Here is a 230,686-nt window from a genome sequence, read left to right as displayed (position 1 = left end):
TCATCCATATTTAAGCTGTTGAGGAACTCAAATGCAGTTCCTAAGCCTATTCCTCCTGCAATATTTGGCGTACCTGCCTCAAATTTGTGAGGTAAATCATTGTAAGTTGTTTTTGTTAAAGTCACTTCTTTTATCATATCTCCGCCACCTTGATAAGGAGGCATGTTGTTTAAAAGAGCTTCTTTACCATATAAAACACCAATTCCTGTTGGGCCAAATAATTTATGACCAGAGAACACATAAAAGTCACAATCTAAAGCCTGTACATCTACTTTTATATGTTGAATACTTTGTGCTCCATCAATTAGAACTTTAGCACCAACTGCATGGGATTTCTTTATAATTTGCTCAACGTCGTTTACAGTTCCCAAGGAATTAGAAATATGTGTAACGGCAACTAATTTAGTTCTCTCAGAAAGTAAACGCTCGAAAACCTCCAATTCTAGTTCACCTTTGGCGTTCATTGGTATAATGCGTAATTTACATCCCTTGCGTTCACAAAGCATCTGCCAAGGAACGATATTAGAATGATGCTCCATTGCAGAAATAATTATCTCATCCCCAGGTTTTAAAAGTTCACCAAATGAATTGGCAACTAAATTTATACCATCTGTGGTTCCTTTCGTAAAAATAATCTCATGATTATGTTGCGCACCTATGTATGTTTGAATTGTATTTCTTGCGTTTTCATAAGCTGTCGTTGCTTCCTGACTCAAAGTGTGCACGCCTCGATGTATATTTGCGTTTTCTTTGGTGTAGTAATTTTCTATGCGATTGATTACAGACAGCGGTTTTTGTGTTGTTGCTCCATTATCAAAGTAAACAAGTGGCTTCCCATGAATTTTCTCCTCTAGTATTGGGAATTGCGAACGTATTTTCTGAATATCCATAATTATCAATTTAATTACATACAAAGGTACAAAGCGATATTTACAATCAACACCTTTTACCCCTATATTCTCTCTAAAGCAATTATTCTAAGGAAAATTTGGGCATGTCCCCAAGCTCACTTTCGTAAACTACAGTTAGCTTGGTGTCGGGTCATTCGCTATATCTCTTTCGTAAACTTCAGAGGATGCCGCTACTACCCCTCATGCATGAACATTTTCTTGAAAACGAAAAAAAAGAAAAAAGCGAATTTTCTTTTTTTCACGTGTACACTTCAATTGTGTCATTTTGATGGAATCTCATCAAAATGTGGTTACGAGAAATCCTTATCTGCCAGCTTATCGTTATGCTTTTCAAATTTTAAAAATCCTCAGCTAGTGATTTTCGCTTCAACTAGTGATTTTCGCTTCAAAGTATATTTGCAGCTGTTTTAACATATATATTAGCGGGAAACTAATAAAACAATATGATTTTTGTCAAAAAATATAATTAAACGTCTTTTATTCGCGTTAAATATTTCTATATTTACCAAATCTAATAATTGTAAACTAAAATTAAATATTTATGAAAAAGCTATTAATGTTCGCAACTGCTTTTGCAATGACTTTCGCAGTAGCATCTTGTGGAGAGCAAACTGTTGAAGATGAGGTAAAAGACGTTGGAGAAGAAATGAACGAAGCAGGCGAAGCAGCTGGAGAGAAAATCGAAGAAAAAACTGAAGAAGTTAAAGAAAACGTTGAAGAGTCTGTAGAAGAAACAAAAGAAGAAATGAATGAGGAGCAACCTTCATCTGATGAAGAAGGTGGAGAAGAGCACCCTTCAAACTAGTATTCTTTACTATAAAATTGAAAACAGCTTGCTAATTTAGTAAGCTGTTTTTTTTGGTGCGTTATTTATAAATGCCTGTCCAATACTTTACCAATATAATTATCTAAGCCGTCAATCATGAGAATAAACGGTTAAAGAGAATACTTTTTGTTGTAGTCTATTAAACGACTGGTAAAGCTCCCGATAAGCTTTATTTTATATTAACAATGATGAAAAAGGGATCGAGAGTATTTGTCGGAGATAAGTAAATGTAGTCCGACCAAGATTTATTTTGATTTGTATTTTTCCTTGTACTTTTCGTAAAGTTTGGTTTGTAAATTTGTCAATTGAATGAATTTACCATGAATCATCCCCAGCGTTAATTCATTTGTTCGCATATCTAAGGCACTTCCTTTACTCGCAAATAACGTAGCTTTTTTTCCCACCTCAATACTTCCGGCAATTTGATCAACTCCCATAATTTTCGCTGTATTTAAAGAAACAGCTGAAATGGCTTGTTCTTCACTTAAACCGTACGCCATTGCAGTACCAGCTAAAAAAGGAATATTTCTCGTATTCATTGTTTCCATTCTTCCCGAATTTTGAATACAAAAAAGTATACCAGCTTCTTGCAATAGGGCAGGAAGACGATAGGGTAAATCAACAGGGTCGTCTTCATTGGTAGGTAATGTGTGTCCACCTTTAATAATGATTGGAATTTCTGCATCTATCAGTTGGTCTGCAATTTTATAAGCTTCATAGCCTCCAATAATTACAGGATACTGAATTGAAAACTCTCTCTTGAAATCTATGATGTCTGTTAATGCACGAAGTTCGTTGGCGTGAAAGTAAACTCTTTTTGTTCCGGTAAAAACTGCGCGCATCGCTTCAAAGCGCGCATCGTAAAGGTCATCTGATTCACTATAGGCTAAAGCTGCTTCAAAAAAGTTTCTTATTTTTATTACATCTTCGGTGTACTTATCATTAATTTTTTTCGGTGCAGGCTCAGCCCACCAACCTCCACCTTTTGTGGTAGATGGCCAGTTTAAGTGAATACCATCGTCTTTTTTTAAGGTGGCATCTTCCCAATTCCAAGCTTCTAGTTTCATTAACGAGGAAGTACCTGAGATGATACCGCCCTGTGGTGTTGTTTGTGTGTACAAAACACCATTGGTTTTTACGGTCGTATTTATTTCAGATTCAGCATTAAATGCAATTTGAGAGCGCACATGTGGATTAAAAACGCCAACCTCATTAAAGTCCCTAGTTGCTCTAACCGCATCTACCTCTGTTAGTCCTAAAGTAGAATTTGGCGCGATAAACCCAGGGTAGAGCTCTTGTCCTTTTAGGTCTATTATTGTATCCCAAGCTGTTTTGTCATAGGTAAATGTCAGCGCGTTTTCAACCAAAACGATTTCTTCTCCGTCAATTCCAACTAAACCTTGATTGATGACTTTTCCATTACCAACGTGAATCTTAGCTTTACTCAATAAGATTTTTTGTTGTGCTATTCCGTTTGAAACTAATAAAAAACTAACCGTTAAAAAGGTAAATATCTTTAATCTATGCATAATTTAATCAATTGAATCGCCAATAGTGTCACAGTGCCAATGCTTTTCTTCTTTCTTGTGAAAAGTTCTTTTTTCTTCTCCAGCTTTATTCTTTGAAAGCATTTTACTTATTATTCTTGCTTTTTCCTTTTGTATTCTTAAGTAATGATCCACACTTTTACGACTGTCGTATAATAATTCACCGTCAATAAATGTTTGTAAAACTTGTGCTTTTATGCTCAATGGATGATCTGACCAAATAACAATATCTGCATCTTTACCTTCTTTTAAACTTCCCAAACGCTCATCTAAATGAAGCAATTTTGCAGGATTGAGCGTAATCATTTTCCAGGCGTCTTCTTCCGACATCCCGCCATATTTAACGGATTTTGCAGCTTCTTGATTGAGTCTTCTACCCATTTCTGCATCATCGGAATTAATAGCAACCAAAACGCCTTGTTCTTGCATTAAATTAGCATTGTAAGGAATTGCATCTTTCACTTCAAATTTATAAGCCCACCAATCAGCAAAAGTACTTCCGCCAGCACCGTGTTGAGCCATTTTGTCTGCTAATTTGTAACCTTCAAGTATGTGTGTAAATGTGTTTACGGTAAAGCCCATCGAGTCTGCAACTTTCATTAACATATTGATTTCACTTTGCACATAACTATGACAACTTATGAAGCGTTCACTGTTTTTGACTTCCCACACAGCCTCTAATTCCAAATCTACTGCAGGAGCTTTTATATTTTTTCGCAATGCTTGTTTTGGAGAAAGGGCCTTGTAGGCTTTCCATTTCTTTTTATACGCTTCTGCGCGAATAAATGCATCATAGAAAACTTGTTCAACACCCATTCGGGTTTGTGGAAAACGAACGGTTTGGTAGGCACCCCAATTTGATTGTTTAACATTTTCACCTAATGCAAATTTAATGAATTTTGGAGCATCAGGAATTAACATTTCATCAGGTGTGTAACCCCATTTTAACTTAATGATAGCCGATTGACCACCTATAGGATTTGCTGAACCATGTAAAAGTTGAGAGGTTGTTACACCTCCAGCCAATTGTCTGTAAATATTGATGTCGTCATTTCTTACCACATCTGCAATACTTACTTCAGCGGTAACAGCTTGTCCACTTTCATTAACACCTTTTGAAATTGCAATGTGCGAATGTTCATCTATAATCCCCGATGTAATGTGCTTGCCTTCACAATCTATTTCAATAGCATCCAACGGAATACTAAAATTACCAGTGCCCACAAAATCTATCTTCCCATTTTTAAGTATAACAGTACCCTCCTTTATAATACCTTCCTTTTCATTTGTCCATAAGGTGGCATTACGCAAAACATAAGTTTGTGATTCAGGCAGAGAGTCAAAACCATACGCCATGTTTGGAAACCATACTTTTCCTCTAGCATTCGTATCCACTTCTACTCGGTGCTTTTCTTCATCTTCTTGTTTCTTAAAACGTGAAAGCTGAATTCCAGACCATTTAACCCAACGACCGTCAGGCATTTGCCCCTGACCTAGAAAAGCATCAATTTTTGGACTAAAATTGCCGTGAAGAGTTAATACTCCATCATATTGATCGTCATCAACTTCAAAATGTATAACTGCATCTCGAAAATCAACATTTATTTTTGCGGACACCTCCACCGTGTCTATTGTTCGCTCAGGCGGTGTTTGTGTTGAATCGATTAATGATTTGTAGGTAGTCACTTTTCCTTTAGGTTTCGTCGCTGATCCTTTTATATCAATTACATAAGATGTTTCGGGTAAACTAATTCTATATTTCCCACGAATATCAATTTCTGCCTGAGGTGTAATGATATGCTTTTTACCTAAGGACCAAGATTCTTCTAAGACAGCGTTTTTAAATTCAAAAGGATCTTTATCAAAAACAGAAAAACTTGCAATTTTTCCTTCTTCTAATGTTCCTGCTTGTTCTTCAATAGCTAAAATTGAAGCTGGTTTTGTCGTTAATGCTGCCAAAAGATCTGCTCTTGAAAGACCATTTTCTAATACTTGATGGAAATGCTTCCAAAAGTCCTTGGCTTTCTTGTGACCATTACTACTAATTGCAAAATCAATTTTATGCTGATGCAAAAGATATGGATTTGAAGGAGCAAGTTCCCATTCTTTTAAGTCTGACAAAGGGATTTGTTGTGCAACATAAGGGTCACTAACGTCATAAGGTTTTGGGAAGTTAATAGGTATAATTAAAGGTTTCTTCCATGTTTTAAAGCTTTCGATAGCTTCGAATTCATTACCACTTCCATAAATGATAAAGTCTAAATCGAACTCGCTACCTATTTTATCTGCTCTTAACGCTTCTAACTTGTCTTCCACCTTAAAAATTAAGGTGTGCTCAAGTTGTTCGTTTAGTGCATTTAAAGAAATATTTTCAGGTAGTTCCGTTTTGTTGTTTTGATAATAGCGTGCGTCATAAATTGCTTGTCTTAACAATGCAATACTCCCCATTTGAGAAGATGGGTAAGTTTGTTTGGCTGTTCCTTTTTGGAATGATAGATAGGCAGGACCTTTTGCTTTTAAAATAGATTCTTTATTTTTCAGGTCTCCAAGCGCAACAATAGCTCCTTCACCACGCGCAATTCCATCCTCAATATGTGTAGCCGCTACTAAAAAACCCATTTCTTGTAAATGTTTGGCATCTTTTTTATTTACTTTAAAATGTTCAGATGCCTTAACTTCTGGATGAATAGCTTCATTCCAATAATAAGCACCAGACTTGCTGCTTTCTATTTGTGGTCTTGGCGTCCATTTTTTTGACTTTGGTGTCGGTACTCCAATGTTGGAGTAACTTTCGATAAAAGAAGGAACGATTGTTTTTCCTTTCATGTCGATGACTACAGCACCTTTAGGAAAACGAACCATTTTCCCAACAGCTTTTATTTTCCCATTGGCTACGACTACCGAACCTTTTTTAATGATTTGTTCGGGTCCCACAATGATTTTAGCATTGCGTAAAACATAGGCAGAAGCTTTCGACTCTTCAACACCGTTGTTGGGAGTAGGCAATTGTCCAAATAAAAAAGTAGTAAGTAGTGTAAATAGGATTGAGAGAGAAAAAGTTGTCTTCATTGGTCTCAAGAGATTTTAAAGTCCGAATTTAATGATAATATGATAAACCAATGATATTATTGTTTGTTTTTAGGTATATTTGAACAAAAAATATTGAAATGAAAGGAATAATAGCAGCTCACTCAGGATTAAGGTATATTGTTTTAGCATTATTGGTAATTGCCATTTTTAATGCCATTGCAAACTTGAAGTCAGATAAGTATGAAAAGAAAGATAAAATGATTAATCTTTTCGCCATGATTTTTTTGCATATTCAGTTGCTTTTAGGATTGGTGTTGTACTTTATGAGTCCAAAAGTTCAGTTTGTAAAAGAAATGATGGGAGACTCAACACTGAGGTTTTTCACCATGGAACATATTTTATTAATGCTGGTTGCCATAATTTTAGTTACACTCGGGCGTAAAAAAGCTGAGAAAAACCCACTTCCTTCGGCACGTCATAAACTGATTTTAAGATACTATGGTTTAGGATTAATAATCATTTTTATTTCTATACCATGGCCATTTATTTATAATGTTGGTGCAGATTATTTCTAGCCAGCTCACAGTACATGAGATAAACATTTATTAGTTTAAATTATTTGAATACAATAGAAAAAAGGAGACAAATACTGAATGGAAGTAGGTAAATTAAAAGAAGATTTAGAAGGTGAAAAAGCAGTTCTGGTTGGTGTTATAGAACAAAATCAATCTGAAGAAGAAGCCATAGAACATATTGAAGAGCTGGCGTTTTTAGCACGAACAGCTGGAGCAATTGCTCAGAAAAAGTTTTTGCAAAAATTACAAATGCCCAACCCGAAGACTTATTTGGGTTCTGGGAAAATAAGTGAAGTCAAAGAATACGTACTCAAGAACAACATTGATATGGTTATTTTTGATGATGATCTTTCACCTTCACAGCTAAGAAATATTGAACGACTTTTTGAAATTAAGATTCTGGATAGGAGTAACTTAATCCTTGATATCTTTGCTTCCAGAGCACAAACAGCACACGCTAGAACACAAGTTGAATTGGCGCAATATCAGTATTTATTACCCAGATTAACCCGAATGTGGACGCACTTAGATAAACAAAAAGGGGGAATTGGTATGCGTGGACCTGGTGAGCGCCAAATTGAAACCGACCGTAGAATCATTAAACAACGAATTTCTTTCTTGAAGGGTAAACTCAAGGAGATTGATAAGCAAAAGAAAGTTCAACGTGGGAATCGGGGTCAATTGGTGCGTGTTGCTCTAGTTGGTTATACTAATGTTGGGAAAAGTACCATCATGAACGCTTTGAGCAAGTCTGAAGTCTTTGCTGAAAATAAATTATTCGCTACTTTAGATACCACAGTAAGAAAAGTAGTGATTGATAATTTGCCTTTTCTCTTAACAGACACTGTTGGATTTATTAGAAAGCTTCCGCATCAATTGGTAGAATCTTTTAAGTCAACTTTAGATGAGGTGAGAGAATCTGATTTGATTGTTCATGTGGTAGATATTTCGCATCCAAGTTTTGAAGAACATTATCAAGTGGTAAATGAAACTTTGGCTGAAATAGATAAGTCTGACAAGCCAACGATTGTGGTTTTTAATAAGATTGATGCCTACCAACACGTTCCGCAAGAAGAAGGTGATTTATCCCCTAAAACCAAAGAAAACTATACTTTGGAAGAGATGAAAAATCAGTGGATGACGAAAATGGACAACAATAAATGTGTATTTATTTCCGCAGAAAATAAAACCAATTTCGAAGAGTTAAAGCACTTACTTTATGAGGAAGTAAAAACGATTTTTCAGGTTCGATATCCTTATAATAATTTTTTGTATTGATTTTTAAGCAATTCAAAAAATGATGAATGATGAACGATGAATAATGAATCTGTCAGAGGTCGGACAAGTTGATGAGTTTTTGTAAAGGTTTAGATAATTATGAATTGACAATTGACAATTCATAATTCATAATTATCTAAACCATAACAAACTGATGATCCTTCAACAAAGCCTTCAATGTAGGGTCGGGTCCTAAAAACTGTTGTCCAAAACGATCCATTTCCTCTTTGGTTTCAAAAGACAAATTTTCTTGAATAGCTTCAATGTAACTTTGTCCAATTACAAATGGAGTCATGTTTGGGAGAAGCTTTCCTCCTTGGAACTGACCTACAATATGATATTCATCATTAACTTTAACGGCTTCGTTCGAGAATAAACAAGCTGATTTCCAATTTTCCCGCCAATTGCTATCCCACAATTCTTTTCTTTTTTCAAAAAATTCTGGTCCACCCATCATTTGCATTAAATATGCACGCGAGGACTTGCTCATTTTTTGACTTTGTTGTTCTGCGCAAGGCATACAAATGGCCACTTCAAATAAAGTCACATCCTCTCCTTCATCTATACGTTTGTATGCTTTTTCAATCGAATATGGGATTTCTCCTTTGGTTAAATCACGTTCACAAACTTTACAAGCTGTAAAAGGTTTGTTATCTGCATCAGAATTAAAATCTTTCGGTATATCTAAGTCCATTTATTTGTCTGTTTTCTAATTAGAAAAATTAGTTTTCTTGAATTGATTTAAGATATTTTTTTAAGTTTTGTTCAGCTTTCTTATCCAGGATCAGTAAACGATTCTCGGACTCTACAACTATGTGGTTGTTTAAGCCTTGAACAATTGCTTCACGATTGTCGGGTAAATTTATTAGACAGTTATTGGAATTAAAAACATGGGTTTTTGCTCCTTTTATGCTGTTTCCATTAACGTCTTTATCTAAATTGTCAAAAAGACTCCCCCAAGTACCTAAATCGCTCCAATCAAAATCAGCTAAAACCACATCAACATTTTTTGCGTTTTCCATGATGGCAAAATCAATTGAAATACTTTCGCATTTGCGAAATGCATCGTTTACATAGTCATATTCAGCAGGGGTATTATACACTTCAAATTGATCACAGAAAAGCTCATGCAAATCAGGTTTGAATTTTTGTAATGCTTTTAAAATGGTATGCGCTTTCCAAATAAATATTCCGGAGTTCCAATAATAATCTCCACTTTTAAGAAATATTTCAGCCATTTCTCGATTCGGCTTTTCTGTAAATTGTTTTACTTTCGAAATTTGTCCAGGTAATAAATCACCGTCTTGATGAAATTGAATATAGCCATATCCTGTATCCGGACGAGTTGGCTTTATTCCTAATGTTAAAATCCGATCCTCCTTTGAAGCTCGGTTTAAGGCGGTGTTTATGATACGGATGAATTTATTCTCTTTTAAAATTAAATGGTCTGAAGGAGCAACAACTAAGTTTGCATCTTGATTTATGGCATAGATTTTTGCAGCTGCATAAGTAATGCATGGTGCGGTATTCTTTCGTTCTGGTTCGGTAAGAATTTGTGTGTTTTTTATATTTGGAATTTGTGTTTTTACCAACTCTACGTATTGCTCATTAGTAACAATAAAAATGTGATCTTCAGGAACAACGTTGCAAAGTCGTTCATAGGTTAATTGTATTAGTGTTTTTCCTATGCCAAGTACGTCTAAAAACTGTTTAGGATTTTCCTCTACTGACATGGGCCAAAACCTACTTCCGACTCCTCCAGCCATTATAACAGCATAATTATTCTCTTTCATTTAATTTTCATTTATGGGCTCGACTTCGGCCAAGCGATTGACAAGATAGTGTTTTCCTGTGTGAACTTCCCTACAAAGATACCTTCTTCTTTTTAGAATTCCGCGTTGAAAAGTATTTTTACCCAATCGGAAAAGCTGGTTATTGGCTAAATTCTCTAATAATTCAAGCTTATCGTTTTTCTTGTCATAAGTCTTTAAAGCACGTGCAAGATGTATATCTGTGCAACTCGAAGCTTTTAGGTTCTCTAAACTTCTTGCTAAAGCTTGTGTTATAGGTTCGGGTAAACTTTTCTGATTTAAAACGGGTAAAAGCAATGATTTAAACTCATTTTTCCATTCTTTACCATGTGCTTTAACATAAGGACCATGTTTAATAAAGGTATGCATGTGAGCAAACTCATGAATGGTAGTGATTAAGAAAGCATAAGGATTCAAATCCCCATTAATGGAAATGCGATGCGGTTTTTCTCCAAATGGTGGGCGATAATCACCTGCTTTAGTTTTGCGTGGTTTACTGATTCGAAAAGATAACTGTTCAGCAAACATCAATGAAATAATGTAGTCAATATACTCCTCTGGGATATACTGTTTTAAGGCTTTTGCTATCTTTTTCTTTTTTGTTTCCACACCACAAATGTAAGGATATGATTAAATTTTATCGAATATTCCCTTGAGATTAAGAATAAGCTATTAATTTAGCATAACGAATGAGTTATATAGTAAGCATAGGAAAATACGTAGGAATGATAAAAGGTGTGTTCTCTAAACCGGAACGCTTCAAAGTTTATTATACACGTACTTTGACCGAAATTGAAACAATAGGAATTAATTCAGCTGGAATTGTAGCTATACTATCTGTATTTATGGGCGCTGTAATTTCTTTGCAAACTGCCTCGAACATGGATAGTCCATTGCTGCCCAAATACACCATTGGATATATTACCCGATCAAGTACAATTCTTGAATTTTCACCAACAATTATTTCATTGATTCTGGCAGGTAAGGTAGGTTCAAATATTGCTTCTGAAGTTGGTACTATGCGTGTTACTGAGCAAATTGATGCACTTGAAATTATGGGTGTTAATTCACTTTCATTCTTAGTATTGCCAAAAGTAATTGCAGCGGTATTTTTCTTTCCCTTCTTAATTATTTGCTCAATGGGTTTGAGTATTATAGGAGGGTATTATGCAGTAACATTGTCTGGATTAGCTTCTCATGAAGAATTTACTTTTGGGATTCGGGCCTTTTTTAAAACAAGCGACATAACTTATGCATTAATTAAAACTTGTGTATTTGCCTTTATTATTGTAACTGTATCTTCTTATTACGGCTATTTTACAAAAGGTGGCGCCTTAGATGTGGGGAAATCATCTACACAAGCAGTAGTTTGGAGTAGTATTGTTATTTTATTGACCAACTTTATTCTAACACAATTAATTTTAATGTAATATGATTGAAGTAAAAGACATCAACAAATCTTTTGGTGATAATCATGTATTGCATGACTTTTCTGCCGAGTTTGAAGCGGGTCAAGTTAATTTGATTATTGGGCAGTCAGGGCAAGGTAAATCGGTACTTACCAAATGTATTGTAGGTTTAATGGAGGTCGATTCTGGAAGTGTTTTATATAATGGAAGGGATTTTTCCAAGATGAAACGTAAGGAGCGTAAAGAAATTAGAACTGAAATTGGTATGTTGTTTCAAGGTTCAGCTCTTTTTGATTCAATGACAGTAGAGGAAAATATTATGTTTCCATTGAAGATGTTTACAAAAATGTCGAAAAAGGAAATGCAAGAACGAGCTGATTTCTGCTTAGATCGAGTAAATTTAAAGGGGCGTAATAAATTATTGCCTGCGGAATTGAGTGGGGGAATGATGAAGCGTGTTGCGATTGCAAGAGCAATTTCCATGAAACCTAAATACCTTTTCTGTGATGAACCGAATTCTGGATTAGATCCTAGTACCTCAATATTAATTGATAATCTAATTCAAGAAATTACCTATGAATATGGGATGACTACCGTTGTAATTACTCACGATATGAATAGTGTGATTGAAATCGGAGATCACATTGTGTTTATTCACAATGGAAGAAATTGGTGGCAGGGAACAAAGGAGGAGATTATTAAAACAGATAATCAGGAAATCATTGATTTTGTTTACGCTTCTAAATTTATGAAGTCTTTAAAAGGTAAGTTGGCATAATATCTATTTTAAAATTTTTATATCATGAAAATATATCATAATCCACGATGCTCCAAGAGTAGGACTGCATTAAACCTGTTAACGGAAAAGAACCTCGACATTGAAGTAATCAAATATCTAGATGAGGTGCCTAGTAAGGAAGATTTAAGGGTTTTGCTAACAAAATTAGGTAAGGATGCTGTAGAGATTGTTCGCAAAGGCGAAAAGGATTATAAAGAAAAATTTAAAGGAAAAGAACTGTCAAATGAAGAGTGGATTGATGCTTTTGTGAAATATCCAAAATTGATAGAACGCCCTATTTTTATAAATGGAGATAAAGCAGTTGTAGGTAGACCACCCGAAAATGTTCTAGAGATTCTATAGTTTGATAAATAGCCTATTACACTTATGAAAAAATTATCTATTTTAATACCTGTTTATAATGAAGAAAGTACGGTTGTTAAACTTCTTAAAAATGTACTTTCAGTAGATTTAGTGCATAATATTCAAAAAGAGATAATTATTGTAAACGATGCATCCACAGATAAAACAAGGCATAATATTCAAAGCTTTATTGATGCGAATCCAAATCATGGTATTCAATTCTATTCCCAAGAAGAAAATCAAGGAAAAGGCTCTGCATTGGCCTTGGCAATTCAAAAATGTACAGGAGATTATTTAGTTTTTCAAGACGCAGATTTAGAACTGGACCCCAATGATATTAATTTACTTATAAAACCCGTAATCATGGCAGAAGCAGATGTTGTTTTTGGTTCTCGTTTTATTGGGTCTCAACCACGAAGAATTCTATTTTATTGGCATTCTTTTGGAAATAGAACGCTCACTTTCTTTTCTAATGTTTTAAATAATTTGACGCTAACAGATATGGCTACTTGTTATAAGCTGATAAGAACATCAATCGCAAAGGATATTAAGATAAAGGAAAAACGATTTGGTATTGATCCTGAAATGACTGCAAAACTAGCAAAAGTACCAAACGTTAAGATATATGAAGTGGGGATTTCCTATTATGCTAGAAATTTTGGAGAAGGTAAGAAAATAGGATGGAAGGATGGATTTAGGGCTGTTTGGTGTATTTTGAAATACCGTTTTGTTAATTAAGGAGCCAAATATATGTCTACAAGCGTCATAAGAAAATATGGTCTGACGATAATACTTGCTTTATTTTCGGTGTTTATGATTTGGCAAAATGTTAGCCAATCGAAATGGAGGGAGAAAAAAATATTTTGGTCGGATGTAGATGTTTACCATACTTATCTAACTGCTGCCGTGGTTAATAAGGACCCTTTTTTTGAGCTCAAAGGGATGCCTGAACCAAGAAGATACCGAACACATACCTCTCCGATTGGAAGGAGTGCTGTCAAAACAACTATGGGTGTAGCAATTATGGCGCTTCCATTTTATTATGTGGGACATTTATACGCCTTATATGATACAAATTATCTTGTAGATGGTTATTCAGAGCCTTATCAATTATCGGTTTCTCTATCCTCTGTTTTTTACACTGTTTTCGGACTCATTTTTCTATTTTTATTTCTTCGAAAAACTTTTAATGATTCAATTAGTTTGGTAACAACCCTTTCCATTTGTGTTGGTACAAATCTTTATTTTTACGCCGTCTATGAAACAGGAATGTCTCATACAAGCACATTCTTTTTACTTTCGGTTCTCTTATATTTAATTCAAAATTGGCTTAGTAGAAAATCTTATTGGAAAAGCTTTTTTATAGGTGTGGTTTTAGGCTTAATAGTCCTTGTACGGCCAATTAATATATTGTTTATTCTGCCTGTAATACTTATGTTTAAAAGTCAGAATGTTAATTGGACAGCTTATTTTAAATCTTTGTTTTTACCTGTATCCCACTTGCTGATGATTATTGCAGGAGGGTTTATAATATTATTACCACAACTTATTTTCTGGAAAGTTCAAACAGGAAGTTTTCTTTATTACTCTTATAGTGATGAAGGTTTTTTCTGGTTAAAACCACATGTTTGGAAGGGGCTGTTTTCATTTAGAAAAGGTTGGTTTATTTATACTCCATTGATGCTGTTTGCACTATTTGGTATGGTGAGATTATATAAAATTCAAAAAATGTATTTTTGGGCACTTGTGCTATTTTTACCCCTCTTTTTATATGTAACTTTTAGTTGGTGGTGCTGGTGGTATGGTGGTGGATTTAGCGCTCGAACATTAGTTGATATTCTACCATTTATGGCACTTCCTTTAGCAGCATTATTGACTTGGATCATGAAAAAGAGTTTAAGAGCTTTGATATTGATCATTCCACTTGTCTTAATTTATGTCAATCAATATCAATCTTGGCAATATTCTAAAGGAATTATTCATTATGAAGGGATGACTTGGGAAGGCTACAAAACGATATTTTTAAAACATTATACTCCTGATGAATATTGGCAGCAGTTACGTCGACCTGATTATAAGAATTCAAGACGATATGGTGAAGAAAAAGAGATTCGTAAATATGAATAATACTTTGAGGCTGTTAGAAAATATATGAGATTTAAAACTCCTTCACTTCAAATGGATTAAAACTGCCCAAAGCTTCCACTTCTTTTATGGTGTTTTTTTCAACACGGAGCACCCTTCCTGGAAATTTGTCGACCAACCCCATATCGTGTGTTGCCATCAACATTGCAGTTCCTTCATTGGCAATTGAATGAAGTAAACTCATGATTGCACTGGAGGTCTCGGGATCTAAATTTCCTGTAGGCTCATCAGCCAAGATTAATTCCGGATTATTTAATAAAGCCCGTGCAATTGAAACTCGTTGTTGCTCTCCTCCGGAAAGTTCATGTGGCATTTTGTAGGCTTTTTCTTCGATACCAACCATGCGTAAAACTTCCAAGCCACGTTGTTCCATAACCTTCTTTTTTTTCCAGCCTGTAGCTTTCATTACAAAAAATAAGTTTTTCATAACAGAACGATCAGTCAGCAACTGGAAATCCTGAAAAACAATACCTATTTTTCTTCTAAGCAAAGGAATCTCTCTTTTTTTGAGTTTATTTAGGTCGTATCCAACTACTTTTCCTTCGCCATCTACAAGTCTTAAATCGGCATAAAGTGTTTTTAAAAAACTGCTTTTTCCAGACCCCGTTTTCCCGATAAGGTATACAAATTCCTTGGCAGCAATAGTTACATTGATGTCTTGTAAAACGGTAACTTTTTTCTGTTCTACTCTACCTTGAATTATATCGATGACCTTTTCCACAATTGAATATTTTATACAAATATGAGTAAAATTTCATAAGAATATGCATTACGTAAATAACAATCTTAACAGATTTGCGTTTAAAACTTTTAAGTAGGAGCATTTTTTACATACCTATCCTTCTTATTTTTATCCGTTAAAGCATTTTTATATAAAAAGCATCAAATGATTACACCACGTGGTTACATTTTAATTCTTGTACTTGCACTATGCACAGTTGGCCGGGGACAGTCCTCAGAAAAGTACAGTGGAACTTATGCCGACTTTTACAGGGCTGAAGATCTTTTTGAAAAAGAGCAATATAGTGCTGCAAAAGAAACTTTCGCAACTTTTTTGTCAGAATTTAAAAAGCGACAAGATCCAATTTACGTTAAAGCAAAATATTACCACGGATTATCAGCTTTGAAATTGTACAATAGAGATGCTGTAAATCTTTTACTTGACTTTAATAATGAATACCCTGAAAGTATTTATAGGAATGATATTTTCTTTAAATTAGGAGAGCACTTTTATCAAAGAAAAAAATATGAAGATGCACGGATGTGGTTAGAGAAAACTGATCCATCGCAAATTGATACAGCTGATATTGCGGTTTATCGCTTTAAACTTGGTTACGCTAACTTCCAACTGGAAGAGTATCAGGCTGCAAGAAATGAGTTTTACGATATTAAAGACGGTGATTCTAAATATAGTGCGCCTGCTTTGTATTATTATTCACATATCGCATACAAAAACAAGGCTTACCAAGAAGCATTGGAAGGTTTTTTGATACTAGAGCAGAACCCTGTTTTTAAAGATGAGGTACCTTATTACATTACTCAAATCTATTATTTGCTAGGTGATTATGAAAAGGTAACTGATTTTGCACCAGAATATAACGCCGAAGAGAATGGACTAAAAGACAACTCTCCTGAAATGAATTTACTCATAGGTGACGCTTATTATAAAGTAAAGAAATACGACGAAGCAGCAAGTTACCTAGAAGATCATCACAGAAGAAAAGAAACGACAAGGCAACAAGAGTACGCACTTGCTTATGCTTACTTTAAAAGTGAGCAGCTAGAAAAAGCAGTTAAAATGTTTGATCGTGTTGCTCGTAAAAATGATGAATTAGGACAAGTTGCCTACTATCACATTGCACAGGTTTATATGTCGCAGGAAGAATTGAATTATGCAAGAGCTGCTTTTAAATCAGCTGCAGATTTAGACTTTAATTCAACCATTCAAGAAGATGCATTATATAATTATGCCGTACTTTCATATCGCTTAGATTACAACCCATATAATGAAGCGATTACAGCTTTTGAATTATTTTTAAACACATATCCCAACTCAGATCGTAAAGAGGATGTTTACAGCTATTTGGTTAACGTTTATTCAAGTACCAAAAAATATAATGAAGCAATAAAGTCCTTGGAGCGCATTCCAAACCTCAATATCAAACTGAAAACTGCCTACCAAGTTGTTTCTTATAATATGGGAATTGAAAAATATGAACGTGGAGATTATAAGGGGAGTATTAAAGCCTTACAAGGTGTTTCCAAATATGATATCGATCCTATGATTACTGGTAAAGCCAAATTTTGGGAAGCAGATGCTCATTTTATGCTTCAAGAATGGAGTTTAGCGATTCAGGAATATAGAGATTTCTTAACTGTGCCTGGAATGAATGACTTACATTTGAAAGAATCCGCTTATTATAATATTGCTTATGCTTATTTTTTGCAAGAAGATTGGACGCAAGCAATTCAAGCTTTTCGAACATTTACCCAACTCAATAATATTCAATCAGAAGAAAAGTTGGCAGATGCCTATGCTAGAACTGGTGACTGTTATTATACCAAAAGTCAGCCTGATTTTCAAAAAGCGGTACACAATTATGAAAAAGCTTTAAGTTACGATGCGGGTCAAAAAGATAAACTACTCTATTCGAGTGCTAAAGTATATAAATTGCTACCAGGGAAAAGAAGCCAACAGATTAATGCGTTAGAGAATATTATAAACAATCATCCCAATTCATCTTTTGTAATTCCATCTATTTTTGATATTGCAGTTGGTTATAAAAACCAAGGAGAATATGTGAAGTCATTACGTAATTTTGAGAAAATCTTACAAGATTATCCAAATAATATTTTGGTAAAAGACGCATTGATTGAAATTGCGGATATTAAGTTTAAGCAAAAGAAGTATCAGGAAGCAGAAAGCTTTTTCAAGCGTTCACTTAATGAATATTCTTTAGATGACGCAACTTGTAAAAGAGCCACACAAGGAATTGTTGATGTTTATCGCGTTACAAGAAGGCAAGATGAAATCGTTGCACTGGGAAAACAATATCCATGCGCTGAAATAAGTGAAGATGATGAAGAAGCTTTTTTCTATGAAACAGCCAGTGAATTATATATGAACGAAAATTATGAAGAGGCTATTCCAGAAATAAATAAATACCTAAAACGCTATCCAAATGGAAGGTTCTCTGTTCAATTATTAAGTTATTTGGCTGATATTTATTATCAAGCTGATGATGAAAATATGGCGATAACTTACTATGAAAATATCATCAATAGACCTAATTCAGCATATACCGAAGAAGCACTTATTCGTGCCTCAAAGTTGTTGTACAATTCTGGACAATATAGCCGAGCTTTACCACATTATGAGCAATTGGAAAAGTTGTCTTCAAAAGCCCAAATTATTTTTAATACCCGAGTAGGATTAATGAGGACTAATTATTTGTTGGAGAATTATCAACAAGCTTCGGTTGCGGCTAAAAAAGTATTACAAGATGAATTGTTAGATGATGAGGTTGTTCGAGTTGAAGGCAATTATATAGCAGGAATGTCTTTATTTAAAATCCAAAACTATAATGAATCCTTGACTTATTTAAGGTGGACCGCTGATCACACGGGTAAGGTAAGAGGAACAGAAGCACTTTATACCCTCACAAAGTCTTATTATTTTTTAGAGGATTATTCAAAAGCTGAGAAGCTTCATAATGAATTGCTAAAAAGAAAACCAGCCTATGATTTTTGGATCGCAAAATCCCTCATTTTACAGGCTCAAGTATTTATGGTAACAGATGATTTATTTCAAGCAGAAAAAACAATTGATTTGGTAATCAGTAATTATCCTGTTGCTGATGATGGAGTGATTCAAGAAGCCGAAAAAGTAAAAGCAGAATTGATGCAACTAAAAAACACTCCAAAAGATATCGAGGACAATATGAACCGAATGATTGATATAAATGATGAAGGTGATGAATAGATATATAACCCTAGTAGTAAGTGTTTTAATGTTTCAAGCTGCATTCGGTCAAAATGGGGCGGATGTAGAGGTTGTTACAGACTCAGATCGTTCGATTGCGCCTGCTAAACGGATTTATGTACGTCCGCAACTAATTGACACTTCAATTACCTCACCAGTTGTTGATTATCCCTTGTTGGTGCTACAAAAAGAAACCTCTTTTGAGGTGGAAGGAATTGAACCCGCTAATATTCGTCACCGACCACAATTGTCACAATTGTATAATGGTTATGCAAGAATTGGGGCAGGAAGTCGGTTGATGGGGCTTGGAGAAGTGTATTACAACTCTCTGCGTTCACGAAAATTTAATTGGGGTATTCACGCTTTACATCATTCGGAGTGGGGTCAAATTAGCGATTATGCGCCTTCTCAATATGATAAAACACGTATTAAAGCATTTGGTAAGGTTGAAGAACGCAGGTATTCTTATGGTGGAGGTGTACATTATAAAAATCAAGGATTACATTATTATGGATTTCAAAATCCTGATGCAGATCGTGATAGTATAAAGCAGCGCTATCAATCTGTTGGATTTAATGCCTTTTACGATTCGCATAAGAAAGATTCGGCCACCTTAAATTATAGAATTGGATTGTCCTATGATAACTTTTTAGATCGAAAACCACAAGAAGATAGTTTAAAACTTTGGCGTGCAAGGGAAAATTATGTAGGCTTACGAACAACTTGGCAATACAATACAAGTTCAAATGTTTTATTGTCGAATCTAAGAGCAGATCTAGATATTAGTTACAATGATTATCGTTATGGAGAAAAAGATACTTCAATCGCAGTTTTAGATACGGCTATCATATCTCAAAATACCATTATTCAATTGCGTCCAATGACGAGTTTTTATAGTATGAATGGAAAGCTTCAATTTAAAGTAGGAGGAGAGTTGGCTATAGATATTCATGATAAAACAAGCGCTAGTCTTTATCCAATTGCTGAAGCACGTTACTCTTTATTTAACGATATTTTTATTCCCTATGCCGGTATTGAAGGTGGATTGAAACAGCAACGATTTGCAAAATTAGCAAATAGAAATGAATTTATTCAATCCAACCAACAATTACAAAATGAACGACGATATGAATTTTATTTTGGGTTTAAAGGAACCCTAAGTTCACGTATAAGCTTTAATGCGAGTGCTGCTTTTTCTAATTTAAGAAATCATGCTTTGTTTATAAATGACACCGTATACGCTTCAGGAAATGAGTTCCGTGTTATTTATGATACCGTTTCAATGACAACAATTTCAGCAAGTTTGTCCTACCAACATAATGAAAAGCTGAAAATTGATGTAATTGGTAAGTTTAATACGTATCAAGCCAATAATAATCCATACGCTTGGAATCTTCCGCAGTTGGAATTAACGACCAGAGGAGCATATAATATCGCGGATAAATTAATTGCCAAATTAGATTTCAATTTAGAAACAGGACGCTATGCAAAAATGTATGACCCAACGATTGAAGGTGTTAAAATGGAAGACGGTATTCTATATAAAAAGCTTGGCGTTCTGGCAGATGTAAATTTAGGCGTAGAATTTAGATACACCAAGAGATTATCTATTTTTGCTAACTTTAATAACATAGGAGCGCAGAATTATCAAAGATGGTATGGTTATCCTGTTAATGCTTTTCAGTTTATGGCAGGGTTGACTTTTAGGTTTTAAAAAATGGATTTGAATTTTAAAGCAAAAGTATACTTTTGTGTCGCGTTTAAAAGAAACAAATCTTTTTATACGTGTTAGTTGAGTGTACTAATCTCTTGTGGAAGAGATAAAGTGAGCGGTATGATTTGAGCCTTTTTTACTTTGATGCTCTTCTTCGAATTTTAAAGATCAACATTTTAGAAAGTGATGTTAGATAAAGCCGAATTTAATGTCTGAAAATGCTTAAACATTAATTAATCATTAAATTTACCAACATGTGTCTAATTGCATTTGCTTATAAAATATCGCCAGAATACCCACTAATTCTCATAGCCAATAGAGATGAGTTTTATGAACGTCCAACACAGAAAGCACATTTTTGGAAAACGGATCACGAAACAAAAATACTTGCCGGAAAAGATTTAAAGGGTGGTGGAACCTGGCTTGGCGTTAATGACAATCAAAAATGGGCAGCTGTAACAAATTATAGAGATTTAGAAAATATAAAGAATGATGCGCCTACAAGAGGAGATTTAATTCCTAGCTTTTTAAACTCTTCTAAATCGGGGGAAAATTTTTTATTGGATTTAAAAGGAAATGCCGACCAATATAATGGCTTTAATCTTTTGGTTGGTGATGAAAATGGGATTTATCATTATTCGAATGTTTCGGATGTTGTTTCTGAATTAGAACCTGGAATTCACGGCGTAAGTAACGCTTTACTCAATACGCCGTGGCCAAAATTAAACTTCGCTAGGGAAGCCCTTTCGAAAGAAATAAAAGAAAGTGATTTCTCTGAAGAAGCCCTTTTTCAAATTCTGAAAGATACAGGCAAAGCACAAAAAGATCAGTTGCCAGAAACCGGACTTTCCAAAACACTAGAAAAAGAATTGTCTTCTGTTTTTATTGATACAGATGGTTATGGAACGCGGTGCTCTACTTTGCTGTTGAAAGATAAAGTTGGAGATATGAAGTTTGTAGAGAGGACATACGATCTAGATAATCGTTATGAGTTTAGCGATAGGATGTTTGAGCTAGATAAACATTAAAAAACAATAAATGGCATCCTAACACCTTCAGGATGTTTTAATGACTTAATTAATAAATTATAAGTTCCAGGCATAAGTTTATCAGATGTAAAAGTATATGTTTTCGCTCCTGATTTGAACATGAAATCATCTGCATGTACAATTCTTCCAGTTCCATCAGATATACTTATTGAAGCGTTAATTTCTTGCGTTGCCCAACTCCTGATTTTAATAATATCACCTTGTCGACTCGGGTTAGGATAAAGCACAAAAATATCCTTTGGATTTTCTTTGTTTTCATAGTTTAAGAATACAATATTGGAATAAGCATAAGCTCCGTCATAATCAAATTGTTTATAACGGTAATACGCGCCTTCAAGTGAAAGCTCTTTATCATAAAAAGTATATTCAATTGTTGAGGTTGAATTACCATGTCCATCTACCCATCCGATGATTTCCCAATCTTTTCCATCTATAGATTTTTCTATTTCAAAACCTAAATTATTTTTTTCAGAAAAGGTTTTCCAATATAAGTAGCCCATTCTGTCAACGACTTCTCCAAATAATGGTGAAGATTCAATAGGTAATGCAATCACCTCAAGGCATTCTCCATAGATAAAGTTATGGCCACTCCCTCCACTACTAGAAGCCATGAATTGAGCACATGAATGTGGATTGTCATATCTGTTATCATTCTGTCCTGAGTAATCTCCTCCTGCAAACATTAAACATTCAATTGATGGAGTTGTGTTTGTAAAGTACCCCGAACTTGTATCTCCTTCATACTGATAGCAAAAAGCATTGTGATTACTGTAGCGACTTTCGTTTTGACCGGAGTATTCTCCCCCTACAAAAGAAAAACAATTAATAGCAGGTGATGTGTTTGTAAAGTATCCAGAACTTGTATCTCCTTCGTACTGATAGCAAAAAGCATTGTGATTACTGTAGCGACTCTCATTTTGTCCAGAGTAATCACCTCCTACAAAAGAGAAGCAGTTTATAGCAGGTGAAGTACTTTTTGTATTGCCAGATCCAGAGTTACCTAGATAGATGTTACAAACTTTATTTGTATTTGAGTAAGCTAAGTTATTATACCCTGAGGCAACTCCACCTTCATATTGAGTAAATCCAATTTGAAAAGGTAAAAGTAGAATTATACTTATGATATATTGCAACTTCATATTCTAGATAAAAATTAATATTGCTTACCTAACTCCGCGTCCTCCTACGTAATTATACCGAGAATTATTGTAATAGTTATACCGACTTCTGTCTGATATTGAGAGATATGTGTCATTGTATCTCCAGCTACCACCTCTAAGTGTTCTTCCTAGATAGTTTGGCCATCCTGATACATTTTGTATACCAGGAGTTGGTGTTGTTGTGATTTCTCCATCACCTAAGTTGCCGACAAAACTTGTTCCATTAGCATGAACTGATCCAACAACTGTTTCAGATGCATTTCCACTTAAATCCATAACCCCATAATAGCTAGCTCCAGATTGATGGCGATTGTTTCCAGGTTTACCAGCAAACCCGACTCTCATAGGTCCATGGGGAGTTGTATTATTATATTTAGAAATACCGTGTGCTGGAGGGATTGTATTCGAAGCTGATTCGGTTGCTGTACCATCTGTAACAATAGAGGTAACACCAACAATTAGAGGGGTTCCCCAAGCCTTTTCATGCTTTACAGGTGTAGCAGGACCACGAGCGATTTTTTCAAACTCTAATTCTGTCATTGGTCGCAATGCTGACCAGTCAAGATAGGCTGTTAAATCATCCCATATCATGTTCGTCATCGCTCTGTGAGGGTGAGTAGCAACAATTGTTGGCCAAACACCTGTAATGAGTAATCTGTATGCAGTTAATTGAGGAACTGCACGTGTAGCTGCTTGGTCAGATGCAATAGTGTTTAGAAACTCCGTATATTGCCCCTGAGTTAATTCGTATTTCATACAGTACACTTCATTATAGCCTTTCGGATAGCTAGAGGGAAGATTTCCTGGTCTCGCACTTGTTGTTGTTAAAGAACTAAGATTACTGTTTGATATCGATGACTCACTTGTAACATGATAAGGCTCTCCTGTTGTTGATTTTTGAAATGAGCCATAAGATGCACCGTCACCTAAATAGAAAGCTCCCTGAGGAATCTGTACCATTTCAATTCCAAAAACTTTAAAATCATAAAGTCCTGAAGGTAGGTCTCTAACCCTAAGAGTTACCATTGAGCTCGATATGTTCCCAGCGCCAACACTACTTCTTCTGACAAATAATCCCTTAGCATTCGTTGACGCATCTTTTCCATCAATGTATACTTCTAATGGAGAGGAAGCAGTGTGAGCAGTTGAAACTGGAGATAAATCTGTATGTGACCATTGAGAACCACCACAATCTCTTTTTTTAACAAATAACCATACTGCGTCATGGTTATATGGGGGGGAGTCTGTTCTCCAACTATTCTCCCAGCTTATCTCAAAAGTTAAGGTGGAATCATTTAATAGTGTAACATCACCAATAGATAAATTATTTGCTAATGGAGATTTGTATATTACTAACATTGTAATAATAAGAAAAGGAGTTAAAATTTTAAACTTCATAATGAAATGCTTTATTTATTAAATTATCTTACACCACGTCCACCAACATAGTTATATCTTGAATTGTTATGATAATTAGACAAAGTTCTGTCTGATACTGATAAGTGTTGAATAGGTGATTGCCATGACCCACCTTTAAGTGTTCTTCCTGAATAATTAGGCCATCCTGTTACATCCGGTAGTCCTGGCGCAGGAGTTGTACTTATCTCCCCATTTCCTAACTTTCCTGTAAATGAAGAGGCCGCTGAAGTATAGGTACCTACTGTCATCTCTGTAACATTTCCACTGAGGTCCATAACTCCATAATAACCAGCACCTGATGAAACTCTATTTGTCCCTGGCTTTGCAGCAAATCCTGATCTTAATGGGCCATTAGGTCCTGCAGGTGTTCCTGCATATGTGGCTGTGCCATGTCCAGGTGCAACAGTTGTTGACGATGATTCGGCAGGTGTGCCATCGTTTGATAAACCTGCAACTTTTGTGATTGAAGTATTACCCCAAGCGTATTCATTTGCAACAGGGTATGATGGTCCTCTTGCTATTTTTTCAAACTCCAGTTCAGTCATAGGGCGTAATGCGCTCCAATCTAGGTAAGCGGCCATATCATCCCAAATCATGTTTGTCATAGCTCTGTGTGGGGTAGTGGAAACAAAATTTGGCCAACTCCCAGTGTATATAAATCGATTACTTCCAAGAGCTGGTACGTTACGATCCGCGGCTTGATCATACTGCAAAGCATTTAAAAACGAAATGTATTGTCCTTGCGTTATCTCGTATTTCATGCAATATATTTCTTTATATCCTTTAGGATAAGCAGTTGGAAGAGTGGTAGGAGGGTAGGAGTTAATACTCCTTAGAGTTGTGCTTGAAATTGAACTTTCGTTATTGACCAATCTCGGGTTGTTATTAGAACTACTTCTAAAAGAGTTTTGAGATGCCCCATCACCCAAATAAAAGCTGCCTTCAGGTATTTGAACCATTTCTATTCCGAAAACCTCAAAATCAAACTCTCCAGCTGGCATATTAATGATATTTATCGATATACTGTCATCAACAATATTTCCTACGCCATCTGCTTTTCTTCTAAGGAACAAACCTTTTGCGGCTGCAGCACCATCTCTTCCGTCGATGTATATTTCTAACGGATCATCTGCATAGTGATTTCCAGCACTTGGAGATAAGTCAACATGACTCCACTGATTTGTAGCACAATCAATTCTTTTGATAAATATCCAAACTGCATCATGGTTTTTTGGAGCGGTACTAACTCTCCAACTATTTTCCCACGAAATATTAAATTGAATACTACTTGTTGTTGCGGTAACATTTGTAATTTGTAAATTGTTAGCTGTTGCTAAAGATCCAGTCATTAAAAGTAATGACAACATGAATAATTTAATGCACTTCATAGTATAGTATTAAAAAAAGTAAGCTTTAATTAAAGTGTAATTTTAACAATTATTTGAATAGAAAGTTCTTTTTTTATAGATTTAATTTTGATTACCACCCTTCGTAAGCCAATCATAATGGAGAGCTGAGTGGTTTTGTGTGTTGGTAGTAAGCGTTTTACATTCTAAAATGTACTTTCAAAAAAAAATGCGTCCAAAATAATTTTGTCAATTGTATTTATCAATAAAACATTTTTAACACTTAATCTGTTTTGTTACTATAATAAGTAAATGTACTTTTGCGTTAATACGACTTTAAAAGATGACAAATTTCAAACCTGGTTTACTCTTAAAAGACATCAATACCCCAGCAGATTTAAGAAAGCTGACTGAGGAACAATTGCCGCAAGTTTCAGATGAAGTGCGCCAATATATTATTGATGTCGTATCAGAAATTGGTAACTCTCACTTTGGTGCAAGCCTTGGTGTTGTTGAGCTTACCGTAGCTTTACATTATGTTTTTGATACGCCTAACGATCAATTGGTTTGGGATGTTGGACATCAAGCCTATGGACACAAAATCCTGACTGGAAGAAGAGATAACTTTCCAACTAATCGAACAAAAGGCGGGATAAGTGGATTTCCAAAACGCAGCGAAAGTGAATATGATACTTTTGGTGTTGGACATTCCTCTACTTCAATTTCAGGAGCATTAGGTATGGCGGTTGCCAATCGATACAAAGGTTTGCCAGATCGTCAGCACATTGCCGTTATTGGCGATGGAGCAATGACCGCAGGTTTGGCTTTTGAAGGCATGAATCATGCTGGGTTTGAAAAAGACGCTAACCTACTGGTTATTTTGAATGACAATTGCATGTCTATTGATCCAAATGTTGGGGCGCTAAGAGATTATTTAACCGATATCACCACTTCTCATACTTACAATAAAGTAAAAGATGAGGTATGGACGATGTTGGAAAAGGTTTCAAAATTTGGTCCGGATGCGCGTTCAGTCGTAAGTAAAGTATCTTCCGCTTTAAAAGGAAGTTTACTAAAGCAAAGTAATATGTTTGAATCTTTGAATTTCCGTTATTTCGGGCCAGTGGATGGTCATGACGTAATTGGACTTTCTAAAGTTTTGAACGATTTAAAAGATATTCCAGGGCCAAAGATTTTACATTGCTTAACCAAAAAAGGAAAAGGATTCAAATATTCTGAGGAAGGAAATCCAACGCAATGGCATGCGCCAGGGGTTTTTAATAAAGAAACAGGTGAAATTGTAAAGATTGTACCAAGTTCTCCTCAACCTCCAAAATATCAAGAAGTTTTCGGACACACCATCGTTGAATTAGCGGAAAGAAATGACAAAATCATGGGAATTACCCCAGCGATGCCTTCAGGTTCTTCGTTAAATATCATGATGAAAGCAATGCCAGATCGTTCTTTCGATGTGGGAATTGCAGAACAACATGCCGTAACATTCTCAGCTGGTTTAGCAACTCAAGGTTTGGTGCCTTTCTGTAATATTTATTCTTCATTTATGCAACGTGCGTATGACCAGGTTATACATGACGTAGCTTTACAAAATTTAAATGTTGTCTTCTGTTTGGATCGCGCAGGTTTTGCAGGAGCAGATGGAGCAACACACCACGGAGCTTACGATATCGCTTACATGCGTAGCATTCCAAATATGATTGTTGCTGCCCCAATGAATGAAGCCGAGCTAAGAAACATGATGTTTACTGCTCAACAAGAAGACATGGGACCATTCAGTATCCGTTATCCAAGAGGAAAAGGCGTAATGACAGAATGGAAAACCGTCATGAAACCTATAAAAGTAGGAACAGGAAGAAAAGTTACTACGGGAGAAGACATTGCGATTTTATCAATTGGTCACCCAGGAAATTTCGCACAAGAAGCGATCAAAGAATTGGAAGGGATGGGCGCTTCGGTAGCACATTACGACATGCGTTTTGTAAAACCATTAGACGAAAACTTATTGCACGAAATATTCTCGAAATTTGACAAAGTCATCACGATTGAAGATGGATGTTTGATGGGCGGAATGGGAAGTGCAATTTTAGAATTTATGGTCGATCAAGGCTACACTTCAAAAGTAAAAAGACTCGGCATTCCCGATGAATATATTCACCATGGAACACAACAAGAATTATACGCTGACGTAGGATTCGATGTAAATGGAATCATTAAAACGGTTGTGGAAATGATGCCGGAATTGGAGAATTCTATGAGTAATGAGGAGAAGTTGAAGTATGCTGTGGGGTAGAGCCTACGGCTGCTTAAGGCTTTAAGCAATAAGCTAGTTTGAATAATTTTCATTTGTATTATGAATATCAAGTTAAGAGCCGAATGGAATAAAAATATTGATTCAGATATTGAGCTTGTTTTGAATCATCATATCGGTAAATGGATAGGTGAACCCAATCAAAAATACACTATTGATATAGAATACTTTGACGGAGGAAGAAGTGATACCTTCTTTGATTGTTTTTTATCTGAAAGTGAAATTATTGAAATACTACCTAATCTTAAATACCTAGAAGAGTTTGAGGAGCATTTTGAAACGCATAAACTCTTAGTTGATTCTAAATTCTTATTTCCTATTATTGAAGATGCTTGTGGAGTATTCTTTATTTCTACTTATGGTAAATTTACTGGTCAAATATTTCATGTAGATAATGGAGACTTCGGCTTTGCTTTCGTAGCCAAGTCTCTTGAGGATTTTAAAGTACGCATGAAAGCGTTTGATTTTTAAATTTGTAGATATTGAATTCTATTGTTAATGTTTAACGCAGCGCTGCAATTCACGATTTATTATGTGGTTTTGAATGGTTTTTTATAACGCAACTAGAATTAGATTTCTCAATGCAAGCATTTTCGAAATGACATTCATTTTATGATTTAGTGGCGAAAGAGGCTGTTTCAAGCTTTGCTTGAAACAGCCTCTTTCGATGTCCTACTCATATGACTTTTCATTTCGATCATTGTGTGAAATCTTTGATTTTACTCGATGGAGAAATCTGTTTTAGGAAAATCGTGATTAGAAAAGGAATTCTTTTTAGTTGACCAAGTCGTGGTCTACAATATAAGTGCTTCTGCCTTCTTTCCTTTGCGTAACTCTGCGAATCTTTGCGAAACTCAGCGTAAGTTATATCAAATAAACACCCTATAGGCCTTTGTGACTCCTCCATGATCCCTGTGTAAGAAGAAACCTTCTCCTATTGCGTGACTCAGCGTCCCCACCTCTGCGCAACTCTGCGAATCTTTGCGTAAACCTAACGAAGAGTATCTTTCTTTCCCTTTGGGTTAAAACTAAATCTCAATAGTATTACATGCCTAAAGCATACCGCCAAAAGCTTAGAGCCATTAATATTTCACAAAAACATTCTTCGGCTCTGTAAAAAACTTCATCGCTTCCCAGCCACCTTCACGTCCAACTCCAGAAGATTTCGTTCCACCAAATGGTGTTCTTAAATCTCTAACCAACCAAGCGTTAATCCAAACAATTCCTGCTTCGATGTCATTGGCCATGCGGTGCGCACGTTTTAAGTCATTGGTCCATATCGTAGCCGACAAACCATAATCTGTTGAGTTTGCCATTTGTAGAACTTCTTCTTCTGTCTCAAAAGGTGTGATTGTAACTACTGGGCCAAATATTTCTTCTTGATTTGTTCTGCAATCGAATTTTAATCCTTCGATGATCGTAGGAGCAATGTAGAATCCTTGGTCATAAGGCGCATCTAATTTCACTTGGTGTCCTCCGGCTAAAATTGTTCCACCTTCTTCTTTGGCTAGATCGATGTAACTCAACACTTTCTCCATGTGTGATTTTGAAACCACAGCACCCAATTGGGCTTTTGGATTATTTGGAAAGGAAACCTTTGATCTTTTAATTTTTGCTACAAATTCGGCTTTAAATCGCTCATAAATTCCTTTTTGAACGAAAATCCTCGATCCACACAAGCAAATCTGACCTTGATTGGCAAAACTTGAACGAATGGTTGTGCTTAACATTTCATCAAAATCACAATCGTCGAAAATGATATTTGGATTTTTCCCACCTAATTCCAAAGACAATTTCTTGAACATTGGAGCAGCAATTTTGGCTATCGTTTTTCCTGTAGTTGTGCCACCTGTAAATGAGATTGCTTTGGTGATTTCATGGCGAACAATTGCATCTCCAGCTGTATGTCCGTATCCATGAACGATATTCAAAACGCCTTTTGGAAAATTGATGTCCTCCATTACTTTACACAACAAATAAGCAGTGTAAGGCGTAACTTCAGACGGTTTAGCAACAACGCAATTTCCTGTAGCCAAAGCTGGAGCGATTTTCCAAGAGAACAAGTATAAAGGTAAATTCCAAGGTGAAATACACCCTACAACACCAAGTGGTTTACGCAATGTATAGTTAATTCCTATGCCAACCATTTCATGCGATTCCGAAGCGTAATGCTGAATTCCAGTAGCGAAAAACTTAAAGTTTGAAATCGCACGCGGAATATCTACATGTTCTGCCAACTTAATTGGTTTTCCATTGTCTCGACTTTCTGCTTCTACAAATTCCTCCATTCTCGCAGCAATTCCTTCAGAAAACTTCATCATCCAATCTCCACGTGCTTCAATACTTAGGCCCGACCAGCTTGAAAAGGCTTCGTTAGCGGCTTTAATTGCTTCTTCCACGTCTTCTGATTGGGAATCTGGAATTTGAGAATAAACAGTTCCTTTCGCAGGTTCTATATTGTCAAAATAGTTGCCCCCCTTTGGTGCGACAAATTCTCCGTTGATGTAGTTTTGAATTATTTCCATTTGCTAATTTCCTTTCTTGTAAAAATAAAAACTTAAAACACATTCATAAGAACGCACAGGAATAAATTTAATAAATATGCTTTTTCATACAATTTAGTTTTGTTTGAAAAATAACCAATTGAGTTCAAGTCTCAACTTCATATACTAGTGATCTTTTTATCATTTACCTTTACTTAATGACTGTGCTCTGTTTCTCTCTTCAACATCTCAGCAATCAAATAATAAGCATCATTCTGAACCACCAAAGCACCATCAGGCATTTCCTCCAACAATTCTATAGCAATCCATCCACCTTCTTTCTTTCCAGATTTCACTTCTAGTAATTGAAATTCAAATTCATCGTTTTCTAGCTCGGGATTCTGCATTGTGATAAAAATATACTCTTTCCCATCTTCGGTAATTACCGCACTTTCAGGCAAAGCTTTTAATTGCTTCGACTGCGTAAAAATCTTACCTTTGATGTACATTCCTGCTACCAAATGAAAATCCTTTTCTTCAATTTCTGCATGTACGTGAACTGCTCGAGGAGCTTCTTCAAATCGTTTCCCTACAGATATAATTTCCGCTTTTAAGGGCTCATCTGAAGTTGAAACGGTAAACTCTATCTTCTGACCCGTTTTAACGTGCATTACATCTTTTTCAAAAACCATAAAATCTGCATGAACATGTTCCGAATTCACAATCTTAAACATCGAAGTTTGTGCTTCTACAAATTGTCCAAGCTGAATGTCTATAGCTTCCACAGAACCTTTTATCGGACTACGCACCGGAATTCTGTCGTACAAATTTCCGTTTTGAATGCGCTGTAAACTCAAATCTAGTTGTTTTAACTGTGCTGCATATCCATTCATATCGCTTTTATTCGACAAATACTCCGCCTTTATGCGTTGCAATTCTTTTCCTGAACCAATTTCAGCTTCGGAAAGTTTTTCTTGTCGCTCAAACTGTTTCGCTAAATATTCGTTTTGGTGATACGCCTTAACATAAGCCGTTTGAATATTGATGAAATTCGGGTGACTCAAATAAGCAATGATTTCATTTTTTTGACATCCGTTCCTTCAATCACTTCAACGGAAACCACATTCCCACCCAAAACTGCGGTTACTGTGGCTTCATGTTGTGGTGGGACTTCCAAACTTCCATTGGTGTAAACGATACCTTCAAAAGTGTGTCTTTGCAAAGTGTCTAATTCAATGTTTAAACTGTTGAATTTTGTCGCAGAAAGATGCACTTCATCATGCGCATGTTCGTGTTCTTCTTCCTTTTGTTCGACTGCTTTATTTTCTTGATTTGTCGTGCATGCTGTCATTCCAATTGCGAACAACAAACTTGCTATATATAATTTATGTGTTTTCATTTTATTTCAATTTTTAAAAGGTGATTAATTGGCGTTTAAATAGTATTCTAACAAATAACGCTGGTTGAGATATTCATCCAACGCTTCCCAAGCATCGACTTCAATGCGAATGGCTGTCCTTACGGTTTGTAAGAATTGCGTGTAATCAATTGCGCCTTCTTGAAAAGCCGTAATTGCACTTTCTCTTTGCAATTGTGCCATCGGCAAAGCTTCTTCTTGGTAATACGACCATGTATTTTGCCATTTTTGATATTCCTCGTAAGTCGTTTGCAGTTCCGTATTCAACTCCATTTTTTGTTGATCATAATCGGCTTGAACGATTTTACGCTGAATCTTTGCGGCTTGCGATTTCCCCAATTGTCGGTTAAAAACAAGCGGAATACTGATCCCAATTTCATATTTATAAAACCCAGTTTCTGCTCCAATTTTTTGTTCTCCAAACCCTGCGCTAATCTTTGGTAAATACTGTGAACGTTGCTGTTTTACTTCCGCATCTGCTACTTCAATTTGTTGTGCATAATAGGACAACAAAGGATGATTGGAATTAGAATCTCTTTGCAGTTCCATAACTTTAACCAATTCTGATGCTGCTATATTTGGAACCGTAAAAACGGTATCACTGACCAACCACAAATTAAGTTTTTTCACTGCTTTGAGATAATCGTAATGTTTTTGGTCTTTTCTAATCCGCAATTCATTGGCTTCGTTCGCCGTGGATAAATAAGACAAACGAGAAACATCTTCCAATTCATAACGCCGTTTTTCGGTGTCTTTGATTTTTACAAACACAGAATCCAAGGTTTTATAGACTTTGTAAATCGCTTGTCGGGTATAAACTTCTGCCCACGCTTTTTTGACTTCTTTCCGAATAGATAATTGCGATAACTCCAAGGCTTTTTCTGCCAACACCACTTGCTGATTTTGCGCTTTTACTGCTGGAACAATTCCAAAAATGTCAATGTTTTCTTGTTGAACTCCAATGCGGGTGTAAATTCCATTCGAACCATTCCCAACTTCATCTTTTCCCGTATAAATGGAAGTGTTTCCAAAATTCCAAGCCGTTTTTTTGAGCACTTCTTGTTGTTCGATTTCCAATTGCTTGGATTTTAGCATTGGTAAACGTGCCAAAGCTTGAGTTTGCGCATCTTCAACCGAAATGGTTTGCCAGTTTTTGTCGTTTCCGTTTTGTGCATTTATCACAGGAGTAAACAATAAAAAGACAATCCCTATTCCCATGGCTAACGTCGGGTTTTGCTTCTTTTTTCCTTTTCTATTTTCCAAATATGCGTAAAGAATCGGCAAGACAATTAGCGTGAGTAGCGTTGCGCTGATCATTCCGCCAATCACCACAGTTGCTAATGGACGCTGGACTTCAGCACCTGCCGAAGTAGAAAACGCCATTGGTAAAAATCCAAAAATATCTGTGGTGGCAGTCAACATAATCGGACGAATTCGTTCTTTCGTTCCTGTAAAAATTCTGTCTTTAATGTTTGTCATTCCTTCCATTTTTAATGAATTAAATCGATTAATCAACACCAAACCATTCAATACTGCCACGCCGAAAAGAACAATAAATCCAACGCCGGCAGAAATACTAAACGGTAAATCGCGTAGCCACAAAGCGTAAACTCCGCCAATTGCAGCCAATGGAATCGCAATGTAAATCATGATGGATTGTGTGAATGATTTTAATGCAAAAAACAGCAAGATGAAAATTAAAATCAAGACGATGGGCACCACTATCAATAGACGATTAGTGGCACTTTCTAGGTTCTCAAATTCTCCGCCGTAGGAAATGTTATATCCCGCGGGAAGTACAAATTCCTGATCGATTTTAGCTTGAATATCGGTAACTACAGATTTCACATCTCGACCTCGGGTATTTACACCGATATACGTTTGACGATAAGTGTCTTCTCGTGAAATTTGCATTGGTCCAGGAGCATATTCGATTTTCGCAAATTCTTTTAACATCACTTGCGAACCGTTGGGTAAATCCACATACAACTTGCGAATATCATCAATCGATTGGCGGTGTTCTTCTCCATAGCGTACTACTAAATCGAATCGGCGTTCTCCTTCGTAAATGGTTCCTGCAATTCCTCCAGCCAAGGCGGTGCTTAAATACGTATTGAGTTGTTCAATGGTTACGCCGTATTGTGCCACCTTTGCGCGGTCAAATTGAATATTGATTTGCGGTAAACCTGATGTTCTTTCCGCATTTATATCACCAACACCATCAATTGTTTTGACTAAATTCGATAATTCTGTGGCCTTTTTATTAAGGATTTCTAAATCGTCGCCGTACAATTTTATCGCAACATCTTCTCGAACTCCTGTCAACAATTCATTAAACCGCAATTCAATCGGCTGACTAAACACAATGTTAACACCAACCAATACTTCGGACAATTTATCTTCCATTTTATGAATGAGTTCTTCTTGCGTTTCGGCACTGGTCCATTTGCTGTGATCTTTTTCTAAAATCACAAACATATCGGCAATGTCCATCGGCATTGGGTCGGTGGGAATATCTGCCACACCAATTCGCGAACCTGCAGATTTCACTTCAGGGAAATGTTCCAATAAAGTGTTTTCAATTTTCTTGGAAGTGGCAATCATTTCCTCCAAGCTACTTCCCGGTCGAATCAAAGCCTGAATCGCCAAATCACCTTCTTTCAATTGCGGAATAAATTCTCCTCCCATTCTATTGAAAGTGAATAATGTTATTCCCAGAATAACAACCGCAATCACAATTACGAGCGCTTTAAATCGTAAAGCAAACGCCAAAACAGGTTGATAAACTTTGTTGATTCCTCCTATTATTTTATTGCTGAAGTTTTCTAATCCTGCTTCAAATTTGGCGTAAATACTGTTTTTGTTTTTAAGAGGACGCATAAACAAAGCGGTCATCATGGGCACGTAAGTTAAACACAAGACAATAGCCCCAATCATAGCAAATCCAAAAGTGTAAGCCATTGGTTTAAACATTTTTCCTTCAATTCCTGTGAGAAAAAGTATCGGCATAAACACAATAAGAATGATGGTTTGACCAAAAAAAGCTGATTCCATCATCGTGTTACTGGATTTGATGGCAATTTGATCCATTTCCTTGCGAGAAAAACTGAGTGTTCCTTTCCGCATGCGTTTTTGAATTTCGTATACCGTTCCTTCAATGATAATGACGGCCCCATCCACGATAATTCCAAAATCAATAGCACCCAAGCTCATCAGGTTTGCCCAAACGCCAAATTGTTTCATCAAGATAAACGCAAACAGCAAGGCCAAAGGAATCGTAGTGGCCGTGATCAATCCTCCACGGAAACTTCCGAGCAGAAGTACCAAAGCGAAAATCACAATCAGTGCTCCTTCGATTAAGTTTGTAGAAACTGTATCTGTAGTTCTGGCAATCAACTCACTTCTATCTAAAAAAGGTACTATTTTTAGTCCTTCAGGCATAGAATGTTGGATTTTATCTATCCGTTCTTTTACGCGAGAGATGACTTTATTGGGGTTGGCATCTTTCAACATTAACACCATTCCACCGACGGATTCTTTTCCATCTTTGGTGAATGCTCCATAGCGCACTTGGTGACCATAGTCTACACTTTGGGCAATATCGCCAATCGTTACAGGAACATTGCCTTCTGATTTTACAGGAATTTGACGAATATCCTCCAAGGAACGAATTAAGCCTTCACCTCGAATAAAATTCGCCATTTTATTGCGTTCAATATACGCTCCACCGGTGTTGGTATTATTGTCTTCCAACGCTTTGTAAACATCACCAATCGTAATGTCCATCGATTTTAATTGGTCGGGATCTATACTGACTTCGTATTGTTTTACGTTTCCACCAAAAGCGTTTACGCCAACCACACCATCAATTAACGTCAGTTGTCGGGCAATAATCCAATCTTGAACGGAACGCAATTCTGTGATGTTATACAAAGAATCGTAGCCTTCTTCTACTTCGATGTTGTACTGATAAATCTCTCCCAATCCTGTGGTAATCGGTCCCATGCTGGGCGCGCCAAATTTATCGGGGATGTTTTGACGAACATCAATTAATTTTTCTTGTACCAATTGTCGGGCGTGATACGTGCCCACTTCTTCCTTAAAAACAATCGTCACCACAGACAAACCAAAGCGAGAAATCGAACGAATTTCTTCAACACCAGGTAGGTTTCCCATTTCTAACTCTACTGGATAGGTCACAAATTGCTCGATATCTTCGGTAGATAAATTCGGTGAAACCGTCATCACCTGCACTTGATTATTGGTGATGTCTGGCACAGAACCTAGGTTGATTGTACGCATGGAGAAAATTCCAAAACTGATAATCGCCAAAGTCATCAAGCCAATGATGAGCTTATTTTTTATGGAAAATGATATAATTCTATAAATCATTTTTTCTTGTATTTAATTTTATAAAATCGTGCTTCCGAAATCAATCGTAAATTGAAAATATTTCTAATCTAGCTGCTGTTTTAATTGTTTTAAACAACGTAGTTCTAGTATGAAAACACGTGAAATGCGGACTTCCTTCAATAAAAATCCTGAATAGTATTCCTTAAAAGAATACCTTTAATTTTATACAAGAAAATGTGGTGGACCTCGTTGCTGTTGCGCTTCTTTGTCAGGTGGAGTATAATTGGGTCTTACATATTCAAAATACGCTTTAGGACTTTCTAAAGTAGGCAAGAAAAACTGAGGATGTTTAAAAACAGCAATCACTGCCAATAATTTTACATCAACAGGTGTTTTGTGAATGTTGGCGAAAAAACCGAATTCGCAATTTTCTTTTGGATTGTCTAGGTCATCAAAAATATGCTGCAAAATATTGATGATATTGGTTTCATCATCGTGTTCTTCGTGTCCGATGTGCTGATGTTCTGCAGGAGTATATGAATTAGGATGAAAATGATTTACATGAAGGGATATCACATGGTCGTGATGTTCAAATTCACTTTTACATCTCGGCATTAAATTGTTGGTTAGTCCAATAATGTGACTAAGGATTAATAATATTGATATGAGAGAACCAATAATTTTCATTGGGGTAAAGTTAATTGTTTTGTGGTTTAGTTCAAAATATTCAGCATAAGTATTTTGCAATCGTAAATCTTAAATGATTAGAGAATCAACTAAAAGTAGATGTGTTTTTAACAATTATAAACTATATAGTAAAGAATCATATTGAATATTTGATTAAAAAACTGTAATCTTAGATAACCCAAAATTCTCAAATGCATCAAAAAATAGATTTTAAACAAGCTTTAATTCCATCGATAATAGAAAGTCAAGTTCTTTCGGCGTTACAATACTATCCATCATTGGTTAATGTGAATATTAGATTTAAGTTTAAAAAGAATATAAAAAAATCAACGATGCAGGCTCAACCAACTTGGAAGAGCTTTTTTCGATCACGAAAAAACAGGTCTTACCTTATTTTAATTAGTGAAAAATTTAAGATTTCAGATAAAGAATTTTCAACGATTGATGTTCCTAAAGATGTTTTTATAGGTTGGATTGGTCATGAGTTAGGACATATTATGGATTATCAAAATAGAACTAAATTAAATCTTGTTTGGTTCGGTATCAAATATTTATTTTCTCCAACTCATATTGTTGCGGCAGAGCGTGCTGCCGATACTTTTGCAGTATTACAAGGGATGGAGGGCTATATTTTAAAGACTAAAAATTTCATTTTGAATCATGCTGATATCTCTCCTAAGTATAAAAAGCGGATAAAAAGATTCTATCTTTCTCCAGAGGAAATAATGAATTTAGTCAATAATCGCGACAATATCATACCTTAAAAGTCATTGTTTGCGACCTGACCTATTCAAATACTATACTTTGGTTTTTTCTACAAATTGCCTCCATGCTTCAAATTTTTCAGGAGATAAGACTTTTGCTAATTTAACTTGTCCACCTTTTTTCTTGTTTTTTTCTGACCATTCATAAAATTTTTGCACTGGAACGGTACGCACATTTACACCTTTAAGCGCCTTGTTTCTTGCGACCTTATAATTTTTATTCGCTTCTTTAAGGTAAAAATCTAAAGCACTGCTCAATTCGTTTTTATCCACAGTTTCATCACAGCCAATGTCCCAATAATGATGAAAGTCACCATCTTCATTTCTTTTAGCGCAAACAACATATTCTTTAATTTTTAGATTAAATTGCTTCTCTAAATGTTGCATAGCGTCATCCATTTTGTTTACTGACAATTGCGAACCAACGGTATTTAAAAAGAATTTTGTCCTTCCTGTTATTTTAATTTCAGCTCTTTCAATATTGGTAAAAACGATTGTGTCACCAATTTCATATCGCCATGCACCACTAACAGTACTAATTACTAAAACGTATTCTTGGTCTAGTTCTACCTTGTCAATAGTCAGGGAGGGTGCGTTTGCAACTAAAGATCCATCTGCATTTATATATTCTGCTTTAAAAGGAACAAACTCAAAATAAATTCCATTGTCAACAAGTAACTTCATCGATGTTGTTTCTGGTCGGGTTTGAGATGCGATAAAACCTTCAGAGGCGAAATATGTATCGATAATGGTTATTGGTTTTCCTAAGAGTGCATTAAAACTTTTCTCGTAGGATTGGAATGCCACTCCACCAGAAGTATACACTTGAAAATTTGGCCAAATTTCGTGTATGTGTTTCACTTGATGATAGTCAATAACTTTCTTTATCATCAATTCGATCCATGTTGGAATTCCGCTAATAGCACCAATATCCCATTCTTTAGCGTTTTTAGCAATTGCTTCTATTCTTTCGTCCCAATCTTCGATTTTAGCAATATCTTCACCTGGTTTATAGTAACCTTTAAACCAGAATGGTATGTTCTTAGTACTAATTCCGCTTATTTCACCTTCCAAGAAATTTTTATTTTCTTCGAGATTTGTGGAACTTCCCAACATCATTATGCTTTTTTCAAAAAGATTAGGTTCTACATCAAAATTACTCAAAGCTGTGATTTGGCGAATTCCTGCTTTTTTTATAGCATCAAGCATTTCATCTGAAACTGGAATTCGCTTACTTTCTTTGCCAGTTGTTCCAGAACTTAACGCAAAAAAGTCTGGTTGTCCAGGCCAAGAAATATTAGCTTTATTTTGTCGATAGCCAGACCACCATTCTTTATTCATTTTATCATAATCAAAATAAGGGATTTGTGTTTTGAAAGTTTCGGGTATATTGTTTGATTCAAGAATTTCTTTAAACTTATACTGGCGACCAAAATCTGTATCTTGTGCTGTTTTTAATAGATTATTCAGTACTTTCCGTTGCGCTTCAACGGGATTCACTTCTTCAGTAATGAGATCTTTAAAATCGATTAGACCTTTAATGATATTTCCGAAAATGGGCATATTGTTTTTTTTTGCCTTCAAGCTAAAGAAAAGTAAGGAGTGTAATATTTAAAAAATGTTATATTTCATTGTGTGATCAACATTATTGATTTCTTAAAAAGAAACTATAGTTCAACTATTAATTTAGGTTGATTCTTGTTAAACAGTTGCTTAACATAATTTAACATCGTGAAGTCCAACTATAACCTAACATTAAACATATTTGTAGGTACAAATTAATGTTATGGAAGAAAACACATCCTCTTCGCTTACACCAGCAGAAAAGATCAAACAACTTACGGCTAAAATTCAAGATGAAAAGCCTTTGATTGACATGGTAAGAAAAGAAATGTCATCGGTAATTGTAGGACAAGGTCAAATGCTTGAAAGATTGATGGTTGCACTTATGGCAAATGGACATATTTTGCTAGAAGGTGTGCCAGGTCTTGCCAAAACTTTAGCAATAAAAACAATGGCAGATGTTATAGGCGGTGATTTTAGTCGAATTCAATTTACCCCAGATTTACTTCCTGCTGATGTAACAGGAACTCAAATTTACAATCAAAAAACACAAGAGTTTTCAGTTACTAAAGGACCTATTTTTGCCAATTTTATATTAGCTGATGAAATAAATCGAGCCCCTGCGAAAGTTCAGTCTGCGCTTTTAGAAGCCATGCAGGAACGCCAAATTACAATCGGTGATGAGACTTTTCAATTACCAAAGCCGTTTTTAGTTTTAGCAACTCAAAACCCAATAGAGCAGGAGGGGACGTATCCATTGCCTGAGGCTCAAGTAGATCGCTTTATGTTGAAAGTAACTTTGGAATATCCAAGCCCTGAAGAAGAGATGATTATTCTTAGAAATAATGTGAGAAGAGAAGGGTTGAGTAAAGCAAAACCTGTGATGTCTCCTTCAGATGTTATCCGATTGCGAAACTTGGTAAGAGAGGTTTATTTGGATGAAAAGATAGAAAAATACATTATCGATATTGTTTTTGCAACACGTGATCCGAAGAAATATGACTTAAGCAATCTGGCACCTTTGATTGCCTTTGGAGCATCGCCAAGGGCAAGTATTAATTTGGCTTTGGCAGGTAAAGCGAATGCTTTTCTAGAAGGAAGAGCATATGTGATTCCCGACGATATTCGAGCAATAGCATCCGATGTAATACAGCACCGCTTGGGATTAACTTATGAAGCAGAAGCAGAGGGAGTAACGGCACGAAACATTGTCGAAAAAATTCTTTCAAGGGTCGAAGTACCTTAATATTCGTTTAAGACGTTGTGTGATAAATAAAAATAAATTTTTATCGAATTGATATAAATGGAGACCAAGGAGTTATTAAAAAAAGTAAAAGAGATAGAACTCAAAACACGAGGGTTAACAAAACAAGTGTTTTCGGGTGAATATCATTCTGCTTTTAAAGGTCGTGGAATGACTTTTTCTGAGGTGAAGAATTATCAATTTGGGGATGATGTAAGAAGTATAGATTGGAATGTTACTGCACGTTTTAACGAACCTTTTGTAAAAGTGTTTGAAGAAGAACGCGAATTATCAGTGTTTTTAGTTTTGGATATATCCGGATCAAATAACTTTGGTACGCGATTAAAATCGAAAAAAGAGTTGATGCTTGAAGTGGCCGCTGTTCTTGCTTTTTCTGCTGTTGCGAATAATGATAAAATAGGTGCGATATTTACAACTGATCAAGTAGAAAAGTACATACCCCCTAAAAAAGGAAGGTCGCATGCATTGATGATCTTAAGAGAATTGATTTTATTTAAACCAAAACATACCAGAACGCAACTTGATATAGGTCTGAAGTTTTTTAGGAATATTGTAAAAAAACGGAGTATCTGTTTTGTAATTAGTGACTTTTATGATGAGAATGATTTCTATGATGCTTTAAAAATAGCCAATCGAAAACATGATATGGTGGCATTACGGTTATATGACCCAGCAGAAAAAGAGCTTCCAAATTTAGGTTTGATAAAAATGTTTGATGCGGAACAAGGTGTCGTGAAGTGGGTAAATACTGGTTCAAAAAAGGTTAGAGATAATTATACTGAACAATATGAGGAGTCTCAACAAAAACTTCACGATATATTTAGACGTTCCGGAGTTGATTATGCCTCGCTTTCTACAGAAGGAAAGTATTTAATGGAATTAAATAAATTGTTTTTAACGAGGAGCAGATGATTAGATATTTTTTAAATATTATTTGTGTATTGTTTGTTTCCTTTTCAATGCTAGGTCAAGAATTGAAAATGACAATTGAGACAGAAGAGGTCTTAATTGGTGAACCTTTTTCTATCCATTACTCAGTTATAAGTGAAGAAAAAATAGACAGCTTGATATTCTTTGATCAAGAAGATACTTTTTCGGCCAAAATAAGTGATGACCAAAAAAGTGACCAAGTAAGTTCAACTTATGATTTAGAAATCTTAACTGCATTTACGGATACAAATTACCAGTCAAACGGACGTTATGTTTGGCGGGGAACATACGAAGTAACAGGTTGGGATAGTGCTTATGTTATAATTCCACCAGAGTTAATTTACATTGAAGACAGTATGTATGTTTTTCCTGCAGGATTAGTCCATATAACCTCGCCAACATTAGATCCTAACCATCCGCTTTATGATATTAATGAGTCTTTTACAGAATTACCACAAGATAAATTCTTGTTTTTAAAAAGCTATTGGTTCTTTGCGTTAATTCTTGCGCTTATCATAGCATTGGTTTTTATTTATTTTAAAAGAAAACCCAAGAAAGAACAGAGAATAAGTTTAAGAGCAGAATTTTTAGGTAAAATTGATCGGCTTGAAAAAAGTAAGAGTTTCGAGACCAATTTAAAGGAATATTATTATGATTTATCCATCATTCTTCGGCGATTTTTTGCTGCTCATTTGCAAGAACAAATTTTGGATAAAACAACTGGAGAGATTGAAGTTATTTTAACCAAATATGGTCTTGATCAAGAAAAAGTACTTTTGACACGCAAGTTATTAACCCAATCAGATATGGTTAAATTTGCACGTTCAACGCCCAGTATTGAAGAAGTTAAAAATGTGACCAATTATGCACGAAAAATAGTGAATGAAATTGCAGATTTAGAATTGAAAGATGAATAATTCTCTACTTTATCATATACGTTTTTGGGAGTACAATCTATATGCACCATATTGGTTGTGGTTGTTACTTCTTGTGCCTATTGTACTGGTTTTACGTTATAAACGGGTAGAGAAAAGTGAAGGAGTAATCAAATTTTCTAGACCCCTAAAAAACTTAAAAGCTGTAGCTTTTAAACCGATAAAAACATTGATTATAACTATATACATTGCTTTAGGCATTGGATTATCAGCATTAATATTTGCCATGGCACTTCCATACTTGCCGCATTCCGACACTACAGAAAATGATTTTGGTGAGGGAATTGATATTATCATTTCCATGGATATTTCTGGAAGTATGATGGCCACAGACTTTTTGCCTAATCGATTTGAGGCAGCTAAACAAGTTGCTAAAGAATTTATTGATGGTAGGAAATCGGATAGAATTGGGTTTGTTGTTTTTGAAGGTGAGGCCTACACCGCTTGTCCAGCTACACGTAATTACGATTATTTAAAACAAACTATTGATGAGGTTCAATCGGGTGTGATTGAACCTGGAACCGCTATCGGTACTGGGTTAGGTACTGCGGTAGCGAGGCTGAAAAGTGATAGCTTGTCCTCAAAAGTGATTATACTTCTAACGGATGGAGAGTCAAATAAAGGTGAAATCTCTCCTATAGCCGCTGCAGAATTAGCAAAAAATAAAAATATTACTGTTTATACTATTGGAGTCGGTAAAAAGGGGATTGTAAAAATGCCAATTAATACTCCGTTTGGACAAATAATGCAAAACACGCAGGTTAATATTGACGAAAAACTACTTGAAAAAATGGCGAAGATGACAGGAGGTGAGTATTTTAGAGCCACAGATGAAAACTCATTGAGGAAAATTTATCAGACCATTGATGAAATGGAGACCGTTAAGATGGTAAATAGCACAGTGAAAAGAGAACCTCCCTATCGACCTCACACTTTTATGCTAATAGGTATGATACTCATATTTTTAGGGCTAATGACTGAACAAATACTTTTAAAAAAACATGCCTAAAAGAGAGTTTAAATATCGATTATTGTTTTTCCTTGGTGCTGTTATAGCATTGGAGTTTGTTTTTTGGCTTTTGACATGGCAGGTGCTTAATATTTTTGGGATTTTTGATACAAATTTAGCAGGAGAACAACTTAACTTTTTAAATCCGCACCAAGCTTGGTGGTTCGTATGTATTCCATTACTTATTGTTGTTTTTAGTTATCAAATTTATCAACGCAATCAACTTATTGAAAATCTCGGAAGTGTTAAAACGCTAAGAACATATATTCGACCAGTTTCCACGCGAAATGTCTTTATTCGATATTTCTTTATTCGGAACGCCTTGGCTTTTTTAATTTTTGCTTTAATGCAACCAGCCTTAGGTACAAAAACAGTAAAAGGTTCAAGTAGTGATATAGAGTTAATATTTACAGTTGATGTTTCAAATTCTATGAATACCAGAGATATTGAAGGGGGTGAAACAAGACTTACCGTAGCCAAAAGGGTTATGAATCAGTTGATCAATGAATCCTCTGCTGGTCGAGTGGGTTTATTGGTGTTTGCCGGAAATGCATATCCTCAATTACCACTTACTGCAGATAAAGCCGCAGCAAAGATGTATATTGATGAACTTAATACTTCTATCATTTCAGATCAAGGAACTCATATTTCTGCTGCTTTACAAGAAACGAGTAGATTTTTCTCAAAAGAGAAAAATAAAAAAATAATGGTTTTAATAACTGATGGAGAAGATCATGAAGGTCAAATGAAAGATGCTTATAAAGCAATCAAGGATAAAAATATAGAAGTTTTTTTAATGGGAATTGGAACAGAAACCGGCGGTATTGTGCCTCAAAGTGAAATGCCAAATGCCAGATCACTTAAAGATAATAATGGAAGATCTGTTGTGTCTAAAGTTAATTTAAAGATGTTGGAAGAAATGGCTGCTGCTTTAAATGGAAAGGTGTTTTTGTCAAATGAATCATTTCCGAATCTTTCTAAAATTTTAACTGAATTTAACAGCAATACCGGAGATAAGCCGATAAATTTATCCTTTGAAGTTGAACACAATCGATTTCAATGGCCTTTAATTTTGTCAATATTATTTTTATTAATGCTTTTAGGTCGAGAAATTACTTTAAAAAAAGAAAATATAAGTTGATTAGAATTGCAATCATATTACCTTTTATAATGCTATCCTCTTTGCTGTTTAGTCAAGATTGGAAAGAAGAATTAAGACTTGGAAAAAAGTTTTATGTGCAAGGAGATTATGAAGCGGCATACCAAAAGTTTCTAAATGCCCAGAAGTTAGCTCCAGTTGAAATTGATTTATCTCAAGATATTGGAAATGCTGCCTATCGAAATAAGAATTATGAAATGGCTGAGAAGGCTTTTAGCGCTGCTGCAGAATCAACAGAAGATGTCGAATTACAAACAAAGCAGGTATATAATATTGGAAATAGTCAAATGCAAAATAAAGATTATGCTTCTGCCATAGAAAGTTACAAAGATGTACTGCGTAAAAATCCAAATGATAAGGCAGCGAGATATAACTTAGCTCAAGCTCAAAGGAAATTAAAACAAGAAAAAAAGCAGCAGGAGAAAAATCAAGATAAAAGTTCTAACGATAATCAGGATCAACCTTCCGATCAACAGAATAAAAATCAAGAAGGCAATCAAAACGATAAAGAGCATCAAGACCAAAATCAAAGTAAAAACGATCAAACACAATCTGATAACTCAGGTGGCCAAGATCAAAATAATTCAGGTGGCAATCATGAAGCCAAGTTAACAGAACGTAAAACAGAGCGTATGCTTGAAGATTTACTGCGACAAGAAATTAAGACAAAAAAGAAAATAAGAGGCGTGGAGTCAAATAAAGAAAATCAAAATAGATCTGATAAAAAGTGGTAAGAATATTTTTTATATCATTTTTCGTATTCATTTGTAGCTTATTTGCACGAAGTCAAAATCAGTTTGTTGATTTAGAAGTGAGTCCTAAAAGTGTAGAGGTAGGACAGGCTGTTACAATAACCATAAAAACAAATGTTGATGGAGACTTAGACATGATTTTACCCGATGAGTTTATTCAGTCTGGGGCGGTTCAGTCAGGGATGTCTTCATCGATTGAATATGTTAACGGTCGTCAAAAAGCAATTCGATACAATTTCCAATCTTTCACAGGATATTTTGAAGGTGAAGGAAAATTTACCATAGGTCCTGTAAAGGTGAATACGAAAAATAAAGAATATGCTTCAAAATCATTTATTATCAATGTGTCATCTCGTCAAAATATGATTAGTGATGATCCAAGTAAGAACCTGAATCAACTGGTTTTTGGAATTATTCAACAATCAAAACAAGAAATTTATGAAGGTGAATCAATTGTTTTGGAAGGAAAGGTCTTTGCACAGGCAGAAATACTTAGGGTTGAAAATTATACGCCCTTTAAATTGGATGGACCAGCAGAGAGTCATGCTTTAGGCAGACCCAACCAAGTTACTAGCGCATACGAAGTCATTAATGGAAAGGATATACAAACATTTAGAATAGGCAAACAGTTGATGTTTCCTGAAACCGTAGGTGAATTTACTATACTTCCATTTCAAACGATTATCGCTTATAATGATCCTAGAAAAATCTTCCCTGAACGGGAAAAAGTTGTATCTAATACTACTGTCTTAACTGTCAAACCACTTCCTGAGGGAGTGCCTGAATATTTTATTGATGCGGTTGGGAAGTTTGAACTTAATGCAAAACTTGCTAATACACGACTAGATCAGGGTGGCGTAGTAGAACTAAAGGTAGAAATATCTGGAGAAGGAAATTTGCATAATATCAAAAACCCTGAAATAAAATTGCCTCATGGTCTTTCTTTTTATGGTGATCCTGAAATTACAGATTCTATTTCTTTTACGAGTAATGGAGCTGTTGGAACCAAGTATTTCACTTATTTTATTCAGGTAAACAAAGGTGGAGACGTGCATTTGAATCCTGTGAAAATTGCTTATTTCGATCCAACAAATGAAAGCTACGAGGTTATATCGGCCAAGGTTAAAACACTTCGTGTAAAACCTGATGCTGATGCGCCAGAGCTTGAGGAAAGAGAGGAGGAGCAAGAGGTGGAAGACCCTGTCATGTTACCGTATGTGGTTAAATACCAAAAAGATAAAGTTCAACCCGTATCATTGTTAACGGGTTGGGGTGGCACTTTGTTATTTTGTTCTCCAATTATGCTTGGGTTTTTACTAGGAATGGTCGTTAGATTAAATAAAAAGAACCAAACAAAAAAAGATTTTTTAAAGCAAGAATCACAGTTGAGAAGTGATATTTTTAATGAGCTGAACACACTAAAGACAGTGGAGAATAACAGTGATAAGGTGATCCAAATCACCCAGTTATTGATAATGTTTTTAGCGCATCAGTTCGGAGTCCAAAAAGGAGAAATCACAAGAGCACTTTTGAAAAAGAATGTGCCAGAATTATTATCACAAAAACAATATGTAGCGTTTATTAATGTTTTTGATGAGTTAGATTTGTTGAAATATGGTGGTAGTTTTAATGACACTGACATCAATCCATTAATTGATCGTATAGAGGTTTTAATAAAAGGATTTACGAAATGAAATATTTAGGAAGTATTATTTTCGGCTTATTGTTTGCTTTTAATAGCTTCTCTATTGATTCTTTATTTAATCAAGGCGTCGAGTCCTTGTATAATGAAGATTTTGAATCAGCTCAAGCATATTTCGAAGTAGACGTGTCACAATCACCATCTTTCTCTTCCTTCTACAATTTGGGTGTTGCATCAGGAAAATTAGAACAGTGGGATAAGGCAAAGTGGGCTTTTGAGTCCGCATTAAAGTACAAACCTATGAACGGGGATGCTCAGTATAATGCGTCATTTGCAACTACCCAGATTAATCCCGGAGTCGAATGGACGCATCCTTATCCTTGGATAGAACGAATCATTTTCGGATTTGGATTTAATCTTTGGATCGTTATGGCTGTTTTATCTTCTATTGTGATTGGGGTACTACTCTTTTTGATTTTAGCCCGAAGAAAAAGCATTAATAAAACTAAGAAATGGTGTTTAAGACTTCTTGTACCCGTTTCTATTGTCTTTTTAGTTTCAATGTATGGAATTCAAAAGTTAAATAATCATTTTAATTCAGAGCGATTTGCGATAGTAAAAAGTCAAGAAGTCGTGTTCTATATCTCTCCCAATGGGATGGAAATAGACGAAAAACCTGTTAAAGCTCAGCGATTTTACATTGAGAACTTTTTTAAGGATAGCACTTGGGTACAAGTAAGGTCCCAAAAAAATAACTTGATGTGGATAAAACATGAAAACCTCTATATCTATTAAGTTATGTTTTCGCATCCGTAGAGCTAATTAATGCATAACTAGATCAATAATGTTCAATTTTTATCCTTAAATGACTTTAAATCACAATGTATTTTCTTTGCTTTTAAATAATGAACAGATTTTGTGTAAAACAATGCTTTAAATAACTTGATATGTTAACTTAAATTTAGTTGTTTTGTTATTAAACAATATACGATTGTGAGGAATGAATCCATCTAAAATTTCGATGATATGAGAACAGTCTCGCAATCAAAAAAATACAAACAATGAAAAATATTCTAATATTAGGAGCAGGGTTGTCATCTTCCTCACTAATACGTTATTTATTACAAAATGCAGAAAAAGAGCAATGGTTTCTTACCATCGTTGATCAGAATCAAATTGAGATTGAGAAGAAAATCAATGGTTCAAAATCTGCCGAGGCAAAAGTTTTTAATGCATTAGATCCAGATGAAAGAAAGCCTGAGATTGAAAAAGCCGATATCATAATTAGTATGCTGCCCGCACGTTTTCATGTTGATGTAGCAAAAGATTGTATTGCTCTAAAAAAGAACTTGATTACACCTTCTTATGTTTCTCCAGAAATGAAAGCGTTAAATGAAGAAGCAAAGGCTGCTGGGATAACTATAATGAATGAAATAGGAGTAGATCCTGGAATTGATCATATGAGTGCAATGCGTGTTATCGATGAAATACGTGATGCGGGTGGTGAAATGAAAATTTTTGAATCTTTTACAGGGGGGCTAGTCGCTCCTGAAAGTGACGATAATCCTTGGAATTATAAATTTACTTGGAACCCAAGAAATGTTGTTTTAGCTGGGCAAGGCGGAGCAGCACAATTTATTCAAGAAGGAAAATATAAGTATATTCCTTACAACAAATTATTCAGAAGAACTGAAATTATAGATTTGGAGGATTTTGGAAGATTTGAAGGATATGCTAATCGAAATTCTTTAATGTATAGGTCGTTATATGGTTTAGAAGAAATCCCTACTATTTACAGAGGAACCTTGCGTAGGGTTGGTTTCTCTCGAGCTTGGGATGTGTTTGTTCAATTGGGTATAACAGATGATTCTTACGTTTTAGAAGGTAGTGAGAATATGACAAACCGCGATTTCATTAATGCATTTTTACCTTACAATCATAGCGATTCTGTTGAGCTTAAATTACGACATTACGCAAAAATCGACCTTGATGATTCACTCTGGGATAAGTTAGTCTGGCTGGGAATTTTTGACGGAGAAAAGAAAATTGGTCTCAAAAATGCGACTCCTGCTCAAATGTTGCAAAAAATATTAGAGGAAAAATGGGCTTTACAACCAGATGACAAAGATATGATTGTGATGTATCATAAATTTGTTTATAAACTAAAAGGTGAATTAAAAGAAATTACATCAGAAATGGTGAATATTGGGGAGGACCAAACATTTACTTCAATGAGTAATACAGTTGGTTTACCATTAGGAATATGTGTGAAGAAAATTCTTAACGAAACGATACAAACGAAAGGGGTGCTTATTCCAACAAGTAAAGAGGTATATGCGCCTATTCTAAAGGAATTGGAGGAGTATGGAATTAAATTTACTGAAAAACAAATTCATCCTCCACGCTTGTATAATGAAGAGCAGACATGGAAATAGATTAGATTATTAACTTTAAGAAAAGATCCTTTCAGTTTGTTTACGTTAGATTAGCGTATAATTAAATTGAAAGGATTTTTTATTTTTGAAGATCGCAATATTTTTAACTGTTTAGGTCATGTAGGCGTCAATGTAAAATTTAACAGTGATTATTAAAAAGATATAAATTGAAGCTGGTATAGTCAAAAAGAAAGCAAATGTTATTGCGATCATTCCACCGATCATTCCAATTAAAAGCGCTTTTCTTCTTGAGTAAACAACATTCTTCCAAGAAAGGAATTTGTAAGAGTTGGTTTTAATAAACCCGACTTTATACTGTTGAAAGTTTCCTAAAATCACCAAGGGAAGTAAAATGTAGCCTTGAGGGATAGGAATTCCAACCTCAACATAATTGATGAAATCCACGAACTCTTGATAAAAATTAATGCTAGGTACTATAAAGTAAAGCGCAATGTGTGCAAGCAGGATTAAAACACACATCAAAAGTGTATTGAATATTAATCTACCATATCTAATTTTAAAAGGAAATTTTATCCGTTGAAAAGCTATGATTTTATCTACTTTAAGATAAATAAAGGCTTCAGAAACAATTAAATCAATAAAGTAAAACAGTAAAATGAAGTAAATACCCCACTCAAAAAAGAGTACACCAAGTATGGGGATAATTGCTTCGCTTATTGCATTTATGAGTTTTAAACGGCGCATCAGATCATTGTTCAAATAAATTTAATGCTTCGGCTGCTTCAATCGCAGGAGTAAAGTTTTTATCAATTTTAACGGCTTCCGAATAGGCGTTTGCTGCTTCGGTTTTTCTACCTTGTGCTTCGTATACCTTTCCTATTTGATACCATGCAGGAACATATTCAGGATTATAATCTAGTGCTTTACTGTAAAAGAAGGTGGCACTGTCTAATTGCTTTTGATAGTGATGTTTTATATATCCTTCATTGAAATAGGTAATGTGGAAAGCGGGCTTTAATTTTTCTAATTTTCGATAATGAATAAGGGCTTCATCATATTTTTCTAAATCTTGTAAACTTTTGGCTACACCGTAAATGGCGTTTAAGTTGTTCGGCTTTAAATCTGTTGCATTTTCATAGTATTCTAACGCTAATTTGTGATCTTCCATATCAGTCAGCAACCAACCTGTGTTGAGGTGCCCCATAAAGAAATCGGGGTCTAATTGAACAGCTGTCTGATAGCTAGAAAGTGCCAATTTTTTTTTGTCTAAAGTCTTGTAAATAGAACCTTTTAATACATATCCATCGCGATAACGTTCATCAATTCTTAAAGCGTCATTTATATATTTAATTGCAGTTTTCATATCACCAGTTAATGCAAATGTATTGGCTAAATCTACAAGTGTTTTGGGATTGTTCGGAGACAAAGAAAGAATGTATTTATAATGTTTTTGTGCACGTTCGATGTCAGAGATGGGCGCATCCGGTTTATTGATTAATGTCCAAGCGTATAATTGTCTTGCATCAATGTTACTAGAATCTAAACGGTATGCTTTTGCTCCAGCATCTAATGCGCAATCGTAATCAAGATTGTCTTTGCAAAGCTCTCCCTTTTCTATCCATAATTTAATATTGTTAGGTTCTTTTTCTAAGCGTTTCGAAATACTTTTTAGAGATGCTACATCATTGTTTTCTTCTTCTGTATCAAAAAACTGTTCATTTTGAGGCTCCTCTGTTTCACAAGCTACCAAAAGCACTAAAATCACGATTGAGAAAATATATTTAATCATAAAGCTTCTTTTTTTATTTTTAGACACAAAGATAAGTAATTCCAAAGGTTTTGTGGTGTTGCATTGGTTCTTAACAATAAATAAAACACCTATTTTACACCACGGAGCATTTCTCGCTTGCCCGGAGGTCCTGGTATTTTTTCAACGTTAAACCCTACTTTCATTAGGTTTCGTCTTACTTCACCTTTGGCACAGTAGGTGACGAATATTCCTTCTTTTTTTAAGCTTTTATACATTTTCGTTAAATTTTCTAAGCTCCACATTTCAGGTTGCACACGTGGACCAAAAGCGTCAAAATAGATTAAATTATAAGTTGATTCCCTAGGTGAAAAGTCCTTTAGATCTCGGTGTTTTTTCTCTAAATTAAAAAATGAAGAAATTTCATGAGATTCATCCCAAGACGTTTGATGAAGGGCTTCGTATTGATTTTTGTAGTTTTTTATTTCTTCAATCTTCGAATACGCTAAGCTTTTCAACTCTTTTGTTGAAACCGGAAAGGCTTCCAATCCTGTGTAGTTGATGGATATTCTTTTTTTGTTAGCTGAAATATAGGTGAGTATTGCATTGAGACCAGTTCCAAAACCTATTTCTAAAATAGAACATTGATCTTTTTTGACCTGATCAAGTCCGCTCTTAAGAAAAACGTGTTTAGCTTCTTGAATAGCACCATGTGTAGAATGGTAACTTTCGTTGAGAGAAGGTAAATGTATGGTGTTAGAGCCATCTTTTGTTGCTATTATTTCTCTTTTCATATCACTTATTTGACGTAAAGTTAATCAATGTATAACATTCATGGGCGAAGAAAGCCAAATAGAATGTGTTGTTCTGCTTTGTAACTTTGCTTTTCCCCTTTTTGATTTACTTGAAGGTCTGCATGCCCCAGAATTTAAAAAAAGGGTTCTTTAGTCTTAAAGAAAATCATTTATCTTTTTTTATATCTTCATCAAATTTTCATAAAATCTGTTTGTTTAAAACTATTCTACTATTTTAAATAAAAAACAGCGGAACAAAACAACAATTAAGGTTTTAAGCATATAAAAGTTATCCACTAAAATAGAGTTTTGAACATTATGAGAAGATGCTTCAGATAAAGTCTAAAATCGAAATCGTTTTGAATATATTTGCAACATGGAGAAGCAAGATAAAAAGGAAGGCAAGTTTGCCGTAAGTAGAAGTAATCGCGGTGGGAAAAACCCATCAGATATCGGTCGTGTACCACCTCAAGCTATTGATTTAGAGCAGGCTGTTTTGGGAGCGATGATGATTGATGGTGGAGCGATGAACAACGTAATTGATATTTTACGTACAAAGGACGCTTTTTATGATCCTAAACATCAAGCGATTTTTGAGGCGATGAAGGAGCTTTATGAAACGACAACGCCAATTGATTTATTGACCGTTTCAGAACAATTGCGAAAAATGGGTAGCCTAGAACTTGCAGGTGGAGCCTATTATTTATCAACTTTAACTAATAAAGTAGCTTCTGCAGCCCATGTTGAACACCATGCACGAATTATAATTGAAAAATATATTCAGCGAGAAATTATAGGTATTTCTAGCGAGATTCTAAAAGAAGCATACGATGAAACAAAAGATGTTTTTAGTGTGCTCTCAAAAGCAGAGGAGGATTTATTTGCTATTGCTCAAAATAACATGAAAAAGAGTTATGATACGATGCAAACTGCAATGAAAGGCGCTATTGAAGAGATAGAAAATGCGCGTGGTAATAGTGATGGAGTTTCTGGAATTCCAACAGGATTTAAAGATTTAGATCGAATGACATCTGGTTGGCAACGGTCTGATATGATTGTTATTGCCGCCCGACCTGCAATGGGAAAAACAGCATTTGTACTTTCCATGGCTAGAAATACTGCGGTTGATTATAATATGGGAGTTGCTATTTTCTCTCTTGAGATGTCGAGTGTTCAATTAGTGAAACGTTTAATCTCTTCTGAGGCACAAATTGATGCAGAAAAATTAAGAAAAGGAAATATAGAGGATCACGAATTTCAAATGATTCACAGTAAAATATCTCGTCTTTCAAAAGCTCCTATTTTTATTGATGATACTCCAGGTATTTCTATCTTTGAATTACGTGCTAAATGTAGAAGACTCAAGCAGAAACACAATATCGAAGTCATCATTATTGATTATCTTCAGCTGATGACCGCGGGAACAAATAAAGGAGGTGGAAATAGAGAGCAGGAAATTTCTCAAATCTCTCGATCCATAAAGGAAATTGCAAAAGAATTGAATGTTCCTGTCATTGCCTTGTCTCAATTAAGTCGATCGGTTGAGCAAAGAGGAGGAGACAAACGACCTATCCTTTCCGATTTGAGAGAGTCGGGTGCAATTGAGCAAGATGCAGATATTGTTTCTTTTATTTATCGAGCAGAGTATTATGGTTTGTTGGAAGACGAAAAAGGACCTACTCAAGGAATGGGTGATATTATTATTGCCAAACACAGGAACGGTTCTACCGATACAGTTCGACTTAAATTTATTGGAAAATATGCCAAGTTTGATAATGTAGATTCTTTTGGAGGTGACGAAGATATTCCACAATTGGGTGCTATGCCAACAGGAAGTGACTTTGATACTTCTGAGGCGGAGAGTTTCATGATTAAATCTAGTCGAATGGACGATATAGATGACGATGATGAGTTTGATTTATCAAGTGGAGGAGATAGTGATACACCTTTTTAATTGTTATGATAAAATTTCTTTTTAAATTAGGAGAATGAGATATTTTTTAACCCTATTATCCTGTGTTTTTTTAACTGTGCAACTAAATGCTGCGCAAATCCTTGTTCCAATGGACGATAGTCAGACCAATCATTTGAAAGCTTATGGAATAGCTTATTTCGCGCTGGAAAACGGAGTGGTAATGGAATGGCTTTTAAATCATCGCGGAGGATCCTTTTTAATGCCTCATTTAAGTGCACTCGAAAATGAACTTGTAATTAGAGGAGTGAGCTATGAGATTGTAGCTGATGGTCAAGTGAATACAATTAAACGAAAGATTGGATCGCCTGAAATAAATCAAGAAGTGGTTCAGCTTGAGGTTGCACCAAAAATAGCCGTTTATACACCAGGAGGGAAGCAGCCTTGGGATGATGCAGTAACTTTGGTTATGGAGTACGCTGAAATTCCTTATGATAAAGTTTACGACAGTACTGTTATTGCAGGTGGATTGAAAGAATATGACTGGCTGCATTTGCACCATGAAGATTTTACAGGACAGTATGGCAAGTTCTATGCTGCCTATCGAAATGCCCCGTGGTATAAAGAACAAGTTCAAAAATTAGAGGCTAGTGCGAAAAGTTTAGGATTTGATAAGGTATCTGATATGAAGTTAGCCGTTGCTACTGCAATAAAGAATTATGTTTTTGTTGGTGGCTTCTTGTTTACTATGTGTAGCGGTACGGATAGTTTTGATATCGCACTTGCAGCTCATCAGACAGATATTGTAGAGCACATGTTTGATGGAGACGGCATAGATCCTAACTATAAATCTAAACTTGATTTCGAGAATGCACTCGCTTTTGAGAATTACGAGATTATTGAAAATCCTATGGAGTATGAATACTCAACAATTGATGGAACGAACCGGCATAGGCGTATCAGCGAGAAGGACGACATTTTTACTTTGTTTGAGTTTTCAGCAAAATGGGATGTTGTACCTACTATGTTAACACAAAATCACACGTCAATTATTAAAAATTTCTATGGACAAACAACGGATTTTGTAAAGGATTACATAAAGCCATCTGTTACCATTATGGGAGAATCAAAAGGTATTGAAACTGTTAAGTATTTACATGGTGAATTAGGAAATGGTACATGGACTTTTTATGGTGGTCACGATCCAGAGGATTATCAACATAGAGTGGGCGACCCGCATACGGATTTAAGTTTACACCCAAATTCACCTGGATATAGACTTATCTTAAATAATGTTCTTTTTCCAGCTGCTAAAAAGAAAAAACGTAAAACATAGTAATTTTGAGCTTTCTATTAAAAAAAGAGTATCGACTAGGTCTCGTTCTTACGCTTGTTTTTGGTGTGTTTTTGTTTACGATTGATAAAACTTCAGCACAAATTATATCTGCTATTGTAGACCATCCTTTTGAGTACATACGTCCTGCCTTTTTAAAGCTGATGTATCTAGTTTTATTTGTAGTTACCATCGCCATGTTATCTACCTTAAATAAAAGTGAAAAGTCTACGGCAGAAGAAAAAGGACAGGCTTTTAATTCCTTTATTGTAGCTAGTGTATTTGCGTTTTTCCCTGGATGGGCTATTCATCTATACTATGTTGTCCATACAATTGAACAACAAGCAAGTATCATGTTGTTAGAAGACCAATTTTGGATTTATCATTGCGCCGATTTCACTTTAGTTATCGGTTTTGCAATTGCTGGGTTTTTAAGGTTAAGACCTGCTATTCATAATTAGAAGCACTAATTGCTTTCACCGTAAAACACAATCAAATCATCTGCTAGAAGCTCCCTTCTTAAGGTTATAGCAATTTTTTCTTTGACGGTGTTACCACAAAGTCCTTTAAATATTGTGGTTCAAAGTACGCTACGTCTTCAAATTCATTTGCTTGATATTTTTTAAAAGCTAATTCAATTTGTCCTTTTGCACTTGAAGAAATGGATTCGTCAAGGGTTAATTCTCTATTCTTCCAAATTTCTTTTGTTTTACTCGCTCCATCTCCAACTACGACCATAGGTAAGAATTCTTGATAGGTGTTTTCTTCTAAAACATCAGCAGAGAGAGGTTTGATAACGTTAAAACGCGAATTGAAAATAGTTGAGAAAACCTCCATTCTTCGCGCATCTATCATAGCGCAAATATTGGTGTTGGGGTGTTTAGTACTGGCTAATTGTGCAATGCTTTCCAAGGTGTCAACAGATATTAAGGGTTTATTGAGAGCGTAACATAAGCCTTTTGCAGTTGATACTCCGATGCGCAAACCTGTATAAGAGCCTGGACCCCGTGTGACTACAATGGCGTCGATTTTTGGTAACTTCCAGTTATTGTTTTCAATAATCTTTTCGATAAAAACAGTTAAGCGTTCAGCATGAATATATTTATCAGATGAGGCCTCCATTGAATCAACAAGTTTTCCGTTTTCAGATAATGCAACAGAGCATACCTTGGTTGAAGTTTCTATATGTAAAAATCTTGCCATTTTCCTAAATGTTTCAGTTTGCAAGAATACAATTTTTTAACGAATCTCATTTAATTCTCATAAAATTTGGAGTCTTTTAGTGAAGTATTACTATTTTTGATGGTTCGAAATAAGAAAAACAAAAATCATGTCATATTTATTTACGTCCGAATCAGTATCAGAAGGACATCCAGATAAAGTAGCGGATCAAATTTCCGATAATTTAATAGATCATTTTTTAGCATTTGACAAAAATTCAAAGGTCGCGTGTGAAACAATGGTTACAACAGGACTCGTTGTTTTAGCTGGTGAGGTTAATTCTAATATTTATTTAGATGTTCAGAAAATCGCCCGTGATACCATAGAAAAAATAGGGTATACAAAAAGTGAATATCAATTTGATGCCAAGTCTTGTGGTGTTATTTCTGCAATTCATGAACAGTCTGAAGATATAAATCGTGGAGTGGATAAAGAGAATCCAGAAGATCAAGGTGCAGGTGATCAAGGGATGATGTTTGGATATGCAACCAATGAAACAGAGGATTACATGCCTTTAGCACTTGATTTATCGCATAGACTGTTGATGGAGCTAGCCGAATTAAGGAGAGAAGAAAAGGAAATCACCTATTTACGTCCTGATGCTAAAGCACAAGTGACAATTGAATATAGCGATGACAACAAACCGCAAAGAATTGATGCAATCGTTCTTTCTACTCAGCATGACGAGTTTGATGCAGATGAAAAGGTAATGCTTGAAAAGATTAAAAATGACGTAAGGGAGATTTTAATTCCACGTTTAATCAAGAAGTTAAATAACCCAATGGTTGAAGAGCTGTTTAAAGGTGATATTACCTACCATATCAACCCTACAGGGAAATTTGTTATTGGTGGTCCACACGGAGATTCTGGATTAACAGGAAGGAAAATTATCGTAGATACTTATGGCGGAAAAGGTGCGCATGGTGGAGGTGCTTTCTCAGGGAAAGACCCTTCTAAAGTTGACCGTTCTGGAGCTTACGCAACTCGACATATAGCGAAAAACTTGGTTGCTGCAGGATTATGTGAAGAAGTTTTAGTTCAGGTATCATACGCTATCGGAGTCGCTGAACCTATGGGATTATATGTAAATACGTATGGTACAGCAAAAGTAGATATGACAGATGGAGATATAGCACGCGAAATCTCTAAAATGTTTGATATGCGTCCTGCTGCGATTGAAGAGCGTTTGAAATTAAGAAATCCTATTTATGGACCAGCGGCAGCATACGGGCATATGGGAAGAAAACCTGAAACACGAAAAGTAACCTTTAAAAATGGAGGTAGAGAAGAGTCAATGGAAGTAGAGTTTTTTACATGGGAGAAATTAGACTTTGTCGACCAAATTAAATCGAAGTTTGGATTGTAATCAATAGGTTTATATAATTGAAAAGCCGAATTTCATTTATTTGAAATTCGGCTTTTTTATGGGTTAAAATGTAATAAATTGGCGGGATTATGTTTTTTTTGATTGGATTGTCGTGTTACGACATCACGGTTTTGTAGGGTTGATTGACGATTGGTAATAAACGTTTTTTTTATAGAAAATCATTCAACGCAAAAATAATACGTGTGTTTCAACACAAAACATAATCCATAAAACCATCACGTCTTACAAATAACGTCTAATTTTTCAAGGTTTCATCCAGCCATTTATAAAATTCTTTTTGCCAGATAATTGCATTTTGCGGAGATAGAATCCAGTGATTTTCCTCTGGGAAATAAATCAATTTTGATTGAATTCCTTTTAATTGAGCTACCTGAAAAGCTTCAAAGCTTTGACCTTCAGGAACCCTGAAGTCTTTACCGCCTTGGGTTATTAAAATTGGTGTATCCCAGTTGTTAACTAATTTATGCGGACTAAACTTTTCATACGACTTTTTGTTTTCTTCTTCCCAATAAGGTCCTCCTAAATCCCAATTGGCAAAAAATAACTCCTCCGTTGTTCCATACCACGAGGTCATATTAAATAACCCAGCATGAGCTATTAACGATTTGAAACGTCCTTCATGAACGCCTGCTAAATAAAAAACAGAATATCCGCCATAAGAAGCTCCAACTGCTCCAATACGTTTAGTGTCTACATAATCTTCTTTACTTACATTGTCAATTGCTGATAGGTAATCTCGTATCGATTGACCTCCCCAATCTTTTGAAATTGCGTCGTTCCACTTTTGACCAAAACCGGGTAATCCTCTTCTGTTTGGAGCTACAACAATATATCCTTTTGAAGCCATTAAGCGAAAGTTCCATCGGAAGGAAAAAAATTGACTTACTGGGCTTTGTGGTCCGCCTTGGCAATAAAGAAGTGTAGGGTATTTCTTGGTTTCATCAAAATTAGGAGGTAAAACAACCCACGTCAACATTTTTTTATTATCGGAAGTTGTTATCCATCTTTTTTCAATTGTTGGTGCATCAAAAGTTTTTAACTTTTCTGTATTGGCTGTAGTGATTGGTGTTGCTTTACCACTTTCAATATCTACAGAGAATAATTCATTAGGATGCAGCATAGACTGACGCAGCGCTATTATTTTGTCGTTGGCGAGCCTTAAGCTTCCATAATTGTGATCTCCTGATGTAATCATCTTGTATTCATGAGTTTTTACATCTAGTTCAAAAAGCTGATAAGTTGCTTCTATGGTTGCTAGGAAAAATATCTTATCACCATCTTTATTCCATATAAAGTCGCTTACTGTAAGATCGATACTCTCTGTTAAATTTTGATCTTCTTGTGTTGTTATATCTCGCACAATAATGTCATTTTTATCAGATTCGAAACCATCATTGGACATGCTTAGCCAAGCGAGTTTCTGAGTTGCTTTGTGAACAACAGGATTTCTATCATATCCTTGATACGCTTCTGTCCAATTGCTAGTTTCGTTTGTTTTTATAGTATAGACATAAAGTTCAGTATCTGTACTTGTAGCATATTCTTTTCCTGTTTTTTTCTTGGATGTGTAAATGATTTGCTCTTCATTTAGAAATGTGACACCTTCAAGCCCACCAAAAGGTTTCAATACGCCATCATAAGGTGTTCCCGCCAAGATATTTGTTCCTTCGCCGCTAACTTTTCCATTTTTGATGTTGTAAACAAAAAGTTGATCGCTATATTCATCTGTCCAATGATCCCAGTGTTTGTACATTAAATCATCATAAATTTTGACATTTGCCTCACTATATTTTGGGTATTGATCTGAAATTGAAGTGCCTGTTTTTACACGCTCAAGCGTAATTAAGATATTCATTTCAGGGCTTATTTTGAAGTCAAGCAACCGATCTTTAGTTTTTGTTAGCAATGTACCTAATACTTCATGTTTTTTAGAAATAGTTACAATTTGCTTCTTGTTGTCTGTTATTTTTATACCTGCTAACCCATCTTTTATCCATCTTAAATTTTTGATTTCAGCGGTTTCTCCTTCAATTTTCTGATGTTTGTCCTTTTTTATATCATAGACATAATAGGAGCTTTCACTATTGTTATCATCTACAGAGAAGGTCGAGGATTGATAAAGAATCTTACTTTGATCAGTTGAGACTGTACCTCCGCTAATTCTTTTGAGTTTCCATAGTTGATTAGAAGTGAAGTCTTGTGATTGTCCAAAAACAAATGAAGAAAGCAACAATAAAAAACTACCTGCTAAAAATCTTAATTTCATATCTATTATTTTTAAAAAGTGAATTTATAAAAAATAAGCGATTTACACTTCAAAAGCAATGTCTATTTCAAGATTTCTAAGGAATTAATAAAAATAGAAAGCATTACATATACGAGCAAAGTATACTTACAACAGATATAGAACAAAACCATCTTCGTTTAAGCACAGTAAATGTTGAAAAAACCTTTTATTCGTCTCAAACTTTGTTGTTTGACTTATAAAAATTTTCGGTTGAAAGGTTTTGCGTTTTCTTACAATGTCTTAGCGAAATATTGAGGATTAAAAAAACTAAATTGAACCTTTTTATTGTTTACCGCTTGTGAAAGATATTTAGTACATTTGTTTTCTTAAAAGATAAAAATAGAATTATGTCACATTCAATTAAGCCTGGAGTTGCAACAGGTGATGAGGTTCAAAAGATTTTTAAACACGCTAAAGAAAACGGTTATGCATTACCTGCTGTAAACGTTGTGAATTCCAGTACAATGAATGCATGTATGGAAACTGCAGCTAAAAATAATGCGCCAATCATTATCCAATTTTCAAATGGAGGAGGTGTTTTTAATGCGGGAAAGGGACTTCCCAATGATAATCATCAAGCGGCAATTGCTGGAAGTATTGCAGGTGCAAGGCATGTTCACCTAATGGCGGAGTTGTATGGAGCAACAGTTATTTTGCATACTGATCATTGTGCCAAGAAACTATTACCTTGGATTGATGGGCTGTTGGATGCAAGCGAGAAAGAATTCGCAAAAACAGGAAAGCCTTTGTTTAGCTCTCACATGATTGATTTGTCTGAAGAGCCAATTGAAGAAAATATTGAAATCTGTAAAAAATACCTGAAGCGAATGAGCAAAATGGGGATGACTTTAGAGATTGAATTAGGTATAACTGGTGGTGAAGAGGATGGTGTAGATAACACCGACGTTGATGTTTCAAAGCTTTACACGCAGCCTGAAGAAGTTGCTTATGCGTATGAGGAATTGTTAAAGATTAGTGATAAATTCACTATTGCTGCTGCTTTTGGAAACGTCCATGGTGTATATCGTCCTGGAAATGTTGTGTTAACTCCCAAAATCTTAAAGGATTCTCAAGAATATATAGAAAAGAATTATAAAACAGATAAAAATCCTGTAGATTTTGTTTTTCACGGAGGTTCAGGATCTTCTGTGGCTCAAATTCGTGAAGCAATTGGTTACGGCGTAATTAAAATGAATTTGGATACTGATATGCAATATGCTTTCAATACAGGAGTGAAAACATATATGGATAAATATGATCAATATTTGAATTCACAAATTGGTAATCCAGATGGCGAAGATCTTCCAAATAAAAAGTACTACGATCCAAGAAAATGGCTTAGAGAAGGAGAGATCGCTTTTGTTGAAAGACTCACAAAATCTTTCGATGATTTAAATAATATAGACACACTCTAAGTTTTAGAAATAAAATAATATCACTATTTTAGTAATTAAAAATAGAATTTAATGGTTTGGTTTAAACGAAAAGTAGAAGGAATACAGACATCCACAAAGGATAAGAAAGAAACACCTGAAGGACTTTGGTATAAATGCCCAAAGTGTCAGACAGTTGTTACTACAGAAGACCATATTTTAAACTTTTTCGTTTGTGAAAGATGTAGTTTTCATGAGCGAATTGGTTCCGAGGAGTATTTTCAACTTTTCTTCGATAACGCTGAGTATAAAGAGTTAAACAAAAAAATGAAATCGGGCGATCCGCTAGAATTTGAGGATACAAAAAAATATGTTGATAGAATTAAACAAACCCAAAAGAAAACGGGTTTGACAGATGCTATTAGAACAGCTCATGGGAAAATAGATGGCGAAGATCTGGTAATTGCTGCAATGGACTTTAGTTTTATTGGTGGCTCCTTAGGTTCTGTTATGGGAGAAAAAATAGCGCGGGCAATTGATGTGGCTATTAAAAAGAAAGCTTCATTCATGATCATATCAAAATCTGGAGGTGCAAGAATGATGGAAGCAGGTCTTTCACTTATGCAGATGGCAAAAGTAAGTGCTAAGTTAAATCAACTTTCTCAAGCTAAGTTACCGTATATTTCATTTTTAACAGACCCAACCACTGGAGGTGTAACGGCTTCTTTTGCAATGTTGGGAGATATTAATATTGCTGAGCCAGAAGCTTTAATAGCGTTTGCAGGTCCTCGTGTGGTTAAAGAAACCATTGGAAGAGAACTGCCTTCTGGTTTCCAGCGCTCAGAATTCGTGTTGGAACACGGTTTTTTAGATTACATTGTAGATCGTCATCATTTAAGAGAGGAAGTCTCAAAATCAGTTAGAATGTTTAGAAACTAAACTTGAGATAAACAATATATATTAAGCTCCATAAGTTTTCTTGTGGAGCTTTTTTTATTCATGGACTCGACTTCTAGAATTAACTTAGCCTGGATGCTAAGACAGAGGTTTTTGATATATAGAATGCTAACTTCAAACGATTCACATCGAAAGGTGTATGCTTGAGCGTAAAAACGATAAGTGTTGAATACACGTTTTACAGAAAAAAAGGATTTCGTCCACATTTTAAGAAAGGTTATTTATTTTCAAATTTTGACAGCCATAACTTCAAATTGATAGATGGAAAGCTGTCTAAATAAAAGTCAAGTAGAAAAATTACTCTTTATCGTTGTTTTTGTTCTTTTCCTCCTGCTCATCTGCCCCGTCATTTTTATCATTTTCATCCTCACCATTTTCACCATCTTCATTACTTTCAGTTATTTCAGAAGTGATTTCAGACGATATTTTCATGTCAATTACCTCTTTGGCTTCTTGTAAAGTATCAGCAAGGTCGTCTTTTGCTTCTTTAGCCTTTTCTTGTTTGATGTCTTTTTTGATTTCTTCTTTTGCTATTTTTTCAAAAGAAATTTCCGCATCACTAGGTCCCATAGCCATCTTCTCTTTGATTTTAGCAAAAATAGTTTCATCCTTTTCTTTATTAAACAGAAGGCCAATCATCATGATGGTAACAGTTAATAGTATTACCTGAGTAATTAATGTTTCACTCACAATTGCGATATTATCTCCCGGATCGATATATAAGAATAATAAAATGGTAATTAATCCTCTTGGAGCAATAAACATTAGTGGCATTGCCGGCAAACCAGATATTTTTAATTGAATAAACCTAATAAGGAAAATTAATCCTGAAATACCTAGCGCCCAATAAAATGTTTGAAGATCTAATAGTTCTTGTGTGTCAATTAAAAAACCGAATAATAAGAAAAACATTACCCGAACGAGAAAAGTACCTTCAGCAAGGATTTCATGAAATTTTTGAACCTCATTTTCTAATTTTCTTAATTTAAAACGCTGCATGAATTTTATGCGTTTTATTTCTTCTAAATTGCCCAAAAACATTCCGAATAACATTATAAAAATTAGCCCTGGAAGATGATAAATTTTAGAGATCGTATAGATTAAAATCACTAAAATAATAATCGGAACAAATTTAATTTGATGTTTTATTTGTGCCAATAAGTAGGATAAACCAATTGTTGCTATAAATGAAACTACTGCGATTAAAAGTAATTGAAGCAAAAACACCCAAAATGAATGGAAATCAATGGTAGCGTTTCTAAACATAAAATCGAAAAATAAAACTCCTAAGATGTCAGATAAACTGCTTTCATAAGTTACAAATTCTTTATTTTTCTTTCCAAGATTAACCGCACTAGGTATAGCTATAGCAGAACTAATTACCGTTAGCGGAATGGCTCCAATTAATGCTTTCCTAAAGTCAGGATCTACGTTTCCGTCTCCATAATGTGTTTGATAATAAAAGAAGGCACCAGCAAGTAAAAAGCCAAGTACCATCATAGGAATAAGCGCCACAATCATCGATTTCCGTAGGACGGGCAGTTTTGATTCGTTAAATTCTAACTCTAATGCCCCTTCAAGAACAATGACAATCAAACCTATCGTTCCTAAAATAGGCAGTAAACCACTTAGATTTGGAACGTTAATGTTAAAAATATCTGTGATTTGTTGCAGTCCCCAGCCTAAAATAAGTAAAAGGATAACGGAAGGAATTTTCGTTTTTGATGTAGTTAGATCAAAAATATAAGCCATTATTATGAGTACGCAAAAGGCAATAATAAATGTATTTGTCATGAGGTATTCTTATGTTTATATCCTATGAGTAAAGTGTCCTAAATTTTGAAAGTCAAAAATCAGAATTCCTAAATATAACAAGATTTAAAAAAAAAACGTTTCCCTCAAGCATCAATATTATCATTGTTTTTCATTTGTACTGCCTTTATAAAAAATAGAGATAAAAATTAACATTTGAAAATGAGTGTTTTAGTAGCGTGATGCTTTGTTGATATTTGTTTTTGATGTGAAAGTAATTCAACTTTATGTTTTTTTCTTTAAAAGTATAAGCGATAAAACGAGGGATTTGTTTTTTTGGTAAGATTATTTTTTTCTGATGTTAACTGATTCTCAAACTAACTTAGAAAGGTTTTAAATTATGAGGTTTGTTATTGAAAGATCTATTGAATGAATCAAAAGTTGTTAATTTTACGTAAATTATTTTTCTCAAATATTATGAAGTTAAAAAGAAGTAAAGAAAATTTGATTTATAAAATTGCCTTTGTTGGATTTATTGGTGGTTTTGCTGTTTTATTTAATCAATGTACAAATAAAAGCGTTGGAGAAACCGAAAAACTAGCACAAAAACCTGAGACAAGTGAGGATTTGAAAGAAGACAAAGCACTAAAAGAAAAAGCTGAAATTTATTTTGCTTCTATTTCATCGTTGCCTAAACAAGAATTTCCTGAAGAAAAAATTGAACTAGGTGAAAAATTATTTATGGACACCCGACTCTCAAAGGATGGGAATATTAGTTGTAACTCTTGTCATAACTTAAAAACTTATGGAGTTGATAACTTACCATTATCTCCGGGTGATACAGATGAGTTGGGTGCAAGGAATTCTCCTACTGTCTTTTATGCACATCTTCACGGTATGCAGTTTTGGGATGGAAGAGCGAAGGATGTTGAAGAGCAAGCTGGTGGTCCTATTTTGAATCCGGTGGAACACAACATTCCTTCCGAAGAGTTTTTGGAGGAACGCATTAGAGGAATTGAGGAATATCAAGAAATGTTTGCTAATGTTTATCCAGATTCTGCCCAACCCATTACTTTTGAAACCATAACGAAAGCTATAGGAGCTTTTGAACGTCAATTAACTCCTTTAAGTCGTTTTGATAAATGGTTAGATGGAGAAAATGATGCCTTAAATTCGCAAGAGAAAGATGGGTTAACAGCTTTTATCGATAAACAATGTATTACGTGCCACAATGGGCCAGCCTTTGGAGGGAATATGCTGCAAAAGTTTGGTATAAATGGTGATTACTGGGAACTAACTAAAAGTGAAATTATCGATCATGGATTATTCGACTTAACACAAGAAGAACGAGATCGCTACAAATTTAAGACACCAGGATTAAGAAATGTAGAAATGACTTTCCCGTACTTCCATGATGGTTCTGTAGAGAAGTTAGAGGATGCTGTTAGAATTATGGGACAACTACAAATTAATGAAGAGTTGACAGATCAAGAAGTGAAAGATATTACTGCCTTTTTGAAAAGTTTAACTGCTTTGCCAGAAAATGAGTAGACCTTAAATAAAAGAAGTTTGAATATTGTCTATGAAAAGCTTTCTTGGTTTTAACAGGAAAGCTTTTTTAATTTTATATACTTTCAGAAAGTAATGTGCAGTAGCTTATCGCTTAAAAAAGATAGATGTTTTTTATAAATATTTATAAGTTTTGACTGTAAAAAGACGAAGAATCAAATGAACAATTCACTATCTTTAAAACATGGAGCATTTCTGTATTTATCCAAGATTTAAAGACGCAGCGCATTTTCAAAATTATTGGAAGAAAGGAAATGGTAGGGAACTAAAAGAATGGAGTGGAGCCAAACTTTCATTGGATGGATTTGAAGAACAATCTCAACTTTACTTTCAGGTAGATGAATTGGGAGATCAGATTATTCAAGATTTCTATTTGAATCAATCTTATCAGCAAGCATCACAAAGGCTTGAAAACTGCATTAGAAAAGGAATCGAAAAGCAGAATGATGTTCCGGAAAGTGTGAAGCGACTTTTTGGGTTCACAGAAAAATCACCTGACTGGCTGGATAGAGATTTATTAAATATCGGAGCAGAAACTTCGATGAGAGTTGGCAGAGATGCATTAATTACCTTAAGAGATTATTCCTTAATGGGCGGTTATGATTATGCTTATCTCAACAAACCACTTGTTCATACTGGAGCATTGAGAAAAGGTGCTTTTAAACGGCTATCAGAAACGTTAAATTTTTGGGTAAATGTAACGAGAAAAAACGCAATGAACATTCATGATAAAGGATATGAATCCGCTATAAAAACTCGGATGATCCATTCTTTTGCGCGTTATCAAATTAAAAAACATGTGCCCAATTGGGATGTTAAAGAAATGGGAGAGCCCATTAACTTATGGGACATGACAGCCACTTCCAATGGTTTTAGTTTGATTTTGCTTCACGGAATAAAAAAGTTGGGAAATGAAATCACTCCAAAGGAAGAATTAGGTGTTTTTCACTTATGGAAATATATTTCTTACTTGATGGGAGTTCCCGCTGGTGCTTTACCGAACAACGCAAAAGAGGCCGTAGAGAATTTCTATCGGTGGACATCTGTGCAGCCACCGGCAGATGAAGATTCTGTGTTTTTGGCGCAATCCCTCGTTAATGAATCGCTTGAAAATCCTGTGCTTAGATTTCAGTTTCAGCGTAATTTTCTCAATTATATTCATGTATCGAGTTCTAAGTTTTTGTTAGACGATGAGGTCTTTGAAAGACTAGAGTTACCAAAAGTTTGGAATGCTGGATTTATACCAAATACTTTAAAAACGGGAAATAAAGTTCGACAAAAGGTGATGAGTCGAGAAAAACTCATTGAAAAAGGGGATAAGATACAACAGCATATTTTAAAGCAGTATCTAGAAAAACACTAAAACAAGTTAGTCTATATCATAAATTGTATTGCTGTTAATCGTTCATTTGTTTGATCAGATAATTAAATATAATTGAGGTGCTTTCTTCAATTGTTTGTGTTTCTGTTGAAATAATTAAGTCTGGATTTTCAGGTTCTTCATAAGGAGAGTCGATGCCTGTGAAATTCGGTATGGTTCCAGCTCTGGCTTTCGCATAAAGCCCCTTTGGATCCCTAATTTCGCAAATGTGTAAAGAAGTGCTGATGAATACCTCAATAAATTGATCTTCTCCAATTGTATTTTTACAATTTTCTCGTTCCTTTTTAAACGGAGAAATAAATGAAACAATGGGAATAACCTCAGCAACTGAAAAAAGTTTGGCTACTTCAGCGATTCTTCTCATATTTTCTATTCTATCTTCATTGGAAAAAGTTAAATCTTTGCTGAGTCCAGTCCGAATAACATCACCATCTAATACCGTAACAGGAATTTGTTTTCGCTTTAATTTTTCAGCCAAAGCATTTGCAATTGCCGTTTTTCCAGCACCCGACAGCCCAGTCATCCATACAACGGGACGTTTGTTCAGCTTATCTTTAGAAGTCTTTGAAGGTTTCGAGCTATTCATTATTATTCTAAATTGGGTAATTAATATCTATTTAGGCTCTATTTATGTTGCAAAGCAAATATAAAATTAATTATATTTGATTAAAACTTACCGAAATGATCGATAACAGAAAAAACTTGTTGCTAGCTGCATCAGTAATAATTGCTCTAAACTTTCAGAGCTGCTCTAAATATGAAGAAGGTCCAAAATTTTCTTTACGTACAAAAGCTAATCGTCTTAAAGGGGATTGGGAAGTTGTCCGTATAGGCAATCAAATGTTTCCTTCTGGAGGATATTCTTTGGAAATGTCATTTGAAAAAGGTGGCGATTTTTCTTTTAATTACTCTTATGGATTCTACAGTTACGGATATTTTGGTGAATGGGAATTCTCAAGTGATAAAGAAGATCTGAGGTTGTTTTTTGATAATGAATTACAGACTTTTGAAATTTTACGCTTAACCAACAAAGAGCTTTGGATGGAAAGTAATATTTCAAATGAAGAATGGAGATTAGAAGCTAAATAAAAGTCTTCAATGCTTAAAAAATATCCGATCAACTTTGATAACGAAGTTGCAAAATTTCTATTTGATAAAAAGATTAGCCTTATAATCTCAACTTACCAAGCTGGTAGAGTAATGATTTTAGGTAGTTTGGATGGTTTGAATTTACATCAAGTACCCATAGGATTCAAAAAACCAATGGGTTTAAGTCTGGAAGGGAATAAATTAGCCATCGCAACTTTAGATAATATTTTCTTTTTTTCAAATAAGGAAAAAGTTGTCAATACTTTACATCTCAATGAAAAGCAATTTGATACAGTCTATCTACAAAGAGCAAAGTACTCTACAAGCACACTAGATATCCATGATATAGGATTTGGAAAAGGTTTGCTTTGGGGCGTTAATACCTTGTTTTCTTGTATTTCTGTTTTCGATATCAATCATAGTTTTACCCCGAAATGGAAACCTCCATTTATTACTGAGTTAGTGCCTGAAGATCGTTGTCACATGAATAGTATGATCATGAATGAAGGCATGCCGACCTATGTTTCAATGCTTTCTATGACCAATGAAAAAGAAGGATGGAGAAAGGATATTATGAATTCGGGAGCCATAATGAAAGTGCCTACAGGTGAAGTTTTAATTCAAAACCTTGCACTGCCACATTCGCTAATCGATGATGGTGATTTTATTTACTTTTTGGAATCTGGAAGAGGTACATTAAATAAAGTAAATAAACGCACAGGCATTTCAGAGTTAGTTTACAATTTCCAACGATTTGTAAGAGGTATAAAACGGATTGATGATTGCTTTATTGTTTCCTTTTCGGCTTTGCGGAAGTCATCTAAAACATTTGGCAGTATAACCTTTGATGATAACAATAATCTTGCAGGTTTCTGTATTTTTGATTTAAAAACAAATCAAATTATTGGTACTTTAGAGTATGAAGCAGATATAGAAGAAATATACGATCTCGCTATATGTGATGGTTTTTTGAAACCTGTTATATTAAACGAAAATCAAGAAGAGTTCAATAATGTCATAACTTTTCCAAGAAACGTATTTTGGAAAAAAGAAAAAGAAAAATAAAATCAAATTTGTTAATTAACTGCCCTTATTTTTCTTCCTTATTCTTTTAAGATTTTCATTAATCATCTAATTCATCTTTTATTTCTTCTACGAAATCATCAAATCTATCACGTAGTTTTTTAGATACCTTTTGAGTCGATTTTTTAACTTTATTCAGTTGAATAGAAAGGAAAATATTAAATATTCCTACAATAATTAAAGTAATTCCTGTCCAAACGACGATTGTTGCACCAGCAAAAACTGGATCAACTAACAAAATTGTAGAAAATATTATTCCTAGAATTCCAATCGCCAATAACCATCCCCATTGTTTAACACCATAATTTTTGATGTCAATAGCAAAGCTTATCGCTGCAATCGATCTAAATAATAAGGTAAATCCTACAAAAATCGCAAGAGTGAGCATTGAAAATTTTGGTTGCACGGTCATTATAAAACCAAAGAAAAAGGTAACTAATCCAAAAATTAGCGACCATCCCCAATTGTCCATGCTGTTTCTATTGGCAATTGAAAACACGACTTCAAAAAATCCAGCAATAAGAAAGGAAGTACTAAAAAGAAGCGATAAAGCTAAAAATGATGAAGTAGGTGAGGCGAATGTGAAAATTCCTGCCCCAATAAATAGAATTCCGACAATAAGTGGAATATACCAGTTCTTTACGGTATTCGTTAAAGCTTTTAAATGTTGATTACTCATGTTTTATTATTTAAATAAGAGCGAAATTACCCTTATGTCTTTAAGATAATACATTTTTTGTGTTTTGGCTCAATTTAAAGTGACGCTTTAGTGAAAACTGATTTGAATCATGATGGATTAAAAGTTCACTTATTTTTCTTTTTATAAATTAACCCAAAATTAATGTATCTTTTTTGAGATTTCCTAGTCTACATAGTGAAACAAAAAAATAAAAAGATATGAATAATTGTAAATGTACTGACTGCGCGTGTAAGCAATGCAATTGTGGGAACTGCACAGAAAATAATTGTCCTTGCACAAAATGCGAATGTTCAAAATGTAGCTGTTGTTAAGGCAGTAAAGGTTGGCTTTTTAGCTGACCTTTTTTATATTTAGATATATGGAAACACAAAAGATTTGGAATGAATACAAAAATGAGCTTTATTTCTTTATTCTAAAAAGAGTGAAGAGTAAGACGCTTACCAATGATGTGTTCCAGAATACATTTGTAAAGATTCATGCCAATCTGCCGAAACTAAAAGACGAAAAGAAAGTAAAAGCGTGGATTTTTCAAATTGCTAGAAATGAAATAATAGATCATCATAAACAAGAAAATGTCTTTGTTGAAAGGTTGAAAGAGAGCTCAACAGATGACTTTCAAGACTTTCAAGAAGTTTGTTGTTTTGATAAATTTATCGATGAATTACCTGAAATTTATAAGCAAGTCATAGAGTTGACCTACATAAAAGGACAAAAACAAAAAGAGACCGCAAAGGAATTAGAAATCAGCCTTGAGAATGTTAAAGCAAGAATAAAAAGAGCAAAAGAAATGCTTACTCAACGCTTCAACGAATGTTGTAAATATAAATATAACAAAAATGGAAAATTAGTAGGCGAGGCCAACTGCGCAGCTTGTCAGGATTGATGAAAAGTGATTGTCTTATTCAGTGTTCTTATGCTTGACTTGGAGAAATACTCTTCATTCGATTTATAATGATGGATAAAGCAGCAAATTATCACTTATCAACTTTCAATTATCAATTATTTTCTTTCTCCTTTTCTTCTTTTTCCAAAAGTGCTTCATCTTCCATTTGACGTGCTTTTGTTAGCGCACTTGCCACCAAACCAGCAGGAATCGTAACAATACCAACTCCCACCATTAACATGAAAAAAGTAAAGATTTTCCCGCCAACAGTAATTGGATAAACGTCTCCATAGCCAACTGTAGTTAAGGTTACAATTGCCCACCAACCGCTATGGAAAATTGAAGCGAAAAGTTCAGGTTGGGCTTTGTTTTCAAAGTAATAAATTCCAGCAGAAGCTAAGAAAATAAAAATTCCTGTCACAATAAGGAACAGGATTACCTCCTCTCGAATTAACTTTGCAACGATATTAAATCTGTTTAAAGCTTTGTTGTATCTAATAAGTTTAAAGGCACGAAAGATTCTGAAAATTCTAAATGCACGTAATGCCATTAAATCGTATGTTGCAGTGAGGAAGAAAGGAATAATCGCTAGGAAATCTATAATTCCGTAAAAACTAAAAATGTATTTGAAAGAATTCTTAGCGATGTAAATACGCAGTAAATATTCAATGGTGAACAATAGAATACATACTGTTTCTATCCAATACAAAATCGAAATTGTAATCTTCGAAAGGTTAGGTAAAGTTTCAATGGCGTAAGCGGTGAGCGACAAATAAATCAAAAACTGAATGATATAATCAAAGATTTTACCCTTTTTTGTGGTATTGTCATCAACTATCTTCCTTAATTTGGTCTTCATTCCCATAAGTACATCGCTTCAATGTGTTACTGACTGTAAAAGTAGATTTTTTTAAATTAAAAAGAAATGATTATTCGGATAGTCTTAATGATATTTAGAATTCCCCACTGTTCTAACAGAAACTATTATCAGCTAGTCTGTAATTATTAAAAACACAAAGCACATAATTTTCAACTCTCAATTCTCAATTAATTTTCAATTTTGATTTCATATTTGCTCAACAGTCCCAATGCATTCTGAGATGAAAATTGAGCGTTTTTCATTTTGTTTTTTTCTGGATCTATTGAAATATTAAAGGCATTTTTGAAATTTGCCTTGGTTAAGTTACAATTTGTAAACATTGTTTCCATAAGATCAGAATCGGAAAAATTTGCAGAGGTCAAATTACAATCTGTAAATCCTACACCTTCTAAGTTTGAGGAAATAAAACCTGTTTTTCCTAATTTATTTTTGAAAAATGAAGAATGACTTAATTGACAGTTGTCGAAATGCACTTTAAATAAAAAATCGCTGCATTCATCAAATTGTAAACCTAACATCTTACAATTGTAGAAATGTACATCTTGAAAACCTGTACCTGCAATTTGAGTGGCGCTTAGATTACAATCTTTAAATTCACAATCAATGAAACGAAGATTGGTTAATTCACCATTAGCAAAATTACAGTTTATAAATTTACAATTTTCGTAATCTCCTCTTGATAAAGAATCTGTTGTAAAGTCTTGTTTCTCGAATATTTTGTCTTCCGTATAATTGATCATGAGCTTGTTTTATTGAAAAAGACAAAGATAAGCCCGCAAAATCCTAAAGCAAATTAATGGATGTGATAAAGGTGTTAATCTTCTTATTGTTCTGGCGCTGCAACAAAATAATATTCATCATTTGTGTTGAAATGTTGAACGAATGTTTCAGTATTTAGTGAGGAACTTTCTTTTATAAATGACTTTAAAGTATAAACTGATAAACCAATTGTTTTTGTTAAGAATTCATGTAGCTTCTCAGGATGTGTTCCGTAATAGTCGCTTGCACCCTTACCACATTCAAACAAAATAATAGGTTTGTTTTTCTCTAATAGTTGCTGTGCTCCCTTTAATACACCAAATTCACCACCCTCAACATCTATTTTAATAAAATGAATATTTTCCTTATCTGGAATAACCGAATCAAGGGTTTTCAATTCAACTTGTATTTCCTCAATGATTGGATTTTTAATGTTATACTTTCGTTTTTTTATGCCACTATACGCTGGTGCATTTTTTACCAATTGAAAATTAGTTATACCATTTCTATGAGATAATGCATAGGGAAAAAGACGTACTTTATGGTCAAATTTTTCTTTTAGACCTTTAAATAAATAAGGAATAGGCTCAAAAGCATAATGTCTTCCATTTGGTGCATATTTAAGAATAAGTTCTAAAATTTCACCTTTATGACAACCAATATCAATACAGTTATGATTGGTTTTGATAAATCGTTTTAGAATTTCTCGAGTTAATCGATCGTATTCTAAATTTTTTGTTAGATCTATACCCAGATTAATCAGTGTCTCTCTAAGAATATCTTTTAATATCATTATGCCGCTTTGTGTTTAAACCTTTTTTTCTTTTAATTCACTGATTTATTCGTCCAAATATAGAGATTTTAATAACGGTAGAAGTCCCTTTGAATAAAAAAATATTTATTTTGAAACTACCTGACTCTATTCTAATTTTAGGTTTATTTCAAATTGTTTAAAAAAAATCCTCTTCAATCTTTACGACTGAAGAGGAACAAAAAACCAAACAATTAAAGTATGACAAACATATTGTCTGGATTGATTCACTTTTTAAACATCTTTATCTCATTTTAAAAATTATATATTGAAATAAGTAATCAAGTAAAATGCTGCCCAGCCTACAAATGCAATTAGAATTATCCAAAGCCAACTCGGAATACTTTTCGGCGTTTCAGATCCTTCAATTACAAACTTGTTATAATCTCCTTTATCGTAAGCGTTAATCATTAAAGGGAGCGTACCGTCGACAACCTTGTTCTCGCTGATGCCTTCAATGTCGATGGCAGGACCGTTTCTAACAATAAAATTGATTTTTCTTATACCTTCTCGACCATTGATTGATTTTCCTACAATACGCAAAGTGTGCTCACCATCTATGAGTTTACTGGTGTCCAATTCAAATTGAACAGGCGTATTTAATTCTGCAATGGGCTGTTCATCATCATCGATAAAAAGGCGTACTTTACACGGATCATTTTTCATCTTTTCTAATTTATTGTTCATTCAAAATGGATTGCTTAACATGGTCTTTTCCTTTTTCACCGGGCTTAACCAAGAATTTTATGGAGAAATAGAGCGTCAGTAATGTTAAAATTGTCATGAATACAATAATGACCCAATCCCAATTGCTTCCAGGTCCCGCACCATGCGTTAATCCCATCGTAACTTTTGGTTGTTGTCGCTCACAAACTGGACAGGCCAAACTCACTTGTGCAAATCCTATTAAAATCAGTAAAATCCAATATTGTTTCTTCATCTTATTATTTTTAAATTACGAATTACGAATTACGAATTACGAATTACGAATTCAATCATTTTTCTGAGGTTAATTTCAAAAACTCCATAATTTTTTGCACTTCTTCAAGCGTAACTGGATCAGCATCATTCCCCCAACTTGTTCGCTCATGGTTGATTATAGCTGTAACCTCTTCTGCACTTAAATTGTTATCTGTTCCAACGGCATTCATTACTGCGTACTCTTCACGTGCGTTGTAACCGTTCATGATAATGTCCACAAAAAGTTCAATGTCGTCGTCTAGAACAACTTGACTACCTACTAAACTAGGAAACGCGCCTTTTAAACCTTCTCCGTTTGCTTGGTGACAAGCCTGACAATTTGCTGCGTAGAGTTTTCCTCCATCGGGTAAATTATCTCCACTTGAAGCTGCGTTATTTGCCACTTTCGGCTTTTCACGTTTGTATAAAAATTTCATTGGTTTTTTGCCTGTAGGCAATGGCGTTTGCTTTAAACTTTGTAAATACGCCACCAAGTCAAGTGCTTCTTGTGTTGCTACAATTTCTCCCTGAATTCCTTTTCTGTATTCATCGGGAACATTTATCGTAATATCAGAAGTATCGGCGTTTTTCTTTACTTTAAATAACCACGGATAAGCGGGCATAATCGATGTTTCCACTACCGCTCTGGGTTGATACAAATGCAGTAAATTCCAAGCCATAGAAGGCTGACGTTTTCCTACGTTGGTTAAATCAGGACCTGTTCTTTCTGTTCCCATTAAGGTTGCAGTATTTCTCCAAAAGTCTTCTCTTTCTATTCGGGCATAATCTGCTGGAATTCCAGGTCGATCGCCAAAGACCTTGTCCATGTCTACGTTTCTCACTTGTTGTGTATGACATGCCACACAACCGTTTGCAATAAAACTCTTTTTTCCTGCATGTTCATTCTTTGTCAATGGAGCAGAGCCAGGAAGTGGAGCATTATTTTTCTGATTATTTATGGCGGGTAAAATCGCAACGATGAGCGTTAATCCCAAGAACAGCGCTAAAGCAGTTCTGAATAATTTTTTATGATTGTCGAAAAAGTCCATCTGCTTAATAGTTTATGTTTTTATCTAATTGTTCTTTTGCTTTTAAAATCTCAACGGGTGATTTTGGTACTTTTTTGCGTATTCTTTTCTTTACCATTACATAAAAATTATAAGCAAAGAGCAAGTGAGAAAGCCACATTAATGAACCTCCAATTGCTCTCCATAACCAGTAAGGCGCCATCATCTCAACACTTTCAATAAATGGCTTTAAGTCCATCCACATGATACCGCGTAAGGTTGAACCATACATTAATGGAACGGTGTAGAACATGAGTCCGATGAGTGCTAACCAAAAATGTGCTCCTACTATAATTTGTGGTGGTTCTTTTCCTGTGAGTCGCGGAACTAGGGTATAAATGAAGCCCCATAACATAAAAGTAATGATGCCGTACATGGTTAAGTGTGAATGAGCAACTGTGAAATCTGTAAAGTGCCAAATCAGGTTGGTAAAACGAAAAGCTTCTGCAGTTCCTTGTAATGAACCTGTGAAATAAAATATAATTCCGATGAGGTAGAAGGGAAGCGTATAACTACTTGAAAGTTTATGCCATGAACCTTTAAAAGTCATCAAAAAGTTAGTTGTTCCAGCAATTACAGGAATCACCATTCCCATACTTCCCACAATTGCAACTGTTTGTAACCACCATGGAATTGCACTGAAAATAAAGTGATGTGTTCCAATCAATGTGTAAAATAAAATCTGTGTCCAAAATGCCAAGATTCCTAAACTGTAAGAGTAAATTGGCTTATTGAGTTGCTGCGGCAAAAAGTAGTACATTAATCCTAAGGTGAGCAGCATAAACCACATTCCAACTCCTTGGTGCATGTAATAACCTTGAACAATTGTTTCGCCTAAACCTGTTTGCCATGTTGGCCAGTAAGCCACAAATGCGATAACTAAAACGTACATCATTGCTGCAACAATGTACCAGTTAGAAACATAGATTTCCTTTTTCTTTCTATTGGCAATTGTTTTCCAGAAATTTAACAGAGAAATAAAAACGCCTACACCAAATAAAGCCATCACCGGCCAGATGTATTCTCTGTATTCTCCACCACCATTGTTGATTCCTGCCATTAGACAAATGCTTCCAATAATTACAGAAGCGTTAATGAGAATTAGGGAATAAAAACCGATTTTTAAACTGTGAACACGCACATTACTTACCCGTTGAACAACATAGTAAGCTAAGCCTATCATGGCAAGAGAAGCCCAGCCCCAAAAAACCATGTTGGTATGAACAGGACGTAAACGACCAAAACTTAACCAACTCACTTGATCTACATCAGGAGCTACGAATTTGATTCCCAAATACTCCCCAATTGTTGTTCCTAGCACTAACCAGAAAATAGCTGTTGCCAAGAACCATAAAATTAAACGTGTAAGTTTGGGTTCTATATTCGGTCTTGGAATGGCTTTTTTCTTGGTTTCTATAAACTTCAATTCTTCTGCTGATGCTACATTGTCGATAAGACCTTTACTGTCTTTAGGAGCTGACTTGCCTGACAACTCATCATTTTCCAATTGATATTCTAGTTCCTTCTTGCGTTCTTTCAGTTTTTCAATCTCCTCAGGTGACATTTTACGGAGACGTTTTCTAAACTTTTTCAGTTCTTTCTCATCTTGATGATCTTGAAGCACACCTCTTCCGCGCATTACTGCGATTACAGTAGCAATAAGGACTGGAACGGCAATTAAAAACACGGTGATGATTATTCCCGCTTGACTAAAAATACTTGAATCTTCCATACAATTTTTAATAAAGGATAAATTTGTCTTTTATTTGGCAAATGTAGAAATTAAATTGAATCATTCTAAATAAGTTGGATAAAAAATATGATTTAAAACAGGTTTTATCTTTAATGAGTTGACTATCTTGTTGTTGCGAAGTGTTAAAATATGATGTAGGTCAGGATTGAAGTGGAAAGAGAAGAAGGGAGGATGTTGTAAAACAGGGTAGAGTGTGAATTAAAGGTGAGGAAAAAAGGCAAATGGTAAGGGATCTTGCTCAACTTTTAGGATTTAGATTCTGCAATATTTTTGAAGTTTCCCGAAGTTTTTGGTGCTTAGTTAGAAACTCTAAATACTTTAAGATTTGAAGGATTGACACCGTAAATTGGGTGTTCAATTCAAGTTATTAAATTGAGTTACCAAGATTAGTCGGTAATTAATCACTATTTCTAAAAGATTTCTCCATCCCAAAAATCAAAGATTTTAGGGATGATCGAAATGACATTCACTTTAGGGTTGGTATAGGAAAAAAAGAGGAAAAGCGTAGCTTTTCCTCTTTTTTTCCATCTATCTCTTCAATCCTGTCATTTCGACAGAGTCCCGAGAACTCGGGGCGACGAGAAATCTTTACAAATCAATTTATTACGTGTGTTCACAATGGAAAAATTGTAATTTATCGATTACAATTTGCAACATAAAGAGTTAACGACCTAACTTGGTAGCCCAATTACTAAAAATCTAATCTCGTTCTATTACTAATCTTGATAAAGCCTCTGGGTAACTTCTGCTAAGCGCCAATTGAGCGGCCATTTTATCAATTTCATTTTTAGAAATACTCGCCAATAGCGGATTTAGATTTGTTCTTTCTGAAATGAAAGGCACAATTTCTTCTTCTTGAATCTTATCAATGATTTGATTGGCTACAGTTAATGCTGAAGATGCTTTTACAATTTCGCTTCTCGCATAAGAAGGGTAAGGAAAACTCACTTCTCCAACTCTCAACGTTTCATCTTTTCCTGGGATTTGTTGCGCTCCAAAAAGCGGTGGACCACCAACCTTAGCAGATTTAAACGAGGGAACAAATTTAGCAACAGAGTTAATCGCTTTTTCTGTACGCGTTTTAACATCTTCGCTATCCCAACCTTTTATTAGCTTTTGGTTAATTTCATCATTAAAGTGAGGTTGCGCTTCATTATCTCTAGATTTTATCAATCCATCTTTAAACAAAGTAATGTCTTTTGTCATTCCATGAATTTGGTAATAGTCACCGCTGTATGGTGTCAGTTGCACCATTCCATTGGGAGTTCCGCGTTCGCCATGAAAAATAAGTTCGGGAATTAATCCTGCAATAGGTTCCCATTTTGAAACATAAGCCGCCTTAAATTCTATCAGTCTCTCCGATTTTATATGTAAAGATTCATCAATTTTTCCTGTTTTAAAACCGCTGGCATTTACCAAATAGTTGACCTTAAAAATCTCATTTTTGGTATGAATTTCCCAATTGTGGTCAACCTGCTTGTCTCGAACATCTTTTATTGATTGAACTTTGGTGTTGGTTTTTAGCAGACTGTTTTCAGCTTTTTTTAATGCAAGTTGGGCTTGTGCTCCCAATCTAAATAGGTTCCATCCAAATTCTTGTACTAGGGTAACCGGCGTTTTTACTTGTTCGTAATCGATGAACTTTATGGCATTAGTCATCCATTGGTCTGGCGTTGTTGGATTTTCAGAGTAATCGTTTTTATATAACTCGACAAGGTCTGCTTTAGAATATGTTTTATAATAGTCTTCTGGAGCACCGAGTATTTCATTTTCGGAATCTTCTTCAATCAGACTTTTATAATAGTTGACCAACATTTTTAAACGATCTTGAATCTCTTCGACGCTGTATTTCTGTGATTTTTGAATACTTATAAAGGTAGGACGTTCATCTATAGATTGAGGAAATAAACGTGCCATTTCAATGGATTGCTTCATTAAAATACGGCATTGCTCGTCCGAAATGTCAGGATACAAATTCCCTCCAGCGTGTAGATGGCAAAACGGCGGTCCATTAACAACACTACTTTCCTTTTCGAAAAGTACATTGTCTATCCCGTATTTGTCCAACTCTAAAGCTGTTACTGCTCCAGAAACTCCACCACCAACGATTCCAACTTTGTACACTTTATTCATCTAGAAAGACTTTTGTAAATCTGTAAAATTGTCTAAGACCATTGTAGGCTTGTAATCTGAAATGTTTTCATTGTAATTATATCCATAAGTAGCGCCAATACTGTCCATTTTGGCATTTTGGGCGGCAAGAATATCATTCTTAGAATCTCCAATCATGATACTTTTCTCAATGCTAGAATTCATTTCTTCTACTAAATGAAGCAAAGGCAAAGCACTTGGTTTTTTCTCTGCTAAAGAATTCTCACCAATCCACAATTGAAAGAAATCTTTAATCTTTAGCGTGTCCAAAATAGGCTCAACAAATTCCATAGGTTTATTTGTACAAATGACCATTTTGTATTCTTTTTCCTTGAGATAATTAAGTGTATCTAAAACGCCAGGATACATAAACGTGTCTTTGCAAGTAATCTCTTTATAAGCGGCTAAATAAATGTCAAATGCTTCTTTAAAATCGACTTCAATTGAACCTTCTTTTTTCATTGCTGCATCCAAAGCTCTTTTAACTAAAGGTTTCGCACCATTTCCAATAAAAGGTGTAACCTCTGTTATCGTTAAAGTAGAAAATTTGAAATGCGACAACATTTTATTTATTGCCAAAGTAAGATCGGGTATGCTATTAATGAGCGTTCCGTCAAAATCAAATATTATAAGTTCTTTATCTTTAAAATTCACAATGTCCATTTTTGCAAAGATGGGGAATATTTTAGGAGAAACAGAATTCCTAACATTGAATTAGTAAGCTTCAATTTGAATAAGAATAGCTTTTCTTTACCTTATTTTTATTTTAATTGAATGCCTGCAATGCTTATCCCTAACCATCTTGTATGACAAAGAACAAAAGGAGAACATAAAAGTTTTGTGAATTGTGTTTATTTTGGAAAGTATCTGCACCTCCACAATCCAAAAACTCCCACCCCATTCAAAGTAACAAGTTTTATTAATTTTGTTTGACCAAAAAAACAACAATGGAGGTAAAATCCCTTATTCAGGAAATAAGATCTCTTTTGCGTCTCGAAGAGGAGGAACAAGAGAAGAAATGGTTTGAAAAAGATGTTTCTTTAAAAGAACTAAGAAAAGAAGGTGCTATTTTGCATCCTGTAAAAATTCAAAATAAATCTTTTGGATATACTGATCAGCCAGTGATTACCGTTTCCTTTCATGCTGAAGGTGGCGTGAATCGCGCATTTTTTAGTGAGGGAACTCCAGTGGCTGTTTTTTTACCTAATACCGATGATATTTGCAATGGTCAGTTACTGTCTATTGCTGAACGTAAAGCTGAAGTTTTGCTTTACACAGACGATTTTCCAGATTGGATTGATGAGAAAGGAATTGGCATTAAAAGATTGCCGGATAATCGAACTTTCCAACAAATGCATGGTGTGTTGAAACGCATTTCAAAGGGAGAGAATAAGAGATTAACTGAATTATTTGAGATTGTTCACGGTCTAAAAAAGCAAAAACCTTTGGAGCAGACTGATGTAAAGTCTTTAAAACTTCCTGATTTGAATGCTTATCAAAAATTGGCAGTTGAACATGGCTTGTGTGATTTACCACTTCAATTGATTCATGGACCTCCAGGCACTGGAAAAACGACAACTATTGTTGCTTTAATTCAAGAATTAAGAAAACAAGGGAAGAGCATAGTTGCCTCAGCTCCAAGTAATGCCGCGGTGGATCATTTGGCACAACAATTATTAAATAATGGACTGAAAGTGCTGCGTTTAGGAAATACGGCTAAAGTCAATCAAAAGGTTTGGGAACACACGCCAGCTGGAATTATGAGTCAGGACAAATACAGTAAGAAAATTAAAAGATTAAAAATTCAAGCTGCTGAATTCCGCAAAATGGCACATCAATATAAACGTAGTTTTGGAAAATCAGAACGGGAACAAAGAAAACTACTTTTTAAGGAAGTTTATGCTATTCGCGATGAAATTAAGTCTTTGTCTACTTATTATTTGTCCCAATTCTATAAGGAAGCTGATGTAATTTTAGGAACACCCATTGGATTAATCGATCCATTGTTGAAAGAGCAAACTTTTGATGTGGCCTTTTTAGATGAAGCTGGCCAATGCATAGAACCCATGGCTTGGTTGGTATTAGAAAAAGCCAATCGTGCGATTTTGAGTGGAGATCATTTACAACTTCCACCAACGATTATTAGCGAAGAAGCTGCTCGAAAAGGACTGTCAACTTCTGTTCTTGAACACGCAATGAACTCAGAGGTTTCAAGCAATCTCTTGGGGATTCAATACCGAATGACACCAGAAATTGCTGGGTTTTCCTCTCGTTATTTCTACGATGGAAAACTGTCTTCTGCGGCTGACTCACTGCCGGATTCATTGATTTATTATGATACTGCTGGGGCTGGATTTGACGAGAAAAAACAGGAAAACAGTAGAAGTACCAATAATCCTGAGGAATTAAGAATCGTTGAAGAAAACGCTGAAAATTGGATAGTAAAGGGACAATCTGCTGTATTTATTTCTCCTTATTCAAGTCAAGTGGAATTGGCAAAAGAAGCCTTCAAAGAAATATCAGTTAGCACGATTGATTCATTCCAAGGTCAAGAAGCCGATGTCGTAATATTAAGTCTTGTGAGAAGTAACACCGAGGGGAAAATCGGATTTCTAAAAGATTACCGAAGAATGAATGTGGCACTCACAAGAGCAAAGAAAAAGCTAGTTGTGATTGGAGATTCAGCTACTTTGGCAAATGATCAATTTTACAAGGAATTCGTTGAATACGCTGAGGAAGTTGGCGGATACAGGAGTGTGTTTGAATTGATTTACTAAGTCACAGTAAATTGATTTTTTATAAATACTAGACGTTCTTTCCCATAAAAAAAGTATCTTTCCACCACAATTAAAAAATACACATTGTGATATTAGGAATAGAATGGAATATGACCTCGCAACTGATTGACGGTTGGAGCACACCAAATTTATACGGATTACTTTTTGTTACGGGACTAATCATTGGCTTTTACGTAATTAAACGCATGTTTAAAGATGAAGGTATTCCAGAAGCATGGTTAGATAAATTATTGATTTATGTTGTAATTGCTACCATTGTTGGGGCTCGATTAGGGCACGTTTTCTTTTATGATTGGCACATTTATAAAGAAAACCCGATTGACATTCTTAAAGTCTGGGAGGGTGGATTAGCGAGTCATGGTGGCGCTATTGCTATATTGATTGCGCTTTTCATTTACAGTAAAGTAGTGACTAAAAAATCGATGTGGTGGATTCTGGATCGTATCGTTGCACCGATTGCCATTGCAGGTTGTTTTATTCGACTTGGAAACTTAGTGAATCATGAGATTATTGGTCAACCCACAGATTTACCTTGGGGTTTTATGTTTATGCATGAAAGTATCAATAACTTGGTAGAAGTAGATGGTGAAATGGTGCATGTTTATCGTCACCCTGCACAGCTTTATGAAGCGATTGGATATCTTTTTAGCTTCATTATTCTACTGAGTCTTTACTGGAAAACGAAAATCAAGGAGAAAAGCGGATTCTTGTTTGGATTGTTCTTGATTTTTATTTTCGGATGGCGTTTTATCGTAGAGTTTGTAAAAGTAGGACAAGCCGAAAGAGATGCAGGATTGATTATTAACACAGGTCAGTGGTTGAGCGTTCCTTTTGTGATCGCTGGAATTGTGATTGTCTTGTTGGCAATGGGAAAGAAGTTGAATCCTAAGAAGGAGTGATTTTTATTAGCTTTGCTTTAAGGACGAAAGGACGTTTTTCAAAACGTCCGTACATGCGCTTTTAATTGAATAAACAGGAGAATCATTTTAAGAGTATAGCAGTATCGCTTCAATTAAAACTTTTTATCTTATCCAATTCTGTCTTTAGATTGTTGATTGCATCTTCTAAATCGTAATCTTCTTGTAGTCCGAGCCAGAATCTTGGAGAATTATCGAAGTATTTGCTTAAACGCAATGCAGTATCTGCGGTTATTCTTCTTCGTCCATTAATGATTTCTGAGATTCGTGTTTGCGGTACATTTATATCTTTTGACAGTTTATAAGCCGATAGTTTTAGCGGAATTAAAAACTCTTCTTTTAAAACTTCTCCGGGGTGTATGTTTGATAATTTCTCCATTGTATTCTATTTTAATTTTAATGATAATCAATGATTTGAACTTCGCTTGCTTTTCCGTTCTCCCACTGAAATATAATTCTCCATTGTCTGTTTATCCTTATACTAAAATAATTATTTAGATCTCCAGACAGCTTCTCTAAACGATTCGAGGGCGGAATCCTTAAATCATTCAAATCCTCAGAGTTATTTATCATTCTTAATTTTCTACGTCCAACTTTTTGAATTTCAATGGGCATTTTTTTAACACGAATTCCGTCCCAAATCTTTTCTGTTTCTTTTGTACCAAATGAAATAATCATAATTACGATGAACGTTACTAACGTCAAAGATAAGTATAAAAATTATTTCTGACATAAAAAGATGTCATTAACTTTATAAGGGAATACTTCCTATTAGCAAATGTAGAGTTTAAATCTGCACCCCTACTTCCTACTTAACCAGCTTAAACCTCTAACTCTAATACTTCCAATCTTTCTCTCCCTCTCCCTTTCTTTCTCCCTTTTTCATACCCTTTTTCAAAATATTCCTAATAACTTTACATTCTTCAATAAAATTAGAAAAATATCATTTTATGAAAAATAGAATCACTTCATTATTTAATATAGAATATCCACTCATTCAAGCCGGGATGATTTGGTGTTCGGGTTGGGAATTGGCAGCAGCTGTTTCTAATGCGGGCGGACTCGGAATTATCGGTTCGGGAAGTATGTATCCTGAAATTTTGGATTTACATGTGCGTAAATGCAAGGAGGCGACGGACAAACCTTTTGCTGTTAATTTACCAATGCTATATCCGGATATCGACAAGCATATTGAAACGATTATCAAACACGAAGTGCCTATCGTTTTTACTTCGGCTGGAAATCCAAAAACTTGGACAAAACATTTGCAAGATCACGGTATAAAAGTCGTTCATGTGGTTTCGAGTGTGAAATTTGCACAAAAATCTGAAGCAGCAGGAGTTGATGCTGTTGTGGCGGAAGGTTTTGAAGCAGGCGGACACAACGGAAAAGATGAAACCACTACTTTTTGTTTAATTCCTATGGTGAGGGAAGCAGTAAATATTCCCGTGATTGCCGCAGGAGGAATTGGAAACGGTGCAGGAATGTTGGCTGCTATGAATTTAGGTGCAGACGCCGTTCAAATTGGAAGTCGTTTTGTGGCTTCTGAAGAATCTTCAGCGCACGATAATTTTAAAAACACCGTAGTTGAATCGAAAGAAGGAGATACGATTTTGACCTTAAAAGAAATTACTCCTGTTCGTTTGATTAAGAACGCTTTTTATAGTCAGGTTGTGGAAGCCTACACCGACTGCAAGTCTGTGGATGAATTGATTGATCTTCTTGGTCGCGGTCGAGCTAAAAAGGGAATGTTTGAAGGAGATTTAGACGAAGGAGAACTCGAAATAGGACAAGTTTCAGGTCTTATCAATGAAGTACTTCCTGCCGCACAAATTGTGGAGGAGATTGTTACAGACTTCAAAGCTGCATTATCAGCACAAAATACAAATGCAAAATTTAAGTTTTAATGGTAAAATTTGAACGTTTTGAACTCGACAATGGCTTGCGGGTCATTTTCCATAAAGATGTAACCACACCAATGGCGGTGGTAAACACCTTATACGACGTAGGCGCACGAGATGAATCTCCAGAAAGAACAGGATTTGCTCATTTATTTGAGCATTTAATGTTCGGCGGGTCTATTAATATCCCCAATTTCGATGGTCCTTTGCAAGAGGCAGGAGGAAACAACAATGCTTTTACAAGCAACGACATGACGAATTATTACGATGTTGTTCCGGTGCAGAATATCGAAACAGCTTTGTGGCTGGAAAGCGACCGTATGCTTTCTTTGGCGTTTACCGACAAAAGCCTCGAAGTGCAAAGAAGCGTAGTTATCGAAGAGTTTAAACAACGCTATTTGAATCAGCCTTATGGTGATTTGTGGCTTGAATTCCGTCCTTTGGCCTATAAAGTGCATCCTTATCAATGGGCAACTATTGGGAAAAACATCGAGCACATCGAAGAAGCGACCATGGAAGAAGTGAAAGATTTTTTCCACACGCATTATCATCCGGGAAATGCCATTTTGTGTATTGCTGGAAACTTGGAATTGGAGGAAGTAAAAAGACTGGTCGGAAAATGGTATGGCGATATTCCTGCACGAGAAAAGAAAGTGAGGAATTTACCACAAGAGCCAAAGCAAACAGAATTCAGGACAAAAACCATTGAAAGAGAAGTGCCTTCTGATCTTTACACCTACGGATTTAAAATGGCTGGAAAAGGTCAACAAGGATATTACGAAGCCGATTTAATTTCTGATGTACTGGGAAGAGGAAAATCTTCCCGTTTGTATAAGCGATTAAAAAAAGAACTAGAATTGGTAACAGAGATCAATGCCTATGTTATGGGATCAATGGATCCTGGTCTATTGATGTTATCAGTTCATCCAAGTGATGGTACAACTTTAGAAGAAATTGATACTGAAATTTGGAAGGTGTTAGAGGAATTAAAATCTACTCCAATTGAAGCTTCAGAATTAGAAAAAATCATCAATAAGGTAAAAACCACCAAAGCATTTTCTGAGCAAGGCGTTTTGAACACCAGTATTGCTTTGTGCATGAATGAATTGTTGGGCGATGCAAACCTCATCAATACAGAAACAGAAGAATACGAAAAAGTAAACGTCGAGGGAATTCAAACCCATGCTCAAAACATTTTACAAAAAACGAATTGTACACAACTCATTATTAAAGCGAAAAAGAATGATGAATAGAACACTTGCACCGAAAACATCCACAGTTAGCCATATCGATTTTCAATCTCCAGAAATCATCACCTTACAAAACGGAGCAAAGTTGTACGCCATTCGTAAAACCAACGATGAAACAGTACGCATTGACTTTGTTTTTGACGCAGGAAGTTTAAAAACTTCAAAAATCATTGCGCAATTGACAGGCGATTTATTACTTTCTGGAACTCACGATAAAAGCAGTGACGAAATAGAAGAAGCCATAGACGCTTTAGGAGGATTTAACGGGGTGGAAATAACCAAAGAAAAAGCAAAAATTTCTGTAATTGGTTTAAGAGAACACATTGTAAGTATTGCTGAGACATTGGTTGATGCCATAATGAATGTCAATTTTAATCCTAAAGAAATCAAGCAACTTTTACAATCCAAAAAGAAGAAAATGGCCATTTCTTTGGAAAAGGTTTCTACTCAAGCTAGACGTGCTTTTATCAGTGATTTAATGCAAAATTCGCCTTACGGAGATTTGGTGCAATTGGAAGATTATGATCACATCGAACAAAGTGATTTAATTGAATTTCACAAAGAGAAATACCTAAAAGGATTAAAGTACATCAGCATTGTTGGAGCTATAGATGATCAAGATTTAGCAACTATTCAATCGCTTGGAGAACAATTCAAAAAAGAAGAAATCACCAGTTTCGATTACGACTATAGTTATTCGCCAAACAACATTCACATAGAAAAAGACCAAGCCGTTCAAACCGCAATTCGTGTGGGTAGGGTTTTATTCAACAAACAACACACCGATTTTATCAAGTTCAGTGTAGTGAACACCATTTTGGGCGGTTATTTCGGCAGTCGATTAATGACTTCTATTCGCGAAGACAAAGGGTATACGTATGGAATTGGTTCGGGCGTTGCACAACTATCCGAAACGGGTTATTTCTTTATCAGCACCGAAGTCGGAAAAGAGTTCAAAGACTTGACACTCGAAGCGATTCAAGAGGAAATCACACTTTTACAAACGGAAGAAGTCAGTAAAAAAGAACTCGATTTAGTAAAAAACTACATCATCGGTCAAATTTTAGAACAATCTGACGGAGCGCAAGCCATGATGGATCGATTCATTTCAGTAGAGACTTTCGGGTTAGATTTTTCGTATTACGATGATTTTATCAAGCAAGTGAAAGAGGTTACAGCGGAAGAATTAAAAGAGTTGGCGAATAGATACTTGAATTGGGAGGACTTTGTTGTGGTTTGTGCGGGGTGAGTTCGGCTACGAGATGGAATCTCGCAGCAGCCCCCTTAGTTTGTATTGTTATTTATTAACTGAAAATAGGGATAACTAACTTTATAAAATAAGTGGTTAAAACCACTCAGGGATTGCTCATAGTTTCCATTAGTAAGGGATGAATCCCTCACCAATGGAATCTGTTAAAAATGGTTAGCTTTGTTCAAATCTAATTAATGAAATGGTTTTTCAATAGAACATTTTTCAATCAATAAAGCTTCTCTCTGAACAACCAGCCGTTTAAACGGCTTTTAAATTATTCTTTAACTTCACGGGCGTTGACCTTGTAACTCACCATATTGTGGAAGCGTGAAATAGAAAGTTAAATTCAGGTTTCTCATTCTAAAATACGAAATAATCTCATGAACCGAGCTTGCTAGTTCATCTCGGTAAGCTCAGAGCCTCGAAACGAAGTTAATAACTCGAGTTAAAGCAATTGTAAAAAAACAAATACAAAATATATCTATTGGGCAACGAAATACTTATTTTTACGTTATACTATTAGCACATAAATTACGTTTATACTTCATGTTTAAGAAAATTCTTTTTCTATTGTTATTGATTACCGGTTTTTGTCTTCCAAATAGCTATGCTACACATAGTATGGGAGGTGAGATTACATGGAGTTGTCAGGGGAGCGGAGATTACATTTTTGAATTGGTATTTTACAGAGATTGTAATGGTTTTGAAGTCGATGCCAATTTTGAAACGATTGATGTTTGGGGACATCCAACGCTGAATTCAATTCAAGTTGATTTTGTAAGTAGAACGGATATTTCTCCAAATTGTACAGCTGCTGCTGGAAATACTCCTTTTGATTGCGGCACTGGGGTATCTGGAGGTAATGGTATTGGAGCAATTGAAAAAGTAACCTATCGCAGTGCGCCCATCACTATTATTGGTGTGCCGCCAAATGAAGGGTGGCATTTTACTTTTCAGAATTTCTCTCGAAGTGGTGCGCTTACCAATATACAAAACCCTACTTCTTATGGAATTACGCTTACAGCCTCAATGTTTCCAATACAAGGAGCGACAGGAGGTTGTATTGATAATTCACCTACTTTTTTGCAGTCGCCTTACTTTGTGAGTTGTACTGGAGATGATTACGATTATAATCCCAATGCGGTAGATACTGACCTCGATTCGCTTCATTTTAGGTGGGGGAAACCTTTAGATTATTTTCCTAGTGGAATATATACACCTCCAACAAGTCCAGCACCTGTGCTTTTCGAACCAGGCTTTAGCTTTGACAATCCTACACCAGATGCCAATATAAATGCCAATAATCAAGCAGCCACATTAAATGATGAAAATGGTCGGATTCAATTTAAGTCTTTTACACAAGGAAACTTTATTGTAAAAGTTATGGTTGATGCTTATCGAAATGGACAGAAAATAGCCACGGTTGAGCGTGAAATGCAGTTTATTGTTGCCTCGTGTAGTGGTAATAATAATGCACCAACAGTGACACCTCCTTTTGCAGGTGGAACATCTTTTGAAACTGAAATTTTTGCTGGAGATGCTATTAATTTTCAAATTGATGCTACTGATACTGATTTACTCCAAGACGGAAATCCACAGTCTATTACCATAACACCTTCAGGATTAATTTATGGAAATGGATTTTCAGATCCTAATAATGGTTGTATTATTACGCCATGCGCAACATTAGATAATCCCTCAATAACGGCTATAAATAATGCTACGCTTGAGTTTGATTGGCAAACTAGCTGTAATCATTTAGTTGATGCAACAGGGAGTGCACGTAGTACTGTACCTTATGTATTTGTGTTTAAAATAGAAGATGATTATTGTCCTATTCCTAAGGTACGATATGCTACGGTTGTGATTACTTTGAAGAATAAAGATGTATTGCCCGCGCCTGAAATCACCTGTATAACAACCGATGCTTCTGGCAATGCTACTGTGAATTGGACTTCAATTACTGACCCTTTTGGTACATTTGATGGATATGAAATAAACACGGTTAATGGTGGACTTATTCAAACTGAAAACAATATTAATAGCACTTCGATTACGACGAGTGTTGGATCGCAACAACAATTCTACATAAACACCTTGTCGGGTTGCGATGGTTTGACCAAAAGTTCTTCCGATACAATAAGCAATATATTCTTAGACTTAAATAATCCAGGAACAGGGGAAGCCATTCTTCAATGGAATCAGCCTTACAGTAGCCAGAAAACAGCTTATCATGATGATTTTTATATTTATCGAGAATTTCCTGTTGGAACATGGACGTTAATTGATTCTGTTCCCTATAGCACCACAACTTATAAAGATACAATATCTGTATGTCAAGAAACTCTAGGTTATCAAATCGTACTTAAAACAAGCAACTGCGACTTTTCAAGTAATCAGGTGTCTGATGTTTTTGAAGATAAAATAGTTCCAGATATTCCATTGATTACTTCAGTTGATATTGATACTTTAAATAGTAATATTACGGTCTCTTGGGATGAAAATAGACAGGAAGACACCTATGGATATGTGGTTTATCAGACAGATCCAAATGGTAATTTAGTCGAGATTGATACCGTTTGGGGAAGACCGAATACGAGTTATACACATTTTCAAAATCCAAGTGAAGGACCTTACGAATATTCTATTGCTGCTTTTGATTCATGTTATACTTCAAATATTCCGCCTACCTATCAAACGTCAGCAAAGGCTAATCCGCATACTACTAACTTTTTATCGTCATCTATTGATGTTTGCGCGCGTTTAGCTAAGTTTGAGTGGTCTGGATATATTGGTTTTGATGAAATTGAAGAACATCTGTTATTTATTAAGAAAAACGGATCTGCTTGGACGCAAGGCGGACAAACCAATACGAATGATATTAGCATTGATATCCAGCCTGGTGATCAGATTGTTGCCGTAGTTCAGAGCATTTCTAAAAATGGAGAAACAGCATTCTCTAATATGGATACGCTTGAGTTTGCTGGAGAAACAGGGCCAGAAATGTCTTATTTGAGTGTAGCAACAGTGCGAGAAGATGAAGTGCTCATAAAACACAATATTTCTTATGGCGAGGGTGGTGATTTTGTTCAATTGGAACGATTTAATCAAAGAAGTTCAACGTTTGAAAAAATTGATGAAAAGCCAGTCAATAATACCGAAGTAGTGAAGTTTATAGATGCTGATGTAGAAACAGATAAATACAGTTATACTTACAGAACTAAGGTTATTGATACGTGTAATCAAGCGCTAGGTTATTCAAATCAAGGAAGAACTATTTTGTTAAATGTTATTACAAACGAAGAAAGAGAAGTACATGTACTTCAGTGGTCAGGATATGAGGATTTTATTGGGAATATAAATAATTACACCTTGTATCGTTCTATTGATGGAAGTTTTGATACAGCTCCAATCGCAACATTACCACATAATGTGAGAACTTATACAGATTCAGTGAGTAATATTGGGACGTATGACGATGGGAAAATATGTTACCTGGTAGTCGCTAATGAGGCAAGTAACGCTTATGGTATGGAAGAACGAAGTTATAGCAATATTGTTTGTGGAGTTATACAGCCAAAGGTTTTTATTCCCAATGCTTTTACAGTAGGGGGACATAATCCTATTTTCAAACCAGAAACGAGTCAGCATCAAGTTACGGATTATCTTTTTGAGGTATATGACCGCTATGGAAGAGTGATTTTTGAAACGCAAAACCCTAACGAAGGATGGAACGGACAATTAAAAGGACAAAAACGAATAGCTAGAGAAGGTGTATATGTTTACCGCTTATCCATGAGGAATGGTGAAGGAATAGCTATTATAAAACATGGACATGTCACGCTTTTAGATTATAGATCGGTAGATTAATATTTATAATTGAACGTTACTTTATATGGACTCAATTGTGAATATGTAACATATCATTTTATCCTTAGATTTTTATTGTTTTACTGAATCAGCTTAATCAAGATTTCGAATGTTATTCTTTTTAATTGATTTCATAAGAAAATACAGTATTTTTGCAACATATTATGGAAAGTCAGGAAGAAAATGAAATGTCATTCCTCGAACACCTAGAGGAGTTGCGATGGAGAATCGTAAAAGCGGTCATTGCTATTTTAGTATTTGCTGTTGTAATGTGGTTTTTTAAGGAGTGGCTTATTCAAAACCTTTTTATCGCGATGACTAAACCAGATTTTGTTTCTTTCCGTTTTATGTGCGATTACCTTAACATTTGCATTGGAGAGATTCCCATTAAGTTTCAGTCTAATAAAGTGGGTTCTCAATTTTCCTACGCCCTTTTAATGTCTTTCGTAGGCGGATTTATTGTTGCATTTCCATTTGTTTTTTATCAATTATGGGCTTTTGTAAAACCAGGCTTAAGGGCCAACGAGAAAAGTGTGGTTAATGGAATTACCTTCTTTGTAACCATTTTATTTTTACTAGGTGTTGTTTTCGGATATATCGTTGTTGCACCTCTATGTATTCAGTTCTTTGGTGGCTTTTCACTCGCTAATGAATTTGAAAATATATGGATGATTGGCTCCTTCATGTCATTAATTATTTCAAGTGTAATTTTCACTGGACTACTTTTTCTATTGCCTGTTATTGTATATATTTTAACCAAAATAGGTATTCTTACCCCTGAGTTTTTACGTAAATATAGGAAACATTCAATTGTAGGCGTTCTTATATTATCGGCTTTAATCACTCCTCCTGATTTTATATCACAAGTGATTGTCTCCATTCCAATAATTATACTTTATGAAATTGGGATTTTGATTAGCGCTCGTGTTGAAAAGAATCGATTAAAAAGAGAACGTGTTTAGTCATTGATAAGTGATAGAAAAGAGTCACCTTTAACTAAATTACAACGTTTTAACCTGAAATGCTTTTGATGAACAACCTGGTTTAAATTTGCTATAATTGTCGGGTGAGAAAATCCAAAAATGATTTTATCCTCAGAAAAAACTTAAAAATATTTAATATATTTATTTAGTATCTCATTTATCTTTTGAATTTGTTTATTTTAGCTGTCAATGAGATGGAGCCTACTTATATTACTTTTAGTCCACATAAATATATACGCTCAAAAAACAGGTGTTTCAGGTCTCGTAACTGAAAAAGAAACAGGAGAGCCTGTGCCGTTTGCAAGTGTGTTTTTTAAGGATTCAAAAATTGGAACGGAAACGGACCTCGATGGAAAATTTATGCTTTCATCTTATTATGCAACAGATTCATTAACTGTTAGAGCTTCTGGTTTTGCGTCACAAACTGTGGCAGTAGTAAAAGATAAAACACAGGAAATTAACTTTCAATTAGGGCCAGTTACGCAAATAACAGAAGAGGTTGTTATTCGTGCACCTGATGAAAAACCGTCTACGATTTTACACCGTCGCGTAGTTAGAAATAAAAACATCAATAATAAAGCAAAACTAACATCTTATGAGTATGAATCTTACAACAAAATACAGTTAGACCTCAATAATATAGGAGATAAATTTTCAGACCGTAAGATCGTCCAAAACTTAGATGTCGTGATGGAGTATTTAGACACCATGAATGGAGGGCAGTATTTACCACTTATTCTCACCGAATCTTTGTCAGAATATTATTACAGAACTAATCCTAAAAAGAAAAAAGAGGTCGTAAAAGCTTCACGTATAACTGGGGTGGAGAATCTTGAAGTAAATCAGTTTTTAGGTGAAATGTATCAAGATATCAATGTTTATGATAACTATATCGGTATTTTCGACAAATCTTTTATCAGTCCAATCGCCAATTTTGCAATGGGCTATTATCGATTTAGATTAACAGATAGTATGTTTATTGATAACCAATGGTGTTATCAATTAACATTCAAACCGAAGAGAAAAGGAGACCTTACTTTCGAAGGGGAAATGTGGATTCATGATACAACTTATGCGGTTAAACAATGGACAGCCTCCGTAGCTGATGATGCAAATATCAACTATGTAAACGGTTTTTATTTAGAGCAAATGTTCAACCAAGTAGAAGACGAAGTCTGGATGCTTACCTACGATCGATTGATAGTGGACTTAAAAGTGTACGAAAAATCTAAACTTCTCGGTTTTTATGGACGAAAACTAACAACAAGAAAAGATTTTGTTATCAATAAACCACATCCAGTTGATTTTTATAAAACCAGTGAGAATGTCGTCATTGAAGATGGTGCAGAGGATAGAGATGAGGCGTATTGGAAAAAGCATAGACATGTTCCTTTAAATAAACAAGAGGAGGATATTGATGTTATGATCGACTCTCTAAACGAAGTTCCATTATTTAAAGCCTTTAAAAACTTGACTTTTTTAGCCACTACTGGGTTTTATCCGCTCGGAAAAGTAGAGTTAGGAAATATAAAAAGCTTAATTAGTTACAATACTGTTGAAGGTTTTAGAAATCAGATACAGTTGAGGACTTCTAACGATTTTAGTGAGAGAATAGAATTGTCTGGTAAAGTTGCGTATGGTTATTTAGACCAAAATTTCAAATACGGAGGAGGAATACGCTATAATATTACTCCGAAAAAAAGAGGGATGTTGAATCTTTTTTACGATTATGATGTAAAACAGTTGGGGTTAGGAGATAATGCCGAAGATATCGATGCAGCATTTGGGTCTTTATTGAGAACACGCCCATTAACACAGTTAACATTGGTAGAGAAATTTGGCGTTCGACTAGAAAAAGACATAGGAAAGTCCTTTATTTTTACCGTAGGTGGACAATGGAAAAATTTAACAGCCTTGGGGGCAACTCAATTTCGTGTTCCAACTTCATCAATAAGTTATCACCACATTAATGATATTAGTACGTTCGAAACTTCTTTAAAAATCAGATACGCGAAAAATGAAGAGTTTATTTCGGGAACTTTTGATCGTATTTCTATAGGTTCCAAATATCCAATCTTCAGTCTTGAAGGTGTGTTAGGTATAAAAGGAATACTTGGTTCCGATTATGAATATCAAAAACTTGAATTAAAAATGAAGCACAGCCCCAAATTAGGTGTTTTTGGTAAACTGTTTTATGAAGTTTATGGTGGAATTTATTTTGGTCAAGCAGCATACCCATTGTTGCAAATCCATGAAGGATCACAAACCTATTGGTTTCAATCTGCGGCACATAACCGAATGGATTACTTTGAGTTTATTTCTGATCGTTATGTCGGAGCAACAGCAGAACATCACTTTAATGGATTGTTTTTCGATCGTATTCCTTTAGTTAGAAAGTTGAAATGGCGTTTGGTGGCATCAGCAAAGTCTGTTTGGGGAGAACTTTCTGACAAGCAAAAAACGGTAATGATGATCCCTGATAATACCATTCCTTTTGGTAATACACCTTATGTTGAAAGTGCAATCGGAATAGAGAATATCTTTAAGGTTTTTCGTGTAGATGCTGTATGGAGAATGACTCACCTGCGTGAAGGGGATGCTCCTGTGGGAATTCGTGCGAAATTTACGATTCGTTTTTAAAGAAGTTTTTCCTAATGAAAAGACAAAGATGTTATTTCTTTATATTAATTTAGTAGACCTTTTAAGAAATGAAGCTATTTACTAAAAATATTACCAAGTCATACCGAAACCGAAAGGTGGTTAAAGGTATCTCTATTGAAGTCAACCAAGGTGAAATAGTAGGTTTGTTGGGTCCAAACGGTGCAGGGAAAACCACTTCTTTTTACATGATAGTAGGATTGGTTACACCTGATGATGGGACTGTCCATTTAGATCATGAAAACATTACTAAATTACCGATGTATAGAAGGTCTCAATTGGGAGTAGGATATCTTCCACAGGAGGTGTCAGTTTTTCGGAAATTAAGCGTTGAAGACAATATCATGGCGATATTGGAGATGACAAAGCTGAATAAAACAGAACGAAAAAATAAATTAGAAAAACTTATTAGTGAGTTTGGGTTAAATCACGTTAGAAAAAACAAAGGCTCTGCGCTTTCTGGTGGTGAAAAAAGAAGAACTGAAATTGCTAGGGCTTTGGCAACCGATCCAAAATTTGTTTTGTTAGATGAGCCTTTTGCAGGGGTTGATCCTATTGCTGTTGAAGATATTCAGTCTATTGTAGCGGATTTGAAAAAGAGAAATATTGGGATTTTAATTACAGACCACAATGTGCAAGAAACATTGTCGATTACCGATCGTGCGTATTTACTTTTTGAGGGTAGTATACTAAAAGCTGGAACTGCTGAGGAATTGGCAGCAGATGAGCAAGTTAGGAAGGTTTATTTGGGTCAAAATTTTGAACTTAGAAAAAAAACATAGTTATTTATATAAATATTGAAAAGAGTTATGAAGAAGCTAATTTATTTTTTTGTTATTGTACTCGTTACGTTTACTACTTCTTGTAAAAAATGTGATCCTTCAAATAGCGAATCAGGTTTGATTATAAAGGACGCCATCGTTCGTGTAATTGGAAATGCACCGCAAGGTGGACTGTTTGTAGCTTCTGCCGCTGATTATCCAGACCAACAAATAGAGATGAGTTTGAACGGAGGTCAATCTTATACTCCTGTTGACTATTCAAAATACTCTGTGTTTTCCTTAGTTACTTCATCTTCCTGTAGTTCAGGTTATGACAGGAATGTTTCAATGGATGCAAAAAATGAAGTGGTTACCTATAGTATTCAAATTACGGAATGTTCAACTTGTTCAAACACTACAACGATTAGTAATTGGGTATTAACTTCTAAAGTTCCATCAAATTATACTGCGGTTTTTGATATAGATAAAAAATAACTTTTAATCTTAAAAAAATCGGCAACTAAAGATCGCCGTGTCATCAACGAGTTCTTCTTTTCCTCTAAACTCATCTAACTTAGAGAAGATTATGTTATTCAAGTCTTCCATTTTTAAAGGATAGAAACTATGGATGATCTTAATCAAACGATCTGTTTCAAAATATTCACCCCGCGTGTTTTGTAATTCTACAACTCCATCAGTATATAAAACTAAGGTAGAGTTTGAAGATATTTTAACTTCACCTGGCTCTATAAATGGAATTTGATCAAACATGCCTAAACCTGTGGAACCTCTGTCTAGAAAAGTAGCTTTTTTTCCATTCGTCAAAATCGGATGATTGTGACCTGCATTTATATATTTTAAAGTCCTGCTTTTAGTATGGTAATGTCCAATAAAGAAAGTGATAAATTTTTCTCCTTGCGCAGCATGCATCACTTTGTCGTTGAGTTGATGAATAAGGTACTCCAAATCATAATGCTCATAACTAAGCAAAGTTTTTATCGCTCCTTGAAAATTCGCCATTAACATAGCAGCTCCGATTCCTTTTCCCGAAACATCGGCAATACAAACAATAAATTCATCTTTTTTTATTGGAATAAAATCGTAATAATCACCACCTACTTCGTGTCGAGCGGTATATGTAGCTGCAAGATCCAATCTTTTATCAGAAGGAAGGTCTTTTGGGAATAGCATCTTTTGCATTTCTGATGCAACTTCCAACTCTTTATTAATGCGCTCTTGAACGACGCGCTGTTGATTCATTCGTTTGTTTTCAATCGCCATAACGATGAGGTTGGTTAGCGTTTGAATAAATGATAATTCTGTAATAGAACTAGATGGAACAAAATTATAGGATACTTGATGGTTTTCCTTTAGGAGTAAGTATGCGATGGCATTTCCTTGATGAAAAACGGGAATGCAAACGTCAAACTGACTAAGTTCCTCGCTACTAGATGACTCTATTAAGGTAATCTTTTTAAATTTTGATAAATGCTCTTCAATAGAAATGTTTCTGATGTTTCCCTTTATACCAGATTTAAGGATAATACTCCAGTCTTTTTGTTTATTATACAAAACAAAACGGTCTAAGCGTAAACGCTCTTTAAGTACAAAGGCATACACATCAATTAAGTGATCTGCTGATTGATTGGTGTTAATTTCTTTGGTTAATTCAAGAATGGCGTTAAGCTCAAATTCTTTGAACTTCAATTGTTTTATCAATTCTTGATTTATAGCGTATTGTGCCATTATAAACTTTCTAATACCTCGGGCAATTTTCTTAGTGCTGCCATCTCTCTGTAAACTAGTCTGATGTCTTTAGCTGGACTACCAAAATAAGTTTTATTAGCTGCTAAACTCTTTGAAATTCCAGATTTGGCTAATACAACAACATTTTCTCCAATTACAACATCACTTGCACAACCAACTTGCCCCCACATTGTTACGTTGTCTTTGATATCCACACATCCAGCAATTCCCACATTTGCTGCAAATAAACAATTCTTTCCGATAATTGTGTCGTGTCCAATCTGAACTTGATTATCTATTTTTGTTCCTTCACCAATAATTGTAGTTGCCGTTACACCTGCGTCGATGGTACATAAAGCACCAATTTCAACATTGTTTTTAATGAGAACCTTTCCGCTACTATGTAATCTTTCGTAGCCATAATCTTTCTTCTTATAATAAAATGCATGCTGCCCTATTACTGTATTAGCGCCAATTAAAACATTATTTTCAATAACTGTATCATCCATTATTACCACACCCGGATAAATCACAGCATTTTTACCGATTTTTACATTGTTACCAATCGTTACATTTGGGAAAATACGAGCAGAAGAATCAATTGTTGTGTTTTCTCCAATGGCTTGGGTTAAGAATGTTGTTGGTTTGTATAATTTAGTTAGTTTATTGAAATCATCAAAAGGATTTTCGCTAATGAGTAATCCTTTTCCTGCTGGACATTCCACTTTTTTATCTATTAGAATGGTCGTCGCCTTGCTGTTTAGTGCTTTGTCATAATACTTCGGATGATCCACAAAGACTAAATCGCCTGCTTCAACACGATGGATTTCATTTAAACCTGTGATTTTATGAAGTGCTTCTCCAACATAGTCACATTTTAGAAGGGTTGCCAATTGTTCAAGTGTTTTAGCTTCTTTTAATCTCATCTGCTTGTTGTTTATAATATTATGAAAAGTAAAACTACTAACTTTTATAACAAGTTTTCGGCACGTATGGAATAGTTGTTAGCTTCTGCATGTTAGTAATCGATTGAAAGGTTAAACCATTTGATTTATCAAAAATATAGTTACGGAAACAAGATTAGCTTACATGATCAATTCACTTTACTAAATTAGTTATGTAGAAGATTGCCATTGATCAATTGATTATAAACCCGTATATAGATGTGTTTTCCTTTCAATTCAAAATAAAAATCAATAATAAAATACAGAACCATATAATATTTTATTATGAAACTATCAGGATAGCTAAAAAAAATGTTCGTTATTTGTAGAATAATTGAGTTTCTCATAATAGTTTAGCCATGATAATAGCCAAGAACCTTTACAACGTGATTTTAAGTCTTAAGAATACGAATTTAGGTCGATGTTTTGTTGGTCTTTTATTTTTCTTGTTTTCATTTGATTCGTTAGGTCAAATTATTTTCGAAGAAAATTTTAATCAACCTGACGGAACGACTTCAGGAGTGGCAAATGGTGTAAACTGGTCTTCAACTTGTCCCACCTGTCTTAGTGGTGATCATTGGGAGGTTAAATCAGGTGTTTTTGAAGGAAAAGATACCAATGGAGAAGCCATTTGGATTACTGATGACGAAATTGATATCTCTACGTGTAGCAATATTGAAATTAGTTTTGATATCGAAAGTGTAGGACCTATGGAAGGTTGTGGAGATGGATGTAATGCTGTGGATTGGGTGAGTTTGCACTACAGTATTGATGGAGCTAGTTGGCTAGCACCAAACAATGCTAACTATTGCGCCGGCCCTTGTGCAGAAATTGATGTCGTTGCGTCAGGTGATTCTCCCTTAACAAACTATTCAACAGGATGTATTCCTGCTGGTGGAAATGGATTGAAAATTAAAATCATGGCTCAATGTTGGGCAGGAAATGAACATTGGCAAATTGATAATATAAAGGTTTCTTGTGGAGGTGAAAGCGCTGGTCTTGATGGAGAGGCGTATTTTTGTCCATCCTCAACTACCATGAATTTGTTTGATTATTTAGGAGGAAGTCCTGTTAGTACAGGGAGTTGGACTGGACCATCAGCTTTACTTGGTGGAAGTCTAGGTACTTTTGATTCTTCGAGTATGTTACCTGGAGTCTATACTTACACTGTGGGAAGTGCTCCGTGTGAAGAAACAGCAACGGTTACAGTGAATGATATTAGTTTTTTTGATGCTGGGACTGATGAAACTATGGAAATTTGTGCTGATCAATCACCAATTGATTTGTTTAATGTGTTAGGAGAGAATCCTAGTCCAGTAGGGGTGTGGTCTGGTCCGTCAAACCTAACAAATGGCCATTTAGGAACTTTTGATCCACAATTTATGGTTTCTGGAATTTATGAATACACAATTGGTACACCTCCTTGTACAATCAGTTCATTTGTTGAGGTTGTGAATACACAAACTGGCAACCCTGGCGCGTCAAGCAGTATCGAATTATGTAAAAGTGATGCCTATTTATATTTATTTGAATCGTTGAATGGTGCTCCAGACTCATCAGGTGTATGGACTGGGCCATCATCATTAGGGTCTGGTTTTCAAGGAGGTTTTAATCCTCAAAATATGGAAGGTGGTATATATACTTACACCGTTGGAAATGGATTTTGCGTAGATTCTGCTCAGGTTTCCGTTACTGTTAATGGTCCAATCGCTGATTTCACAGCTACACCAACAAATACAACAATAGAGAACACAACAGTAATTTTTACTAATGAATCTCAAAACGCTTCAAATTATGAATGGGATTTTGGAACTAACTCAAGTGTTTATACACATATTCACCCACATTATAATTTCCCTGACCAAGAACCGGGTACATATACGGTCGTATTAACGGCGACAGACGAAAACGGTTGCTCAGATAATTCAACTCAAGTTATCGTGATAACAGCTCCTGAGATGGATTATACGGTGCCAAATGTGTTTACGCCAAATACAGATTCAGATAATGATGTCTTTCAACTAATAGACCCTGTAAACATTAAAGAAATTGAAGTAATTATATTAAATCGATGGGGGAGTACTGTCTTTAAAAGTGATTCAGTTGACTTTAAATGGAATGGGAGCATTAATAATTCAGGACTGGATTGCACAACGGGCGTTTATTTTTACACCTTAAAAATTAAGGGTAAATCTGGAGAGAAAGAGGTAAAACACGGCTATGTGCATTTGCATAGGTAATGCGCATTAAGTTGCTTTACTGTCCTTTTTTTATGGATTAACACCAGATTAAGAGATGCTAATTACTTTTATGAATACCTTAATGTTTCGTTTAAAATTTTAACTTCGTGAGCTCAATTTTTAAACTTGAATGGGGAAAAAAATAAATAAAAAAGTCATAAATGTAATCAAGATTGTTTTTCCATTGCTAATTGGGGTATATCTTACTTGGCATTTTTACAACGCAATGGACACTTCCACTAGAGCAATTTTCTTTAAGGCCATTAGAGAAGCTAATTACTTCTGGATTTTCCTTTCTATGTTTCTGGGGTTTTTAAGTCATCTCATTCGTGCTTATCGTTGGAAGTTTATGTTGGAGCCCATCGGGTATCGACCTAAATTTTGGCATCGTTATCACGCCATGATGGTTGGATATTTGGTAAACTTATTGGTTCCACGTGCTGGTGAAATTACACGTCCGGCTTTACTGTATCAAACAGATAAGATACCTTTTTCGAAGAGTTTTGGAACAATCATCGCAGAAAGAGTTTTTGATTTGTTTATGCTAGTAATCATATTTTTGGCTACTTTGTTTTTAAGTTTTGAAGAACTAGTTGAGATTAAAAATATTATTGTCTCAGGTGCACCAGAAGGCGGAAGTGAAGGCGCTGATTGGATTTTTCAATTATTGATTTCTTTATTTATTGGAGGTGTTTTGTTATTTGCTGTTTTATGGGTAAAACTCGATAAGTTTAGGAAAAAGGTAACGGATTTTGTTAAAGATATGCTCAATGGCGTATTTTCCATTTTTAAATCTAAAAACCCTTTTCTATTTATATTTTCAACCATAATGGTTTGGGTCTTATATATACTCTTTTTTGGAATATGTTTTAAAGCATTTGAACAAACCGAAAACTTTCCAATCAATGGCATTTTAATAGGGTTTATCGCTGGAACATTTGGATTAATGTTTACCAATGGAGGAATCGGTGCCTATCCTTATCTTGTAGGAATTGTTGTTATCTTCTTTATCGGAAGTGATTTTGACAATCCATTAGCGGCAGAAGGAGTTGGAAAAGCATTAGGAATGATCATTTGGCTTTCTCAAACGGTAATGATGATTGTTTTAGGTTTGTTATCTTTAGTTTTGTTACCACGAAATTATAAAAAAGAAAAAGATGAAAAAATGGCAGAAAATCAAAAGTAAATGTGCAGATAAAACTGAAGCAACATCTATTATTTCTACATGGAAAAGTGGAGGAGAAGAGGTCGTTTTCACAAATGGATGTTTTGATATTTTACACCTTGGACACGTGAGTTATCTTGCTAAAGCTGCGTCTTTAGGAGATCGACTGGTTGTTGCTGTGAATTCAGATGATAGTGTACGTCGATTAGGTAAAGGCTCAAACCGACCTGTTAATACAGAAGAGGCACGTGCCTTAATAATTGCTTCTTTAGAAGTCGTTGATTTAGTAATTGTGTTTTCAGAAGATACACCATTGTCCATCATTGAATCTTTATCACCAACAATCTTGGTGAAAGGAGCAGATTATGATGCAAAGGTGAACGACCCTGAACATCCACAATATATTGTTGGTGCTAATGAGGTGAAATCACGCGGAGGTAAGGTGCAAACAATTGCCTTTGAAGATGGATATTCAACTACAGGAATTATAGAAAAATTGAAGTAACCCTAAAAGTAGATTTCCCTTTGCGCTTAACTTTTGATTTTCGTTTTTACAAAATAAGTAGTTTGAAACACTAACGTTATCATAAATAAAACAACAAACTGCATAAGAGCAGGCTTTGTATTTTCGATATAACTTAGCTTTATATAAGCTGCAAAAGCAAATGAACCCAGCATTTGAAGGGTAGTAAATACTAAAAATAATTGAGCAAAATCAATTTTAAAACTTCCACTATTGCCAAGAAAAAAGATTGTTGCTCCTATACTATTCAAGATAAAAAGTACGGCGTAAGATAGAATGATTTCATCGCCAAAATATAGTTCAGGAAAAAGTTGGTATACTCCAAAATGAATACATGCCAATCCTGTGAAAAACAGCATAAAAACAGCATTATCCTTTAGAATTGTCTTCATCTTTACTCATTTTTATGACGGTTCTTATAATCTGAAAAAGTGAAGCAAATATGGCAATAAGTGTTAAGATCAATGTCCAAAATGGGAAGTCGTTTTTTTGTTTATCATCCAGCCATTGACCTCCGAGTGCACCGGCAGTAATTACAATTCCCATTTGTAAAGCAATATTTGAAAATCGAATGTAATTCTGAACATTGGACTTCTTCTTCTTCTCCTTTTTTTTCTTTTCTTTCATTAATAAACAAGGTCTTCTTGCTTTTTTGATGCTGTTTTATCTGACTTTTCAGTCTTCTTATTTTTTTTTGAAGGTTTAGCGTTCTGAACTAAGGCGTCATTGGGAAAATCTCCAGTTAAAATATTACCTTCTATTTGAGCACCATCTTCAATCACTAAGCGACTCGTTTTTATATCGCCTTTTATTACAGCAGACTTGCGAAGTGTTAATAAAGATTCAGCGTGAATATTTCCTTCGACTGTTCCATATACTTCTATTTCAATTGTATTGATGTTTCCCGTCACTACACCAGCTTCACCTAAAACAATTTTCCCTTTACAATCGATGCTGCCATCAATTAATCCTTCTACTCTAATACTACTTTTGGTAACTAAATCTCCTGTCATGTGAGTTCCTTCTACCAAAATATTTAAGCGGTCTGGATCGTCTTTCAATTGTTTTGTTTTATCTCCTTTAAACATAATCTTACTCGTAATTATTTTTAACAAAAACCCTATATTCTTCAAGTTTTTGTTGTTGCATCATTATTTTAAAATTTTCCTTTGAAATTAAAAACATTTCGTTTTCTTTCATGTTGGCTACATATCTTCTTGCATTTTTGAAGTCTCTCATATAATCTTTGGCAGCTGGTGCGGTGTTGAATGGTTTAATTAAAATAAAAGATAAATCCTTGCCATATAATTGGGATAATGATCTTAAGTCAGATCTACCAAAAAACTCTCTGTTAAAGTTCGAAACGTTACCTCCTGAGGCATTTGAGTTTTGTCTTTCGTTTAAGAAAATCAACACATAAAACTCTTTAGAATCATAGCTAAATAATTCTGATTCACCTTTGTCAAATTCTTCAAAAACGGGTACTCCTTCCTTTATTAATTTTATCAATTCATTGGCACGTTCAGCTACATCTGTTTCTGGATATTCTTGTATTACCTGCTCTAATACTGGAAGTAGAGATGTTTTATCTCTGTTAACCTGCCCCATTGCCATTGCTTTCAATAGGAAATATTCTTTTCGGAAAAGATTTTCTGGTTCGTTGTCAATTACTCGATCTGCTTTTAATATGACAGGATAGTATAAGCCTTGTTCAAAACGTTTAACAGATCTGAGGTATTCCTTTAAAGCTAAAGCGTCTCTCTCCTTCTTTTTAATAAAGAAGTCTGGATCTCTTAGATAATTAGCATAATCAGAATTTGGGTAATTATTTAAAATATAACGTTTGTAAACATCTGAATTACCTTTGTTTTCATTTATTTTGTAGAGCTGAAAAGCAGAAAGAACATTGTGTTCATCTTCAACATCATGGTCGATCACCCTTTGAAACTGAATTGCGCCCATTGCCTCCTCGTCTAATTGTTCTTTATAAATCATTCCTGAATTATAAAGTGAAGCCAGTAACCTTTCATTACTTGCATTTAACATGGAGTCTGATAATGGAATGTTGGGCATTAAATCGTCAACCGTTAAGTCTTCCACCGAAATGTCTTCAGGGTTTTTCGCAACAAGATTTGAATCGATGGAAACAGAATCATTTTCTAACACATCAGAAACAATTCGCAAAGGTTTATTTGATAAACGCCAATAATCTTCGTTTTCTCGTTGCCCCCATATTCGCTTAAAGTCTTCAATTCCTTCTTGCATAGCTTTTGGATTGGAGAAATACCATTTATTGCCAGGTTTTTGATTCTGTTCAGCGTAGGTTTGTTGCAATTTCCTTAGCTGTTCAGCCCTTATTGCTTCTCTTTCCTTTCTTTTCTTTTCTTCTTCTTTGAGTTGTTTAATAACATCCTTTACAAAATCCTTTCGGTCCGTCTCAGATAATTGAGCAATCATTTGCACACTATCTTCGTAAGATACGATGTTGATGTGTTCTACCAAATCAGCTAGCTTATCTGCTTTCATTTTGATCACTTCCGCATTAAAGTATGTTTCTGGAATGACTTGAGCAGAACTGTCGTAGTATTTCTGAGCAGAAACATAGTTTTTTTCTTCAAAAGTTAAATCTCCCAGTTTTTCATAGCTAACCCCTTTTTGTCTAGGATTATTCAAGGAATAAAAAACAGAACGCGATAAGTAATATTTACCCATATCTCTTTGCTGTCTATTTAATTCAACTTTAGACATAGCAAAATAAATTTGATCTCTAAATTCAAGGTATCGCTCTTCTTTAGCTAACTTTTTAAGTTCTTCAATCATTTCGTCATCCGCTAAATTACTCACAACCGAACGATTGATTTTAGCATTAAAACTCATTTCAAAAGGTGCGTTCTTCTTGATACTTTGCGTGTAGTATTCTCTCGCCTTAGGATCTCCCTTTGCTTGGTATAATTGCCCCAGAATAAAACTAAGTCGAGCTTTATCCTCTTTTTGTTTGGCTTTTTCTAGTGCTTCTTCAAGCTGTTTTATAGCCTCTTTATGATCTTCCTTTGCAAGGGCCAACATGGCTTTTACCTTTGCAAATTCAAAGTCAAAGTTTTTTGGTAATTCTGGTGATTTATCCTCTGAACTCTTTTTCGATTTTTTGCGCTTGCTATTGTTTTCTTCCACATTTCTAACAAGCGTTTTTCGTTTTTCAATTTTTTGTATCGTTCGTGTTGCTTCAGCGTAATTTTCTAACTGAATCAATGTTTTTGCTTCCCATAGTTGTCCCGTGTAAGTACTCGGTCGATTTACGTAAAATTTTCTTATGTACTCAAAAGTCGTTAATGCCTTATCATAATCTCTACGAATGTAATTTGCTCTCCCAATGATAATCCAGTTTTGATCAATCCAATTGGCATGTTCCGTCTTCTTACGAGAAGGTTTAGAAGCCGTTGGCATACTATGTTTAGAGATTACTTTCTGACATTTAGAAATTGCGGTATCTACAACAGGATATAAATTAACAACTTCTTCTTCGTTGGGATACAGTTCTATAGGTAAGATTTCGTTATAATCCTCTCGAGCATTTTGTCTAAATTCTTTCAATCCTATTCTAATGAGCTCTTTTGCATTGAAATAACCATTGTATTTTGCGGTAGTGCTGTGATAGGTTCGGTTAATAAATGTGTTTTTCTCCGTAGAACATCCTACAATAATAAGTAAAAACGCAACGCATGAAATTATCATGCTTGTTACCATCATCCGACTGTTCTGTTTCTTCGTCATAAAAAATGTTCTGTCCCTACTAATAAACTCAAATCTTACAAAAATATTATTATATTTTGATATTTATTTCATAACCCGGATTATTCATGCATTTAATTTAAAATCTATTCTAGGCACAAGACCTAAAGTAATATGTGTATATTTCGCGGGGCTTGTAAAGACGAATAGATCAAAATTAAATCAAAATCTTACCAATACACAAGTACCCAAAAATGGGTTTCTCAACTATTACAGGAAATATAGTTAAAATGCTGACTTACAGATGTTAATATTCTTGGGCTTTAAGATTGGTGAATAATTCTATCTTACAAATTGACTAAGTTACTAAAATCAGCTATTTTATATCACAAAAGCCCCGCTACTTTAGAAGACAGGTAATATTTTGATTCACGATTTTTTTTGTCATCATTTTTGTCTTGCTACGCGACAAAAATGCCGCCAAAAAGAATTATACCGATATTGATAGCCCCGCGTTGCGCTTTGCTTACACGGGGCTACAATTACTTGACACCTTCAGCGTCAGGTGTAATTCAAACTAAAAAATTCGACGTAATTGATGAAGTTAGCTATTTTATGTTACAAAAGACCCTGTCTTGGAATGCGGGATAAACAAAAAAAGCCGAGTAAAACCCGACTTTTTCATTGTTTTTATAATGATTAGTAAACTATTCACAAACTTTTTCAAGCTTTGTGGAAAATGAAAGACTTACATCAGGCCATAATTTAGACTCTGTATCTCCATTAGCAAAGTCAGTGTGTAGTTCTTTACATTCCTCATTCAACGCTTCAATTCCTGCTTCTGCTTCCCAATCTAACACATTTATCTCTGTGTCAAATGAAAATTCGGTATCTGCCAACAAATACTCTCCTTCAACCTCTTTAGTAATCTCATTCATGGTAATGGCTAAAGTTGCTTTTCCAGTAGCATCATCAAGGTCTATTACCTCTCCTGAAATTACCTCCGTATTGATTTTACCGAAGAAGAATTCATTGATTTTTCCATCTCTACTTTCATCTTTTGTATGAATACTCGAAATTGGAATTTCAAAACTTAAAGCTTCTATCAATGCATGCGGATCTTCATTTTCTTCACCGCCTTTTACATTGATTTCTGTAAATGTACCACTCACTCCTGTTTTGCCAAGAAACTTATATGCAGTAAATGATAATTCAGAATTTGCTGCATCATAAGCATAAGAACAAGTTTCTGTTTTTTCCACTTCTGCCTTTGCAGTATCTGTAGTTTCTGTTTCTCCAGCACAGCTTGACATCATTAATCCTGCTAAAGCAACAAATAAAAATTTAGTATTTTTTCTCATAACATCTCTTATTTTTTATAAATATATAAAGAATTCAATATTTTAGAGCTTGTAAACCACATTTAATATGTGATAAACAACATGGCACCATAATTACCGCAAACTAAAGTGCTATTTTTCTCTGTTTTTCTTCTCTCTTGTTCTCTTGGGGCTTCCCTTTATATTCTTTTCCGTAAACTACAAAGAATATAAAGGTCGGGCTATACACTCTATCTTTGCCTAAAAAGGCAAAGGATGCCGTTGCTATCCCTAAGCCGAAATAAAAAACATTTGCCTATTATTTGTGCGATTTTCCCCATTAACTACTGTCGGTTAAAACCCGCAGAAATCTAATTGCTGAAAAGAGTTTTTGCTAGTTGCATATACACACGCAATGACTTAAACCTAATACAAAACATTTCACAACTTTTACCTAGCTTTTCACTGCTCTCCTCTCTATTGAAATATGCCCCTATTCTAATGTCATCCTGAAGTGAGTTTCTCCTTTCAACTGATTAGAAAGTGAAATTTGAGAAGGATTTTACCAGTTAAACGTTTATTAACATGACCAACGACTTAGATATATTTATTGGTAAAGTATCCGATAGGTATTCTTTATATAACATCTAAATTCGTAAATTTGTAAAAATTTTTAGAAACATGAATAAAAAACACTTATTGATTGGTCTGTTAACTGCTGGTTTTTTTACAAGTTGTGATACACCAACAAAAACCGAAGAAACTCCTACTAATGAAAAGGATACAACTGAGCTTGTAACAGAAGAGGTTGAAGACAAAGAGGAAGAGGTTGATCCTAATCAAACTTCATTTGGACCTGAAAAAGTAGATACAAGTCTAGCGATTTCAACGGAAGAACTTGTAACACAATTTGCTGGTAAAACAGAGCTCGAAGCAACCTTCAAAGCTCAAATTCATGAAACTTGTTCGAAAGCAGGTTGCTGGGTGAATATTCAAAAAGAAGATGGTGAAACTTTTATGGTTCGCTTTAAAGATCACTTTACAATTCCTGTAGATACTGAACCTGGTACTGTTGCCTACATGACAGGGAAAGCTATTCAGGATACTGTTTCTGTCGAGTTACAGCAGCATTTCTTAGAGGACGCCAACGCACCTCAGGAGGAGATAGATGCAATTACGGAAGAGAAATATACAATGACTTTTATTGCTGATGGAATCGAAATTGTAAAATAGGTTCAATTTAGCGAATATACATTCGAATATAAAAAAGGGACGCAAATTGCGTCCCTTTTTTTAATTGTTTATTTAAAGCAATTTAAAAGTTGTATTCTCCAGCTTCAATCACACGAAGTGCAATTTGCTGACGTGCTTCTTTAGCATTAAATCCTTCAACTTTTGTAAATCTTTTAAGTCCCATTAACATCATTTTTGCTTCATCTCCGCCAGCAAATGAATTAATGGCATCTTTTCCGGCTTTGTTGATTTTATCAGCAATATCGTAGAAATACGTTTTAACTATTGCTATTTCATCTTTACAAGCTTCTTCACCTTTCATTGAGATGAGTTTGTCTACACGCAATAACACTGATTCGGCCATGTACGTATCAATAGAAAGATCAGCAATATTCATAAGTACCTCTTGCTCTTTGGCCATTGTTTGCATCAATTTTTGAACAGCAGATCCAGCCACCATTAAAATGGTTTTTTTGAATCCTTTGAGTGCTTTATATTCGTTAGCAAAAACACCTTCAGGCGTATCACCAAAATCTGGAATACTCATTAACTCGTTAGCTACCTCTTGAGCAGGTCCCATCAAGTCTAGTTCTCCCTTCATTGCTCTTTTTAGTACTAAATCAACAGTTAACATTCGGTTAATTTCATTCGTCCCTTCAAAGATTCTATTGATACGAGCATCTCTATATGCGCGTTCTACCGCAGACTCAGCAGAATAACCCATTCCACCGTGAATTTGAACTGCTTCATCAACAACGTAATCTAACGCTTCAGAACCCGCAACTTTTAAAATAGCACATTCGGGAGCGAACTGCTCAATTCCCTTTAAGGTAGCTTGTTCTTTATCCATTCCATCATCTACTAAAGCTTGAATTGCATCATCAATGTTTTGACCTGCTCTGTATGTCGCTGATTCAACTACAAAAGAACGGATAACTTGCTCGGCAATTTTATGACGTAAAGCACCGTATTTCGAAATTGGTCGGCCAAATTGTTCTCGTTCATTTGCATATTTAATAGAATAAGTTACAGCGTCTTTAGCACCACCTAAAACACCAGCTGCTAATTTTATTCTTCCAATATTTAGAATGTTCAAGGCGATTTTGAATCCATTTCCTCGTTCAGAAAGCATATTTTCTGCAGGTACCTTAACATTATTAAAGAAAACCTGACGAGTAGAAGAACCTTTAATACCCATTTTCTTTTCCTCTGGATTTAAAGAGATTCCTTCTGATTCGGCATCTACAATAAAAGCAGTAAGGTTTTTGTCATCCCCAATTTTTGCAAATACTGTAAATATTTTTGCAAATCCACCATTGGTAATCCACATTTTCTGCCCATTAATGATATAGTGCTTTCCATCATCTGTCAATTCGGCCTTTGTTTTCCCTGAATTCGCATCAGATCCAGCTGATGGCTCAGTTAAACAATACGACGCTTTCCATTCACCTGAGGCTAATTTTGGAATATACTTTTCTTTTTGTTCTTTAGAACCATAATAAAGGATAGGTAATGTTCCAATTCCAGTATGTGCACCATAAGCAACAGAAAAAGAATATCCTTTTCCTAATCTTTCTGTAGCTAAAAGTGTAGTTTTGAAATCTACTTCCATTCCTCCTAAATCTTCTGGAACCGACAAACCTAGTAAACCTAATTCACCTGCTTTGTCTAACAAAGAAGGCATCAACCCTTCTTTCATTTTGTCAATTTCTTCAAGATTGGGTTTTATTTCCTGCGCAATGAAATCATCACACATTTTTGCAATCATTGTTTGTTCTTCAGTCCATTCTTCTGGAATGAAAATATCTTCAGGTTTTGTATCGCGAATGATAAACTCACCTCCTTTTAAAGCTTTTGTTTCAGACATAATTTTTGATTTTAGTAAAATTTCAGTTCTTTTAGTGACGTAAATGTATATAAATTATCTTTATTATGCAAGCATACAAAAAACATCTTTTAAGAATATATGCTTTTAAAGGAAATCTTGAAAAATTAATGGGCTTAGCAAGATGAATTATATATCTTTGAAAAAAAGTAAAAGACAAGTGAAAGTTTTTCAAGGATTTAAGGAAATAGCCAAAATTCCACACCCTGTTCTAACCATTGGAACATTTGATGGTGTTCATTTGGGACATCAAAAAATAATTAAGCAACTCAATGAAGTAGCTAAAGAGAATAATGGAGAATCTGTTTTATTTACTTTTTATCCGCATCCAAGAATGGTGTTGTTTCCTGAGTCGCATGGATTAAAATTGATTCAAACACAAGTTGAAAAGTTAAATAAACTTGAACGCATGGGATTAAAAAACATCATTGTTTATCCATTTACACAATCGTTTTCTCGTTTAACTGCACTTGAATTTGTTCGTGATTTCTTGGTTAATCAACTCAAGGTGAAAACAATTGTTATAGGTTACGATCACCAATTTGGTAAAAATCGAGAGGGTAGCATTGACTTGTTGAAGGAATTGGCACCTATTTACGATTTTAACGTTATAGAGATTGGCGCAAAAGACATTAATGAAGTAAATGTAAGTTCAACTAAAATCAGAACTGCTTTAAAAAATGGAGATGTCGCCTTAGCTAATTCTTATTTGGGAGAATGCTTTGAAATTAATGGAACAGTTGTCCATGGTCAAAAACTCGGCACTCAACTTGGTTATCCAACCGCAAACATCGATTTGAATGATGAATTAAAGTTAATCCCCAAAAATGGTGTTTATGCAACACGTGTTATTAGAGAGAATGATGCAGAATATTTTGGCCTAGTAAGTATCGGTGAACGTCCCACGGTTGATGATTCTGGTAGAGTTACCATTGAGGTTTTTTTACTTGATTTTAATGACAATCTTTATGGAGAACATTTATGCCTAAAAATGTTGAAAAGAATTAGAGATGAGAAGAAGTTCGATGATTTAGAAGCGTTGATTAAAGAAATGAATAATGATGAGAAAATACTTCGTAATTGGATTGATACTCATAATTGGTAATCATCTTCTTGGACAAATTCCCAAAGACGAATACCGTTATTATGAATTGGAAGAAGTAAAAAATGCAGATCATGATACTATTTTTGCAATTGACTTAAGTAAAAATAAATTGACCTCAATTCCAATTGAACTAAAAAGATTTTCAAACCTGAAAGCGCTAAAACTATCTAAAAATAAATTGAGTCAACTTCCTGATTTTTTAATTTCTTTTAAACATTTAAGATTCCTTTATTTAGACAAAAATAAATTCAACCATTTTCCACATCAAATATTTCATCTTTCTTCAATTATTTACCTCGATATAAGTCGAAATAAAATCAATGCGATTCCCGCTGGCATAAAAGGATTACAAAATTTAAAGTACCTTGATATTTGGGACAATCGCTTGACTAAAATAGATCCATCTTTTGCGTCTTTGCAACAAATAGAGCATGTTGATTTTCGAGGAACTACTTTCTCGACTTCTTTTGTGGAAAAATGGACAAATGCTTTTCCAAATGCAAATATTGAATTTGACAATCCATGTAACTGTTTGGATTAAAATGTCTAGTTTACCTCAAATAATTGATCGTAAGCCTCATTCTTTGAGATGTAAAAACCAACTTTCAATAATTCAAAATATTGTTCAGAGGCATTTTTTAAAACGGCGTCTTGTTGTAAACGAATCTTGAAATTTTTCGGATGAGCCAATAGCTTTTCAATTTCCTCAGGTTGTGTTAAATCAATATTTTCGTCATCTGTCTTGATGACTAAGGTTTGTAGTTCATCATTTTTTATTCTACAAATGGTCAATTTGTCTTTTCTTCGATGTTCAACACGCTTTGTTTTGCGCAATACACCTTCCCACACAACATCGCTAAATTGATCGATAATACCTTCAACTGTATCTTTTTCTTCAGCTTTTAGTCGTTCCCATTCATCTGCGGGAATTCCATTTACTGCCAAAAAGTCTATAAATTCTTTTTCTAAATCTTTTAAATCTTGTAAAGATAATCTTGTATACTTCATATTGTCCAATTGATAAATGCAAATATCACAATATCTCATTAAAAAGTGTAGTCATTGTTAGACAAGTTACTCAAATCGCAACCTCAGTTTCCACAATTAAAGTAATAACAATCTGTTTTTTGTCAAAAAAATGACAAACAACATTTGTTTTGTTTAATATTGTAAACAAAACATTAAACAAAATTGTCTTTTATGTAAATCGAAAAATTATTTATTATGAAATTAAATTTATTTAAAAGTATTAAAAAGATCACTTTAGCAACCGCAGTGAGTCTTTTTGGAATGGCAAGTTACGCCCAAACCGTTTACGATGTTATAGCATCAAGTCCTGACCATACAACCCTTGAGGCAGCTATTGATGCAGCGGGTTTAACAACAACACTGAGCGATCCTACAGCTGAGTTTACTGTTTTTGCTCCTAACGATGCTGCTTTTACAGCCCTTCTTTCTGAGCTAGGAATTACAGCAACAGATTTATTAGCAAGTTCAGATTTACCTGATATCCTACAATATCACGTATTAACCGGAACAACAAACGCAGCTGATATTTCAAATGGTGATATTGTGACTCCATTAAATAATGTAAATACCCTCAAGTTAACCGTAACATCAACTTCAGATGTTTACGTTAATCAAGCGCAGGTTAATGGAGCAGATATCCCTGCCTCTAATGGTGTTGTACATTCTTTAAATGCAGCGTTATTGTCAAACGAAACAGTTGCCGATGTAGCTATCGATAATGGATTTAACACTTTAGTTGCGGCTGTTGTACAAGCAGAATTATTGCCGAGTTTAACAGATCCATTTGCTGAATTAACTGTATTTGCACCATCTGATGCGGCTTTTACGGATGCTTTGACCAACTTAGGAATTTCAGCAGCTGATTTATTGGCTTCTCCTGATTTGCAGGATATTTTATTGTATCATGTTCTCAATACTGAAGTAGCTTCAAGTGGAATCAGCAACGGCGATTTAATAACACCTTTAAACGCGAATAATACACTTAAAGCAACTGTAAAATCTAATGGCGATGTTTTTGTTAATCACGCACAAGTAACTATGGCAGACGTAACAGCAGAAAACGGAACAGTGCATGGTATAGATAAAGTTGTTTTGGAAAATGAAACAGTAGTTGACGCAGCAATTGATAATGGATTTAATATATTAACGCAAGCAGTTGTTGCAGCAGAATTGTTACCAGCGTTAACAAATCCGTTTGAGGAATATACAGTTTTTGCGCCTACAGATGCAGCTTTCAATAACTATATTGCAGATGCTGGAATTACAGCGGCGGATTTATTAGCAGACAACATGTTAGCGAATATTTTACTTTACCATACATTAAATATGGAAGTATTGTCTGTAGATCTTACAAATGGTATGGTTACCACAATGGAAGGGAATGATGTTATAATTGATCTTTCAAATGGTGTAATGGTTAATGATGCAAATGTTGTAACAGCAGATGTTACTACAGAAAATGGAGTGGTGCATGCAATAGATAAAGTACTTGTTCCCGGAACAGCTTCTATTACAGAAATGGAATTAGCAAACATTTCTATCTATCCAAACCCAACAACTAAAGCAATTAAAATCAGTAATTTTGAAAATGCAGCCTATAAAATATTTAACTCCGCAGGAGAAATTGTAAAAGATGGAATTATTGATAATAATGTGATTCAGGTAGAAAATATTAAAAATGGAACTTATTTCTTACATATTATTGAAGAAAATAATGTTTACACTAGCCAGTTCATAAAACAATAGTTTTTTGGTTTTTGTGGCGAAAGAAAGCTCACTTCTCACTGAGAAGTGAGCTTTGTGTTTTTAGAATATGAAATACATTTTGTAACTTTGTACTATGTATTATTCTAGGCCTTCTCACAAGCATTTGTTTTTTGTAAAAAAGTAATATCTCTGGTAGTTGTACACAGTTGATATTACGTACTTTCCACCTTGGGAGTACCGCTTCTGAAACAAATAATGATTGTTTTACCATTGAAAAGTCCACGGATGGAAAAACATTTGAACCCCTAGGAACGGTTCTTGGACATGGAAATTCGACTTCTACGATTTATTATGAATTTAAAGACTTATGTAGGGTTGGTGAAGTAAATTACTACAGACTTTCTCAAACTGATTTTGATGGGACTACACAAGAATTAGGTATACAGTCCTCTCATTGTAAGGGAAAATTAGAAATTACCATTCATCCCAATCCTACAGAATCTGGTGTTTATATCAGTCCTCACGGAAAACTAGATAATGATTTACAAATACAAATTTATAACTCTTTAGGCGGTTTGGTGTCAACACATTTTATTAAAGGAAGTACATATATCTTACTTCCTGAACAAAAAGGAATTTATTTATTTCATTATGTGATAGTAGGCAAGAAAAAGGTAAAGAAAGTTGTGAAATATTGAGTTGTATGAACGAAGCTTTTATGTTTGAAACTTTAGAAAAGTATTACAAAGAAAATTTGCTTTGTTTTAAAGTGGGCTTTATTTCATTCAAAAAAATGATAGAAAGAATTTTAATACCTATATTTCGAGCTAAAGTGCATTTATACACTTGGAATAGATGGATAAACGAACAAAATCATGGATGAAACAGGCTAAGGAATCAATTCTAGAACAAGGATTGATTCTCTTGATTCCCATTATGGTAATCCGAGGTTTTGAAGTATTTGTTTTTGATGCAGAAGCGTTTCAATCAATAGGTTCTGCCTTCAGGGTATATATGTTTGCCATTTTTAAGGAAATTATTTTCCTAACGATTTATCTGCTTACTTTTGGAATTATTTATTCTCAGGTAAAACGGTTTTCTAGAATACTTTATACCTTTTTAATTGCTGTTTCCTCAATTCTCCTAATTGTAATTTATCTAGCTACTTCACAATATTATTATACAGCAGACTTACTACTCGATCACGTAATTCTTTATTTTAATTTTAATGAATTACTGGAAATTGCGGGCACGGAATCAGGAAGATTAACAGGTGAATATTTTTGGTTTTATGTGGTTTCATTTAGTTTACTAATACTTGCACTTATTTTTAGAAAAACCATTTTAAAAACACTACAAAAAGGTCGATTAACCAAAGTTATCCTCATTGGAGGTCTTACTGTGATTTGTGTTCATTTTATTCTGGCGAACCCAACGTTTAAAAAAGAACATGAATTAAATAGTATTTCAAAACCAAAGTATCTTTTTTCACATATTATTGACAACTTATTCTTTAAGGTAAACTTAGATAATCTGTCAGAAAAGGAACTTTATCTTGCTACAAAGAGTTTTAGATCTTTTATGGAGTGGGAAAACAATGTTCATCAAACAAAGTACCCATTTGTAAAAACGCATGATGATCGTAAGAATAGCTTAAATAAATATTTCACAACATTTGATCAAAAACCTAATCTAGTGCTTGTGTTTTGTGAAGGACTAAGCTCAACATTTTCGGGTCAAAACGCACATTTGGGAAGTTACACACCGTTTTTAGATTCTTTATATAAACAGGGTTTGTATTGGCCGAATGCAATCAGTAATACGGATCGAACACATGGTGTTTTTGCTAATGTGCTCGCCTCTCTGCCACATGGTTTTGAACGTGGGATACTAAATCTAAAATCAACTTTTCCACAACACTTTTCAATCCCAAAATCTTTAGCGTCAAATGGTTATCACGCTTCATTTTTGTATGGAGGATGGGGATACTACGATAATTTTGAACCATTCCTGAGAAAAAACTACGTTTCAACAGTATGGGATAAAACCTATATGGAAAAAAATAATATCATTGAAGCCCGAAGTAAGGAGGAAGATTTTACATGGGGGATTCATGATAAAGAAATGGTTGATTTGTATTTTGCATTTAAAGATAGCATTAAAAACGAGCCTTTCTTTGATCTATTTGTTACTTTGAGTTTACACAGTCCTTTTGATATTCCTGAAAAGGAAAAGTATGTTGAGCTTGCTAGAAATATGTCAAAAAACAAGCCTAATGGCAAAGAAGTTTTTGATAAATCTTCAGATATACTTGCCTCTATTGTTTATCAGGATGAAGCGCTAAAACAATTTATGAAGACGTATGAAAAAAGACCTGAATTTGAAAACACTGTTTTTCTATTTGTAGGAGACCACAATGTTGTAGGATTACCGATGAGGTCAGAACTGGACGCGCATAGTGTTCCCTTACTGATTTATAGTCCACAATTAAAAGAGAGCAAACAATTCAAAGATATTGTTGCACATACAGATGTTCCGCAAAGTATTTTAACGCTTTTTGAACCTTATTTAGAAAATCAAGCAAACATTGAGTTCAATCACTGGGTGGGAGAAGGTTTGTCAACTAAAAATCAAGTCGCATCGCAACATCCAATATTTATCGGAAGTTTTAATGGAGACGTAAATGGAGTGATTAGTGATAACCACATTTTGTTAAACAATCAGTTGTACAAAATTGAAAATCACCTAAACTTATCGAAAGTTGATGATGAAAAACTAAAACAACTCCTTCAGAAACAATTGAAAAATTATGAGATAATGAATCATTTTACCATCAAACAAAATAGACTCTTATTGCCAAAAGATACACTTGCTTTTCCGAATGAGGATGTTGATTTTTACTTCCCTGTTTATGATGAATAAAACGTGGGAACCATTAATGGTATTGCTTGGTTTAATAATTTCACCTTAACATTTTTCAATTTTCCTAAGTACTCTCCATCAATTTGAAATGACACAGCATGTTCACAAAAAACCTCAGCACTTTTGACACTTAAAACTTCTGCGAAATCAGGATTCAAATCAATTTGATCGGTGAAAGTTTTAATGATTTCAATTAAGTTTAAATTCTTAAAAGCAATAATCTCAAATTGTCCATCATTGGTTTTTCCTTGTGGATTAATACAAGCGCCCGTTCCATACTTTTGGCAATTAGCAATAGATAAAACTGAAGCTTCAACCGTTTTTGAAGTTTCTTCTGAAACAATTTTAAAAGTGTAAGGATGTTCGCTTTTCATTAAAGTGGGAATAGATTGCATGAGATAACCCATCTTTCCGCGCAATTGTGATTTGTCATAGTTTTTTATCAAGTCAGCATTTACCCCAAAATCTGCTAGATGTAAACTGATGTGATCATTGATTTTCAATACATCAATGTGCTCAACTTTACCGTTTAAAGCGACCTCCAATTGTTCTTGAGGTGTTTCTGGTATGTCAAAATTTAAGGCAAATCCATTGGCTGAACCCGAAGGAAATAAAGCGAGCGGAACATCTTCATTGAGTACACCTTCGGCTACGATTTTTATCGTTCCATCTCCACCAGCAACAAAAATGCAATCGAAATCATTTTCTTTAACTTTTTGCTGAATCTGTTCTTGATCATTTACTCCCGTTGTTTTGTAAATCGTGAGTTTAATTTTACGCTCTTCAAGCGACTTTTCAACCAAATGAATGAGTTCCGTTTTGTCATTGTCTCCTGCAATTGGGTTAACAACAAAAAGTATATGTTCGATTTTTTTCATTTTTACATTTAAGATTGAATAAATTTAAATATTTTAAACCAATTGAAGTCTTCTATTGTTAAAAATTATGGGTTCACAAAAAGGGAAATATTAAAAGAATAAATGGCAAAATTAGATTTAAAACTATATCGCGGATACATGAATGAAGAACGCTTAATCGTTTTCGGACATGCTTTTAAATCTTGGGCGCCTGATAAATACAAAATTGATAAAAAAGGAATTAGAAATGCATTCTCGATCATTCATAAATTCAGAATAAAACCTTTAAAAAATCAAGAAGTTGTATTGAATTTTCGCAACATAGAAACCAAAACTACAACCGCTTCAGATGGATTTTTTCAATTTGAAATAGCTTATGAAGATTTTATAGAAAGTGGATGGCATGAATATTCTGTTTCTTGTCAAATAGATAATTATGGTATCATAGAAAAAGGTGAGGTACTGAAACCTTTTAAAAGTAAATATGGAATCATTTCTGATATTGACGATACCTTTTTGATTTCACACAGTGATTCATTCTTTAAGAAACTCTACATTATGCTTTTCAAAAACGTCAATAAACGTAAGGTTTTTGCAGATGTAACACCGCATTATCAAGCTTTAAGTCGATTTGGACAAGCCAACGAAAATGCTTTCAACTCCTTCTTTTATGTTTCGAGTAGCGAATGGAATTTATATGATTTCATTATTGAATTTACCCGTTTACATGAGTTGCCGAAAGCGGTTTTATTATTAAAGCAAATCAAAACAGGGGTTTTAGATTTTTTCAAAACAGGAAGAGGAAATCATAACCACAAATTAGACAAAATCAATAACATTATCGATTTTTACCCTGACTTAGAATACGTTTTACTGGGAGATGATACGCAGCATGATGTTTTTATTTACCAAAATATCAGCAAGCAATTACCACAAAATGTAAAAGCAGTTTACATAAGACAAACTGGAAAGACCAAAGACAAAAAAGTCGAAGAAGCACTTGAAGTCATAGAGAAACAGAATATATCGACATGTTATTTCCGCGACAGTAAAAAAGCGATTGCTCATTCGCAGGAAATTGGAGTGATTTAGAATTGCATATTTTTAAAATGTTTATTTTATTTTAGAGTCAAAGAAAATATATAAAACCTTTTTTCTAATGTAACCATAATTACATTCAGTTAATTAGCAATTGCTTAACTTTGTATCGAATTTCAATAAACCTTGAGTGATGGAAGACATGATATTTTATGATAGAATGCAATTCGCATTTACAATCACTTTTCATTACATATTTCCGCAATTGACAATGGGGCTTTCCCTAATGATTGTTTATTTCAAATGGAAATTTTTACGTACCAAATTAGTTCAATACAATGATGCCGCCAAATTTTGGATGAAGATTTTCGCTTTGAACTTTGCCATGGGAGTAGTCACAGGAATTCCAATGGAGTTTCAGTTTGGTACCAATTGGGCTAAATTCTCTGAATTAACCGGTGGAATTATCGGTCAAACCTTGGCAATGGAAGGGATGTTTTCCTTCTTTCTTGAGTCTTCATTTTTAGGTTTGTTCTTGTTTGGAGAAAAGCTTTTGGGACAGCGACTTCACTTTCTTACTGGTCTTTTAGTTTTCTTAGGTTCTTGGGCCAGTGGTTTTTTAATTATCGCAACACATTCTTGGATGCAACATCCTGTGGGGTATGAAATTCTAGAAAATGGAAAATACGTACTTAAGAACTTCGGTGCTTTATTTTCAAATCCTTGGTTAATTCCTTCTTTCTTACACAATCAAATGGGTTCTGTAATTACCTCTTCTTTTGTGGTAGCGGGAGTTGGAGCTTTTTATTTACTCAACAATAAACACAGTCAATTTGGAAAACTATTTGTAAAAACTGGAGTGGTTTTCGGTTTAGTTTCAAGTATTCTTGTGGCTTTTCCAACTGGAGACTGGACAGCAAAAAACGTTGCTAAATATCAACCCGCAGCTTTTGCTGGTATGGAAGGGATTTTTGAAACTGAAAAAGGAGGTGCTGAAATTGTTTTAATTGGTCAGCCTGACATGGAGAACAAAAAGCTCGACAATAAAATTGCAGTTCCTAATGTTTTGAGCTTTTTGACTTATCAAAACTGGACACAAGAAGTGAAAGGATTAAATGAATTTGATGAGAGTTTACATCCGACCAATGTACCAGGACTTTATTATGCGTATCATATTATGGTTGGATTAGGAACTATTTTTATAGGTTTAATGGTCATTGCTACCATACAATTATTCAGAAAAAAATTATATAAAACAAAATGGATCTTGTGGACGCTATTATTCATGATACCATTTCCGTATATTGCCAATACAACAGGTTGGTACACCGCCGAACTTGGAAGACAACCGTGGTTAGTTTACGATTTACTCCGAACAGTTGATGGTGTTTCACCAACCGTTTCATCAGGTAACACCTTATTTACATTGCTTGGATTTATTGGACTCTATTTCATGCTTGGCTTGTTATTTTTGCTTTTAGCAGGTAAAATAATTAATAAAGGTCCAGAAACAGAAAAAACAGTTTAACCATGGAGATTTTTTGGTATATCGTTTTAATGGTCATGTTAACCGTCTATATAATTCTAGATGGTTATGACTTTGGTGCAGGGATTGTGCACTTATTTTTCGCAAAAAAAGACAAAGACAAAAAAGTTATAACGAAATCAATCGGGCCATTTTGGGATGCCAATGAAGTATGGCTAATTGCCGCAGGAGGAATTTTATTTTTTGCTTTTCCTACTTTATACGCTGTAGCATTTAGTGGTTTTTACTTGCCGCTGATCATGATCTTGTGGTTGCTCATTTTCAGAGCAATTGGTTTAGAACTTCGTGGACAAATTAAAAATACGATCTGGGAAGCCATTTGGGATAAAGCTTTTGGAATTTCAAGTTTGTTGTTGGCATTATTCTTTGGAGTAGCATTAGGAAACGTTGTGAGAGGCGTAAACCTTGGAATGGTAAGTGAAGGAGTTGCGGCAAATGAAGGACATTATTTCTTTTTACCGTTATGGAACTCAACATTCAGTCCACAAGCAGAACATTTAGGTGTGATTGACTGGTTTACGCTCCTTTTAGGTGTAATTAGTGTAATTATTTTATTGATTCATGGTGCGAATTGGATTATCTTTAAAACAAACTCAAGCATAAACGAAAAATTAAAAAAGGTAGTTTTCAGACTTAATTTTGTTCTGCTGGCTTTGGTAATTACTTCTTTGTCAATATGGGACAGAATAGAAGCTTTACCTTTCCATAATTTTATGGACCATCCATGGCTTTTCATCTTCCCTTCGATTGCAATCATTGGACTTCTTGGATTGTTTAAAATTAAATCATTCAAAAAAGATGGAACAGGATTTATATTTTCGTCATTGTTTTTATTTGGTGGACTAACAACAACCGTAGCATCGATTTTTCCCAAAGTTTTACCTTCTACAAACGATGTAGTTTCTTCACTTACGATTTATAATTCAAGCACTGGAGAATATGGTCTATCTGTCGGAGTATATTGGTTCATTATTGCAATCATTCTAGTTGCCATTTACATGTTTGTACAATATCGTGTTTTCAGTGGTAAAATGGACGACAACAGTTACGGCGAACATTAATCGAGAACAATGACACATACATTAATCTCCATATTAAGTATTTTTTCGGGGTTTTTCGGAGCACACTTTTTTGCTTTAGTAAAACCCAAGTTCAGTTTAGGTTTCACAGGAAATAGTATTGTGGGCATTTTTGGTAGTATTTTACTTATAAAGTCATTTGGCAGATTAGGCTTTAACCCTTTTGCAATTATGGAGACAGGAAATGTTAATTGGTTATTGTTTACCATAAACTTGATGGTCTCTTTTTTAGGCGGAATCTTATTTTTAATGCTGACACAATGGGTCGTCAAAAAAATGAACAAAGCAAGATAATTGAAAAACATTGCTCATATTTTGCTGTTAAGTTGATAAGAATCAAGTTTGATTGTTAATTTTAACCATAAAGCAAATCGAAATGTCAAAACAAGTACCCAAAGAAGCATTCAAATTCTTAAATAAATTAGCCAAAAACAACGACAGAGATTGGTTTAATGAACATAAATCAGAATTCAAATCGCTTAAAAGTGAGGTAAAAGCGGTTTTTGAAGATCTAATGGTAAAAGTTCAAGAGCACGACCGCATCCAACGATTGAAAGTCTTTAGAATTTACCGCGACATTCGATTTTCAAAAGATAAAACGCCTTATAAAACTCATATCAGTGCCAATTATATCAGAGTTAAACCTGACTTAAGAGGAAGTTATTACTTGCATCTTGAACCAGGTAACTCTTTTATTGGTGCTGGATTTTGGGCGCCAGAAAAAGATGATTTGTTGAGAATAAGGAAAGAGTTCGAAATGGATGCTGATGAAATACGTGAGATTTTAAAAGACAGAAATCTCATCAAGCATTGGGGTGAATTGCAAGGCGATGAATTGAAAACAGCACCAAGAGACTTTGACAAAGAACACCAAAACATTGATTTAATCAGGAAAAAGCAATTTATCTTTTCTAAAGCTCTAAGCGATGAATTAGTCTTATCTGACCAACTTGTAGACCACGTAAATGATGCTTTCAAAGCTATTCGACCATTTTTCGACTACATGACAGAAGTCCTTACCACTGATGAAAATGGAGTTTCATTAATCTAATAAAAACATTCTGTCTTCTTGAGGACGTAAAGATTGCGAACCAAAGGTTGTATTGCGCTGTTTTAGTATAAATTAAAAATTTATGTTTGGATTGTTTAAAAAGAAAACAGAGAAGGAAAAGTTAGAAGTTAATATGAGAAGCTATTAAAAGAATCGCATAAATTATCAACATCAAATCGAAAAATGGGCGATCAAAAAGCCTACGAAGCTGCTGAGGTTTTAAAAGAAATAGAAAAGTTAGATTGAGTTAAATAATCCGATGACAATTGAACACTTCGCAATTAGCTAATTAAACCAAACAGCATATTTCTTTCGGCGCAAATCTATTGCTAGCTCTTCCTCCATGGCCAAAGCTTCTCTCTGAGTCTTAATTGGATTCAAATGATTATACAAACTTGGTCGAAGGTATTTGCCATATTTCTCTACAATATTTGCAGAAAGTTTATATCCTTTTTTATTTACAAAGCCTGTTTTATGTTGCTTAAATCGCTCTGCTGGAGTTTTACTCGTCATTCCCACATATACGCACTGCATTGTACCATTATATTGTGGATTCGCATTTCTAAATCGCGCATTTTCTGAAAAAACCTTTTTAGATAATTCAACAACGTAAACTGAATATTCTGTTTTGGACATTTCAACGGAATTTTAATGCTCGGAAAGATAGCAAATGTTGCATTACTATACAAAACAGTAGCTTATTCTGCCTGGTATTATTAATTCTTTGGTGTTTTTCGTTCGAAGTTCGATTGATGTTTGTTTATTATTTTTCTGTTGTAATGAAATTAGTAGAGCGTCAAGCCTAACTCAATAGCAATCCATCAAAATCCTTCCTTTTTCAATATGTTTTTCCAATGGAGGTAATCCGTGTTCGATGCATATCCTTTTTAATTCTTCCAAAACGCCATCTCTCATTTTTATGGATCCACAAATCATGATGCTGCCTTTGTTTTTGATCAATCGGGCAACTTCTATCTTGTGTTCCTTGACTAAATCTTGAACGTACTTTTGATTGCCTTCCTCTTTCGACAATGCAAAATGCAAAGTGTTGAAGATGTCTGTAGATTCGTTTTGTTGAATGATTTTATGATACAATTTAAAACTCAAAGTATTTCTTCCACCCAAGAAAAATGTCTTTTTTTGTTTGGAATACATGGAGGTCATTCCTAAGAATGGCGCAATCCCTGTTCCATTGGCAATCATTAAAACATTGCCTTTTTTAGGTAAATGGAAGGGTTTATTCACCTTAATGTAAGCTGAAATAATATCATCAGGTTCTTGTTTGTACAAAAAGGAAGAACATTCGCCTAGCTTATGTTTTTTGATGCTTAAAAGTATATTTCCTTCTTTTGTTTTTCCAATCGAATAATAGCGAGGAGTTTCATCGCCAGGTGGTGCTATTGCTAATAAATCTCCAGATTGAAAGTGTTGATGACTTTGTGGTTTCAATTCTAAGGTAAATGTTAAGGTGTATCCATCATCGACAATTTGTTTTTCTACGACTTGAAACGCTGATAATTTCACCCTTTTTCTATTGTTCTCTTGCGGAACTTCAAACTCTAATGCGTTTTCCTTTTTCCATGCTTCAAGCGATAACATGAAACTTGTGTGCGATCGACCATCAATTAAGGTAGGGGAGGAGTTCACAATAAAGTCATTCGAAGCGCTAAGTTTTTTATGTACATCAATAGCGTATTGACAAAACTTCGGATACATCATGGATCCAAATCCGATTATGTGTGTTTTGATTCGATTTTTCTGATTTGTTTTGTCAACTTTTGAAAGGAAATGTCTGGCATTGAAAGGGGAATCACCATTTCCATAAGTGGACGTCAAAATAATGAGGTGTTTCGCCTTTGCATATTCTTGATAATGATTCATGTCATCAACAAAAACAGATTTTCCGGCTTCTTTAAGTGCATTGAAAAGAAGTTGACCAAATTTTTGAGTAGAACCATTTTCTGAACCAATTAAAATGATGAACTCTGCATTTTCAGGACTTGTTTCATTGCGAGACTTCGAAAACATTCTTCGCCAAGCAATTTTTGTCCCAGAATACATGAAGTAAAGCAAGTTGATTGAAATCAATCCCAGAACAATTGACCAAATCCATTGTCCTTTCCCAGTGTGAAGCGTCATGGATAAAGCATTCAGGTTTTGAAACCACGTAGTTTTTCGCTCGGCGATTATCTCTCCAGTAAATTGATGAATTTTCAAGCTACGGTCATGGAGAATCAATTCAAAATAATCTTCTTCATCTGCTGAAAAGGGGAAGTGAAGCGTTTTTATATCCGATAAATAAGTGTTTTGAAATAGTGGAAAATCACGCAAGGCTATTTCTTCTGTTGAGCTTGGTGAATGTTGAATTTCTGTATTTTCTTTTGGTTTAAATTGCGTGTCTATAAACAAAATAGTTCCAGCAAAAGCCATGATCACAATCGGAATAAAAGCGAATCGGCCAAGCAAGGTATGGTAATATTGAGCTGAGCTTTGCTTTTTGATATGCGAGAAAATATTTTTAAATCCATTGGTGCGTTTAATGACAAGAGCAATTCCGCTTATGGAGGTTAGCAAGAGCAAGAAAACTGTAATTCCCATTAAAATTCTTCCCGTGGAATGTAGGAAAAGCGAACGGTGTAAAGTCGTGATCCACGTATAAAATTCATTTTTTGGAGGGATTTCAGCTATCTTTTCTCTTGAACTCGGATGAATATAAAAAGATCCGTCTTTGTTTTCATCAAAGCCAATAACGTCTACTTTTACAGCTTTTTCCTCATCTACCTCAACCGAAAACACTTCAATAAATTCTTCTTTAAGTTGAGGAACAAATTGAGATAAACTTATGCTGTCGGCCGCTTTTTTATCACTCGGTGAATTGAAATGTTCTACAACTGGTGCTGTTGAAAGAATTATTCCTGTAAGCGAAGCAATAAGTAAAAAACCACCAGAAAAAACGGCCAAAAGTAGATGACTCGATCTCCAAAAACTAGTCAGTCTTTGCAAGACAAACCCAAATACTGCGTTATGCTTGTTTTTAATTACAGTCATTTATAAAGATAAATTCCTGACAATTAAAAACTTCACAAGCCTTGTCTTTGGAGTTTTCTTATCAAAGACTTGAAAAAGAATATTTATTTTGAGCTTACTTATCAACATAGAAAAAAAGCGATTATTTGTTTAGAGGAATCAACCTTATTTGGCGAATGAAACCTTCTGATCCATCATAATTCCCACGCTTTAATTGTTCGGTTGATAAATCTACAACAACATCTTTTGAGTGGTAACTTTTATCTTCCACAGCTGTTTCAAAACGTAGTGAATATTTATTGTCGATGTATTTCTCATCAATTGAAAAAGTAATTACCGACCGTTCTCCACTGCCAATAGTAGCACCAGTTACACCGTCTAATCTAGGTTGAAATCTGTTTTTTTTGCGGTATGCATGCCACGCCTTTAAATCGGGATACCATTCGTGATCATATCCTAAAACGCTTAAAGTTTCAATGTATTCACCTTCGGCATTCACAACCGAAACAATCACATAAGCTCCTTCACCTTGGTAGTTTTTTAATTGAATCAAACATTTATAGGCCTTGTTGCTGGATTGTGCTGTGGAAAATTGTGGACTGAATAAAAATCCAAGGCTTAACACTCCAAAAATCAATAATTTTCTCATCTCTTTTATTTTAAAAATTCTAAATCTCCGCTCAAAAGTTCATTGCTTTTGGCTAAATCATAAACGCTTTCATCGAAGTCTGTTATGGTGTTTTTATCCGCACCTTTTTCAATTAGAAATCTTAAAAACTTGGTGTCATGACCTTTCATTGCTGCTAATTGTAAAGCAGTCAATCCATGTTTGTTTTTCGCATTAATATCGACTTTTGAATTCAATAAAATGGTTACCAATGCTTCATTCTCCATTGCAGTGGCAAGGTGAATGGTTTTGTCTTGAACTTTAACTCCTTTTTTCTGTAAGATTTCAAAGTAATGCTCGAAAAACTTTCTATTTCTCTCATCGAATGTTGCAACCAAGTGTGTAATTAAATTATCACCAGATTTGTCGATTATTTTAAAATCTAATCCTGCTTTTAAAACCCGTTCTGCTAAACCTGCATTCTTCGTTCGCAAAGCATAGGTCAATAAATTATAGCCTTTATCGTTAATAATCGTTTTGTCCTTTGTTCTTGCATACAAAATAGATAAGCCAACTTCATTCTTTCTCATAGCGGCAATCATCAAAGGATTATTTCCTTCATCATTTTCCTTTTGAATGTCAAGGTTTTGATCAATTAAGTAAGTGTAAACATTTTCATTTTTGTTGCTTGCAGCAATAAAGTGTAATAAATTATTTCCTGCGATATTGGTCAATCTTGGATTCAAGCCTTTCTTTACCAAGTATTCAAAAACAGGCAACTCGTTCGAAAATCTTCGTTTTCCTTTTGCAGCAAAAAACAAAGCGTTTTCATTATTATCATTAACCTCTTTTGGGTTAAATCCTATTGCTATAAGTTGATCGAGAAGCTCAATATTTCCTTGTGAACTCGCATAATGAAAAACAGTATTTCCATGATTGTCTTTTGCTTCTATATCAAATCCATTTGCAATGAAATAATCAAATGCTTTTACATCTTCAATATGCTGAGCTAAATAATGAATTGCTGTGGCTCCAGCTCGATTAGGCGCATCCAATTTTAAATCATAAGCCGTAAATAAATCGTATATTCTGTGATCTGTAACTCCCCCCATTGCAGTAAAAGTCTGTAAATTATTGCCTTTATCGTCAAGAATGTGAATGTCAGCACCTTTTTCCATTAGAATTTTTGTCAATTCATAATTACCTCGATAGGCCGCCCACATCAAGTAGTTTCTAGCATCATGCGTAATTTTGGTCACCTCATTTCCTTCTATTTCCAATAAAAACAAGATGGTTTCTAAGGGCGCCTTATTTAAAATGGCATAGGCCGTGGCGTCAAAGTTAAATTGGGAAAATTCCGTTGGACTATTTCCTTTGTCAATTTCACTTTTTACCTCTTCAATACTTGTATTTTCATTCCAAAACTCATTGCCTAAAAAAATGTTTTTTTGAGCGAAAATAGTCATCGATACAAACACTAAACTTATACTTAAAAATGCCTTCATACTAATTAGATTTATTCTAAATAAGGCAAAAGTAGATAAAATATTGGAGCGAAATAGATTCGTTTTAAAAATACCCTAAACTAGGTATTTTGCCGAAAATAGTGGGATATACCTACTTTTTGGTATTGGCGTTTCTAAATCCTGTCCATAACTTTGCAGTCATTATTTGTAATTAATCTAAATAAAAACAATGAAAAAAACTTTACTTTATACAGCATTATTTTTTGCTGGAAGTCAATTTATAAACGCACAATCAGTTTCAGAAACGGTGAGTATTGGAGCGAACTATTCAAATGAAACTTGGTACAGTTTAGAAAACGGTGAACAAGGAACGGCATCTGCTTCAGCATGGGATTTATCTTTTGATTTATCAGGTTTTGGAACATCCATTCGCATCAATTCAGGAAATGGTGTGATGTTGTATGCTTATCCAAATGGTGATATAACTGATTGGACAACCGTTGATACTACTGGAATTACATCATGGGATGCACAATACAACGACGAAACAACGTGGTTTAATGGTGCTTTTGACAAAAATGTAAACCCAAACGATCCTTTTGATGTGGGTTGGGGAACTTATGATATGAATACACATGTGATTTCAGGGGATTCCATTTTTATCATCAAATTAATGGATGATTCATATAGAAAATTGCGTATCGATGATATGAGTAATGGAGCGTTTAATTTTACATTTGCTATGCTTGACGGAACGGATGAAACACAAGCTTCTGTCACCAAAGCAGACTACCAAGATAAGCTTTTCGGGTATTATTCAATTCAAAATGAAAGTGCTGTAGATCACGAACCAGTAGCGGTTGAGAACTGGGATTTATTCTTCGGAAAATACACTGGTTTTATCCCAACTCCATATAATTTAACTGGAATTATTGCAGGACCAAATACAGAGGTCGTTCAAATCGATGGAGTCACTGATGTTGCCAACTATAACGATTGGGGAGCCGAAACATTTACTACTGACATCAGCACAATTGGAGCAGATTGGAAGGAATTCGACATGGGAACTTACGAATATAATGTGGTTAATGACCGTGTTTACTTTGTAAAAACACAAGTTGGAGATGTTTGGAAAGTTATTCCCACTGGATTTGGGGGCAGTTCTGACGGAAACTTTGAGTTTACAAAAGAGAAAATATCAGCACTTTCACTCGATGAAAACGGATTAGAAAAAGCAGAGGTGTTGGTTTATCCTAATCCTGCTTCAGATAAAGTTTCTGTACTATTAAATAACATGGAAGCAAAAGTAATTAGCGTTCAAATTCTAAATATGCAAGGACAAATTGTCTTTGAGAAGAATTTAGTGGGAAAAAGCAATTTCGATGTGAAAAATATACCAGTTCACGCTTTTGGAAGTGGTGTTTACCAAGTAAAAGTAGATAACGGAACACATCGATTCAATCAGAAATTAATGATTAAATAGTATGTTATTTCTCCCTTGATGCTTCAATAGTCTTCATTTTAAAGCAATTAGATTAACACTTCAATTTAATTCACATAGTGTCAAATAATAGTTCGAAGCACTTCTCCCTTTCGAGGGAGAGACAGAGGGAGGAAACAAAGTTCTTTCAACTTACTTTCAGGGAGGGAATCCTGTGAGTAAAGCCTTTAATAACAACGAAATAAATAGATAAAAAACAAACATTAAAAAATAAATAAAACAAAAAACAAGTTATGAAAAAATTACTTTTCTGTGCATTAGCATTAACAAGCACATTAACATTTGGACAAAATGACAAAAAAGAACTCGATCGAAAGTCCATTTTAGAAATGGAAGGTTGCTATAAGGTAACTTTCGATTTTGCGGAGACTTTCTCTCCAGATACAGCTTACGTGAAATACGATGATTATTCTTCACAGGCTATAGAATACGTTTTTGCAATTGAAGACGAACCAGATTTTATTTCCTTGCAACATATTTTAGTAGTAAATGATACATTTATCGTAAAACATTGGCGTCAAGACTGGTTGTACGAAAATAGAAATGTTCTAATGTACGACAAAGACAGAACTTGGGACAATGAAAAAATCTCGAAAAAAGCGGCGAAAGGAACATGGACGCAAAAAGTTTTTCAGGTGGATGATTCTCCAAGATATGAAGGATACGGAACTTGGGTGCATGTAGATGGGAAACATTATTGGGAATCAACTGCCGATGCGCCATTGCCAAGAAGAGAATTGACGGTAAGACAAGATTACAATGTTACACGTCGTCATAGTCGCATGGAAATTACAGAAAATGGCTGGATGTTAGAACAAGACAATGAGAAGATTTACCGTGATGAAAACGGAGAAGATCATTTAATTGTTTGGGAAAAAGGTCATGAGATTTTTACCCGCGGAGATTATGATTGTCAGCCAGCGATTGATTGGTGGAAGGAAAATTACCAGTTTTGGGCAGATGTGAGAACCACTTGGGAAAGTACAATTGCAGCCAACAAACGTTTGCATTTCGAAAGAAAAGTGGATAAACAACTGATGTATCAGAAATTATTTGCCCTCGGTGAAGAGCATAAAGCAGGAAAATACAATCAAGCAAAAGCACAAAAGGAAATTCAATCTGTAATTAATGCTTATCTAAATCAGTAATTTCTGGATTCAAAAAGTTATTAAAGCATAAAGTGATATTCGAAGCACCTCTCCCTTTGGAGGGCGACACAGAGGGAGGATTTTAAAATGTTTCAGATTAATCAAATGCCGAAATAAACCTTATAAATCAGAAATAATCAATTCATAATTTGTTTACACCGTCCAGTTTGAATTAAGGCCCGAGCTGGACGGTTATGAAATTGATGAATTTAATTATTAAAGCATAAAGTGATACTTGAAGCACCTCTTCCGTTAGCTAATGGAGAGACACAGAGGGAGGGTTTGAGACTGACGGAATTGTAAAAGCGTCTCATTCGTCTTCTTCAAATCAAATTCAACAGGAAATAAACCAAAAAGGTTGACTATCAAAAAAGAAATAAACATGACTATTGCGAATTGTAAAAGCATCTTCTTTACAACTATTTTACATTTACTTTTTACAACATTCGTTTATGGGCAAACCATAACGGTAATCTCTTTGGAAGATAGTCAGCCTATTCCTGGGGCAAGAGTTGATATTTATCATCAACAAAAAACGCATCATTTTACCACCAATTATGACGGTGAATTTCAAGTGGAGCCATTTTTAAGAAATACATCGGTAAAAATGACCATCTCTTTTGCTAGTTACGAAACCAAAATTTTGGAACCAATTGTTATCTCTAGAGATACAAATATCGCATTAAATACAGCGGTGAAAAACTTTGAAGAGGTGGCTATAACCGCACAGTATAAATCTCAATTGGTAGAAAACGCCGTGCACAACATTAAAGTCATCGATCGACAGAAAATTGAAGCCATGGCGGCGCAAGATTTAAAAGATGTTTTGACAAATGAGCTCAATGTTAGAATAGGAGAGGACAATGTTTTGGGAAGTAGCATGCAATTGCAGGGAATTGGCGGCGAAAATGTGAAGATTTTAGTAGATGGGGTTCCGTTAACCGGCCGACTCAATGGAAATATTGATTTATCACAAATTCCGCTAGAAAGTATTGAAAGGGTTGAAATTGTAGAAGGTCCACTTTCTGTTAGTTATGGAACGGATGCCCTAGCCGGAACGATAAATATCATTACCAAAAAAAATCAAGCCAAGCAATTTGTGGCTACATCGAATAATTATTTCGAAAGCAGCGGTAAAGTCAACAATACTGTAAATTTAGGTTGGCAAATTAAAAAACATCAAATTAGAATAGAAGGTGGACGCTACTTTTTTGATGGTTGGGATCCTTCACACAAGACTTTTCATTTTGATGTCAAGCCAATTGCAGATAGTTCTAGAAATATTCAATGGAATCCTAAAGAACAGCTTTTTGGAGGAATCAATTACCGATACAACAGAAAAAACACTTTGTTTAATTACAGCGGTCAATTTTTTAATGAAGACATCATCAACCGTGGAATGCCACGAGCACCCTATCAACAATCTGCTTACGATGATTATTACAGAACTAATCGAATCAATCAACGTGCAAATTTTCAATATCGTTTCGAAAATGGATATCGATTGTCTTTAATTGCCGCTTACAACGGTTATTTTAGAAGAAAAAACACAAAAGTGCGTGACTTAACAGAGATTTCTGATGTGATTTCTGCCAATCCAAGTGATCACGATACTTCACAATACCATAGTTTTATTGCCAGAGGAAGATTGATTCAGAGCAAGGCAAATAAACGTTTCAATTATGAAGTCGGTTATGATATCCTTTACGAAATTGCCAATGGCGAACGAATTTTAAATAAGCAGCAATCGATAGGAGATTATGCCATTTATACCACGGCAGAATACAGTCCAGTTAAATCTGTAACCATTCGACCAGGATTGAGATACGCCTACAATACCGAGTATAATGCACCGATCACTCCTTCCTTAAATGTAAAATATGATTTCTTAAAACGAGATCAACACCAATTGAGTTTGCGTGCTTCTTATGCCAGAGGATTCCGTGCGCCGTCCATCAAAGAACTGCATTATGTTTTTGTAGATATCAATCACAACATTGTAGGAAACCCCGATTTAGAAGCGGAAACAGCCAATCATTTTAACTTTTCCTTACACCATAAAATGGCGGGAGATAAATTGAAGTTAAAGAACAAAGCAGTGCTGTTCTACAACGATATTCGACAGTTAATTACTTTGGCTCAAGCTTCAGAAGTGGAATATTCGTATTTTAATTTGGACCGATACAGTACAGTGGGAGCGCAATTAGAATCGAATGCAAATTATAAAGACATCACCGCTGGAGTAGGAGTTGGGTACATTGGTAGATACAACGATTTAGCAGCGGATGCAAACGCTTCAGTTGATTTTTTATTCTCTCCAGAAATCAAAGCCAACTTTCAATACAACTGGAAGAAAGCAGGAGTACAAGCAGCGTTTTTTTACAAATATACAGGAGTTTTACCGAATATTCGCAGCAATGAAGATGGTGAGCTTTATGAAACAAAAATCAATGATTATCATACTGCAGACCTTACTCTTTCGAAATTTTTATGGAGCAAAAGATTGAAATTTACAGTAGGCGTAAAGAATTTATTTGACGTCACTTCAATTGCAGGTTCAGCAAGTGGGGAAGGAGCACATTCTGCCGGTTCTGGAAGTGTGAGTATTGGCATGGGACGCGTTTTTCATGCAGGTATAAAATTGAATTTAAAATCTAAATAAGTAGAGATGAGAATAGTAATTATAGCATTGATAATCGTTTTATTTTCTTCATGTTTAAAAGAGGAAATTCCTGTTCCCAAAAGAGAAAAAGGAGATGTTGAAACAGCGTCTGTCAGCATGGGTGGAAATTATGCATATCAAGTATATTTTGATTTTTCAGCCAACGAAATGACAGGAAAAGAAACAAAAGATCTTTGGGATATTGGTTTTGAAACTGGAGAAAACGGCGATAAAGTCATAACCAATACCGCCAAAAATATGATGGTGTATTTAACAGATAAAACAGAAATGGATGAGGTTTTAGATGAAAACAATTATGTCAGCGGACCGGTGTTTGACAATGAAACAGGGAATTTAGATTCAACAGGAATAGGCAACTGGCAAGACGGAAAGGTGAGAATTATCGATATGGGCTACAATTCCGCAGGACAAGCGATAGGTTGGTATAAACTAAAAGTTACTGGCGTAGATGAAACCACCTACACCTTCGAGTTTGCCGAAATCGAAGCCACAAACGCCACCTCTGTAAGCCTGCTAAAGCAAGAGGAGTACAATTTCACTTATTACAGTATGCTCAACAATGCTGAAATACAAGCGACTCCAAAAAGTACAGATTGGGACATTGTTTTTACACAGTATATTCACCAGTTCTACGAACCTGTCGTCACCCCATATTTAGTTACAGGATGTATAACAAACCGCAACAACAGACAAGCCGCAATGGTAACCGAGCTTGATTTTGAGGCCATTGACTTAGCTTATGCCTCCAATCTTGTTTTATCCGAAAATATCAACACAATAGGTTTCGGCTGGAAAGACTTTGTAGGAGATGAGTATTTCGTCAATTCTGAAATTTCTTACATCATCAAAGACCATGAAGGGATTTTTTACAAGTTAAGATTTGTAGACTTTTATAATGAAACAGGAGAGAAGGGGAATCCTGTTTGGGAGTTTGTGGAGTTGTAAAAGCGTCCTCACCTCTTTTAATTGATTGAAAAACTGAAGATTTAAAACAAAACATCAAAATCATAAGACATAGAAAACCTTGAGATTTACCAAGCTGAGAAAACTAAGGTTAATTTAGAAGTCTGTTTTTATTTGGCCACCTTTTCCGCCTACTACCTATAGTTTACTCCTTCTTTTTGGCAGACAATGTAATTTGTGGGAGCTTCACAAGGTCGCTACACAAATTCACTTGCCCTGCAAAACAAAAAGAAGTTCATAAAGCTACCGGTTTTCGTCGGGGTGGGATTCGAAGCTACGTTTTTTGGTTTTTAGCCGTAGACTTACACGTCTAATTATACGCTTACAAATGCTTACTACCTTTTGATGTAAATTACTCTTTTTGAGTAAAAACATAGCGTTTTAAAGCTCATAATATGTTATAATTGTTAAATTTGAATAAAAATGTATAGGTTGGCTAAACGTAATACGATTAGCCAATTGTTACAAATAATTAAAAACAAACATCGAACAATGAAGAAAATTTTATTTTTAGGACTAATAATTAGTTCAATTACAGCAACAAGTCAGACAATTTCTGAATTACAACAACAAATTACAATTTTAGAACAACAAAAATCAATACTACAGGAAAAGATTGATTTTTGTGATTTATACAATAATTCAGATGTTTCAGAAACTACGACATTTAATTCAAATTTTGAATTTAAAGTGATTGAATGTAAAGGGAATTCAATAGACCAAACTGTTGAACTAACAATTACAATTAAACACTCCTTACCTAACCAAAAAATAAAAATCTGGACAGGGAGCGAAAAACCAGTTGCTTATGGTGAAACTGGAAAAAACTATGATTTCAAAAGTATAAATTTTCCTGATTCCAGAGGAGGCTTTGGAGCAGAAGAGTTTAATAGTCCGACTAATTTATTATTACAAGGCAAATTAACGTTTAGAAATATTTTACCGCAAACTGCGAAACTAAGTTTAGTTAATGGAACTGTAGAATTTGAAAACAAAGATGGAGGAGGAAGTAAAGGTAAAGGTAAGTTTGAAATTAGAAATTTAAACATCAATTGGAACTAAAAATGAGAAAAATCACCGCATTATTAATTTTAACATTATTTCTTTCTTCTTGTTCAGATAATCTATCTAACTCTAAAGCAGAAGGTATAATTATTGAATGTTTAGAAAAAGAACCTTATCGAAAAACTGTAAAATTTCAATATGGAGAAAGATTAATTTACAATAAAGATAAAGAGGAATTTGAAAAACTTAAAAAATTAGAAGAAGACGGGCTATTAAAAATTGATTCTCTTGGTGTAAAAAAAAGTACGGTATTATGGAAAGTATCAAAATTATAATATTGAACTTTTGGAAAAATCAAAAGAATATATTATTGAGCAAACTGAATTAAATAAAAAACTATACGTTGAATTATTGGCTTTTGAATATAAAGTTGATGAAGTCAAAGAAGTTCACGAAATCCCGTCTTTAAACGCAGCAGAAGTTAGAACTAATTTTAAGAAAGTAAATATAACTCCTTTTTCTATTTTAAGTAATGAAAATACTTCTGACTTTAAAATCAGAAAATTGAGTTTTAAAAAGACAAGTAACGGTTGGAGATATTGTGAATAATAACTATTTGTAACAATGTATAAAAATAATAAGGGTTAAGTGCCAAACCCAAAGTTGGTACATATTTACAAAGTCCGCCAAATTAACAATTTGACGGTTAAATGAAAAAAAAATAACAATAACAATAAAATTGTAAATTTGGCTAAATACTAAACCGAAAAATAAGTGCGTTTTTAATCCCTTACTATTCTTATACTAAACGTTACCAGCAATTTGAACCAAAATGCAAAACGGAATTATTTATACAATATTGAAATTCGCTTTTGATAATCTTAAGTATTTATCGCTCGTTGAATTATTCAAATTCGTCTTTGTGAAAATATTTTCGGATTCAACTAGTTTATTAAGTAAAGTAAAATTTTCAAGGCTTGCAGTTGACACTTTTATTATTTTAAAATGGACTTTAGTAATTATTCTTTTAAGATATTCCATCAATAACCCTTTCTTGACATTTTTGATATGGTATTTATTGCTAACTAATATTTATACTTATTTCTATTATCATATTTGGAAAACAGAGTCGTTAAATCCTGATAATTTTTCAATTGACCGAGTTAGAAGACGCTTTATCACTTTGCTTTTATCAATAGGCTTTTCTAACCTTTGTTTTGCCTATTTATACAGGCTTCCATATGTAGCGGAATTCAAATGGAGTAACGACACGCCTTTGAATATTAAATCTCTTTGGTTTAGTTATGCGAATTCAATTACTGCTGATTATGAATATGTAAAGCCAATAACAGAACTAGGAATAAATCTCACAATTACACAGCTGATTATTAGTTTTATTTTCTTAACGATAATTTTGGCTAAATCAATTCCACAAACTTCTTCAACAACTTAATTTATGGCATACAGAAACGGCACATATGTTGCTTTCGCGGCAGACGGAAACACAGACATTACAAAATCCGACATTAAGTATTATAACTTACTTAAAGGTTGGAATAAAATGAAGGGCAAAGAGTTTAAACTAATAAATCCTCACGAAAAAGGTTCAATGCTTCGACAATGGAGCAAAGAAGAAACAATAAAAAGGACTTTAAGAAGTCGACTAGATAATAGTACACGCTTACTTCTTTTAGTAGGTAATACAACTAGATTCGACACTGATTTTGTGCCATACGAAATTGAATATGCAATTGATAAATGTAATCTTCCTGTAATTGTTGTTTATGTAAATCACAAAACAAGAATTACGGAAAATTGTCCACAAAGTTTAGTGAATCTATTACCAAAAGCTTTAAAGGATAGAATGGACAATGAAAAAGTTAAAACAATCCATATTCCGTTTAGAGAAAGAATAATAAGTAAAGCAATAGAAGATTATAATCACGACAAATTCCCTTCCTATAGTTTTTCGCTGTACACGGAATCGGTTTACAATTCAATTTATAGAAGTGATGAAATATAAAAAACTGTTGGCAATAACTAAGTATTCGGCGTGCCGATTACGCCCTACGGTTGTGAGATCGCTTCGCTAAGTTGGTCAACGCTGAATACCATGTTGACGGATCCGGATTTTCTTTCACCGTACTGAGCCTGCCGAACGTATGGGGAAAACGTTTTAATACATTATTTTTGAAAGATGATTTTGGAGGTTTGCAGACTCGAAAGTGTGCGTGCATTTCTCATTTAAGTTGGTTGATAACTATTCATTTTCACAAAACCCGCGTAGTTATTAAGCTTTCACTGTTTATATTTCTATTTCACTATTTCTAAGCCATAACTTCTCCATTACGTTAAAATTGTTGCATTTATTCTGTTGATTTATTGACACTTAAAGTTTCTCTCCAGTTTTCTGGTGGACCTCTTCCATCAAAAAGTAAAACAGTAATGAGTTTTCCTTTTTTACACCTTGGACATCGCTTGTGATGTGTTGGGTTTTCCTTAATAATTTCGGACGTTTTCTTTTCATTCAATAACTTTTGCAGTTCGGGTAGCTCCACAAACTAGCTTGTATCCAACAAAACCAACTTCATAAAGCTGCCGGTTTCCGTCGGGGTGGGATTCGAAGCTTCGGGTTTTGGTTTTTAGCCGTAGACTTACACGTCTAATTATACGCTTACAAACGTTTATTACCTTTTGATGTAAATTACTCTTTTTGAGTAAAAACATAGTGTTTTAAAGCTCATAATATGTTATAATTGTTAAATTTGAATAAAAATGTATAGGTTGGCTAAACGTAATACGATTAGCCAATTGTTAGCAGCAATGTAAAAAATCGAAAAATGTACATAGACTTAGGAAATATTCTAGCAATTGTGTCTTTAATTCTTGGACTGATTGCCTTAATAATCACGATTGTAGGATTTTTTGCATCTCTAAAGTTTTATAGAGACGGTGTATCTCTTCAAGATAGCGCTAACAAGGCACTTGCAAAAATTGAAGAAAAAACATCCTCTATACAGACGCAAATAGGTGGAATGTTTGACAAAACATTAGATGCTGCAATAAAAAATAACAAAGGTGTTTTAGTCTCTCAAGACTTTGATGATATTAGCGATCAGCTCGAGAACGTTAAAGATAACCTGATCAAAAATATATCTAATGAAATATCTTCCATCGGCACGGAAGAAAAGAATCAAATGAAACAGTTGTTCGAAGAACAGTTCCGGATAATTACAGATCAAGTTAATATCAGCCAAGAGAACACAGAAGATTTATTCCAACAGTCTGAAAATGAATCACTACCCGTAACACAGTTCCAACTTAAAATTTTAAATGGACTAAGAAATTCAGAAGAGAAATTAACAGTATCTGAGATATCTGACAAGCTTGGTGTAAGTGTCCCAGTTGTGTCACGAGACTTGATAAGGTTAAAAAGAAAACGGTTAGTAAATGAAACCAGTGAAGGACCAAATAAAAAATATTCTATTGCCGACTTTGGTGAAAAAGAACTAAGTGTTTTAATCGATGAAGCATTTCAAAGAGCTTCCATAAATAACAATGAACCGCATCTTGCCAAAGTTGGAGTGGAAATAAAGAAAATTGATCCTGATTTTCATCCAAGAAAATACGGATTTAATAATCTTTCAGAATTACTTGACAAACAAGACAGATTTGAAATCATCGAAAACTTTGTTAATGGACTTAATCATCCAATAGTAAAGAAAAAATAAAGCTGCTAACATCGGCTATGGCAAATGCGGGCTGACTGCTTAATAATGAAGATTTTGCAACTAAATATCATTCAGTCTTGCGGACAAAGAATCGGTTTCAAAATCCCGCACTTGCCATAGCCGTAGCCGTTGCGTGCAATTGAATCCTAAAGTGAAACAGCTTTTTTCAATATTAATTGTTTTTGTAACGAGTAATCTCGTTATAGGGCAGATATGGAAATATCCTAACTTGCCATATGGGTTTGAACATTTGAAAAATGAGGATTGGTATAATTCAAAAAAGGGTATCGAATCTGAAACTATTATTACTATACAAGGAAAAGACACAATTCATCAAGAAAACACCTATTATGACTCCTTAGGGAGATCGATAAAAAGAATTTTTAAAGATGATACTATTATTTATGAATATAATAATGGATTACTTGTATCTATATCCTCACAAAAAATAAAAGGTAAACAAATGCGCTATTTCAATTTTAATGAAAAGGGACAACTATTAGAGTTCACGATAGTTTCTAAAGAAGATACTTTGGATAATATAAAATATGGTTATTCTGAGAAAAGTAAATTTCCCACTTCAGTTGAATATAATTCTTATCAGAGAGAAGAAAGAGTTTATAATTCAAATAATGAATTAAAAAAGCTCTTGACATATGAGTTGGACAATTTAACTGATAGCATTACATATTTCTATTCTGGCGATACAATAAAATATACCGACTGTACGAATTATAATGACGAAAATGTATGGGATTGTCAGAAGACCTATGGAGTTTATGATAATAAGGGGAGGTTAATTAAAATTGTTTCAGAAATTCAAGAAGGAGATAAAACAGTCATTAGCACAACTAAATCTAGGTATAACAAAAAAGGACAAATAATTAAGACAACAGATATTCTTTCAAATGGATCCAAGGGGAAAACATTATATTATTACGACAAGAATAACTTTATGATAAGAGTTGAAACTTTCAGTGAAGGAAAAAAGCAAAGGACCATTTTATATACAAACATAGTAAAGAAATAAAAAGCACACAACAGCAAATAAACCCAAGCGGCAAACGTTCACACGTGGTAGCCGCCTGTGCTTATTTGCAAACCGCTATCCTAATTCACACACCAACAGAGCAAATCAGAACCACCAAAACTTAACTCCAAAAGAAAAAGTTTAAAGAAATACCTGAAAAATGAAAAACACCCCTTTCAGTCCTCAAATAACCCAATGGCTAGCCCATTCTAAAAAAGCATTACAAAACACCAACTCTTTCTCTAACGAAGAAGTTCAAACCATTCAAGCCGAAATAGAAAAAAGAGAAGCGTTGGCCATTGAATTACAATCTGCCAATTCTTCTAAAAACGCAGCGGCGTTTGAAGGTTCCTACAACATTATTGGTTTGAATCAGGATGAAGGACAAGGACGGTATTTTGGTTTTCTCCATATTTCAAAAGTTAGTGAGATCAGAGTAAATGCAGAATGGGTCATCAATGGTGAACAAGTGCAACAAGGAAGTGGATTTTATCATGGTGATACGCTCATCATAAATTTCTCTTACGAAGGCGAAGAAGAAAATGCAGGTAAAACCTACAAAGGTGTTGTCGTTTACAAACTGATAAACGATTCAATTTTAACAGGGTTTTGGTCAGAAAAACATGGGAATGATGAGTTTCTTGGGTTTGAAGAAGGCCGGAAACTGAAGGCTTCTGAAACGATTTGGGAACAAGCGAAAATGAATTAGAGATTTGTAAAGCTAGGAAAGTTTCAAAGAATCAAGTTTTATCCTCTTCTCTTAAGCTTCACATTTGCTATTAGGATTCAAATAAATAATTGGGAATAAGGTTTAATTCATTTTTCAATGCTCAATAATGGATTAATCATCCCACATAATTAATTTCCTCCCAACCCTACACCATTTCCTTCGCTTTAATTATCTTTGTATCAAACAAGAAATTAAGCATGGAAATTCCAAAAACATACGAATCTAAGCAATCAGAAGACAAATGGTATAAACACTGGATGGAGAAAAATTATTTCCACAGTGAGCCAGACGACAGAGAACCATACACAATCGTAATTCCACCGCCAAACGTGACGGGAGTTTTGCACATGGGACACATGTTGAATAATACCATTCAAGATGTTTTGATTCGTCGTGCAAGAATGCAAGGAAAAAATGCTTGTTGGGTACCAGGAACTGATCACGCATCTATTGCTACAGAAGCAAAAGTGGTAAATAAATTACGTGGAGAAGGAATTAAGAAGTCCGACTTAACGCGTGATGAATTCATGGAGCACGCTTGGGAATGGAAAGAAAAACATGGAGGTATTATTTTAGACCAATTGAAGAAGTTAGGAGCTTCTTGCGATTGGGAACGAACTTCTTTCACCATGGATAAAAGCTATGCGGAATCTGTGGAGGATATTTTCATTGATTTATATAAAAAAGGAAAAATATACCGTGGCGTGAGAATGGTGAATTGGGATCCATCTGCAAAAACGGCACTTTCTGATGAGGAGGTAATTCACAAAGAAGTGAATTCAAAATTATACAATGTGCGTTACCAAATTGAAGGAACGGATGAGTGGCTGACCATTGCTACGACACGTCCTGAAACAATTTTAGGAGATACCGCAATCTGTGTGAATCCAAATGATGTGCGTTATGTGAACTTGGTAGGTAAGAAAGCAATTGTTCCTATTTCAAATCGCGCCATTCCAATTATTCAAGATGAATATGTAGACATGGAGTTTGGAACAGGTTGTTTGAAAATTACGCCAGCACATGATGTGAATGATCACGAAATGGGCGAGCGTCACGATTTGGAAGTAATCGACATCTTAAACGCTGATGGGACTTTAAACGAAAAAGGATTGCATTACAAAGGAATGGATAGATTCGAAGCAAGAAAAGCGATTGCAAAAGAATTAGAAGAAAAAGAATTCCTCGTAAAAGTAGAGGACCACATCAATAAACTTGGTTTTTCTGAAAGAACGGATGCGGTAATTGAACCTCGACTTTCTTTGCAGTGGTTTGTGGATATGAAAAACATCTCTGAACCAGCATTGGAAAACGTGATGAACGGGAACATTAACTTTTTCCCTGATAATATGAAAAACACTTACCGTCATTGGATGGAAAACATCAAAGATTGGTGTATTTCTCGTCAATTGTGGTGGGGACACAGAATTCCAGCTTGGTATTTTGGTGAAGGCGAAGAAGATTTCGTTGTTGCTAAAACAATGGAAGAAGCCTTGAAGTTAGCCAATGAAAAAGCAGGGAAATCTATTTCAGAAGCAGACCTAAAACAAGACGAAGATGTTTTGGATACTTGGTTCTCGAGCTGGTTGTGGCCAATTTCTGTTTTTGATGGTTTAACGAATCCTGATAACGAAGAAATTAAATATTATTACCCAACCAACGATATCGTTACGGCTCCAGAAATTATGTTCTTCTGGGTAGCAAGAATGATTATTGCGGGTTACGAATGGATGGGCGAAAAACCATTCAAAAACGTTTACTATACAGGAATTGTTCGTGATAAATTAGGCAGAAAAATGTCTAAATCATTGGGGAATTCTCCAGATCCAATAAAGCTAATTGAAGATTACGGAGCAGATGGAGTAAGAATTGGAATGTTGGTTTCTTCACCAGCAGGAAATGATTTACCATTTGATACGAGTCAGTGTGAGCAAGGAAGAAACTTTACCAATAAAATTTGGAATGCTTTCCGATTGGTGAGTGCTTGGGAGGTGAAGGATATCGAACAGCCTGAATCTTCTGAAATTGCAATCAATTGGTTTGAGAGTAAGTTGAATGAAACATTAACGCACATCAATGATCAATTCGAGAAGTTTAGAATCTCGGATGCTTTAATGGCTTCGTATAAATTGGTTTGGGACGATTTCTGTTCTTGGTATTTGGAAATGATCAAGCCAGGTTACCAACAGCCAATTGATGCCAAAACAAAAGAACAAACGATCGTTTTCTTTGAACAATTAATGAAAATAATTCATCCATTTACACCATTTATTTCTGAAGAGGTGTGGCATTTGTTGAGAGACAGAAAAGATGGAGACGATATCATTGTTGCAGAATGGCCGACAGCTGGAACGGTAAATAATGATTTAATCAATCAATTTAAAACGACTTCTGAGGTAATTTCTAACATTAGAAATATCAGAAAGCAAAACAATATTGCGAATAAAATTGAAATCGAATTGGGAATTGTAAAAAGTAACAATCATCCAGAACAAATGGATGCTGTTCTTGTTAAAATGGGGAACATTAATTCACTTTCTTACATCGATGAAAAAATGGATAATGCCTTTTCATTTATCGTTAAGAATTCATCTTTCTACATTCCTTTTGGAGATACCGTAGATGTTGAAGCGGAAATTGAAAAAGTGAAAGGTGAATTGAAATATACGGAAGGCTTTATGAAATCTGTTCAAAAGAAGTTAGGGAACGAAAGATTCGTGAATAACGCACCCGAACAGGTTGTAGCCATCGAAAAGAAAAAGTTAGCTGATGCGCAAGAGAAAATTAAAATCTTAGAAGAGAAATTGAAAAGTTTGGGGTAGGGAGACTAAATAGATGAGATTTTGGTGGTTATTCAGCATTCTCGAATAACCACCAAAATGTGTCAAGAATTAATAAGAACTAAAATAATGGAGACTACACAACAAGTATAGACGCCAAATTATTAATATAAAAAACCAAACAACCACAGAGGAACTTTATTTCCTCTTCCCATTTCAATATCATCTGCGGCTACTAAAAAATTATTCTCATTTTTAACTTGTTTGGATGTTTTTGACTTTCCTCCAACTTCAACAGTTAAGTCGTATTCTTCGATATAAAAATCTCCTGTTTCTGGTAGTTTTATTTGGAAATTTGCCTTCCCGTCTACAGAAGCTGCGTTTAAAAGTTGAGACAACAAAAAGGTTTCTCGAATACTTCCAATATTAGCCTGACTTCGAAAAGAATAATTCCAATTGGTATTTTCTAAAAATAGTTTGTCTGGCTTTTGTAAAGTGGAAACTCCTTTACCTTTTGCCATTAACAGGTTCACTAATCTTGCTTTTTCTAGCAGTACCAACCAATGATAAACTGTGTCTCTGCTCACATCGAGCTTCCTTGATAGTGCGGTAATATTAGGTTTAAATGGAACTGACTCAGCAATAACACCTAATAGTTTCTTTATTTTAAAAGCTGTTTTCACATCAAATCCTTGCATAATTGCCAAATCAGTTTCAATGATTGTATTGACAATTTGATTCAGTTTCTTAAGCGTACTTTCTTCTTTTTCATTTGTAGAAAATGGAAAGTATCCTGTTTTAAGATAGCTTTTAAATAAAGGTAACGGATGTCTTATTTCTTCCAAGACAGTGTTAATATATTCTCGTGAATGGTATTGAATGGCTTCCAACGTAATGGGCGGTAATTTTTTAAAGGAATGATTCATTTCTAAATACTCTCTAAAAGATAAACCCGGTAATTCATAAGTAATCAACCTTCTACTTAAATCAGCCTCTCCTTTATAAATATCTAAGATAGAGGAAGAGGTAAATACAATTTTTAATTCGGGATAACCATCGTAAATATTTTTAATTTCTGTTGACCAATTCGGGTATTTATGCACCTCATCAATAAAAAGATAACGTCCACCATTTTTGTAAAATAAATCTGCTGTTTGCACCAAATTATTAGTGTAAAACCAATAATGGTCTGCTGTTATGTATAATGAGGCATCTACATTTTTTAAAACAAATTTCAAATACTGAAGAATTAGCGTCGTTTTCCCAACACCTCTTGCTCCTTTAATGGCTATTAATCGTTGACTCCAATCTACTTTATCCATCAAAAATCGGAAGTATCTATTGCTAACACTTCTCAGTATATTGTCGTGGTATTCATACAGATCTTCCATTCTATTGTAGTTGTTTTACTACAAATATATCTAATTATGTCGATAGTCGGCGACACTATAGGGAGTATTTTTGGATTATGAAACAATAATTTACTGTTCTTCAGGAATTGACATTTTCTTTCGTAACCTATAAATCCAGCATTCAATATCTTAAAATTGTTTTTACCTTTCCGAACTATTGAGAAAAGTATGAATATAGAGTTAGTGAAAATCATAGTGCAACTTCTCCGAAAAGTAAAATATTAGTCAAAATTGCACCACTTTATTAAAATCGTCTGTTTCCAACGAGCCACTAAGCACAAAATCATTAATTTTACTGTTAAAGCAGAAAATTAATAATTACATCAACAAATACATTATCAATGACATTACAAGATATTCAAAAAGACATTCAAGAAGGAATTCCTTCAAAAGTTCCACCAGCAAAGCCTTATGATTCTTCAGTGAATCACGCTCCAAAAAGAAAGCAAATTCTTTCTAAGGAAGAGGAGAAGTTGGCGCTGAAAAATGCTTTGAGATATTTTCCTTCTGAGCAGCACGCTGAGTTATTACCAGACTTTAAACACGAATTGGAAACTTACGGACGTATTTATATGTACCGTTATCGTCCAAATTATAAATTGCACGCCAGAGATATCAAGGAATATCCTGGGAAATGCGAGCAAGCGAAAGCAATCATGTTGATGATTCATAATAACTTGGATTACGCAGTAGCACAACATCCGCATGAGTTAATTACCTACGGAGGAAATGGTGCGGTGTTCCAAAACTGGGCGCAATACCGATTAACGATGAAGTATTTATCGGAAATGACGGAAGAACAAACTTTAGTGATGTATTCTGGACACCCGATGGGATTATTTCCATCGCATAAAGATGCACCAAGAGTTGTTGTTACGAATGGAATGATGATTCCGAATTATTCAAAACAAGACGATTGGGAAAAATACAACGCACTTGGAGTAACGCAATACGGACAGATGACAGCAGGTTCTTACATGTATATTGGACCGCAAGGAATTGTTCATGGAACAACGATTACTGTCTTGAACGCAGGAAGAAAAATCGCAAAAGACGGTGAAGGATTAGCTGGAAAATTATTCCTAACGGCCGGACTAGGTGGGATGTCAGGAGCACAACCCAAAGCAGGAAACATTGCTGGTTGTATTACTGTTTGTGCTGAAATTAACGAAAAAGCAACGCAAACACGTCATTCTCAAGGTTGGGTTGATGAGGTTATTACTGATTTGGATGAATTAGTGATGCGTATTAAAACAGCAAAAGCAAATAAAGAAGTTGTTTCAATTGCTTACCAAGGAAACATCGTTGATGTTTGGGAGAAACTAGATGAAGAAAATGTAAAAGTGGACTTAGGATCAGACCAAACATCATTGCATAATCCTTGGGCAGGAGGATATTATCCTGTTGGTTTCTCTTTAGAAGAATCTAATAAAATGATGGCCGAAAATCCAGAACAATTTAAAAAAGAAGTTCAAAAATCTCTTGTTCGACATGCCAATGCGATCAATAATCACACAGGAAAAGGAACCTATTTCTTTGACTACGGAAATGCTTTTTTACTCGAAGCATCAAGAGCTGGAGCAGATATCATGGCAGAAAATGGAATTGATTTCAAATATCCATCCTATGTTCAAGACATCATGGGGCCAATGTGTTTCGATTTTGGATTTGGACCTTTCCGTTGGGTTTGTGCATCAAACGATCCAGCAGATTTATTGAAAACAGATGAAATTGCTTGTCAAGTTCTAGAAGAATTACAGAAAGAAAGTCCAGCTGAAATTCAGCAACAAATGGCCGACAATATCCAATGGATTAAAGGCGCGCAAGAGAATAAGTTAGTTGTGGGTTCACAAGCAAGAATCTTATATGCCGATGCATTGGGAAGAATGAAAATCGCTGAAGCCTTCAATAAGGCCATCGAAAAAGGCGAAATCGGTCCCGTAGTTTTAGGGAGAGATCACCACGATGTTTCTGGAACAGATTCTCCATTCAGAGAAACTTCAAATATTTATGATGGGTCACAATTCACTGCCGACATGGCGATTCAAAACGTAATCGGGGATTCATTCCGCGGTGCAACTTGGGTTTCCATACACAATGGTGGTGGAGTAGGTTGGGGAGAAGTCATCAACGGAGGTTTTGGAATGTTGCTCGATGGAACAGCCGATGCTGACAGAAGATTAAAATCAATGTTGCATTGGGATGTAAACAACGGAATTGCCAGAAGAAACTGGGCAAGAAACGAAGGCGCAACATTTGCAATAAAACGTGCCATGGAAATGGAGCCACGATTGAAGGTTACCGTACCGAATTTGGTGGATGATTCATTGTTTGATTAGGAATTTGAAATTATGAATTTTGGATGGAACAAAATCCACGCAAAACAATTATTTAAAAATGGAATACGCAGGGACGGTTTGCAACCGTCCTTTTCCATTTGTTTTAAGTTGTTGTGTTTTACTCCAGCTTAATCCGCGTTCCTTCATCCTACTTGAACCAAATCAATCAGTGGTCTTTGAATACTTGTTTTTCCTTATATTTAACCAATTCAGAATGAAAAGAAACGATGTAAGAAAAATTATTAGTTATTCCATTGCTTGTGAGTTTGCTATCGGGGTAATAAAAAAATTAGATTTGAACTACCATAATTTTTGTGGTAAAACAATATCGTGTAGTGGAAGCCGATTATCAATTGAAATTTAGTGGAGAATCACGCTTGCGAATATTCTTGCAAGCCATAGTTGTTGTTCCTCTTTTAGGAATGATACTTTTTGCATTTTTTATTTCTTTTAATCTAATAGGAAAACTTATATTTATTGGGGTGTTCTTATTGTTGTTATACCTTTTTATAGACAGCGCTATTAAGAATGTAATACTCAAAAATGATTATATACAAGTAGAGAAATTAAGTGGTAGGAAAATTATTTATAACTATGATTTCATAAAGAGATTCGTAATAAAGCAACAGTTGAATCCGCATCCTGTATTGTTTTTAGGTGAATTAGATAAGGAGATAATTGTTGTTGAGCTTGTGAGAAATAAAAAATCAGAGATAACCTTCTTTTGTCCCGAGGATAAAAAGATTGAATTGAATGAGTTTTTGAGGAGTAAAGGCTTGAGAATGTTTATTTCTGAATAAACACTGAAGACATTCCCTGTTTGCATAATTTTGTACCGATTATTAAATTTGTTGTTTCCTCCATTGGTAATAGCACATTTTGAAATTCAACAGCTCTTCTTTAAGCACTTTACCACTTAACTTAGGATTTAAATGTTTATATTTATCAATAAGGAAAAGTCATGGAAATTTCATACACCACAAAAGAAGAAGCGAATAGAATGGAGGAAAAGCGATTTTTAGCTTTAAAGCCAAGTGAGCGACTAATTGAGTTTTTAAATGAAATGCCCTATTTTGCTCAGTTTCCTTCCAAAAAACCACAGGAAAAGGAAGAAAACTTTATTGTGATTTTGAATGATGAAAAGTGATGGAAGATTGGAGTAATAATATTTTACAATTTTACGAACTAGCTCAAAAGGAAAAAGTAGAAATGGTTATGGTTGGAGGCGGGGCAGTAAACTTCCACGGTTATAAACGACATTCAGCAGATGTCGATTTTTGGATTAAAACCAGTTCAGAAAACTTAAAGAAATTAGTTAAGGTTTTTAATCAGATGGGATATGAATTGACCCAATTTCCAAAAGAAGTCGTTGAACAAAAACAGAATATCTCCGTTAAATTTTCACCGAGAGAGCCGTTAAATTTAGAACTTATCACTAAGTTTTCAGCAAATAAGTCTTTCGATGAGGTTTTTAAAAATGCTGAAACTTCAATATTAAAAAAAGAAGAAAAAGAGATTCATATCAAAGTAATGAATTATAACGATCTTATTTCTAGTAAAATAAAGTCGAATAGACCCAAGGACTTATTAGATATTCAAGAATTAGAACGAATCAGAAACAACTTTGATTAATCTTTTCAGCGCTTATTCTTCACGGAAATAAATTGACTTCATTACATAAAAAAATCCGCTTAAATCTGCGTGGCTTGTATTCGCGTTATCCGCGTGCCGTCATCCAAAAAACACCCAAAACCCCTCAACTAATCAATATGAAAATCGCAAGCTATCGCGAGATTTTATCTCGTGATCTTAGCATTTTCCTTATCTTTATCCAATTCAAAAAGAGAGAATGATGTATAAAAAACTATTAGTCATCCCGATTCTGGGAAGTATGCTTATTGGATGTAACCAAGAGCAAGCAGGAAAAGAAGACGAAAATCAAATGAAAACAAGTTTAGAGTATCCACAAACGGAAGAACGCAATGATGCAGATACACTTTTTGACAAAGTGATTGCAGATCCATACCGTTGGTTAGAAGACGATATGAGTGACGAAACTGCGGAATGGGTGAAAGCACAAAACGAATTAACTTTTAATTATTTGGACGAAATTCCTTACCGTGACCAACTGAAAGAAAGATTGTCGGAGCTTTGGAATTATGAACGAATTTCAGCCCCGAGTAAGAAAGGTGATTATGTTTATTATTCTAAAAATGACGGATTACAAAATCAATACGTTGTATACAGAAAAGATGCAGAAGGAAACGAAGAAGTGTTTTTAGATCCAAATACATTTTCTGAAGACGGAACAACTTCTTTAGGTCAACTTTCTTTCACAGAAGACGGAACTTTGGCTGCTTATGCTATTTCTGAAGGAGGTTCGGATTGGAGAAAAGTAATCGTAATGGATGCGGTGAATAAAGAAATCCTAGAAGACACATTAATCGATGTGAAATTCTCTGGACTTTCTTGGAAAAACAACGAAGGATTTTTCTACAGTAGCTATGACAAGCCAGAAGGAAGTGAATTGTCTGCAAAAACAGATCAGCATAAATTGTATTACCATAAATTAGGAACAGCACAATCTGAGGATAAAGTAATTTACGGAGCAACAGAAGAACAGAAAAGAAGATATGTTGGAGGTTCTGTTTCTAAAGACGGGAAATATCTATTCATCTCAGGTTCTATTTCAACTTCAGGAAATGAGTTGAGTGTATTGGACTTAACAGATGAAAATGCTGAAATCAAACCATTGGTAACTGGATTTGACCAAGATGCAGGAGTATTGACAACTAAAGATAATACCTTCTATATTTCAACAAATCTTGACGCACCAAATAAGCGTTTGGTAAAAACAACTTATGAAAATCCAACGACAGATAATTGGGTAGACGTAATTCCAGAAACAGAGAATGTACTTTCTACTTCAAAAGGAGCTGGATATTTATTCGCACAATACATGGTAGACGCAACAACGGAAGTGAAGCAATATGATTTTGATGGTAAATTAATCAGAACAATTGACTTGCCAGGAATTGGTTCGGCAGGTGGATTTGGTGGAAAAGAAGAAGATACTGTTTTGTATTACTCTTTCACAAACTACGTAACGCCAGGAAGTGTGTTTGAATTCAATCCTGAAAACGGAGAATCAAAGAACTATTGGAAACCAGAAATTGATTTTAATCCTGAAGACTTTGTTTCAGAACAAGTTTTCTATGAATCAAAAGACGGAACAAAAGTACCGATGATTATCACCCACAAAAAAGGAATTGAAATGGATGGAACAAATCCAACAATTCTTTATGGTTATGGTGGTTTCAACATCAGCTTGACCCCTTCTTTTTCTACTGCAAATGTAGTTTGGATGGAAAACGGTGGAATTTATGCTGTTCCTAACCTTCGTGGTGGTGGAGAATACGGTAAGGAATGGCACAATGCAGGTACGAAAATGCAAAAACAAAATGTATTTGATGACTTCATCAGCGCAGCTCATTACTTAATCGATAATAAATACACTTCTTCTGATCATTTAGCAATTCGCGGTGGATCAAACGGAGGATTATTGGTTGGAGCATGTATGACGCAAGAGCCAGATTTATTTCAAGTTGCCTTGCCAGCTGTTGGAGTTTTAGACATGATTCGTTACCATACATTTACAGCAGGAGCCGGTTGGGCCTATGATTATGGTACAGCAGAAGATTCTCCAGAAATGTTGGATTACTTGTTGGGTTATTCTCCAGTTCACAACGTGAAAGAAGGAGTAAGCTACCCCGCTACAATGATTACAACAGGAGACCACGATGATAGAGTAGTACCAGCGCATTCATTCAAATTTGCAGCAGAATTGCAAAAGAAAAACGCTGGAGATGCACCAATGTTAATTCGTATTGAAGTAAATGCTGGTCACGGTGCAGGAACACCAATCAGCAAAACGATTCAACAATATGCCGATATTTATGGGTTTACACTTTATAATATGGGAGTGGAGAAATTATGAATTATGAACGATGAATGATGAATCCGATGATACTCGGATTCTCATGTTAATTATAGAAATTGGCCAGTTGTGAAGTTTACTTTGCAACTGGCTTTTTTTATATATTAAGGTAATGACCTCATCAAATTAGGTTAGTAATTTAAAATAGGTGGGTAGATGTCTCCCTCTTTTTAGGAGAGGGATTAAGGGAGAGGATTTACCCATTGTTATGAGGATTTTTAACTCGTTATCTTGCTAATTCATAAAAGCAAACTATCTTTAATTATTAAAATTTCAAATACCTATTCTTGAATAATAGAAAGACTAACAAAAAAACAGTCAAATATGCCGCAATCGCATTAATTACAATCCTAAACCTTTTGGTCTTATTAATGTGGCTCGGACAACTTTCGTTTGGACATGGGCTAGGAGATTTAAGTTATCTTGGTTTTTATACCTTGTTGGCCGTTCTAGGCTGCATAATTGTTGTTGTAAATAAGAAAAAATTCGTAAACATAATTTTGATAGTCGTTTTCATTATAGCAAACTTTTTATTTCTCGAAAAAGCAACTATAGGAAGAGGCCCTGAGCAAAAATGGAATGGTCATTTATTTGTTTTAATTCTAAGTCCAAATTCACCATTTTTTTGTCAAACAAGTTTTTTTTGGAGAACATTTAAAATAATCTAATCATCAATTCTCCCTTTCAAGGCTTCTATCAAATCAGTTTTATAATTGCGTGATACTGGATATTGCTGATGACCTTTAAGTACAACATTTTGACCTTCTATTTTTTCAATTTGATCGAGATTGATAATATGCGATCGATGACAGCGGTATAATTTATCGTGTATTTGCTCGTACATTTTAAGTGGTTTTGAGGAAAGTATCACTTTGTCTTTTAGTTGAAATTTACTGTACATTCCATCTGCGGTAATGGATAGTATTTCGTGAATATTGATGAAATAAGTTCCTTCATGAGATTTAATTACGATGACATTTTGATTCTCAATTGTTTTTAATTGCTGATAGGTGTTTTCTGTTTTCTTTTCGTTGATAATACGTTCTAAACATTCAGCAAGCTCAGTGTGTTCTATTGGTTTTAATAGATAGTCGAAAGCTGAAAGTCTAATTGCCTGAATGGTATATTGATCGTATGCGGTAACAAAAATCAATTTAAAATCGAATTCCTCTTCATTTAAAAATGATTTAATTTTTAGTCCAATATGTTCGGGCATTTGAATGTCTAAAAATACAACATCAGGTTTCTCTTTTCGTATTAAATCAACCCCTTCTAACAAACTTTTAGCCTCACCTACTAATTGGTACGGAAGTCCGAGTGATTCTATTGAAAAAATCAATAATTCTCTTGGGTTAGGCTCATCATCGATAACAATGTATTTAATCATTTTCTTTCACTTTTATGGTGGTTTTTGTTCCTTGGTCAGTAGAAGAGACTTCTAAGTCAACACTAATCTCATTGAGGGAGTTGATATATGTAATTCGCTTTCTAATCGCTTGCATTGCAAATGAATCAGATTTGTTGTTTTCTTGGTTAATTTGATTGGCTTTTTCTATTCCAATCCCGTTATCGCTAATTTCTAAGGTGTAAGATAAGTCATCAATTTTATGAAGAATAATGCTGATCTTCTTTTCGCCATGTTTATGTTTTAATCCATGATGGATTGAATTCTCTGCAATGGGTTGTGTGATTAATGATGGTATTCTAAAGTCTTCTAAATCCATTTCTTCATTGATATTCATCTCAATATTCATCTCATCTTCAAATCGATTTCTCTCTAATTCTAAATAGTTATTGAGAATGTCTAATTCTTGCTTTAAAGAAATCAGTTCTTTTTGTGAATAGTTTAATATTCCACGCATTAATGAAGAAAATTTCTGAACCATTTTGAAGGCTGCACCTGTTTCTTTTTTTGCAATTTTCAATTGAATAGATGAAAGGGTGTTGAAAACAAAGTGTGGATTCATCTGAGATCGAATTGCGGTTAGTTCCGATTTAAAAACCCTGGCTTTTAAACGCTCTTCTTGTATTCTTTTTAGGTTTTCCTTTCTCATGGTAGACAGTCTCTTTTTTTGGATGCCGAATAACAAAAGGATGACGGAAATAAAAACAACGAGAATAAACCAAAACGATTTATAAAAAGGAGAATTAACATAGATTTTTACAGGATAATTTGTTGTGTTTTCATTGGTTTTTAGAATAAACTCTAATGTTGAATTTCCTTCTGGAACGAAAGCCATATTAAACTGGAAAGCATTTTGCTGATTGGCTTCTATTTTTGTCCTTTCATCTTGGTTTCCTAATGTGTAATACAACTCATAATTGGTGAAAAAAGAAAGGTCTTTATTGGTTTTTAAAAACAACTCTATTCCCTTGTTATTATGAGATAAGTTAATGGTTTCGGTGATGATTTTACCATTCTTTTGGCTAATGATCAATGCTAAGTCTTTTGGAGGAGTTTGGTATAAGAATTCCGAATAGTTATGAATAATATACACATCACTTAATGTTGTGATAAATAAGTCTGTCTTATTCTTCGAAATATTAACAATGTCATTCCCTTTTGTAAGCTGTGCTATAAAATTTATTTTTCTTACCTGATCAATATTTGCGTTGTATAAAACGACCTCTGTTTTATTATAACATAAGACTTCATTGTCGCCTATTTTAGTCACTTTCCGAATATTGTCTATCGGTAGGTTAGTTATTTTCCCTGAGCGATATCCAATAGCTTCCCCAATGAAATCAAACAGGTAAATGTCGTTGTTGAGTTGAAGTGCCTCAATGATTTTACGTTCTTTTTCCACTGTGGTTACAACTGAAAAATCATTTCGATTGACAATTTTTAATCCCGTTTTTGTTCCTAGATAAAACAGATTTTCTTCTTTAGAATAGTGAATAGAATTATGCCATTTCCCTTTGTCCGTTTTAATCGATTTTGTCAAGTTTTGAAAATCTTCAGAAGTAGCAACAAAAAGTTCGTCGTCAACAAAAATAGCTTTAGTAGAATGAACATTTTCTGATTCAATTACACTTTGCGTCGTTAAATCAATCACAAATAATTGATCACAATAAACATATAAAAAGTCACCTTTATGAACAATAGATTGAACCTCTCCGTTTTTCCTGAGATGGATTACTTTCTTAATACCTTGAGCGAAGTTCCATGATATCAAGGAACCAAGATTCGTTCCTAGAAATAGATATTCTTCCGTTAAATAAGAAGTAACGATTCTCTCCTTTCTTTGAAGAATTGAGCTCATGTCATTTTTCATTATCTCAGTAGAAGGAATTTGAAGTACTCCTTCATATTTCGTCCCCATCCAAATATTCTCAAATTGATCAAATGAAATAGCATGAATAGGCGTTCCTTGGTAATAATGTTTCCATTTTTGTTGCTTAGGAATCCATATTGACAATCCATCATTATGACCTATTGTAATCAAACCATTTTTTTGAATTTTAATATCGTATAGTTTTACATTTAAAAGTCGAATAGGTAAATCAAATCGCATATTGATTTGACCTGATTTTTGATCAAATTCATAAACCATGTTTTCAGAAACGAGGTAATTGTTTTCTTCAGATGTGAAGACCTTGCGAACTGACTTTTTAAATTGTGTTGGAATTTTACATTGTTTTTGTAGGTTATATAAGTCAATTGTATTATGGCTTTGTTGGATTAAGAAATAAGCGTTTTTTGTTTTGATAAACCCATGATGATACTGATCAATTCCAAAATCTATTTTCTTGAAATTAGTATTCTGACCAACAAAAAGTGAGTTCGGTGTAGTTACAAAAATTGAATCTTTGATGACCACTATGTCTTTGATGTTTTCCTCAAAATGTTGGATGAGTAAAAGACTATCATTTTTTAATTGATAAATGCTGTTGTTGAAACTTAAGGCGAAAATATTGTTTTCTTGCAAGTATATTTTATGAAAAGTTTCATCTGACTCACTGTGCAGTGGAGAGAGTACTTTTCCAGTATATCTGAAAAGCCCTTTTTCTGAGGCAATCAATATTTCATTTTTGGCTTTATATTCGACAATATCATATACTGTTCCGAAATGTTCATAGTCAATAGGAATAGTCATTGGTTCATTTTCCTGACTAAATAGAGGGAAACAAAGTAAAAATGTGATGAATGCTTTTATGTAATGTTTAAACATATTCAAAATTAATATAAAAAAAATCGATGGTTTTGTCGTTTAGCAATTATATCTGTTGTTCAGCAATTGCTTGCTGATGATTTGCCCTCTTCTTGTTTAATTTGCTTTGAATTTAAATTAAAACTCAGAGAACAAAATGAACAAGATCACCCTGTTTATCGCATTACTTTGCCTTGGTAACAGCACTATGGCTCAGTTTGGTGCACTAAAAAATGCAAAGAACAAAATTGAGAATTCTAAAGCGAGTGTAAAGTCTGCATCAATGCCTGTAATTGGTGAAAAAGAATTAGATGAGCAAACTTATGCGGACCATGATCGATTGTTTGTGGCGGATAATGGACAAATGATTATCAAAGGAGTTCACACGGCAGATTATAAAGACGATATCAATTTTTCTGGGAATTATTTCATCAACACGTTTGCCATTGAAGCACCAGCCAATCAATTCAGTAAAGATACTGCAAAAGCCTATTTAGGATTCGCCATTGAATATGATCAAGAAAAACACACGATGCAAATTCATTGGGATGAAGGAAACTCAAATTATGCAATGGTACCAGATCGATATAAAAGTTCCGCTGATAAAGGAAATGTAATGTTTCAAATGGGAATGACAGGTGGACCATCTTCTTGGTATAATGCAGAATGTTTATTGTTAGAACCAGGTGTAATTTTAATAGGTGCTAATGTATATCATAAAAATGATGAGATTGGACACCAGTGGATGAACAATATTACACCAGAATCTTTCATCATCGCTGCCAAAGACACTACAAAGTTTAAAGAGTATCAAAAAAATGTAGAGTACACTTCTAAAGTTGTATTTGAAAAATTTGATGCTTTACGTGCCATGTGGAAAAACGATGAAATTAAAGATGCGAAGCCATTGCCTGCAGAAGGAATGAAAGACGCGGCTTTGAAATCTGACGCTTTGGCTTTGATTCAAAGAACTGCAAAAGGGTACAAATGGAAAGAAGAAGTAATCTATGCTTATGTGACTTCAACAGATTGGGAAATTAAAAAACATCCTTTTACAGGGGCAACATTAAAACGAGTAGCCAAAGCTATTGTGGTAATGAAAACACCTCAAGGTAATTATAAACGCGAAGGTTTTTACATCGCTCAAGATTATGTTGGAGGAGGAGACTTTGGAAAAACGTACATGTTGTATAACGACCAAAGAATCTACTACGTGAATCCAAATGATGCAATGAAATACAAAAACTAATCAAAATAAATTAATTTAAAAATGAAAAAAACAATTCTGATATTATCGGCTGTTGGGCTTTCTCTTTTAGGGAAGGAGTTAAATGCCCAACAAATACCAACTCAAGATTTAGTTGTAGAATATAAATTTGATACGGGTAATTTCATAGAAACGAGCGGGAGTTCCTATAATGCAGGAGGTATAACTCCATCCCATACTGCTTCCTTTGTTCCAGGAATTGAACAAGGGACTAGCGCTATTTCGCCTGACGGAGCATCACTTAGTAATGTAGGAAACATTACTTTTTCTGGAAATGTAAAAGAATATGTAGTTAGTTTTTGGTTTAAAGCAAATCAAGGAACTGGTGATTTTCAATTATTAGAATTAAAAGATCCAGGCAGTAGTAATGGATTAACAATTGATGTATTGAACTTCAGTAATAACACTTCAGCTTTAACGGTTAATCAAGTTTCTCAAGGAACAAGCCCTACAGGTACTTATAACTCTTTTGCAAGTTATTTAGATAATGAATGGCATCATTTAGCCGTAAAATTGGTTTATTGGACAACTGGAGGAAAGTATTATTTACGTGCCTATCTTGATGATATTGAAATTATAGATAATCAAAATGTAGTTAGTTTAAGTAATGTTTGGGTTTTTGGAGGTTTAGACATTTATTTACCTTCACAGACTACAGGAAATGGTACATCTCAAGATTTAAAAATTGACAATTTCCGTTTTTATGAGTTTCCAATTGATCAAGCGGATATAACTGCATTGTATAACGAAAAAAACACTTCAAGCTGTGCGAACATTGTAAACATACCCGATGCCAACTTTAAAACTGCGTTATTAGAACATGGTACAACAATTACAGGTGCAGGAATTTCCCCGATAGATACAGACGGAGATGGTGAAATTTGCGAAACAGAAGCGCAAGCCTACACAGGAAATATACAAATACCAAGTCAAGGGATAAGCGACCTTACAGGAATTGAAGCTTTTACTGCTTTAACAGTATTAAACTGTTCTTCAAATCAATTAACTAATTTAGATGTTTCAGCAAATACAGCTTTATTAACATTAAATTGTACTTTTAACCAATTAACCAGTTTAAATGTCGCCAATGGAAACAACAATAATATGACAATGATGACTGCGTTTAATAATCCTAACTTAACTTGTATTCAACACGATACAGGGTATACACCTACCCCTTGGGTTCAAGGCGAAGGCTGGTTAAAAGACGCTACTGCATCTTGGAGTGAAAATTGTGGTACAGCTGGGATTGAAGATTTTGATTCTGCTTTGAATATTTCTATTTATCCTAATCCTACAAATGGTGACTTCACAATAAACTTGGGAGAAACGATTCAATCTTTAACAATTTACATTACGGACATTACTGGAAAAGAAGTATATTCTAATGGTTATAAATCTACACAAAAAGTAAATCTCAACTTGAACGATGCTCCTGGAGTTTATTTTGTAACAATAGAAGCAGATGGGGTTCAATCGAAATATAAGTTAATCAAAAAATAACTGAAAATGAAAAAATTGTACACAACATTTTTGGCTATTGCAATAAGCTTGTCGGCTTCAGCGTTAAATAGACTTTATGTAGATGATGATGCAACCGGTAATAATGATGGAAGTTCATGGGCAGATGCCTTCACAGATTTAAACGACGCGCTTTTGCATGTAGCAAGTTCTAGTAGTTATGATGGATCAGAAATATGGATTGCAGAAGGCTTCTACACAAGACTATCCAATACTCAAAGCTTCATAGTGGATAATAATGCTCTATTATATGGTGGGTTTGCAGGTAATGAAACAGATCTAAATCAAAGGGATATTTCAAACCACCCAACAATTATAAGCGGAGATGTAGGTTGGAATGATACAGGAGCTCCAAGTAGTTCAAATTCATATATGATGTATGATAATGCAGCACATGTATTTAAAGTTCAAAGTTCTAACCGTGCTTTGTTTGACGGTTTAATTATAGAACGTGCTTATAGTACAACTGAATCGGGCGGTGGAATTAATGTAATTAGTAGTTCACTTGAAAACTTGCAAATTTCGAATTGTATCATTAGAGAAAATGTTGCGAATAGCAGAGCTGGAGTATCGTATTATACTGACTTCAATACTAGTGGATTCTACATGTTTAATAATAGAATTGAGGATAATGTTAATACAGATGCTTCAACTTCTAGCACCATAGAATTTAGAATTACAAATTCGAACAGTATTTATGCTGATGTTCATTTTATAAATAACTTGTTTAAAAACAATACTTCAGAGTCTTCATTTCATATGGGTACATGTGCAAAGTTTACAGCCTATGGTGGTAGTGATATTGATTTATTTTTGACAAACAACACCTTCGTTAACAACCCACAAAACGGATATAATGCAAATAATGTTTCATCACTTATCGTCTATCAACACGGAGGTGGAGGGAGTTCGCTTCACGCACTTGTAAACAATAATATTTTTTATAATAACCCTGGCGTAACAGATATATTTGGAGAGAGTATACAAGGTAGTAGTGTAACTGGTGAATTGAATATTTCCAATACAAGTTCTAATCAAAACGTACAGGATTTTGCAGATAATTTAAACTTGCTAAATACCCATGAAGTAACTTCTTCTCCTTTTGTTGATGCATCGAATGAAGACTTTACTCCAATAGCGACTTATCAAACTATTGGAGATTTAAATTACTACGATAACCAGTATTTAAATAATCCATATCCAGGACAAGCATATCCAACAATAGATTTAGCTGGAAACCCAAGATTTGATGGGCTGGGTTACCTCTCGATTGGTGCGTATCAATATGATGAAACAGCAAGTATAGAGCGCGTTGCAGAAGTTAATTTTAACGTGTTTCCTAATCCTTTTACTGAAGAAGTACAAGTTGATGCGAATTCTACAATTGAATATGTAGTAATTAGAAACACGATGGGTCAAGTGGTTTATGAATCACAAGAGGTGAATTCGAAGAGTTGGATATGTGACTTATCAACTTTATATTCAGGCGCTTACTTCATTGATGTTAAGTGTGTTGGTAAGAAAACCCAATCACTCAAAATAGTAAAATGAATTCATTACTTCTCGTATTAGCCAATTGCTAATGAAATTAGCCAGTTGTGAAGATTTCGCAGCTGGCTTTTTTTAATAACGCTGCGTTGTATTTTAACTGCTGCGCTCATTGTTTAAAAATCCCTAAATCATTTTCGAAGCTCACATCTTTTCATTAAGTTCAAATTATATAATAACGAAACAATTTATCATGAGCTCAATTCAATCCAAAACAAAAGAGGAAAATTACGAGGTAACAATAGAAACTAATTCGGGTCACACCGTAACATCTGATGAACCAAAAGATGTAGGCGGACAAAACAAAGGTCTTGTTCCAGATGAGTTTCTTATTGCTGGATTAGCAGGATGTACCTCTGCAACACTTAAAATGTATGCCCAAAGGAAAGAATGGGATTTGCAAGATGTAAATATGAAAATTAAGTTTATTGAAGGAGAAAAAAAGGGAGACTTACCTTCAATTCAAACTGATATTGAGTTGATTGGAGATTTAGACAGAGCACAGAAAGAACGCTTGTTGGTAATAGCGGGTAAATGTCCTGTGCACAAAATGTTAACAGGTGGATTAACCATAAATACAGCAATTAAATAAAGAAAAGTAACTCTGCTTTAGGAACTAAATTTGGTTAAAAATCTGTTACTGTAACATTTGTCACGCATTATTTAAAAAGCTTCAATTATATTTGATTTGTGAATCAATTAAAAAGAGAGAATAGCATTTTTATGTATTTACAAGTATTAGCTTTCGGGCTAGTACTTGTACTTTCTCCTTGTTCTGTACGAAATTCATTACAAGATGCTCTTGGTGTAGCACAAACAGATGTTTCTAATAAAAGCAAAACTACAAATAATTTTGAAGAGCTGTGTTCTACTTTAAATGTAGATAATTTAGGAGATCATCCTTCCGAATTGATTAACACAACACCAGAAATTCCTTCTTTTGGACGCTTCAACGCTTATAGCATTCAAAATGAATGGATCATTGATGAAGACATTTCATTAAGTCAATACGAAGCCCCATACACAATAAAAGACAAAACCCCTTTGTATCTTTTACACCAACAGTTTAAAGTTTACCTGCAAGAGGCTTAATCGAATAAATTCGCAAGCTGCTTTTTTATTCCGTTTAGAGGAACGAAATCCCCTCAAAAAATCAAATTTTTTATTCGAGCAAATATGCTCATTAATATTGTATTGAGCCATTCATCAAAAAATGATAGGGTTCAATTCTAAAAATGAATTCAAATGAAAAAAATATTAACGATTCTCGTTGCAGGGAGTTTTCTAACTGCATGTGGGACAAATTCAAATGAGAATCAGTCAGAAAATCAAAGCGCAAAACAGATGACTGACAATAGTGGAGACACATTAACTATTTTGCAAACGGCAGACATTCATGGTCAAATCGAAGTACATGACGAACTGTTTTGGGAAAACGACGAGATCACCTTTAAACGATTAGGTGGTTTGGCCAATATGAAAACTTTGTTCGATACAGAACGCGCTAAAAATCCAGAAGGAACTATAATTCTCGACGGAGGTGATCTTATTCAAGGTGGAGCAGTTGCAGCATTATCAAAAGGTTCCGCTTTTTCAGGTATCGTTAAAGCAATGGAGTACGACTTCTTGATTCCAGGTAACTGGGAAGTGGTTTACGGAAAAAAGACCATGATCGATGTGCTTAAAGCTTACGAAACACCTGTTATTGCAGCCAATATGTATGATGATGAAACCGAAGATTATATTTTTCCTCCATATTTCATCAAAGAAATGAAAGGAACAAAACTTGGATTCATTTCTTATAACGATCCAGATATTCCCGTGCGTCAAAATCCATCTTTTAGTAAAGGAATTGGATTCGAGAAAATTCACCATAACCTAGCAGAATTAGTGGACAAATTAAAAGATGAAGAAGGCGTCGATGTTTTGTTTTTAGTAACACACATCGGAATTTCAAAGCAATTTGATTTATCCAACGATCCATCATTGAGCAAGGTTGATTACATTCTTGGAAATGATACCCACGAAAGAGTAAGGGAGCCGCTTCAAGGTGAGTTTTCAAGAGTTACAGAGCCAGGTGCATTTGCCTCTTTCGTAGGGAAAATGCAATTGGTAGTTAAAGATGGTGAAATCGAATATGAAGGTTATGAATTGATGGAGGTTGACCCTGAAAAATACGCTCCGAATCCGAAAGTAGCTGCTGTAATTGAAGAGGAGACTGCACCGTATAAAGAGAAAATCAGTCGTGTTTTAGGATATACTTCAACACCTTTGTACAGGTATTTCGTGGTAGAAAATCCTATGGATAATTTCATTACAGATGCGGCGAGATGGAAAACTGGAGCAGATATTTCAATTTCCAACGGATTCCGTTTTAGTCCACCACTTGTTCCCGGAGAAGACGGTAAAGCTGCAATCACTTATGAATATTTGTGGAACATGTTGCCAGTAAATGAGTACATTAAAACAGGAAAAGCAACTGGTCAGCAAGTACACGATTGGATGGAAAGTGAAATTCATAACGTGTTTGCCGATAATCCAAAAGAGCGTTTTGGAGGTTGGTTAGTGCGTTTTTCTGGAATGACCTTGAAATTCGATTCTAGTAAGCCTAAAGGAGAACGGGTAATTGAAATTATGGTAGGAGGAGAGCCTTTAGACTTAGATCGCGTTTACAATATTTCTGCTTGTCGTAGAGAAGGAGAGCCAGACCACATGTTGTGTAGAATGCCAAATTTAACAGACACAGAAGTGAAAGAATATACAGCTCACGAAGTTTTGGAAGAATATCTGAAAGAAAAAGGAACGATTTCACCGGTGAGAGACGGACGTGCTAAAGCAGTAGACTTGGGAGATAACGTACTTTCTCAATTGCCCGGAACAGATTATCATTTCCATTAACTCATGTACTAAAAAAATAGAATTATTACACCTCCCCCTTTGAAGGGAATGAAGGGGGAGGATATCTTTAAACCATAATATTATGAAAACAACTTTCGAAGTAAAAAAGTCTTCGGTCGTTATTTTGAGAATGATGCTCAGCGGTATTTTTATCGTGGCGAGTTTGAATCATTTGTTCAACATGGAAAAAACCGTTGCACGGATTGAACAAGCAAATTTTGGTGCAATCGGGCATGTATTAGGATCTCCAGAAGTGGCAGTTGTCGCTTCTGGAATCGTAATGCTCCTTGCTGGGATTTCTTTGTTGATTGGGTTTCAAACAAAATGGGCCGCAATTATACTGTTATTTGTATTAATTCCTATAACTTTAACGATTCAAGTGGGACAATTAAAAACTATGGGACCTTTATTCAAAAATATTGGACTCGCTGGTGGCTTATTGTTTTTCGCTTTAAATAATTTTAAATTTTACACCAAAAACAATTAAAAAATGAAGAATGTATTATTAACACTTATGATCGCTTTTGCTTTAGTTACAAGTCATAACCTCATTGCTCAAGGCGCAGGTTCTATTAAAGTGCAAAAAACCAATTATATCGTACTAACCAAAAAAGTACCTCAAATTAAACCCATTTATTTTGCATCAAAAGATATGGCAAAACAAGATAGAAAAGGATTTGGTGAGTTTCATATTGTATTTTGCGGAAAAAATATTGGTGATTTAACCGATAAAGAATTGATGCGTCCTTATAAGGAGATGGTAGTTAAAGGAGGTTTGAAATTATTTGCTTGTGGTTTTTCTTTAGATAAGTTTGAAATTGACAAATCTGAACTTCCCAAGTGGATAGAAGTAGTTGAAAATGGTATAACTTATGCCTTAAAAGCTAAAAAAGACGATTATATCAGTATTGAATTATAATTCAAACTAAAAAGTTATTTATTCCAGTTGGTAGGTGTTCGATATTGAAAACTTATGAACTGGATTTTTTATTTTTTGGGGCTGTCCTTGATATTTTTTTAACAATAAATTGATCAAAAATATCAAGGTCGGGTCATTCGCTATATCTCTGATTTAAAAATCAGAGGATGCCGCTGCTACCCCTCAGCCATGACATTGCTTGATAATTAAACCAAGATAGTTGAGAATTGATCTGAAAAATGGAAATTGATAATTTTGATTTCTTATTTTTGAGCGACAGCATACAAACAAAAATAATGGATTCTAAAAAGAAAGTACTAGTTATTGCTTATTATTGGCCTCCAAGTGGTGGAGCAGGAGTTCAGCGTTGGTTGAAAATGACGAAGTATTTAGCAAGAGAAGGACATGAAGTGCACGTTTTGTCGGTAGATCCTAGTAAAGCCAGCTATTTCTCTGTGGATGAGAGTTTGAAAAATGACATCCATCCTAACATAAGACAACATTTATCTTCATCTTTTGAACCCATTAATTTATATAGTTCTCTTGTGGGAAAGAAAAATGTACCTACTGCAGGATACTCCAATGTGGATGATCAACATTGGAAACAAAAAATGGTAAGCAAAATAAGAAGCCATTTATTTATCCCAGACCCTCGCATAGGATGGAAGAAATACGCTGTAAATAAAGCATTAGAAATCATTAAAAATGAAAAGATTGATAATGTATTTACAACATCGCCACCGCATTCCGCGCAATTGATAGGAAGAGATTTGAAAAAGAAATTAAAAGATCAAATCAATTGGATTGTCGATTTTAGAGATCCTTGGACAGATATTTATTATTACCCTTTATTACAACACTCCAAGTTTTCGCATAAATTAAACTTAAAGTTAGAGCGTCAAGTTATCGAATCTTCAGATCAGATTATTACGGTCGGACAAGGATTTAAAGATTCATTTTTATCCAAGACTAATAAAATTAAGCCAGAGAAGATTAAGATTATCTCTAATGCCTACGATCCCGACGATTTTAAAATAAAAGCTGAGGTACAACCTGATGATAATGTATTTTTAGCTTCCTATATTGGAACTGTATCTGACAAATATGAACCCAATGTTTTCTTTGAAGCTTTAGGACAATTGGCAAAAGATTTTCCAGATGCACCAATACGTTTTAAAGCAACTGGCGTAGTATCTGAAAAACTTCAAGAATTCATAAAAGAACAATTAGGAGAGAAAGCTTCCTTTCATCCTCCAGTTCCCCACGAACAAGCTGTTGAAGCAATGCTAAAATCGGATGTACTTTTGCTAATCACCCCAGGAATCGAAGGAACCATTCCCGGCAAAACTTTTGAATATTTAGCGACAGGCAGAAGAATCGTAAGCATAGGAAAAGGCGACAGCGCCAAAGCAATCGAAAAGTGCAATGCTGGAGCTGCTTTTGATAGAAATGAAAAAGAAGAGATTTACAATTACCTCAAATTAGCTTTAGAAGATTTCCAAAACAACATTCCTTTCGAAACCAATACAGACGAACTTGAAAAAATGTCGTGGAACTACAAAGCAGCTCAGGTAGCTAAACTGCTTCGATAAGTTTGTTAATGATATAATTCCTAGATGAACATTTCTGATTGAGCTGCTGCCACATGCTGCTGCGAGATTTCATCTCGTAGCTATTTAACCAAACCCCCATTTAAAACAACTCCTGAAAACCACCACTCAACAAAGCAATATTCATTCTCGCCGTTTGGTATTCCATTTGGGCCTGCAAAAGTCTCCCCTCAGCTTGAATTGCACTGTATTGAATTTCTCTGAGCTCCAAAGGTGTGATGCTTCCCGCTTTTAACGCTGTTTCAGAAATGTCAATAATAGATTGTGTTTGTGAGATGTTACGCTGCTCGAATTGTAACTTCTCTTCCGCAAACTGCATTACTTCAAAATAATTACGCAAGTCAGCCAAGGCGTTTATAGAGTCATTTTTGTAACTTAACTCGGCTCTTTCTTTATTCAGTTTGCTGTTGCGCAATTCTGTGGCTCTCGACAAATGATTCAAAATACTCCACTTTGCAGTAATTCCTATGCTTGGACCATAACTTCTGTTGGAAGCTAAGAAACCTACTTCGTTTTTAGAACTCCCAAAATCATAAGCTGCATAAAAACTCAATTGTGGATAGAATCTACTTTTTGCTTCTTTAGTTGAGAGTTCTGAAACAGCAATATTCGATTTCGCTTGCATGATGGAGGTGTTTTGCTCCATAAACGTTTTTGCTAGAGCATCCCATTCCTGTCTTTCTTCAATTTTATTTAAATCACCTTCAACAAGTATCTCATCTGTCACGGGCAATTGCAAAATCTTACTTAAAGCCGCTTTTATTTCAGATTGTGACTGCTGATTAGCAATGTAAGCTGCACTGTCTGCGGTCAAATCAAGTTCCGCTTGCATCAATTGAATTCTGTTGGCTGCTCCACTGTTATATCTATTCTCTGTAAATTCTTTACGTATTTTAGATAAATCAATAGCGGCCGTGTATACTTCCTCCATTTCTTGCAGCGAGAGTAAGGTGTAGTAATTTACGGCTGCTTCATAGATTTTCATTTCCATCGCAGCGCGTAAATTTAATTCACTAAAACGCTCTAATTCATCTAGTTTTTTATCTGTTGCAAACATTTTAAACCCGTCGAAGAAAGTCCAATTCAACATTGCACTAGCACTAAAAGCTTGGTTTTTTGCATTTGTTGCTTCGTTGACATCTCCAGTTAAGAATTCTTGTCGAGCACTGGATAAAGCCAAGTCTTGTGTGGCTTGTACATCAATGGTTGGTAGGTAACCAGCCGCTCCAGCGTTGTTTTCATTTTTCGCAATTTTAGTGTCAATTTTAGCCATCTGAATTCCAAAGTTCTGCGACAAAACTCGGTTTACAATTTGCTCTAAACCAAGCTTTTCTTGTGCAATGCTAAAAGAACTTAACACCATTAAACTGATCAATAATATCGCTCTCATTATTCTTCTATTTCTGTTGTTTTTTTCTTTGCTGAAATATAAATGTATATCCCTGGAATGATGTAAAGTGTTAACACCAAAGAGAAGGTTAATCCTCCAATTATCGCTAATCCCATTGGAACACGACTCGTTGCTGCATCACCTAATGCCAAAGCAATTGGTAACGCACCCAAAATAGTTGCCAATGAGGTCATTAAAATAGGTCTAAATCGTTCCGAAGCTGCATCAATAATGGCAGACTTTAATTCCAACCCAAAGTTCTTTCGTTGATTGGCAAATTCTACAATTAAAATTCCGTTTTTGGTTACTAATCCTACCAATACAATAATTCCAATTTGACTAAAAATATTTAAAGTGTGACCAAACAACCATAGCGTTAGCACTGCTCCAGCTAAAGCTAAAGGAACGGTAAGCATAATGGTAAATGGATCTCTAAAACTTTCAAATTGCGCCGACAATACCAAGTAAACAAGGATTAATGCCAAACCAAAAGCAAAGATTAAACTTCCTCCACTTTCCTCAAACTCCTTCGATGTTCCCGCAAGAGAAGTTGTAAAGGATGGACCTAATAAGTCATCTGCAATTTCATCCATGGTATTAATTCCATCACCAATTGTTTTTCCTGGAACTGGCGAAGCTTGAATCGTCGCAGATGCATATCTGTTATAACGATATAATTGTGGTGGACTAGATTCGTCTTGGATGTCTACCAAGTTACTCAATGGAACCAATTCACCACTTTTACTTCTTACATTAATTTCTTGTAAGTCACTCGGCTCATTTCTAAATTCTTTGTGTGCCTGACCAATTACTTCATATTGTTTACCTTCTTTAATGAAGTATCCATATCGTTGTCCAGAGAAATAAAGCTGCATTGTCTCTGCGATGTCCATCACCGAAACGCCAAGTGTACTCGCTTTTTCACGGTTAATTGTAACCTGAAGCTCGGGTTTGTTGAACTTCAAATCAACATCTACAATTTGGAAGTCTCCACTTGCTTTTGCTCTGTCCATAAAGTCTGGAATGACTTCCTCTAGTTTCTCTAAAGTCGGCGCTTGAAGTACATATTGAACGGGCAATCCTCTTCCTCGACCTCCACCAATGGTTTGCTCCTGAACAACAAAGGTTCGAGCAAAATTGAAATCTTTGAGTTTCGCAGTGATTTCATTCGCTAATTGATCCTGACTTTTCTTACGTTCTCCTTTGGGAACTAAATTCAATCTCACAAAACCTGAGTTGGTTGAAACTGAAGAACCAAATCCTGGCGATGTTACAGCAAGTATGTTCTTACGCTCTTCTAAAGTATCCACATAAGAAATGATTTCTCTTTGGAATTCGTCCATTCTTTCAAATGAAGTTCCCTCTGGCGCGGTACTCATAATCATTAATCGGCCTTTGTCCTCCATTGGTGCTAACTCAGATTGTAGCTGACTCCCAAAGACAAAAATGGAAGCAACAATGAGCACCATGTAAATTAATGCTTGCCAAGGTCTTCTCATAAAAGCAATCAATGAGCGTTTGTATCCTCTTTCTAATCTATTGAAAAACCTCTCAGACTTTAAGAATATTTTACTTTTGTTTTTTGTCTTTTTCAATAATCTAGAAGACATCATTGGCGTTAAAGTCAAGGAAACAAATGAAGAAATTAGGACAGAACCCGCGACGACGACTCCAAACTCCCGGAATAATCTACCCGTAAGTCCTTCTAAGAAAATCACAGGCATAAACACTGCTGCAAGGGTGATTGTAGTCGCTAAAATGGCAAAAACAATCTCATTAGCCCCCTCCATTGCTGCTTTACGGGGTTTCATTCCACGCTCTATTTTAGTGTAAATGTTTTCCATCACCACAATGGCATCATCAACGACTAATCCTGTGGTCAATACAATTGCCAATAAGGTAAGAATGTTGATGGAGAAATCCATCATGTACATGATAAAGAAAGTACCTATCAAGGAAATTGGAATGGCAATAATTGGAACTAGGGTCGTTCTCCAGTTTCTTAAGAACACAAAAACTACAAGCACTACGAGTAAAAATGAAATGATTACCGTTTCTTGAACTTCGTCAATGGACTTACGAATGTTTTCTGTGGTATCAAGGGCAACTCCTAAGTGGATGTCATCAGGTAAGTCTGCACTAATTTGGTTGACTTTTTCATAAATTTCATCCACAATTTCGATGTAGTTTGCACCGGGTTGTGGTTGAATTGCAATACCTATCATCGGAACTCCTGCGTTTCCACGTAGAATTGTTCGTTCGTTTTCTGGTCGCATTTCTGCACTACCAATGTCTTTCATGCGAATCAATTCACCGTTTTCTTCACGAATAATGAGGTTGTTGAACTCTTTTTCGGTAGATAAACGACCAAATGTTCTAATGGTCAATTCCACATTGTCTCCTTCGATTCTTCCCGATGGAAGTTCAATATTTTCTCGTAAAAGTGCTGCTCTAACTTCTGTTGCTGTTACATTTTTAGCCGTCATTTTATTGGGCTCCAGCATCAACTTCATGGAGAACTTCTTCTCTCCCCAAAGGTAAATCCTACTGATTCCTGTAATGGTTTGCAGTCGTTCTTTAAATAGATTAATTCCGATGTCAGTAAGCTCTAATAAACTTCTCGTTTCCGATTGAACTGTCATGGAAAAAATGGTTTCCGCATCAGCATCAGATTTTGCTACAATGGGCGGATCAGCATCATCTGGCAATAATCGAACGGCCCCAGATACTTTATCTCGAATGTCGTTGGCTGCATTATCTAGATCTAAATCCAAATTAAACTCAACTGTAATTGTACTTCTACCATCACTACTCACTGAAGTCATGGTACGAATTCCTTGTACTTGGTTTACTGCTTCCTCTAAGGGTTCTGTAATTTGGGATTCTATAATGTCGGCATTGGCTCCAGGATAGTTGGTTGTAACAGTAATTATGGGCGGATCCACCGATGGAAACTCCCTTACTCCTAAAGAGTAAAAACCGATAAAACCAAATATGATAATGACAATAGACATCACCATTGCCAGTACTGGTCGTTTTATACTTAATGATGAAATACTCATTTAACTTCGTTTTTCGCTTTGATTGACATTCCTTCTCTCATTCCTAAAAGTCCGGTTAATACAATCGTATCGTTTGCTTCTAGGTCTCCAAAAACTTGGACTTTGTCTTTCGATCTATTTCCAATGTTTACTTTTTTCTGTTTCGCTTTCCCATTATCAAATACCCAAACAATTTGACCGTCAATTACAGAAACGATTCCTTCCGTTGGCACACTAATACTGTTTGGAATTTCGCCTAAATTGTAATCTACATTCACAAAACCACCAGCAACAATACCCGAACTATTCTCAATTTTAGCACGAACATTCAACATTTGGGTGTTTTGATTGATAATTGGACTTGTAGCATAAACAGTAGCGTTTACTGGAGTGGGATTTAAAGAGTCTGATGGTGGACGCAGAGTTACTTTTTGACCGTTTTTCACTTTGTGAGCGTAACGTTGAGCAATGGAGAAATCTACTTTCAATTGATCGGTTTGTGCCAAAACAGTAATCAAGTCATTTGTAGTGATAAAAGCCCCTTCACTTATTTCACGCAATCCAACTCTACCATTAAACGGCGCAAGAATTCTTCCTTTATTGATTTGCACATCTAAAGATTGAATTTGAGCTTTCAAACTGTTCACCTTTGATTCCGCCTGTTCAAATGCTTCCTGCGTTCCTGCTTCGCTCTCTAATAAGGTTTGTTTTCTCGACTTATCTTTTTCTGCAAGTGCTAAATCTACTTTTAATTTCTTTCTTTCCGCTTGAAGAATGTCTGTGTCTACAGTAACTAAAAGTTGTCCTTTCTTCACTTTATTCCCTTCTTCAAAATGAATTTTCTTTACACGACCATTTACTTCACTATAAATTTTCACTTCTTCAAAAGGCATTGTTTTCCCAGGAACGGTTATCACTTCCTCAAAAGACTCAACTTTAGCAACATGATAATCAACTTGTGTATAGTTGATTGCTCCATTTTTGTTTTTTAGTCTGGGTTCTTCTCCACAGGAATAGGCTAAAAATAAGGGGAGTGCGAAAAAAAGTACTTTTATTTTCATGTTTGTTATTTGTTTAATCTTTTGAATTCTAGCACAAATCGGCTGTCTTTTATGGGGTCTAAATTATTTACTAAATCGGTTATACCAGACAAGGTCTCAGTTCTATTTTCTTTTGGAATGATATCAATAAATTCTTTGTCTGTATCAATCATCGCTTTCTCTATCATAGGTACATAAATTGTCCCTTTTTGAGTTACTTTCAATAAAAAAGAACGTTTATCTACTGGATGTTGAATTCTTTCAATGAGTTCTTTTTCCATTAGATATTTAATGATTCTCACTACAATGACCTTGTCCGTTTGAAGGATGTCAGTCAATTGTTTGGAAGTGATTTTGCCTTCATTTTGAGCAATTACCCAAAGTGGATAGTAATACCGTTCAAAAGGAAGTGAACACAATTTCTTACTGAAAGCATTGAGATAATGCTTAGTAAGAATAGCGAAAAACTTTCCTACAGGTGTTATTTGTTCTTTTGGATTATGCATTTATATTTCTCTCTAAAAAAGTTTACAAAGTTAACCAATTAACATGAGAAATAGTTTATTGTTTAGATAACTTCTAAATAAACTGTTAAATTAATGGGTTAAAATCAGTAAAATGCTTTTCCTATCTTGATTTTGAATCAAATCAATTAGAATTCTCGTAACTTTGCCAAAAATATAAATCATGAAAAACTTGATTAAAGCAGTTCTATTTGTTTCTTTTTATTTCTAAGTCTAGAAGTAAATGCTTGGGGAATGCTTGGACATCGTGTTGTTGGAGAAGTAGCAAGTAAGCACTTAAATGAAGGAGCGAAAGAAAAGCTGAAGTCTATTCTTGGAAACAAAACCTTGGCTGAGGTAAGTAATTGGATGGATGATATTAAATCTGATTCAAAATACGACTCCTTAAAACCATGGCATTACGTTACAATTCCTGATGGATTAACCTATCAACAAACAAATAAAAACCCGAAAGGTGATGCTATCTCAGGAATTAACTTTGTTGTAGCGCATTTGAAAAAGGACAATTTAGATCCACAATTAGAGCAAGAGTATTTGAATATTTTGGTTCATCTTGTAGGAGATTTACATCAACCGCTTCATGTTGGTAACGGAAACGATAGAGGAGGAAACGATGTGAAAATGAAATGGTTTGGTAAAAGTTCAAACCTACACCGCATTTGGGATTCCGAAATTATTGATGGGAAATTGTATAGTTACACAGAATTAACCAAAATTATTAATCACCCGACAAGTGAACAAGTAGAGGAAATTCAAGCCGGAACCGTAGAAGATTGGGCACATGAAAGCATGACATTCCGAGAGGGTATTTATGCTTATGATACTGGATACGCATGGGAGTATAAGTATCAATATGCCCATTGGGAAACCTTGAAAAATCAACTGTTAAAAGGTGGAATAAGACTTGCGGGAATTTTAAATGAAATTTACGATTAATTATACATTTTAATTGCCTTAACTATTGATGATTAGGATGTTTTTATTTCGTTTAGGAAGAACGGGAGAAGCAAAATTGACGAATTAGAAAACGATATGAACGTAATTCTCCATCTTCTTATGGTATATTTGCACTTTATTTTACATCACCCATGAATATTCATGATCTTATTATAAAAGACCGAGAAGTTATTGCTTTAGACGATGTTTTCTTGAGCAATGAAAGTCAGAAAATGATTCAACAGTTTATTAAAGAGTATAAATATGTTGAAGAATTAAGTAAATATAATTTACCGGTCAACAATACAATGTTACTTTCTGGTAGTTCTGGATGTGGTAAAACGACCACTGCCAAAGCGATTGCTAATCGTTTAGGGAAAAAGATTTACGTGCTCAACTTAAGCAATATCATTTGTTCAAAAATAGGAGAAACTTCCCAAAATTTAAAACAAGTTTTTGATAAAGCAGGAAAAGACAAAGCTGTTTTGTTTTTGGATGAATTTGATCAGATCGGGAAGTCAAGAGATAATAGCGATAAGGAAGTGGGTGAGATGCGGAGATTGGTGAATACCATTATTCAGTTGATGGATTATTATCCAAAGGAAGCCGTTTTAATCTGTGCTACAAATCATCAGGAAATCATTGATACAGCCTTATTGAGAAGATTCCAATTGCGCATTCAGTTCGATATGCCAAATCAAGAAATGTTAGATAAATATTATGATAAGCTTTTAAAAGAATATCCGCTTGAATTACAAGATTTCAAAAGAAAATACGATGTTTCCTACGCTGAGGCCAAAGATTATGCTTTAACAGAGGTGAAATCAATTTTAATTGAACAACTAGAAAAAGAAGAGTCTATGGAGGTTATTGATGATTCTTCATCCAAAACGTGAATCAAAAAAGAAATACCAATTTCTTCTGCTTCATGATGAATTTATACCTATGATGCATCTTTTTCATTACTTTTGTTTTTTATCGAATAAAACATAACATTTATGAAGCTTGCTACACATATTTTAGGAATTATAATTATCAGTTTAACAATAAGCTCATGCGCTTTTCATTCAGGTTTAATGACTGGAAACGCCGCTTTGAACGATGCAAACTTCAAAACTGTTGATTACGCTATTGGAAGCTCAGAAACTACAAAAGTTTTTGGTTTTGGTAGTGTTGCAACTGATGGTTTGATGTTGGAGGCTAAGCGAAATATGTATGAAAGCTATCCCTTAAATCCAGGACAAGCTTATGCAAATGTCTCTGTAGATTTTAAAACTGCTTATTTCTTAGTTGTCGTGAAAACGAAAGCCATAATTACTGCTGATGTTGTGGATTTTAATGAAAACCTTGTTTTAGATTCTGTAACTCCAGCGTTTCCTGCTGAAATTTATGATCACTCTAATGCCTTACCTGATTTGGCTAATGATGTGGTCTTTTATGAAAAGGAGAGCATTTTTCACTCTGGGGAAATAGTGCGTTTTAATAAGAAAAGAGCGAAGGTTTTGGTAAACAATCAATTCAACAAATTAAAAGTAAAACGATTTAAGTACGGAAGATTATTTTTTCAACACAACAAATTCAAGCATATTGGTGATGAATTTAATATAGGAGATTTGATTAATTTTTACCTAGTAGAAGGTTCTGGATATACTAAATTGAAAATTCAACAAGCAGGCAAGTTAATTGCTGTTGGTAAAAAGAGTGTGTTGATTGAATATCTTGAACTAGATAAAAAAATCTTGAAAAAAGTAAATATTGAAAATCTTATATCTGAATCTGATCTTCTTAAAGAAAAAGAGCAGTAGTTTTACAAACCTATAATGTCAAAATATGAGTCAGTATAAAAAAGTAGAAGAACAGCCCAATAACCCCCTTCACGGTGTAAAATTATCTAACATTATCGATGATCTTGTAGATTATTATGGTTGGGATGAATTAGGAGATCGCATAGATATCAATTGTTTTCAAAATAACCCTTCCAAGAAATCGAGCTTGAAATTTCTACGCAGAACACCTTGGGCGCGAAATAAAGTTGAAAAGCTATACTTGAAAACCTTTAGTAAGAGATGAGGTGAATGACTTCTTAGAGAAGTAGATAGCAGCTCTGTTTAAGTGCTCTTCTACAGTCTGAAATAAGCACCCAAACTTATTATTCCCCTATATCCGAAACCTAGTTCCATAAATCCTCCAAATTGTTGTGCTCCAGCTTCAATACCAATCGGACTCAACTGGAAATTTAGATAATTATAATTTCTAACTTCCAAATAAGAACTGTTTGCATCTCTGTCCGTTTGCTGAACAAATGTTCCTCCCACTCCAATCAAACCGTAAAGACGCACGTGCTCTCTATTCATGTAATAAAAAGTAGCTTCTGCGGCTATAGTGAAATAATCAATTTCTTGTTTCCCTGTATATTCTCCATATTGAATATGGTCATGCATGGATCTAGAAAAAGAAGCTGTTGCTCCAGTGGCTAACCAGTTTAGAGGGAGGTATGAGTACGAAGCCCTAAACTCTCCATAATATTGACTATTTGTTAAAGTTGAACCGGTTAATGCACTGCCTGCAAGGTTTTTTCCTATATTCGATAAAATGTCTACCGTAGCATTTGAAGAGAGTACTCCAGCACCGACTTCAATTTGATGTTGTTGGCTATAGACGTTTGTCAACAACATTAAGCAACTAAATAAAATAAGAACTTTCTTGATAGCGTTGATTTTGAGTATGAATATAGCTACAATTATTTACAAAATTGCCAAAGCTTATGCTTTGATTCACAAAACAGATCTAAAACTCTAATTAAATTCGGTATAACCAGATTCGAATGAATTTCTTGTTCTTCATTTTCCATAGTTCCCTTTATGAAACCCATAAGAAGAAGTCATTTAAAATGTAGTAACTTTGATGGTTTGAGAAGAATTGAAATTACTTATGAAGAATGGAATGAATAAATTAAAAACAAAAGCAATCTTTTGGTTGCTGTTAATTGTAAGTGTTAGTTTTTCATCTTGTGCACAGGAAGAAACTAAAAGCACTAATAAAACAAAAGATAATTCAGAAATAAAAGTAAATAAAGAAATGAACATGGAAAATAAAATGAAAATAGAAATATGGAGCGACGTAATGTGTCCTTTCTGTTATATCGGAAAGAGAAATCTAGAAAAGGCATTGACTCAATTTTCAGATAGAGAGCATATTGAAGTAATTTGGAAAAGTTATTTATTGGATCCGAATACGCCTGAAACAAGCGATAAAAGTTATGCTCAACATTTAGTTGAATACAAAGGAATGAGCGAGCAACAAGTTGACGGAATGCTTGCCCAATTAACGCAGACGGCCAAACAGGCCGGATTAGATTATGATTTTGACAAAGCGCAATTGGTGAGTTCTAAAAAGGCACATCAGGTAATTCAAATGGCAAAAACAAAAGGACTTGGAAACCAAGCGGAAGAAGTTATGTTTAAAGCATTTTTTACAGAAGGAAAAAATATTGCAGACAAATCATCTCTGATTTCAATCGGTGAGGAAATAGGATTGAGTAAGGATGAGGTAGAAACTGCATTGTCAGACAATAAATATGCTGAAATGATGAATGCTGATATCGCAGAAGCACGTCAAATAGGAGTGCAAGGTGTACCATTTTTTGTGTTCAATAGAAAGTATGCCGTTTCTGGTGCGCAACCTCCTAAAGCTTTTCTTGAAAGTTTAGAAAAAGCTTTTGGAGAATGGAGAGAAGATAATCCAGCTGTAAAGCTTGATATAACGCAAGGACAAAGCTGTAAGCCAGACGGTACTTGTGACTAATGACAAAATATTGGTTCGGAAAAAGTTCTTTCATTTCCGAACCAATTTGTTTTTACTCTATTTTAATACGATTTCAAAACCACAGCAATGAAAAACCCAGCAACTCCTGTTCAATTTAAAAACGGTGTCTTAATGAAGAATCGATTCATGTTAGCGCCATTAACAAATACCCAAAGTCATGAAAATGGTCAACTTTCGGAAGATGAGTTTCGATGGTTAAGCATGCGTGCCAAAGGACAATTTGGTATGGTGATGACTTGCGCTTCTCATGTTCAAAAAGAAGGGAAGGGATTTCCAAGACAGCTAGGGATTTTTTCTGATGAATTGATGGAAGGACACAAAAAGTTAACTTCTGCAATTAAGGCCCACGATAGTTTAGCAGTCATTCAGTTGCAACATGCAGGAATGCGTTCGCCAAAAGAATTGTTAGAAACAGAGCCACAATGTCCTTCCGATAATAAAGAGCATGGAGCACGTGGTTTAACTTTGGAAGAAGTGAAAATTTTAAAGAATGACTTTGTAAGTGCAGCAGTTCGCGCTAAAGCGTGTGGATATGATGGTGTGGAGATTCACGGTGCGCATGGTTATATTCTTACTCAATTTTTAAGTTCAGAAATCAATAAAAGAACCGATGAGTATGGCGGAAGTCTAGAAAATAGAGCGCGTTTACTTTTCGAAATTGTGAATGAAACACGAGGTAGGTGCGGAGATGATTTTCTGTTAGGGGTAAGGCTGTCACCTGAACGATTTGGAATGAAACTCAAAGAAGTACTTACGGTAAGTCAGCAGTTAATTGATGGAAATAAGATTGACTTTTTGGATATTTCTCTTTGGGATGTTTTTAAGCATCCAGTAGAAGAGGAGCATGCAGACAAAACATTGTTGGCACATTTTCTTGAACTTGATTTTAAAGATGTGAAGTTTACCGTTGCAGGTAAAATTCGTAATGGAAAGGAAGTACATGAGGTTCTAGAAAATGGAGTTGACTTTGTAACCATAGGACGTTCGGCAATTTTACACCACGATTTTCCTCAAAAAGTAATAGATAACTCCTCTTTTGAACCAATTGAAACCCCGATTTCTAAATCTTATTTGAATGCTGAAGGTCTGAGCGACGATTTTGTAAATTACATGAAACGTTGGAAAGGATTTGTAAAAGAATAACTTAGTTTGTGTATGATGACTTTTAAGGGTAGTTATTACTTGATTTCTGCTTAGAAAGAGCTTTTGAAGTGAGTTGTTTTACTTAAAATAAGAAGGCGAAATTATTATAAATCTTTTTCAATTAAGTTATATCGATAAAATGAAGTTTTTAAGCAGTAAATTACTTTTATTGATCGACCAATTTTTTTTAAAATGAATTAAGCTCATGTTAATCTAGTTGTTTTGTTGTAAAGAGCTGCTAATTAGATCTTTACACCTTTCGCTGTGTTTGGTTTTTAAGTCAAAAATGTTTGTGACAGATTTTTATAATTCAGAAAATCAAGGTTTTACGTTTTGGTTTTTTTTAGAAAAAAAGATTAAAATTGTGATTTTTTATCAAATAATTATATATTTACTCAATTTTTACTAACAGCTAAAGAACAAATGGCACTACTATTAACTGTGTATCAATACTTTCTGGCTAACATAAATTATTAGAAATTAGTATGTTTATTTTAAAAGATATTAGGGAAAATTATAAGTTAATACTCCTTGTAGTTGTTTTTAATTGTATTCATTTTGTAGGTTTCAATCAAATTGATACTACTTTTTGGTTTGTTGCTCCAAACGCCTCGAGTGGAGTTGGAGACACTCCAATTTCTTTAGAACTGACTTCCTATGCAGATCCTGCAACGGTAACGATTTCTTTACCTGCAACCCCTAGTTTTACACCTTTGTCGTATAATTTACCTGCAAACTCATATCAGTCAGTTGATTTAACGCCTTTTATCTCGGATATAATCGCCACAACAGGCAATGTGGTTATGGATAACGGTATTAAAATAGCTTCAACTGCAGATATAAGTGCGAATTACAGTTTAAATAGTTCTAGTAATAAAGAAGTGATAGGTTTAAAAGGTGCTTTGGCTCTCGGTTTAGAATTTTATACACCTTTCCAGAAACATTGGTCAAATACAACCTCAACGCCAACTGCATTTTCTTCTTTTGATATTGTGGCTACCGAGGATAATACAACAGTTCTAATAACTCCAAGAGCTGATATCGTTGGACGTACAAAAGATGCAACTTTTTCTATAACTTTGAATGAAGGACAAACGTATAGTGCCAGAGATTTAGATCCTTTACCTTCATCAAGTTTATCCGGATCTATTGTTTCGGTAGACAAACCAGTTGCTGTAACCATCTTTGAAGACGGACTCGAAAATGGAACTTGTGCTGATGCAATAGGGGAACAAATGACAAACACAGAGAGTTTGGGGAATAAGTTTGTTGTTCATAAAGGAACAGGTAACGATGATAGGATATATGTTCTGGCTACTGAAAACGGTACCAATTTTACAGTTAACACTTCAAGTACTACCAATGCATCGATTAGTTGGGGAGAATCTTATGAGTTTCAATTAACAGATGATGTTGCATATATATCATCAAATAAGCCTGTTTATGTTTATCATGTGAGTTCAATGGGGTGTGAGTTAAGTTTGGCTTCAGTTCCAAATGTATATTGTGCTGGAAATAATAAAACTTCAATTTACCGAACATCTACTGATGACTTTGGTGTAGTGGTTTATACACGCAGTGGAAATGAAGGCATGTTTACAGTAAACGGAGCACCAGCAAGCATAAATGCATCTGATTTTGTAAGTGTTCCGGGAACAAGCGGAGACTTAATGGTGGCACAAAAGTTTTTTACTACAGCAGAAATTCCTGTTGGAACCTTGGTGGATATTGAAAATTCAAATGATGTCTTTGGCCTCGCTGTTTTATCTGGAAATAGTGGAGATGGATATAGTTATAACTATCAAACCGAATATGAAAGTTCACCTTTTGCAATTGCGGGAAGCGACGCGTCTGTTTGTGCAAATGTTAGCATGCCTTTAAATGGTATAGTGGGTGGAGGTCCCATAAATGGTTCATGGAGTAGCTCTGGTTACGGCACATTTACTAATGGGTTAAATGATTTGAATAATGAATACGTACCAAGTTCTTTAGATGCTCTAATTAGTCCTGTTGAAATCATTCTTACTTCAGATGGAAGTCTATGTCCTGTTCAAAAAGATACATTCTTATTAACAGTTGGTGAACCTCCAGTTATTAACGCTTCAGTTGACCAAACTGTATGTGCAAACAATGCAGATGTTCAATTAGATGGAAGTGTTCAAGGTGGATCAACTACAGGAACTTGGACAAGTTATGGAACTGGAAGCTTCTCACCACATCCAGATTCTTTAAATGCAACATATATACCTTCAGCAGCAGATATTACTAACGGCAACGTGAGATTATTACTTACAACAACCAACAATGGCAATTGTACCGCAGAAAAAGATTCAATAGATATTTCAATAACGCCTCCTCCAATTGTTGATATAGTGGAAGATACAATTAGGTTATGTGCAAATAATAATGTCGTAACATTAAATGGAACTGTCTCAGGAGCATCTACAACAGGTCAATGGACATCTGAAGGTGATGGAATATTTAATCCCAACAATGTGTCTTTAAACACAGATTATGCTCCTGGTGTAAATGACTTAAACAACTCAGGGACATGGATAAAACTGAGTTCAACTTCTAATGGAAGATGTGTTGCCGAAATGGATAGTGTTTTTATAAGGTATACGCCGGAACCTGAGGTTGACGCGGGATTGAATGATCTTATTTGTACTAATGATTCGCTTATTGATTTAAATGGTTTAATAACTGGAGGAACAAGCTCTGGAATTTGGTCGGGAGGTGCAGGAACATACTCTCCTTCAAATACTGATCTTAATGCAACTTATACGCCAACAGTTTCGGAGATAACTTCAGGGCAAATAGCGCTTACCTTAACATCTACTTCAAATGGTAATTGTGCAGTAGAAAGTGATGTTGTGCAATTTGTATTTGTTGCTCCTCCTTATGCTAATTTTAATACAACAGACAACTGCTTGAATGACAGCTCTAAATTTGTCAATTTTTCTTTAGCAGGATATGGTACAATAACAAATAATGAATGGAATTTTGGAGAAGGAAACACTTCAAATCAATTGAACCCATCCTATTATTATAACCAAGAAGGGAATTATGATGTACAATTAACGGTTACGAATTCAAACGGATGTAAGGATTCAATTCAGAAAAACATTGAGATTTTTGCTTTACCAACTGCCGACTTTACATTTACAGGAAGTTGTGAAAATAATCAAAGAACAGTTAGCTTTGTGGACAATTCAGTTTCTGCTGATGATATAAATTATTGGTTCTACGACTTTGGCGGACAAGGAACAATTAATTTACCTGACTATGACGTTGTATTCACAAATTCAGGTAATTATAGTATTCAACATATTGTTTCTACTGTAAACAACTGCTCTGATACTATTAAAAAGCCTTTGATGATAACACCAGCTCCAAAAGCAGGATTTACATTCAATTTTACTAGCGGTATTAATGTGGGTACAACTTACAATTTTATAGATACCTCCCTTTATACTACTGCTTGGGATTGGGAATTTGGGAATGGAGAGATTTCCAACGAACAAGATCCAACCACAATTTATTTTCAAAATGGAACTTTTCCTGTTAAACAATATGTTTACGATGATTTAGGGTGTTTCGATAGTACAGTAGTGTGGGTAACAATAGATAATGTTACTGAAGAGATTAATACTTTAATTCCTAACGTAATTTCACCGAATGGCGATGGTTACAATGATGTATGGAAACTGCCTTTCATTCAATTGTTATACCCTGAAGCAAGTGTTGAGGTTTTTAATAAATGGGGACAACAAGTTTTTGAATCACAAGGATACACAACACAATGGGACGGAACCTATAAAGGAGAGGACGTGCCAGATGGTAATTATTATTATATAATCAACTTGAATACTTCAAATGAAGAACAAGTTTATAAAGGTGCTTTATTGGTATTGAGAAAAGGGAAACAGTAGCTATGAGAAAAATTTTATACATAACCATTCTTTTATTGCTTTCAACTTCAACATTGAACGCACAGCAAATTGGAATGTATTCCGATTTTATGAGGAACATCTTCTTTTATAGTCCTGCCTATGTTGGTAGTCAAGAAGCACTAGTTGTTAGTGCTGGTTACAGATCACAATGGGTTGGTTTTGATGACGCTCCAGCAGATTTTAATATAAACTTGCTAGGGTCAGTCAAAAATCAAGGTAAAATAGGATATGGTGTTGGTATTTATAATCAAAATTCTGGATTAATGAATACAACAGGAATCCGTTTGAATTATGCGCATCATTTTAATTTGAGTAAAAACATAAAACTCGGTTTAGGAATTCAGCCAGGGTATTTTCAATATAGAATACGTTTATATGATGCGGTTACAGCAGATGAGGGAGATGATGTTTTTTCTGGAAATATTAACTCAACAAATGCTTTTGATATTAATATGGGGTTCAATATTTACTCCGATCGATTTTTTGTGATGGCTTCTGCACAAAGAATTTTGGGTAAGATGATTAAGTTTACAAACTTTAATTCTCAGTTACAGTTCCATTTTAATGCTATTGCAGGATATAATTTTGAGTTTGAAAAACAAAAAATTAAATTACAACCTAATATTCTTTTTAAATACACAGAGCCAGTTCCTCTTCAAGTTTCTCCTATGGTTACCGTAAAGTACGATGATAAATATGACCTTTCTTTAATGTATAGGCATGATGATGCAATAGGAATTATTGCGGGTTATACATGGAAAAAAAGACTTACTGTAGCTTATGGTTATGATATTTCGATTAATAGAATAAAAAAATATAATTCTGGTTCTCATGAGGTATTGATTTCGTTTATTATTAATAATAAGAAACCAACGCTAGAAGAGCTAGATGATAGTTTAAATAATAGCATATTGGATGAATACAATGACTAATTACAATATAACACTGATATAGTTATGAAAGCAAAAAAGATATTAATTTTATTATTTGCCGTGATGGCATTCGCAAAAGTTTCAGAAGCTCAGGTTGATTCTGTATTTTGGTTTGCAGCGCCATGGGTAACACCAAGTCACTCAGATAATGTTCCTGTTAAATTCCGTATATCGACATTTAATCAAACGACTTCAGTTCGTTTATATCAACCAGCAGGAGGTGTTGATATAACCGTTTCAATACCGCCAAACTCACTGGAATCTATTGATCTGTCTACAATCATAAATACGTTGGAGGCAAAACCAGCTGACACACCTTTAGATTACGGAATTAAGATAGAAGCGGATACCTTGGTAACTGTTGTATATGAGGTGTTGACTTCTGGTAACAATCCAGAGACATATTCGCTCAAGGGTGGAAATGGATTAGGTACTGAGTTTGTTACTCCTTTCCAAACCCGTTATCCTAATTGGAACATGTCTTCTGGAAGTACCCAGCCAAAACAAATGTTTAATATTGTTGCAACTGAAAATAATACAACCATCAACATAACTCCAAGAACTGATGTTGTCGGTCATCCTGCTGGTGTAACCTATTCAATAACACTAAATGCTGGTCAAGTTTATACCGTTGAAAATATTTATCAAAATGTTAATGTGCCTGGTAGGAGTCTTGCTGGTTCAATTATAACATCAAATAAACCCATTTCTGTAACTATTTCTGAGGATTCAGTTACAGGAGTTCCTAGGACATGCCGTGATTTAATGGGAGATCAAATTGTCCCTGTTGAGGTTGTAGGTAATGAATATATTGTAAATAAAGGAAGTATGCATGCCGATGTTGAAGAGGGTATATATGTTGTAGCAACAGAAAACTTTACAGAGGTTAATATTACAGATTTGGGAGGAACAACAACTCAATATCTAAATAGGGGGGATACCTGGAATTATACAATTACTGATCCATTGACATTCGTCTCTTCAAACAAGAATGTTTACGTATTGCAAGCTTCAGGATTTGGATGTGAGTTAGGATCAGCAATTTTACCACCAATTAACTGTGCTGGTTCTGGACAGGTAAGTTTTACCCGATCAAATAATGAAGGATTTTTCCTGAATTTATTATGTCCAACATCTGCTGTAAATGACTTTTTATTAAATGGTACCAATACCTTAGTTCCAGGTTCTTTGTTTGACGTTGTACCCGGAACTGGTGGTGCATGGAGTGGATGTCAGATTGATTTGAGTAGCCTAACAGATATTCCTGTTAACTCAGTAAATCTAATTGAGAATACTTCTGATTTCTTTGCGTTAGGTGTTATTAACGGTGGTCAATCTTCTGGTACGTATTATCATTATATGTCTTCTTTTCTTAGACGTACGATTATTGATGCAGGGAAAGATACAACCTTGTGTAATGGAGAGCCTTCAATTACCCTTGATGGAACGATTAAAGGAGCTACAAACACTGGGATTTGGTCTACTTTAGATGGTACAGGAACTTTTCAGAATGCAACAGGTTTGAACACCACTTACGCACCAACGCCAAGTGATTATGCTCAAGGAGAGGTTTCTTTTTTATTGCGTTCAACAGGAAGTTGTAATGAAGTAACTGATACGATGAAAGTGAACTTTATTCAATCACCTGTAGTCACTGTTGATGCTGATCTTGAATATTGTAAAAATAACATACCGAGTATTGTTATATCTGGTAATGTTCTTTTTGCAACTACTGGAACATGGTCGAACGACGGGAATGGAGGTGTATTTGGGAATCCTAATGATTTAACGACAACATACACTCCTTCAAACACAGAAATTAATGCGGATAGTGTTGCGTTAGTGATGACTTCTGCTGGTAGTTTCTTTGCGTGTGATAATGATAAAGATACTATGGTTGTACGATTTACACCAGCCCCCGCAGTTGATGCAGGAACGGATATAAGTATTTGTTCTTATGAAACGGAAATAGATTTGACGGGGGTAGTTAGTGGTGCTACTACAACTGGAGAATGGTCTTCAACAGGAAACGGTTCTTTCTCACCAAGTCAAAATGATTTGATCACAAGCTATTTAATTGATCCAGCTGATATAAGTAATGGCAATTTTGAAATCATTTTAACATCTAATGATAATCAAAATTGTTTACCAGAGTATGATACACTATTGGTTGCTATAACTCCTGAACCATCCATTGATATTACGGTTGATGATTCACTATGTGCTACAAACACATTGATCAACCTAAGTGGAAATATAACAGGTGGATTTGGGCCTGAATGGAGTACTACTGGATTTGGCTCAATTGCGAATGATAATGCTTTAAATACTTCTTACACAGTGAGTCCTGTAGATACGACTGCTGGTTATGTTGATTTCTTTTTGACCACTAACGGAGTTTGTTCCGGACAATACGATTCTCTTCGTGTACATTTTGTGAAGTCTGCTGTGGTTAATGCTGGACCTAATCAACAAATGTGTGAAAATGCAGCTGTTCAATTATCAGGAACAATCAACTCTGCTTCCCCAACAGGAGCTTGGTCATCTTTAGGTACAGGGTCTTTTACACCTGGTAATGCATTTTTATCTACTGTATATGTTCCTTCTGCAGGTGATGTTGGAAATGGTTCTGTGCAATTAATCCTAGAGTCTACAAACAATTATGGATGTCCTATAGCGAAGGATACACTGACAGTTACATTTAAAGATATTCCTACAGCAGACTTTTCAGTAAATTCAATTTGCCAAGGTGAAAATGCAATTTTTAACGATAATTCAACAACAGGCATGGGAAGCATAACTAATTGGAATTGGGATTTTGGAAACGGAGGCTCTTCTTCTGTTGATGATCCTATTCATACGTATATGCAGGGTGGTGATTATAACGTAACTTTAGTGGTAACGGGAAGTAATGATTGTACAGATACCATTACAGAAACCTTAAAAGTGAATTATGCACCTATTCCTAATTTTACCAACTCAATAGCGTGTGAGGAAAATGAGATTTTCTTTACTGATTTAAGTAGTATACCAGAGGGAAGTATTTCAACATGGAATTATGATTTTTATGGATTTGGAACAAGCAGTGATAGAAATCCGTCATTCTCTTTCCCAATTGCAGGAAATTATCCAGTAAGTTTAACGACTGTTTCTGATGCAGGTTGCTCGGCAGATACTACTTTGGTAGTTACTGTAATTCAGAGTCCAACTGCTGACTTCTCAATGAATCCAAATCCAGCTTTGGTTGGTGAAACAGTTAACTTTAATGACCTTTCTGAAGGTACAAATCTTTCGGGTTGGTTCTATGATTTTGACGATGGAGAAGCGGCTAATGAACAAAATTCTTCCCATGCATATACGAGTGGTGGAAGTTATAATGTCTATTTCGAGGTGACAGATGGAAATAATTGTAAGGATACCATAACTAAATTGATAACTGTTGAGCTTCTGCCAGTTCTACCTTCTGGCTTTACGCCAAATGGAGATGGAGAAAATGATGTTTTCATAATACGTGGAGGACCTTTTAAATCTATTGATTTTAATATTTATAATAATTGGGGAGAATTAATTTTTAACTCAAAAGATCAAAGTGAAGGTTGGGATGGAACTTATAATGGAGAGCAAGCTCCTTTAGGAGTTTACACGTGGACTTTTGTTGTAGAAATGGGAAATGGTCAAGTAATTAAGAAATCAGGGGATGTTACCCTCATAAGATAACATAATGATGTATAGAATTCTAATCATACTTTCAATAGCGTTCAGTGTATCGCTAAACGTTAGCGCTCAAGATGCTCATTTATCAATGTATGACGCTGCACCTTTATTTTTAAACCCTGCCTTAACTGGAGTAGTGGATGGAGATTTTCGTGTTCATGGGCAATATAGAACACAATGGAAATCGGTTAATTACAAACCTTACACTTCTTATTTGTTGAGTTTTGATATGCCATTTAAAAAATGGGGTTTTGGTATTCAATTAAACAATTATAGGGCTGGAAAAGGAAATTATAATGCACTTAAAGGCTTAGTTTCTGCTGGATACAATACAGCTATAGATAAAAATAAAAACCATGTTCTTTCATTTGGTGTTCAGGGTGGGGCTGTACAAAAATCTGTTGAGTATCAACTATTGTCCTTCAACAACCAATACGCTACTTCAAATGGTGGTTATTTTGATGAAAACATTTCTTCAGGAGAGGATATTGACGCTCGAACTGTTTTTCAACCAGCACTTAATGCAGGTATGATGTATTATTTTGTAAAACAAAACAGTAGACTCAATCCATTTATAGGTGTTTCTGTTTTTAATCTTCTTCAACCTGATGAATCTTTCTTTGGAATAGATAATAAATTACCACTCCGATTTTATGCACACGTGGGGTCTAGAATAAATTTCACTGAAACTTTTTATATAATTCCTAAGATCTTATATATGCAGCAAGAAAAGTTTAGTGAGCAAACTTTTGCTGTTGAGGCTGGATATTATTTAAAAAATAGTGAGCTATATTTGTTGGGAGGCCTAATTTATCGAAATAAAGACGCTGCTGTTATTACGGTAGGCGGAAAACTTGATCAGTTTACATTAAAACTGGCCTATGATATCAACACATCTTCTTTATCAACTGCTTCTTCTGGTAGAGGAGGGTTTGAAATCTCTTTGACTTACGTAAATCAGAAGAGAAGAAATAAAAACTTTGAAAAAATCTGTCCTAGATTATAAGACAACATTAGATCTCTTTAAAATGAAAAAAATACTGTTTATATTATTTTGTTCGCTTAATATTTTAGCATTCTCACAATCGAAAATGGTTTGGCTAAAAACTGCTGACGAACGCTTTGAAATGAAGGATTATCAAAATGCTTTAATCTATTATAAAAAAGTGCTGAATGATACCATTGCACTTTCTACACAAATTCTACCTTATGAGGTGCAGTTGTCTAACCGAGATTTGTCAAAGAAAAAACAAGAAAGAAATGGTAAAAAAGTAACTCTTGAAGAGTATGTAGAACATCAAATTGGGATGTGCTACAAGCATACATTTGATTACCATAGAGCAGAAAAACAATTTGAAAAAACCCAACATTTGGAAGGATACCCAACTGATGCTTTTTATTATGGAAATGCACTGAAAAAAATGGGAAAATTAAACCAGCTATTGATGCTTTTGAGATGTTTATACGTTCTTCTCCTGATTCTGACTCCTTAGTTGAAGCAGCAAAGACTCAACTTCGAGGATGTCTTTTCTTATTAAATGATAAAAGCGCTAAAACTGAAGCTACTGTTTTTAAGGCAGACTCTATGTTGAATAAAGGTACAGCATCTTTTGCAGCCACTTATTTTGATCGTGAAGATAAAATCATGTTTACTTCTGCTCGTGCAGGTGGGGTTGTTTTGGCTCCTGAGCAGCAATCTGAATATTTATGTGATTTATATTGGACTGAAAAAGATGAAAATGGTAATTGGAAAGAAAGCGTCAATTTTGGTAGACCTTTAAATAGTGCACAGCAAGACGCTGCCTCTGCAATAAATAATTCAAATACCATATTTTATACGAGATGGAGTGAAAACCGTATTCATCCCAAGATATTTCGTGCGAAAATGATGAATGGGAAATTCTTTGAAGCGTTTGAACTCGATGAAAGAATAAATGTAGAAGGCTACGCTTCCCAACAACCATTTGTTTCAATGGACGGAAAAACACTTTACTTTTCAAGTAATCGACCAGGAGGAAAAGGTGGGTTTGATATATGGAGAATTAAACTTGATGAATTGGGTGAGTTTAAAGGTGAAGCAGAAAACTTAGGGGCTTCTATTAACTCCTCAGATAATGAGGTTACGCCTTTCTTTCATGAAGCATCATCCACGCTATTCTTTAGTTCGGATGGATATAATACCATTGGTGGTTTTGATGTATTCAAAAGTAATTTGAATATTGAAACGCAGTTTTTTGCAAGTCCAGTTAATTTAGGTACACCTGTCAATTCAACTTATGATGACACCTATATGATTTGGGATACTAAGTTACAGTCTGGATTCCTTTCTTCGGATCGAGAAAACTGTGAGTTTGGACATTGTTATAACATTTATGAAGTCGTAAATAGTAAGATTGTTGTTACTTTAGATGGATATGCTTTTAACATGGATACCGACGAATACCTACCACAAACAACAATTACAATCAAAGATGTAGATGGAGTTGCTGACAATTATACAGTTGTAACTGATGATGAGGGTTATTATGAACTCGATATCTCGATTGGTGAGGAGATTTTTATGAAAGCAACAAAAAGTCAACACTTCGCCGATGCGGCCGTTATTAACACAAAATCTATAACGCAATCAACAAGCCTTCAACAAGATTTCTACTTAGAGCCAATTCCAGAAGATGAAATAAAACTTGATGGAATAGAATATGATTTTGATTCTGATAAACTTCGCCCAAAGTCTATGGCTATTTTAGATACGCTTTATAAACTTCTGGAATTAAATAATAATCTTTTTGTTGAATTGAATTCACACACAGATTATAAAGGTAGAGCATCTTACAACCTCGATTTGTCAGAACGTAGGGCACAATCTTGTGTTGATTATCTCATTAAAAAAGGATTGGATAAACATCGTTTAAAAGCAATTGGTTATGGTGAAACAAAACCTACGATATGGGTAGACGAGAGCGGTAAACCCATTCTGGATAATGAAGGTAAAGAACAAGTGTTAACTGAGGAATTTATAAAAACATTAAGTCGAAAAGATCAAGATAAAGCTAATCAGTTAAATAGAAGAACCGCATTCAAAATCGCAGGAGAAGGATTCAGTATGGATTCTGAACAGTGATTGTTTTGTAACGGATGCAATACAATAATTAATTTTGACCGCTTTTTATGAATTGAGAAAACTAGCATTGAAAATGTTAATGGATGGTTTATTTCTTTTAAGTAGATTCAATTTTGGCACTTCAGGAGGAAAGTAAATATTAGGTGAAATCAGATGGAATAAAAAAAGCTGAACCTATTGAAAGTTCAGCTTCTTTAAAGATATTCTCTGTAGATTACTTTTTAAATTCAGTAAGTGTTTTTTCGATAATTTCTACACATTCCATTAATTGCTCTTCGTTCATTACTAGTGGTGGCGCAAAACGAATGATGTTTCCATGTGTTGGTTTAGCAATTAAACCATTTTCTTTTAATGCCATACAGATGTCCCATGCAGTTGAACTATCCTCTGTGTCATTGATTAAGATTGCATTCAATAAACCTTTCCCACGAACTTTAGTTACCAAGTCAGTTTTATCAATGATCCTGTTCATTTCTTTACGGAACAACTCACCCATTTTGTATGCGTTTTCCGCTAAGTTTTCATTCTTGATCACCTCTAAAGCAGCTACTGCCACTTTTGCAGCCAATGGATTTCCTCCGAAAGTTGAACCGTGCTGACCTGGTTTAATTACGCCCATAATTTCGTCATCTGCTAAGATTGCAGAAACTGGATAAACTCCACCAGAAATTGCTTTTCCTAAAACCACAATGTCAGGTTTAACATTAGCGTAATCTACCGCTAACATTTTTCCTGTTCTTGCAATTCCCGTTTGCACTTCATCAGCAATAAATAAAACCCCAGCTTCTGTACATAGCTCACGTACTTTTGCTAAGTATCCTTCATCTGGAACGTAAACTCCTGCTTCACCTTGGATAGGTTCAACTAAGAATCCTGCTACGTTGTCTTGTTTTAAAGCTTCTGCTAATGCATCAGTATCATTATAAGGTACGTTGATGAAACCTGGAGTATATGGACCGTAACTTTTTCTTGCGTTTTCGTCATTTGAGAAAGAAACAATGGTTGTTGTTCTACCGTGAAAGTTGCCATCTGCAACAATTATTTTTGCTTGGTCTTCTGGAATCCCTTTTCTTTCGTAAGCGTATTTTCTACACACTTTAATAGCTGTTTCTACTGCCTCAGCACCAGAATTCATCGCCAATACTTTATCAAAACCAAAAGTTTCAGTAACGTATTTTTCAAATGGACCTAAAGTGTCGTTGTAAAATGCACGAGAGGTTAAAGTTAATGTTTCCGCTTGATCTTTCAATGCGCCAATAATGTGCGGATGACAGTGGCCTTGATTTACAGCAGAATAAGCCGATAAGAAATCATAATAATGCTTTCCTTCCACATCCCATACGTGAACACCTTCACCTTTAGCCAAAACCACTGGTAATGGACTATAATTGTGTGCTCCGTACTTTTCTTCCATTTTGATTAAATCTTCTGAAGATAACTTTTCTGTTGTACTCATATATTTGTTGTTTTTTATCGTTAATAATATGCTTTGAAAAAATCAAAACATCAAGGCTCTCGCAAATATAGCCATTCAATAGCGAAATCAAAAGAAATTGTAAAGTCCCATGACGTCATGAAGTTAATATTTGATAATTCAGTGACTTATAATTCGAAATTAAATCATTCATAATTGAAAAATAATTCGTAATTTGTAATTAACTAATCCGCAATTGAAAAATCGTAATTCGTAATTGAAAAATTCGTAATTGTCTATCATCGCACAAAAACCCATTCATTTTCATCAGACATTTCTTCATTATAAGAATATCCATCTACATTATATCCTTTTAAATCTTCCACGTCGCTGTATTGATTTTGAATAATATCCCTTGCCATTGCTCCTCTTGCATGTTTAGCATACATCATAACAATTTTAAATTTATCACCTTTTAAATCTTTAAAAACAGGAGTAATTACCCTTGGTTTCAAGACTTTTTGATCAACCGCTTTGTAATATTCATTAGAGGCCAAATTGATAATTACTTCATCTTCTTTTGTTTCTTCATTGATGAATTCCGCAAGCTTACTCCCCCAAAACTGATATAAATTTTTCGTTTTCGGAGTTACGTTCCAACGTGTTCCCATTTCTAATCGATAGGGATACATTAAATCTAAAGGCTTTAAAATACCATAAAGTCCAGATAATATCATTAGGTCATTTTGGGCGTTTTCAAAGTCTTTATCTGAAAAAGTAGCTACATCAAGACCTTTGTAAACTTCTCCTGTAAAAACCGTAACTGCAGGTTTGGCAATGTCGTTTTCTTGCTTTGGTTTTTTCCAATCCTGGTAGCGTTTATAATTCAAATCGCTCAAGTTTTCGGAAAGCTTCATTAATTCGCCAATTTGCTTTTTCGACATTTTTTGAAGTTTCTTTGCCAAGTAATCGGCTTTGTCAATAAAATTAGCTGTTGTAACTTTTGGGGTTTTAATATCTAAATCGTAATCCAAGGATTTGGCTGGAGACAATAAAATTTTCATATCAATTTCTTTTATTTCAAATTTACAAATTTAACGCAGCTTTGTTGACTTGCAAGCATGGTTTTTTGTCTGCATAAACTGACACTATTTCTAGCTTATTGATGAAGCTCTGACAGTTTGTCTTTTAAAGCAATTTGGCAGTACTTTTGTTCAGTGCTTTTCCGGTTATAATTAATTAGGAAAATGAAGAAAAAAGATAAAGAAAAGAAAGATAAAGAAAAGGCAGTTGACCAAGAGGAAAATCAAACTGCTGAAGAAACTCAAAATACTGATGATCAAGCAGAACAAGAAAATGCAGATTCAAATGAAAATGCAGAAAGTGATAAAAAAGAGCTTTCAAAAGAAGAAGAACTTGAGATCAAGTTAGCAGAGTTGAATGATAAATACCTTCGACTTTATTCTGATTTTGAAAACTTTAGAAAAAGAACCATTCGAGAAAAAGGAGATTTAATTGCCAACGCTAGTGAAGGTGTGGTAAAAGACATGCTCCCTATTATGGATGATTTCGAAAGAGCAATTGAAAATAACCAAACTTCAGATGATCCTGAGTCTATTAAACAAGGTTTTCAGTTGATTTACAATAAATTGGATAATACTTTGAAGTCGAAAGGATTGAAAGCGATGGACAGTAAAGGAGAAACTTTTGATATCGATCATCATGAAGCAATCACTAATATTCCTGCTGATAAAAAGCAAAAAGGAAAAGTGGTTGATGTAGTTGAAAAAGGTTATTTCTTAAATGACAAAGTGCTACGATATGCTAAAGTCGTAGTGGGTCAATAAAAACAGTTATGAGTCAGAAAAGAGATTATTATGAAGTTTTAGGTGTAAGCAAATCAGCTTCTGCACCAGAAATAAAGAAAGCGTACCGTAAACTTGCGTTAAAGTACCATCCTGATAAGAATCCTGATGATACTGAAGCTGAAAATAAATTTAAGGAAGCGGCTGAAGCCTATGAAGTTTTAGCCAACGACCAAAAAAGACAACGTTATGATCAATTTGGTCATGCTGGTGTTGATGGTTCTGCCGGTGGTGGTGGCGGATTTGGAGGAATGGACATGGATGACATTTTCTCTCAATTCGGTGACATCTTCGGCGGTGGTTTCGGTGGTGGCGGTAGAAGAGGTGGCGGCGGAGCTCGCCAACGTACCGCTCGCGGAACGAATTTAAGAGTAAAGATTAAGTTATCTCTTGATGAGGTGGCAGAAGGCGTGAAGAAGAAGATTCGCGTTAACAAACTCGTAAATGCCAAAGGAGTTACTTTTAAAAACTGTCAAACTTGTAAAGGAACAGGTAGAGTTCAGCGTGTTACGCAAACTTTCTTAGGAGCGATGCAAACTGCTTCAACTTGTCCAAATTGTCAGGGAACAGGAAAAATCATTGATAAAAAACCTTCTGGAGCTGATAATCAAGGATTAGAGCGTAAAGAAGAAGTGATAGAATTAGACATTCCTGCTGGAGTAGAAGATGGAATGCAACTTTCTGTAAGTGGAAAAGGGAATGCTGGACCATTTGATGGAATTGCAGGAGACTTACTTGTCGTAATAGAAGTGAAAGATCACGAAGAGTTACGTAGAGACGGACAAAATGTACATTACGAAGCTTTTATCAACTTTGCAGATGCCGCTTTGGGTGCGAGCATTGAAGTGCCAACCATAAAAAGTAGAGCACGTATTAAGATTGAACCAGGAACGCAAAGTGGGAAAATGTTGCGTTTAAAAGGTAAAGGTCTGCCCAGTGTTCAAAATTATGGAACAGGAGATCAATTTGTGCATATCAATATTTGGACACCGCAAAAACTTTCTAAAGAAGAACAAGAAACAATTGAGAAATTTAGAGAAAGTGATAATTTCCAACCCAATCCAGACGGAAAAGAAAAAGGATTTTTTCAAAGGGTAAAAGATATGTTTAGCAACTAAGTTGTCGCTAGATTTAAAATAAGCAAAAGCATTCATTCCTATATAATGGGGTGGATGCTTTTTTTGCTTTATATTTTAATACTAAACATTCGGTGATGTATGATTGATTAATTTCACTCCAATCCTTTTGAATTATGGTTTGAATTTCTAAATTTATGAAAAATGAATGCAATGACAGAAATACAAAAAGAATATATGAGGAGAGCCATTGAGCTTTCAAGAAAAAGTTTAGCCAATGGAGGTGGACCCTTCGGAGCAGTAATTGTTAAAGACGGAAAAATTATTTCCGAGACATCTAACAGTGTAACTTTAGACAATGATCCCACCGCGCATGCCGAAGTGAATGCCATTCGAAAAGCGTGTAAGGCATTAAACTCTTTCGATCTAGCAGGCTGTGAGATATACTCTTCATGTGAGCCTTGTCCAATGTGCTTAGGGGCAATTTATTGGTCACGTTTAGATGCATTGTATTTTGGAAACACCAAAAAAGATGCTGCTGATATAGGCTTCGATGATTCTTTTATCTACGAAGAGTTAGAAATTCCCGTGGAAAAAAGACGTGTTAAGACGAGTCAGGTGATGAGAGACGAGTCGATTGTGGCGTTTCAAGAATGGGATGATAAAATGGATAAGATAGAATATTAATCCTATGTTTTTTACTGTATTTGTTAAACTCAGGTGCATTTCAGAACACCTTGTAAAGAGTGTAGACTTCGAATCATGTAATGAAAATGTATAAATCATAACTTATATCTCACTTTTTTATAAGAAAAAATCAAACATTTTTTTTAAAATTAGTATCTAAAAAAACTCAAAATAGTATTTTTGATATTGAACCGATGTAATTTTGCAATTGGTGGGTATCTAAAAATAAATAAATGAGAAACAAGAACGCCATTTTAAAACCAAGTATGTATGATAATGTAATGAAGCAATTTAATCATGCAGCAGATACAATTAAACTTGATGCCGGAATTCGAAAGATTCTATCCGCTACTAACAGTGAAATAAGTGTTCACTTTCCAGTGAAAATGGATGATGGCACGATTGAAGTTTTTAATGGTTATCGTGTTCAGCATAATAACGCTTTAGGGCCTTACAAGGGTGGGTTAAGATTTCACCCTGCAGTTGATATTGATACAGCAAGAGCATTAGCCATTTGGATGACATGGAAATCAGCACTTGCTGGTTTACCCTATGGTGGAGGGAAAGGCGGAGTTTCCATAGATCCACAAGCTTATTCAAAAAGTGAACTAGAACGAATAACCAGAAGATTTACCTACGCTTTAGGCGAAAATATTGGTCCTGATGTTGATATTCCTGCTCCAGATGTTAATACCAATCCTCAAATCATGGCTTGGATTGCAGATACTTTTGCATCAACAAAATCGCCTTCTACACGTATGTTAAACCTGCATGTTGTAACTGGTAAACCAATTGGATCAGGAGGTTTAAAAGGACGTGATCGAGCAACAGGTTTTGGCGTTGTAGCTTCAATAAAGTCATGGGCTAAACTCAAAGGTGTGGATTTGTTGAATAAGACTTTTATTGTTCAAGGATTTGGAAATGTTGGCTACTGGGCTTCTCATTTTATGACCGAATTAGGTGCTAAACTTATTGCAGTCCAAGACGCAAGTGGAACAATTTATAATGAATCAGGTATTGATTCGGAGCAACTACATGATTATGTAAGTATTAATAATGGAGATGTTTATGGTTATGAAGGTGCAAAACAATTAGAAAACAATAGTTTTTTTAAAGTCGAATGTGATATTGTTATTCCAGCGGCATTAAGTAATCAAATAACCAGTGAAAATGCTGATGAAATAAAAGCAAGTTTGATTGCTGAAGGCGCGAATGGACCAATTGATACGGAAGGTGAAAAAATTCTATTAGCCAAAGGTGTTGATATCATTCCAGATATTCTATGTAATGCGGGTGGTGTGACAGGAAGTTATTATGAATGGTTGCAAAATAAACGAAGTGAAAACTATAATATCGATACTGTTCTTGAAATGATAGAGGAAAAGTTAAGTGTCGCTTTCAGTAAAACGGTAGAAAGTGCACGTAAATATAAAACAGATTGGCGAACTGGTGCTTATTGTGTAGCTTTAGAACGTATTCAACAGACCTATCAAGAAAGAGGAGTGTTTCCTTAAGATATTCCCTCTGGCTATTTAGTATTATTTTTGTTTTTCAGTTCGAACAATAACAAAGATATCTTCATTATCGCGTTTAAAGAGTTTTTTTTCACGTGCAAAACGCTCGAGTGCCTGCGTATTATCTAGTTGTTGGAGTGTAGCCTTTGTTTCTTTAAACCGTTCTGTCAAAATAGCTCTTTCTTCTTTTAGTTGGTTGAGCTTAATTTGTTGTCTTACAATATTGAAAACATCAACATCATCTAAGAACAAGGCGTAAATTAGAAAAATCAAAAAGGTAACTTTATATTTATTTTTTAAAAACTTTAGCTGTTTCATACGTTTTCAAAGTTAGTAAATAAATAGGTTATTTGTGGAGGGAAGTATTTCATGTTATAAATGATAGGCTGTTGAAAAGAGTAGAAGTTATTGAATAATTGATAAAAAGAGCGTCGACAATTTTGCCAACGCTCTTCAATTATTTAAGAAATACTATGTTTATCCCATAAATGGATATCTGTAATCAGTTGGTGGAACGAAAGTCTCCTTAATTGTTCTTGCCGAAACCCATCTCAGAAGATTCAGTTTAGCACCAGCCTTATCGTTTGTACCCGAACCACGAGCACCACCAAAAGGTTGCTGTCCAACAACTGCTCCTGTTGGTTTGTCGTTGATGTAGAAGTTTCCAGCAGAATCTCTTAGTTTTTCTAACGCTAAGTTAATTGCATAACGATCTTGACTAATTATTGATCCTGTTAGAGCATATTCAGAAGTTTCATCTAATAGCGTCATAGTATCTTCAAATTTATCTTCATCATAAACATAAATTGTAATAACCGGACCGAAGATTTCCTCTACCATTGTTTTAAACTTAGGGTCTGTGGTTACAATTATTGTTGGATCAATAAAATACCCTTCAGATTTGTCGTAGTTTCCACCTGCAATAATCTCTGCATCTTTTGATTCTTTTGCATAATCAATATATTCTGCAATACTGTCAAATGCTTTTTCATTAATAACGGCAGTTACGAAATTCGTAGTATCCTCTGGTGAACCTATTTTAAATGAATTTACTTGTTCTAAAACCTGCGTTTTTACATCTTCCCATAAGTTGTTTGGAATATAGGCACGAGAAGCTGCAGAACATTTTTGTCCTTGGAATTCGAAAGCACCTCTAGCGATAGCTGTTGCTACTTCCAATGCTTTTGCTGAAGGATGAACCATTATAAAGTCTTTTCCTCCAGTTTCACCAACAATTCTTGGGTATGATTTATAATTTTCAATGTTATTTGCAATAGTTTTCCATAAGCTTCTAAATACACCTGTAGATCCAGTAAAATGCAATCCTGTGAAGTCTTTATGTTTAAATACAACATCACCGATATTTGAACCACCTGTAGTTACCATGTTGATAACACCAGCAGGAACACCAGCTTCTTTAAAAACCTCCATGATTACATTCGCAGAGTAAATTTGAGATTCTGCTGGTTTCCAAACAACAACATTTCCTAACATTGCAGGTGCAGATGGTAAGTTAGCCGCTATAGCCGTGAAGTTAAAAGGTGTTATGGCTAATACAAAACCTTCTAAAGGTCGCCATTCTAACCTGTTCCAAACTCCCGGAGATGATTCAGGTTGTTCCTCATAAAGTTCAGACATATACTGAACATTAAACCTGAAGAAGTCAGCTGTTTCACAAGCAGCATCGATTTCTGTTTGGTATACGTTTTTAGATTGTCCAAGCATTGTTGCTGCATTAATTTTATCACGGTATGGACCTGAAATTAAATCAGCAGCTTTTAGAAAAATACTCGCTCTTTCTTCCCACGGAAGGTTTGCCCATTTTTCTTTAGCGTTCATTGCTGCAGCGATAGCTTCTTCTACATGCTTTTTTTCACCGTAGTTATAGTGACCTAAAACTTTTTGGTGGTCATGAGGAGAGGTTAAAGGTTTCTTATTTTCAGTAGTTACTTCCTTACTACCAATATACATCGGAACTTCGATTGGTTCCTGATCGTTCATTTCTTTATATTTACCGAGAAGTGATTTTACAGCATCGGAATTTGGTTCGTATGAATTGACGGGTTCATTTACCGCTTTGGGTACTTTAAAATGTGCATTTGCCATAATATTTTCAATTTTTTGTTCATACAAAAATACGTATTCAATTGATGATTTCAAAACGTTTTATATTTCCTTAAGAGTTGTATGGGAAATAGCTGAAATCACAAATTAATTTTTGAATCTCCAGCAGATATCTCTGTTGAATTGCTTTAGTTGTGCACTTCTATTATTTCTTTAAATAAGATTTAGATAATACAAATGCATCCTGATGAATGATGATGTATTTTGTGTATTAATAGAAGGATTTTTATATTTTTGTCATATCACTATTATGAGTGCCATGAAACAATTACTAACGTTCCTTTTTGCTTTTGCAGTTTTATCTTTTGGAGAGATGAAAGCTCAAGAAAATATTGATACCTATCTTGAATCGTATGAAACCGCTAATGTAGACCACAAGCTTAAATTGTTTTTTCATTTTTACAGTAAGTTAAATACCATAGATAAAGACACTATACTTTACTACATCAATGATTTACAACGAGAAGGAGTAAAGAATAAAAGAGAGGATGTCATAGCGATGACAAATTTTGGTTTAGCTCCCTATCTTCAAAACAATTCATTGTTTGATGAAGCTTCTACTAGACTCAAAAGTGCTGTGAAATATTATAAGAAGGTTCAAAATGATACCATGCTTTCAAATTGTTATAATGTCCTTGGGAGTATCTATTTTTTAAGTGGAAATATAGATAAAGCTGAAACTTACTTTAACGAATCTTATCGTTATGGTGTAATAGCAGGTGCTGAACGCTTTCAAATGCTACCCATCTTTAACTTAGCAAGAATTAAACTTGAAAGAGGTGATTTTGAAGAAGCCAAAAAAGATTTAGAACGGTACATTTCATATCTGAAAAGAGAAAAAGGAATGACACGTAAGTTGGCGAGCGCTTTTGCTTTAATGGGGCAGCTGTATTTGAATCAACAGGAATACGACAAGGCATTAGTTAACTTTACGACAAGCATGGAGCATAGTTTGACGGTAGGCGTTTTGAAAACTGTAGCGAATGGGTATACAAACCTAGCTATTGTTGAATTTTACTCTGAAAATTATGAGCGTTCTGAACAGTATTTTCAATTGGCATTGTCTTACAGAATAAAAGATAATGATAAGTATTATATTGCTGAAGGATATTATAATTTAGGTGATTATTATATGGGGGTAAACTTGATGGATTCTGCTTTGATAAATTACCAAAGGTCTTTAAAGGTGGGAGAAGAGTTTGGAAACTTGGTGGTGCAAAAAGATGCCTTACTTCAAATTAGCAATGTGTATGAAACGTTAGGTAATACTGATTTACAAATTGCAACGCTTAAGGAGATTATAAAACTTCAGGACGAATTAAAAAAAGAACAAAAATCTAAAGATTTAATGGCTTTAAAAGTAAGTCATGATCAATCATTAACAGAGGTTCTCAATAATGGAGATATAAGAGAAGAAGAATTAAAAAGCCAAGTAGTAAGATACAATGCTATTTTTAATAATTGGCTTATTGTTGGCGGCTTTATACTATTGGGTAGCATTGTTATCGTTTTTTTGCTTCTCAGAAAAAGAAATAATTAACAATCTTTCTTCCATATTTTCATTAGTTTTAAGTTTTGAGTCATTTAATAAATTTCTGGAATGGAAGAAAAAGAAGCGACATTTGGCGCAGGATGTTTTTGGTGTGTAGAGGCAATTTTTGACCAATTAAAAGGTGTAAAGAGCGTGAAGCCAGGATATGCAGGAGGACATATTAAAAATCCAGCATATCGTGAAGTTTGCTCAGGCAGAACAGGTCATGCTGAAGTTGTTCGAATTAATTATGATGCAGAAATTGTTTCATTTCAAAAATTATTAGAAGTCTTTTGGTCAGTACACGATCCAACGACTTTGAATCGTCAGGGAAATGATATAGGAACACAATATCGTTCGGTTATATTCTACCATAATGATGAACAAAAAAAAGCAGCGGAGACTTTCAAAGAAAAACTTGCTGCATCAGGTGCATTTAACCAGCCTATCGTAACAGAGATTACACCTATCAATAATTACTTTGATGCAGAAGAAGATCACAGAGATTACTACTTGAATAATCCAGAACAAGGATATTGCCAAATGGTTGTAAAACCAAAAGTAGAAAAGTTTAAAGCTGCGTTTAACGATGTAATTAAGTAGGTTATAATTCTTATGTAAACACATGCAAAATACATCGGTGAACCTTTCTTTGTGTTTATCTTAAAAGCTTATTCTTTTTGCATTACACCGATAAACATGAGTAAGTCATAGGAAAAGTGTGCAGCAACACAAAACCATAAACCGAATACATCATAGGCATACGAAATAAGTAGGATAAATGGAAATAAGAGAATACCTATTGCGTTTTTCTTGAGAGAGAAAGGGCTGAAGTAACCATGAATAGCAATAAAGAGAAAAGAGGTTAGCCATGGCCCCAAGAATGTCTGTAGACCTGCTCTAAAAAGAATTTCTTCACCAAAGCCAGCACAAAATGACATGAATATAACATCAGGCCATTTTAGGTTTAGATTTTTCAACATTCTTGTTTGTGGTTTGGACATTTCTTCAAACATTGGAAGTTGAGTAATGGCAATTACTACAAAGCCATATAAAAACCCAAATTCGAGTCCTAATAATGTCATTGGAGATACGATTTTGTCTAGTTCAAATACAGATAAAAGGTTTATATTTGAGAAAAACCAAAGTAAGAGCAAACCAATTGCGGGGAAAAGTAAAAGGGTAATTATGCTTAGTAGGTAAAATTGTAATTTTGGACGCATAGTTTTTATTACTTTTGTTCAAAAATAAGTAAAACAATGAAGGCAATCATTTTAAATTGGATTAAATCATTTTACGGTTTAGAAAATTCAGCATCTACTGAAGAATTATTAAATAATTCAGCGTTTCAAAGTCATGAATTTTTTTGGATGTTAGGTCTATTAGTGGCAATGGCTGTGTTATCTGTTGTTATATGGTTTTTTACGCGTCAAGTGCTTTTAGCGCTTATAAAAACGGTGGCATATAAAAGTAAGACCAAACTAGACGACCTATTGGTTGAGAAAAAGTTTTTTAGTGCTTTAGCTCATATACTTCCTTTATTGTTTATGGATTTCTTCTTTTCCATTGTCTTTTTCTCCTATCCACAAACATACGAATACTCAATACGGTTAAATGATTTTTTAATTGTTTTAGCAATTCTGGTAAGTGTAAGAAGGTTTTTTAACGCGCTTCGGGTAGTTTTAGAAGAAAAACCATATTTTAAAGACAAGCCTATTGGAGCATACATCCAAACGGTTAAGTTAATTATTACGATTGTTTTTGTTGTTATTTTGCTTTCTGTAATTACAAAACAATCTCCTTTATTTTTCCTTACATCTTTGGGAGCAATGACAGCGGTGTTGTTGTTAGTTTTTAAGGATACTATTTTAGGCTTTGTAGGAAGTATTCAAATCTCAGCAAATGATATGTTGCGCATTGGAGATTGGGTGACCATGGAGAGATATGGTGCAGATGGTGATGTGATCGAAATCAATCTAACTACCGTTAAAGTGCAAAATTTTGATAAAACAATTACAACAATTCCAACCTATAGTTTTATAGCAGATAGTTTTAAGAACTGGAGAGGTATGTCAAATTCTGGGGGGAGAAGAATCAAACGTTCATTAAATATTAAAATTGATACGGTTAAATTCGCTGATGACGCAATGATTGATCGACTTTCAAAAGTTAAATTGTTTTCAGATTTTGTGATAGAACAACAAAAAGAAGTAGAACAATATAATGCTGAACACGGTTTGGTTGATGAATATCAGTTGAATGCTAGAAGGCCTACTAACGTTGGACTGTTTCGTAACTATGTTGAATATTACTTAAAAAATAACAACGCATTAAATCAAGAAATGTCTTTAATGGTTAGACAATTACAACCAACTTCAAAAGGTTTGCCAATTGAATTGTATTGTTTCTCCAAGACCAAAGTATGGGCAGAGTATGAGGTGGTTATCGCCGACATTTTTGATCATCTTTTTGCTGTTGTTAAGCGTTTTGATTTGGAGATATCGGAAGAAATCACGGGGTCAGACCTACGAAGTAAACTTCAAAACTAGCGCTACATTTTTTGAATAACAAAATCTGTTCTTCTGTTTTTTCTTTTATTTTCTGAGCTGGTGTTAGGAACTTTTGGTTGTGTTTGGCCATAGCCTCTTGCATTCAATCTGTTTTTTGAAATACCATTTTGTATTAAAAAATCCATAACACCTTGCGCTCTTCTTTCTGATAGTTCAAGATTTCTTTGTGGATCACCTTCATTATCGGTATGACCTTGAATGAGTATTGTAATGTCTTGATTGTCTTTTAAAAATCGTCCAAACTGTTTTAGAATAAACTTTGCTCGCTCAGAAAGTTCTGATGATGCTGTTGAATATAAAATATCATTAATAGTGTAGGGTTCACCGATTTTAATTTTTTTAACCTCCATGTTTTTTGAATGTATGGTTTTCCCTTCAGCAAGTATTTCCTTGGTGATGATTTTAGAGTCAAAAGCGTGGCCTTCTTTTTTAACATTAAGCATAACATCTTCCGATTCGTCGGTTTTTACGATTGCAGCATATTTCCCGTCATTTCCATTCACTCTAACTTTTTCAACACGATCAGAATTAGCATAAGAAACCTCTATTTCAACATCTTCTATGGGTTCGTTGTTCTCTGCAGTCAATTGTCCTTTTACTACGACAACAGATTTAGGACGTGCCTCTTCATAAAGTTCAAATGAATAAATATTCCAAGTTCCTTTTTGTCTTGAAGAGAAAAAAGCTTCCTTTCCATCGATTGAGACGAATAACCCGATTTCATCATTCTCTGTATTAATTGGATATCCTATATTTTTCGGTTTAGTCCACTGACCATTTTCTTTTTTGCGGATGTAGAAAATATCAGTTCCTCCCAATCCTTTTCTACTTTCAGATACACTAGAAATAAAATAAAAAGTTTCACTGTCTTGATGAAAAAATGGACTTTTATCTTTACCGGGAGTATTAACTTCTGAAAAAGGTTGTGCAGGACCCCATGTTCCATCTTGTAATCTTTCAGAATAAAAAATATCATCATTTTGAGTGGATGGTCTATTAGCCGCAAAGTATAGTGTATTACCATCTGCAGATAAAGTTGGTTGTCCTTCCCAACCATCATTTGTGTTTATTCCAGTTCCTAAATTTTTAAAATCTGACCAAATATAATCGTTTCCACCTTCGCCTGTTCTTTCATAATATGTGGTGTATAAGTCACAATTACGGTATATTTGTCCGCGTACTTTTTCATCACGACAGGCACAAAATATCATTTCTTTATTATCCACCGATAATGTTGCTGCTCCATAACTATCGAAGTATCCATCATTAAAAGGCGCACCAATAGGAGCTCCATTGTCAAACAATGCATTCATGTTTTTTCTTTTTGACCAAGTAAACTCCTCTCTAATATCTGAAATAATATCTCCACGTGAGGTTCTATCCATTTTACGGGTATAGAATATCAGCTCGTTGTCTGGTGAAATCATAGGAAAGTATTCATCTCTAGAAGTACTTACATTCTTAACTAAATTAGGCTCAAAAGGAACAGCGTTTTCATAGAACGATTGCTCTTCTTCGAATAAAGCAATAACTTCTGCAACATCATTGAGTCTTTTGCTGTGATCTTCTGCAAAACGGTCCATGTCATTATGTTCGTATGCTTGAAACTTTCTGAAATATTTGATAGCTTCTTTTTGCTGATCAAAGCTGTAATTGATAATCCCCAGATAATAGAAGCAATTTGAATGATAATTTGAACATCTTTTTAATGTTTTTTTAAATAACTGCTCCGCAACCTTCATGTAGTTGTCACCTTTTTTTGGGTTGGGAGATCTTTCATACATTTCTAAAGCACTATTGTAGGCATACATTGCAAATTCGTAGTATGGAGTAGCATTATCAGGTTCATTATCGATTGCATCATTAAAAAGTAAAGATGCTTCGGCAGGTGGTAGACCTTTTGTTTTGTCTAATAATTTTTGTGTTTTTTTCTTTGGAGGTAAACATGATTCATCCTCAACTTGGGCAGTGTTTTCAAAAGAAAATAAAAATATAAAAAACGCAAGTGTGTAAAGTTTATTCATTTCAATAGTGATATTAATTCACAATATTCGGTATCTTAAAAGTAACGTTATTCAGGGTGAAATGTTACACTTTTTGATGAAAAAATGTGTCTTACGTCACAACTTGATCAGCTTTAAAAAATTGGTCATTCAAATGGTGTATGCGGAGATGATAAATAAATTTCTTTGGAGTGGCTGTAAAAAATAGATCTATATCTCTATAAATAAGGTATGAATCATAGAGCAACTCTCAGTATATGTATTTATAGCGATAAGAATGAGGGGAAGTTTTGATTTACAAGGCGTTTTTCTGTATGTTTTGTTTTAAAAAAAGAAAACCCCAATGGTCAAATCATATTTATTAGTGTACTAATAACGATTATGAATTAACCAGTGGGGTAATGCTTGAGAATTATTTTTTATACTATCGAAGCAGGTTAACATGTCCTTGCATCACATGTCGTTTGTCTTTTCCTGTTTCTTTAAATATTATTTTCCATATATAAGTACCATCTTTAACCGGACCTGAACGATCAGTTCCATAAGATCCATCCCAACCAACGGAAGCATTATTGGATTCAAAAACAATTTCGCCCCATCGATTAAAAATCTTCATATTGAATGTGTAAGGATCAAATCCTGATGTAAATTGAGGTTGGAAAGTTTCATTGTAATCATCACGATCTGGGGTAAATGTATTGGGAACATAAAGTACGAGTCGATCATTCACACGTACAGCAGAAAAAGCTGTGTCAATACATCCTTCATGGGTAGAAGCAATCAATCGCATTGGATATTCTTCAGGTACTGGAGCGAATTCAAATTCAGGTTCAAACTCATTCTGTATCCCATGTTTAAAAACAGTCCATTCGTAACTATCTGCATACATTGAATTATTGGTAGTTTGAATTACTGGGTCCAATACATCGATTTCCGCAGGAGAATATGTGAAATTAGCGATAGGATTATGATAAACATTGATGTAATTTGTTTCTTCATGTGTATCAATACATCCGTGATTGGTTGTAACTGTTAATTTAACACCGTAAGTCGCTGTGTTTCCTGTATTATTTTTAATGCAGTCACTCCAATTTGGGGATGTAGAAGAATAACTTCGACCATCACTTAATTCCCATTCATAATTTGAAATTGTAGCTGGCGCGTTTACAGTCGATGTTGAGTTAATATTGAAACAAACTGGAGAACAACTTGTCAATTCTGTTCCAGTAAAGTCTGCAACAGGTTTAGGATGTACAGTAACTATGATTGTTGAGTCATAAGTACAGCCGTTGTTAGAAGTAACCTCTAAATTCACGTTATACGATCCATCAGATGTATAGGTATGTGTTGGATTAGGTAATGTAGATGAATTCCCATCTAGAAAATCCCAATTCCAAGCTACTATTGAATTAGATGTGTTTTGGTTTGAAATCGTTGAAATATCATTGAATTCTGTTGCAAAATTTAAACAAACATCTGTTGGCGTGAAGTTTACATTTGGTAAAGGCCATACCACAGAATTGGTTTCAAAGGTATCTTTACATCCAAAGTTTGAAGTTACGATTAAAGTTGTTGGATATACGTTTTCTCCGGCATATTGATGAGTTGGAGATGCGTTCGTAGCTGAGTTTCCATCCCCAAAATCCCAGTACCAATCATTAATAACATCACCATCGATATCATTAATTGATGAAAGGTCGGTGTAAATCGAAGATGTATTATAGCATGTCGGATCTACCGAGAATTCTGCGTTTGGTTTAGCATAAGCTATTACTGTTTTAGAAGTAGAGCTTTCGCAGCCATCAATTGTATTTACGATTAATTCAACATCATAAGTTCCTGGATTAGCATAGAGGTGATCTGGATGCTCAGCTGAATTGATTGCTGTTCCATCATCAAAATTCCATTCAAACAAAGTTGCATTGGGTGATGAGGTGTTTTGAAATGATATATCATCATAAAAACAATCATTGGTAAACGTGAAATCCGCATTCGGTAATTGGAAGATCTCTATTGGCTTTGTAATTTGATCAACACATCCTTGATCTGTTGTTGTTTCTAGAATTACATTGTAAACTCCATGCGTTGCGTACGTGTTTTGTGGGTTTTGTGTATTTGCAGTACCGCCGTCCGCAAAATCCCAGTTCCATGTAGTTATATTTCCTCCAACTGGCACCGTTGTAAGGTCAGTAAAAGACGTTGGATCGCCTAAGCATAATGGGTTTGCATTAAAATCGATTACAGGAAGTGGATGAACTGTCATTGATTGTGTTATTTGATCTGTACAACCATGATTTGTAGTCACCAATAAATTCACATCGTAAGTTCCGTAACCATTGAAGTCATGTGATACATTTTGATTGGTATATTCAATTGATCCATTTGTGTTTATATCCCAATCATAATTGGTAATGTTTGCTGGAGCATCCACTGTGGATGTTGAATTGAGCGTTGTATTTACATCTTCACAAACTTCTGTAAAAGTAAATGAAGCAACGGGTAATGGTCGAACAGTAATATCTGCATTTTCTGTTGTAGTACAGCCGTCCAGTGTATAGGTTACCCCATAATTACTTGTATTTGCAGGTGTGTGACTAATAGATTGTGTTACTTCACCGTTTGGCGTCCATAAGTAGGTTCCTCCAGGTAAATCTGGTGTAGCAGTTAAAGTAGCTGTTTCACCTTCACATATTTCTTGAGGAACAATTGTTATGTCAGGTACAGGATTCACAGTTATATCAACAGATTCTGAATAAGTACAACCTGAGATTTCATAATCAATGGTGTAGGTATTTACACCTAAACTTGGAGTAACTGTTTCACTGTTTGTTGTTCCGATATTAGGCGTCCATGTGAAATTACCTCCAGGTACATCTGGTGTAGCTGTTATTGTAGTGCTTTCACCGTCACAAATTGTTTCATCGACAAGATTTAATATTGTAGGTTGTGGATTAACCGTAACAGTTCCAGTTTCATTAACTTCACAACCGTTTAAAATATATCTTAAATTATAGGTTGTTGTCGTAGCTGGTGAAACATTTATTAAATCTGCTGTTGTTTGACCTGTTGGAGTCCACAAATATGTACCACCGGGAATATCTACAGTACTGGTTAAACCTGTAGACTGACCTTCACAAATCGTTGCATTACTAATTGTTAAAACAGGCCTTGGTTCTACAGTTACACAAACAGGAGCAGAATATGCCGTAGGGCCACATCCACTAACTTCAGCACGAAAACACATGTCTGTATTTAAAGGTGGACTGACGGCATTTGCTGTTGTTGCACCTGGAATATTTGTCCAGGGACCACCTGGATTCTGTGAACTTTGCCATTGTATATTTCCATCATGTCCTGTTAAGGATAAATTGGCAGTTTCTCCCATACAGACGACTCCAGGGTTTGCACTAGCGGTACCTGGAACAGGTGTGGGAAGTACATTAACGGTAATAGACTCTGTTCTTGTGAGGTTACTACATTGCTCTGTAACAGTTACAGTATAAGTTGTTGTTACAGTTGGACAAACTGTTGTGGAAGCACTATTACCACCATGTGACCAATCATAAAGTGGAGCTAAACCACATCCTCCGACTACAGAGGCAGTAAGTGTTACACAATCTCCAATACAAACAGAAGGATTATTTGGTGCAACAGCAACTTGAAGTGGGTCTACAGTTCCTGGAACCGTAAACGGCATAGGAGCAGTCCATGGACCAACCTCACCATTATGATTTTCTCGCATTCTAACTTGATACTGAATTCCGGGACATAATGATGAATAAGGAATCGTTACCCATGGATACTGAACCTGAACACAATTTGGTTTTAAAATTTGTGCAGATTGGAAATATGGATATGTCGATAAAGGACCATGAAACCCTGGATTAAAAGGGGCTCCGTCAAAAGGCTCACCTATACAACGTACTTCAACGTCCATCCAATATTCGTCACATCCACAGGTAACAGCGTTAGAAGAGGCTGTTACCCTAATGGCACCAGCTATAGGATCTGAAATTGGGTTAATTAAGGCAAGTGCGTGACAAGCCGTTACTTCATAGCTAATCAATGAGAAAGAAAGTATCAAAAATATGTTGCGTAGTAGTTTCATAGTATTTATTTTTTTGCGTTAAAAAAGTAAATGTGAGTCTTGTATTGAGAACGAAAGTAAAACTAATGTGGTTGCTTTAAATTTTTAGTTTTTCTGTAATTTTAAAACTGTATGATTATCAGTGAGCTGAATATGAACTAGGTAAGTTCCCACTTCTAAATTTGTAGTGTTAAGATTTACTTTGTCTTCTCCTTTAAAATGATATATCTCCTTTCCTTGAAGATTAAAAAGAGTACCACTGAATTTACCCGGCTTCGCTATTATAGCTTTGTTTTTTGCAGGATTTGGATAGATGCTGATTGTGTTATTGTTGATGTGATTTTCCACTGAAACTCCTATTGTAGATATTGTTAAAGTATCACTATTTGAAGAACACTTCCCTTGTTGTGAGACTATTGCGGTATAGTCTCCATTTGCTGTAGGTAGAATGCTTTCTTGGTTTGTTTCAATTAAATCTCCTTCGTAATACCAATCGATATTACCTGTAGCAATTACTGTTAAAGAATCACCAACTTGTATTATTTGCGGCGTTTCTGGTTGACATAAATAAACAAGAAATCCGTCAAAGACACCACCAGCGTATGTGTCTGAATGACTATTTCCTTGACCAAAAACAAGACTATTGTTGTCGACGGATCCTGCGACCAAAAGATTGTTTGACAAGACTGAAATACTTGCAATATCCTCATTTGCATTTCCACCTAAATAAGTTCCCCATTGTAAGTTTCCTGATAAATCAAAAGCTTGAACAAAACCATCATAATCAGTACTTATAGTACTTTGATAACTGTTTGGAGTACCAATTTCTTCATCACTTAATGTTTGTCCCCCCACAAAAATAAAATCTTTATTTGTGTTCATTACAGAAATATAATCTGTTGAATTACCACCAGCATAGGTCGCCCAATTCAAATGACCATTTTCGTTAAAGTTAGCGATAAACCCTTGTTCTGGACTTAGTCTTGTTTCTTGATGCACTCCGGGAGTAGCAATTTGATTTGTACTGCTCGTATTACCGGATATAATTATTTCTCCACCTACAGTACTGGCGATTGCGTTTGCTACATCACTATAATCACCACCAAAATAAGTTCCCCAAAGTTTGGTTCCATCTGGATTGAACTTAGCTAAAAAGCCATCCTTAAACCCCGCAAATATTTCTTGATGTGAGCCTGTTGTAGCGATTCCGTTATTTGCATTGGTTCGACCAGTAATGAAAATTTTGTGGTTTAATCGGGTTATTCCTTGTATAGAAGTGTTATTCTCAGCGCCAAAGTATGTTCCGATAAGGTGATTTCCATCTGTGTCAAATAAAGTTATGTGTCCAGCCTCACTTGCAGAAAAGTTTTCTAAATGGACTCCGTTGGTTGCTATGTTGTTCATACTTCTTGTGTGTCCGACCATAAAAATGGTATCATTTTCAACGATCATGTCTGTAACAAAGTCATGGTCATTACCACCGTGATAGGTGCACCAAACTCTATTGCCTAGACTGTCCATTTTTAATAAAAATATATCATCAGCTCCATTGACAGTGGATTGATGTGGATTGGAGGTGACAATTCCCAAGTTACTAAAAGTACATCCAGCGAGATATATGTAACCATTATTTTCAACAATGCTGTAGATGCGTTCTGCTTGAGGCCCACCATAATAACTACTCCATTCAATATCTCCTTCTTGTGTAAATTTTGAGATGAAAATATCTAAATCTCCTTGGTAACTGGACTGAAAAGCTCCGGATGTAGAAATGTTGGAAGAGCTAGTGGTAATCCCTGTTATGTAAATAGAGTTGTCATCTGAAATTGTTGTACTAGTTGTTATATCATATTCAGAACCTCCAATAAAAGTACTCCAAACAAGGTCAGGCAGTGGATCGATTATTAACGTTTGATGGTCTGTGTTTATGTTCGATTTGAAAGATAAACGGTCTTTATCTAAATTGAAATTAATCTTCAACGTTTCTTTATTTTCTCCGATATAGCTAACCGGAATTTGTTCATTGATTTGTCCTAAGTCAGTCAAAATTGACAAATCTTCATTGATAAGCGATAGTTTACCTGCTGATTTAACTTTAATATAGAAGTCTTTTAATTGTCCATCTTTGGATTTATGAATGTTGTATTTGAATTGTCCATCAATTATTAAGAATTCAATATCAAAGTCTGCGGCTATTTCTTTGTAGTATATGCGTTGAAAATACTTTGGTTGAAAGCTTCCTTGTTCGTTAAAATATCGGATGTTGTTTTTAATTTCTCTATCAGAAATGATGTGTTTTGGAGATTGTGGAAATAGAAAATCAATACGTTCAATTTGACATGGAATTTTTGTATTTGATGTTTTCTTCATTTCCTCAATGGCTGCATTATCTTGCTGTAATAACTCATAAGAAAAACCATTTTTACGCAGTGTGATTTGTAGATTTTCTTGTTTAAATTTATAAAGCACATCCGTATTAGGTGTGCGATCAATATTTAATATCTGACCCTCATTTTGTTCAAAGCCATTGTGCGCTAAAACAAACGAAGTCGTCCATAATAAAAGAAAAAATAAAACATTTTTCATAGTAGAAGTTTAGCCAATAAATCGATTGCAGCACTATGCTGAATCATTTAAAGCCTAACGATGCATAAGTTAAGAAGTTGCCTTAATTTCAGTAATAATACTAACGTACAATGAGACGCTGATGCTCACTTTTTGTTTTATTTATCAACCTTAAAAAATAAACACCTTTGTTTAATGTTATGTCGATGTTGTTAACGCTTTGATTTATATGTGTTTGTTTGATTATTTTGCCTGTGCTGTTGGTAATTATTAAAGTAGATGTGCCAAAACCACCCAAGTCGATGCTTACTTTTCCATCACTGGGATTAGGATAAATTTTAAAGCCAAGTTCCTCTTTTGAAATATCTGCATTATTGTTTTGATGAATAACACCAATGCCAGAAAGATCAAACCCACAAGATTCAAAAGGAGTAGGGTATGGGTCGTTGATTTTATTGCCAAATGCATCTAAACTTCCATTTTCATCTATAGCTCCAATTACATCAATGATTTTGACATGTGTAATGGCATCAATATCAAGTTCTGAACTATCTTTTAGATCTTCCAAGTCGAAAGGAGTTCCATAGTTGCCCTTGTATTTGCCTGCTAAATTATGGAGGTAAGCAGGGTCTAACGTGCCAAATCCACCAACCTGTGTAGATGTTTGCGTTTCGGAGTGTGCAGGAAAACGAACAAAGTGCTCACCATCTGAACTAACTTCAACAAGTGCTAATTCTAGAAAAGTATGAGAAAAACTGTTTTCAAATACTGCGAAATCTGCGCCTGGACCATTTTTGATTGGTTGATCAAATGTTAATATTGCTGATCCTCCATCACCTAAAGATACAATGCTGTTGTCTGCTTCACCAATAGCGTTTTCTGAACTTCCTGCACTTGCAAGATTACTTCCATTAATTTCGAATGTAGGGTCGCCCATATTTAGATAGCCTCGTGTTGCTTCTACGCCTGTAGCCCAGGCAATAAGAATCGAGCTATCTACGTGAATAGCGTCTGTTCCTGATTCATTAGCGGCAGGAGGGTAAGATTGAGCTGCTAAACTGAAACTTACAAAACAACTGAGTATTAATAATATTTTATTCATAATGTATAATTTTATTAGGGTTAAGCCCTACGTTAATGCTGTTTGTTAATTGTCCTGATGAATTAAAAAATCGTAAATACCCACTATTGGTGTAATTCATAGCATCTAGACAAATCAATTCATCTGCTTTATAAGGAATCACACCATATAGCGTTGAAATTTCTTGTGAATTAATAAAGTTTGAGCTGATTAAAGATTGATTGTTACAATCAAAAATAGAAACCGAAGAGGCGTTGGTAGAGAAGTTGTAATAACTTATATATAGTTTGTTATTACGTATGTTCATTGATGTTGCCGGTATTTCTAAGTTTTCTACCGTTCGATTATCCAAATTAATGCGTACTAATTCGGAAGGATCACTTTCATAATCACCTCGTTTTATCACATAAATATTTTGATACGCATCAGCTATAACATCTCCAGGGTTCGCTCCAACCCAAAATGTATCCACAACCTCTAAAGTATTCAAATCAATTTCAAAAACCGTAGAGTCTGGATTATCAAAATCAAGACCACCAGAATTAGCAACGAATAACGCATTGTTATTGGCACAAATTCCTTCTGGGTTTCTACCTACTTTTATGCGTTTGTGAACCGATAAACTAGTCGTATCGATTGCCGTTACATAACCGTCAAAACTAGACACAAAAACTTTATCATTATGCGCAGTGATTCGTCGGGGCTCTTGTGCTTGATTGTTATAATTAAAAGGAATTTGTTTTATACTTTTTAAAGTGTTTTTATCAATGACTTCAAGGGTGCTGGATCCTGTTACACAAATATATATTTTACTACCATAGCGTATCATGTCATTTCCAGTGTCTCCAATTGGACGGTCATTAATGGATAGGAAAACATTGTTGGTGATTTCTTTATTTGAGAGGTCCAACCATGATAAACTACTATTATTGTGCTGAAATAGTCCTTCATTAAGAATTAATAATCCATTTTTATAGGAAGAACCTAATTTCGAATCATCATTTTTGTCTTTTTTACATGAAGTAAAAAGAAGAAGTGCAATAAATATGTATTTAATTAAGTCCATAAGCAATCTTTAAAAAGTAATTTCTTCCTGGCATCACATAATATTTGATGAAATTATAAGATGCGTTAGTCAAATTTTTCACACCAACTTGAAGCGTTATCGTATTGTTTTTTGGTAACTCAAAAGCATAACTGGCAGAACAATCTAATGTTAAATAGGATGATAAACGATTTCCAGCAATGTTCTCATTTAAACTGAAACGTTCGCCAATATACAAACTTGAAAAGTGAATATTAAGCAGCTTAAAACGAATGTTCAACATCGCATTGCCAGTCCATTGAGGTGTATAAGCAATTTGATGATTGAATGTAGGCGTGTTCTTATCGCTTATATCCACAGCGTACTGGTAGCTAGCTCCAACTTGAACCCCTGTTTCCCAATCTTTGTTCCAATCATACTGTAGTTTTAGATTTAAGTCACCTCCTAAAATCTTTACTTTTCCGATATTTTGGATAGACCATACAAATAAGTTTTGAGTAGGTAAAGCAAGTATTTTTTCTTTCACTTCATTTTTGAAGGCGTTTCCCATCAGCTGTAAGCTAAGTTTTTTGTATGGTTTGATGTATTTAAAACCTAAATTAACTTGTGAAGACTCTTCTGGTTTTAAACTTTTACTTCCAACTTGAGAATAATATAACTCATTAAAAGAAGGAGCGCGAGAAGAAGGCTTGTACCATGCGAGTAATTGTAAGTTCGTAAAAAGTTCATCACTTGTAAAAATAGATATTTGTGGATGAATTTTTTGGTAATTATTTCGATGCGTTTGCGATTCGTTTTGATCAATAAAATATTGAGAGAAAACTCCGGCACTGATTATAAAATGTTTTGCGCTGTAATTTACTTTCAACATGGAAGTGTTTGAAAGTCGGGTGGGGCGGCCTAGTTCTCTAGAGCTTTCTAAGTGGTCGTATAAAAAGTCATTTCCTGCGTGAAATGCAAAGTTATTAAGACGATACCGTATATGAAAGCCACTTGAAGCTGAATGTGTCAAATATTGGTTGTCAATAAAACCATCGCTATTGAGTGCATTTGGTTCGTAATAATGTAAAAATCGTTGATTGTATTTTGCGAAAGCCTTAAAATTCCATTGTTTTGAAACTAGCCGATAATTGATTTGTGCAGCTGTATTTTTGGTTGTAAGTTCTTCTTCTGCCATATTGTTGTATAGAATTACTGCACCAGGTAATTCTTGTGATATAGAACTAGACTTTATTTTGGATGTTATAAAATGATGGGTGTTTTTCAAACGCCATTTATATCCACCACCAAGGGTAATGTGATAGTCATTCAAAGCGTTATTTCGGCGAATAGCCTCAATCTCTTGTGCTCCAAAATTAATTTGATACGGGTAGTCGCCTGTGTAAGCTCTTACACCTCCTGTAAGACTTACAAAGTATTTATCTCCTCCTTGTTTAATGGATGCAAAAGCTTCTTTTTGACCAAAGCTACCTAAAGTAAAACTTCCTCTTAGGGCGATAGGAGATGTTGAAAATTGTTGATCAAAGGTTTTTAAATGCACAGCACTACTTTTAATTAAACTCGAAACAGGAACAAGTTCATTGTTGTTTTGGTGGCTAACTTCAACGTGCATTAAATTATTAGGACTAATGTTAGCTAGGTTAACTTGTCCATTCTGAGGATTGTTAATAGGAATACCATCAATAACTAATTGGGTGTGTTCTCCGCCTAATCCACGGTGGGAAAGTGTTTTCATCCCTCCAATGGAACCGTAGTTTTTAATAGTTAAACCATTTATAAATTGCAATAAAGTACCTAAATCGTGAGGTGCTAAATGTGATATTTCTGCTGCATCTATTTTACTTTTTTGTGCAGCCTTGAAATGTTTACCTCTTATAGTTACTTCTTCGAAGTTTGTAGTATCACTTTGACTTGAAGAAACAAAAGGAGCAAATAGCACCACAACAAATGTGAAAACTATCAAATGAACTGCGCTATTTGCTCCTAATTTTAACAAACCTAACTATTGAACGATTAATTTCTGTGGGGAAACATTCGACAATGAGGTGTTTTGAATAAAATAGACGCCTGTTTTTAAACCAGAAATGTCTAATGTTGTTTCCTGCGTATGTTTAAAGGTTTTAACTGTTTGACCTTGCATATTAACAATGACATAGTTTCCAGACTGACCATTCTCGATTTTTACGATATGATGCGCAGGATTAGGGTAAACAGCTATTGCATTAGTTTTTTCTTGTACGATACCACTTGTGTTGGTATATACTATGTCGTCAAGCGCAAAGTAAGTTGGTGTATTAATTCCGTATTGACCAACATCAGAGGAGTGAAAATCAAAAGTTAGGTAGTTTACACCTCCAAAATTTGATAAGTCTACATTGGTCCACGTATCGATAAGGTAGTCATCATTGTTATCTGTAAATCTATAATCAGCTAAATAAAAATCTACAGAATCAATTCGTTCATCCATCCCGTTGTGTGCATAAATGCGAACAAAAAAGAAGTCTTCTCCATTTGTTCCATCGGTATCGCCGTTAGCATCTGTTGTGCTTCCAAACGCTTTTGAGAATGAATCTCCATCGCGCATAGATAAATAAGCATAAGTAGTATTGGTTAATTGAATACTCACTAAATCGTTATCTGTGCCAGGAAAATTTAGCGTATCTCCACCATTAAAGATTCCGTATATTTCTGAACCATTGACACCTGATGCAGGATATGCACTGTATTGATTCATGTATCCTGAGGTGGTATTGTCTGTCATGTTAGAATACACAAAACCCGTCCATGAATCATAGGTTGTATTGTATTGATTACCAAAATGTACACCGCCTGATGTAAAGCCACCCGCTTCATCACTTCCATTGTAAAATGTGTCAACTGCGGCAGGTAGACTTAAATCTTCAAAATCAACTGTAGTTTGCGCTTTTAATGTAGTTACAGCAAGTAGCGCACTTGCCAAAAAGTAAAGTTTCTTCATTCTTTTAGTTTTTAAATGAATTAAATAATTAATAAAATGAAGACATCAAATGGTTTATCACCAAAAGAGGAGAAATATCAGAACTGTTTGTTTTAAGTACAGTATATGTGATAAGTCCGACTTTAATCTGAAGTCTTCTTAAACGCATTTTAGATCAGTCTTCTGACTTACTTCTTAACTTTTTCTACCTTCCCAATCGTCGGGTGACGTGTCAGTGGTATTCAGAAAAAGCTTTTAAAGCTTACAGCTGCAGATACAGTTCTTGATTTTCACAAGATTCCTTGATGTGTTATTCGTGCACATCATCTAAAACGTGATACAAATTTAGTTGTATTTTTTGGTTTAACAAACAAAACCTTAAAAACAAAAAAAGGATGTTAGTGAGACATCCTTTATAGTAGTATTAAAAAGCAGTAAGTTTTATTTCAATATTTTTTTCCTTGAGATTAAATTATTGCTTGCATTGGTGAAAACCAAAAATGATACTCCTTGAGTCGTATGTGGAATGTCATTTTCTCCAGTAACAATGTTGAACTCGCCTTGTAATTGGCCAATGTTATTAAAAATACGTATTGTGCCATTTGTTTGTGCAACAATATTCAATTGGTTTTCATTGACCACTACATTAAATTGCTCATTAGTTTCGTCAACAATTGCACTTGTGTTATCAGGAGTTCCTGTGATTTTGAGATATGTAATTCCCGCACATGAAGTAAATCACATTGATATAATTATTGATGCTGTTATATCCATTTCGTATTCAAAAAAATCCCAACGGGATGACATATCCTTAGCCAAGGACTTCCGTCCTTGGGTATGATAATGTATAAGAATAACAATTCCGATCGAGAGGCATAATTGCTTGCAATTATGCCTCTCGATCGGAATTGTAGAGTGGGTTTAGTTTCTCCATGGATGGAGTTACCTCCATCCTTAATATATGCCATCCCGTTGGGATTTGTCAATTCATTTTTTAACAAAATAACGGCATTGAAAAATTAGTTTTTTAATTTACCCACACAAAATCATATAGCACCAATATTGTTTTATAATTTAATTACATACACTTACATGAAGTAAAACCAATCCATAAACTAACAGTTATGTCTAATCACTAAAGATTAGAGTTTGGGGAAACAAACGGATAAGCATTTAACCCGAATTATTCAGCGCATTTCTTGTTTAAAATATCTAAAAAGTTGTTTTTAATATATATAGTCTGTTTTTAAAGACTGTAAGCCTACCCCAAATTTGGGTATCAATTATTTAATGCTTGGATTCTTTTGATTTTATATTTCAATTGTAATTTGATGATATAGAATGCTATTATCATCAAATCACGAATTTCATCTAAAATTAAAAATAATCTCATGAATAATACGGGATAAACCGAACTTGCGGGTTCATGAATACCTTTAACCCGAACTATTGACTTCGTCGAAGTCAATAGTTCGGGTTAAATATTTTAGAAAATGAATAATAAAGCGGGCTAATCAAATACGATTTTTTTAACCAATTGATTGATTTTTAAATAATAAACACCTTTTTCAGTATTTTTTAGTTCAAGTTGCATTTTGTCTGAGGTAAGTACACCTTTTTGTACTAATCTTCCTTGGGCATCAAGAATCTGATACATACTACCAATAGCGTTGGTTTCTGTTTCTATTGTAAACTTGCCGCTTGTTGGGTTGGGGTATAATTTCATTTCATTTTGTTCGTAAATATCTAATGAGACGAAAGATATTTCTTCACATTCTGATGTTTTAGAACACCCATTTTGTGTGATAAACAAAGCATAAAAACCACCCTCATCGGGTGTGAATGAAGCACTTGTTTCTCCGGAAATGATAGCGTTTGAAGAACAATCAATCCATTGATAGTTGACTCCGGTATTGGTATTATTCGCAATTAATGTAGATTCATCTACTGTAACTGAAGCGTCTATTTCTTCTATTATTATCTCTTGTGTTTGAGTAGCAGTGTTCCCACTAGCATCTTCGTACGTCCACGTTACAGTTGTATTGGAAGTAATGGGCAATGTAGCACTGTGTGTACCTGTGATTGCTCCATCACAATTGTCAGTAGCTGTGGGAGCAGTTAAGCTCGTTACTTCGCGTGCATCATTAATGTCGGAAAGAGTAGCTACATCAGCAACCGGAGCAGTCACATCTTCAATTACTACATTTTGCGTTTGCGTAGCAGTATCTCCGCTGGCATCTTCGTATGTCCATGTTACGGTTGTATTGGACGTAATGGGCAATGTAGCACTGTGTGTACCTGTAATTGCTCCATCGCAATTATCAGTAGCTGTGGGAGCAGTTAAACTCGTTACTTCGCATTCATTAGTGACATCTGGTAATGTAGTTACATCAGCTACCGGATTAGTCATATCATCAATTACTACATTTTGCGTTTGAGTAGCAGTGTTTCCACTAGCATCTTCGTACGTCCACGTTACGGTTGTATTGGAAGTAATGGGCAGTGTAGCACTGTGTGTTCCTGTGATTGCTCCATCACAATTGTCAGTAGCTGTGGGAGCAGTTAAGCTCGTTACTTCACACTCATCATTAATGTCGGAAAGAGAAGCTGCATCAGCTACGGGAGCTTGAGTGTCATTTGCTTCTCCAATAGTGATTTGATCCCAATACCCCGTACCATTAATATCAAAATTGTATAAATGAACCTCGCTAATTGCGTTTTGAGAAGAACTTCTAAATGGGAAATCTGAAGATTCAAGAGTACCATTAATATAAATATCAAATGTTTTTGCTGTCCAATCAATATTTTTTAATTCAATAAAATACCAATTGCCGGAAGTTGCAGGATAATCAAAATTTGGAGAACCAAAAGAGGAGTTAATAAATTTGATATTATTTTCATCTCCATGCCAATAGCTAAAGAATACACAATTAGTGGCCGAAACACTTGAATTTCCCATTACTGTATAACTTTCCCTTTGATTCGTATTACTAGTATATATATACCAACTTACTTCTGATGGAGTTGCAGCGGCAAAGGTTGTGCTAAAACCTCTTAGGTGGTTTTCATCCCCACCTGTACCCGTTAAACTATAACTGCCTTGAGGAACGTTCGTTGTAGATACGTCATAAGAATCCAGCGATGACCCAACGGACCATGTGGGAGAATAAGCACCAGATTCAAAATCATCATAAAAATGACTACATTGCGATAAGAGACTTCCTGATGCAAAAAACAAGTAAGTCAAAATAGGCAAAGCAACTAACGAAAACGAATTCGTGCTAAGCTTTCTAAAAGTTTGTAAAGTATTCATAATTGTTTTGTTTTAAAATTTTCAACTAAACTAAAAAAAAAATAAATGCCATTTATGTTTTTTTAGTTTAGTTGTATTTTTTGGTTTAACAAACAAAACCTTAAAAACAAAAAAAGGATGTTAGTGAGACATCCTTTATAGTAGTATTGAAAAGCAGTAAATTTTATTTCAATATTTTTTTCCTTGAGATTAAATTATTGCTTGCATTGGTGAAAACCAAAAATGATACTCCTTGAGTCGTATGTGGAATGTCATTTTCTCCAGTAACAATGTTGAACTCGCCTTGTAATTGGCCAATGTTATTAAAAATACGTATTGTGCCATTTGTTTGTGCAACAATATTCAATTGGTTTTCATTGACCACTATATTAAATTGCTCATTAGTTTCGTCAACAATTGCACTTGTGTTATCAGGAGTTCCTGTGATTTTGAGATATGTAATTCCTGCATTCATACTTGAGCCGTAAATCCTCATCTCGTTTAGTGTAACAGCATTGCTATTATTGAAAGAAACAATCTTTTGATTCGTGCCACCTGTTGCATCTGAGATGTTGTTAGCTATGGTCAAGTTATTGTTGGGTCCATTTAGATCTAAATCAAATGATAGGGTGGTTGACTGAGAGAAATGCAACTCCACTTCTAGATTCGTATAAGCTGTAGTGTTTGAAATAGACAAAATTGCGTCATTACTAGCAAGCACATTTACTTGGTTAGTGTTAGCAAAACCTCCACCTGATATCGTCCAGTCAGCCACAACAAATTCATTATTGGCACCATCTTGCTCTAAAATGGTTGTTTGTGCATTAATCGCACCTAAAGGAAGTATCGCAGCAAAACATACTGCAGCAACATTTTGTAAAATTTGTTTCATAAATTATAGTTTTAAAATTTTCAACTAAACTAAAAAAAAATAAACACCATTTATGTTTTTTTGTGCACTTGTTTAAACTAGATATGCGTTTCCTTTGTAGTTTTACAACAAAAATAATAAAATTTAAAACCGTGAAAAGTTCATATATGAAAGATAAAGTTTTGATGTTTAGTTTGTTTAGTATTTTGTTTTTCGTTTGTGCTTGCACCCAAGAGAAAAAGGAAGAGTTTGCCTCAATTAACGATTTGGCGCAAAATGATACCCTAAAAAATGAGTACGCTGAATCTTTTCGCATTATGTACACGCAAAACGGAGTTCAAATTGATGTTATAGATCCAACCACACAAGCAGTTATAAAAACTTATGATGTTGATAAAGAAGTGAGACCATCCTACAACAGTTTTACCCATCAATTAAACCGTATCGTTACACTTTCAACCACCCAAATTGGTATGCTAAGAAAACTAGGGTTAGAAACAAACATTATAGGCGTAGCTAATCACAAACACTTGTGTCACCCTATGAGCAAGTCTAGTGTAATGGAAGTTGGAGAAATAGGGATGACAGACGCAGAAGCGTTTCTATTGGCGAAGCCAGACGTAATCTTGTATTCAGGATTTAACTTAAATGCACCAATTTTAAACAAATTCGAACAAGCTGGGTTAAAAACTTTCTTAATGTATGAATGGAAAGAAACACATCCTTTAGGTAGAGCAGAGTGGATAAAAGTGTTGGGTGCTTTGTTTCAGAGGCAAAAAGAAGCCAAGGCCATTTTTGAACAAATAAAATTGGAATATGCCCAAACAACAAAAGCTTTAACAAAGGCAGAAAAGCAACCTACCGTCTTTGCTGGAACCTATTTTGGAGATGTATTTAATGTTCCTGCAGGAAATAGTTATATGGCCCAACTATTGAAAGATGCCAATGTAAATTATGTGTATAAAAACACAGATGGAACAGGGAGTTTAAGTCTATCTCTTGAAGAACTTTTGACCAGTAATAAAGATACAGAGTTTTGGTTGAACGCAAATGCTCAATCTAAAGAAGACTTGCTCAATCAAAATCAAAAGTTTGAAATGTTGAAATCTTTTAAAATGGGTAAATTATACTCATACGCTAAGAAAACCAATTGTTTTTGGGAGAATTCTTCAATAGAACCACATAAAGTATTACAAGACCTAGGTAAAATTTTTCATCCATATCTTTATGATGATTTAACCAAGCAATACTATAGTTTAATAACTTCAGAATAACTCTTTTTTATCTTTTTTTGATAAAGAGCTGTGTTTTTTGATTCGGCTTGATACCTTTGCTTCGAAATGAAAACATTAAATAAATCCTATTGGAGAAGAAGTGGCTTGTTATTTATACTGCTGTTACTGCTTGTGCTTTATGATCTTACATTAGGTAGTTTCCCTATTGCGTTAAAAGATGTTTTTAAAGGTTTGTTTAGCACAAATCCAGATGCTACAGCGGAATTGACTTTGCGGGTGTTTCGTTTTCCACGTGTAGTTACGGCTGTTATAGCTGGTGCTACATTGTCGTTATCGGGACTCCTTATGCAAACTTTATTTCAAAATCCATTAGCAGGACCTTATGTGTTGGGAATAAATTCAGGAGCATCCTTAATGGTTGCCCTGAGTACAATGTCTTCCTTCTTTCTTTTTGGTTCAGACTTAGGATTGATTGGAGCAGCCATATTAGGAGCGTTTATCGCTGGGTTACTAATTTTGTTGAGTTCCTTATATGTAAAAAACAAAGTTTCTCTTTTGCTAGTAGGAATTATGCTAGGCAGTTTTTCTGGCGCCTTAATCAATGTTGTTCAAGCTTATGCCGATCCTAATAACTTAAAACAATTTATGTTATGGAGTTTCGGATCACTGCAAAGCGTTGAGTATAATCAATTGTGGATTTTAACGCTTTTTGCTACAGCTGGAATAGTATTGACATTGCTTATAGTAAAGCCGTTAAATTTGTTAATTCTAGGTGATAGAAACGCTTCGTTATTAGGTGTGAATATCAAGCAAATTCGTGTTGTAATAGTGCTCATCACCGCTGTTTTAACAGGAGTTGTTACTGCTTTTTGTGGTCCTATAGCTTTTGTAGGACTGGTTGTTCCCAACATTATTAAATTAATATATAAAACAACCAATCATTATCACCTAGTTATTGGATGTATATTAGGAGGTGCGTTATTAATTGTCGTTTGTGATATTGTAATGCAGTTATTATCCCCTTTTTTAAACCTGCCTCTCAATGCGTTAACTGCCTTGATAGGAGCTCCGATTGTTTTGTGGATCATAATTAGAAAGTTTTGATGTTAAGATTTAGTCAATTAAATATCGGCTTCACTAAAGGACAAAGACAAGATCCGAAAGTGCTTTTTACGTCAGGAGAATTGTCCTTTCAAGCTGGAGATTTTGTAGCTCTAATCGGACCAAATGGTTCAGGAAAAACAACGCTATTCAATACAATTTTAGACCATCAACCTTTGTTATCAGGAAACCTCTTTTTTAATGAAAAAGATTGGAAAACTTTGAGTAGGAAGGAAAAAGTAAAAACGGTAAGCTTTGTTCCTTCAAAATTTAATGGAGTTCAACATTTATCCGTGAAAGAACTCATAGCTATGGGGCGCGCGCCTCATGCAAACTTGCTAAATCAGTTTTCTCAAAAAGACCACCAAGTGGTAGCTAAAGTAATGGAAGAGCTTGATCTTACACAATTTGCCGAAAAAGACACTCTGTATTTAAGTGATGGCGAACGACAGATAGCAATGATTGGAAAAGCGCTTGCCCAAGAAACCCGCATTATAATTTTAGATGAACCTACTGCCTTTCTTGATTACAACAACCGAAGAAAAGTATTGAAAATTTTACAAAAAGTGGCACGCAAAAACAAGCAACTCATTTTTATCTCCTCTCATGATTTAGAATTGTGTTTCGAATATTGCAATAGAGTAGTAGGGATAGATCAAAAACAAAAAGAGATGTGTGACTTTTTTGAACCCTTCCACAAAGAAGATATTATTTCTAAAATTTTTTAGGCTAAACCTTGATTAAAGGGGCTTAGTTTTTGGGCGTGCCCCATTCATTTGTCATTTTATTTCATGCCATTCCATTTCAATGGGTCAGGCTATTCGCTATATCTCTGAGGAAACCGTCAGAGGATGCCGCTGCTATCCTTCACGCGAAACAAACATTGCTGCTCACATTTATCTCAGGGTTTTTGAAACAGTCTGCTTTTATTATCATCACTATTTATCGAAGGTAAAGATTGTGTTCTTTTACAACTTTCGAATAATTGGGTTGTTGTTAATTTTTAACTTTTGTATTTTTTGTAGTTATTGTTTATTTAAACCTCCAATTTAAAATACATATTCTATTTACTTTTAAACTGACAATTTTCATCCTATCTTTGTATTCAAAGTAAATATAATGAAGTACAATTTAAGTGAAATTAATGCGCTCATTAAAGACCGTAGAACGATTTATCCTGAATTTTTTAGCGATAGAAAAGTGCATCGAGAGCAAGTTGAATTATTGTTAAACAATGCAATTTGGGCGCCTTCGCATGGAATGACTCAACCTTGGAGGTTTAAAATCTTTATGGATGAAGGCAAAACAAGATTAGGTGAGTTTTTGCGAGATATGTACATTGAAAAAACACCAAAAGATGAGGTGAACGAAATAAAATTAGGTCGTATGACGAATCGACCAGCAAAGGCATCAGCGGTTATCGCGATATGCATGGAGCGTCAGCCATCTGAACAAATTCCGGAAATAGAAGAAATAGAAGCTGTAGCCTGTGCCGTTCAGAATATGCATCTAACAGCAACAGCGTATGGCTTGGGTGGGTTTTGGTCTTCACCAAAGTTGATTTATACCGACGAAATGAAAAACTTTCTAGATATTGGTGAAAAAGACCGTTGTTTAGGACTGTTTTATATCGGTTACCCAGGCGAAGAATGGCCAAAAGGTCAGCGTAAACCAATAGAATATGTAACAGAATGGATTCAAAAGTAGAGAATATCATTGATTTAGGATTGGTGAATTATGTTCGCCATCCTTCGAATCCCAACTATGTGGTATTTCGTTTTGCTGTCAAAAAGAAAGCAGATGATTTCGAGCAAACGCTAAAATCAAAGAAGATTTGGTTCGAAAAAGGAGAAGAGAATACCCGTGGAAAAACATACATACTTTTTGGTATACACAACAGAGACCATTCAGCAGTAGAAAGAATTAATTTTCAGGTTGAAGGAAGAAATAGAAATTTTCTTATCCGCAATAAATTTTTACGCTGGTCGTTACTTCTTTTTTCTATTGGTGTTATGACACTTGCAGTCGTAGGTTATTGTACAAGCCCTACCTTAGAAGATAAAATGGAGGAATTTCAAAAAGTAAAGGAGTGATTTTGAAAATTTACATCAGTGTTTTATTACTGTTTATTTCCTGTGTGTCATATACACAGTCCTATCGGGCTAAACCAGAAAATTTTTTCGGATTACAATTTAAACCCTTAATTCCCTTTGGTATTGTAGGAGATAAACCATTTGATTTAAAAATCGATAATTTCGAATCCACGGTTAAACCAATTATGGGCTATTCTTATGGTGGAATTGTAAGAGTTGGTCTCACAGAACTTTTAGCGCTAGAAACAGGGATTAATTATACCAAAAGAAACTTCAGAGCAGAATACACCGTGGCGGATTCCAATGTTACAGCAGTCGACGAAATTGGCTATGTTAGTTTTGATATCCCTGTTAATTTTTTAGTCTATATCAAACTTGGACAAGAATTTTATATGAACGTGAGTGGAGGAGCTTCTGTAAATTTTAACCCCTCAAATGTACGATCTCTTGTGAATCCTAAAAGTCAATACCTTTTTGTTTTCGAAGGTCTTCGCTATAGTTTTTTTGATTTTCATGCCAATGCAAACGTTGGTTTTGAATATAGAACACGAAAAAATGGAACGTTTTATCTAGGGATATCAGGAAGAATTCCATTCAAGCCCATCATACAAATCGCAACGGCTTATCAGTTTGATACCCATAAAGTAGTTTCCAAAGGAGATATTGATGGCGCTACTTTTGCTTTTAATCTCAAATATTTCTTTCACAATAATAAAACCAAAAAGGCCCTCAATTTGAAGGAGGACCTATAGAGCAGTGATTGTTTAACCCGAGTTCTAAGAGAGAGGTTTAAGCTTTTTATGTTTTTATTTTAGTATTGTGAATTACAAGGTGGCAGTTTCTAATGGTGTGTTACACAAAAAACTAAATCCTATACCACCACTTGCTCCTCAACCAATTCAGCAAACATCAACCCATCTTTGTCAATAGATAAATACTTCACTGTTTGAAGTTTGTTCTCCAGACTTTCATCGTATGGATGTTTAACTTTTATGTAGTTTTCAGTAAAACCATTTATGTATCCATTATCGTTCTGACTTTCCCAAAGCACAGTTCCAGTTTTGCCCACCTGAGACTCATAAAAAGCGCGTTTCTTTTTCTCTGATAAAATACGCAGCATTTTACTTCTTTCTTTTCTGACATGCATTGGAACCACATCTCCCATTTTGTTGGCAGTTGTATTTGCTCTTTCAGAATAGGTGAAAACATGCAAATAAGAAATATTCAATTCATTTAAGTAGTTGTATGTTTCCATAAAAGCCTCTTCTGTTTCTCCAGGGAAACCAACAATAACGTCAACGCCAATACAAGCGTCTGGAGCTATACTTTTAATTTGCTCAACACGATTGGTATAAGTAGCGCTTAAATATTTACGACGCATTTTCTTTAAAAGTTCATCAGATCCAGATTGTAAAGGAATGTGGAAATGAGGAACAAAGTGCGCTGAATCTTTTAAGCAAAAATCGATGATTTCATTACTTAACAAGTTCGGTTCAATAGATGAAATTCTAAATCGCTCTATACCCTTTACTTTGTCCAGTTCTTTTATAAGTCCAAAGAAATCTTCTTCTTCACCTTGACCAAAATCACCAATATTTACACCCGTAAGCACAATTTCTTTTACTTCAGTTGCAGCAACTTTTTCTGCTTCATGAACTGTTTCAGCAATAGTAGAGTTTCTACTTTTCCCTCTTGCCAATGGAATAGTACAAAACGTACAGAAATAATCACAACCATCTTGTATCTTTAAGAAAGATCTTGTTCTATCACCATAAGAGAAAGAAGGTTTGAAATCTTCTACTTGTTTGATTTTTCCGTAAGCTACAGTTACCTCTTCTGTAGAATCGAGTTGTTCAATATGATTTACAATATCGAACTTTTCATTTGCTCCTAAAACCATGTTTACACCATATATTTGTGCAATTTCTTCTGGTTTCAATTGAGCGTAACATCCAATAATTACAATAAAGCTCTCAGGATTAACCTTTTTTGCCTTTTTAACCAATTGAACACATTTCTTATCTGCATTTTCTGTAACAGAACAAGTGTTGATCACAAAAATATCTGGCGTGTCATCAAAACTGACTTTTGCATAACCCGCGTCTTCAAAGCTACGTGCAATAGTACTGGTCTCTGAAAAATTCAGCTTACAACCTAGTGTATAAAATGCTACTTTTTTATATTGAATCATAATAAGCGCAAAATTAAGAAAAACCAATCAAATGACTGAACTTTATATTCTGCCTTTGTGAATAATGTAGGTATTTTTTGATGAATTATTTCATTATTCATTTTCTGATTGTAAATCGGAAAGAATATCCTTCTATAAGTTAAACGCTTAATGTTTTATGAAAAAGCAGATATTAAAAATGTTTTTAGTTTCTAATTCTAAAAGAACTAAACCCTTTAACTAATTAAAAGATCTATATCTAATTTTAAACTGATTTTATAATTTATACCTTATATATAGTCCCGTTTTTTTCATTTAAGTATTAAATATTCAAAGCGATAAAAAAAACGAAAAAAATATTTTATGTTTAACTTGTGGGTTTGTAGTGAGTTAAGTGCAAGGCAGTGAAATAAAACAAAAAAACTTTTGCAAAGTCCTTGCAGAAGTAAAAAAGCTCAGTATCTTTGCACCCCGCAAACGAGCGATATAATTATTGAAAACATAGATTTAAAGCTTTATTAAGACCTTGCTAAAAAATAATTAAAATTTATTTAGAAAAGTCTTGTTAATTAAAATAAAGGCTGTAACTTTGCGCCCCGCTAACGAGCGAAATTTTACTTCTCTTTAAGTTTAGGAAATAAAAAAATATTTTTTTTCAGATAAAGCTTGCGGGTTAAAAATAATTACTAATTTTGCACTCCCTTTAACGAACGAGTTTATGGGTTTTAAGAAATTGGAGTTAATATGTTATTTGTTTAACGATTAACAACAGATAAGTTCTTTGATAGATTGAGAAATAAGGAAAATAGCGATAATTAAACGAAATCGAGCCACAACAAAATTCAAAGTTTTTTACAACGGAGAGTTTGATCCTGGCTCAGGATGAACGCTAGCGGCAGGCCTAACACATGCAAGTCGCGGGGTAACATTGGTGCTTGCATCAGATGACGACCGGCGCACGGGTGAGTAACGCGTATGCAACCTGCCTTCTACAGGAGGATAGCCCGGAGAAATCCGGATTAATACTCCATACGATTGTCTTCACACAAGTGATAACAAAGAAAGCTACGGCGGTAGAAGATGGGCATGCGTCCTATTAGTTAGTTGGTAAGGTAACGGCTTACCAAGACAGCGATAGGTAGGGGGCCTGAGAGGGTGAACCCCCACACTGGTACTGAGACACGGACCAGACTCCTACGGGAGGCAGCAGTGAGGAATATTGGACAATGGAGGCAACTCTGATCCAGCCATGCCGCGTGCAGGAAGAATGCCCTATGGGTTGTAAACTGCTTTTATTTAGGAAGAAACCCCCTAACGAGTTAGGGGCTGACGGTACTAAACGAATAAGGACCGGCTAACTCCGTGCCAGCAGCCGCGGTAATACGGAGGGTCCAAGCGTTATCCGGAATCATTGGGTTTAAAGGGTCCGCAGGCGGACTATTAAGTCAGTGGTGAAATCTCTTGGCTTAACCAAGAACTTGCCATTGAAACTATTAGTCTTGAATTCGGTCGAAGTGGGCGGAATGTGTCATGTAGCGGTGAAATGCATAGATATGACACAGAACACCGATAGCGAAGGCAGCTCACTAGGCCTGAATTGACGCTCAGGGACGAAAGCGTGGGGAGCGAACAGGATTAGATACCCTGGTAGTCCACGCCGTAAACGATCATTACTCGATATCAGCGATATACAGTTGGTGTCTAAGCGAAAGTGATAAGTAATGCACCTGGGGAGTACGATCGCAAGGTTGAAACTCAAAGGAATTGACGGGGGCCCGCACAAGCGGTGGAGCATGTGGTTTAATTCGATGATACGCGAGGAACCTTACCAGGGCTTAAATGCATAATGACAGGAGTGGAAACACTTTTTTCTTCGGACATTTTGCAAGGTGCTGCATGGCTGTCGTCAGCTCGTGCCGTGAGGTGTTGGGTTAAGTCCCGCAACGAGCGCAACCCCTATCTTTAGTTGCTAGCAGGTAATGCTGAGGACTCTAGAGAAACTGCCAGCGCAAGCTGAGAGGAAGGCGGGGACGACGTCAAGTCATCACGGCCCTTACGTCCTGGGCTACACACGTGCTACAATGGTCGGTACAGAGGGCAGCTACCAAGTGATTGGATGCTAATCTCGAAAGCCGATCTCAGTTCGGATTGGAGTCTGCAACTCGACTCCATGAAGCTGGAATCGCTAGTAATCGCGCATCAGCCATGGCGCGGTGAATACGTTCCCGGGCCTTGTACACACCGCCCGTCAAGCCATGGAAGCTGGGGGTACCTGAAGTCGGTAACCGCAAGGAGCTGCCTAGGGTAAAACTGGTAACTGGGGCTAAGTCGTAACAAGGTAGCCGTACCGGAAGGTGCGGCTGGAACATCTCCTTTCTAGAGGGCAACGATTTGTTTAGTTGCTATTTTCCTATTCTTAATCATACAATATCTCTCCCAAAGGTGGAGCAAGCAAATGAGGGGGGATTATTCATTTAGTCCCGTAGCTCAGTTGGTTAGAGCACTACACTGATAATGTAGGGGTCAGCAGTTCAAATCTGCTCGGGACTACACAATCAGAGTGTTATTGAAAGTAACATAGTTGAATGCTTAAAGTGAAGATTTGGAACTGAACTTTAAACTTGCCAACTTAAGAACTTGAAATCTCACCCAATTACATGGGGGATTAGCTCAGCTGGCTAGAGCGCCTGCCTTGCACGCAGGAGGTCATCGGTTCGACTCCGATATTCTCCACATTTTTCATTAAACGAAATGAAAAAAGGAAGAAAAGATATTGTATTACTTACTTTATGGTTTGTTACATTGAATTGTAATAAATGATCATATAAGTTCTTTGAAATGTTGGAATTGATTGAAATAGTAATAGAATAAAGAAAACTAATAAGTTACTAAGGGCACACAGGGAATGCCTTGGATTTGAGAGGCGATGAAAGACGTGATAAGCTGCGATAAGCTACGGGGAGAAGCACACATTTTGTGATCCGTAGATTTCTGAATGGGGCAACCCGTCTGGTTGAAGACCAGTCATCCCGATTTATCGGGAAGCTAACCTGGAGAACTGAAACATCTAAGTACCCAGAGGAAGAGAAAACAATAGTGATTTTGGTAGTAGCGGCGAGCGAAACTGAAGTAGCCCAAACCGGAGTTGTTTCGGCAACTTCGGGGTTGTAGGACTACAATATGGACTTATATATTATAATCGAGACGAGTTGGAAAGCTCAACCAAAGAGGGTGATAGTCCCGTAGATGAAATAATATGTATACCTAGTAGTATCCTGAGTAGGGCGGGACATGTGAAATCCTGTCTGAATCTAGCAGAACCATCTGTTAAGGCTAAATACTCCTCAAATACCGATAGCGAACCAGTACCGTGAGGGAAAGGTGAAAAGAACCCTGAATAAGGGAGTGAAAAAGATCCTGAAACTGTGTGCCTACAAGCGGTCGGAGCCTACGGGTGACGGCGTGCCTTTTGCATAATGATCCTACGAGTTACTCCTCACTAGCGAGATTAAGGTTTTCAGAACCGTAGTCGAAGCGAAAGCAAGTCTTAATAGGGCGTTTTAGTTAGTGGGGGTAGACGCGAAACCTTGTGATCTACCCATGGTCAGGTTGAAGTTCCAGTAACATGGAATGGAGGACCGAACTGATATACGCTGAAAAGTATTCAGATGAACTGTGGGTAGGGGTGAAAGGCCAATCAAACTAGGAAATAGCTCGTACTCCCCGAAATGCATTTAGGTGCAGCGTTCAGGTAGAGTCTTATAGAGGTAGAGCTACTGATTGGGCTAGGGGGCTTCACCGCCTACCAAACCCAGACAAACTCCGAATGCTATTAAGATATACTGAGCAGTGAGGGCATGGGTGCTAAGGTCCATGTCCGAGAGGGAAAGAACCCAGACCATCAGCTAAGGTCCCAAAATATACGCTAAGTTGAATTAACGTTGTTTGATTGCTTAGACAGCTAGGATGTTGGCTTGGAAGCAGCCATTCATTTAAAGAGTGCGTAACAGCTCACTAGTCGAGCGATCGAGCGTGGATAATAATCGGGCATAAGCGTATTACCGAAGCTGTGGATTTTCTAATTAATTTTAGAGAGTGGTAGGGGAGCATTCTATATGCGTTGAATGTGTGCTTTGAGGCATGCTGGAGCGTATAGAAAAGCAAATGTAGGAATAAGTAACGATAAAGCAGGCGAGAAACCTGCTCACCGATAGACTAAGGTTTCCTGAGCGACGCTAATCGTCTCAGGGTTAGTCGGGACCTAACGCGAACCCGAGAGGGGTAGTGGATGGATAATGGGTTAATATTCCCATACTAATTGTAATTGCGATGGGGTGACGGAGTGATGAAAGATCTGCGAACTGACGGAATAGTTCGTTAAAGCGTGTAGCTATATTGTGTATAGGCAAATCCGTACATAATGGCCAATGTGATAGTACCACAAGTCTACGGATGAGTGGATAATGATCCTAAGTGCTTCCAAGAAAACCCTCTAAGCTTCAGATTACAATTACTCGTACCGTAAACCGACACAGGTAGTCAAGGAGAGAATCCTAAGGTGCTCGAGTGAATCATGGCTAAGGAACTAGGCAAAATGGTCTCGTAACTTCGGGAGAAGAGACGCCCCCGAGCAATCGGGGGCCGCAGTGAATAGGCCCAGGCGACTGTTTATCAAAAACACATGGCTTTGCGAAAACGAAAGTTGAAGTATAAGGCCTGACACCTGCCCGGTGCCGGAAGGTTAAGAGGAGATGTCACCCCGAGTAATCGGGGGAAGCATTGAATTGAAGCCCCGGTAAACGGCGGCCGTAACTATAACGGTCCTAAGGTAGCGAAATTCCTTGTCGGGTAAGTTCCGACCTGCACGAATGGTGCAACGATCTGGGCACTGTCTCAGCCATGAGCTCGGTGAAATTGTAGTATCGGTGAAGATGCCGATTACCCGCAACGGGACGGAAAGACCCCGTGAACCTTTACTATAGCTTCACATTGATATTGGACACTTTATGTGTAGGATAGGTGGGAGACTTTGATCGTGCGTCGCTAGGCGTATGTTAGTCGTTGTTGAAATACC

At 34.9% G+C, this 230,686-nt stretch carries 183 protein-coding genes, 2 tRNA genes, 2 rRNA genes, 1 pseudogene and 1 riboswitch (1 of these 189 cut by a window edge); of the genes and pseudogenes, 115 read left to right on the top strand and 73 right to left on the bottom strand.

Going from position 1 to position 230,686, the window contains the following annotated elements; translation table 11 throughout:
- Window positions 1–893, bottom strand: the 5' portion of a protein-coding gene (locus CW751_RS05265; RefSeq protein WP_101333990.1) for an aminotransferase class V-fold PLP-dependent enzyme. It extends 325 nt beyond the left edge of the window; the window shows 893 of its 1,218 coding nt (coding positions 1–893); its start codon is at window positions 891–893; the stop codon falls past the left edge of the window.
- Between the two features lie 559 nt (window positions 894–1,452).
- On the opposite strand from CW751_RS05265, the gene CW751_RS15265 reads away from it, so the two are divergent.
- A complete protein-coding gene (locus tag CW751_RS15265; RefSeq protein ID WP_119782953.1) occupies window positions 1,453–1,716 on the top strand; it encodes a hypothetical protein in 264 nt (87 codons plus the stop codon).
- Window positions 1,717–1,982: 266 nt separating this feature from the next.
- On the opposite strand, the gene CW751_RS05255 is transcribed toward CW751_RS15265, so the two are convergent.
- Window positions 1,983–3,266: an amidohydrolase family protein gene (locus CW751_RS05255; RefSeq protein WP_101333945.1), complete on the bottom strand. Its 1,284-nt coding sequence runs from the start codon at window positions 3,264–3,266 to the stop codon at window positions 1,983–1,985.
- Between the two features lie 3 nt (window positions 3,267–3,269).
- A complete protein-coding gene (locus CW751_RS05250) occupies window positions 3,270–6,353 on the bottom strand; it encodes an amidohydrolase family protein (RefSeq protein ID WP_101333944.1) in 3,084 nt (1,027 codons plus the stop codon).
- 98 nt (window positions 6,354–6,451) lie between these two features.
- Here CW751_RS05250 and CW751_RS05245 point away from each other — a divergent pair, with 98 nt between their 5' ends.
- On the top strand, window positions 6,452–6,889 hold the full coding sequence (locus tag CW751_RS05245) for a cytochrome B (RefSeq protein ID WP_101333943.1): 438 nt from the start codon (window positions 6,452–6,454) through the stop codon (window positions 6,887–6,889).
- 78 nt (window positions 6,890–6,967) lie between these two features.
- A complete protein-coding gene (hflX, locus tag CW751_RS05240; RefSeq protein WP_101333942.1) occupies window positions 6,968–8,167 on the top strand; it encodes a GTPase HflX in 1,200 nt (399 codons plus the stop codon).
- Between the two features lie 136 nt (window positions 8,168–8,303).
- Here hflX and CW751_RS05235 read toward each other — a convergent pair whose 3' ends face one another.
- Genes CW751_RS05235 through CW751_RS05225 form a run of 3 tightly spaced genes read right to left on the bottom strand, consistent with a single transcriptional unit; the run spans window position 8,304 to window position 10,587 of the window.
- Complete coding sequence (locus CW751_RS05235) at window positions 8,304–8,861, bottom strand: hypothetical protein (RefSeq protein ID WP_101333941.1); 558 nt, start codon at window positions 8,859–8,861, stop codon at window positions 8,304–8,306.
- Window positions 8,862–8,889: 28 nt separating this feature from the next.
- Window positions 8,890–9,960, bottom strand: coding sequence for a mannose-1-phosphate guanylyltransferase (locus CW751_RS05230; RefSeq protein ID WP_101333940.1), 1,071 nt, complete (start codon window positions 9,958–9,960; stop codon window positions 8,890–8,892).
- Complete coding sequence (locus CW751_RS05225; protein WP_101333939.1) at window positions 9,961–10,587, bottom strand: SprT-like domain-containing protein; 627 nt, start codon at window positions 10,585–10,587, stop codon at window positions 9,961–9,963.
- An 80-nt stretch (window positions 10,588–10,667) separates the two neighbouring features.
- Between CW751_RS05225 and CW751_RS05220 the strand changes: the two genes are divergently transcribed.
- The 5 genes from CW751_RS05220 to CW751_RS05200 are packed head-to-tail and all read left to right on the top strand — an operon-like array spanning window position 10,668 to window position 14,655.
- The gene (locus CW751_RS05220) at window positions 10,668–11,408 is read left to right on the top strand and encodes an MlaE family ABC transporter permease (protein WP_101333938.1); all 741 of its coding nucleotides are present in this window, start codon (window positions 10,668–10,670) and stop codon (window positions 11,406–11,408) included.
- 1 nt (window position 11,409) lies between these two features.
- Window positions 11,410–12,165, top strand: a complete 756-nt coding sequence (locus CW751_RS05215; RefSeq protein ID WP_101333937.1) for an ABC transporter ATP-binding protein — start codon at window positions 11,410–11,412, stop codon at window positions 12,163–12,165.
- Between the two features lie 24 nt (window positions 12,166–12,189).
- Entirely contained in the window at window positions 12,190–12,528 is a 339-nt protein-coding gene (gene arsC, locus CW751_RS05210) for an arsenate reductase (glutaredoxin) (protein ID WP_101333936.1), read from the top strand.
- Window positions 12,529–12,552: 24 nt separating this feature from the next.
- Window positions 12,553–13,266 carry a glycosyltransferase family 2 protein gene (locus CW751_RS05205; protein WP_101333935.1) on the top strand — a complete coding sequence of 238 codons (714 nt, stop codon included), beginning with the start codon at window positions 12,553–12,555 and terminating at the stop codon, window positions 13,264–13,266.
- Between the two features lie 12 nt (window positions 13,267–13,278).
- Entirely contained in the window at window positions 13,279–14,655 is a 1,377-nt protein-coding gene (locus CW751_RS05200) for a glycosyltransferase family 39 protein (RefSeq protein ID WP_101333934.1), read from the top strand.
- A 223-nt stretch (window positions 14,656–14,878) separates the two neighbouring features.
- Here the strand turns inward: CW751_RS05200 and CW751_RS05195 are convergent.
- A pseudogene (locus CW751_RS05195) lies at window positions 14,879–15,394 on the bottom strand (cell division ATP-binding protein FtsE); the annotation flags it as partial.
- Between the two features lie 165 nt (window positions 15,395–15,559).
- Between CW751_RS05195 and CW751_RS05190 the strand changes: the two are divergent.
- The 3 genes from CW751_RS05190 to CW751_RS05180 all read left to right on the top strand — a co-directional run bounded on the left by CW751_RS05190 (window position 15,560) and on the right by CW751_RS05180 (window position 21,397).
- On the top strand, window positions 15,560–18,655 hold the full coding sequence (locus CW751_RS05190) for a tetratricopeptide repeat protein (protein ID WP_101333932.1): 3,096 nt from the start codon (window positions 15,560–15,562) through the stop codon (window positions 18,653–18,655).
- Window positions 18,648–20,369 (top strand): porin family protein, encoded by a 1,722-nt coding sequence (locus CW751_RS05185; protein ID WP_101333931.1) that lies wholly within the window; start codon window positions 18,648–18,650, stop codon window positions 20,367–20,369. The genes CW751_RS05190 and CW751_RS05185 overlap by 8 nt, the downstream gene beginning before the upstream one ends.
- Window positions 20,370–20,623: 254 nt before the next feature.
- The gene (locus CW751_RS05180; RefSeq protein ID WP_101333930.1) at window positions 20,624–21,397 is read left to right on the top strand and encodes an NRDE family protein; all 774 of its coding nucleotides are present in this window, start codon (window positions 20,624–20,626) and stop codon (window positions 21,395–21,397) included.
- On the opposite strand, the gene CW751_RS05175 is transcribed toward CW751_RS05180, so the two are convergent.
- The 3 genes from CW751_RS05175 to CW751_RS05165 are packed head-to-tail and all read right to left on the bottom strand — an operon-like array spanning window position 21,394 to window position 25,385.
- Window positions 21,394–22,557, bottom strand: coding sequence for a T9SS type A sorting domain-containing protein (locus CW751_RS05175; protein WP_101333929.1), 1,164 nt, complete (start codon window positions 22,555–22,557; stop codon window positions 21,394–21,396). The genes CW751_RS05180 and CW751_RS05175 overlap by 4 nt on opposite strands.
- Window positions 22,558–22,581: 24 nt before the next feature.
- Complete coding sequence (locus CW751_RS05170) at window positions 22,582–23,976, bottom strand: SUMF1/EgtB/PvdO family nonheme iron enzyme (protein WP_205677785.1); 1,395 nt, start codon at window positions 23,974–23,976, stop codon at window positions 22,582–22,584.
- A 23-nt stretch (window positions 23,977–23,999) separates the two neighbouring features.
- Complete coding sequence (locus CW751_RS05165) at window positions 24,000–25,385, bottom strand: formylglycine-generating enzyme family protein (RefSeq protein WP_205677784.1); 1,386 nt, start codon at window positions 25,383–25,385, stop codon at window positions 24,000–24,002.
- Window positions 25,386–25,686: 301 nt separating this feature from the next.
- On the opposite strand from CW751_RS05165, the gene dxs reads away from it, so the two are divergent.
- Window positions 25,687–27,651, top strand: coding sequence for a 1-deoxy-D-xylulose-5-phosphate synthase (gene dxs, locus CW751_RS05160; RefSeq protein ID WP_101333927.1), 1,965 nt, complete (start codon window positions 25,687–25,689; stop codon window positions 27,649–27,651).
- Window positions 27,652–27,711: 60 nt separating this feature from the next.
- Complete coding sequence (locus CW751_RS05155; protein ID WP_101333926.1) at window positions 27,712–28,140, top strand: hypothetical protein; 429 nt, start codon at window positions 27,712–27,714, stop codon at window positions 28,138–28,140.
- A 611-nt stretch (window positions 28,141–28,751) separates the two neighbouring features.
- Here the strand turns inward: CW751_RS05155 and CW751_RS05150 are convergent.
- The 5 genes from CW751_RS05150 to CW751_RS05135 all read right to left on the bottom strand — a co-directional run bounded on the left by CW751_RS05150 (window position 28,752) and on the right by CW751_RS05135 (window position 36,609).
- Window positions 28,752–30,194: an aldehyde dehydrogenase gene (locus tag CW751_RS05150; protein WP_101333925.1), complete on the bottom strand. Its 1,443-nt coding sequence runs from the start codon at window positions 30,192–30,194 to the stop codon at window positions 28,752–28,754.
- A gap of 173 nt (window positions 30,195–30,367) precedes the next feature.
- The gene (locus CW751_RS05145; protein WP_205677783.1) at window positions 30,368–31,216 is read right to left on the bottom strand and encodes an efflux RND transporter periplasmic adaptor subunit; all 849 of its coding nucleotides are present in this window, start codon (window positions 31,214–31,216) and stop codon (window positions 30,368–30,370) included.
- The gene (locus tag CW751_RS15555) at window positions 31,213–31,551 is read right to left on the bottom strand and encodes a hypothetical protein (protein WP_205677782.1); all 339 of its coding nucleotides are present in this window, start codon (window positions 31,549–31,551) and stop codon (window positions 31,213–31,215) included. The genes CW751_RS05145 and CW751_RS15555 overlap by 4 nt, the downstream gene beginning before the upstream one ends.
- 24 nt (window positions 31,552–31,575) lie before the next feature.
- On the bottom strand, window positions 31,576–35,961 hold the full coding sequence (locus tag CW751_RS05140; RefSeq protein WP_101333924.1) for a CusA/CzcA family heavy metal efflux RND transporter: 4,386 nt from the start codon (window positions 35,959–35,961) through the stop codon (window positions 31,576–31,578).
- A gap of 183 nt (window positions 35,962–36,144) precedes the next feature.
- Window positions 36,145–36,609, bottom strand: coding sequence for a hypothetical protein (locus CW751_RS05135; RefSeq protein ID WP_101333923.1), 465 nt, complete (start codon window positions 36,607–36,609; stop codon window positions 36,145–36,147).
- A 191-nt stretch (window positions 36,610–36,800) separates the two neighbouring features.
- Here CW751_RS05135 and CW751_RS05130 point away from each other — a divergent pair, with 191 nt between their 5' ends.
- Window positions 36,801–37,373, top strand: coding sequence for a hypothetical protein (locus CW751_RS05130; RefSeq protein ID WP_101333922.1), 573 nt, complete (start codon window positions 36,801–36,803; stop codon window positions 37,371–37,373).
- Between the two features lie 33 nt (window positions 37,374–37,406).
- On the opposite strand, the gene CW751_RS05125 is transcribed toward CW751_RS05130, so the two are convergent.
- Window positions 37,407–38,936: a GH3 family domain-containing protein gene (locus tag CW751_RS05125; protein ID WP_101333921.1), complete on the bottom strand. Its 1,530-nt coding sequence runs from the start codon at window positions 38,934–38,936 to the stop codon at window positions 37,407–37,409.
- A 223-nt stretch (window positions 38,937–39,159) separates the two neighbouring features.
- Between CW751_RS05125 and CW751_RS05120 the strand changes: the two genes are divergently transcribed.
- The 9 genes from CW751_RS05120 to CW751_RS05080 all read left to right on the top strand — a co-directional run bounded on the left by CW751_RS05120 (window position 39,160) and on the right by CW751_RS05080 (window position 49,062).
- Window positions 39,160–40,182: an AAA family ATPase gene (locus CW751_RS05120; protein WP_101333920.1), complete on the top strand. Its 1,023-nt coding sequence runs from the start codon at window positions 39,160–39,162 to the stop codon at window positions 40,180–40,182.
- Window positions 40,183–40,239: 57 nt separating this feature from the next.
- Window positions 40,240–41,112: a DUF58 domain-containing protein gene (locus CW751_RS05115; protein WP_101333919.1), complete on the top strand. Its 873-nt coding sequence runs from the start codon at window positions 40,240–40,242 to the stop codon at window positions 41,110–41,112.
- A complete protein-coding gene (locus tag CW751_RS05110) occupies window positions 41,109–42,047 on the top strand; it encodes a hypothetical protein (protein WP_101333918.1) in 939 nt (312 codons plus the stop codon). Before CW751_RS05115 ends, CW751_RS05110 begins: the two co-directional genes overlap by 4 nt.
- The gene (locus tag CW751_RS05105) at window positions 42,040–43,074 is read left to right on the top strand and encodes a VWA domain-containing protein (RefSeq protein WP_101333917.1); all 1,035 of its coding nucleotides are present in this window, start codon (window positions 42,040–42,042) and stop codon (window positions 43,072–43,074) included. The genes CW751_RS05110 and CW751_RS05105 overlap by 8 nt, the downstream gene beginning before the upstream one ends.
- Window positions 43,067–44,215, top strand: a complete 1,149-nt coding sequence (locus CW751_RS05100) for a VWA domain-containing protein (RefSeq protein WP_101333916.1) — start codon at window positions 43,067–43,069, stop codon at window positions 44,213–44,215. Before CW751_RS05105 ends, CW751_RS05100 begins: the two co-directional genes overlap by 8 nt.
- Window positions 44,212–44,967 (top strand): tetratricopeptide repeat protein, encoded by a 756-nt coding sequence (locus CW751_RS05095; protein WP_165779223.1) that lies wholly within the window; start codon window positions 44,212–44,214, stop codon window positions 44,965–44,967. The genes CW751_RS05100 and CW751_RS05095 overlap by 4 nt, the downstream gene beginning before the upstream one ends.
- The gene (locus CW751_RS05090) at window positions 44,961–46,679 is read left to right on the top strand and encodes a BatD family protein (protein WP_101333914.1); all 1,719 of its coding nucleotides are present in this window, start codon (window positions 44,961–44,963) and stop codon (window positions 46,677–46,679) included. The genes CW751_RS05095 and CW751_RS05090 overlap by 7 nt, the downstream gene beginning before the upstream one ends.
- Window positions 46,676–47,422 carry a type II secretion system F family protein gene (locus tag CW751_RS05085; protein WP_101333913.1) on the top strand — a complete coding sequence of 249 codons (747 nt, stop codon included), beginning with the start codon at window positions 46,676–46,678 and terminating at the stop codon, window positions 47,420–47,422. Before CW751_RS05090 ends, CW751_RS05085 begins: the two co-directional genes overlap by 4 nt.
- A gap of 266 nt (window positions 47,423–47,688) precedes the next feature.
- Window positions 47,689–49,062: a saccharopine dehydrogenase family protein gene (locus CW751_RS05080; protein ID WP_101333912.1), complete on the top strand. Its 1,374-nt coding sequence runs from the start codon at window positions 47,689–47,691 to the stop codon at window positions 49,060–49,062.
- Between the two features lie 111 nt (window positions 49,063–49,173).
- Here CW751_RS05080 and CW751_RS05075 read toward each other — a convergent pair whose 3' ends face one another.
- From CW751_RS05075 to mnmD, 3 genes are all read right to left on the bottom strand, one after another.
- Window positions 49,174–49,767 (bottom strand): hypothetical protein, encoded by a 594-nt coding sequence (locus CW751_RS05075; RefSeq protein WP_101333911.1) that lies wholly within the window; start codon window positions 49,765–49,767, stop codon window positions 49,174–49,176.
- A 4-nt stretch (window positions 49,768–49,771) separates the two neighbouring features.
- Window positions 49,772–50,812, bottom strand: a complete 1,041-nt coding sequence (locus CW751_RS05070) for a tetratricopeptide repeat protein (protein WP_101333910.1) — start codon at window positions 50,810–50,812, stop codon at window positions 49,772–49,774.
- Between the two features lie 89 nt (window positions 50,813–50,901).
- Complete coding sequence (mnmD, locus tag CW751_RS05065) at window positions 50,902–51,564, bottom strand: tRNA (5-methylaminomethyl-2-thiouridine)(34)-methyltransferase MnmD (protein WP_101333909.1); 663 nt, start codon at window positions 51,562–51,564, stop codon at window positions 50,902–50,904.
- Between the two features lie 376 nt (window positions 51,565–51,940).
- Between mnmD and dnaB the strand changes: the two genes are divergently transcribed.
- Genes dnaB through CW751_RS15315 form a run of 3 tightly spaced genes read left to right on the top strand, consistent with a single transcriptional unit; the run spans window position 51,941 to window position 55,270 of the window.
- Window positions 51,941–53,518, top strand: coding sequence for a replicative DNA helicase (gene dnaB, locus CW751_RS05060; RefSeq protein ID WP_101333908.1), 1,578 nt, complete (start codon window positions 51,941–51,943; stop codon window positions 53,516–53,518).
- 34 nt (window positions 53,519–53,552) lie between these two features.
- Entirely contained in the window at window positions 53,553–54,812 is a 1,260-nt protein-coding gene (locus tag CW751_RS05055) for an asparagine synthetase B (RefSeq protein WP_101333907.1), read from the top strand.
- A 5-nt stretch (window positions 54,813–54,817) separates the two neighbouring features.
- Window positions 54,818–55,270: a hypothetical protein gene (locus CW751_RS15315; protein WP_133122130.1), complete on the top strand. Its 453-nt coding sequence runs from the start codon at window positions 54,818–54,820 to the stop codon at window positions 55,268–55,270.
- A 64-nt stretch (window positions 55,271–55,334) separates the two neighbouring features.
- Here CW751_RS15315 and tsaB read toward each other — a convergent pair whose 3' ends face one another.
- Window positions 55,335–56,012 carry a tRNA (adenosine(37)-N6)-threonylcarbamoyltransferase complex dimerization subunit type 1 TsaB gene (tsaB, locus tag CW751_RS05040; RefSeq protein WP_101333904.1) on the bottom strand — a complete coding sequence of 226 codons (678 nt, stop codon included), beginning with the start codon at window positions 56,010–56,012 and terminating at the stop codon, window positions 55,335–55,337.
- 127 nt (window positions 56,013–56,139) lie between these two features.
- Between tsaB and metK the strand changes: the two genes are divergently transcribed.
- Window positions 56,140–57,396: a methionine adenosyltransferase gene (gene metK / locus CW751_RS05035; RefSeq protein ID WP_101333903.1), complete on the top strand. Its 1,257-nt coding sequence runs from the start codon at window positions 56,140–56,142 to the stop codon at window positions 57,394–57,396.
- Window positions 57,397–57,652: 256 nt separating this feature from the next.
- Here metK and CW751_RS05030 read toward each other — a convergent pair whose 3' ends face one another.
- Window positions 57,653–59,683 carry a S9 family peptidase gene (locus CW751_RS05030; RefSeq protein ID WP_101333902.1) on the bottom strand — a complete coding sequence of 677 codons (2,031 nt, stop codon included), beginning with the start codon at window positions 59,681–59,683 and terminating at the stop codon, window positions 57,653–57,655.
- 368 nt (window positions 59,684–60,051) lie between these two features.
- On the opposite strand from CW751_RS05030, the gene fbaA reads away from it, so the two are divergent.
- A complete protein-coding gene (gene fbaA, locus CW751_RS05025; RefSeq protein ID WP_101333901.1) occupies window positions 60,052–61,119 on the top strand; it encodes a class II fructose-bisphosphate aldolase in 1,068 nt (355 codons plus the stop codon).
- Window positions 61,120–61,170: 51 nt separating this feature from the next.
- Window positions 61,171–62,016, top strand: coding sequence for an acetyl-CoA carboxylase, carboxyltransferase subunit beta (gene accD, locus CW751_RS05020; protein WP_101333900.1), 846 nt, complete (start codon window positions 61,171–61,173; stop codon window positions 62,014–62,016).
- Between the two features lie 315 nt (window positions 62,017–62,331).
- Here accD and CW751_RS05015 read toward each other — a convergent pair whose 3' ends face one another.
- A complete protein-coding gene (locus CW751_RS05015) occupies window positions 62,332–63,828 on the bottom strand; it encodes a sodium:proton antiporter (protein ID WP_205677781.1) in 1,497 nt (498 codons plus the stop codon).
- A 435-nt stretch (window positions 63,829–64,263) separates the two neighbouring features.
- On the opposite strand from CW751_RS05015, the gene CW751_RS05010 reads away from it, so the two are divergent.
- Together CW751_RS05010 and CW751_RS05005 are read left to right on the top strand one after the other, a co-directional pair.
- A complete protein-coding gene (locus tag CW751_RS05010) occupies window positions 64,264–65,337 on the top strand; it encodes a cytochrome-c peroxidase (RefSeq protein WP_101333988.1) in 1,074 nt (357 codons plus the stop codon).
- Window positions 65,338–65,539: 202 nt separating this feature from the next.
- Window positions 65,540–66,718 carry an oxygenase MpaB family protein gene (locus CW751_RS05005; protein WP_101333899.1) on the top strand — a complete coding sequence of 393 codons (1,179 nt, stop codon included), beginning with the start codon at window positions 65,540–65,542 and terminating at the stop codon, window positions 66,716–66,718.
- Window positions 66,719–66,752: 34 nt separating this feature from the next.
- On the opposite strand, the gene cysC is transcribed toward CW751_RS05005, so the two are convergent.
- The gene (gene cysC / locus CW751_RS05000) at window positions 66,753–67,322 is read right to left on the bottom strand and encodes an adenylyl-sulfate kinase (protein ID WP_101333898.1); all 570 of its coding nucleotides are present in this window, start codon (window positions 67,320–67,322) and stop codon (window positions 66,753–66,755) included.
- Window positions 67,323–67,417: 95 nt separating this feature from the next.
- Between cysC and CW751_RS04995 the strand changes: the two genes are divergently transcribed.
- The gene (locus CW751_RS04995) at window positions 67,418–67,825 is read left to right on the top strand and encodes a hypothetical protein (RefSeq protein WP_101333897.1); all 408 of its coding nucleotides are present in this window, start codon (window positions 67,418–67,420) and stop codon (window positions 67,823–67,825) included.
- A gap of 9 nt (window positions 67,826–67,834) precedes the next feature.
- Complete coding sequence (locus tag CW751_RS04990; protein ID WP_101333896.1) at window positions 67,835–68,890, top strand: TIGR03032 family protein; 1,056 nt, start codon at window positions 67,835–67,837, stop codon at window positions 68,888–68,890.
- A 58-nt stretch (window positions 68,891–68,948) separates the two neighbouring features.
- On the opposite strand, the gene CW751_RS04985 is transcribed toward CW751_RS04990, so the two are convergent.
- A complete protein-coding gene (locus CW751_RS04985; RefSeq protein WP_101333895.1) occupies window positions 68,949–69,587 on the bottom strand; it encodes an HdeD family acid-resistance protein in 639 nt (212 codons plus the stop codon).
- Between the two features lie 379 nt (window positions 69,588–69,966).
- Here CW751_RS04985 and CW751_RS04980 point away from each other — a divergent pair, with 379 nt between their 5' ends.
- Window positions 69,967–70,491 (top strand): sigma-70 family RNA polymerase sigma factor, encoded by a 525-nt coding sequence (locus tag CW751_RS04980; protein ID WP_101333894.1) that lies wholly within the window; start codon window positions 69,967–69,969, stop codon window positions 70,489–70,491.
- Between the two features lie 112 nt (window positions 70,492–70,603).
- Here the strand turns inward: CW751_RS04980 and CW751_RS04975 are convergent, their stop codons facing one another.
- From CW751_RS04975 to CW751_RS04935, 9 genes are all read right to left on the bottom strand, one after another.
- Complete coding sequence (locus CW751_RS04975; RefSeq protein ID WP_101333987.1) at window positions 70,604–71,350, bottom strand: ion transporter; 747 nt, start codon at window positions 71,348–71,350, stop codon at window positions 70,604–70,606.
- 188 nt (window positions 71,351–71,538) lie between these two features.
- Entirely contained in the window at window positions 71,539–72,111 is a 573-nt protein-coding gene (locus tag CW751_RS04970) for a pentapeptide repeat-containing protein (protein WP_101333893.1), read from the bottom strand.
- Between the two features lie 83 nt (window positions 72,112–72,194).
- Window positions 72,195–72,923 (bottom strand): FkbM family methyltransferase, encoded by a 729-nt coding sequence (locus CW751_RS04965; RefSeq protein WP_101333892.1) that lies wholly within the window; start codon window positions 72,921–72,923, stop codon window positions 72,195–72,197.
- Window positions 72,924–73,202: 279 nt separating this feature from the next.
- Window positions 73,203–73,628 carry a cytochrome C gene (locus CW751_RS04960; RefSeq protein WP_240612534.1) on the bottom strand — a complete coding sequence of 142 codons (426 nt, stop codon included), beginning with the start codon at window positions 73,626–73,628 and terminating at the stop codon, window positions 73,203–73,205.
- On the bottom strand, window positions 73,618–73,881 hold the full coding sequence (locus CW751_RS04955) for a hypothetical protein (RefSeq protein ID WP_101333891.1): 264 nt from the start codon (window positions 73,879–73,881) through the stop codon (window positions 73,618–73,620). The genes CW751_RS04960 and CW751_RS04955 overlap by 11 nt, the downstream gene beginning before the upstream one ends.
- A gap of 55 nt (window positions 73,882–73,936) precedes the next feature.
- A complete protein-coding gene (locus tag CW751_RS04950; RefSeq protein WP_101333890.1) occupies window positions 73,937–74,950 on the bottom strand; it encodes a cbb3-type cytochrome c oxidase subunit II in 1,014 nt (337 codons plus the stop codon).
- A 4-nt stretch (window positions 74,951–74,954) separates the two neighbouring features.
- The gene (locus CW751_RS04945; RefSeq protein WP_101333889.1) at window positions 74,955–76,700 is read right to left on the bottom strand and encodes a cbb3-type cytochrome c oxidase subunit I; all 1,746 of its coding nucleotides are present in this window, start codon (window positions 76,698–76,700) and stop codon (window positions 74,955–74,957) included.
- Window positions 76,701–77,420: 720 nt separating this feature from the next.
- Window positions 77,421–78,854: an FAD-dependent monooxygenase gene (locus tag CW751_RS04940; RefSeq protein WP_101333888.1), complete on the bottom strand. Its 1,434-nt coding sequence runs from the start codon at window positions 78,852–78,854 to the stop codon at window positions 77,421–77,423.
- Entirely contained in the window at window positions 78,855–79,526 is a 672-nt protein-coding gene (locus CW751_RS04935; protein ID WP_165779222.1) for a phosphoglycolate phosphatase, read from the bottom strand.
- A 293-nt stretch (window positions 79,527–79,819) separates the two neighbouring features.
- Between CW751_RS04935 and CW751_RS04930 the strand changes: the two genes are divergently transcribed.
- Both CW751_RS04930 and lgt read left to right on the top strand, forming a co-directional pair.
- Complete coding sequence (locus tag CW751_RS04930; protein ID WP_101333886.1) at window positions 79,820–81,649, top strand: AAA domain-containing protein; 1,830 nt, start codon at window positions 79,820–79,822, stop codon at window positions 81,647–81,649.
- A gap of 86 nt (window positions 81,650–81,735) precedes the next feature.
- Window positions 81,736–82,569, top strand: a complete 834-nt coding sequence (lgt, locus tag CW751_RS04925) for a prolipoprotein diacylglyceryl transferase (RefSeq protein ID WP_101333885.1) — start codon at window positions 81,736–81,738, stop codon at window positions 82,567–82,569.
- Window positions 82,570–82,678: 109 nt separating this feature from the next.
- Here lgt and CW751_RS04920 read toward each other — a convergent pair whose 3' ends face one another.
- Window positions 82,679–82,966: a HigA family addiction module antitoxin gene (locus tag CW751_RS04920; protein WP_101333884.1), complete on the bottom strand. Its 288-nt coding sequence runs from the start codon at window positions 82,964–82,966 to the stop codon at window positions 82,679–82,681.
- Window positions 82,967–82,983: 17 nt separating this feature from the next.
- The gene (locus tag CW751_RS04915) at window positions 82,984–83,265 is read right to left on the bottom strand and encodes a type II toxin-antitoxin system RelE/ParE family toxin (RefSeq protein WP_101333883.1); all 282 of its coding nucleotides are present in this window, start codon (window positions 83,263–83,265) and stop codon (window positions 82,984–82,986) included.
- Between the two features lie 272 nt (window positions 83,266–83,537).
- Between CW751_RS04915 and CW751_RS04910 the strand changes: the two genes are divergently transcribed.
- The 8 genes from CW751_RS04910 to CW751_RS04875 all read left to right on the top strand — a co-directional run bounded on the left by CW751_RS04910 (window position 83,538) and on the right by CW751_RS04875 (window position 95,757).
- Window positions 83,538–84,494 (top strand): NAD(P)H-dependent flavin oxidoreductase, encoded by a 957-nt coding sequence (locus CW751_RS04910; protein ID WP_101333882.1) that lies wholly within the window; start codon window positions 83,538–83,540, stop codon window positions 84,492–84,494.
- The gene (locus tag CW751_RS04905; protein WP_101333881.1) at window positions 84,494–85,741 is read left to right on the top strand and encodes a M16 family metallopeptidase; all 1,248 of its coding nucleotides are present in this window, start codon (window positions 84,494–84,496) and stop codon (window positions 85,739–85,741) included. The genes CW751_RS04910 and CW751_RS04905 overlap by 1 nt, the downstream gene beginning before the upstream one ends.
- A complete protein-coding gene (locus CW751_RS04900; RefSeq protein WP_165779221.1) occupies window positions 85,731–86,987 on the top strand; it encodes a M16 family metallopeptidase in 1,257 nt (418 codons plus the stop codon). Before CW751_RS04905 ends, CW751_RS04900 begins: the two co-directional genes overlap by 11 nt.
- 549 nt (window positions 86,988–87,536) lie before the next feature.
- The gene (locus CW751_RS04895) at window positions 87,537–90,860 is read left to right on the top strand and encodes a T9SS type B sorting domain-containing protein (protein WP_101333879.1); all 3,324 of its coding nucleotides are present in this window, start codon (window positions 87,537–87,539) and stop codon (window positions 90,858–90,860) included.
- 152 nt (window positions 90,861–91,012) lie between these two features.
- Entirely contained in the window at window positions 91,013–91,822 is an 810-nt protein-coding gene (gene tatC / locus CW751_RS04890) for a twin-arginine translocase subunit TatC (RefSeq protein ID WP_240612533.1), read from the top strand.
- A gap of 210 nt (window positions 91,823–92,032) precedes the next feature.
- On the top strand, window positions 92,033–94,483 hold the full coding sequence (locus tag CW751_RS04885) for a DUF5686 and carboxypeptidase-like regulatory domain-containing protein (RefSeq protein WP_101333877.1): 2,451 nt from the start codon (window positions 92,033–92,035) through the stop codon (window positions 94,481–94,483).
- A 68-nt stretch (window positions 94,484–94,551) separates the two neighbouring features.
- On the top strand, window positions 94,552–95,283 hold the full coding sequence (gene lptB / locus CW751_RS04880; RefSeq protein ID WP_101333876.1) for an LPS export ABC transporter ATP-binding protein: 732 nt from the start codon (window positions 94,552–94,554) through the stop codon (window positions 95,281–95,283).
- Between the two features lie 27 nt (window positions 95,284–95,310).
- On the top strand, window positions 95,311–95,757 hold the full coding sequence (locus CW751_RS04875) for a hypothetical protein (protein ID WP_101333875.1): 447 nt from the start codon (window positions 95,311–95,313) through the stop codon (window positions 95,755–95,757).
- A 9-nt stretch (window positions 95,758–95,766) separates the two neighbouring features.
- Here CW751_RS04875 and CW751_RS04870 read toward each other — a convergent pair whose 3' ends face one another.
- Both CW751_RS04870 and CW751_RS04865 read right to left on the bottom strand, forming a co-directional pair.
- Complete coding sequence (locus CW751_RS04870) at window positions 95,767–97,008, bottom strand: PP2C family protein-serine/threonine phosphatase (protein WP_101333874.1); 1,242 nt, start codon at window positions 97,006–97,008, stop codon at window positions 95,767–95,769.
- A complete protein-coding gene (locus CW751_RS04865; protein ID WP_101333873.1) occupies window positions 97,008–97,934 on the bottom strand; it encodes a UDP-3-O-(3-hydroxymyristoyl)glucosamine N-acyltransferase in 927 nt (308 codons plus the stop codon). Before CW751_RS04865 ends, CW751_RS04870 begins: the two co-directional genes overlap by 1 nt.
- Before the next feature lie 377 nt (window positions 97,935–98,311).
- On the opposite strand from CW751_RS04865, the gene CW751_RS04860 reads away from it, so the two are divergent.
- The 3 genes from CW751_RS04860 (at window position 98,312) to rfaE2 (ending at window position 101,862) form a co-directional block, all read left to right on the top strand.
- On the top strand, window positions 98,312–100,192 hold the full coding sequence (locus CW751_RS04860) for a T9SS type B sorting domain-containing protein (RefSeq protein ID WP_101333872.1): 1,881 nt from the start codon (window positions 98,312–98,314) through the stop codon (window positions 100,190–100,192).
- A gap of 130 nt (window positions 100,193–100,322) precedes the next feature.
- The gene (locus CW751_RS04855) at window positions 100,323–101,378 is read left to right on the top strand and encodes a lysylphosphatidylglycerol synthase transmembrane domain-containing protein (RefSeq protein ID WP_101333871.1); all 1,056 of its coding nucleotides are present in this window, start codon (window positions 100,323–100,325) and stop codon (window positions 101,376–101,378) included.
- Window positions 101,350–101,862: a D-glycero-beta-D-manno-heptose 1-phosphate adenylyltransferase gene (gene rfaE2, locus CW751_RS04850; protein WP_101333870.1), complete on the top strand. Its 513-nt coding sequence runs from the start codon at window positions 101,350–101,352 to the stop codon at window positions 101,860–101,862. The genes CW751_RS04855 and rfaE2 overlap by 29 nt, the downstream gene beginning before the upstream one ends.
- Window positions 101,863–101,888: 26 nt before the next feature.
- Here rfaE2 and CW751_RS04845 read toward each other — a convergent pair whose 3' ends face one another.
- The 5 genes from CW751_RS04845 to CW751_RS04825 all read right to left on the bottom strand — a co-directional run bounded on the left by CW751_RS04845 (window position 101,889) and on the right by CW751_RS04825 (window position 106,970).
- Window positions 101,889–102,272, bottom strand: a complete 384-nt coding sequence (locus CW751_RS04845) for a hypothetical protein (RefSeq protein ID WP_101333869.1) — start codon at window positions 102,270–102,272, stop codon at window positions 101,889–101,891.
- A complete protein-coding gene (locus tag CW751_RS04840) occupies window positions 102,250–102,507 on the bottom strand; it encodes an AtpZ/AtpI family protein (RefSeq protein ID WP_101333868.1) in 258 nt (85 codons plus the stop codon). The genes CW751_RS04845 and CW751_RS04840 overlap by 23 nt, the downstream gene beginning before the upstream one ends.
- Complete coding sequence (locus CW751_RS04835) at window positions 102,507–102,968, bottom strand: bactofilin family protein (protein ID WP_101333867.1); 462 nt, start codon at window positions 102,966–102,968, stop codon at window positions 102,507–102,509. The genes CW751_RS04840 and CW751_RS04835 overlap by 1 nt, the downstream gene beginning before the upstream one ends.
- A 4-nt stretch (window positions 102,969–102,972) precedes the next feature.
- Window positions 102,973–105,651, bottom strand: a complete 2,679-nt coding sequence (gene porW / locus CW751_RS04830; protein ID WP_133122129.1) for a type IX secretion system periplasmic lipoprotein PorW/SprE — start codon at window positions 105,649–105,651, stop codon at window positions 102,973–102,975.
- Between the two features lie 665 nt (window positions 105,652–106,316).
- Entirely contained in the window at window positions 106,317–106,970 is a 654-nt protein-coding gene (locus CW751_RS04825) for a YceI family protein (protein WP_101333865.1), read from the bottom strand.
- Window positions 106,971–107,609: 639 nt separating this feature from the next.
- On the opposite strand from CW751_RS04825, the gene CW751_RS04820 reads away from it, so the two are divergent.
- Entirely contained in the window at window positions 107,610–108,161 is a 552-nt protein-coding gene (locus CW751_RS04820; RefSeq protein ID WP_101333864.1) for a DUF4920 domain-containing protein, read from the top strand.
- An 82-nt stretch (window positions 108,162–108,243) separates the two neighbouring features.
- Here the strand turns inward: CW751_RS04820 and CW751_RS04815 are convergent, their stop codons facing one another.
- On the bottom strand, window positions 108,244–110,028 hold the full coding sequence (locus CW751_RS04815; protein ID WP_101333863.1) for an acyl-CoA dehydrogenase family protein: 1,785 nt from the start codon (window positions 110,026–110,028) through the stop codon (window positions 108,244–108,246).
- 142 nt (window positions 110,029–110,170) lie between these two features.
- Here CW751_RS04815 and CW751_RS04810 point away from each other — a divergent pair, with 142 nt between their 5' ends.
- Both CW751_RS04810 and CW751_RS04805 read left to right on the top strand, forming a co-directional pair.
- The gene (locus CW751_RS04810) at window positions 110,171–111,151 is read left to right on the top strand and encodes a bifunctional riboflavin kinase/FAD synthetase (protein WP_101333862.1); all 981 of its coding nucleotides are present in this window, start codon (window positions 110,171–110,173) and stop codon (window positions 111,149–111,151) included.
- Entirely contained in the window at window positions 111,105–111,692 is a 588-nt protein-coding gene (locus CW751_RS04805) for a leucine-rich repeat domain-containing protein (RefSeq protein ID WP_101333861.1), read from the top strand. Before CW751_RS04810 ends, CW751_RS04805 begins: the two co-directional genes overlap by 47 nt.
- A 5-nt stretch (window positions 111,693–111,697) precedes the next feature.
- Here CW751_RS04805 and CW751_RS04800 read toward each other — a convergent pair whose 3' ends face one another.
- Complete coding sequence (locus CW751_RS04800) at window positions 111,698–112,159, bottom strand: DUF6495 family protein (RefSeq protein WP_101333860.1); 462 nt, start codon at window positions 112,157–112,159, stop codon at window positions 111,698–111,700.
- Between the two features lie 216 nt (window positions 112,160–112,375).
- Here CW751_RS04800 and CW751_RS04795 point away from each other — a divergent pair, with 216 nt between their 5' ends.
- The 3 genes from CW751_RS04795 to CW751_RS04780 all read left to right on the top strand — a co-directional run bounded on the left by CW751_RS04795 (window position 112,376) and on the right by CW751_RS04780 (window position 116,809).
- Window positions 112,376–113,926 carry a fasciclin domain-containing protein gene (locus CW751_RS04795; RefSeq protein ID WP_101333859.1) on the top strand — a complete coding sequence of 517 codons (1,551 nt, stop codon included), beginning with the start codon at window positions 112,376–112,378 and terminating at the stop codon, window positions 113,924–113,926.
- 167 nt (window positions 113,927–114,093) lie between these two features.
- Window positions 114,094–114,585: a T9SS type A sorting domain-containing protein gene (locus tag CW751_RS04790; protein WP_165779220.1), complete on the top strand. Its 492-nt coding sequence runs from the start codon at window positions 114,094–114,096 to the stop codon at window positions 114,583–114,585.
- A 157-nt stretch (window positions 114,586–114,742) separates the two neighbouring features.
- Complete coding sequence (locus tag CW751_RS04780) at window positions 114,743–116,809, top strand: LTA synthase family protein (protein ID WP_101333856.1); 2,067 nt, start codon at window positions 114,743–114,745, stop codon at window positions 116,807–116,809.
- Here CW751_RS04780 and CW751_RS04775 read toward each other — a convergent pair.
- Window positions 116,797–117,687, bottom strand: coding sequence for a diacylglycerol/lipid kinase family protein (locus CW751_RS04775; RefSeq protein ID WP_101333855.1), 891 nt, complete (start codon window positions 117,685–117,687; stop codon window positions 116,797–116,799). The genes CW751_RS04780 and CW751_RS04775 overlap by 13 nt on opposite strands.
- Window positions 117,688–117,789: 102 nt before the next feature.
- Between CW751_RS04775 and CW751_RS04770 the strand changes: the two genes are divergently transcribed.
- The 6 genes from CW751_RS04770 (at window position 117,790) to CW751_RS15890 (ending at window position 122,626) form a co-directional block, all read left to right on the top strand.
- Window positions 117,790–118,758 (top strand): App1 family protein, encoded by a 969-nt coding sequence (locus CW751_RS04770; RefSeq protein ID WP_101333854.1) that lies wholly within the window; start codon window positions 117,790–117,792, stop codon window positions 118,756–118,758.
- Window positions 118,759–118,897: 139 nt separating this feature from the next.
- On the top strand, window positions 118,898–120,232 hold the full coding sequence (locus tag CW751_RS04765) for a cytochrome ubiquinol oxidase subunit I (protein ID WP_101333853.1): 1,335 nt from the start codon (window positions 118,898–118,900) through the stop codon (window positions 120,230–120,232).
- Window positions 120,233–120,234: 2 nt separating this feature from the next.
- The gene (gene cydB / locus CW751_RS04760) at window positions 120,235–121,311 is read left to right on the top strand and encodes a cytochrome d ubiquinol oxidase subunit II (protein ID WP_101333852.1); all 1,077 of its coding nucleotides are present in this window, start codon (window positions 120,235–120,237) and stop codon (window positions 121,309–121,311) included.
- 9 nt (window positions 121,312–121,320) lie between these two features.
- A complete protein-coding gene (locus CW751_RS15310; RefSeq protein ID WP_133122128.1) occupies window positions 121,321–121,623 on the top strand; it encodes a hypothetical protein in 303 nt (100 codons plus the stop codon).
- An 82-nt stretch (window positions 121,624–121,705) separates the two neighbouring features.
- Window positions 121,706–122,380, top strand: coding sequence for a DUF2461 domain-containing protein (locus CW751_RS04750; RefSeq protein ID WP_101333985.1), 675 nt, complete (start codon window positions 121,706–121,708; stop codon window positions 122,378–122,380).
- Between the two features lie 183 nt (window positions 122,381–122,563).
- The gene (locus CW751_RS15890; RefSeq protein ID WP_317045793.1) at window positions 122,564–122,626 is read left to right on the top strand and encodes a hypothetical protein; all 63 of its coding nucleotides are present in this window, start codon (window positions 122,564–122,566) and stop codon (window positions 122,624–122,626) included.
- A 39-nt stretch (window positions 122,627–122,665) separates the two neighbouring features.
- Here CW751_RS15890 and CW751_RS04745 read toward each other — a convergent pair whose 3' ends face one another.
- The 4 genes from CW751_RS04745 to CW751_RS04730 all read right to left on the bottom strand — a co-directional run bounded on the left by CW751_RS04745 (window position 122,666) and on the right by CW751_RS04730 (window position 127,519).
- The gene (locus CW751_RS04745; protein WP_101333850.1) at window positions 122,666–123,016 is read right to left on the bottom strand and encodes a ribose-5-phosphate isomerase; all 351 of its coding nucleotides are present in this window, start codon (window positions 123,014–123,016) and stop codon (window positions 122,666–122,668) included.
- Window positions 123,017–123,187: 171 nt separating this feature from the next.
- Entirely contained in the window at window positions 123,188–125,428 is a 2,241-nt protein-coding gene (locus CW751_RS04740; protein ID WP_101333849.1) for a PepSY domain-containing protein, read from the bottom strand.
- Between the two features lie 121 nt (window positions 125,429–125,549).
- A complete protein-coding gene (locus tag CW751_RS04735; protein WP_101333848.1) occupies window positions 125,550–126,056 on the bottom strand; it encodes a DUF2271 domain-containing protein in 507 nt (168 codons plus the stop codon).
- Between the two features lie 5 nt (window positions 126,057–126,061).
- Window positions 126,062–127,519: an ankyrin repeat domain-containing protein gene (locus CW751_RS04730; RefSeq protein ID WP_101333847.1), complete on the bottom strand. Its 1,458-nt coding sequence runs from the start codon at window positions 127,517–127,519 to the stop codon at window positions 126,062–126,064.
- 190 nt (window positions 127,520–127,709) lie between these two features.
- On the opposite strand from CW751_RS04730, the gene CW751_RS04725 reads away from it, so the two are divergent.
- The 9 genes from CW751_RS04725 (at window position 127,710) to CW751_RS04685 (ending at window position 136,803) form a co-directional block, all read left to right on the top strand.
- Complete coding sequence (locus tag CW751_RS04725; RefSeq protein WP_101333846.1) at window positions 127,710–128,963, top strand: T9SS type A sorting domain-containing protein; 1,254 nt, start codon at window positions 127,710–127,712, stop codon at window positions 128,961–128,963.
- Between the two features lie 251 nt (window positions 128,964–129,214).
- The gene (locus tag CW751_RS04720; protein ID WP_101333845.1) at window positions 129,215–130,129 is read left to right on the top strand and encodes a DUF6607 family protein; all 915 of its coding nucleotides are present in this window, start codon (window positions 129,215–129,217) and stop codon (window positions 130,127–130,129) included.
- 382 nt (window positions 130,130–130,511) lie between these two features.
- On the top strand, window positions 130,512–132,791 hold the full coding sequence (locus CW751_RS04715) for a TonB-dependent receptor (RefSeq protein ID WP_101333844.1): 2,280 nt from the start codon (window positions 130,512–130,514) through the stop codon (window positions 132,789–132,791).
- A 6-nt stretch (window positions 132,792–132,797) separates the two neighbouring features.
- Window positions 132,798–133,757, top strand: a complete 960-nt coding sequence (locus CW751_RS04710; RefSeq protein ID WP_101333843.1) for an HmuY family protein — start codon at window positions 132,798–132,800, stop codon at window positions 133,755–133,757.
- A 510-nt stretch (window positions 133,758–134,267) separates the two neighbouring features.
- Window positions 134,268–134,837, top strand: coding sequence for a hypothetical protein (locus CW751_RS04705; RefSeq protein ID WP_133122127.1), 570 nt, complete (start codon window positions 134,268–134,270; stop codon window positions 134,835–134,837).
- A 2-nt stretch (window positions 134,838–134,839) separates the two neighbouring features.
- A complete protein-coding gene (locus tag CW751_RS04700) occupies window positions 134,840–135,115 on the top strand; it encodes a hypothetical protein (protein WP_101333841.1) in 276 nt (91 codons plus the stop codon).
- Window positions 135,116–135,125: 10 nt separating this feature from the next.
- On the top strand, window positions 135,126–135,389 hold the full coding sequence (locus CW751_RS04695) for a hypothetical protein (RefSeq protein ID WP_101333840.1): 264 nt from the start codon (window positions 135,126–135,128) through the stop codon (window positions 135,387–135,389).
- Between the two features lie 313 nt (window positions 135,390–135,702).
- Entirely contained in the window at window positions 135,703–136,233 is a 531-nt protein-coding gene (locus CW751_RS04690) for a hypothetical protein (protein WP_133122126.1), read from the top strand.
- A gap of 3 nt (window positions 136,234–136,236) precedes the next feature.
- Window positions 136,237–136,803, top strand: coding sequence for a TIR domain-containing protein (locus CW751_RS04685; protein ID WP_101333838.1), 567 nt, complete (start codon window positions 136,237–136,239; stop codon window positions 136,801–136,803).
- 343 nt (window positions 136,804–137,146) lie between these two features.
- Here the strand turns inward: CW751_RS04685 and CW751_RS04680 are convergent, their stop codons facing one another.
- The gene (locus tag CW751_RS04680; RefSeq protein ID WP_101333837.1) at window positions 137,147–137,338 is read right to left on the bottom strand and encodes a hypothetical protein; all 192 of its coding nucleotides are present in this window, start codon (window positions 137,336–137,338) and stop codon (window positions 137,147–137,149) included.
- A 282-nt stretch (window positions 137,339–137,620) separates the two neighbouring features.
- Between CW751_RS04680 and CW751_RS04675 the strand changes: the two genes are divergently transcribed.
- From CW751_RS04675 to CW751_RS04660, 4 genes are all read left to right on the top strand, one after another.
- Window positions 137,621–138,511, top strand: coding sequence for an OST-HTH/LOTUS domain-containing protein (locus tag CW751_RS04675; RefSeq protein ID WP_101333836.1), 891 nt, complete (start codon window positions 137,621–137,623; stop codon window positions 138,509–138,511).
- A gap of 151 nt (window positions 138,512–138,662) precedes the next feature.
- On the top strand, window positions 138,663–139,541 hold the full coding sequence (locus tag CW751_RS04670; protein ID WP_133122125.1) for a hypothetical protein: 879 nt from the start codon (window positions 138,663–138,665) through the stop codon (window positions 139,539–139,541).
- Window positions 139,542–139,701: 160 nt separating this feature from the next.
- Window positions 139,702–140,250: a hypothetical protein gene (locus CW751_RS04665; protein ID WP_240612532.1), complete on the top strand. Its 549-nt coding sequence runs from the start codon at window positions 139,702–139,704 to the stop codon at window positions 140,248–140,250.
- Window positions 140,251–140,468: 218 nt separating this feature from the next.
- The gene (locus CW751_RS04660) at window positions 140,469–143,093 is read left to right on the top strand and encodes a valine--tRNA ligase (protein ID WP_101333834.1); all 2,625 of its coding nucleotides are present in this window, start codon (window positions 140,469–140,471) and stop codon (window positions 143,091–143,093) included.
- Window positions 143,094–143,215: 122 nt separating this feature from the next.
- Here CW751_RS04660 and CW751_RS04655 read toward each other — a convergent pair whose 3' ends face one another.
- Window positions 143,216–144,442, bottom strand: coding sequence for an ATP-binding protein (locus CW751_RS04655; RefSeq protein WP_101333833.1), 1,227 nt, complete (start codon window positions 144,440–144,442; stop codon window positions 143,216–143,218).
- 362 nt (window positions 144,443–144,804) lie between these two features.
- On the opposite strand from CW751_RS04655, the gene CW751_RS04650 reads away from it, so the two are divergent.
- The 5 genes from CW751_RS04650 (at window position 144,805) to CW751_RS04625 (ending at window position 150,799) form a co-directional block, all read left to right on the top strand.
- Window positions 144,805–146,802 carry a urocanate hydratase gene (locus CW751_RS04650; RefSeq protein WP_101333832.1) on the top strand — a complete coding sequence of 666 codons (1,998 nt, stop codon included), beginning with the start codon at window positions 144,805–144,807 and terminating at the stop codon, window positions 146,800–146,802.
- Between the two features lie 314 nt (window positions 146,803–147,116).
- Window positions 147,117–147,602 carry a hypothetical protein gene (locus tag CW751_RS04640; protein WP_133122124.1) on the top strand — a complete coding sequence of 162 codons (486 nt, stop codon included), beginning with the start codon at window positions 147,117–147,119 and terminating at the stop codon, window positions 147,600–147,602.
- A gap of 161 nt (window positions 147,603–147,763) precedes the next feature.
- A complete protein-coding gene (locus CW751_RS04635) occupies window positions 147,764–147,949 on the top strand; it encodes a hypothetical protein (RefSeq protein WP_101333829.1) in 186 nt (61 codons plus the stop codon).
- Entirely contained in the window at window positions 147,949–148,434 is a 486-nt protein-coding gene (locus CW751_RS04630) for a nucleotidyl transferase AbiEii/AbiGii toxin family protein (RefSeq protein ID WP_101333828.1), read from the top strand. Before CW751_RS04635 ends, CW751_RS04630 begins: the two co-directional genes overlap by 1 nt.
- A gap of 217 nt (window positions 148,435–148,651) precedes the next feature.
- The gene (locus CW751_RS04625; RefSeq protein ID WP_101333827.1) at window positions 148,652–150,799 is read left to right on the top strand and encodes a prolyl oligopeptidase family serine peptidase; all 2,148 of its coding nucleotides are present in this window, start codon (window positions 148,652–148,654) and stop codon (window positions 150,797–150,799) included.
- A gap of 664 nt (window positions 150,800–151,463) precedes the next feature.
- Here CW751_RS04625 and CW751_RS04615 read toward each other — a convergent pair.
- Both CW751_RS04615 and CW751_RS04610 read right to left on the bottom strand, forming a co-directional pair.
- Window positions 151,464–152,186 carry a LytR/AlgR family response regulator transcription factor gene (locus CW751_RS04615; protein ID WP_101333825.1) on the bottom strand — a complete coding sequence of 241 codons (723 nt, stop codon included), beginning with the start codon at window positions 152,184–152,186 and terminating at the stop codon, window positions 151,464–151,466.
- Window positions 152,179–154,971 carry a sensor histidine kinase gene (locus CW751_RS04610; protein ID WP_101333824.1) on the bottom strand — a complete coding sequence of 931 codons (2,793 nt, stop codon included), beginning with the start codon at window positions 154,969–154,971 and terminating at the stop codon, window positions 152,179–152,181. Before CW751_RS04610 ends, CW751_RS04615 begins: the two co-directional genes overlap by 8 nt.
- Window positions 154,972–155,107: 136 nt before the next feature.
- Here CW751_RS04610 and CW751_RS04605 point away from each other — a divergent pair, with 136 nt between their 5' ends.
- The 9 genes from CW751_RS04605 to CW751_RS04565 all read left to right on the top strand — a co-directional run bounded on the left by CW751_RS04605 (window position 155,108) and on the right by CW751_RS04565 (window position 164,695).
- Window positions 155,108–156,199, top strand: a complete 1,092-nt coding sequence (locus tag CW751_RS04605) for a hypothetical protein (RefSeq protein ID WP_133122123.1) — start codon at window positions 155,108–155,110, stop codon at window positions 156,197–156,199.
- A 21-nt stretch (window positions 156,200–156,220) separates the two neighbouring features.
- Complete coding sequence (locus CW751_RS04600; RefSeq protein WP_101333822.1) at window positions 156,221–157,720, top strand: T9SS type A sorting domain-containing protein; 1,500 nt, start codon at window positions 156,221–156,223, stop codon at window positions 157,718–157,720.
- Between the two features lie 6 nt (window positions 157,721–157,726).
- Entirely contained in the window at window positions 157,727–159,289 is a 1,563-nt protein-coding gene (locus CW751_RS04595; protein WP_101333821.1) for a T9SS type A sorting domain-containing protein, read from the top strand.
- A gap of 190 nt (window positions 159,290–159,479) precedes the next feature.
- Window positions 159,480–159,878, top strand: a complete 399-nt coding sequence (locus tag CW751_RS04590; RefSeq protein ID WP_101333820.1) for an OsmC family protein — start codon at window positions 159,480–159,482, stop codon at window positions 159,876–159,878.
- A 131-nt stretch (window positions 159,879–160,009) separates the two neighbouring features.
- The gene (locus CW751_RS04585; RefSeq protein WP_101333819.1) at window positions 160,010–160,378 is read left to right on the top strand and encodes a hypothetical protein; all 369 of its coding nucleotides are present in this window, start codon (window positions 160,010–160,012) and stop codon (window positions 160,376–160,378) included.
- Window positions 160,379–160,531: 153 nt separating this feature from the next.
- Window positions 160,532–162,184: a bifunctional metallophosphatase/5'-nucleotidase gene (locus CW751_RS04580; RefSeq protein ID WP_101333818.1), complete on the top strand. Its 1,653-nt coding sequence runs from the start codon at window positions 160,532–160,534 to the stop codon at window positions 162,182–162,184.
- Between the two features lie 82 nt (window positions 162,185–162,266).
- Window positions 162,267–162,671 (top strand): DoxX family protein, encoded by a 405-nt coding sequence (locus CW751_RS04575; protein WP_165779219.1) that lies wholly within the window; start codon window positions 162,267–162,269, stop codon window positions 162,669–162,671.
- Between the two features lie 3 nt (window positions 162,672–162,674).
- The gene (locus CW751_RS04570) at window positions 162,675–163,103 is read left to right on the top strand and encodes a sulfur reduction protein DsrE (RefSeq protein WP_101333817.1); all 429 of its coding nucleotides are present in this window, start codon (window positions 162,675–162,677) and stop codon (window positions 163,101–163,103) included.
- Window positions 163,104–163,342: 239 nt separating this feature from the next.
- Window positions 163,343–164,695: a glycosyltransferase gene (locus CW751_RS04565; protein ID WP_101333816.1), complete on the top strand. Its 1,353-nt coding sequence runs from the start codon at window positions 163,343–163,345 to the stop codon at window positions 164,693–164,695.
- 100 nt (window positions 164,696–164,795) lie between these two features.
- Here the strand turns inward: CW751_RS04565 and CW751_RS04560 are convergent, their stop codons facing one another.
- Genes CW751_RS04560 through CW751_RS04545 form a run of 4 tightly spaced genes read right to left on the bottom strand, consistent with a single transcriptional unit; the run spans window position 164,796 to window position 170,690 of the window.
- Window positions 164,796–166,103 (bottom strand): TolC family protein, encoded by a 1,308-nt coding sequence (locus CW751_RS04560; protein WP_101333815.1) that lies wholly within the window; start codon window positions 166,101–166,103, stop codon window positions 164,796–164,798.
- On the bottom strand, window positions 166,103–169,165 hold the full coding sequence (locus tag CW751_RS04555) for an efflux RND transporter permease subunit (protein WP_101333814.1): 3,063 nt from the start codon (window positions 169,163–169,165) through the stop codon (window positions 166,103–166,105). Before CW751_RS04555 ends, CW751_RS04560 begins: the two co-directional genes overlap by 1 nt.
- Window positions 169,162–170,205 carry an efflux RND transporter periplasmic adaptor subunit gene (locus CW751_RS04550; RefSeq protein WP_101333813.1) on the bottom strand — a complete coding sequence of 348 codons (1,044 nt, stop codon included), beginning with the start codon at window positions 170,203–170,205 and terminating at the stop codon, window positions 169,162–169,164. Before CW751_RS04550 ends, CW751_RS04555 begins: the two co-directional genes overlap by 4 nt.
- Before the next feature lie 5 nt (window positions 170,206–170,210).
- Window positions 170,211–170,690: a MarR family transcriptional regulator gene (locus tag CW751_RS04545; RefSeq protein WP_101333812.1), complete on the bottom strand. Its 480-nt coding sequence runs from the start codon at window positions 170,688–170,690 to the stop codon at window positions 170,211–170,213.
- A 252-nt stretch (window positions 170,691–170,942) separates the two neighbouring features.
- Here CW751_RS04545 and CW751_RS04540 point away from each other — a divergent pair, with 252 nt between their 5' ends.
- The 4 genes from CW751_RS04540 to CW751_RS04525 all read left to right on the top strand — a co-directional run bounded on the left by CW751_RS04540 (window position 170,943) and on the right by CW751_RS04525 (window position 173,714).
- Window positions 170,943–171,644 carry a S1/P1 nuclease gene (locus CW751_RS04540; protein ID WP_101333811.1) on the top strand — a complete coding sequence of 234 codons (702 nt, stop codon included), beginning with the start codon at window positions 170,943–170,945 and terminating at the stop codon, window positions 171,642–171,644.
- Window positions 171,645–171,796: 152 nt separating this feature from the next.
- Window positions 171,797–172,540, top strand: a complete 744-nt coding sequence (locus CW751_RS04535; protein ID WP_101333810.1) for an AAA family ATPase — start codon at window positions 171,797–171,799, stop codon at window positions 172,538–172,540.
- A gap of 102 nt (window positions 172,541–172,642) precedes the next feature.
- Window positions 172,643–173,449, top strand: coding sequence for a DUF6567 family protein (locus CW751_RS04530; RefSeq protein ID WP_101333809.1), 807 nt, complete (start codon window positions 172,643–172,645; stop codon window positions 173,447–173,449).
- Between the two features lie 25 nt (window positions 173,450–173,474).
- Window positions 173,475–173,714: a VF530 family protein gene (locus tag CW751_RS04525; protein WP_101333808.1), complete on the top strand. Its 240-nt coding sequence runs from the start codon at window positions 173,475–173,477 to the stop codon at window positions 173,712–173,714.
- A gap of 50 nt (window positions 173,715–173,764) precedes the next feature.
- On the opposite strand, the gene CW751_RS04520 is transcribed toward CW751_RS04525, so the two are convergent.
- Window positions 173,765–174,319 carry a hypothetical protein gene (locus CW751_RS04520; RefSeq protein WP_101333807.1) on the bottom strand — a complete coding sequence of 185 codons (555 nt, stop codon included), beginning with the start codon at window positions 174,317–174,319 and terminating at the stop codon, window positions 173,765–173,767.
- 268 nt (window positions 174,320–174,587) lie between these two features.
- Between CW751_RS04520 and CW751_RS04515 the strand changes: the two genes are divergently transcribed.
- The 8 genes from CW751_RS04515 (at window position 174,588) to CW751_RS04480 (ending at window position 188,332) form a co-directional block, all read left to right on the top strand.
- On the top strand, window positions 174,588–175,448 hold the full coding sequence (locus CW751_RS04515) for a DsbA family oxidoreductase (RefSeq protein WP_240612531.1): 861 nt from the start codon (window positions 174,588–174,590) through the stop codon (window positions 175,446–175,448).
- An 87-nt stretch (window positions 175,449–175,535) separates the two neighbouring features.
- Window positions 175,536–176,612 (top strand): NADH:flavin oxidoreductase, encoded by a 1,077-nt coding sequence (locus CW751_RS04510; RefSeq protein WP_101333806.1) that lies wholly within the window; start codon window positions 175,536–175,538, stop codon window positions 176,610–176,612.
- A gap of 485 nt (window positions 176,613–177,097) precedes the next feature.
- On the top strand, window positions 177,098–180,544 hold the full coding sequence (locus CW751_RS04505) for a T9SS type B sorting domain-containing protein (protein ID WP_101333805.1): 3,447 nt from the start codon (window positions 177,098–177,100) through the stop codon (window positions 180,542–180,544).
- Window positions 180,545–180,546: 2 nt separating this feature from the next.
- Window positions 180,547–181,497: a PorP/SprF family type IX secretion system membrane protein gene (locus tag CW751_RS04500; protein ID WP_101333804.1), complete on the top strand. Its 951-nt coding sequence runs from the start codon at window positions 180,547–180,549 to the stop codon at window positions 181,495–181,497.
- Between the two features lie 24 nt (window positions 181,498–181,521).
- Window positions 181,522–185,214, top strand: a complete 3,693-nt coding sequence (locus CW751_RS04495) for a PKD domain-containing protein (RefSeq protein ID WP_101333803.1) — start codon at window positions 181,522–181,524, stop codon at window positions 185,212–185,214.
- A 4-nt stretch (window positions 185,215–185,218) separates the two neighbouring features.
- Entirely contained in the window at window positions 185,219–186,217 is a 999-nt protein-coding gene (locus tag CW751_RS04490; RefSeq protein ID WP_101333802.1) for a PorP/SprF family type IX secretion system membrane protein, read from the top strand.
- A gap of 22 nt (window positions 186,218–186,239) precedes the next feature.
- Window positions 186,240–186,704 carry a hypothetical protein gene (locus CW751_RS04485; protein ID WP_133122122.1) on the top strand — a complete coding sequence of 155 codons (465 nt, stop codon included), beginning with the start codon at window positions 186,240–186,242 and terminating at the stop codon, window positions 186,702–186,704.
- Window positions 186,668–188,332 carry an OmpA family protein gene (locus CW751_RS04480; protein ID WP_101333800.1) on the top strand — a complete coding sequence of 555 codons (1,665 nt, stop codon included), beginning with the start codon at window positions 186,668–186,670 and terminating at the stop codon, window positions 188,330–188,332. The genes CW751_RS04485 and CW751_RS04480 overlap by 37 nt, the downstream gene beginning before the upstream one ends.
- Window positions 188,333–188,546: 214 nt before the next feature.
- On the opposite strand, the gene rocD is transcribed toward CW751_RS04480, so the two are convergent.
- Both rocD and yaaA read right to left on the bottom strand, forming a co-directional pair.
- Window positions 188,547–189,788, bottom strand: a complete 1,242-nt coding sequence (gene rocD / locus CW751_RS04475) for an ornithine--oxo-acid transaminase (RefSeq protein WP_101333799.1) — start codon at window positions 189,786–189,788, stop codon at window positions 188,547–188,549.
- A 257-nt stretch (window positions 189,789–190,045) separates the two neighbouring features.
- Window positions 190,046–190,810 (bottom strand): peroxide stress protein YaaA, encoded by a 765-nt coding sequence (gene yaaA / locus CW751_RS04470; RefSeq protein ID WP_101333798.1) that lies wholly within the window; start codon window positions 190,808–190,810, stop codon window positions 190,046–190,048.
- Window positions 190,811–190,993: 183 nt separating this feature from the next.
- On the opposite strand from yaaA, the gene grpE reads away from it, so the two are divergent.
- The 4 genes from grpE to CW751_RS04450 all read left to right on the top strand — a co-directional run bounded on the left by grpE (window position 190,994) and on the right by CW751_RS04450 (window position 194,888).
- Entirely contained in the window at window positions 190,994–191,593 is a 600-nt protein-coding gene (gene grpE, locus CW751_RS04465) for a nucleotide exchange factor GrpE (RefSeq protein ID WP_101333797.1), read from the top strand.
- Between the two features lie 8 nt (window positions 191,594–191,601).
- Window positions 191,602–192,729 (top strand): molecular chaperone DnaJ, encoded by a 1,128-nt coding sequence (dnaJ, locus tag CW751_RS04460; protein ID WP_101333796.1) that lies wholly within the window; start codon window positions 191,602–191,604, stop codon window positions 192,727–192,729.
- Window positions 192,730–192,900: 171 nt separating this feature from the next.
- Window positions 192,901–193,374, top strand: coding sequence for a nucleoside deaminase (locus tag CW751_RS04455; protein ID WP_101333981.1), 474 nt, complete (start codon window positions 192,901–192,903; stop codon window positions 193,372–193,374).
- 233 nt (window positions 193,375–193,607) lie between these two features.
- The gene (locus CW751_RS04450; RefSeq protein WP_240612530.1) at window positions 193,608–194,888 is read left to right on the top strand and encodes a Glu/Leu/Phe/Val family dehydrogenase; all 1,281 of its coding nucleotides are present in this window, start codon (window positions 193,608–193,610) and stop codon (window positions 194,886–194,888) included.
- 24 nt (window positions 194,889–194,912) lie between these two features.
- Here CW751_RS04450 and CW751_RS04445 read toward each other — a convergent pair whose 3' ends face one another.
- Together CW751_RS04445 and pruA are read right to left on the bottom strand one after the other, a co-directional pair.
- The gene (locus CW751_RS04445) at window positions 194,913–195,206 is read right to left on the bottom strand and encodes an FtsB family cell division protein (RefSeq protein WP_101333795.1); all 294 of its coding nucleotides are present in this window, start codon (window positions 195,204–195,206) and stop codon (window positions 194,913–194,915) included.
- Between the two features lie 159 nt (window positions 195,207–195,365).
- A complete protein-coding gene (pruA, locus tag CW751_RS04440; protein WP_101333794.1) occupies window positions 195,366–196,994 on the bottom strand; it encodes an L-glutamate gamma-semialdehyde dehydrogenase in 1,629 nt (542 codons plus the stop codon).
- A gap of 277 nt (window positions 196,995–197,271) precedes the next feature.
- Here pruA and CW751_RS04435 point away from each other — a divergent pair, with 277 nt between their 5' ends.
- Together CW751_RS04435 and msrA are read left to right on the top strand one after the other, a co-directional pair.
- The gene (locus CW751_RS04435; protein WP_165779218.1) at window positions 197,272–198,552 is read left to right on the top strand and encodes a tetratricopeptide repeat protein; all 1,281 of its coding nucleotides are present in this window, start codon (window positions 197,272–197,274) and stop codon (window positions 198,550–198,552) included.
- Window positions 198,553–198,612: 60 nt separating this feature from the next.
- Window positions 198,613–199,146, top strand: coding sequence for a peptide-methionine (S)-S-oxide reductase MsrA (gene msrA / locus CW751_RS04430; protein WP_101333792.1), 534 nt, complete (start codon window positions 198,613–198,615; stop codon window positions 199,144–199,146).
- A gap of 68 nt (window positions 199,147–199,214) precedes the next feature.
- Here msrA and CW751_RS04425 read toward each other — a convergent pair whose 3' ends face one another.
- On the bottom strand, window positions 199,215–199,766 hold the full coding sequence (locus CW751_RS04425; RefSeq protein ID WP_101333791.1) for a CPBP family intramembrane glutamic endopeptidase: 552 nt from the start codon (window positions 199,764–199,766) through the stop codon (window positions 199,215–199,217).
- 36 nt (window positions 199,767–199,802) lie between these two features.
- On the opposite strand from CW751_RS04425, the gene CW751_RS04420 reads away from it, so the two are divergent.
- Window positions 199,803–201,092 (top strand): mechanosensitive ion channel family protein, encoded by a 1,290-nt coding sequence (locus CW751_RS04420; protein ID WP_101333790.1) that lies wholly within the window; start codon window positions 199,803–199,805, stop codon window positions 201,090–201,092.
- A gap of 2 nt (window positions 201,093–201,094) precedes the next feature.
- Here CW751_RS04420 and CW751_RS04415 read toward each other — a convergent pair whose 3' ends face one another.
- The 9 genes from CW751_RS04415 to CW751_RS04370 form a co-directional block, all read right to left on the bottom strand.
- Window positions 201,095–203,137: an OmpA family protein gene (locus CW751_RS04415; protein ID WP_101333789.1), complete on the bottom strand. Its 2,043-nt coding sequence runs from the start codon at window positions 203,135–203,137 to the stop codon at window positions 201,095–201,097.
- A 403-nt stretch (window positions 203,138–203,540) separates the two neighbouring features.
- Window positions 203,541–207,224: a PKD domain-containing protein gene (locus CW751_RS04410; protein ID WP_101333788.1), complete on the bottom strand. Its 3,684-nt coding sequence runs from the start codon at window positions 207,222–207,224 to the stop codon at window positions 203,541–203,543.
- Window positions 207,225–207,308: 84 nt separating this feature from the next.
- Window positions 207,309–209,789 (bottom strand): T9SS type A sorting domain-containing protein, encoded by a 2,481-nt coding sequence (locus CW751_RS04405; RefSeq protein WP_101333787.1) that lies wholly within the window; start codon window positions 209,787–209,789, stop codon window positions 207,309–207,311.
- 100 nt (window positions 209,790–209,889) lie between these two features.
- Complete coding sequence (locus tag CW751_RS04400) at window positions 209,890–210,870, bottom strand: T9SS type A sorting domain-containing protein (RefSeq protein ID WP_101333786.1); 981 nt, start codon at window positions 210,868–210,870, stop codon at window positions 209,890–209,892.
- The gene (locus CW751_RS04395; protein WP_101333785.1) at window positions 210,863–211,915 is read right to left on the bottom strand and encodes a YncE family protein; all 1,053 of its coding nucleotides are present in this window, start codon (window positions 211,913–211,915) and stop codon (window positions 210,863–210,865) included. Before CW751_RS04395 ends, CW751_RS04400 begins: the two co-directional genes overlap by 8 nt.
- The gene (locus tag CW751_RS04390) at window positions 211,902–213,890 is read right to left on the bottom strand and encodes a TonB-dependent receptor plug domain-containing protein (protein WP_101333784.1); all 1,989 of its coding nucleotides are present in this window, start codon (window positions 213,888–213,890) and stop codon (window positions 211,902–211,904) included. Before CW751_RS04390 ends, CW751_RS04395 begins: the two co-directional genes overlap by 14 nt.
- Before the next feature lie 6 nt (window positions 213,891–213,896).
- Window positions 213,897–214,871: a DUF4465 domain-containing protein gene (locus CW751_RS04385; RefSeq protein ID WP_101333783.1), complete on the bottom strand. Its 975-nt coding sequence runs from the start codon at window positions 214,869–214,871 to the stop codon at window positions 213,897–213,899.
- 135 nt (window positions 214,872–215,006) lie between these two features.
- Window positions 215,007–215,196, bottom strand: a riboswitch (cobalamin riboswitch).
- 1,164 nt (window positions 215,197–216,360) lie between these two features.
- Complete coding sequence (locus CW751_RS04375) at window positions 216,361–218,163, bottom strand: HYR-like domain-containing protein (protein ID WP_101333781.1); 1,803 nt, start codon at window positions 218,161–218,163, stop codon at window positions 216,361–216,363.
- Window positions 218,164–218,326: 163 nt separating this feature from the next.
- A complete protein-coding gene (locus tag CW751_RS04370; protein WP_101333780.1) occupies window positions 218,327–219,034 on the bottom strand; it encodes a hypothetical protein in 708 nt (235 codons plus the stop codon).
- Between the two features lie 146 nt (window positions 219,035–219,180).
- Here CW751_RS04370 and CW751_RS04365 point away from each other — a divergent pair, with 146 nt between their 5' ends.
- The 6 genes from CW751_RS04365 (at window position 219,181) to CW751_RS04340 (ending at window position 224,194) form a co-directional block, all read left to right on the top strand.
- Complete coding sequence (locus CW751_RS04365; RefSeq protein WP_165779217.1) at window positions 219,181–220,287, top strand: ABC transporter substrate-binding protein; 1,107 nt, start codon at window positions 219,181–219,183, stop codon at window positions 220,285–220,287.
- Between the two features lie 66 nt (window positions 220,288–220,353).
- Entirely contained in the window at window positions 220,354–221,352 is a 999-nt protein-coding gene (locus CW751_RS04360; RefSeq protein WP_101333778.1) for a FecCD family ABC transporter permease, read from the top strand.
- Window positions 221,352–222,077 (top strand): ABC transporter ATP-binding protein, encoded by a 726-nt coding sequence (locus tag CW751_RS04355; protein WP_101333777.1) that lies wholly within the window; start codon window positions 221,352–221,354, stop codon window positions 222,075–222,077. Before CW751_RS04360 ends, CW751_RS04355 begins: the two co-directional genes overlap by 1 nt.
- A gap of 391 nt (window positions 222,078–222,468) precedes the next feature.
- Complete coding sequence (locus CW751_RS04350) at window positions 222,469–223,056, top strand: nitroreductase family protein (RefSeq protein WP_101333776.1); 588 nt, start codon at window positions 222,469–222,471, stop codon at window positions 223,054–223,056.
- Window positions 223,041–223,442, top strand: a complete 402-nt coding sequence (locus tag CW751_RS04345; protein ID WP_101333775.1) for a hypothetical protein — start codon at window positions 223,041–223,043, stop codon at window positions 223,440–223,442. The genes CW751_RS04350 and CW751_RS04345 overlap by 16 nt, the downstream gene beginning before the upstream one ends.
- Complete coding sequence (locus CW751_RS04340; protein WP_133122121.1) at window positions 223,439–224,194, top strand: outer membrane beta-barrel protein; 756 nt, start codon at window positions 223,439–223,441, stop codon at window positions 224,192–224,194. The genes CW751_RS04345 and CW751_RS04340 overlap by 4 nt, the downstream gene beginning before the upstream one ends.
- A 119-nt stretch (window positions 224,195–224,313) precedes the next feature.
- Here CW751_RS04340 and mtaB read toward each other — a convergent pair whose 3' ends face one another.
- Complete coding sequence (gene mtaB, locus CW751_RS04335) at window positions 224,314–225,633, bottom strand: tRNA (N(6)-L-threonylcarbamoyladenosine(37)-C(2))-methylthiotransferase MtaB (protein WP_101333773.1); 1,320 nt, start codon at window positions 225,631–225,633, stop codon at window positions 224,314–224,316.
- A gap of 833 nt (window positions 225,634–226,466) precedes the next feature.
- Here mtaB and CW751_RS04330 point away from each other — a divergent pair.
- The 4 genes from CW751_RS04330 to CW751_RS04315 form a co-directional block, all read left to right on the top strand.
- A 16S ribosomal RNA gene (locus CW751_RS04330) occupies window positions 226,467–227,988 on the top strand.
- Window positions 227,989–228,088: 100 nt separating this feature from the next.
- A tRNA-Ile gene (locus CW751_RS04325) sits at window positions 228,089–228,162 on the top strand.
- A gap of 109 nt (window positions 228,163–228,271) precedes the next feature.
- Window positions 228,272–228,345: transfer RNA gene (locus tag CW751_RS04320), tRNA-Ala, on the top strand.
- 145 nt (window positions 228,346–228,490) lie between these two features.
- A 23S ribosomal RNA gene (locus CW751_RS04315) occupies window positions 228,491–230,686 on the top strand; the annotation flags it as partial.

This window comes from Brumimicrobium salinarum (assembly GCF_002844555.1).
GTDB classification, from domain to species: Bacteria; Bacteroidota; Bacteroidia; order Flavobacteriales_D; family Crocinitomicaceae; genus Brumimicrobium; species Brumimicrobium salinarum.
This window is presented reverse-complemented; position numbering and strand designations above follow the sequence as displayed.

Coding starts and splice junctions, on each gene's coding strand:
- CW751_RS04970 (WP_101333893.1), bottom strand. CDS start 72,111: ATGATCAATTATACGGAAGACAAAATATTCGAGAAACAAGACTTTACA.
- CW751_RS04605 (WP_133122123.1), top strand. CDS start 155,108: ATGAACAAGATCACCCTGTTTATCGCATTACTTTGCCTTGGTAACAGC.
- CW751_RS04945 (WP_101333889.1), bottom strand. CDS start 76,700: ATGGAAGATTCAAGTATTTTTAGTCAAGCGGGAATAATCATCACCGTG.
- CW751_RS04565 (WP_101333816.1), top strand. CDS start 163,343: ATGGAAATTGATAATTTTGATTTCTTATTTTTGAGCGACAGCATACAA.
- CW751_RS05255 (WP_101333945.1), bottom strand. CDS start 3,266: ATGCATAGATTAAAGATATTTACCTTTTTAACGGTTAGTTTTTTATTA.
- CW751_RS05180 (WP_101333930.1), top strand. CDS start 20,624: ATGTGTCTAATTGCATTTGCTTATAAAATATCGCCAGAATACCCACTA.
- CW751_RS04365 (WP_165779217.1), top strand. CDS start 219,181: ATGAAAGATAAAGTTTTGATGTTTAGTTTGTTTAGTATTTTGTTTTTC.
- CW751_RS04955 (WP_101333891.1), bottom strand. CDS start 73,881: ATGAAGAAACAATATTGGATTTTACTGATTTTAATAGGATTTGCACAA.
- CW751_RS04665 (WP_240612532.1), top strand. CDS start 139,702: ATGAAAAACACCCCTTTCAGTCCTCAAATAACCCAATGGCTAGCCCAT.
- CW751_RS04435 (WP_165779218.1), top strand. CDS start 197,272: ATGAAACAATTACTAACGTTCCTTTTTGCTTTTGCAGTTTTATCTTTT.
- CW751_RS04450 (WP_240612530.1), top strand. CDS start 193,608: ATGAGAAACAAGAACGCCATTTTAAAACCAAGTATGTATGATAATGTA.
- CW751_RS04410 (WP_101333788.1), bottom strand. CDS start 207,224: ATGAAACTACTACGCAACATATTTTTGATACTTTCTTTCTCATTGATT.
- CW751_RS04525 (WP_101333808.1), top strand. CDS start 173,475: ATGAGTCAGTATAAAAAAGTAGAAGAACAGCCCAATAACCCCCTTCAC.
- CW751_RS04980 (WP_101333894.1), top strand. CDS start 69,967: ATGGAAACACAAAAGATTTGGAATGAATACAAAAATGAGCTTTATTTC.
- CW751_RS05105 (WP_101333917.1), top strand. CDS start 42,040: ATGAATAATTCTCTACTTTATCATATACGTTTTTGGGAGTACAATCTA.
- CW751_RS04545 (WP_101333812.1), bottom strand. CDS start 170,690: ATGCATAATCCAAAAGAACAAATAACACCTGTAGGAAAGTTTTTCGCT.
- CW751_RS04505 (WP_101333805.1), top strand. CDS start 177,098: ATGTTTATTTTAAAAGATATTAGGGAAAATTATAAGTTAATACTCCTT.
- CW751_RS04795 (WP_101333859.1), top strand. CDS start 112,376: ATGAAATTAAATTTATTTAAAAGTATTAAAAAGATCACTTTAGCAACC.
- CW751_RS04855 (WP_101333871.1), top strand. CDS start 100,323: ATGGGGAAAAAAATAAATAAAAAAGTCATAAATGTAATCAAGATTGTT.
- CW751_RS04705 (WP_133122127.1), top strand. CDS start 134,268: ATGAAGAAAATTTTATTTTTAGGACTAATAATTAGTTCAATTACAGCA.
- CW751_RS04575 (WP_165779219.1), top strand. CDS start 162,267: ATGAAAACAACTTTCGAAGTAAAAAAGTCTTCGGTCGTTATTTTGAGA.
- CW751_RS04600 (WP_101333822.1), top strand. CDS start 156,221: ATGAAAAAAACAATTCTGATATTATCGGCTGTTGGGCTTTCTCTTTTA.
- CW751_RS04370 (WP_101333780.1), bottom strand. CDS start 219,034: ATGAAACAAATTTTACAAAATGTTGCTGCAGTATGTTTTGCTGCGATA.
- CW751_RS05165 (WP_205677784.1), bottom strand. CDS start 25,385: ATGAAGTGCATTAAATTATTCATGTTGTCATTACTTTTAATGACTGGA.
- CW751_RS04455 (WP_101333981.1), top strand. CDS start 192,901: ATGACAGAAATACAAAAAGAATATATGAGGAGAGCCATTGAGCTTTCA.
- CW751_RS04520 (WP_101333807.1), bottom strand. CDS start 174,319: ATGTTGTTGACAAACGTCTATAGCCAACAACATCAAATTGAAGTCGGT.
- CW751_RS04425 (WP_101333791.1), bottom strand. CDS start 199,766: ATGCGTCCAAAATTACAATTTTACCTACTAAGCATAATTACCCTTTTA.
- CW751_RS05245 (WP_101333943.1), top strand. CDS start 6,452: ATGAAAGGAATAATAGCAGCTCACTCAGGATTAAGGTATATTGTTTTA.
- CW751_RS05010 (WP_101333988.1), top strand. CDS start 64,264: ATGAAGTTAAAAAGAAGTAAAGAAAATTTGATTTATAAAATTGCCTTT.
- CW751_RS04990 (WP_101333896.1), top strand. CDS start 67,835: ATGCTTAAAAAATATCCGATCAACTTTGATAACGAAGTTGCAAAATTT.
- CW751_RS04710 (WP_101333843.1), top strand. CDS start 132,798: ATGAGAATAGTAATTATAGCATTGATAATCGTTTTATTTTCTTCATGT.
- CW751_RS04860 (WP_101333872.1), top strand. CDS start 98,312: ATGATAATAGCCAAGAACCTTTACAACGTGATTTTAAGTCTTAAGAAT.
- CW751_RS04385 (WP_101333783.1), bottom strand. CDS start 214,871: ATGAAGAAACTTTACTTTTTGGCAAGTGCGCTACTTGCTGTAACTACA.
- CW751_RS05030 (WP_101333902.1), bottom strand. CDS start 59,683: ATGAAATTAAGATTTTTAGCAGGTAGTTTTTTATTGTTGCTTTCTTCA.
- CW751_RS04720 (WP_101333845.1), top strand. CDS start 129,215: ATGAAAAAATTACTTTTCTGTGCATTAGCATTAACAAGCACATTAACA.
- CW751_RS05130 (WP_101333922.1), top strand. CDS start 36,801: ATGCATCAAAAAATAGATTTTAAACAAGCTTTAATTCCATCGATAATA.
- CW751_RS05115 (WP_101333919.1), top strand. CDS start 40,240: ATGGAGACCAAGGAGTTATTAAAAAAAGTAAAAGAGATAGAACTCAAA.
- CW751_RS04725 (WP_101333846.1), top strand. CDS start 127,710: ATGAAAAAAACTTTACTTTATACAGCATTATTTTTTGCTGGAAGTCAA.
- CW751_RS04735 (WP_101333848.1), bottom strand. CDS start 126,056: ATGAGAAAATTATTGATTTTTGGAGTGTTAAGCCTTGGATTTTTATTC.
- CW751_RS04800 (WP_101333860.1), bottom strand. CDS start 112,159: ATGAAGTATACAAGATTATCTTTACAAGATTTAAAAGATTTAGAAAAA.
- CW751_RS05205 (WP_101333935.1), top strand. CDS start 12,553: ATGAAAAAATTATCTATTTTAATACCTGTTTATAATGAAGAAAGTACG.
- CW751_RS05120 (WP_101333920.1), top strand. CDS start 39,160: ATGGAAGAAAACACATCCTCTTCGCTTACACCAGCAGAAAAGATCAAA.
- cydB (WP_101333852.1), top strand. CDS start 120,235: ATGGAGATTTTTTGGTATATCGTTTTAATGGTCATGTTAACCGTCTAT.
- CW751_RS04825 (WP_101333865.1), bottom strand. CDS start 106,970: ATGAGAAAAAATACTAAATTTTTATTTGTTGCTTTAGCAGGATTAATG.
- dxs (WP_101333927.1), top strand. CDS start 25,687: ATGACAAATTTCAAACCTGGTTTACTCTTAAAAGACATCAATACCCCA.
- grpE (WP_101333797.1), top strand. CDS start 190,994: ATGAAGAAAAAAGATAAAGAAAAGAAAGATAAAGAAAAGGCAGTTGAC.
- CW751_RS05220 (WP_101333938.1), top strand. CDS start 10,668: ATGAGTTATATAGTAAGCATAGGAAAATACGTAGGAATGATAAAAGGT.
- CW751_RS04395 (WP_101333785.1), bottom strand. CDS start 211,915: ATGGACTTAATTAAATACATATTTATTGCACTTCTTCTTTTTACTTCA.
- tsaB (WP_101333904.1), bottom strand. CDS start 56,012: ATGGCAAGATTTTTACATATAGAAACTTCAACCAAGGTATGCTCTGTT.
- CW751_RS04415 (WP_101333789.1), bottom strand. CDS start 203,137: ATGAATAAACTTTACACACTTGCGTTTTTTATATTTTTATTTTCTTTT.
- CW751_RS04530 (WP_101333809.1), top strand. CDS start 172,643: ATGAAGCTTGCTACACATATTTTAGGAATTATAATTATCAGTTTAACA.
- CW751_RS04995 (WP_101333897.1), top strand. CDS start 67,418: ATGATCGATAACAGAAAAAACTTGTTGCTAGCTGCATCAGTAATAATT.
- CW751_RS04405 (WP_101333787.1), bottom strand. CDS start 209,789: ATGAAAAATGTTTTATTTTTTCTTTTATTATGGACGACTTCGTTTGTT.
- cysC (WP_101333898.1), bottom strand. CDS start 67,322: ATGAATAGCTCGAAACCTTCAAAGACTTCTAAAGATAAGCTGAACAAA.
- CW751_RS04870 (WP_101333874.1), bottom strand. CDS start 97,008: ATGGCACAATACGCTATAAATCAAGAATTGATAAAACAATTGAAGTTC.
- CW751_RS04780 (WP_101333856.1), top strand. CDS start 114,743: ATGGATAAACGAACAAAATCATGGATGAAACAGGCTAAGGAATCAATT.
- CW751_RS04915 (WP_101333883.1), bottom strand. CDS start 83,265: ATGATTATTTCATTTGGTACAAAAGAAACAGAAAAGATTTGGGACGGA.
- mtaB (WP_101333773.1), bottom strand. CDS start 225,633: ATGATTCAATATAAAAAAGTAGCATTTTATACACTAGGTTGTAAGCTG.
- CW751_RS04400 (WP_101333786.1), bottom strand. CDS start 210,870: ATGAATAAAATATTATTAATACTCAGTTGTTTTGTAAGTTTCAGTTTA.
- CW751_RS04745 (WP_101333850.1), bottom strand. CDS start 123,016: ATGTCCAAAACAGAATATTCAGTTTACGTTGTTGAATTATCTAAAAAG.
- fbaA (WP_101333901.1), top strand. CDS start 60,052: ATGTCACATTCAATTAAGCCTGGAGTTGCAACAGGTGATGAGGTTCAA.
- CW751_RS04655 (WP_101333833.1), bottom strand. CDS start 144,442: ATGGAAGATCTGTATGAATACCACGACAATATACTGAGAAGTGTTAGC.
- metK (WP_101333903.1), top strand. CDS start 56,140: ATGTCATATTTATTTACGTCCGAATCAGTATCAGAAGGACATCCAGAT.
- CW751_RS15265 (WP_119782953.1), top strand. CDS start 1,453: ATGAAAAAGCTATTAATGTTCGCAACTGCTTTTGCAATGACTTTCGCA.
- CW751_RS05155 (WP_101333926.1), top strand. CDS start 27,712: ATGAATATCAAGTTAAGAGCCGAATGGAATAAAAATATTGATTCAGAT.
- CW751_RS05085 (WP_101333913.1), top strand. CDS start 46,676: ATGAAATATTTAGGAAGTATTATTTTCGGCTTATTGTTTGCTTTTAAT.
- CW751_RS04595 (WP_101333821.1), top strand. CDS start 157,727: ATGAAAAAATTGTACACAACATTTTTGGCTATTGCAATAAGCTTGTCG.
- CW751_RS05200 (WP_101333934.1), top strand. CDS start 13,279: ATGTCTACAAGCGTCATAAGAAAATATGGTCTGACGATAATACTTGCT.
- CW751_RS05015 (WP_205677781.1), bottom strand. CDS start 63,828: ATGACAAATACATTTATTATTGCCTTTTGCGTACTCATAATAATGGCT.
- CW751_RS04355 (WP_101333777.1), top strand. CDS start 221,352: ATGTTAAGATTTAGTCAATTAAATATCGGCTTCACTAAAGGACAAAGA.
- CW751_RS05100 (WP_101333916.1), top strand. CDS start 43,067: ATGCCTAAAAGAGAGTTTAAATATCGATTATTGTTTTTCCTTGGTGCT.
- CW751_RS04730 (WP_101333847.1), bottom strand. CDS start 127,519: ATGAAGGCATTTTTAAGTATAAGTTTAGTGTTTGTATCGATGACTATT.
- CW751_RS04820 (WP_101333864.1), top strand. CDS start 107,610: ATGAATAAAAAACACTTATTGATTGGTCTGTTAACTGCTGGTTTTTTT.
- CW751_RS05175 (WP_101333929.1), bottom strand. CDS start 22,557: ATGAAGTTGCAATATATCATAAGTATAATTCTACTTTTACCTTTTCAA.
- accD (WP_101333900.1), top strand. CDS start 61,171: ATGGTTTGGTTTAAACGAAAAGTAGAAGGAATACAGACATCCACAAAG.
- CW751_RS04685 (WP_101333838.1), top strand. CDS start 136,237: ATGGCATACAGAAACGGCACATATGTTGCTTTCGCGGCAGACGGAAAC.
- CW751_RS04480 (WP_101333800.1), top strand. CDS start 186,668: ATGTTTATACGTTCTTCTCCTGATTCTGACTCCTTAGTTGAAGCAGCA.
- CW751_RS05170 (WP_205677785.1), bottom strand. CDS start 23,976: ATGAAGTTTAAAATTTTAACTCCTTTTCTTATTATTACAATGTTAGTA.
- rfaE2 (WP_101333870.1), top strand. CDS start 101,350: ATGAAAAAATGGCAGAAAATCAAAAGTAAATGTGCAGATAAAACTGAA.
- CW751_RS04940 (WP_101333888.1), bottom strand. CDS start 78,854: ATGAATAAAGTGTACAAAGTTGGAATCGTTGGTGGTGGAGTTTCTGGA.
- CW751_RS04540 (WP_101333811.1), top strand. CDS start 170,943: ATGCTTGGACATCGTGTTGTTGGAGAAGTAGCAAGTAAGCACTTAAAT.
- CW751_RS04875 (WP_101333875.1), top strand. CDS start 95,311: ATGAAGAAGCTAATTTATTTTTTTGTTATTGTACTCGTTACGTTTACT.
- CW751_RS15310 (WP_133122128.1), top strand. CDS start 121,321: ATGACACATACATTAATCTCCATATTAAGTATTTTTTCGGGGTTTTTC.
- CW751_RS05005 (WP_101333899.1), top strand. CDS start 65,540: ATGGAGCATTTCTGTATTTATCCAAGATTTAAAGACGCAGCGCATTTT.
- CW751_RS04590 (WP_101333820.1), top strand. CDS start 159,480: ATGAGCTCAATTCAATCCAAAACAAAAGAGGAAAATTACGAGGTAACA.
- CW751_RS04515 (WP_240612531.1), top strand. CDS start 174,588: ATGAATAAATTAAAAACAAAAGCAATCTTTTGGTTGCTGTTAATTGTA.
- CW751_RS04660 (WP_101333834.1), top strand. CDS start 140,469: ATGGAAATTCCAAAAACATACGAATCTAAGCAATCAGAAGACAAATGG.
- CW751_RS04350 (WP_101333776.1), top strand. CDS start 222,469: ATGAAGTACAATTTAAGTGAAATTAATGCGCTCATTAAAGACCGTAGA.
- CW751_RS04550 (WP_101333813.1), bottom strand. CDS start 170,205: ATGAAAATAAAAGTACTTTTTTTCGCACTCCCCTTATTTTTAGCCTAT.
- CW751_RS04840 (WP_101333868.1), bottom strand. CDS start 102,507: ATGAAAGAAAAGAAAAAAAAGGAGAAGAAGAAGAAGTCCAATGTTCAG.
- CW751_RS04960 (WP_240612534.1), bottom strand. CDS start 73,628: ATGAACAATAAATTAGAAAAGATGAAAAATGATCCGTGTAAAGTACGC.
- CW751_RS05140 (WP_101333924.1), bottom strand. CDS start 35,961: ATGATTTATAGAATTATATCATTTTCCATAAAAAATAAGCTCATCATT.
- CW751_RS04485 (WP_133122122.1), top strand. CDS start 186,240: ATGAAAAAAATACTGTTTATATTATTTTGTTCGCTTAATATTTTAGCA.
- CW751_RS04975 (WP_101333987.1), bottom strand. CDS start 71,350: ATGAAGACCAAATTAAGGAAGATAGTTGATGACAATACCACAAAAAAG.
- lptB (WP_101333876.1), top strand. CDS start 94,552: ATGAAGCTATTTACTAAAAATATTACCAAGTCATACCGAAACCGAAAG.
- CW751_RS04750 (WP_101333985.1), top strand. CDS start 121,706: ATGTCAAAACAAGTACCCAAAGAAGCATTCAAATTCTTAAATAAATTA.
- CW751_RS04555 (WP_101333814.1), bottom strand. CDS start 169,165: ATGAGTATTTCATCATTAAGTATAAAACGACCAGTACTGGCAATGGTG.
- CW751_RS05215 (WP_101333937.1), top strand. CDS start 11,410: ATGATTGAAGTAAAAGACATCAACAAATCTTTTGGTGATAATCATGTA.
- CW751_RS04770 (WP_101333854.1), top strand. CDS start 117,790: ATGGCAAAATTAGATTTAAAACTATATCGCGGATACATGAATGAAGAA.
- CW751_RS05080 (WP_101333912.1), top strand. CDS start 47,689: ATGAAAAATATTCTAATATTAGGAGCAGGGTTGTCATCTTCCTCACTA.
- CW751_RS04345 (WP_101333775.1), top strand. CDS start 223,041: ATGGATTCAAAAGTAGAGAATATCATTGATTTAGGATTGGTGAATTAT.
- CW751_RS04420 (WP_101333790.1), top strand. CDS start 199,803: ATGAAGGCAATCATTTTAAATTGGATTAAATCATTTTACGGTTTAGAA.
- CW751_RS05190 (WP_101333932.1), top strand. CDS start 15,560: ATGATTACACCACGTGGTTACATTTTAATTCTTGTACTTGCACTATGC.
- CW751_RS04615 (WP_101333825.1), bottom strand. CDS start 152,186: ATGATTAAATACATTGTTATCGATGATGAGCCTAACCCAAGAGAATTA.
- CW751_RS04445 (WP_101333795.1), bottom strand. CDS start 195,206: ATGAAACAGCTAAAGTTTTTAAAAAATAAATATAAAGTTACCTTTTTG.
- CW751_RS04905 (WP_101333881.1), top strand. CDS start 84,494: ATGGTAAAATTTGAACGTTTTGAACTCGACAATGGCTTGCGGGTCATT.
- pruA (WP_101333794.1), bottom strand. CDS start 196,994: ATGGCAAATGCACATTTTAAAGTACCCAAAGCGGTAAATGAACCCGTC.
- CW751_RS04610 (WP_101333824.1), bottom strand. CDS start 154,971: ATGTTTAAACATTACATAAAAGCATTCATCACATTTTTACTTTGTTTC.
- CW751_RS04985 (WP_101333895.1), bottom strand. CDS start 69,587: ATGAGTAATCAACATTTAAAAGCTTTAACGAATACCGTAAAGAACTGG.
- hflX (WP_101333942.1), top strand. CDS start 6,968: ATGGAAGTAGGTAAATTAAAAGAAGATTTAGAAGGTGAAAAAGCAGTT.
- CW751_RS04630 (WP_101333828.1), top strand. CDS start 147,949: ATGGAAGATTGGAGTAATAATATTTTACAATTTTACGAACTAGCTCAA.
- CW751_RS05125 (WP_101333921.1), bottom strand. CDS start 38,936: ATGCCCATTTTCGGAAATATCATTAAAGGTCTAATCGATTTTAAAGAT.
- CW751_RS04715 (WP_101333844.1), top strand. CDS start 130,512: ATGACTATTGCGAATTGTAAAAGCATCTTCTTTACAACTATTTTACAT.
- CW751_RS05055 (WP_101333907.1), top strand. CDS start 53,553: ATGAGATATTTTTTAACCCTATTATCCTGTGTTTTTTTAACTGTGCAA.
- CW751_RS04865 (WP_101333873.1), bottom strand. CDS start 97,934: ATGAGATTAAAAGAAGCTAAAACACTTGAACAATTGGCAACCCTTCTA.
- CW751_RS04510 (WP_101333806.1), top strand. CDS start 175,536: ATGAAAAACCCAGCAACTCCTGTTCAATTTAAAAACGGTGTCTTAATG.
- CW751_RS04740 (WP_101333849.1), bottom strand. CDS start 125,428: ATGACTGTAATTAAAAACAAGCATAACGCAGTATTTGGGTTTGTCTTG.
- CW751_RS04810 (WP_101333862.1), top strand. CDS start 110,171: ATGAATTATATATCTTTGAAAAAAAGTAAAAGACAAGTGAAAGTTTTT.
- CW751_RS05135 (WP_101333923.1), bottom strand. CDS start 36,609: ATGAAAATTATTGGTTCTCTCATATCAATATTATTAATCCTTAGTCAC.
- CW751_RS05110 (WP_101333918.1), top strand. CDS start 41,109: ATGATTAGATATTTTTTAAATATTATTTGTGTATTGTTTGTTTCCTTT.
- dnaB (WP_101333908.1), top strand. CDS start 51,941: ATGGAGAAGCAAGATAAAAAGGAAGGCAAGTTTGCCGTAAGTAGAAGT.
- CW751_RS04900 (WP_165779221.1), top strand. CDS start 85,731: ATGATGAATAGAACACTTGCACCGAAAACATCCACAGTTAGCCATATC.
- yaaA (WP_101333798.1), bottom strand. CDS start 190,810: ATGAAAATTTTATTGTCTCCAGCCAAATCCTTGGATTACGATTTAGAT.
- CW751_RS04570 (WP_101333817.1), top strand. CDS start 162,675: ATGAAGAATGTATTATTAACACTTATGATCGCTTTTGCTTTAGTTACA.
- CW751_RS05250 (WP_101333944.1), bottom strand. CDS start 6,353: ATGAAGACAACTTTTTCTCTCTCAATCCTATTTACACTACTTACTACT.
- CW751_RS04775 (WP_101333855.1), bottom strand. CDS start 117,687: ATGAAAAAAATCGAACATATACTTTTTGTTGTTAACCCAATTGCAGGA.
- CW751_RS04885 (WP_101333877.1), top strand. CDS start 92,033: ATGAGATGGAGCCTACTTATATTACTTTTAGTCCACATAAATATATAC.
- dnaJ (WP_101333796.1), top strand. CDS start 191,602: ATGAGTCAGAAAAGAGATTATTATGAAGTTTTAGGTGTAAGCAAATCA.
- CW751_RS04845 (WP_101333869.1), bottom strand. CDS start 102,272: ATGAAGACAATTCTAAAGGATAATGCTGTTTTTATGCTGTTTTTCACA.
- CW751_RS04580 (WP_101333818.1), top strand. CDS start 160,532: ATGAAAAAAATATTAACGATTCTCGTTGCAGGGAGTTTTCTAACTGCA.
- CW751_RS04500 (WP_101333804.1), top strand. CDS start 180,547: ATGAGAAAAATTTTATACATAACCATTCTTTTATTGCTTTCAACTTCA.
- CW751_RS05070 (WP_101333910.1), bottom strand. CDS start 50,812: ATGATTAAATATATTTTCTCAATCGTGATTTTAGTGCTTTTGGTAGCT.
- CW751_RS04805 (WP_101333861.1), top strand. CDS start 111,105: ATGATGAGAAAATACTTCGTAATTGGATTGATACTCATAATTGGTAAT.
- CW751_RS04700 (WP_101333841.1), top strand. CDS start 134,840: ATGAGAAAAATCACCGCATTATTAATTTTAACATTATTTCTTTCTTCT.
- CW751_RS04835 (WP_101333867.1), bottom strand. CDS start 102,968: ATGTTTAAAGGAGATAAAACAAAACAATTGAAAGACGATCCAGACCGC.
- rocD (WP_101333799.1), bottom strand. CDS start 189,788: ATGAGTACAACAGAAAAGTTATCTTCAGAAGATTTAATCAAAATGGAA.
- CW751_RS04930 (WP_101333886.1), top strand. CDS start 79,820: ATGGAGGTAAAATCCCTTATTCAGGAAATAAGATCTCTTTTGCGTCTC.
- arsC (WP_101333936.1), top strand. CDS start 12,190: ATGAAAATATATCATAATCCACGATGCTCCAAGAGTAGGACTGCATTA.
- CW751_RS04765 (WP_101333853.1), top strand. CDS start 118,898: ATGGAAGACATGATATTTTATGATAGAATGCAATTCGCATTTACAATC.
- msrA (WP_101333792.1), top strand. CDS start 198,613: ATGGAAGAAAAAGAAGCGACATTTGGCGCAGGATGTTTTTGGTGTGTA.
- CW751_RS04375 (WP_101333781.1), bottom strand. CDS start 218,163: ATGAATACTTTACAAACTTTTAGAAAGCTTAGCACGAATTCGTTTTCG.
- CW751_RS05235 (WP_101333941.1), bottom strand. CDS start 8,861: ATGGACTTAGATATACCGAAAGATTTTAATTCTGATGCAGATAACAAA.
- mnmD (WP_101333909.1), bottom strand. CDS start 51,564: ATGAAAAGAGAAATAATAGCAACAAAAGATGGCTCTAACACCATACAT.
- CW751_RS15555 (WP_205677782.1), bottom strand. CDS start 31,551: ATGAAAACACATAAATTATATATAGCAAGTTTGTTGTTCGCAATTGGA.
- CW751_RS04950 (WP_101333890.1), bottom strand. CDS start 74,950: ATGGACTTTTTCGACAATCATAAAAAATTATTCAGAACTGCTTTAGCG.
- CW751_RS05150 (WP_101333925.1), bottom strand. CDS start 30,194: ATGGAAATAATTCAAAACTACATCAACGGAGAATTTGTCGCACCAAAG.
- CW751_RS04895 (WP_101333879.1), top strand. CDS start 87,537: ATGTTTAAGAAAATTCTTTTTCTATTGTTATTGATTACCGGTTTTTGT.
- porW (WP_133122129.1), bottom strand. CDS start 105,651: ATGACGAAGAAACAGAACAGTCGGATGATGGTAACAAGCATGATAATT.
- CW751_RS04360 (WP_101333778.1), top strand. CDS start 220,354: ATGAAAACATTAAATAAATCCTATTGGAGAAGAAGTGGCTTGTTATTT.
- CW751_RS05075 (WP_101333911.1), bottom strand. CDS start 49,767: ATGCGCCGTTTAAAACTCATAAATGCAATAAGCGAAGCAATTATCCCC.
- CW751_RS04920 (WP_101333884.1), bottom strand. CDS start 82,966: ATGGAGAAATTATCAAACATACACCCCGGAGAAGTTTTAAAAGAAGAG.
- CW751_RS04560 (WP_101333815.1), bottom strand. CDS start 166,103: ATGAGAGCGATATTATTGATCAGTTTAATGGTGTTAAGTTCTTTTAGC.
- CW751_RS04650 (WP_101333832.1), top strand. CDS start 144,805: ATGACATTACAAGATATTCAAAAAGACATTCAAGAAGGAATTCCTTCA.
- CW751_RS04965 (WP_101333892.1), bottom strand. CDS start 72,923: ATGATATTAAAAGATATTCTTAGAGAGACACTGATTAATCTGGGTATA.
- CW751_RS04815 (WP_101333863.1), bottom strand. CDS start 110,028: ATGTCTGAAACAAAAGCTTTAAAAGGAGGTGAGTTTATCATTCGCGAT.
- CW751_RS04675 (WP_101333836.1), top strand. CDS start 137,621: ATGTACATAGACTTAGGAAATATTCTAGCAATTGTGTCTTTAATTCTT.
- CW751_RS04910 (WP_101333882.1), top strand. CDS start 83,538: ATGAAAAATAGAATCACTTCATTATTTAATATAGAATATCCACTCATT.
- CW751_RS05185 (WP_101333931.1), top strand. CDS start 18,648: ATGAATAGATATATAACCCTAGTAGTAAGTGTTTTAATGTTTCAAGCT.
- CW751_RS04535 (WP_101333810.1), top strand. CDS start 171,797: ATGAATATTCATGATCTTATTATAAAAGACCGAGAAGTTATTGCTTTA.
- CW751_RS04635 (WP_101333829.1), top strand. CDS start 147,764: ATGGAAATTTCATACACCACAAAAGAAGAAGCGAATAGAATGGAGGAA.
- CW751_RS05230 (WP_101333940.1), bottom strand. CDS start 9,960: ATGAAAGAGAATAATTATGCTGTTATAATGGCTGGAGGAGTCGGAAGT.
- CW751_RS04585 (WP_101333819.1), top strand. CDS start 160,010: ATGTATTTACAAGTATTAGCTTTCGGGCTAGTACTTGTACTTTCTCCT.
- CW751_RS04490 (WP_101333802.1), top strand. CDS start 185,219: ATGATGTATAGAATTCTAATCATACTTTCAATAGCGTTCAGTGTATCG.
- CW751_RS04625 (WP_101333827.1), top strand. CDS start 148,652: ATGATGTATAAAAAACTATTAGTCATCCCGATTCTGGGAAGTATGCTT.
- CW751_RS04495 (WP_101333803.1), top strand. CDS start 181,522: ATGAAAGCAAAAAAGATATTAATTTTATTATTTGCCGTGATGGCATTC.